Genomic DNA, 196,759 nt, shown 5'->3' with positions numbered 1-196,759 from the left:
AGGAGGCGTTGGCGTCGGCGCGCTTTCTTGCAATGCAAGAAACGTGACGGAAGGGAATTTGCCGTAGGCCAAGCGCGGGCCCCGCGAAGAGTAGGACTTCAGCGTAGCGAAACAGAAGTCCGTAACGAGCGGATAAGGACCCAAGCGAAGCGAGAAACCGTTGTTAATTGCAGTTGGTCCGTATTTAATGAAATTTCTATCGCAAGCCAACAAATTCGAGCGCAAATTTTCTCTTAATTCTTAAAAGCACAAATTCTTTAACACGCGTAAATGGAGTAACACAGCGTTGTATTTCTTCTAGCTGAAATCGACAACACTCACATAAAAAATTTGCGCGCTTTTTTATACTGACTGACCAATTGCAATTAACGAACTAGTCTTCCCGAAGTTCCCTGTAGCCGAGCCTCTGAAGGAGGCGTTGGCGTCGGCGCGACTTCTTGCGAAGCAAGAAGCGTGACGGAAGGGAATTTGCCGTAGGCCGAGTGAGGCCTTGTGCCGAAACGTAGCGGGAAGATGCTGTTATGCGCAGTAAATTAGTCAAAATATCCATTAATTATTTCATTTAAAAATTCTGCAAAATTTTTCCATTTCTCAATTGGTGCAAGTTCTTCGTGACTAAAACGTAATATAAAATTAAATTCATTGGATTTTGGATCTAAATTGAAAGAATACCAATCCCCGTTGATACTTTTTGCGAAGTGGAAAAGCTCGTTTGTTTCATAATTTTCGAAATCATAATTTTCAAAATTTTTATTTATTTCGTTATTAAACTCAGGTAACTCTTGATCTGACATTATTATTACTTCTGAATCTAATTCCGGTCCGTTGGATATTTTTAATATATCAATTATTTCAGCTGGTATATTCGGAATTGTTTTCTTTAAGCCGGTTGGATGATTTTCTCCATTTGATTTAAGATATTTCTTTAGTTTTTTTAATGAGTCTTCAAATTTAATAGAGAGAGCTGGTTTTTCTTTCTTTAGATATTTTTCATAGCATTGAATTGAATATTTTTTTACTATTTCAAATTCAGATTGAGTATATAGTGGAGTTGGAAATTTTGCTTCAATATCCAAATTTTCAATTCCGTAAGGAGGCTGGTCTAAAATTTCAATTGGTTTAAGGTTTTCCTTTTTTATTAAGTTTTCTTTTAAAAGCTCAAATGCTACTTTTTTATTGATAAAGAGTGTTCTCCTTCTGTCTTTTCCAACAACTGTATCCCAACCGAAGGCGAAATCAGTTTCTGGTAAGTGCTGTTTTAAATATCGTCTCGTTGACAATATTGTTAGGTCTGAATTTTCGAATAATTCAAATAGCAAGGTATGATTTTCATTTGTGAATTTAAGATCTTTTTTTAAATGTTTATTGGAAAAATTACTAATACCATTTCTATAAGCTTCATTTGTGGCTATTTCATTGTCAATATTCACAAGTTGGTTTATATCAAACCAATCATGATCTACACCTTTTCCGATAGGAATTTCTGCAACAGGTATAAACCAATTTTTTGCCTTATATTTTCCTGTATCACTTAGCCACAGAAATTTAATTCCTGAGAAATTTTTTTCAATTATAAATCTTTGAAGTTTTTGAGAGAAGAAGAGAGAGTAATATATAGAGTCTACAATGTTTTCAGTCTCAGGAAATTTATAAATTTTCCCTTCAGGATACAAATGATTAAATTTAGAAGCGGAAATAAGATCGTGAACTAGAGAAGATGAGACTAATTCATACCATTCAACATCTTCGTTGTCAATATACGATTGTGTGAGAGTGCAAAATCCATAAAAATTTGCTACCTTATTATTTAAGTATATTTTAGCTAAAGAATAAAAACTGTTAAACTTATCTGAGTTAATATCAAGAAGTGCCCAATAAGTACTATAGTTTTTCAAGCCTAGATCGGAATAAAATTTTCTGGAAAAATCTAAGCTATCTTTTTGCTCTAAAAGTTTAAAATTGAAGGATAATATTTCTTTGTATTTCATTAGTTTAATTTATTGCGCATAACGAACTAGACTAACCGACGTAGGCTGTGCCCTGAGTCCCGGAAGGGACGTTAGGGATTGGCACGAGGCTTGCGCAAACAAGAGGAGTGCCAAAAGCCTATGTGTCGTAGACCGAACGAGGGCGTAAGTCCCGAAGTGAAGCGGTTAGTCGCTGTTATACGCCGTTTGTTAATGATAACGCTTCCATTTAATTTATTTCGAAAATGAGTTTAGCGTGGCTTTTTATTTTTTCGAAAGTGCCAAAGAGCGATATTAGTCCCCAAACAATTACATCGGAAATATTTATTTTGTCAAAATAAGGATCATTGAACTTACTTAAAATATAAAATATCGCGAAGGGAATTGTTGAAATTAATATAGATAGATTTTTAAAGTATAGAAAGGAAAATAGAACTAAGAAATTTAGAATCCAAAATACTCTAAGCTGCAAAATAATGAAGTTTTTACAGAATGCTATTGGAAAGCAATCATAATAAAGACGAGATTCATATCCGAAAGTTAAATGAATTCCAATGTAAATAAGAAGTATGAAAAGAAAGTAGCTTCGTATGGAGTTTTGTTTCTTTTTTAAAATGATAGATTTAAATAATTTTAATAAGTATAAGGGGAATATGGTTTTCTCGGTTTTCATTATTTTCTAGATATTTAAATATACTATAAGGATTACGGCAGAGAAAAAGAAAAATATTGTCAACGTAAAAGTGACGTTGTTAAGATCCAGTGTGTTTTCTTCGTTAATAGTTTTTATTGATTGGGGAAATATGATAATTCTTTTTTTATAGCCGACGTATTTTTTTCGGTTAATAGTTGAAGTACCGCAAGTTTCAATCTCATCTTTTTGAAGGTTTTCCTGTAATTTAGAAATACAATAGATTCCAGGTATTATGTAATACTTTTCACCATTTATTTGTTCTGTTTGTGCACTGATAATGGTTAGAAAAAGAAATAGAAAAGAAAGTATGAAAGAGACAAAAATTGAAATTATCATTTAATCTATATTTGGATCTTGTTTACAATTTTATTAACAAATGGCGTATAACGAACTAGTCTACTCGACGTTTCCCGACCCTGAGTCCCGGAGACGGGACGTTAGGGACTGGCATGTAGCTTGCGAAGGCAAGGCGAATGCCAGAAGGGGAATTTGGCGTAGCCCGAGCGAGGCCGTAGTGCCGAAGCGTAGCGGTAACACGCTGTTATGCGACGTACATTCTATTCGTATTTCTTTGGGAAGCTGATTAGTTCTTTGACGTATATTGTTAAACAGAATATTAAATAGAAATTTAAAGATTCTAGTATTAGTGAATTTAATCTTAAAAAAAAATTGAAGTTGAAGTTCAGGTTTTTAAAAAACACTTTTTCAAAATAACTTATGATATTAAAATTGAAATAAATTGAATGTAGCCCATCACTGAAATCATTTCGTATTAAATTTATTAAAAAAGTATTTATGGTTATGGAAATGATTAAAAAAAATAAAGGTCTTTTGAATCGACGATATCCGGCATGTAAGAAATATAGTAATTGCCTCCAATAATTATTTCTAGAGCTAAAGTAATGGTGATAATTTATTAAACTTTCTTTGATTTTATAGTCTGTTAATGTGGAGGAAATTTCGTTGATTGATTTAATTAATATTGACTGATTGTAGGCAAATCCTAAACTGCTTTTTTCAATTTTCGGGTCTTCTCGATATGTATATTTTCCATCTCCAATTTCTTCTGCGTAGATTCTTGGTTTAAAGAAGCTTATTTTATTTTTAAATTTATTGATGATACTTTTAAATGATAGTTTCGTTTCATATGGAATCAGAAAGAGAACTTCTCCTGGAATATATTGTTCAGGTTTTCTAAAATAGAAGTATAAGAATTTTTCAAATAAGTTATATTCTTTTGGTATTTTTTTGGTTATTAGATTTAATGATGAATCAAAATATAGGTATTTTATAATTTTTTCTTTAGAGAATTTGATGGAGACATTTTGGATTGTTAAATTTGAAATGTTTTTTGCCTTAAAAAGAAAAAGGCTTAATCCGGAAATATTTTCCAAGAATATGTTTTGTGCTGTAGTATCTAGGTAATCAATTGAACAGTTTTTCATTCTTAAGGTTTGGTTATTTGATTCATTTGAATGTTTAAAGTAGCCTATTTTGGAATTTTCAAAATATAAATTATTCTCTATACTTTCCATGTATGACTCAAAGTGTTCTATCTTACAATTTCTGAAATAGATTTGTTTATCGAAGCTTAAATTGTTTCTTATCGAAGTAAAGCTTTGATTTAAGATATATATTTTTTGAATTTCGGCATATCCTAGTTTTTTTAAGAAAATATCAATGGAGAAGTGGTTTTTTGACGTTTCAGGGTTAATGGCAATTAATACCATTTTATCCAATAGACTCTTTCGAATGTTTGAATATGATCTTTTCGTATTTTTTGATAATAGTTTTAGTAAATTCAGTTTGAAAATAAATTTTCCATTTTTGAAATTTCCTAATGAATTTGAATCTACAAAAATTATTGAATCATTTTTTAATAAGTCCTCGCCCTCACATCCACAAGATTCAACAAATTCAAGAGTTGGATAGGTAAGTGAGGTAGGAGATGTTTCAAAGTAAGAAAATTGAAAGTAGTATTGTTCCATTTTAGTTTTATTCATGTATGTCGCATAACGAACTCAGCTAACCGACGTAGGCTGGCCCTGAGTCCCGCATGGGACGTTAGGGACTGGAACGACGCTTGCGTAAGCAAGAGGAGTGCCAGAAGCCTATGTGCCGCAGGCCGAGCGAGGCCGGAAGTGCCGAAGCGAAGTGGTTAGCGGTAGTTATACGCTGGCCAGAATGTATAGGTAGTTTTTTTTAGAATATAAATTCTTGATTATATTTAATCTTACTTGTGAGCAAATTTATCCGCATATAAATCTAAAACCTTTTTGATCATAGATTGATACGGAACACCGGATTTCTTAGACTGGTCTTTGAAAAAACTAATGCTTTTTTTGCTTAGTAATATTGTAACTTTTGAGTTATCTTCTTTAATAATTAACTTATCAGGAGGAGGTAGAAAATCATCCACAACTAGAGAAGAATTGATAGCTTTCGAAATGTTATTCGGGGTTTTAGTATAAATTGTTTTCTTTTTCATAAAGTTTTTTTCCCTCTCTCCAGAACCCAGCACCAAAAATTCTGATATTTTTTCCTCTTAATGTAAAGCGCACTGTAATAATTCCGTCTGGAATTAAACCGAAACAAAAGAAGCGTTCTTCTGATTCAGTTGTATGCAAAATATCTTTCGAAATGATTCTGTTGTTATCCAGAAAAGCAAGTTGTGCCGTATAAAAGTCAACCCCGTGCTTTTCTAAATTTTCCTGATTTTTCTTAGAATCCCATTCAAACTCCACAGTTAAATTCTATACACTAGTCGTATGTATGTCAATACATATATTTGACTGTATTTTTTGACTTTGTCTCGAATTTTTTATTCTAAGGATAGATTCTTCTGGCTTGCGTATAACGAATTAGACTAACCGACGTAGGCTGTGCCCTGAGTCCCGGACGGGACGTTAGGGATTGGTGCGACGCTTGCGTAAGCAAGAGGAGTGCCAAAAGCCTATGTGTCGTAGACCGAACGAGGGCGTAAGTCCCGAAGTGAAGCGGTTAGTCGCTGTTATGCGAAGTTTGATAGGCTAACCTTCGTATTCATAAAAAATCCAAGAATTATTATGCTTATCCTTTTCTTCTTTACGATCGCCAAACAAACTTGAGTCTTTTCTATCCTTTATTGTTAAATAGACTGACTCCGAAATATTGATTTTATAGCTTTTCGCAAAATCCATAATTCTTTGTGCTCCAATAATGCCAGGACCTGAAATATTAATTCGATCATTCACATCTTTGACAATGGTATCTCTAGATTTGTTTATTCCAATGCGAACAGGTATAGTTTCAGTTCGAAAACTTGCTCTCAATTCCGAGGCAATGTTTATAGTAGCAAGGGCATTTTCAGTAAGTATTGATATTGCAACACCGTCTCCAGTAGGTAGCAAGATAAATTGACTTTCTAAGCTATACTTTTGTATTGAATTTTTTACTATTTTATTTAATTTTTCGATTACAGTTAATCTTTCTAAGTGTTGCCTTTTCGAAAAACCAACTATATCAATAAAAATAGTCTCTATTTCTGGGTCTTTATTTATATAGTCATCCGAGATGCTCGTGAAATCTTTTTGTCTATTAAATGGACTTATTTCTATTTGTTCCTTTTGTGTGGAAGGGATTAATTCTAGAGATTCAATAAATGAAGATAAATATGCAGTTTGTTTTTTAAGTCTTTCTCTAGTGAAATTGGTTTTGTCTGTTAAATTCGAATTGATCTTTAATACAAGTAAACCTTCTGACCACTCATACTTTTCAACATAATATTTATTTTCAAATATGCGAGTAAACATTTCTGTATTAAAATTTGTCCACTTTTGATGTTCTGTTTTTAAATTTTCGTAGTCTGAATCTGAATTTACCTGCAATTCCAGTAGAGTTTTTCCTGATCTAATCCTCTGTTCAATTAATGATTTCGCTTCACTTTTGCTAATTATTAAATTGGGTGGATTTAGTGGTGGAGGAGTATGTTTTGCCATTATATTACTCTTTAATATTGATTTGAGAAAATTTTATCAAATTTCGCATAACGAACTAGGGGAGACGACGTTCCCTGACCCTGAGTCCCTGAAGGGGACGTTAGGGACTGGCACGTAGCTTGCGTATGCGAGCGAGTGACAGAAAGGGAATGTGGCGCAGCCCAAGCGAGGCCGCAAGTGCCGAAGCGCAGCGTTTCCCCGTTGTTATACGACGCGCTTGGCTTTAACTGGCTTTAAGCTCTTTATATTTTTTTATTGCTCTTAACTCATTTTTCAATTCATATTGTTTGATTTCTAAATCATAATGAGCTTGAATAGAGAGCCAGAACTCAGGAGAATTTCCGAAGAATTTAGAGAAACGCAGAGCTGTATCTGCTGTAATAGCTCTTTTCCCATGTATAATTTCACTAATTCTTTTTTGATCGATAAGAGTACTTTGCGCAAGTTTGTAAGCAGATAATTCCATAGGTTTAAGAAAGTCTTCTAATAGAATTTCCCCAGGATGAATGTTCATAAGTTCTTTATTCATACAGAATCTCCTTAATGATAATCTATGATTTCCACATTTTCGACAGAACCATTATTCCAATTGAAACAGATTCTATATTTCATATTGATACTTATTGAATGTTGTCCAGATCGGTCATCAGTAAGCTGGTGCAGTCTGTTTCCTGGTGGTGTTTTTAAATCCTCTAGATTTTTAGCACTATCAATATGGATCATTTTTCTTCTAGCGGTTCTTTGAATTTCCTTTGGAAATTTTTTAGATAGAGCACCATTCCATATAGCTTCAGTATCTTTGTCTCTGAAGGATTTTATCACAAATCAATACTGGTGTACCGGGATACTGGCGTCAAACACTATTACTTATTATTTTAGGATATTTTTATATGGAACAAAGATTTCGAAAAAATGAGTTGTTCGTTTTTTCTTTGCTAAAACGTATCAGACAGATTTAAAATTAGTAATTTAAGCTTCCAAGCATGTCGTATAACGAACTAGTGGAGACGACGTTCCCTGACCCTGAGTCCCGGAACGGGACGTTAGGGACTGGCACGGAGTTTGCGGATGCAAACGAGTGACAGAAAGGGAATGTGGCGCAGCCCAAGCGAGGCCGTAAGTGCCGAAGCGCAGCGTTTCCGCGCTGTTATGCGTAGTTAGTGCTATTTAAGTTTCCAAGCTTTAACCGCTAATTTAGCAAGTTCGGACTGCCTTTTATCTATTGAATCTTTATTCCACTCAGATAAATGTACTAATGAATTTGTAAGTTTAAACATAGAAGTTTGATAAACACTTTTTTTCTTTCCAAATGAATCGTCTCTCAGCATTGAGTTGCTTCTTTTCTTTAATAAACAAAGATTTCCAATTCTTCTGAAATAGAATTGATGATCTTCCTCTGAAAAGTAATTCCAGTTGTTACTCATTTTTTGTGGTAAAATATGTTCGAGTGTTATTTGATCTGAGTTTTGATTAGGAATTTGTTCAGGTTCTTTTTCTGCATTAAGATTTTTTTCTAATGATATTAATAAATAACGTGCGACTTCTGGTTTATTAGAAGAATAAACTGAAAATGCTTTTTCAAATTCCTCATCAGAGGGTATAATTTTCTTCATTTCTTCAAGTAAAGAATCAGCTGTTTTTATTTTTTTGTCGGTTATCATTTTTGCCTTTTCTGAAAAATTTATTTCAAGGCCAGAGCTTCCCAATCTTCCACTCACTATGAACCTTATAGTCCAGGATAATAGTCTGCTAACCGCAAGTTCTAATTCCTTTTTGTCAAAACACTGTAGCATTGATAAGAGTAACGGTCTATTTTGTTGCATTCCAAGCATCTTTAGGACTGAGATTGATTCTCTCGTTTCATTGTTATATTTTTCCCAAACTTCGTGATCAGTGTTGAGTAACGCAGTATAATAGTAAGATCCAAAAACTAGATTTTCTGAAAGTTGAGTTGCTTCGTTGCTTGTTGTAATTCTGTTTTTTATTTTGCTAAATAATTCTCTTTGTCGAGTAAGTCCCTCCTGTGTTGACCAATAATGTCTTATAAAATCCACTAGCAGATTCTCTTTGTCTATCGCTTCTAGATAGGTATTCATCTCGATCCAATTTGATTGAACAGAATTTATTTTTTTTCCAGCTTTAGAAAACAATAGGTTTTTCAATAAATCTGAAACAGTGAGTACTAAACCTCTATCATTCAGCGTTTCGAAAATTGTATACGCATACGAATAATCTTCTACTTGAATCCAAATTACTTTTACATTCTCTTTGATGAATGTAATCCATTTTGCTATATTTTCATTCTTTTCTTTTGATCCGATAATTTCTTTTCTAATAAATTTAAGTGCGATATTATATGCGAGGGAAAGTTTCTCGTGAGAAACTTTGTTGAAACTAGTTAGTTTTCGTTTTTCTCTTGAAACAATGTGTTCAGTATAGAATATATTATCGTATGTATTAAGTTCAAGGTTTTGTATTAATTCTAATGTTTCGATATCTCTTGAAAATAGATAATCTTTTTCAATAATTTCAGCTCTTACGTTGTCTCCGAGTTCAATTAGAATGTCTCTGATAGCTGTTAATAGAATAGAAGTTGTCGCAATTCTTTGTTGCCCATCAACAATTTCGCTTTGACCATCTTCTTTTCGTAATACTACAATCGAACCGAGAAAATAGTCTTCATTTTTATGAGATATCGATTCGTTTATATCTTCAAATAAATCATTAATTTGTTTTTCTTCCCATGAATAGGATCTTTGGAATGGTGGAACACTTAGTTTACCTTCTGAAAGTACTTTTCCTATACCTTTGATATCGATTTGTGATTTATCTATTCTATTCATTTTAATTTGTTCATTTTTTAATTTGCACTAATTACGCATAACGAACTAGGCTTCTCGAAGTTCCCTGTAGCCGAGCCTCTGAAGGAGGCGTTGGCGTCGGCGCGACTTCTTGCTGGGCAAGAAGCGTGACGGAAGGGAATTTGCCGTAGGCCAAGCGCGGGCCCCGCGAAGAGTAGGACTTCAGCGTAGCGAAACAGAAGTCCGTAACGAGCGGATAAGGTCCCAAGCGAAGCGAGAAACCGTTGTTAATTGCAGTTGGTCCGTATTTAATGAATTTTCTATCGCAAGCCAACACTTTTGAGCGCAAATTTTCTCTTATTTCTTAGAAAGAACAAATCTTTTAAGAAGCGTAAATGGAGTAACACAGCGTTGTATTTCTTCTAGCCGGAATCGACAACATTCACATAAAAAAATTTGCGCGTTTTCTTCTACTGATTGACCAATTGCAATTAACGAACTAGGGGAGACGACGTTCCCTGACCCTGAGTCCCGTAAACGGGACGTTAGGGACTGGCACGTAGTTTGCGGATGCAAACGAGTGACAGAAAGGGAATGTGTCGCAGACCAAGCGAGGCCGTAAGTGCCGAAGCGCAGCGTTTCCGCGCTGTTATGCGAAGTGTCACTTATTACTTTTTTTCCTGATTTTTTTCTTTTTATCAGTTTCTTTTGTTAAGAAATAGGTTATGCCAGAGGCAATTATCATACCGAATACAAGGAGGAAAATTGTTGGTATTGTTATGCCATAAAAATTTACTGATTCTTTTCCTAGATTTGATGTTATTAATAAAAAAATAACAGAAACGAGAAAGCTACTTATAACTCCGATTGATATTTCTGAAAGATAACTTTTTGGATCGTGGTTTACTTTAAATTTCACATCTTTAATATCACTCTTTATTGTTTCAATATTATTAATCAATGTTACTACTGCAGCTTCATTCAAAGTTGGCGAATTTTGATTTATATTTGGTTTAGTGCTATCGCTTGAGTATTGTTGGTAACTGCTCGCAGGCCCGCTATCACTCGGATTTGTCTTCATTTTGAATTTTCCTCAAGCAAGCAAAGATTCGAAATGTAAGTAAATAATTTATCATAGTTGTCTTCGAATTTTTCAGACAGGAATTTAAGTAATTCTGTTGAACTTCGCAATTCTACTGTTGGAAAATACTCTTGATAATCAATAGTCAGAAGATATTTTATTTCTGATTTTATATCATTTGGGTCTAACACCTTTGATAAGTTTAAAATTATTTTATCAAAATTTTCTTCATTTTTTTTATTTAGAATAATTCCGAACCTAGTATTTATTTCTTCAAATTGGTCAATAGTATAATTATAACCTGAGAACCATCTAAATATTTCCAATTTAGTAAATTCGTTAATATCTTTTAGAGTAAGCGGAATTTCAAAGTAAACACCGAATCGATCAAATTTTAAATAATCGAATACTTGGATTAGTTTTTCATAGATTTCATTGAAATTTTCGATTTTTTGTTTAAAATCCAGTTTCGTATCATTATCTTTCTTTAATAATTCTGAGTATGTGAAACCTATTCGACTGGTAGAAATGAATAGACTTTCTTTGTTATCTTTTCTTTTAAAATCAAAGAAATTAATTAGCTGACTTCCACTTTCGACACTCATTGACTGGTTCCAGTTATTACCTTCTTTATTTAGTAAATCAAATAAAACACCGAATTTATTTAGTATATCATGTCTTCCACCTGGGAATCTGAGACCAATTGTTCGCCTGTTAATGTATTTAAAAATTTTTGTTAAATTGTAATCATGCTTTTCCATGTAAACTCCATGTTAATTAAATATTTATTATGACATTTCGCATAACGAACTAGTCTTCCCGAAGTTCCCTGTAGCCGAGCCTCTGTAGGAGGCGTTGGCGTCGGCGCGTCTTCTTGCGGAGCGAGAAGCGTGACGGAAGGGAATTTGCCGTAGGCCGAGTGAGGCCTTGTGCCGAAACGTAGCGGGAAGATGCTGTTATACGACGTTTCAAATGTCCAAGCACTCTGCTTTGTATATTTTATTCTTTTCAAATCCTAAATATTGTAAGTAGGATTTTTTAGTAATATTTGATTCATTAATATCTTTGAATTTTAATGTTTTGTTTTTTTTGTTAAATTCTATAAGAAAAATTATATTTGCCGTAACATTTGTTTTTCCGAATTCATTTCTTGTCTCGTCTTTACAATTCTTTTTACATGAAGAATTATTTTCGTTTTCATAACAGATGTTTAAACAATCAACTAGAGTGGAATCGTTAAATGAGATTTTTCCTTCAATTGAATTGTTATTCCAATTCCAGTATCCGATTTGTTGATTAAAAGAACTTCCTAGTTCAAAAGACGATAGAAAAAGAATATTTTCATTTAATAGTATTATATCAAAACTTCCAAAATTCAATTTTGCAGGTAGTGTAAACTTTTCCGAACAATTCGCATCATTTTCTAATTCTATATTGATGTATTTGGAGAAAACCCAACCTTTTGGTTCGATCAAATTAACCCAAATACCATTTTGAATGGTTTGATTTCCTGTATTTACTTTTAAAAGACGGATTCTATAATTAATTGAATTATCTAGATATTTTAGTTTTAAAGAATTTAAATTTGGTTTCGAAAATAAAGGTACTTTATCATTTCTGAGAGTTGCAGACACAGAATTTTCTGCATATATTAGGTTTGCAGTTAAGAGTATAAATAATATTTGTAAAAATTTCATTTTTTGAAATGTCGTATAACGAACTAGACTAACCGACGTAGGCTGTGCCCTGAGTCCCGGACGGGACGTTAGGGATTGGCACGACGCTTGCGTAGGCAAGAGGAGTGACAAAAGCCTATGTGTCGTAGACCGAACGAGGGCGCAAGACCCGAAGTGAAGCGGTTAGTCGCTGTTATACGCAGTATTGCATTATTAAATATTTTTTAATGCCACGCATAACTCTCTTCCAATTAGTTTTCCGAAATCAAAATACTCTTCTAACGCATCTTTTTCTAAACGAGGAGCAACATACGTGTAATTTTCAATAAATTCGAAATTTATTATCGGGTTTGAAATTGAATAATGATAAAGATTGTAGTTGAGTAGTGTTGTTTCATATTTTTTTGAATCTAAATTCTCAGAATTAATTTTTGAAATAGAATTATAATTTTTAATATTTTGTTCATCATCAAATTTAAAATGAAGATCAATTCTATTTATATTTTTAGTCATTACATTATCTGACAGGATTTCAAGAGTTTCAGACGAATTATTTAAAAATTTGGAAAATCCAATATATAAACTTATTCTTTTGTTAATAATTTGGCAACTTTTTAAAGAATTAATAATACCTCTGTATATATTTCCAGATTCGTTTTTGGTCTTTATGTACCCTAGGATACCTAAATGAATTACGTAGTCATTAATATTGCTATCGATATTCCTTAAATGATGTGTGTTCAATTTATTGAAATTGCGTTTTGTAATGCTGCAAGTTATTAAAAACGTCAAAAAAATTATTGAGATTTTTATTTTCATATAGAAATCAAATTTTGCAATATTGCGTATAACGAACTAGACTAACCGACGTAGGCTGTGCCCTGAGTCCCGGAACGGGACGTTAGGGACTGGCCACGACACTTGCGTAGGCAAGGGGAGTGCCAGAAGCCAATGTGTCGCAGACCGAGCGAGGGCGGAAGTCCCGAAGCGAAGCGGTTAGTTGCTGTTATACGAAGTTGCGTTTAGATAAATTAAATTATTTGATTTCAATGATTAATTTTCCATCTTTAATTAATTGGACGATTTCTTTAAAAGGATTATAGATTGGAAATAGACTCGTTAATAATCCAAGGAAAGAAATAATAGGGCCATACCTTACTAAAAATTGCGCGTCACCTTTTATTGCTGAAAAGCCTGAAAATAGTTGATCTAGTGGAGAGAAAAATATTATATATGTGACCAAGGTTAAAAATAGGGAGATTCCTAGTAGAGAATATTTTGAAAGTTTTTTATAAATTGCGAGAATAAAGTAAACTAGACCAGAAAGGATTATTATGCAAAGCGTTTTAATCATCATCATAAATATGTAACCGCCAATGTTAGATGATAATTTATCAATATCATTTACTAAAACGTAGAAAGCAGCATCAACTTTATTTGGCGAACTACCTGATATTTTTAATGTTCTTGAATATTCATCAAAATTTAAATCTATACGGCTAATAGATGCATCTCCTGATACAAAATAATTGTATGAAAAGCTATTAATTTGATCAGGTATATTTGATTCGAGAGGTATGATATTTGAATTTTCTATAGTTATTGAATGTTCTTTATTTTTCATTAACATTGTTTCATAAGTATTGCTTTTAGTTACTTGTGCATTGTCTTTTAATGAATCTATGCGATTAAGTAGATTTTGTAAATCAGAGTATGAAATTCTCATTGGTGGAATCTTATATTCTTTTGTATAAATCGTTTTTGAATTTATTGATATCGGAAATATAAGAATTGTAAGGAAAAAATATATTTTTTGGTGTTTAATCATTTTATTTTTCTTAATGTTTAAATTTAGCAATTTCGTATAACGAATTAGACTAACCGACGTAGGCTGACCCTGAGTCCCGAACGGGACGTTAGGGATTGGCACGACGCTTGCGTAAGCAAGAGAAGTGACAAAAGCCTATGTGTCGTAGACCGAACGAGGGCGTAAGTCCCGAAGTGAAGCGGTTAGTCGCTGTTATGCGCTGTAGCGTATTTATTATCTCTTTTTTTCTTCAGTTTTCCAATTCTTTTCTGTTTCATCGATTTTATTGATATATTTTAAGTTATATAAACAACTTGAAAAGAAAAAACAAAAACTTATTGTCATATACATTTTAAACATATTTAAAAGTCCTTTTGTTCGTCCTGAATGAGAGAGATTACTTCTGGTATGGTTTTTAAAGCAAGATTTTTCATACTCCTATCTAGAGCTAATTGGTAGAAATAATCAGGTTGCAATAATATAGTAGCTTCGCCGATTGCCTTAAATCTTCTGTTGAATGACTTATTTTTAAAATGAACAAAAATATTTATGTCTATAACAGCTATTGCATCGATCACAAAGAAACCTACTTCGGGTTCAATGAACATTTGGTTTACTTGAATTTCAATTTCCGGATTATCATTGGACGGTAGATTAGTAATAGTAAATCCAGAATTTTTGAGTTCGGTAATAAAAAGATTTTTTACGATTTCCTCTGCCTGAGGATTAATGAAGATATATCCCCTTTCGATTCCGAATCCATCTTTAAATATTCCTTGAAAAGTAATTTTGTTTCTGGAAAAACTTTTGTAACTTTCAGAATAATTTACTGAAATGGTTATATTCTTGTTAGTTTTTTCAGAATAAATAGGGTTTTCGTATTTATATTCGAAGGTTTTACTCGTAAGAATACATCCTAAGTTTATTAGAGAAATTATTAAATGTATTATTTGTTTAAATCTACTTAAATTCATTTGTTTTAAGTTTAGTTTTCGCTATAGCGCATAACGAACTAGGATTCTCGAAGTTCCGTGTCGCTGAGCCTCCTGCGGAGGCGTTAGCGAGACACGGAATTTGCCTTTAGGCCGAGCGCGGGCCCCGCGAAGAGCAGGACTTCAGCGCAGCGAAACAGAAGTCCGTAACGAGCGGAAAAGGTCCCAAGCGAAGCGAGAAACCGTTGTTAATTGCAGTTGGTCCGTATGTAATGAAATTTCTATCGCAAGCCAACAGAATCGAGCGCAAATTTTCTTTTATCTCTTAAAAATGCAGAAATCCTTTAACGCCCGTAAAAGGATTAACACAGCCTTGTATTTTTTTTCTAGCTGGAATCGACACACTCACACTAAAAAAATTTGCGCGTTTTCTTCTACAGACTGACCAATTGCAATTAACGAATTAGACTAACCGACGTAGGCTGACCCTGAGTCCCGGACGGGACGTTAGGGACTGGCACGACGCTTGCGTAAGCAAGAGGAGTGCCAGAAGCCTATGTGTCGCAGACCGAACGAGGGCGCAAGTCCCGAAGTGAAGCGGTTAGTTGCTGTTAAGCGAAGTTGTATATTATTCACTAATAGATTGTAAGAATAAGTTTATATTCTCGCTGTAATTCTTTTTATTTTTATTACAAAAATCACGAACTTTAGTATGAACTTTTGAGTTTGCTTTAATTGACCATCGTGCAGTTTGAGAAATTATTATTTGATTTAATGGTTTATTAGCAATTTCACTTGTTAATAAAATTTTTTCAATAAATTTTTCATTACCAGTAGCAAAGAAGGAATTCCATAGCATATCAAGTTGTTCGGCAGATGAGATTTCTACCTCTAGGAGGTTCATTGGCTTCATCTCATTTGAAATATTATTAATTGAATTGATAAGTTCTTTATTTTTTGTCTTTTTTAGAAGATTCTCTATAGTTAATTTTGAATACTTTGAATCACTCCAAAGTAAAGCTTGTGAAAATATAAAAATATCGTCGTCAGATAGCTTAGTTAAAGATTCGAACCAAATCGGAATATTTTCTTCGTTGTTCTTGAAAACTTCACCAAAAAAAGGTACAAAATGTCTTTCTAAGTTAGAATTAGAGGTAAGATTTTTGTCACGAATAAATAGTATTGCATTGGGAACTAGTTTTGGTTTAGGACTTGTGTAATAGAATGTTATAAAATTTTCTAGATTTCCCATTGAAGTTATTTTTTCTAATTTTTCGTATTCTGCCTCTTGAGCATTTAAGTTTGTTGTGAAAGCTGCTATGATTAGAATTAATTTTACTAATTTCATTATTTTTCCTTAATAAATTAAATTTATACAATTTCGCTTAACGAACTAGGGGAGACGACGTTCCCTGACCCTGAGTCCCGAACGGGACGTTAGGGACTGGCACGTAGTTTGCGGATGCAAACGTGTGACAGAAAGGGAATGTGGCGTAGCCCAAGCGAGGCCGTAAGTGCCGAAGCGCAGCGTTTCCCCGCTGTTATGCGCTGCGACTTTTATCTAAATACCTTTAACTGTAGTTTCTTTTTAACTTTTACTTAGAAATGACCAATAACTATAGGAGAAAGATTATAAACTGAAAAGACAACAAAGGAAACAGTTAATCCTATTTTTAAAATTTTGTCAGGTCCAGAAATTATTTTTAATTTGTTTAAAGATTCCGTAGAATTAAAATAAAGTTTTATTTCTCTATATTGTTGTTCAAGTTCTCTTGAGAAATTTAGATTTATCAGAGAATTGTTTTTTGAAATAATACCAATAGTAGAATACCAAAAACTATTATCAAAGTATATTGATTTTATTTGATTTATTTCAAGATGAATTTCCTTGAATGGTAGTTCGATATTTTTGTGACTAATAATGATTTCATTTTCGGAAAAAGCTAAAATAGGTAATTTGTTATTTAAGACAACATAAGAAAACATTTTACGCATAAATAATGTAAGAGGGGAGTAGATAAGAAAAGGTAAAAATGAATTTAAAATTGTAGAATAGATAATTACTATAAGCAAAATCCATGGAGTATATCTTCTGTGTTCATGCCTAATATATATTCTTACTTCATATAATTTTTGTTTATTTTGAAAAAAGTTTAACATTGAATGATAAGTTAATTATTTTTAGTTTAGATTACCTTTACAGGAAAGTTTAAGTCGTTGCGCATAACGAACTAGGGGAGACGACGTTCCCTGACCCTGAGTCCCGACGGGACGTTAGGGACTGGCACGGAGTTTGCGGATGCAAACGAGTGACAGAAAGGGAATGTGGCACAGCCCAAGCGAGGCCGGCAATGCCGAAGCGCAGCGTTTCCCCGTTGTTATACGACGTTCGGAGTTAGAGAGGGGAGCTACAGTTCACCTGTTATTAGTTTTTCTATTTTATCTTTTGGCGATTTATAATCATTGTCACCAAAACCTTTAGAATTCATTTGTATTTTTAATTTTTCGAAATTTAATCCAGTACATGGTCCAGAAGGATTTGAATTATTTATTCCCGCCATCCAATTACATGCCATTTTGAAATAACCGAAAGCATTTGGATGAATACCATCAGGTGAGTAATCATTTTGATCATTTAAGAGATTAAACATATTTACTACCCTGACTCTAGCTTTTATAATTGGTGGTAGAGCGTTATATTTACTATCAATAAGACTATTGTATAATTGTATTTGGGAATTTAGATTTGAAAACTGTTGATTAATGGAAGAAATTTGAATTATTTTAGCAACAACGACAGTAGTATTTGTATTTGCTGCTAGAATGTTATTAATAATAATAAATAGGTTATTAGCAGCAGTTTCGTAAGACTTATTCTGTAGAATATCATTTGTACCAGCATGTAATAATGTAAAGTTAGAAAAACTAGCGAAGGTTGAGATTTGAATTAGCTGGTCAGTTCGATAACCTGGATAACCATCATGAGTTTGAGTATTAGTTATCCATTGCAAATTATAGGATCCACCGCTTTGGTAACCTTCAGTAGTAAAATATAATCCTAAACCTTGAGTAGCAAGTAAAGTCAACCATCCTCTATATCCACCTCCAGCCAATGCAGGAGGCATACAAAGTTGTTGGTTAATTTGTGCAACGTAACAATTACCCCAATCAGAAAAACCAACACCATAAGTGATAGAATCACCGAACGGTCGAATAAGAATGGGCTGTAACGATTGTGCAGTTAAACTAGTTAAGTTGGAATAGATGACTAGTAGACAGGCAAATAGGATTTTCTTAATATTTTGTTTCATATTTTTCTCTTTTTTAAAAATTTATTCCGACGAATGTCGTATAACGAACTAGACTAACCGACGTAGGCTGACCCTGAGTCCCGTACGGGACGTTAGGGATTGGCACGACGCTTGCGTAAGCAAGAGGAGTGACAAAAGCCTATGTGTCGTAGACCGAACGAGGGCGTCAGTCCCGAAGTGAAGCGGTTAGTTGCTGTTATGCGAAGTTCCAGGGCTACTCAGGAAGAGCTTCTTATTGTTTTTTTCGTTAATTGATATTTTTTTTTGGACTTTTTTTTCAATATTGATTAAATATTGGGAATTTTGATGCCAATTAAATAATCTTTGATATTTAGCTAACAGAGTATCGCATATTAAATTAGTAGCAGGCTTTTTTTCATATTTAATCCTACTCCAAAGCGAGTTTGTGTGGTGCCTAAGAGCTCAAACCCGCATGATTTGTAGAAACCTTCAGCATGAGGATTCCCAACTACATGTAAAAAATCCGCACCCGAAAATTTTGCCTGGGTACAACATCGTTTAATGAGTGCCCGACCAACACCTTTTCGCCACACATTTGGTTTAACGAATATAGCATCAAGTTCGGAATTTCCATCGTCGCGAGGAAGAACTGCAGCGAATCCCAATATTGAACCTTCTACCTCCGCGACAAAAACCCCGCCGGCCTCGATTTGTTTAATTGGAAGTTCAATTGCATCTGGATTTATCAATAGAACTTCTCGATCACCCGGATTATTCAAAGAGGCCTCCCATTGAATTTCCTCAAGAGTTTTTTGCTCGCTGACTTTTGCTATTCTTACTTGTAATTTATTCATATATTTTAAGGAGATTTTTGGTACATTATTTTTACATGCCAAACAGGAATCGAGTCTCGCCCTGCAATTTCGCATAACGAACTAGTCTTCCCGAAGTTCCCTGTAGCCGAGCCTCTGCAGGAGGCGTTGGCGTCGGCGCGCCTTCTTGCGGAGCAAGAAGCGTGACGGAAGGGAATTTGCCGCAGGCCGAGTGAGGCCTTGTGCCGAAACGTAGCGGGAAGATGCTGTTATGCGAAGTTGTTTTAGCCATTGTATTTTTCCCATATTTTTTTACTTTTTCTACTGCAAGAACTTTCATATAAATACAAAGGTTTCTAGTTTATTATTATTGAAGATGATAATATAATATAAAAAAACACTTGTAATAATTATAATTTCTTCGTTTTCAGTGACGTAATTTGTATAGAATGATATACTCTAAGCACAATGATTTTGAAGAATTTTTTCGAAAAGAATTTCGTATGGTCAAAATTAGTAAAACTAAGTAAATCGTATTGTTGCTGAGGAGTAGCCAGATTTTTCGTCATAATCTAGGTCGATAGGTACCGTAAGCTTCATTGCTTTAACTAATTTTTCTAGGTCTCGTTTTCGTTTTATTTCCTTTTCCTTTGAAAAATCATCCCATGATTTTCCATATATTTCAGATTCAATAGTGAAGTTTAATCCTGTAAGTTTGTCGCTTTTAAAGAATAAGAGTAACAGTATTTGGTTATTTTCGTAAATACAATTTAACTTGTATGTAATATAGGGAGGATTTTTGATTTGAATTTCTCTTTTATTTTCACTTATGAATTTTAAAAATTCTCTTTTTGATAATGCTCTATTAATATTAAGTTTTTTATCAATTGTGAAAGTATTCTCAATAATTTCTAAATTCATTTGAATATCGATATTTAGGCTAAACAATTTCGCATAACGAACTAGGGGATACGAAGTTTCCCGCCCTGAGCCTACGTAGTAGGCGTTAGGAGTAGCGGGGAATTTGCCGTAGGCCAAGCAAGGCCGTGAGAGCCGCAGCGCAGCGTTTCCCCGCTGTTATACGAAGTCGCAAATTTATATACTGTAAATGCAAAATATAGAAATCCTATAAATCAATATTACACTTCCAAAAGTAAATAAATGAATTTTAAGATAGAGCCTAGGAGCAAATTTGCTATTAGCATGTAGCATTGCAGCAAATGACCATAATAAAAAGAACACATAAAATAGGATTATTTCACTGTTTTTTGAATAAATATATGTAATTCCCCAAAGGGAATGGGATAAAAAAAATATGGCTATATGCTGATATTTGTTCACATTACTTTCATAAGATGATTTTTCGATTAAATTTATCATCTCCCCGTTGCTATTGGAATAATCGATTAAGTAGCTAATTAAACTTGTTATTATAGGTATTAAAAAAGGGAGTAAGATTAAATCTATAAATATATTCATTTGGAAAATTTCCTTAAGATCTTATTCGCTTTCTGTAAAATCCAATAGTAAAGATTCTGTTCAGAATAAGATAAGTGTATTTTCTCGGAGGGAGTTACAAATGGTTTGTAATAGTTTTCAAAAATTAAAGTTTCATTCTCGCTAATTGAAAAATAATTTAAGAATGACTTTTGGTGCAAATTTTCTAGCGAATTTTTTTCGGCTTCAATGGGAAGATAATAAGAAAAAGGAATCGCTGTTTTATACTCATTATTATAAAAAAGTGCAATATTATCTGATAGAAATTTCTGAAAGTTAGTTAAAATTTGAGCAGTTGTATTTGTATGAAAGTGAATTATTTTGATAATATATATAAAATTCATAAAATCGTCTTCGAAGTAGTCAAATTCTAAATCGTATATGAAAATGCTTTGATCATTTGTTGAGTTTGAGAAGACAATGTTCTTAAGCTCATCCTTACTTATACCGGGAAGATTAAATTTCTTTTTTATTATTTCTTTAAGACAGTTTTCTTCTATGAAATATCTGGTTCGATCCTCAATTTGAATCTCTAAACCAATTCCTATTTCATATATTGCCAAATATTCTCTATATTTTGGTAAATTTGAAAAATTTCGGTAAGTCTTTAATTTTATATTATATATCATAATTTTTTTGCGATTTCGTATAACGAACTAGACTAACCGACGTAGGCTGGCCCTGAGTCCCTGAAAGGGACGTTAGGGATTGGCGCGACGCTTGCGTAAGCAAGAGGAGTGCCAAAAGCCTATGTGTCGGAGACCGAACGAGGGCGTAAGTCCCGAAGTGAAGCGGTTAGTTGCTGTTATGCGCAGATATTCATTGGATACATAGACTTTCAATTTTTTCAGTAAAAATTTGAGCTTCTTCCAAATTATTAAAGCTTTTGAGATAATCTATGTCATAAATTAATCCAAAATCATAGAATATAGATTTTACTTTGTATTTGTTCGTAAGTTCTTCTATAAGATAGATTTGGTCATATCCTACTGAGTAATAAATTTTTCGAGATTCAAAATCCTTTAATAAGTTTAGTTTCAATTTCAAATATCTATTTTCTTCTTTTAATAGGTCTAGAAAAGAAAAATCAATATTTAAACTTTTTTCAAATCCGAGAGGGAATTCTAGGTTAGAAGTATTTTCTATATTACCGATCAATATATTTACATTTTCAAGATTATTTTTTTTGCAAGAATAAGTGTCTTTTTCTGAGCCCGTATTAGAGAATTTAATGCAGTGAAAAGTATATAAAAATAAGTATATTCTGCTAATATTATTTTTCGAAATATTTCTTTCACAAATTTTTTTCGAAATAATATTCTGTGCCTCAATATTGTATTTTAAGAATTTAAAAAACTGGTTTTTGTAAACTAATGGTATAAAAAGCGCAAGAATTATGAAAGTAAATATAAACCCAAGGATAGGATTTATAATATGATAGTAGATTGCAAATTGAGATTGAGGATTATTGGCAATAAGTTTTCTAAGTATTCTTATTATCATGATTTAATTTTGAATATTTGCGCATAACGAACTAGACTTAACGACGTTCCTCGACCCTGAGTCCCTAGAAGGGACGTTAGGGACTGGCACGTAGTTTGCGGCTGCAAACGAGTGACAGAAGAGGAATGTGTCGCAGACCGAGCGAGGGCGTAAGTCCCGAGGCGAAGCGTTAAGTCGCTGTTATACGATGTTCCCGATTTATTGATTATAAGTGAATATCTCTTATGCGAATTTTGTTTTTTGATAATACGACAAATTTCCCATTTAATTCGAGACTATTTCTATTTAGGAGAATATTCAAAGAGTTGAAAATTTCTTTAAAATCTTTAGGATTATATCGTAGAAAGATGATTCCGCTTGAAAATTCTTTGTGAGCAAAAACCCATTCACCAAAATCTTTATCTAAGGTAAGAATGATTGCGTCAATTTTCTTTGCCAGCTCAATGACTTGTAAATCTGTAATACCTTTACTTTCTTCTAAAACAGAAAGAACTCTGTACCCTTCATTTCTAAGAAGTTTTATAAGTCGATAGTCGACGTTTTCATCAGCGAGTATTTTAACTTGCAAGTAAGCTTTCTCTGCTTATTACATGGCTTGAATAGGAGATACAAGCGAGGATATCGTTTTTTTCGATTCCTGGTGAAGCTTCGAGGATTTCCTCGATAGACATTCCATCGCCTAATCTTTCGAGAATTAGATCGACTGCTATCCTTGTATTTTTAATCACCGGTTTACCGAGTAAAACATCAGGTGAGGAGGAAAGTCTAGATTTATAATCCATAGTAATATTCTATCACCGATCTTGAAAAAAAGTCAAGTTTTGTTAGAGCTGCAATAAATAGAAATTCTCAGTTATTCTGGTTTTTCTCCATCTCTCTAATGCCATTTCAAAAGTAGATGTTTAGGGAATATCGTATAACGAATAGACTTACCGAAGTTGTCCGACCCTGAGTCCCGGGACGGGACGTTAGGGACTGGCATGTAGCTTGCGACTGCAAGGCGAATGCCAGGAGGACAATTTGCCGCAGGCCGAGCGAGGCCTTGTGCCGAAGCGATGCGGTAAGTCGCTGTTATACGAAGTTTGTGCTTTAATTAATCTTTAACCATATTTTCGTTAATGATTTTTAGAGATCTTCCTTTCTTCGATTTATAAAACCGGAAATCACTATCTAAAGTGAAGATATTAGAAATTTCATAAGCATCAGAAAGTGTCATAAGCGAAGCGTCAGCAAAGTCCATTGGTCGATCGGAATATTTGTCCATAAAATATAGAATTGAGCTGAATTGTTCGTTATCCTGATTGAGTATTGAGATAGCATTGTTATTAATCCATTCAATAAAAGCTTTTTGTATTCTTTTATTGTCAGATAGTAAATATGAAACTTCAGTAACTACAGCAAGAGAAGTAAATAATCTTCCTTTGAAATTTTTAAGAAAAGATCTTACTTGTAGGCAATAATTATCTGATTCGTCGAAAAAGGCAACGATTGGACCCGTGTCAATTATGGCCTTAATCATTTATGTTTTTTGTTTAGAGCTTCTTTTATATATTTCTGATGGTTGATTGATTTATCAGAAATACCACTCTTGTATAAACCGAAATATTTCTCACCCAATTCATAGGCATTCGGTTGCTTTGCAAAATTATCAATATAGTATACTAAGGATTCTTTAATTACTTCGGATTTACTTTTATTTTCAATTTTAGCAACTTCTGAAAGTCTTTTTTCTAGTTCTTCTGGTAATCTTAAGCTAATCATAATGGAATTGTGATACAAGTGTAATACATTTCCATCGAGATGTCAAGAAAATCTTATCTCTATTTTTATTTTTACAAATTAAATTTGCACAAATTTCGTATAACGAACTAGTGTAAACGACGTTCCCCGACCCTGAGTCCCGGCGGGACGTTAGGGACTGGAACGACGCTTGCGCAAGCAAGAGGAGTGCCAGAGGGGAATGTGTCGTAGACCAAGCGAGGGCGTAAGTCCCGAAGCGCAGTGTTTACACGCTGTTAATTGCAGTTGGTTACCTATTGTAAAAGATAATGGTGCAAAGAGTATAGATTCAGCGCGCAAATTTTCGCTCTTAATTTTCTTTCTCTTTCTCTTAGATTTCTTATATTTTCTTATATTTTCTTATATTTAAAATAACACAGCGCAATCTTTAATAAAGCGTAAATGGAATGACACAGCCACACGAACGGAACCGACAATATTTATCTTAACAACTCTTAAGAAAATTTGCGCGCTGATTTTTTGTTGTAGAGGTTTAACCAATTGCAATTAACGAACTAGTCTTCCCGAAGTTGTCCGACCCTGAGTCCCTGTAAGGGACGTTAGGGACTGGCACGTAGCTTGCGTATGCGAGCGAGTGACAGGAGGACAATTTGCCGCAGGCCGAGTGAGGCCTTGTGCCGAAACGTAGCGGGAAGGCGCTGTTATACGAAGTTGTGCTATTTTTGATTTAAGATTTCGGAAAATTGTATTTTTTTTCCGTCGACTGTAAATTCTGGATTTTTCCATTCTTTTAAGCTTACTTTAAATGATTTTACTTTTCCGATTGAGTAAATTAATTGGTTTTCCTCATTTTTAATTTGAATTTTATCACCTTCTTCAAAAATTGTATAACAAATTTCATAAAGGCATAAAGTGTGTTTAATATCATTGTATTGATTTTTATTTTCACAAGTATCTAACTTATAATCAAAAATATTTGTTTCTTTAAGATCATTTAAATTTAATTTATAGTAATGCCAGGCAGTAGTGCAGTTTTCTCCACCTCCAAAAGATAAGACAATATTATCATCATTTATAAATTCCTGAAATATATAATCATTTTTCTCATAAATAATTTTGTTAGTAGATTTTTTTCGAATTTGAGTAATACAAAATCCAGCAAACCAATCTCCACAATATTTTTGATTTGAGTTTTCTGGAATTAACTCATTGATAATGTATTCTTCATTACTAGAATGAATAACTCTAAGAGATTTAAGTGGTGTTTTAGGTCTTGCAAAGCCAAGGTAAACAAAACCGGATTTGTTTTTGTATTTTGTTATTCCCCAGGAATCAAATTTTGAATCTAGTTTAACCTTTTCAGAAATTTCCTGAATTTCGATTTCTGTTTGAAAAGGAATTTGAATTAAGGATTTAGAGAGTTTATCTGGTTTTTCTCGTAAGTGAAGGGACTTGGCCGTAATAATATAGATTGAATTTTGTGGAGTAAAATTTAGTCCATTAATGATATTTGTTTGTTCGTTTTTTTTGCAATTGAATAACATAATTATCAGAAAAGAATATTTTAGAATTTGTTTTATTTTTATCATATTTTAATCCAATTTGCACAATTTCGTATAACGAACTAGACTTAACGACGTTCCTCGACCCTGAGTCCCGAAGGGACGTTAGGGACTGGAACGAGGCTTGCGGAGGCAAGAGGAGTTCCAGAGAGGAATGTGTCGTAGACCGAGCGAGGGCGCAAGTCCCGAAGTGAAGCGTTAAGTCGCTGTTATGCGTAGTTTTTCATAGTCTACTTTTGAGTTTGCTATTTAAATCTATTTCTTCATTATTTTGTTTTTCAAATAAACCATTTTTAATTACAAAATCAAAAGAGAATTGGGACTTTCTCGGTGTTTTAATAATTAAAGTATTTTTTCCTTCATTGTAAAATAGCTTATCGAATTTAACAATTGTTCTTGAACAAGTAACAAAATCTTCTGATGTTTTTACAATATTAAGTTGATTAGGATAGTTATCATTTACGAGTAAAGGACGTTCTAATTGAATTTTCGTTCCTTTTTCAGTAAAGGAATAAGGGTAAATATATTCAATTTTATTTAAGTATTGATGGCCGTTTAAAGAATATTCGTAAAGGTATATATCTAATTCTCTATTTCTGAATTTCTCCTTATCAAAACATATTTCGGAAAGGAATAATATATCAGATTCCTTAAAGTTATTTAAAAAATTGTTTTTATTTGATTGATCAATGATATTATTCGGATCATCGAAAATTGCGTTGAAATTACGTTTTTCAATAAGAAACAAATTAATTTGGTAATTTTTTGTACCGTAAAAGGAGGATTCTTCAAATTTGGCATTTGATGTTTTTCCAATTCTATTTTCGGAAGTCAAACCTGGTGAAATCAAATTCAACGAAGAGCAAGACCAAAATAGTAGAACCATTAATATGTAATTTTTTTTCATAGTTTCCTTTGAAATTTTTTTGAAAAATTACGCATAACGAACTAGACTTACCGAAGTCCCCTGACCCTGAGTCCCGGAGGGACGTTAGGGGCTGGCACGACGCTTGCGAGGGCAAGAGGAGTGACAGAAGGGGATTTGCCGTAGGCCGAGCGAGGCCTTGTGCCGAAGCGTAGCGGTAAGTCGCTGTTATGCGAAGTGGCAATTATTTTTATAGAAATCTTCTTTATAATAAGTTTTTTAAATCTTCGAAAACTAAAATAATAGTCTTTAATCTGAATACATAAAGAACAAGAAGATTTCCCAAAATAGAGAAAACAATTATATAGAATAAAAGATAAAGAAAAGGAACCATTGAGAAAATGATAGCGAATTTATAATTCTCTCTTTTAAAATTTATGAAAACTAAATAAAGACATGTAATATGAAGTGGAAAAGAAACAAGGCTAAGGATTACAGATGTAAAAAACCAAGTGCGAGGTTCAACTATTAATTTTGAAGTATCTGCATCGTAAATCCAAACAGATCCCATTAAGAATTCATAAAAGATAAAAAAATTGAATAATGAAATGAAATTTATTAAAATAATTATGATTTTATACAGAAACATTAAATTCGAATTCTTTTTTCTTTGATATTTTTAGTAAAATGCAAAGTATTTTGATTTTACTTAATAAGAAGTCCGTAGGTAAAAAATTTTTGCTAGTTTGAAGCTATTTAAAAATTCCATTCTCTAAGAAGAAGTAAATATATTAATATTGTCAATATATAGGATTTAATAATCAGAATAATTTTATTCTAAGTTTATTTGCCATTTCGCATAACGAACTAGACTTAACGACGTTCCTCGACCCTGAGTCCCTGGAGGGGACGTTAGGGACTGGAACGAGGCTTGCGTAGGCAAGAGGAGTTCCAGAGAGGAATGTGTCGTAGACCGAGCGAGGGCGCAAGTCCCGATGCGAAGCGTTAAGTCGCTGTTAGTCGCAGTTTTTAGGTTTTCAGCATGCCGTAAGTTTTTGACAGTGAATTTTCATGGTTTAAAGTTACATAGTCTTTGGTTTCTTGTTTAAAAAAATCGGTAACAGAAGCTACGTTATAGCTGTATTTATTTTCTAGAGTAGATTCAAATAATTGGTCATATCTGTTTTTAACATTGATATCACTGTCATTGTTGTATACGGTCACTTTTTTTAAATTTTGGTTATTTAACATTGAATATGTAATCAAATATTTGATATAAGCATCTGATTCTGGAAGTGAATATCCAAGGAAAATTATTTCATGGGCTTGGTTAAGCATATTAAATGCATTTTGCCAAATTATTTTTATTTGATCGTTTGCTGTTTTGTTCCAAGTTGGAGGAATAATTCTGCTTTCTATAGATCCGTGGAGTTTAGCAATTGATAACGTAAGGTTTAGTTCACTAACAATTTGATTTTCGTAATCTATTTTTATCTTATTTTCTGAATTCGAATTAATTAGTTTTATAAATTCTTCGATATTGTTGTCGTAATTTAAGGTAATAATTTGATATTTATTATTATTGGATTCGTCTTTCGAAACATCGAATAAAATTTTATTGTTGCGATTATAAATTTTAAATTTAGCACCGATTATGCGTAGGATAAATTGAAAATATACATCAAGTATACGATCTTGGAATATATTATTGTGTTCTCCTTTTAGGTTTTTGTGTAAGTAATGTTGGTTAAACTCGATAGTTTTAGTGGATCCGATTATGACGTCTTTTATAAATTTTTCAAATTCTGAACCTTCTATTATTTTGTCTGATAGGTAATCGCCCATTTCAAGTAAAGAAAGGATGCTTTCTATATTGTTCAAATTTATGTTAATTTTCGATTTAATATAATGAAGTTTTTTGATTAATTCGAAAATTACTTCAAAGGATTTGTATTTGAATGGATCCAATTCATGTAGATCATGAGATCTCTCGAGAAAATTTGCCATTGTTGGGATATCAAGTGGTGCTGAGAATCCTGCGCCTAAAAATAATATTTTTTTTCTAATATTCATAATGTTTTAAAAATTGCGACTAACGAACTAGACTTAACGACGTTCCTCGACCCTGAGTCCCGAAGGGACGTTAGGGACTGGCACGTAGCTTGCGTAAGCAAGCGAGTGACAGAAGAGGAATGTGTCGCAGACCGAGCGAGGCCTAGTGCCGAAGCGAAGCGTTAAGTCGCTGTTATGCGCCGTTACCAGAATCGTAAAACTTTTTTTCTCGTAATGAAATTTTAATCTGATCAGAAAAATAATCATCAAATTCCTGAAAATGTAATTTGTAAAAATAGTTAATTTTTCTTTCTTTGGTTTCTCCATCTTCCAGTTTTAAAAGCTCTTTATGTTCAGAATCTAGGCCCATAGAGATTACGAAAAGTTTAACTTTTTCAACTGACGTTAGACTTTTAATAACATTTTTATCAATTAATCTAATTATGTAAATTGCATTTGCAACGAGAGAGGAAATATCTTTTAATGAAGGGCTGTTGGCCTCAAAATTTTCAATAGTTTTTTCAATGTCTAGATCGGAATGATTTTCAGAAATTAGGTTTTTAGATTCAATTAAAATCTTAAATTCATCTTTTGTCAAAGTTGCTTGGGACTCAACGTGAACAATTCGATTTCTCCAATGAACAATAAGCAACATTAATATTTTACGATAGTCATTTTCTTCAGAATATGCATGTTCATTAAAGAAGTTTACTCGTCTAACATTTTCTTGTAGCCCTGAATATTTTGTAAGTAATTCCTCTGAGAATATAACAGATTTAACGGACTCTAAGTAATGATATATAGATTCAGCTAAGAATATAAATGTAGACCTCACTGCAAACCTGCGTGATTTTTTTGCAGATAATAATGGATCAATTGTATTCCAGGTTATGGAGAGTTTTTCCGGTTTTTTGGCAAGACCTTCCCCTACATAGCTTAATCCGACACAAATAGTATTTAAGCTGTGTATGGAATCACCAAGATTATTTAGAAATTTTTTAAGATGATTTGTTTCCATAAAGGTGTGATACCATTGGGATTCGAACCCACGTTTTCAGCTTTAAATTTTTATTTAATCGACTGATGTCTTAACCGCTAGACGAAAGTATCATTTCTGGTTATGGCGCATAACGAACTAGACTTGACGACGTTCCTCGACCCTGAGTCCCGGAGGGACGTTAGGGGCTGGAACGAGGCTTGCGGAGGCAAGAGGAGTTCCAGAGAGGAATGTGTCGCAGACCGAGCGAGGGCGCAAGTCCCGATGCGAAGCGTTAAGTCGCTGTTATGCGTAGTTTCGCTTGTAAAAATTTATTTTCTAATTGTGACGCTGATCCAATCCTTTTCAAAACCTAAAGTCTTTAGGATTTGATCTTTATCTAGTTTTGGTGGATTTTTAATTTTTATTAGAAGTGAATTTTTCGGAACTTCTTCAATTATTGTGAATTGGCTTCCATGTGGTTGCCATGTAAATTTATGACTTCCAGTCTTTTTATCATATCCTTCTAAATTATCATTATTATTCCATTTCCAGTCAAAGAGATCCGTGTCATACCTGAACGTTTCGTATTCAAAAACCACAACCTCTTCAAGACTATTGGATTTGATCAGGACAATAGTTCTTACATGCTTAAATCTATTTCGAACAGAAGACACTCTTTCGTTCCAAATATCTAATATCTGATCTCCCAGTAATTTAGTATCCATGTCCTTTACATTTGATTCACCGAAAGCATAAGCTGGCGAATTTCGACCAGAAATAAGACGTATCGTTTTTTGATTATTTGGATTGGCAGATTTGACAGTTTTGGCTCCCCAGCAACAATTTCCAAGGATTACATCATCCAATCCAACATTCGAAGGTTTCCATTCTGCACCAATGCAAAGTGCAAAGATCTCTTCCCAGTCGCTACCTTCTAATACCGCTTTTCCTTTAGAAGTTAGCAGGTAGACAATTTCTTTTCCTAAATTAAATCCAAATTCCTTTGGGAATTCATTTAATGGATAAGGTGCTTTTACTTTTTCGACATTGCGAAGACGAGGTGATTTTTTATCGGGCATGCATCCTCAGATCATGATGTAGAGTTTCTTTAGTTTGTAAGTTATTAGTGATCAAGTTATCGTTTCTAATTACTTTGATTAGTGATTCAAGAACGTTAGTAACGAGGTTAACTGGAACAGCATTTCCAGCTTGTTTTCTCACTTGTGCATCTGGAACAACAATTTTGAAATCATCAGCGAAGCCTTGTAACCGTAACATTTCTCGACTAGTTAGTCTTCTTTCTCCGTTTACTAAAAGGTAATTGTATGATGCTCCAGCTCTGAGTGCGCATGAATATGGATAAGAAGAAATATTTCCAGATTTATTTTCATGCCATATTGAAGGATAAAATTTCGAAGTATGAGATTCTTTTCTCTTATTTACGATAGACTCTGATGCAAAATGTTTTTTATCAACATTTGTTTCTAGAATACTTTCTAAAGTCACCATAGTTTCAGATTTAGTAGGCCAAAAGAAAAGCATAGGTCTATAGTAACCGACAATAAAAACTCTTTCTCTTTTTTGTGGTAAACCGAAATCTAAAGCATTTAATATTTTGAAATCGACGGAATATCCTAAATGATTCAGTGTTGAAATTATATGTTTGAGCGTTGCACCTTTATCGTGGGAGACTAATTGTTTTACATTCTCAAGAATAAATGCCTTCGGTTTTTTTGCATCGAGGATACGAGCTATTTCATAGAATAGCGTTCCCCTCGTATCTTCAAATCCCTTTCCTTTCCCAATAATACTAAAGGGTTGGCATGGAAAACCTGCGAATAAAATGTCATGATCCGGAATATCATCAACTGGGACTTCTTTTATATCTCCATGTGGCAATTGCCCATAATTTGCTGAATAGGCCTTTCTTGCATATTCGTCAATATCTGATGAAAATACACATTGCATCGATATATTTTCTTTCGAAGAGACTATGTTTGCGGCAGAATGAAAACCACCAATTCCGCAAAAAAGATCGATAAATTTTAATTCTATACTATGTCTCATGCTACCAGTTTATTTCCTTTCTTCCTAATTTGTAAATTAGTTTTCAATCGATTTTACTTGATTTTTGTTTAGTGTTACCCATGTCCTGAGTCATACAATCGCGAAATTTCGCATAACGAACTAGTCTTCCCGAAGTTGTCCGGCCCTGAGTCCCTGTAGGGGACGTTAGGGACTGGCACGTAGCTTGCGTATGCATGCGAGTGACAGAAGGACAATTTGCCGCAGGCCGAGTGAGGCCTTGTGCCGAAACGTAGCGGGAAGACGCTGTTATGCGACGTTTATTCGGCTTGAAAATGACCTTCTTCAAAGAATTTCAATTTAAGATATGCTTTTAGCATTGGATTTTTAAATTTATATCGATGGTTTTTCGAAGTTCCTACCTTGATTAAAACATTCCCTTTTGTATCTTGTGAAAGTTTACCTAAATGGTACGTAAATGAACGTAATTTTACTTCTTTATTTAATAGTTTTGACATAAATTCTTCTAAATCTTTTGCTCTGAAAGTTCCGTGTTCGTCAACGGTAGCCATCGCACAAGAATATAGAACATCTTTAAAATTCGATTCTAGTTTAGTCGTTCTTATTGCTTGTTCATATGTGTTACGGATAGTTTCGTGAGCATTCGAAGTTGCTCTTTTTACGGAGTTTTGAAAATGATTTTCCGTAATGATATCTTTATTTTCGTTAATAGCTTCTTCACAGGCATATTTTGAAAGCAGGTGTGTAAAATGAGGAAATCCGTCAGAAAATTTTACAATACTTTCCTGAACTTTCTCCTCCATTCTTATATTCATAGCTTTTGTGCCTGAAGTAATAATTTCTAAAATTTCTTTATTTGACATTTTCTGTAAATAAATTTGCTTCAAGCATCTTTCCAGAGATGGATGCTGGCCAATCAGGTCGTTGATGCTTTCTCCAATTCCAACTAACATTATGGTGACATTTTCGTTATTATCAGATAATGATTTAATTAAACTAGCATAGGTAGTCTTAATTACAGGGTTTTCTATAACATCATATTCATCAAAAATTAATAAAAATTTTGTTTTGTCATAATTAGATAGAATTGAAGTTACTGAATCTATATCATGCAGATCCTTTGTCTTAAGGTCATTTAGATTGTAGCTCGAAGTTTGGGTATCTTTATGAAATCCAATTTGTTTTTTTTCAAATTTTTGAACTATCTCTCTAAAAGTTTTATCCCAAAGTTGGTTAAAGGTTGAATCTTTTGAGCAGGTAATTTTACTAACGATTGCATGTTCATTAAAAATATCTCTAACTATGTTTGAAAGTGAGGTTTTACCAACACCTCTTTCTCCAAATAATACTATGTGTTGACCTTTTTCATTTATAGAACTAAGAACTTCTTTTAATTGATCAATTCGTCCTATAAAGAAGTCTTTCACTTTAATGGGAGTAGAAGGAGAAAAGACTTCTCCTAATTTATGTAATTTTTGAATTTTCTCGTCTGTGATTTCCACGAATTTTTCCTTATTTTGTTTTAGTATTTATTAATAAATGTCGCATAACGAACTAGACTTAACGACGTTCCTCGACCCTGAGTCCCTGTAAGGGACGTTAGGGACTGGAACGAGGCTTGCGGAGGCAAGAGGAGTTCCAGAGAGGAATGTGTCGTAGACCGAGCGAGGGCTCGTCCCGAAGTGAAGCGTTAAGTCGCTGTTATGCGAAGTTTTACTTATGCCTAGTTAAATAGAAAATTGCAAATAGCGGAATTGTAACTGGTAATAAAATTATATCAAATGCAGCCATCAAAGGTAATAATAAAATTCTTTCTTTTTTGACTCTACTTTTATAAGGTTTTCCGCTGCTTGGTATAATTTGAAAATAAGAAATGGAATGTGGTAATTTAGAATTACTTTTTTTGAAAGTGAAATGACTTTCTTGGTTTATTTCAGACTTTTCATATGGTAAAAATCCGAAATTAGCGAACATGATGGAAATATATGCAATATCGTTATCTGGATATGACACTACTACCTTTGAATAATTGCTTCCAACTGATCCGAAATTTGGTTTTGAATGAAATATAGTTTTTTTTTCGCAATGACCAAATGTACTAATATTATAGATGTTACATGGGTCATTATTGAGGTAATGTTCCAAACGTTCACTTGAAAAAACACCTTCAGGGTAAATTGCAATTCCAGAATGTAGAGCGTAAGCGGATCCGTCTTGAAAGAGAATTATAAAATGTTTATCAAATAATCCATTTCCAACTAAAATTTCTTTGAATTCCTTTCCTTCTGGAAAATCAGAACAATTGCAGTAAATGTCGTAATCCCCTGGAGATCGAAGAACATATTTATTACCAATAAAAAGTAGTCCGTTCGGTTTGTTATGTTTCGTTAGTAAAGATGGTTTAAAAATTTCAGGGCAAGGAATATCTTCATTTGCTTTAATTTTCGAGCGGGTATTATTATCTGTCGCCGGTAAAATAAAACAAAGCTCTTTAGTTGGGTTAACATACCGATCAAATCGATCAGATGATTTTTCAATAGCTTCAACTTTTATAATTATTTTATCTTCCGATTCAGTGATATTCAAAAGTCTTTTGGGAATAGTTTCAATTATAGCATCTTTGCTTTTAATTGAGTTCATCGTTTCATGAGTCAAAGCACATTGAATGAAAGAAGAAAAAATTAACGGAATTAAGATGTATTTTGTATTCATATATTTGTTTTTTTTTATTTTATTAATTGAATTTGTAAAATTTCGCATAACGAACTAGTCTTCCCGAAGTTGTCCGACCCTGAGTCCCTGAAAGGGACGTTAGGGACTGGCACGTAGCTTGCGCATGCGAGCGAGTGACAGGAGGACAATTTGCCGGAGGCCGAGTGAGGGCTTGTCCCGAAACGTAGCGGGAAGACGCTGTTATGCGAAGGGCGGTTTGTTACTCGGATTTTCTTCTTAAATATTCCATAATATATTCTTCATCCGGAATACATGCTTGGGAAAAAATTTTTCCGAAAGGTGTGGTTAACCATTTGCTATATCGAGTTACTCCTGTTTGTATACCACTTGAGACTATCGGATTTTGTTTGAAAACTGGCCAACTTACTAATCCTAACGATTCGAGATGGGCATAGTAAGTTTCGATATGTTCAGGAAATTCTAATTTTTCTTTCGGTATTTCGCTACTAATCAATTTTCTGTTATAAAATTGGTTTAGTGTTCTATCGTAATCCATTGTATCAACCACATTAAATTCTTTATTCTTTAGTTCGAAGAGCAAAATAGCCTCATCGGAAGAAATTTGCTCAAGTAATCTTGGAAAAGCTGGGTGTGCGTTTTTATATTCATCTCTATCCATAGATTTTGTTATAAGATTAATAAAAGATTCAAACAGGATATCATCTTCTTTAATATATTTTAAGTTTTCTAGTGATGGTCCAATTATCTTCGGATCTGCTTGTATTAATTTATCTTCAGGAACTTTATTTTTAATTCGAGTTAATATTATTTCTAATCTATCTTGTAAGGAACCTAATATTTGTATCGGAAAAAGAAGTAATCTTGCGGTTTTTACTAAATCTTCACCTAATTTTCCTACTTGAGAAGTAGTACCTGATAGACCATCGTCGTAAATTTTTTCTACGACCTTTGAGTCTAAAGCTTTTTTTACAATTTCTAATTCGTTGTCCATATATTTCCTCTTTAGATATTATTTTTAACCGCATTTCGCATAACGAACTAGACTTAACGACGTTCCTCGACCCTGAGTCCCGAAGGGACGTTAGGGGCTGGAACGAGGCTTGCGGAGGCAAGAGAAGTTCCAGAGAGGAATGTGTCGCAGACCGAGTGAGGGCGTAAGTCCCGAAACGAAGCGTTAAGTCGCTGTTATACGACGTTTATTTAATATTAAAATATTTTCTTAGTTCCGCAAAAGTTTATTTCCCCTTTTGACGCATTATCTAAGAAAATTTGTCTTTCTAGATTGCATAATTTGTTAACTATAACTGCAATTTTTCCAAAATAATCCGATATATCTGTAGTTTGAATAATGGATGCGAGGATAATATTTACGCATTTGTTAACTTCCACTTTTTTAAAGTAGGATTGTCTTTTGCAATTTTGGTCTTGTTGAAATTCGTACGGGAGTAAGGTGGTCGGATTTCCAAAAATTTGTACCGATTTTAATGAAACAGCAATTCCTATTTTTCTTTCTGTTTCGTCCTCAGTATAAAATTCATTAGAGTCAATACCTTGATTGATATTACATGCAATAGATAAGAGTGGTATTAAAAGATATGAATAGAGTTTAGTTATTTTCATTTTTTATTCTTTGAAAAACAAACTATTTTCCTGCAATCTGCGAAGCAACCTAATCGAGCATTATTTTTATCTTTGAATTTGTTTGAGATGAAAGTGAATGAATCTTTGCAGTTTTCCATACAAAGTTGTTTTTCTTTACAGTCGATCGAATAGTTTTCATCCATTGTTTCGTAATAAGGATGGATTGGCTTTTCTTTTGAGAAGTCAATAGTTTGTGCTGACAAATCTTGAAATTCTCCAAATGATATAAAGTAGAATGAAAATAATAGAGTTAGATTTTTTTTCATATTTTTGAACTAGAATTAATTTTAAATAAATGTCGTATAAGAACTAGACTTAACGACGTTCCTCGACCCTGAGTCCCGAATGGGACGTTAGGGACTGGCACGGAGTTTGCGAATGCAAACGAGTGACAGAAGGGGAATGTGGCGAAGCCCAAGCGAGGGCTTGTCCCGAAGCGAAGCGTTAAGTCGCTGTTATGCGCCGTTTCGTATGAAAATTATTCTTTCAAAAAGCCTAACTCATAGACTTGGGGCTCTAATTTTTCGGTTAATATTTTGTAGCTTTTGTCAAAGTTTGTAAAATCTACAGGTGCAAAATTATCCACGGATATTCTTGTTTGTAAGGCTTTTCTAATTTGAAACCAGCCGACATCAGGTCTATTTAATTTTAAATCATCTCTAATTGTACGTATATCAGTATGAGAGAAGAATATTTGCCATAATTTCTTACCTTCTTCGAGAAGTTTCTTTGATTCGTTCGATAGATTCTTGTTTGCAAGATATTTCACCATAAAATCTGATTCAAATCTATCTGGTGCGTTAACTTCAATTTCTGTAAACGGTATAAAATGATTGACTAAAGACCAAGTTTTTCCGTTCCATTCGAGTTCATTTGCACCTGCCGTTCTGTTACATCTATTGAAAAGCATCCAAATTAAACAATCATTCTTAAATTCATCGGTTAATGTTTTATCTGGTTGAAGGAATTGGTCGCGATCATTGAGCCAAGTGGGTATGATTAATCTTCTAACTGAAAATACAATTGCGGCTTGCCATAAATTTTCTGGAGTTATGTAAAATCCGTCTCCTTGACCGTATGGTGCTGAAAATAGAACTGTTTGTTGCTCAGCATGTTGTAAATCGTTTTTACCGCAATACATATAGGCAATTGCTTCATCTGCCCAGGTATCAACTCTGGGTGCCGATGTAGCAGGAGTAATTCCATTTTTTAACGGTAGAGCAGGAACTTTGTTAGTTTTTGGTCGTTTTATCCAAACATTTAAAAATGAATTATTTGGAAGATTGTAGAAAATTTTCTCTCCTATAGGTTTAACGCTTTTATCAAAAACATCAACTCTTACTTCTGATATTTGGCTTTTTATCTTTTGGTTTGTTTTCCATATAAGGAAACCAATCGGAAATTTGCCACTTAAGCCTTCAAAAACTTTATTATGAATTACAAAACCACCTAAATATTCTGCGTTCCAAACTGCTCTAAATTTTTCAAAGTTTGGTGCATTTACATATTTCATAGTACTAAACATTGCAATGGTCGCTGAAGGAATTTCTATTGCAATTCGAGCTAAGAATTGTGTGAAAAGTTCATTACTTGCTTTTCCGTAGTCTTTCATAAATTTTGCAATTTTTGTTTTTGCAACACCAGTTTTGTTTTCGGTTCCAAGTTCTATAGTCGTATTTCCTCGGGTTCCCACTTCAGCATAAGGAGGGTTCATCAACACTAAAATTTTTTTATTTTCCGATATAGCTTTTCGTAAAGCTTCTGGTATTTTATTAGTTAAATTATAATCAATCTTACCATCTTCAGTTATATCATCATTCAAATAATCGTATTGAAACCTATGTGCCGCAACGCAAGTTTTCGTTGCTTTCATTACATCAACGTCAGCTTGATCTAAAGTGCTCATGAATATATTTCTCTGATTACTATGCTTGACTTCTAAGTTTCCGACTCCACAGCACATATCCCAAACGAGATAATTTTTTTGCCAATTTTTACCTAAAGTTTCTTCAAGTTTTATGTAAGCTTGATCAACAACTGATAAGGGTGTATAAAATGCGCCTTTGAAACTTCGTTCATCAAGAGGAATTAAACTATCTCTACGTTCAAGTAAATAGTCTCGATATTCCGATTTAGGTGGTTTATGGTAGATCGCCCAAAATTGTCTATATCCCTCTTTGTTGCTTAATTCAAATATCTTTCCACCTAAACTAAATACGGGAGCATTATTTTTATGGAGTAATTCTGCGGGTAAATTTTCATGTGTAGAAACCTTCCCGTCGTGCATAATATCAGCAAAAAATAGTAGCGAATAATCATCTTCCTTAATTCCTTTTATTTCTCTTCCAATCATGGTTACCCACTTGTCAAATACTTGTTTCAAATTATCTGGAGTAATTTGAGTCCGAATAATATCACCAGTTTTAATGGCTTCTTTAACAGTGTTTATATATTCAGATTCATGGGTTGAGAGCTTGAATGAAACAAAATGAGTTCCGATGTGCGCAGAAATTGCATCAAGTGCTTCTTTCGGATATTGACTTGCCGACTTTCCCCATTTTATGGTTTTCTTCGCGAGAAACGGCAAAACATCCGATGTTTTCATTAATGCTGCTTTTTGGGTATCAATGACGGATAGAAATGGAGGAACGTATTCTCCTTTGTTAAGAGCATCTTGCACATAGTGCATTAGTTGCGTAAACATAGCATAACTAGAATGAGTTGAATTTTGTTTAGCTTCAAACCAGATTTCCTTTGTTTGAATGTCAACAAGGTTTTTATTGTATTCTTTCAGCCCGAGGGCTTTAATATATGCATCTTTAACATCTTCCTCACTTGTCGCTTTTTGTAATTTTTCGTACAATGTCATTTTATGTAGTTAGCCTTTTTATTAACATAATTTGTTTTTGGTTTTTATTTTGCAGTTTAAAATTTTATAAAAATTTTGAGAAATGGCGCATAACGAACTAGTGGAGACGACGTTCCCTGACCCTGAGTCCCGAACGGGACGTTAGGGACTGGCACGGAGTTTGCGGATGCAAACGAGTGACAGAAAGGGAATGTGGCGCAGCCCAAGCGAGGCCGTAAGTGCCGAAGCGCAGCGTTTCCGCGCTGTTATGCGCTGTGCGAATTATACATCATTTAGCAAGTTTTTTAATACATCTGCTGTTGTTACTTTACTAGCTTCGCGTGCTGCATTAAATACTTCAGTTAATAAATCAGCATGGCTTTCTTCATTTGATGTTATTTGAAGTAATAATTCTGCTGGATTCGTTGATTGAATATTTAATATATAATATTCAAATGCTTCTGTTTCATTGTTTTTTGAAATACGTGAGTGCCTGCCGGCGTATTGTATGGTTGTAATAATCTGGTTATTTTTTAGCGTTTCCTGCTTAACCCAACGATAAGTTTGTTCATTTAAAAATTTCCAAGGAATACGATTTTTTTTAGTGTACTCAATCATCTTGCGTAATTGATTTATTAAATCATCTTCAATCATATATCGCCTCCAGCTGCTGTGTTTTTTTCAAGAACTGCCTTAAGTTTATTAAGCTTCTGGCCTATTTTAGAAAATTCTGCTTCCATTGTATAATAAATAAGTTGATCAGTTATTTGCGGTTGGGTGGTTAGTAGTCCTGGATTGATAACTGGATTAAGGGTATCTAATTTTCCTCGTGCGTTTTCAAATGCACTGTTTAGCTCTGAAATTAAATTGTTATCGGATTTTGAAATTAATTCTGTGAATATAGTTATTACTCTGTGATTTTTGGAAGAAAGTGTGTGAAGGAGTTCGCTTGCTTGTTCAAAGCTAACATTAGATTTCAAGTGACATTTTTCTGTTAATTCCGTAACTTCTATTAATATGTCTTGGACCTTAACAATATGGCCTGCTTTATTTGCAGCTTTGTAAGCACTCCATGAGAACAAAGATCCTATCACAGAGACAATAATTCCTAAAATAGTCAAAAGAAATATTAACAATGGATCCTGATACCACAAAGATCCGTAAACCATATCTGGTTTTACTTGATCTGCGGCTAGGATTAGCATGTCCATTTTGTATATATCTCCTTACTTGTGATTGTGAGTAAATTAATTTTTAGCATAGCGCATAACGAACTGTAATTGCTGGTCTGGAAGTGGTTTAATTTTGTTGTGTAATCGCGTGTCGATTAAAGCTTATATAGTCGTTATTTTCGTATTACGTTTAATTCCACTATTATTCTGGTATTTGCTGTTCGTATATTAGTTTATTAAGTCTGTTATTTGCTATTCGTTTATTTCCCACGGTTTGCTGTTAAGTAGAATGTTTGTCCTGATGAGACATAATTTGCTTTTGCTTTTGCGTCTGCTGGTGGCCATTTTGTTCTTTGTTTGGTGAGGGCGTAGCTTCGCCCCCTGAGTCCCATAGAGGGAAAAACGAATCTGAGTCTTTTTTGTAATTGAGTGAGTGCAAACGTTTTTTGAATATGCTGTCGAAATTCTCATCTAACATGCTTTTTTTATCTCGAATTTTTGGATTTTTTTTCCAATTTATGCAATAAAAGTAAATTTGCATATTGTAATGGATTGAGTTTACTTTTGTTTGGTTCTAAAATTTGAAAGGTAAAAATTGTTCATCGCTGATGAGTTCGCTGAAGTGTTGGAAGTTTGCGATTCCAATCCAGATTTCTTTGAAAGAAGTGAGCAGTAGTTTGCGGTAGTATTTTTTATCGTAGATTAAGATGTGTCCTGAGTTTCGGGTTTCTATTCTTTCTTCTGTTTTGTATCTTTCTCCTTTTCTTTCTGATTTTTTATTTACCACCAAATAGCGTATTTTTTCTCCTGCTTGTACATGAATTCCCATTTCTAACAAATCTTTGACTGCCACTGCACTCGGTGCATCGACTCGATAACCTTCTGGATCTTGAGATGTAGATCTTAAAATTAGGAGGTCCTTCCAAAAGACATCTCCTTTCGAAAGAGGGACATCATATTTTTTAAAAATTTCCAAAATTTTATCTTCGCGTGATCTCATCTCTGTTATTGTTTCAAATTGGCACATCCATTGAATCATTTCATTTTGTGCAGCTTTTATGTAACGAGGATAATCTTTTCGTCTCACGGCAATTCCTCTCCCTTTGAAATGACCATCGATAAATCTTCCCATATAGCGGTTGGCAACTGGCATTTTTTCATCTTGTGTCGATGGTGGAAAATATAACCAAGAGAAGATGCCCTCCACATCCATTGTGATTTTTGTTTTTAGTTTTATCGTTTCACATATTTCTAAAAGATTACTTTCAGAGATTGGTGATTTATCTTTTTTTTGAATAAAGATACAGTCGGTAATTGCGTGTACTAAGTTGTAATCGTAGGCTTCCGCAATTTCTTTTGCCATTAGTAATTTTTCTCTTCCGAAAGCTGTGACTGCTTCGTGGCTTTCTAGTTTCCCGAATTTTGCATTTCGATAACCTAAATAACCGAAAGATGTAACGAGCATCCACTTTAGGCTTGATTGTTTTTGTTCTATATAATTTTTGTTAGGTTGATTTTTATCTTTTATTTGTTTTTTGTAATGAGTTCTGCGTTCTATGACATGTGCTAGGGCTTCAGAAACAACACCTTTTCTTTTACTACAGACTCGGTATCCAAGAGAAGGGACTCGTTCTACTTCGGAATCATTTTTGCAGCATAAACAATTGATTGTTTCTGGGGAGATATTGTGTGTGACCATTACTTTGGGATACATTTGGGAAAAATCCAATTGAGCAACATTTTCTAACACAAATCCATTTTGAATGTCTGCTTGAAAAACTAGTCCACCTTTGTCTGCATTTAACAAATCTAAGGCTGTTTTCGGTGCTTCTAAGGCACTTTTTTGCCAAGGAACAAGATAGTTCATTCTTAGTGCTACATCCACTTCAATATAGGTAAGTGCCTTCCCTGTAGAAGCTCTTGCCATTTTTTGAATGGGTAAACGAGAAATACGAGCAAGTTCAATGATGCCCATTAGATCGGCTTCTTTATAAACAAAACCATTTTTTGAGTCAATGTGCCAACGACCGAAAAGTGGATAGGAGGGTGCTCTATATACAATGGTTCCATAGGTATTAAAGCTGGTTCCTCGTGTTTGTATTGAACGTCTGATGGTGCTTGTTTTATCTCTGTCGAATTCTGTTGTTAGGTGATTATCTTGTGCGGTTTTAAATAGATAAGGAAATAGGATTTGATCACCATAGGAAGTGAGGACAATATCAGGGTCATGTTTTTGGAATATTTGATTTAGTTTTTGGATTAAGTTTTTGGAATCGTTTGTATCTAGTTTGTACTGGTCGGAATGTGTTTCTACTATGAGTGTGTTTTTTTCAAGAGGAATTCTATGGCTTTTTTCTAAATAAAGAGAAACCGTTCTAAAGTTTGGAATTTCATAATCTAAGTCTGTGATATTTGTGAAACATTGAATCCCTTGGATTTGATTTAAGGAATTTTTTGTTTCGTAACTCACTTCTAAATAGGCAAGTGGGTAGATGTCTTTTTCGACCATATAACCTGTGGTGATTTCGATATCCGAGTGATAGATATTGTATTTTCCGTAGAGATGGAAAAGTTTATTTGTGATTTTGGGTAAGAGTTGTGGTTTCGAGATTACTAATTTGAGAACAGGGATACTTCTGTTTTCATAAAAAAGTGTTTTCTCTGTGAAGCTCGGAATTTCGGCCAAGGCATCTAATTCATAGAAACGTTTGACTAGTTTCTGGAGTATGTTTTGGGGTGCATCAATGTAGATTGTTGGTAAAAACTCATCAGAAAATAACCTAAGTTCCCCTTCCTCGGACCTGAGCCAAAGGTAGATTTTTTGTTCGGAGTGGTAGATATCAAACAAATAACCTTTGAATGTTTCCATAGTCTTTTGGCTTTAATGTGTAGTCACTTGTCTGGGATTTTCTGTAGGCCTTTTTTTATTTCATTCATCTCTTTTTTTAGATCGATGAGCATGGATAGGATCATAGAATCAATAGGATAGGGTAATGATGCCATAACACCAGCTTGCACTTGTAATTTGGCAGTTCTGATGAGATCATCAAAAATATCTTGGTCTTGTTTGCGAAGAGATCTTCGGAAATCTGATAAGTTTTCTTCTATTTGTAACATCTGACGAGAATAGGGGGCAATAGTTCTTCCCATATTATACTCCTGTAATTGAAGTTTTTCTTGTACGAATGCGAGAAAGGCCTTCTTCTGTTTTTAATTCCCATAGGTTTTGTGTGGTGCGTAATAGTTTTGGGAAAAAAATTTGAAAGTTTTTATGCGAGTATGTCCAAGATTCGATGATGAGGAGTGGAACATTTTCACCAGGAAATTTTTCAATCAATTGCAACATTAAGTTTAATAAAAATAAACCTTCATCTTCTTTGACATCTCCATCTAAAAATTGTTTGCAAGGAGCTAACAGAAAATAAATGGTATTCTCCTCTTTTGTGTTTAATATGATTTGGATTGCATCTAATATCTGATAAGGGGTAAAGGCCCTTTGGACTCTAATTTGCTCTAAAAATGGTTCTGGTTGTAGATTTTGTTTTCTGGTTTCTTCGGCGATGGTGAAGGGGTTGAATCGAATGGCGCAGTCTAGGTTAAAAACCTGAAACCCGGAACAGACCAAGGCATACTGCCAAAAATGTGCCAGCCGGTACATCCCTCTTTCTCCGGTCAGTAATCCGAGGTCTCTCTGGTTCCAGTTCTGAATGGGTTCGTAGACATTGGTTGAAACTTGGGAATGTTCCGTGAGATCCATGAATACTATTTATATGTATAGTAAAAATATGTAAAGTGTAATTTGTTTGCGAGTTTCTTTTTTCATTGGTTCGAAAAAGTAAGTCACTTACCTTTTTCATTTTAATTCGATTTACCTCTCTAGGGCTTCTCAGGTCCTAAGGAAATAAATTTAGAAATGGGTGATGCTTGTAATGAAAAACCTAGATAGGTGAGAGAGAAGGGCACTCCGTATTGGAGTTTAGTTTTAGGGGGAGGTTTGTTTTCTCTAGAGAGCTTTTGGAATCCCTAGAGAAAACAAGAGGAAACACTTATAGGGGAGGAACTTCTTGGACGGTTTTGACCCCTGTCACAAAATAACTTGTTTCGGCAAAACAGCTAAAAGGAACTCCTACATGTTCTTCATATTCCAAAACGACTCGTTTGCCAATAGAACCGTTGAGTTGCTCTGCTATGGCTTCATCTCGAATGCTAAAGTAGAATTTTTCCGTCATCGTCCCAGGCATTGTGACGAGGGCCATTTCCCCTTCCCAAGTTTTGCAAATCCAACCTTTTTTAGAAAGTTTTTGGATGTAGCCTGCACGATCTCCCTCGGAGTAACTCCACTGGAGAGTGAGCCAAGTATAACCCGCAAAAAGTATGGCGAGGAGGATGAGAAAAAAACTGAAACGAATTAAAAATTTACCCATAAGTTAATCCAGAAGTTTGGATAGAGAAAGGAAAGTTTCAAGACAATATTTAGATTGGGGAGCGACAATTTTCTGAATTGGAATGGGTTCTTCCCGCGCCAGGGATACGGAGGGCTTGGTCCTTTGGCGGGAACCGACAAAGGACGGGAGCGAAAAGCGGACCCCGGAGTAGCCCGGTCCATTTTGATGGGAGATCACTCCACTAACAGGGTGGAGGCGCACCCAAGGAAAGAAAATCAGAGTAAGTGGAAGTATGAACTTTTTAGAAAATTTTTTTTTTTAGATGTCGATTGGGCTGGCAAGTTTTGGTCGTTCGTGGTAGAGGAGAACCATTGGGTGGCGGGTCTAGTTCCCCACCCTCAGATCGGGCGGGGATACTATATTCGCACAAACCATCTTACCAAACTCGTAAAAACCAGAAGCCTTTGAGGGCTTCTATTCGAAATAAGCTTTCAAGCCGGATTCAAATTCTGTTTCTAAAGATTTGGAAGTCCATTCCCATTGGAATCCGTTTCCTTTGACAGAAAGGGAGGATTTGGAATTGGATTTACCTAAAGTTGTAAAACCAAGTCCCGCTTGGCTGTATTTTGCTTTGATTTTTTCTTCGTCTGCAGGAAGGAAACTGACAACAAAGGATGCTCCCGTTTCACCAAAACAAAGTTCGTCGAGACGTTTGAATCTTTTTTGAAGTTCTTCTAGGTTTACTTCCAACCCTTTATTTCCAGAAATCACAATTTTTGCCAGTGCCACAAGAAGGCCACCGAGTGACAGATCTTTGGCGGAAGTGAGAAGTCCTTCTTTGCGACAAGAGATGAGTGTGTCAATGTTTGCTTTTTCTTTAACAAGAGAAACAGTTGGAATTTTACCTGTATCAAGGCCATGAAACCGGTAAAGGTATTCGGAAGCGGAGATCGTAGGTTGGAATTCTCCCACAAGGGCATACAAAACTTCATTTTCTGTGCGAGGGTAGGTATGAAGTCCTTTTGCTACATCATCGATCACTCCCACCATACCAATGGTAGGTGTTGGGAACACAGGCCCTTCCGGCGATTCATTGTAGAAGGATACGTTTCCACCAGTGACGGGAAGTCCAAGGAAACGACATGCATCCCCAAGTCCTCTCACACATTCGCTAAAGATATAATAGTTTTCAGGGATGTATGGATTTCCGAAGTTTAGGTTGTTTGTGACCCCGTAAGGTTCTGCACCCGTAGAGGCTACGTTTCTTGCCGATTCACAAACGGCAATTTGAGCCCCTTCGTAAGGGTTTAGGAAGGTGTAACGCGAGTTACAGTCTGTTGCGACAGCAATTCCTTTTTTAGTTCCAGGGATGCGTACAAGGCCTCCGTCTTCACCAGGTTCTACCACTTTCACAAGTCCTACTTCCGTATCATACTGTTCATAGAGAGGTCGTCTCGAACTGATATTTAAAGAAGCAAGGAGGGTGTTTAGAGTTTGGGAAACAGTGTCTTTGGATAAGTCATTAATTTTGTTTGGATCAAACTTTGTCACCTCATCGAGGTAAGTCGGTCTTTTTTCTTCTCTCACGTAACGCGGAGCACCACCACCAAGGACCAGTGAGTCCGCAGGGATTTCGGCTTTGAGTTTTCCATCTTTTCGGATGCGAAGGATCCCATCACCGGTAACTGTTCCGATCTCTACGGCGTTCAGTCCCCATTTGTGAAAGATAGAAACAAGTTCTTCTTCCTTTCCTGTTTCCGGAATGACAAGCATTCGCTCTTGGGATTCGGATAACATAATTTCATAAGCGTTCATATCCGATTCACGGAGAGGGACTTTGTCTAAGTCCACATCCATTCCGGTTTTACCTTTGGCACTCATCTCCGAAGTCGCACAAGAAATTCCAGCTGCTCCCATATCTTGGATTCCCACAAGGAGGTTCTTTTGGATGGCTTCGAGGGATGCTTCCATCAGAAGTTTTTCCATAAAGGGATCACCGACTTGTACTGCGGATCTTTTTTCTTCCGATTCTTTGGTGAGGTCTTTTGAGGCAAAACTGGCACCGTGGATTCCATCGCGTCCTGTTGTGGCACCTACGATATAAACTTTATTTCCTACCATTCCTTTGGTAGAGGCAGAAGCCATTTGGTCGTGACGAGCAATTCCCACAGTCATGGCATTCACCAGTGGATTTTTCGTAAATGTAGGATGGATGAATAGTTCCCCACCACCCACAGCAATCCCTAGAGAGTTGCCATAGTCACCGATTCCTTTGACGGCACGTGTGAGTAAATACTTGTTACGTGGTTCTTTCGGGTCACCAAACCTAAGTGAGTTGAGAGAAGTGATGGGACGAGCTCCCATTGTAAAAATATCTCGCATGATCCCACCAACACCAGTGGCGGCACCTTGGTAAGGTTCTACGGCCGTTGGGTGGTTATGACTTTCGATTTTGAAGACTACCGCAAGTCCATCCCCGATGTCCATGGCTCCCGCATTTTCTTCCCCCGCTTGGGCGAGGAGTTTTTCCGACTTAGTGGGAAGGGTTTTTAATTTTAAAATTGAATTTTTATAAGAGCAGTGTTCCGACCACATGGCGGAGAAGATTCCAAGCTCTGTGGAGTTGGGCATTCTTCCTAAGATCTTTTGGATCTCTACAAATTCAGTTTCCGTAAGTCCGTGTTCTTTCGCATCTTCCAGACTAACTTTCTCTTTTTCCATACTGATTCCTTAAACAAGTTCCCTATAATTGCGATTGAAATAGAGGAGGGGAGATCCATCTCTCGTCACTACTGCTTCCACAAGACCAATGAAAATCCAGTGGTCCCCAGCATCGATGGTTTGGTTCACTGTGCAGTCAAGTGAGGCCAACGAATCCGGTAAAACTGGGGCTCCGGTGGAGAGGGTTCCTGGTTTTAGTCCTTCCAAAACAACCGCTTTGTCCAGGGAACCAGAAGCAAAATCAGCGGAAATTTGTTTTTGTTCGGAAGAAAGAATATTCACCACGAAGTTTCCTGCTTTTTCGATAGGTTCTTTGGCACTGGAATCTTTGGCCAAACAGAATAAAACTAACGGCGGTTCGAGGGAAACGGAAGAAAAACTAGAAACAGTGATCCCTCCTTTTTTCTCTGTGGATTCATAAGTGATCACACAAACTCCACTGGCCCAACGCGAAAGTGAAGATTTAAACTGGTCGATGGATGCGGGCATAAAGCCTCCGTATTGACAAATATCAATTTCTGGAAGGATTCTAAAAACCAAATTCCATTTGACCCTTTGATAATTTGCGAATGATTTAAGGGTAAGGCAATAGTATGAAAGCACTCACAAAACACAGAGAACTAATTTTTAATGACCTAAAAGAAAGAAAAGACCACCCCACAGCAAAGATGGTTTTTGAATCCGTTCGGGGAAAAGCTGACAAAATTAGTTTTGCCACCGTTTACAATTCCTTAGAATATTTAGTGGAACACAAGATGGTAAACAAACTCAATATCGAATCGGATTCGGTTCGTTATGATGCCTTTTTGGATGACCACTCTCATTTGCTTTGCAGTGACTGCGGGAAAATTTTGGATGTTCCTCCATTGAAACTCAGTGCAGACACAGATTGGCAAAGTTTGGGTTTTCAGGTGAAACACGTGGACATCGTGGTTTCCGGCACCTGTTCTTCCTGCCATTCTTAGTAATTTTTTCTGGATAGGGAGGTTCCCTATCCCATGATTGTCCTATGGGCATCATTCATTCACTCTCGGCGGACTTAATCAACCAAATTGCCGCCGGTGAGGTGATTGAGTCTACACATTCCATTCTGAAAGAACTCATCGAAAATTCCATCGATGCAGGTGCGACCAAAATCGAAATTGCTACCGATTCTGCTGGGTTTGGTCGGATCCTTGTTTCCGACAACGGACATGGAATCCAAAAAGAGGATTTGCCTCTTGCCATCAAACGTTACGCCACTTCTAAAATCCAAGACTTCCATGACTTGGAACATCTTTTCACTTTCGGGTTTCGCGGGGAAGCTCTGGCGTCAATTGCCTCTGTATCGCGGATGGTTTTGGAATCGGGAACAGAGGGAAATCGTACCGCTTACCGTGTGATAGTCGATGAAGGGAAAATTGTAAAAGAAGAAGAAATTCCTTTTTTTATTGGAACCAAAATTGAAATCAAAGATTTATTTTATAATACACCAGTTAGGCGGAAATTTCTAAAAACCGAAACGGGGGAAGAGAAAAAAAACAGGGCACGCGTCCAAACCATGGCAGTCTCCGAACCAAAAATTGGATTTCGGTATTTGCAGAATGGAAAGGAAGTTTTGAATGTAGTTCCCGAAGACGGCCTCGAACGCGTGTTATCTGTTTACGGCGAAAATCTTCGAGACCATCTTTTGCCAGTGAATTCCAGTCGCAATGGTATGACTCTTCGTGGTTGGATCTCCCATCCTGATTTTTATAAATCATCCCGCACGGGACAATTTTTCTTTGTAAACAACCGTTCTGTGGAATTAAAGTTTTCGGCACAAATTCTCAAACGTTGTTATGGGGAACTCCTTCCGAGTGGTGCCTTTCCTTACGCTTATTTATTTTTTGATCTCCCTCGTGAATTTGTGGATGTGAATGTTCATCCGCAAAAAAAGGAAGTTCGGTTTTTATCGGAAGAAACCATTACGGGAATTCTTTTCCAAGGGATCACTGAAGTTTTACGAACCTCGACACCTGTGGAATTTTTAGAAATGCGCCGAAGGCTTTCCATGCCAATTCCTTATGAAAACCGAGGAGGGGAATCTTCCTTCGGGTCTGGATTCGGTGGCCCTGGTTTTGGGTTTGGTACAGGCCAAGGGATGTTTGGCAATCTCCAAACGGAAGGTGAGTCACTCATTGGTCCAAGTTCCATTGAAGGAAGACAAGGATTTTCTCTAGAAGGAATTGGGGCAGGGACAAACTTACATTTATTAGGTGAGAATCTTACCAAACACAATTTGTTTGTCCCGAAAAAACACTACGGGGTTTTATTTGAGACCTTTATCTTGGCTGAGGCAGAGGATGGACTCTATATCATCGACCAACATACGGCCCATGAAAGGATTCGTTACGAAGAAGTTTTGCGTGACCTAAAGTCCAAAGCCTATAAGTCCCAAAGCCTACTCACTCCGATTCGTTTGGAACTGACCAAAGAAGAAGCCGAAGAGATGTTAGAAGAAAAACATCGGTTTGCAGAACTTGGAATCACTCTCGAACCGTTTTCGGGAGGAACCATTCTCATCCGGGAAGTCCCTTCTTACATTGATCCAGGAAAAGAAACCGAAACCATTTTGGATCTTTGGGAAAGGTTCAAACAAAAAGACCCGGAAGACAAAGAGCTCTACGATGAAATGGCTAAATGTGTGGCTTGTCGTTCGGCCATTAAAAAAGGGGATCAGGTCTCTGACCCCATCATTGGGGAATTGTTACAAAGATTGTCATATTGTGAAAACCCTTCCCTTTGTCCCCACGGTCGGCCCACTCTCATCAAACTCACAAGAAAAGATTTAGAAACCATGTTTCACCGGATCTAGACCTAGAGGAAAGAACCGAAAAACATTGATAGAATTCTCGGATTCGAAATTCTAGGCCTCATGCCACGCCCCCTAGAAGGCAAAAATATGACCCTGCGGGAGAAGGAAAAAATCCTCCTCCAAAAGATCAAAGCAGGGGATCCGACTGCCTACATGACCTTAGTGTCCCCTTTCCGAGAACGATTGTTCCGCAAAGCTGTTTCCATGGTAAAAGATGGAGATGATGCGGAGGATATTGTCCAAGACGCCCTCATTTCTGGTTATAAATCCATCCAAAACTTCCGTGCAGAGGCAGGGGTTTATACCTGGCTCTACCGCATTGTGGTGAATAAATCAAAAGATTTGCTCGCCAAGAAGAAACGGGGTCGGGAAAAACCCATGGATGACTCGGGAGATAACCAATTTGTGGATTCTCGTGTCGGATATGAAAAAAAATTGGAACTTTCTGAGGAGTCTCGTTATCTAATGGATAAGATTGCACTCTTAGAAGATTCCTACAAACAGGTTTTGGAACTTCGTTATTTCGAAAATCTTTCGTATAATGAAATTGCCGAGATCATGGAATGCAACGTAGGTACGGTTAAGAGTCGTCTCTTCAAGGCGAAGGAGTTTTTGAAGCACCTCATCCAGAAAGACGAAAAGGGAGAAGGGTTCTTTGAAAAATAAGTTTATGAGTTTAAAAGATTGGTTTCGTTCACAATATCCGGGTCTATTTCCTGAGGATACAGACAATGTGGTTTTGGAAAATAAGATTTGTTCTCTTTTCCAAAGGGTGAAGGAAAAGGAAGACACCATCCTTCCCCGAATGTCAAAAGACTTTGACACCCGCCTTTTCAACCTCCTCGAATCTGTCACCATCGACAAACCCAACCAAAAGATCTCCTTCACCTTCCGAGACTTAATCGAAAATCGAACGGTTCAATATTCCTTCTCTGCCGTCATGGCTTTAAGCCTTGTTTTTGTCCTTGCCAACCGGACTTCCCAAGAACCAAATCTTCCGGGAAATCAAGATACAGCGGGTGTAGTGATCGAACAAAACAACTACCAATACGAACCAACAAGCCTTGATCTAAATGAATCCTATCAAAAACGTGTGTTACTAGATCGTTTGCGATCTGCTCCTGGAGCGGTGTATGGACTTCGGGAATTGGAATTGTATTATGAAAAAACAGGAAGAGAATCGTCAGCAGATGAGTTAAGACTTCTCATCGAATCTGTAGAAAGATAATTCTTAAACAAATCCTTTGGCAAATTGGACGGCATCGCGGGAACGGATGTCGTCAGCCGAATGGAGAATGGCCAAAGCCAATTGTTCCATCCTCGCTTCCAGACGAAAACTTCCTCCACTCCTTTCCTTACTATCAGCAAGCCTCTTTAATTCAGAAAACCAAATTTGAATGGTTGTTTCGTCCTTTTTCAAAGGAGGGTGAAAGAGTCCTTCTCTCCATGCAAGGACAGGGACAAGTTCCTTCATCTCTTCTTCTTTTGAAGTGATCTCACTTGCCTTTTGGATGAGAGAAAGAAGGGGTGGCCAACGAACGATGGTATGGGGAAAAAGTTGAGGGTCATTTAAAAATGCAGTTCGGTAGGTTTCTATTCCCTCTCTTTCATTTCCCGTCATCACTTGTGTTTCGGCAAGGTAGTAGTGGAGGACTGGTGATTGTTTGTTTCCGCCATAGAGTAATACTTCCAAAGCCATTCCATAATCTTGGATTTTAATGAGACAAGCTGCCAGATCACGTAACAGATCTTTGTCGAGCGCATTGGCTCCTTCCCATTGGTAGGCAAGTTTCAGGTGGTCTCGTGCTTCTTTTAAGATGCAGTCTTGGGTGGCATAAAAACTATCAGTGGAATGGTACCCACGTTTTCGGATTTCGGATTCAAAATCGGCAAATAACCCGAGTAGGAGTTTTCCTCTATCTTTTCCTTCTCTTGTTTTTAGAATTAGATCAAGTCTATGGTCCCAAAAACTGGCAATGTAAAAACCGCTGATGGAGGCTAAATCAAGTGGGTCTCTGTCCAGAAGTACGGAATAAAGAGATTTTGCAGTTTCAAACTCACCATTAGAAAGATAGGCAAGTGCTTCTTCCGACTTCTGAATCATAAAAGAGTTAGTGTTGGCTTTTTTTATCGTGGTGTTTGCTTGTTTGGGAAAGAATTTTATCTTCCAATCCATCGATACAAACATATACATCTTTGTCTTGGTTGTGTGCGTTGAAATTATTGCCATCAGCATGTAACTTCATGTTAGAGTGGATTTCTCCATGAATGGCTTCAAATGATACTTCACAGGATACTATTTTTTGAACATATTTTGATACTCGTTCTAATTTTTCGTCCGCGTATTTTTCAGCGGCTTCGGATCGATCTAGATGTTTCCAGGTATAATTGATTTTCATAGTTTGTCCCAATTTGGTATGGATTGATTGTATTTTAGAAAAAAAGCAAACGTCAAATAAAAAAGAATTGAAGGTGAGTGTTTCTCGTCTTTAAGCTTGGAGGATGGGAAGTGAAGATAAAAAGGATGGGAAGGTAAATAAAACTGCAGCCAAAAAGAAAAAGACGAGTGTCACTGCAGCTAAAAAAACGGTAAAAGCCGCTCCTAAAAAAACAGCGAAAAAAATTGAGAATCCTCCTCCAAAATCGACTGTTCCAACCATTTACAACGATTCCAGATTTACCAAACACCCTGAATTTGCGCAGGAAGATCTCATTCGGGTTCTTGTACGTACCCCAAAAGAAGCCTTTGTCTTTTGGAAGTTTTCTGAAAAAACTTTAAAGAATCTATTAACAGATTTGGATTCTCCCTCTACCGATGAATTTCGATTTCGATTGAAGGTTGAATACAAAAATATCTTTGGAAGTGAACGAACAGAATTTTACGATCTTCTGCCCTTTACCGAATCGTACTACTTAAAATTTATGTTTCCTGTAAGAGAGATTCAAACTTCTATCATTGTTTCTTTTCACCAAAAGGAAGTATCCACTCTTCATTCATCGGGAAAGGATCTTCCTGGGGGAACAGAATCATTTCGATTGGATAAAGAATGGATCCATCCCCAATGGATTAGTATGGGACTTGTGGCAAAATCTGCCGGAAGTGAAGAGTATTATTTTAAAGATGGAGACGCCTCTGAGTTCTATGTGAATCCGAGAAATAGTGACCAAGGTGATCCCAATCGAGATCCAAACCGACCCTCATCAAGTTTTGGAAATGGTTCGGGATCTGGAAAAGGACTTTTGTAATGAATCATTTTTTAAAAGGGCATTTGGTTTTTGTTTTGCATGCCCACCTACCATTTGTTAGACACCCAGGATACGACACTCCTTTTATCGAAGAAAACTGGTTAAACGAAGCCATCCTCGAAACCTATATCCCTCTCATCCGAGTGTTTCGAAATCTAAAAAAAGAATCGGTTCGTTTTCGGATCACCATGTCCTTTACTCCTACCCTTTCTCTGATGTTGACAGATCCTTATTTGCAAAATCGGTTTCGAACTTATATCAAAAACCTGATCGGCCTTGCCAAAGAGGAAACCAAACGTAATGCAAAAGACCCGCACCTCCATTATCTAGCTTCCCGATACTTGGAACATTTTTTAGATACAGAATCCATCTTTGAAGAAGAGAATGGCGACCTCACCAAATGTTTTCTTCCCTTTGTAGAATCGGGGGAACTCGAACTGATGACAAGTCCCGCCACTCATGCCTTCCTTCCTTTTTATGATTCGGAAAGTTCGATCTTTCGTTCCCAATTGAAAAATGGACGAAGGACTTTTCGACGCATTTGGGGGAGAGACCCCAAAGGGATCTGGCTTTCGGAATGTGGATACACACAAAAACTAGAAGAGGAACTGGACCGGGAAGGGTTTCGGTATTTTTTTGTGGACACTCATGGAATCACACATGCAAGCCCCAGACCAAAATTCGGTGTTTATGCCCCCGTGGAAGTTGGGTATGGGGTTTTTGCTTTTGGACGTGATCCGGAAAGTAGCAAACAAGTTTGGAGCTCCATTGACGGTTACCCAGGAGACTTTCGGTACAGAGAATACTATCGGGACATTGGCCATGACCTCCCTTGGGAAGAAATTTCTCCTTATTTAAATTCCAATGGAGTCAGGATCAACACCAGTATCAAATACTATCGGATCACTGGGAAAACTCAGGACAAAGGATACTACCATCCGGACTGGGCGATGGAAGCTGCCGGAAACCATGCAGAAGATTTTTTAAGAAACCGCATCCGCCAAGCAGAACATTTATTTGAAACAAACAAACAACAAGCGGTAATTGTTTCTCCATACGACGCCGAGTTGTACGGACACTGGTGGTATGAAGGCCCACAGTTCATTGAATTTTTATTTAAAAAAATCCACTTCAACCAAAACACCATCCAACTCTCTCATCCTTTAGAAGCGACTCGTGCCCTCCCAAGGGTCCAATCAGTGGAAATGAAAATGTCCAGTTGGGGAGAAAATGGATATGGAGAAGTTTGGCTCAATCCAACCAATGATTGGATTTATCCTCTCATCCATTCTTTAAGCATTCGGATGCACAAGCGGGCTCATGAATTCGGATCCACTGGAACGGATTTACAAAAACGAATTTTAAAACAAATGGGAAGGGAACTCTTATTATTACAAAGTAGCGACTGGGCCTTTATCATGAAAACAGGGACGATGGTGGACTATGCGGTCCGTCGTACCAATGTACACACCAATCTCTTCCTCTCTTTGGAAGAGATGCTAAATGGTCAGGTGGATGAGGGGATCCTTGCGGCAGCAGAAACAGAAAACAATGCATTTCCCGACATCCGGATTGAAGATTTCTATTAGAATTCTTCTAAAAATTTCTTGCCTGGAGAAGGCCGGGTAAGAGGCTTAACTTAAATCGGAGGGTTTTATGTCGAATTCGTATCGTTTTCCCTTGGTTCTCGCGGTTCTCTTCTTTGCTGCCAATCTTTTGGTTTGCCGTTTTGTGCACAAAGAAACAACGGAAGGAGTGTTTCGGATGGATGATTCTGTCATTCGTTATACGGAAGCTTTGGAGGCCTCCGATGCACAAGAAACTTCTACCAAAACTTCCTTTGGAAATAACGGTCTTCTTTAGACCGTTTGTTTATTCTCACTTTTGACCAAACGATTCCTTTTGGTCAATACATCTCTTTACTTCGGTTTGAAGTCCACATTGTCCCAGTAGTCTTTTCCATAATCAAAAAATATTTCTGATCCTTCCGGGATTGTTTTTAACACTTTGAACCTAGCCGTTTTCCATCTGACGGATGTGATGAGTTCCGCATTGGGTTTTGAGGAGTGGTTGATATAACGAGTGTAATTGGACTCACGACCTTCCCCATAAATCCACCAGTCTTTACAGATCCAAAGTAGGTATTTTGAGTCTACGTATTTGTTTGATTCCGCTTGTTCATCGGTAATGATTTTACCCATGTAATAACCAACGGTATCTCCCTTGTATAATGTTTGTTTGGTGAATAGTCCCATTCCAATATTGGGAACAGAAGAAGGTTTTACGATAAAGTCACTTTCGGTATACACTACCGGTTTCCTTTTTTTGGCCTTCTTTATAGATTTCTTTTTCTTCATTTTCTTCCTATATGACATAAGAGGAAAACAATTCTACCTTGTAAAGCCATTGGTATTTAAGATTGCATGGTCGGGCTTCCGAACTTTAAGGGGAGAGGGGATCTATGAACCGGGAATCAGAAAAACTGCAGGAAGAAAAAACCAATGTTGTGAATCTAGCGATCTACCGAGCCAAAAAAGCTCTCGAACGAGACGGGTTTGAAGTGGTAGAAAATCCAGACGGAAAGATTACCCTTGTCATTCGTCTTGCGAAATAACACCCCCCTAGGATTTTGGATACATGACAGCTACACTGGAAGGCACCCGCATCGGAAACGGACAAAAACATTGTGTCATCGTTTCAAAGTTTAATGAATTCATTACTGAGTCTTTACTCAAAGGGGCAAAAGATGCATACAGACAACATGGAATCGCAGATTCCGATGTCACTGTCATCTATGTTCCCGGTGCCTTCGAACTCCCACAAACCGTAAAACGTGTCCTTGGGTCCAAAAAATACCAATTCTCTGCCATCGTTTGCCTTGGGGCTGTGATTCGTGGGGCCACTTCGCATTATGATTTGGTTTCTGGGGAAGCAGCAAAAGTAGGATCGGTGGCGGATGGATCTGTTCCTGTGATTTTTGGTGTCATTACCACTGAATCCATCGAACAAGCCATTGAAAGAGCCGGTACCAAAGCGGGAAACAAAGGATACGAGGCAGCCACAACAGCCATTGAAATGGCAAATCTTTTCAAAGAGATCGGATGAGTTCTAGACACCGCGGGCGAAGTCTTGCCCTAATGTGCCTCTACCAAATTGACCTCGTCGGAACCGATCCAGACAGGGCTATGAAATTCGATTGGTATGACAAAAAAATCACTCGTGAAGAAAAGGATTATGCTGTCTTTCTTGTGAAAGGAGTGGTCGAAAATCGAAAAAGCATCGATACTCTAATCAAGAAGTATTCGGAGAATTGGGAACTTTCGCGTATTTCCGTGGTCAACCGTTGTATTTTACGTTTATCAATCCTTAGTTTGCAAAAGGAACCTTTCCTTGCGGCCCCCGTTGTCATCAATGAAGCGGTGGAACTCACTAAAGAATTTGAAACGGATGAATCAGCGCAGTTTATCAACGGACTACTCGATGCCTTCTATAAGAAGGAGATCGTAGCGAAAAATCCCAAATAATAAAAAGAATGGATCCCATCCAAAAAAACCGGTTTCGCATTGAAGAGCAGTCTTCACAGCCAAGTTATTACCAGGAAGATCCATACTTACGGAACCTGGGTCGTGAAAAAGAAACCACTTACGAATCAGAAACCACCGCCCGCCGTCCTGTTTTATCTTTTCTTTTTTGGTCCTTCCTTGTCGCCCTAGTCCTTGGATTTTTGACCGCCGGGTATTGGTGGTATCTGGAGAAAAAAAAGAATCCAGAAGAAATCGCAAAAGCCTTAAAGAACCTTCCCACAGATAAAAAAGCTTTAAACCTTCTTGTGGATAAACCTTACCTTCCAGATGATTCCGTAAATCCGAAACTGGCGGCTTGCCTCAATGCCTATCATAATCGTTATGTGAATCGAGTGGGAAATGTTTGTGAGGAGTTTTTAAATTCACCAGGCGCAGACGAAGACAAATCCATTGCCCTTACCGTTCTTGGTGTGATGTATGATGAAGCCGGTCGTTATATCAATGCTATCGAACGATTGGAAAAAGCCATCCAATACGATTCCAAAAACTATTTTGCGTTTTATAATTTATCACTCGCATTCAAACATGCTGGGAAATTTGAAGAGGCAAGGCGTGCTGCGATGCGAGCCAAAGAAATTGCTCCGAATGACTACCGTGTGGCCCTCCTCCAAGGAAATTTATTCCAAGAGATTGGAGATCCGGCCAGTGCCATAGAAGCTTACAAAGAAGGACAGTCTTTGGCACCGGCAGATGTCACTCTTACTTACAACTTAGCCATTAGTTATTTGAAACAAGGAAATATCGCCGAAGCCATTTCTGAATTCCAAAAGGTAATCCAAACGGCTCCGAATTCCCAAACAGCGGTTTTGTCTTATGGCCATCTTGGTACCATCTTCTACCAAAGAGAAGATTATGATAGGGCGGAGTTTTATTTCAGAGAAGTGATTCGTTTGAAAACAAACGATGCCAAATCTTACTATAATCTTGGTTTGGTGTATTTGAAAAAGAAAGTGCCAGAAGAAGCGGCCAAATACTTTCAAAAAGCCCTCGATTCCAATGCCAACGAACCAGAAGTGTATCGTTACATTGCAGATGCCTTTCTATCAATGGGCCAAACCAATATGGCCATCACTGCTTTAAAAAAAGCATTGTTACTGAAACCCAGTGATGTGGATTCTCTTTTTGCTTTGTCAGAACTCTATTATAAAAAAGGGGAACTTGTCGAAGCAGAAAGTTTGTTTCGCCGGATCATTCGTCTCACCCCAGGGGATACATATTCGGAAACCGCTTATGTAAATCTTGGAATCATTTTGGATGAGATGGAACGTTATTCGGAAAGTATCACCGCTTTTGAAGGGGCCCTGTCTTTAAATCCCAAAAATCAATCGGCTTATTACAATTTGGGCCTAACCTATTTACATGCGGGAAAACCTACGATGGCCATTGAGTCTCTTCGTAAGTCGCAGGCACTTGATCCAAACCATGCACAGTCAAGGCTTGCCATTGCCGATTATTATTTAGAAAACCGATTTTATTCAGAAGCCATTGCCGAATATGAAGAAGCCATTGCTTGGAAACCGGAACTTTATGAAGCAAGATTGAAACTAGCAGATGTGTACATCCAAACCAAAAACTATCCGGCCGCAGAAAAGGTGTTAGTTTATGTTTTGGAAAATTCCAAAGACCCAAAAGAAATCAAACTCGCTCACAGAAAACTAGCACTGAATTATGCAAATAGTGGGAACTCTGGGCTTTCCAAAAAGGCCAAAGAAGAAGCATTTCGTGCAAGCCACATCGATCCTGAAGATATGGAATCAAGGCTTGTCCTTTCTAAAATTTTAATCGATTCCGGTTCCCTTGTGGATCGTGAAAAAGCGATTGAGGAACTAACGGTCATCACTCGTTCCGATGTGACACCTACCATTTCTTCTAAGGCACACAATTATTTGGGAGTTTGTTATTTTAAAAATGGGGAATTTAAAAGAGCACTCTCAAGTTTCCAAACAGCCATTGATTTAAATCCAAGTCTTACGGAAGCCTATGAAAACAAAAGGGCAGCTCGGGCTCAGTATGAAAAATCCTTGGAATCCAAAAAGAGAACTTATTTTTGAGTTTATTCGAATTTTCACGTCATAAAGAATTCCCAGAACATTATGAAGAATGCCGACTTACGGGTGTTCTTCGGTATCTTCCTGCAAAACAGAGAGAGTATGGGGATAGTTACTTTATGGAAGAATACAAGTCCCAATACAAAAAATCTTATTATGAAGATGAACCAAACTTACGGGTTATGGCAAAACGTCGGTTAGGGAATTTAGAATCGGTAGGGGCAAAACCAACAAATAAGTCCCTTTTGGAGATTGGATCGGCTGCTGGTTTTTTTTTAGATGAGGCAAGGACTGCCGGTTACCAGGCACGGGGCCTTGAACTTTCTCCGAAAGAAGTGGAATATGCAAAATTCACACTTGGCCTGGATGTAGACCAAACTTCGGTTTTGTCGGTGAAAGAAGGGGATTGGAAAGAATCGTTTGATCTGATCGCAGCTTTTTTTGTCATCGAACATATCGAAGACATCGAAGGGATTTGGAAACGAATCAACTCCTGGACAAGGCCCGGTGGCTTTCTTTATCTAGCAGTTCCTTCTAGTTTTGGCCCCAGTTTCCAAACAAATCCCAAGGAATGGTTTTCGACTCATCCCTCCGACCACTTTTTTGACTACTCTGTCCACTCATTGAAAAAACTCTTGTCAATCCTTGGCTTTGAAGTGAACTATGTTAGACCTATGTCGTATCACTCCTACCGGGATTTAGGCCTACGTGGCAAACTCCCCGAATGGCTGTATCGACTGTATGCAAACCAATTTGCCTATGGTGATACCATCGAACTAATCGCCAGAAAATTAAAACACTGAAATCCATTATGAAATTTAACGAATTACCCTTTCACGAGTCATTAACCAAAGCTTTAGAAAAAATCGGTTACACAGACCTCACTCCTATTCAAGCCAAATCCATTCCTTTTGCCATGGAAGGTCATGACCTCACAGGTCTTGCCCAAACCGGAACCGGAAAAACGATGGCTTTTTTACTTCCGACTCTCCACAGACTTTTGTCTGCGACAGAAGAAGAACCTTTGCCTTATGCCCTTGTCCTGGCACCCACAAGAGAACTTACCATCCAAATTGCAGAAGAAGCTAAAAAACTTTTAGAGTTCACTGACTTTGGTGTGGCCACCATCATCGGGGGAACGGATTACCGCTCCCAAGAACAGGCGTTAGGGAACAAGGCTTGTCTCATTGTGGCAACACCGGGAAGGCTCATTGACTTTGTCAAAAACCACGGCCTCTCTTTGGAAAATATCAAGGTAGTGATTTTGGATGAAGCGGACAGAATGTTCGATATGGGATTTGTCCAAGATCTCAAATACATCTTTCACAAATGTAAAAATAGAAAACAATCTCTTCTTTTTAGCGCTACCTTAAGTTACGAAGTGGTAAGGCTTGCCAGTAAGTATTTGAATGATCCGATTGAAGTTCATATCAATCCAGAAAAAGTTATCACCGAAAGAATCGACCAAAATTTACTCCACTTGGGACGGGAAGAAAAACTCCCTTACCTCGTAAACTCTCTGTTACACAATGAGATCGAAGGACTTGGAATCATTTTCACCAATTACAAGATGAACATTCCAAAGATCGTTTCGGTTCTTCGAAAATTTGGAATCACAGCCACAGGGCTTTCTTCTGAACTCGACCAAAAAAAACGAATTCGACTCCTCAGAGATTTTAAAGAAGGAAAGTATAAGTATCTCATTGCGACAGATGTTGCTTCTCGTGGGATCGATATCGAAAATATCGATGTGGTTTACAATTATGATCTACCACAAGATGCAGAAAACTATGTGCATCGAATTGGACGTACTGCCCGTGCGGGAAGAAAGGGTATGTCCATTGGATTTTGTTCTGAAACAGATTATACAGAACTCGAACGAATTGAACGTTACCTAAATTCCAAAATTCCAATCGGGGAAATTCGTGAAGAGTATTTGGAATTTCCTAAGGGAGAGTTCACACCTGTATTTGCTGATGAAGCCATTCCTGGTGAAAAAAAATACCAAGACCGGGAACGAGGAGATCGTGGCGGTCGTGGTGGAAAACCAAAACATGGCGGCGAACATAGATCAGGTGATAGAAATCAAAACCGTTCGGGAGACCGTGGACGTGGGAAAGGAAAAGGGGAAAAACACCACCCGCCTGCAAAGATGGCACACCCGCACCAACATGAGGGAGAAGGTGATCATAAACACCCGGCCAAAATGACCCACCATGAATTCAAACATGGCCACCATCCTAAGGATGGAAAGGGCAAAGGCCAACATAAGAAAAATCAATCTGGAAAACACCACCAAAAGAACGATCCAAGAAGAAATCTCTTCGATATCAACGAAGTGAAAAAATCTAAAAAACAGAAACTATCGATTTGGCAGCGAATTCTTTCTATCTTCAAAAAAGATTAGTCCTACTTTGTTTCTGTATTGTTTCCAATTCCGTATTTGCTGAAGTCGCCAAACTTCCGCTCTACGGAAAAGGAAACTACGTGGCATTTTCTGATTTGAAATCGATTTTGCCCGAACTTTCCACCAAACTAAAAAAGTTCACAAGAGTTGGTTCCATTTACACTCCCCAAGGGAATCTTCAATTCCGCCTAGGGTCTAGTTTTTATACCCTGGATGGAAAAATTTACAAAATCCCCAAAGCCATTTTAAAAAAAGAAGAAGATGTGTATCTTCCTTTGGATCTTGTGGAAGCAGTTTTACTCAATCTAATCTCTTATGATGTTCGTTACCAATTCAAAGAAACGGAACTTTGGGTTCTCATTCCCAAAGAACCAACTCCCAAACGAAACCTAAATGTAAAAGCCATAGTGATTGATGCGGGCCATGGAGGAAAGGACCCAGGAACTTCCGATCCAACCGGATACTATGAAAAGGATGTAAGTCTTGGTGTGGCTCGTTACACTTATTTGTACTTACGGAAGTACTACCCAGAAATTCGGGTGCAGATGGTTCGAAAAAATGATTCCTTTGTGGAATTAGAAGACAGGTCCAAATTGGCAAACCAAATCTTGCAGGACACAAGGGATGTGGTTTTTATTAGTTTCCATTGTAATGCTTCGCTTTCGGATAAGGCTGCTGGTTTTGAGGTCTATTACCTTTCGCAAAGTCCAAGTACGGAGGCCGCTCGTGAAACGGCCATTTTGGAAAACCGGTATGTGGGAAAACATAAGAACCCGGTTGTCTCCCAGATCCAATCTCAGATGTTGTCCAGTGTCACCCAAAGGCGGTCTAAGAAATTGGCAAGTTCTGTGGCTCTGCAGTATGAAAAGGCATTAAGTCCTGAGATTCCCTCTCGGGGTGTGAAAAAGGCAGATTTTTCCGTCTTGCGAGGAAGCCTTATGCCTGCGGTACTTGTGGAAATGGGGTATCTGACAAACCCAGAGGAAAGCAAACGTTTGCGGGACAAAAACTACCAAAAGAAAATTGCTCGCAGTGTCATCAAAGGAATCCATGAATACGCATCTTCAAAAGATTAAAGAATATCTTCGTTCTCTAAAAGAAATCATAAAAGACCTAATCATTCGGTTTTACAAAATCGGAACGGGGGAAACGAGGCTCACTCGTGATTTTATTTTTTTGTTTGCCTCTTGGTTTTCTTTACTGATCTTTTTTAGTTTTTTTATTTTAGCAGAACAAAACCCATTTAGACTTCTGGTTCCTTTCCAACTCTATTCTTATCCTTCTTTTGATCATAGAGAACCAATTGTGATTTATATTTCGAATGGAGAAGGGGAACAAATTCCCATCCACAGAAAGGTTTTAAAGCAGGAAGAAACGGGAGCATTTATTTACCAAATTGTAGGTGAAGTGGGATCACCACCTTACTTTGATTCTGTGGAAGCATTGGCTAAAGATGGTAAACTTTTTTCTCCTAAAAAACTTTTGGACATTCGATTTGCATTAAAGCAGTCCTGGTTTTTAGAAAAAAATTCAAAACTTGTGATCGATTGGAATGTAGAAATTTTACAAGATGTGATGGAAAAATATAGACTTCCTCGCACCAAATCGGAAGAAACTGGCGATTCTGAAGATGAAAACCCCAATGCTCCTGTTGATACCATTACCTATTATTCTGCTGGAACAGAAACTGGTCCTAAGGAATCAGAAGAGGTTGTGAACAAACGTAGGATCCTTGCTATGGAGTCCACAATACGTGCGTTAAATGCAAGTTTATTTGAAAACTTTAAAGACTTAAAAACAATCGAACATCACTTTTCCGGAGAAACAAGTCCTGTTTACCACTGGGAAACTTTATCTCCAGAAGCCAGTCGCCCTTAACTTTTTCGTTTTGGGTGTTTCCGCTTTTTAACCCTTCCGCCTCAAAAACTAGGATAATCCCTATTTGTTTTCCCATTTTTCAAAATTTGCTTATGGAAAATGGGGATTTGCCGATCATCGTATGGGGGAAATTAGAACTTTTTTTTAAAAAAAATAAAACGCTAAAGTCGTTAAAATACCGCAATAAACCGCAATAAACCGCAATAAACTCCGAAAACTACCAAGTTTCTTTAAATTAATTTCTTCTATCCGATCACCGACATACAAAGGGAACAAATAGAGATTTTAGGCACCATAGGGGCCTGAAAGCCAGACACAAAAAAACCAAAGAGAGAAGGGATTCTCTCTTTTGCCAGATCAAGTTTCAAGGAGGAAACCAATGATCATAAACCACAATTTAGCCGCGATCAACTCACATCGCGTCCTCAAGTTCCAAAACGAGGAAGTCTCCAAAAGTATGGAGAAACTATCCTCTGGTATGCGAATCAACCGAGCAGGTGATGATGCATCAGGCCTTGCCGTTTCGGAAAAAATGAGAACGCAGGTGAATGGTCTTAGACAAGCAGAGAGAAATACCGAAGACGGTATGAGCCTTATCCAAACAACGGAAGGGTTTTTGCAAGAATCGAATGATATCATTCAAAGAATTCGAACTCTTGCAATTCAGTCGTCTAACGGTATTTATACTGAGGAAGACAGACAAATGATCCAAGTCGAAGTTTCACAACTTATCGACGAAGTGGACAGAATTGCTTCACAAGCTGAATTCAACAAAATGAATTTGCTTCAAGGTGATTTTGCTCGTGGATCTAGAGCAACCTCCATGTGGTTTCATATTGGAGCAAACCAACACCAAAGAGAAAGAGTGTTCATTGCAACTATGACTGCACGTGCACTTAATCTAAAAGGTCAAAGTGGAGAACTCTTGTCTTTGTCAACTGCTGACAAGTCAAACGATGCGATCGGAACTTTGGATGCTGCGTTAACTCGCATTAGCAAACAAAGAGCAAACTTAGGTGCTTACTTTAATCGTCTTGAGCATGCTGCAAAAGGGCTCATGAACGCTTATGAGAATACCCAAGCCTCCGAGTCTAGGATCCGTGATGCGGATATGGCAGAAGAAACTGTGGCTTTCACAAAGAACCAGATATTAGTTCAATCTGGAACTGCTATGTTAGCTCAGGCGAATGTTCGTCCACAAGGAGTTCTTTCTCTCCTTCGTTAATAACCTAACGAAGTGAGTGGTTTGTGTAACTGAAGAGTTGTATTTAGATAATCAGCCGGCTTTCCCCTGCCAGGTGGCAAAATGAAAGCTCATCCTTGACACCGGACAGGGATTGTCCGGCTAAGAACGCAATATATATCGTTCTTGGTAATACACAAAGGAGTGTAGGCCAATGATTATCAATCACAACATGAGTGCGATTCAATCACATCGTGCTCTCAAGTTTACACAATGGGATGTAGATAAGACCATGAGGAACCTCTCCACTGGGCAAAGGATTAACCTTGCCGGTGATGATGCTTCTGGTCTTGCTGTTTCGGAAAAACTACGAACACAAATTCGTGGTTTACGTCAGGCCGAAAGGAATACGGAAGATGGACTTAGTTTCATCCAGACTGCAGAGGGTTTCCTCGACCAGTCGGCTGAAATCATCCAACGAATCCGGACCCTAGCGATCCAGACTTCGAACGGAATCTACACACCGGAGGACAGGCAGCTCGTGCAGGTAGAAGTATCTGCGCTGGTGGATGAGATCGATCGAATTGCTTCACAAGCAGAGTTCAATAAAATGAAACTGTTTGAAGGAGACTTCGCTCGAAAGTCAACGAAGGCGTCGATGTGGTTTCACATGGGAGCAAACGCAAAGCAAAGAGAGCGTTTCTACATTGGAACTATGACTTCGAAAGCTCTTAAGATGTCAGAAGGTGCAAATAAAATTGCTCTTTCTACACCTGGAAAAGCAGACGAAGCGATTGCTAAAGCGGACTTCGCCTTGAACAAGATCATGAAGCAGAGAGCAGATATGGGAGCTTATCAAAATAGGCTCGAAAGTACTGCAAAAGGCCTCATGGGTGCATACGAAAATATGCAAGCATCCGAATCAAGGATTAGGGACGCAGATATGGCGGAAGAAATGGTAGCGCTCACGACGAAACAAATTCTCGTGCAAAGCGGTACGGCAATGCTAGCGCAAGCCAGTCTTCGGCCAAATTCTGTATTACGACTTTTGAATAACACTTAAGTCGTAGTAAGGCAAGAGTTGCCTTAAGACGGTTGCCTCTTTTCGAAGGACACTTCGGGAAGGGGCTTTTTTGTTTCGAAACACAAATCTGAAATTCTAAATGGGACGATAAATCGAGTTTTTTCTTCGATTTAAGGATTTGCCTAACCAAATGGACTTGTGTCCGTTAACTTAGAATATCGAAATATATAAATATAATGTTTCTAATGTTTGACACACCACCTAACGATTGAAGATTGACAAAAAAACAGATGTAATGCGATATTGTTTTATGTTTCAATTTTTCAAGATTACGTTTGTTTTACTTTTTGTTTTTAATTGTGCTAATGTTTTTTCTCCCACTGGGATCAAAGGGGAACAAGCCAAAAAGAAAATTGAAGAACATCGAAGTAGTTTGAGTTTTCTTTCTATAACTAATTTGTTAATGAGTTCCATCTCAAGTTCTGCTTCCAATCCATCCGCTTCTAGTTATTCCTGCCCAACGGAAAATACCGCCGTCCAAGGGTTTTCTGGTCCAACGACAACAGCCAATTTTAGTTTACCCCAAGTAGGGACTTATATCGATTTAAGCGTTCCTTCTTCTGGAACTTTTTATTTCCGATCCAATCCATCTTCCACAAATACTATATTCGTTTCTAGAATATTAAAAACTGAAAATACATCTGCAAACGCATCATGTTATTATTCTACTAACAGCGTTTGCGGAACGACCGATTTATCTGTTGCATCCATTGGTTTAATGGTTGGCTCTACTATCTCTGTCAGTCCAGGTACTTGTTTGGCGATAAAGTGTTCCACTCCAGCATATATGCGGATCAAACAATATAGTGTGGAATCAATTAGTAATATTCTATTAGAACCAATGTTGTCAGTAGTTTCTTCGCCAATGTTATTTGAATCTTTGTCGGGAATCAATAATGATACTTATTATACGTTAGAGTCCTATGCAAAATGCAAAGAAGAAATTACAAATTTTTCTCTCATTGAATTACAATATTCTAATCATCTTGCTGCTATTTTAAAAGAAGTTAGTAATTGTAATAAACCAAATGCTGCCATCCAAGCAGCAACGTTAAATCCAAATCTAACGGCGAGTTTGCAAGCAGATGCTTGTAAATTAGAACCAGTCAATGTATTTGGATATTAAAATTCAATATCCATTGTTTTGTGTTTCGGGATTTGTCTCCAAGATGGGTATTTAGATTTCCCACCAGCTTTTGTTAGAAAAATGGTTGAACCCTTCGGAATGGAGGGGTGAAACTTACCAATTACAATGAAATGGATATACTTCTTTCTCGGAGATCCTAGAAAACACTCTCTCGAACATCGATTGTTTAATACAGTTTCCTTAGTTACTGCGATGCTTAATTTTGTTGTGGTTTTGGGAGTGGTTCGTTTAGAAAATTCTTTAGTTCTTGTGGCATTGAATTTTGGATCAGGGATCCTAATGTTTGCCATGTACTATTTAAGCCGAGTCAAGAGTATTTATTTTTCTTTATACTGGCCTTTTCATTTAACAATTCTTTTTTATTTATCAGCAATGTGGTTGTATAGTGGCGGTTCTTTGGGAGGGAATCACTATTATCTAATACCAGCCTTTGTGATCGCACTTTTTTTAATTAGAAATCAGAATGTATTCGTCGTTTCTTCGATTTACGTTTTATTGCCAGTCACTTTGTATTTGGTCGAGTTTTTTCACCACGAATGGGTAACAAGTTATGGAACTGATTCTGATTTGTATTTGGATGCGGGTGGTAAATTTATTTTTATCCAAATTCTAATTGGGATCATGGTTTTTATTCTGAGGCGAAACCTAAATGTGGAAAGGAAAAAGTCGGAAACATTACTACTAAATATATTACCGGAACCCATTGCCGTTGAATTAAAAAAAGAAGGCCGTGTAATCCCTCGGTTATACGAATTTACTTCTGTACTTTTTTGTGATATGGCTGGGTTCACAAAAATTGCAGAGAAAATGAATGCAGAAGAACTTGTTTACGAATTGGATACAATCTTTCGTGAGTTTGATCGTCTCTGTAAAGAATATCGATTGGAAAAAATAAAAAGTATAGGGGACAGTTATATGGCTGTCGGTGGAATTCCAAATCAAAATAGAACCAATGCTGTTGATTCCGTATTATGTGGTTTATCATTTCAGTCTTATATGGCCGAACAAAAACAGGTTCAGTCTTTAAGGGGGAGAGATTTTTGGGAGATCCGTTTGGGAATTCATTCGGGGCCTCTTGTCGCCGGTGTCGTGGGTACAGATAAATTTGTTTATGATGTTTGGGGCGATACCGTCAAAACGGCAAGTCGTTTGGAAAGTTCTGGGGTGGTGGGCGAGTTAAATATTTCTTTCCAAGTGTATGAAGAGGTAAAATCTTATTTTGATTGTGAACCACGTGGTTCTCTTTCATTGAAAGGGGGAACCAATATTCCCTTGTATTTAGTAAAAGGTTTTTTGCCTGAATTTGCAGATGTACAAAGTTCAAAAATCCCAAATGATTTATTCAAACGCCTCTATGAATCGGGAGCCTTATTCACCCATAACGAAGAAATAGAATAAATTTACAACGAAAGACTGTCGGTAAAATTTTTAAAGTTTTACCGATTCTTTCATTTTGTGAATTTGTCTCGTATGCCCAAAATTTTGATTTTGCTTGTCCATCCCACTCTTGAGAAGTCCAAGGCCAATCAACTCCTTTTGGATTCATTGCCGGTATCAGAAAACATCACCTTACATGATTTATATGAAGAATATCCTAATTTTTCGATCAACGTAAAGGCGGAACAAGATTTAATGGCAAACCATCAAATCATCATTTTTCAACATCCCTTGTATTGGTACAGTTGCCCACCTTTGATGAAATTATGGATGGATCTGGTCCTTGAGGATGGTTGGGCATACGGAACCAATGGATCTCATTTGTCTGGGAAAAAATGGATCCAAGTCATCACAACTGGTGGCTCTAAAGATGCTTATTCAAAACACGGATTCCACGGTTACGAAACGGAGGAATTCCTTTTGCCTTTTCGTCGTACGGCAGAACTTTGCCAAATGGACTATTTGCCTCCTTTTTTAGTCCAAGGAACTTTTCAGTTGACTGAGTTGGATCTTCAAAAAGAATCCAATCGTTATTCCATGTTCATTAATCAGTTGTTAGGTGAACCAAATGAATGAAGTCAGTTTTTTTATCCAAGCATTGATCTATCTGACAAGTGCCATCATTGTGGTTCCGATTGCCAATCGACTTGGGCTTGGTTCTGTACTCGGTTATTTAATTGCCGGTATTGTCATTGGTCCTTTTGTTTTTGGTTTTGTTGGGACAGAAGGTAAGGACATGTTGCACTTTGCCGAATTTGGTGTGGTGATGATGCTTTTTGCCATCGGTTTGGAATTAGAATTAGACCTTCTTTGGAAATTAAAAATTTGGTTACTTGGGCTTGGTGGATTACAAATCATCATCACAACTGCCCTAACTGCCATGTTTTGTTATGGATTTGGTTTTTTCTGGAAACCCTCGCTTGCCCTTGGTCTTATCATGTCTTTATCTTCAACAGCCATTGTTTTACAAACTTTGAAAGAAAAAGGCCTAATGAAAACACTTTCCGGCCAAGCTGCATTTTCTGTTTTGCTTTTTCAAGATATGGCCGTCATTCCGATACTTGCCATCTTTCCTATGTTAAGTGAGACAAATGAGGTTACATCATCACAACACCATTCCTTAATCGAACATTTGCCAGGTTATGCAAAAACTTTGGTCGTACTATCTGTCGTGATTGGAATCATTTTGGTTGGTAAATATCTATTAAAACCTGTGTTTCGAATTTTGGCAAAATCGGGAAGCCGTGAAATTTTTACTGGTGCGAGCTTATTACTCGTAATCGCCATTTCTCTGTTAATGGGGGCTATTGGCGTTTCGGCGGCACTCGGAACTTTCCTTGGTGGAGTGGTTCTTGCGAGTAGCGAATTTCGTCATGAGTTAGAAAGTAATATTGAACCATTCAAAGGACTATTGCTTGGATTGTTTTTTCTAAGTGTGGGTGCTTCTATGGAAATTCCTGTTGTGATGGAAAGTCCTATGAAAGTTCTTGGAATCGTTTTTGGAATTATTTTTCTGAAAGCACTGGTTTTATTTTTTCTTGGATTTGTTTTTCGTCTTCCATTAGACCAAAATCTTTATTTTTCTTTGGCACTCTCCCAAGTGGGTGAATTTTCTTTTGTTTTGTTTGGTTATTCAGAAGGACTTGGAATTTTGGATGAACAAACCATAGTCATTTTAGTTGCTTGTGTTGCGGTGAGTATGGCTCTCACTCCCGTACTTCTTTTGTTATATGAAAAAACGATATTTGGATTTTTAGAATCAAAAATTCCCAAAAAACAAACAGAACAAGACATTCATAAACAAGAAAACCCTGTCATTATCTGTGGGTTTGGTCGGTTTGGAAATATGTTAGGACGTTTTCTTAGATCCAATGGAGTTCCCATTACCATTTTAGATTTTGATGCCGACAGAGTGGAGATGCTTGGTCGATTTGGATTTAAAGTCTATTTTGGAGATGCCACCAGATTGGAGTTATTAGAATCAGCTGGTTTAGAACATACAAAGATTCTTGTGGCCGCATTGGACAATCCAGAAAAACAAGCAGAACTCATTCGTAATGTAAGCCAACACTACCCAAATATCAAAATCGTTGCTAGGGCTGGAGATAGAGAAGAGGCCTATGATTTAAAGGAAATGGGTGTGTCTTATATTTATCGAGAAACAAGGGAAACCGCAGTGCAAATGGGTAAAGATGTACTTAAATTACTCGGAACTAGGGCTCATACGGCAGAAAAGGCAAAAAATTTATTTTTGAAACATGATGACGAAACCTTTCATGAACTTTTTGAATTAAGACAGGACAGAGTCCAATATATGAGTCTTGCGAAACAGAGAAACGCAGAGTTAGAGAGGTTGATGCTCGTGGATTTGGGAAAGGAAGATGAGTTGGAAAGGGATCCTTGGAGCGAAATGGAAAGGTGAGTTTTTATAATTAAGAAAAAAGAGAAATCAGAAACTCTATTCCCGAATGATCTTCTTTTTTCTTTCGAGAATAGAGTTTTTTAGATGGTTTTACTTTTGTTGGTTTCATAGAAAAAATCATTCTAGAAGCCGCTTTGATTTGGGTGACTTGTTTTAGTTTTCCTTTTGCCTTCATAATCTTTAGACTTTTGAAGACAAAGGGAAGAATCAATTCTTATTTTTTAGAATCCAGAATTTGGTTCCACTCATCCAAAAATGGTTTTGCGACCGCAAGAACCGAACTTGGATCTCCTTCGATGGTCACAGATTCCATCACATCACCTTGTTGGATTGTATTGACCACTTTTTGGTCTGTCTCATCCACTACAGCACCAAACACAGAATGTTTTCCATCAAGCCATGGTGTCGGAACATGTGTGATAAAAAATTGGCTGCCATTGGTTCCTGGACCTGCATTTGCCATAGAAAGGATTCCTGGTTTGTTGTGTTTTAAACTAGAATCAAACTCATCTCTGAACTTATAACCCGGTCCCCCAGTTCCTGTTCCTTGGGGGCAACCGCCTTGGATCATAAAATCTGCAATCACTCGGTGAAATTTAAGTCCATTGTAAAAATTCCTTTGGGCTAGGTTTACGAAGTTGGCTACCGTATTTGGTGTTTTGTCTGGAAACAAATCGATGCGAATTTCGCCTTTATTTGTTTTGATAATTGCTCTCAGTGTGCTCATTCCAGTATCACAATTCTTGGATTTTCCCTGGCAAGTCGAAAAAAGGTTTTATGTTTCTCACTTCCGAGGATAGAATCATACTACCATCGATTTTGGAAAGGAGACTTGTCATGAAGCAGGTTGTATTGATTTTACTCGTATTGGTAACAATCCCAATGTTTTCGGAATCTTCCAAAAAGAAAAAAACAAAATCGAAACCAGTCCCAATAGAAAACAAACTCATTGATTACACTGAGTTCAAACGAATTGTCAATCGTTCCGAAGGAGAAAGAGAGACTCACCGCCTAACAGAAGATCAATTTTTGAAATTAATGTCGGAAGAAGGTGTTGTGTTATTGGATGCTCGTAGTGAAAATCGGTTTCATCTTTTGCATATAAAGGGAGCCAAAAACCTTCCCTTTACCGAATTTACAAAAGAGACTTTGGCCGAAGTGATCCCGGAAAAAAAAACTAAAATTTTAATTTACTGCAATAACAACTTTGAAGGAAACCAGGAAGCCTTTGCCGCAAAAAGTCCTGCAGCATCTCTAAACCTTTCTACATATAACTCACTGAAGGCCTACGGATACGAATCCATCTATGAATTAGGACCACTTTTGGATGTTAAAAAAACAGTCCTCCCACTTGTCAGCGATTCGCCGGCTCCTTGATTTCGATTGACTAAGGATTCCCTTTTATGGTCTTATAGAAATAAATTTCCATGATCCAAGGTGAACTTCTTTCTGATATCATCGAAGCCGTTTCCAATACATTTGGGAACGAGTTTTTAGATAGGCTTACACTCAAACTAGCTTCCACAATTGGGGCAGATTATACATTTATTGCCATCTTCGATAAGGAAAAATACGAATCAAAAACCATCACTCTTGTCGCAAAAGGCAAGATTGCAGAAAACATGGCTTATTCTTTAAAAGATACACCTTGTGCGGAAGTGTTTGATAATTCTGTATGTTATTATCCCACAGATGTTCAAAAAGTTTTTCCGGGTGACCAACTTCTCATCGAAATGAAAATCGAAGGATATATTGGTTCCCCTTTACTCAATTCCAAAAAAGAAGTGATGGGACTGATTGTTGGCTTATTTGAAACGGAAATCCAAAACAAAGACCAAATTTTGACTTTGTTCCAAATTTTTTCCGGAAGGATTGCTGCTGAATTAGAAAGATCGGAATATGAAAGTCGTTTGGAGCAGAATAACCATGAGTTAGAATCTTTGGTTGACAAACGAACTAGTGAACTAAAACAAACGTTAGATGAGCTAAAGGAAAGGCAAAACCAACTCATCGAGTCAGAAAAAATGGCAAGTCTTGGACTTTTATCGGCCGGAATTGCACATGAAATCAACAATCCTCTGAACTTTATTTTAGGTGGTTATTTTGGGGTTCGTGAGATTTTAGAGGGTTCCGGTTTAGACTCTGAAAAAACAAAATTATACTTAGATGCCATTAAAGAAGGAGTTGATCGTACTTCTCGAATCGTCAAAGGCCTAAACCAATTCACTCGCAGCGGAGATTCTTTTGACGAACGTTTTGATTTGAATGAGATTTTAGAAAACTGCCTTGCGATGTTAACGCATTCGCTTCGGGATCGAATTGAGGTTCAAAAGGATTTAACTTCTCTGCCTCTCCTTGTCCAAGGAAATTCCGGAAAAATCCACCAAGTATTATTGAATGTACTGACAAATGCCATCCAAGCCATGGAAGGGGAGTTCGGGATCTTGGGAATCCAATCCTTTGAAGAAGGTCCCTATGCAATCATGGTCATTACCGATTCAGGTGCTGGTATTCGTGACGAACACTTAAACCTCATTCGAAATCCGTTTTTTACTACCAAAGAACCAGGAAAAGGTGTTGGTCTTGGACTTTCCATTGCCTACAAAATTATTAAAGATCATAACGGTTTGATTGAAATAGAATCTGAATGGAGAAAGGGAACAAAGTTTTTAATCAAACTACCTAAACCAAAATGAACGACACCAAAACCAAACGTAAGTTACTCTATGTAGATGATGAAATACTCAACTTGTATTTATTTCGTGACTATTTTAAAAATGAGTTTGATGTAATCGTTGCAAAGTCCGGGAAGGAAGCAATGGACGAACTTAACGAAAATTTGGATGTGCAGTTTGTGATCAGCGATATGCGGATGCCAGAAATGAACGGATTGGAATTTATCACAGAAGCCAAAACCCTTCGGCCCAATATCACTTATTGTATTTTAACGGGATATGATCTGACTCCAGAAATCCAAACGGCCATCGTTGAAAAAAAAGTGGCTAGGTATTTTTCCAAACCATTTGATCCCGCAGAGATAAGTTCCTTTCTCTCTGCAGGGTCTTAAACACTTGAAACTATTTGTTTCTAAATTCTGCTTCCACAACCCCGCGTTTGGAGCTGTTGATGCTCAATGTTTTACTACTTAAAAAACGGAAACTAGAGTCTTTTTTATACATTAACTCTTCCGCAAACATAGATTCTTTCCCAGGATATGTCAGCTCCCATTCAGAACCATTCATTTCTGTTTTGCGGTCATTGATTTGTTTAACTGAAGTGTATTCCATCAAATCGTTTTTGAAATTGATGGCATCTTCCAATCCAAGACCTTTGAATTTTAAGATGACAGTGTTTTGTTCTGTGAGTTTGAACCATTCGTCTTTGATTTGTTTTCCCACTTTTCCTGAAACTAGATTTGCCCAATCTTTGACAGCTTGTTCTCTGGAAACTTCTTGGGTGATATCAGCACCGCGTCCTTCCAAACTTCCTGATCCAAATATTTTTCCATCACCCCAAAGTTGGATGATGCGGTATGGGCCAGTGGCTGCTGAACTTAAAAAATCTGTTTTTTTCCCACCAGGCAAAACCACAGGTTTTTGGTCGGTTGTTGTGACTTTGGCAACAATCAAAACCTCGGCACCAGAATCTTGTGCGAGAGTGAGTAGAGGACTTCCTTCTTCTACCGATGTGAGGTCGAGTTTGGCAAGGCTTGGATTTTTTTTGAGTAGAGCTGTGAGTTGAGAACTATCCACAACTTTGTTTCCTTTGGTGCGGAGTTTTTCAATAAGTTCTGCTTCGGCAATGTTTGTTGCTGATCCAATCGGATAAGACTTTCCATTCACAACGGTTTGGACAAGGACGGCAATTCTTGGATTTCCTACATCATCGAGGAGGGCATCCACTGCTGTGGAAAGTTTGGTTGCTTCTACTTCACAACGGACATTCAAACGGATCATGTCTTGGGTGTCCAATTTCCATTGTTCTTCGCTAATGATATCGTATTTTTTTACGAAACTATCTGTTTTCCCATAGAGTTTGGAGCCTAGGGACTGGCCATCGGATACTCCCGATTTTTCAGTGATTTGTTCCCCCACAAGTTTGCGGATGGCATTGAGTTTGGCATCTTTCAGTGCTTTGTTTCGTGCAAGAGCCAAGTCTCCTTGGTAAATCGGTGCCTCTCCCATCGCTGTTACCACGTTGTCTGGCAGCGTAGGTTGTTTCTGGGCAGAATTGGATCCGGCACATGCCAAAATAGTAAGGATGAGAACTCCGGTTAAGGGAGCCAAACGAAGTCGGTTGAACATGAAGGACATTTCTCCTTGAAGATTTGCTATATTATAGAAACATATACTTACATGACCAATTACTTTTTTAGGTTTTCTCTCTGCTTTCTAGTCCTTGCATGCCACGGGAACACAGTTCCCCAATTTCGCGTCCATCCGAATGATTCCAAGTTGCGGATTTCCCAGGACATTTTTTATGAAAAAGTCCTCCCCACTATGGCTGGAAAAAAATTGATGCTTGCCACGAACCCTTCGGGGATTGGAACAAATCCTAAAAAAATCATCACTTCTTTAGAAAAACATAAAATCACTCTAGAACATTTGATTGGCCTAGAACATGGGTTCCTTGGTTTAGAAGAAGAGTTTAGCCAAACACCCGTTACTATGGACTCTACTTTCAATCGACCTTTGTATCATATCTATCGAATCAAAGATTCTGAATTAAGAGATCTTGTCCGGGAAGTGGATTACGTTGTTTTTGATGTCCAAGATGTAGGAATGCGTTGTTATACATACTTAAGTGTATTAAAAAGACTTATGGATGCGATGAAGAATACAAAAACAAAACTCATTGTTCTCGATCATATTCATGTGGCCATGCACCTCCCTCCAATGGGTGAAAAAATGAATCCGAAGAATTTGAATTTTGCTGGTGAGTTTCCATCGCTTCTCATCACAGGGATGACGGTTGGTGAGGCCACAAGATTTTATAATAAAGAATATTTAAAAGACAGTGTGGATGTGATGGTGGTTCCGGTAGAAGGATATAAACGAGGAATGTATTTTGAAGATACAGGAATTCCTTGGACCACTCCTTCACCAAACTTACCTATGGTGGACTCTGCGAGAAATTACCTTTCTTTGGTATTACTCGAAGGTGTGAATGTTTCTGTGGGAAGAGGGACCCAAGCTCCCTTTGTTTATTTTGGAGCTCCTTGGATGACAAACCCTGAAGAGCTTGCAACAAAACTTGGTAATCTTGGAAACAAATCTTATTATTTTTCTCCTGTTTATTTCAAACCAACCTTTGGTCCCCATAAAGGAAAAATTTGTTCAGGACTTCGGATGAATTTAGTTCGTCCGGATTATGATCCCATCCAATTGGCTTATGATCTGATACGGCTCATGAAAGAAACCTATCCAAATGATTTTAAATGGAGTAAAGGTTCTACTAACCATTGGGTAGACCAACTTTGGGGGAATGAACATTTCCGTACTTCGATCAATGAAGGAAAATCTTTTAGTGATTTCCATAATACTTATTTAGCAGAAGAAGAATCGGAACGTAAAAAAATCGCTCCTTATTTGTTGTATTGAGGTAATGATGAAACGACTTTTCCTTCTATTTTCTATTTTACTTTTTGTTTTTACTTTGTCTGCTTCCGAAAGGGAATTTGTTTCTGTTCCTAAAAATAAAACTGCCAAAGTTTTGAAGTCGGTTGCTTATGCCACAATTCGTTCCACTCTCCTTGTTTCTTATGGGGAAGGTGAAGAGAAAGAATCTGTATACACTTCTTGTTCGGAAAATTTTCCAAGTATGCCAGGAGACTTTCCTTGCAATTATTTGGATTATGAAGGAACAACATTGGAAGTGGCTCCCAGTTCCGCAACAAATGATGGAGAGGCCACGGAAGGATCTGATCCAGAGGATATTAATCCTGGTGGAAAGGTTACCATCAAACGCATCAAACAAAAATCCCCAAACTTAAATGGAAAGGTGGTTTTCCTTGGGGAAGGTGAAGACCAACTCAAACTATTTTACGGACCCAAAGGACAAATTTCTCATTATCTATACAGGCAAACTCTTGTTATATTTAAATGGGATCTTTCACTCACAGAGCCAAGTCTAGTTGGTTTACTTTTTGTAAACGTAAACAAAGATTATTTTCCGGAAGATGTGAAGGAGTTTAGTTTTTAAAATTTTATGGCAAAGATCCAAGGGTATGTTCGGAAAATGTCTCACAAGGGAATCTCCCCTGTTTCTTATTTTTGGGAGACAGCGAACTACAATGAGGCGGATAAAAAAGATTTAACTGCTAAAGAGTCAACTTCGACAAGTCCAGTGGAATCTTGGATCGGAAAAAAAATTACACTTTCTACAAACGATGAAATTCGATGTTTGCATTGTGGCAAAAAAACTAAGAAGTCGTTTAGCCAAGGTTATTGTTTTACCTGTTTTACAAACCTTGCAGAAAACGATCTTTGTATTCTCCGGCCAGAAACCTGTCATTTTCACAAGGGCACTTGTCGAGAACCAGACTGGGGGCAAACCAATTGTTTTAAAAAACATACAGTGTATTTTGCAAACTCCAGTGGATTAAAAGTGGGAATCACCAAAGAAAATCCTGTATCCAACCGTTGGGTGGACCAGGGGGCAAAGTATGGGATTCCCATTTTGGAAGTCACATCTCGAAGGGATGCAGGAATTTTAGAACATTATTTAAGTCAGTTTTTGCCAGATAAAACCACTTGGCAAAAAATGGTGGCGGGTGATCCACCTGACATGGATTTGGTGAAAGAGGCAAATAAATTCCTCAACCATTTGGAAAAAAATGAATTCCTATCTCCCCCAAATACCAAAACCAAACTGGTTTGGAACCGGTTGGATTTAAGTGTTGGTGTTACAACAATTAACTATCCCATCGATACTTATCCTGAAAAAATCAAATCTCTCAAACTCACAAAAGAGACACCCATAACAGATACCCTTGTAGGAATCAAAGGGCAGTATCTTTTATTTCAGACGGGTGTGATTAACATTCGCAGCCTCAGTGGTCTTTGGATTGAAGTTTCCACCTAAACAAATTCCAATTGGTTTTGGCCTTACAACCAACATTCTTTTTGAATGCGATGAGTTTTTGTTAGCAGAAAAACCAGCTGGAATTCCTGTACATGAAACGAAAGATCCAAACCGATTGGATTTTACAAGAGCACTGGCAACAAAACTTGGCCTCACCGAACTACGCACTGCCAATCGTTTGGATTTGGGAACGAGTGGGATTGTGCTCCTTGGAAAAATTCAAAGCAAAAATAAAGAAATCGATTCCTTATTGAAAGAAGCAGAAAAAGAATATATTTTTATATGCCAAGGTATACCCGATTGGAAAGAGAAACGGTTTGAATGTTTTTTAAAAGATGGAAATAAAGAAGTAAAAGTGGTGAGAAGTGGGGGAAAAAAAGCCATTACTGAATTTCGGATTCTTTCGAATCACCCCAAGGAAAATATTTCTTTTGGGATGGCAAAAATTTTAACAGGAAGAAGGCACCAAATTCGTGTTATGCTTCGTGAGTTGGGGTTTCCTGTTCTCGGAGATCCAGTGTATTTTTTGGAAAACCAATCAAAGAAAGAACAAAGAATGTATCTTCATTCTTTTCGATTGTGCTTTACCGACTTCCAGGGAAAAAAACAGTGGGTGGAGACAGAGATTCCTTTAGAATTTTCAAATCGAATGGGGAAATCACTTTCTCTTTAGATTCAAACCAAAATGAAACACGAAGTTTTTCACCATTTTATCCAAGAACAAAAATTATACAAAATCCTTTCTAGAATTGCAAAATACGTTTCGATTGGATTTCTCATTATTTATTTGTATTTACTCTTTAGCTCTAGTTATACGGCAAGTCCACTCATTGTGGTGATTAATTACCTTGCCATTCTTACCAGTTTTTCGGGGATCATCACCTTCAAATACTTTGAAATCCCGACTTTACTTTTAGATGTTTTTACGGACGGATCATCTGCCTCTTTTTTCCAACTAGGAAAAGAAGAACGTCAGTTTGTTTGGAGAAAGGCAGGAAGAGAAGACATTCTACCATCCGACCCCTCTCCAGAACTCATCATCCGGGAACTTTACTTGTTTGATCGATATCCTTGGAAACGGATTGGTAAAATTTACACGGTGGTCTATCTTACCCTTATCCTTAGTTCTATTTTTTATCTTACTTCAGTCTATCTAGAGACAGGATTTCAAAACTAAGAAAGCAATTTTCCTTGTCTTACCGTCTCTCGGTAAAAACCTATCCCTATGGCTTTGAATTGTGGAATTGTAGGTCTCCCGAACGTCGGTAAGTCGACTATCTTTAATGCACTCACGAAGGCAGGAGCCCAAGCTGCCAACTATCCGTTTTGTACCATTGAACCCAATACAGGAGTTGTGGAAGTCCCAGACGAAAGATTGAACCGTTTGGCGGAAGTATACAAACCAAAACGTACGGTTCCGACGATGATTGAATTTGTGGACATCGCAGGCCTTGTGAAAGGGGCAAGCCAAGGGGAAGGACTTGGAAATCAGTTTTTATCGCATATCCGCGAAGTGGATGCAATTTGCCATGTGGTCCGTGCTTTTCAAGATGAAAACATAACGCATGTTCATGGGAAAGTAGATCCCATCGAAGACATCACAGTCATCAATTACGAATTAATTTTAGCCGATTTGGATAGTTTGGAAAAACAACAACAACGTGTTGCAAAAACTGCCAAAACCGGAAACAAAGAAGCAGCAGAAATTCTATCTGTTATCGATAAAATTTTAGATGCCTTAAAAAAAGGAAATCGTGCATCTACGGTGGAACTGGGTGAAGAAGAAAAGAAAATTGCAAAAAAATTCAACTTAATCACCATAAAGCCAGTATTATATGTTGCTAATATTTTAGATTCCGATGTCAAAACCAGTGAAAACCCACTTGTCAAAACCATCATCGATTTTGCTTCCAAAGAAAATGCACCTGTTGTTGTGTTATGTGGTCGTTTTGAGGAAGAAATCTCTGGATTAGAAAAAGAAGATCAACTGGCTTTTTTAGAAGAGATAGGTGAGAAGGAATCTGGTTTATCGCGAATGATCCGTGCTTCTTATAAACTTCTTGGACTTTTGACCTTCTTTACTGCCGGTGTGGAAGAGGTTCGTGCTTGGACCACCCACCAAGGGAGCACAGGACCTGTGGCTGCCAGTGTCATCCATTCTGATTTTGAAAAAGGATACATCCGGGCTGAGGTCATGCGTTATGAAGACATCGACAGAACGGGAGATGCCACCAAAGTCAAAGATGAGGGCAAACTCCGTGTGGAAGGAAAGGAATACATTGTCCAAGATGGGGATGTGATTTATTTCCGAGTGAACGCATAAAAAAAATCCCGACTTTCGTCGGGATTTTGAAGTGAACTAGTTTGGAAAAGAAAGTAGGTTCCAAAAATTAGGAACATTTTCTTAACCTATCAATGCCTTGGGCCTCTCCCTTTATTGCATTTTCACAAAAAAAATTACGATTGTAACATAAAATGATAACGGCCAATTTCCTTTCCTGATTCAAAAATCGCAAGCTCAGGACTGGAATCTAGAGTGATTGGGGAATCAAACATGGACTGAGACCCGAGTTTCGGTAGGGTTTCGACAGGGGCCCCATCTAAAAACAATTTTGCAGAAAGCCGGTCGCAGTTGGTTCCTTCTACCGAAAGGAAAACTTGGTTTTTTTCGGCATTGGGCTGGAAAACAAAATCCAAATCCCTTCCTCCCACCTGTCTGTGGACTCGGAAAGCCCCGCTAGAATTTCCCGATCCCCGAAAGGCCAATTCCGGAGTTACTAAATTGATACCTCCCTCATCACTTGTGAGAAGTTTTAATTGGTCTTTTACAAATTGAAGGTAAATCTGTATGCTGGAACCCTTGTTCGGAAGAACAGTTTCCAAGATCCAATCGACCGTGGATGAGTCCGCATCTTCCCCTTGGGACATGAGGTAAAGGGCTTCTTTTAATTTGAGTCGGTTCATAAATTCATTCGGATCTTTTGGTTCCATTGTATTTATTTCCCCCCGCTACGGCTTTATTTCCTTTGTCAGGATTTTTTTTATCTTTTCTTTGGCTCGATTGGCCCGGGCAAGGACAGTCCCTAGGGGAACATCGAGGATTTCTGCAATTTCTTTAAACTTGTAACCTTTTAGCCTCAGGATGAGAATTTCTTTATGAGCATCATCCAAACCGTCAATGAGATCGTAAAACTCGCGTTTTTCTTCCCAAGCAAAATAGACATCTTCCTGGTTTTGCCTATCATCTAAAATATCGATACTCAAATCCAAAGAAATTCCCTCTCGATATTCATACCGACGAATGGATCTTGTCTGAGACATACTGATATTTTTAGAAATTTCACTTAAATAGATAATAAATGCAGGCAAACTATCCCCTTTGAACTTTCGCAGGAGGTGGTAATCGTTTTCTGTGAGTTTGAGATACACTTGTTGGGAAGTGTCTGTGACTTCTTCCCTCGGAACGTAATGTGCACAAGTTCCAATGATGAGGCGATGGAACCTTCGAATCAACTCCTGCCAGGCAGAACTCTTTCCGAGTAGGCAGTTATCGATTAACTTCCGAATCTCATCACTCATATTTCTTTCACCGATTGGACGGAATTTTTGCAAGATATCAGTATATTTTCTAATCTTTTTTGGAAATGATGAGAGCGGAATAAAGTTTGCCTGATGAACCGAACTCTCGTTTGGTTCGTTTGCGAAAAAGAAGTTTGGTCTTTTGTTGTGAACCTTCCATAATCACTAAAAAAACCAAAAAATCCTAAAATTCGAATCTTCTGATTGGAATTAGGAATTTCTTCTAAACAAGATTGGAAATCCTTTAGAGAACTAATTTGGTTTGGGTCAAAATCTGGGTCAACTTTCCATTCTTCAATCAAAGATAAGTAGAATTTTTTTGATTCAGAATTTTCTTCGTTTAAGTTAGAAGCCGCCCAAGGGTTTTGTTTCGAATAATAAAACAACTGATAGGTGCTCTTGTTCTGTTGTTTCATATCTTGCAGAAGTCTTAAAATCAAAGTTTTTCTTCTGACCTCTGGCATATCTGAATATAATACGCGATTAATGGCTAAAGTGTATTCTCTTTCTTTTCCTAAGAACAATACTTCGTGAGATTTGTATAAATTAGAGAATACATAAATTGTTTTTTCCCACTCTTTTCTAAGTTCATCTACAAGGGGAATGAGTTCATCATTTGTAATTTCGGATTCTAAAATTTCAAATTTAGGTAAAACAATTAAATCGAAGATTTTTTTCTTTGATTGTTTTTCAATTTGGATTTGTTCTTCTTTGTTTGCTGTAACACATTGTCTTACAGTCAGAATGGCATCATAAAAAGAAATATAACGTAAAATCTGTGTTAAGTCTTTGATTTCCGGTTGGAGACATGATTTCCAGTAAAAAGAAAAATCTTCCTCTTCTGCTTCCGTTGTTTGACGAATCATATCCCGTGTTTGGATCCCATAGGCTTGGCTAAATAGATTTTGTTTTACATAATAGGAAGTCCATTCATCCTCAAAAGATTTTGATTTTGGGAACCATTGTGCATGAATAGGAAAAGTGGAAAAAAAAACTACGAGTAGAATGTTTTTGAATTCTTTCAAAATCCACTCCTGGTTTTGAACTCATAATACATTTTTTCTTCTGAGGTATCGTTTGATAAAATGGATTCTAATAGTTCTCTTTTTTGAGAATCATCTAAAAATTCATGTTTGGTGTTTAAAAACTGAAGGGCCATTTTGCGGAATTCTGAATTTTTTAAATGAGAAATTTGAAGTAAAATCGGATCCTTAGGGGCGGTAGTTTCTTCTTTTTGTTTTTTCGATTCTACCTTGGGGGGATTTTGGATTTCAAAACTCTCTACCTTGATAGGTTCCTTCTTTTCACCTAAAAAAACAATACAAAAAAATAAAAACAATAGAACAAATGTTATGCCGGCAATTTGACCAAACTTACGTTTGGATGTTTGCGTTGAAAAGTGAACTAAGCTAATTGCAGTTATGATCTCTTTTGAAGTTCCATTATATAATGTTTTTCTAATTTTAGCTAAGGATTTGTGGGAACTTTTTGATTTTAAAAAAGAGTCCCAAAATTTGATTCCAATGCTCTTTGCTAAGTTAGATTCCACTGGGAAAAGAAACCCGATGACTTCCTTGGCGCCTGCTTTTAAAAAACTTGTGGTTAGTCCGGAATGTTCGATAGAGTCAAATGAAGAGTGACAGCTGTTGAAAAAAACAAGATCTAAATTGGTAAAAGAATGTTCTGCTATTTCTTTGGAGTATAAAAAGTCGTTTGCACCCAGTGGAATTCCGTTTTTTTCCGTATGGCCTGCATAGTGTAGATACTTTACAGAACCGATTTCTTCAATTAGTCTTACCCTAGTTAAATGATTTTCTTTGAGAATTCTCAAGTTTAGTTTTTTTTCCAAAATGGGAAAAAGGATCGCACATTCTTCTTTTACAGTCGCAATTAAGTTGGGTTTGACTGGATTACAAACAAGTAAAACGGAATTTGATTTTTGTTTGTTTTCTTTTTGGATTGAATCAATTCGGATTCCCCTTCGGTAATCTTTGTCTTGGAATAAAAAACCTTTGTGTGTGCGTAAAATTTCCCAAGGAATGGGGGAAAATTCAGGATCGATGAGGAGTTGGATGGAATCGGGAAATCCGGGATAACGCCAAAAGGGGAGTGTTTTTCCAAAAACAATTTGTTCCAGACTATCCGATTTTTTCCCTAATTTTTCTAAGAATTCTTCTTTTGTGGGATTTTGTGAAAGGACTCTTTCGACAAATAGAGCCCAATCTTTTAAAAATTCGCTGAGGAGTTTACCGGAGAACTTGGTAGTTCTTTCTACAGTTCCAAATTGGTCCTGTTTTTCTTCCCAAATACATTCGCCATCAGCGAATTCATCTCTGGAATATTTTGCGATAATTCTAAGTTTCATGAGATTTCAATGGATTGGAATTTCTGGATTAATTCCTTTGCTCTTGATAACAACTGTTCTACTTCTTCTTTAGTTGTAAAATATCCAGTGGAGATACGAATACAACGTAAGGCTTCCTCTTCTGTGTAACCCATATGAAGAAGTGATTTTGAGGCTTCTCTTGCTCGGGATTTACAAGAACTTCCCGTAGAAACTAAAATTCCTTTTTCTTCCATTCCTAATAAAAAGAAATCTACGGCTTGGATGGGTAAAATGAGAAAGGTTGTATTCGGAAGTCGTTTTGAGTTTTTTGCAATGATGATACAACCCATTTCCTCTAAAGAAGTTTCGATCATAGATTGAAATAACTGAAGCCGTTTGTTTTTTTCATCTAAATGTTCCAATTGAAATTTTGAAACTTTGTTTAAACATTCGATGGCAAATGTATTTTCTGTTCCAGCTCTGTGATCATTTTCTTGGTTTCCGCCACCAAACACACGAAAGTTTGTATCTGCATTTGGTAAATAGGTAACAGCGGCACCCATCCCCGCACCAATTTTATGACCAGAAAATGTATAACCATCAAACAATGAAAAGTTGAGGTAAACTTTGCAAAAACCTTGCATTAAATCACTATAAAAAAGTTGTCCATATTTTTTGGTGAGTTTTGAAATTTCATCTGCTGGTTGGATGACCCCAGTTTCGTTTCCTGCATAAAGACAAACTACAGGCCTTGGATTTTCTTTTAATTTTTTTTCCAAATTTTGGATGTCAATGATTCCTGATTTTTCAGTTTTGATTAAGTCAGCGCTAAAACCATATGATTCTAAGGCAGCATACATACTTGAATGTTCGAAAGGAGAAACAATTAAGGAATCTAAGTTGGGATACAAAACACGTAGACTTTGGATGAGTAAATAGTTTGCTTCTGTTCCTGTGGCCGAAAAAACAAATTGTTTTTCATGACCTCCCGTTAGGGTAACTAAATACTTTCTTGTTTGTTCGATTTTTCCTTGGTTTTTTAAGGAATACCTGGTGATCCCAGATGGATTGTAAAACTCTGAGAGATACGTTGCCAAACAGGATTCCAAAATTTCTGCAAAAGGTGGGTGTGTGGCATTGTAATCAAAATATTTTATGTCATTCGTTAAAGGGGATTTCATCTGCTTCTTCGTAGCGACCCAGTTTGCGAAGGACGGATCTAGTTAAATTATGATATGACTTTAGAATATCGTCTTTTTTTCCACCTACACTTCGTTCATCGACATTTCGGAGTTTTGGTTTTAAGGCATCAAGGATCGTTAAACTTTTGGAATTTTCTTTGAGTTTGTGATAAGATTCCGCTTCTTTCATTTTCGATTCAAATTCATGAACGAGAAGTGCTGGAACATTGATATCTTCAATTTCTGAAGCAAGTTGGATATTGGCAGCTTCTTTGAATTCAATTGCCGCACGTTTGTAATAGGATTCTTCTTCCGAACCAAGTTGAAAAAATAATTCAGCCCGTCGGAATTTAAATTTTAAATACTCCCTTTCATCGGCCCCAACAAAGTAAATGATCCTTTCATATATATCATCCATTTCTCTGGGTGAAAAGTTTTTCATTCCTGTTAGTAAAATTTGTCTGAGAAGTGATTCTAAATAATCGTTTGCAGAAACTTCTGAAAAATCGCTGCGTTTGATGGAAGATAAAACCACAGTTCTTTTTTGTACGGCACTCAGTCCACTTGGGACTTTTTCTAATTCGGTTAATTTTTTTAAGACAAAACTTTCTGTTTCCAGCATATGTGTTTTGTAACCGAGTAGAATTTCACTTGGACGACAACTTGCCCAAGCAACAGATTCTATTTTTTTAGGGGCAAGGAGTTCTGGTCCTGAAAAACGTAACGCTCGTTTGTAGTAGTCAAGTGCTGTCAAAACCGCTTCAATATGAGAATTCCAATAGTCTTTGGGATTGGGTCCCAGGGTGAGTTCTCCTTGGGGTGCCATTCTTAGGAAGAGGGGAGAACCCCAATCTTTGGCTTTTTCTCTCCAGGTGAGCTCTAAAAAATGATCTTCCACATGTTCTTTGCTTCGGAAATACAAACAGGCTTTTTCCATGAGAGCCAAATCCAAAGGCAAAATGCTGCCTTTGGTATTTTCTTCCGAACTAAAGAACTGGCCTATGGTTTGAAGGATGTCCGTTCCTCCCTCTTTTCTACCTTCAAGGACTGCATCCCCTTTGGCGATGAGTTGGTGCGCAATCCGGGGATTGGGATAACCAAAAAACGAATTGTAGGCGAGGGTGAATTTGGCAAGGATGGTGTCCTTGTTTCTCAGAATCCATGGGAAAGTGATTGCCCACACGATGAGAACGGCCAGGATGTATTTTAAATTTTCTCGGAAGATCTGGTTCAAGGATTGTCCCTGTTCCCGATCGTTGCCGGAATCTACTAATGTTTCAAGCAATTAAAACTTTAAACCGTCCCTTCCTCTTTGTTTTCTTATGTTTTCTATCACTTTCTTTGATTGCCACCGAACCTGGGGCAAGAACCAAAGAATGTTCTACGTTAGATCCTGGAGTACCATCAGAGTTTCTCCTCTCTCGGGCTCTAAGAGAACAGGTAGATGGGTTTCAGGCAGCCCAAAGGCGCAAAACAGAAGAATCCAAACTTTCCTTTGAACGTTCTGTTTCTTTTCTGGATTCTTACCACAAGTGTTTGTTGGAAGTGGGCAAAGAACCAAGTGCTCTTAGTTCGGAAACATTAGCTTTGAATTATTTGGAACTAGGAGTTTTGGACCAGGCTTGGGAATGGTCAGAAAAATCCATTGGCAAATCACCGGAAGTATCGAAAGACCTGGTCCTTTTGCAAACAAGGATTCGGATTCGACAAGGAGAACTAGCAAAGGCATCAGAAGTTTTGGAAAATTCCCTCCACAAGTTTCCAAATGATCCTGACTTTTTGTATTTACTCGGAAATTTGAATTTCGAAAGAAAACTTTGGAACCAGTCTATTTTATACTACACTGCTCTTTCCTTTGTCATAGAAAGAAGAGATAACCATTCCAAATACAAATACCTCACAGCAAAAGCTCTGGGCGAACTAAATTATAAATTAGACCATCCAAAAATTTCCATCAAACGTTATAGCGAATATACAAATGTTTATAAAAATGATATGGAAGTTTTGTTTCGTTTGGCACAAATTTATTTTGTGTTAGGTGATTTTAAAAATTGCCGAACTTACCTGGAACAAATTCGAGAAAAAAATCCCAGAGACATTGATGCCTCTCATATGCTCGCAGAAATTTATTTTATGGATTCTCGGGACACAGCACCCATTTATTTTGCGACCTTAAAAAAGGAGAAAAAAATTCCCAAAGAGGGAATTGTCTATTTGTTGGATCGATTGATTTCGGGATCAAAACTTGGATTAGAAACAAAACTAAAGACTTATATCCAAGAAAATCCAGGAAGGTTATCTCCACGGATTGCTCTTTTGGAATTGGCCGAAAAAGAAAATATTCCCGAATACGAAGTATTGAATGCGGACACAGCCCAATATGCATTCGAGTATAGACAATACCTTACTGCAGAAAAAATATTACGAAAAGGCCTTTCCCGAATTGAAACAAAGGAAAATGCCAACGAAGAAAAATCTTTATATTTTGAAAAAATTTCATCCTGCCAAGAAATGATTGGATTGTGGAACCATGCGGTCAAGTCGACCAAAGAAGCTCTTACGCTTACAGAACAAACCGATAAAAAGTTTCGGTTGCGGTTTCGGTTGGCTTATCTTTACTTACAGGGGAACTTAAAAAAAGAATCTCTTTCTGTTTCTGTTTTATCTGAAACAATCAAAGAAAATCCCACTCCCACTCATTTATATTTGAGAGGTCTTGCCTACTTCCAGTTGGCAAAATACAAAGAAAGTGTACAAGATTTTACGGATGCCATCAAACTAGATCCAAATAATTATAATTATTATTTTTACCGCGCCACAGCTTTTGATAAATTAAAAAAGTTTAGTGAAGTGGAAACGGATTTAAAAACTACACTTACACTCAATCCCAATGCTTCGAATGCAATGAATTATTTGGGATATCTGTATGCAGAAAAAGACATCAATCCCGAAGAAGCAAATAAACTTTTAAGCCAAGCAGTGTCTTTGGAACCAGACAATCCTGCTTACCAAGATAGTTTGGGTTGGGTATTGTTTCGGAAAAAAGATTTTAATCGTGCATTACTCCATTTGAATTTTGCTGCTTCATTGGCATTGGAGCGAGGATTTGAAGATCCCGTGATTTATGAACATTTGGGCGATGTGTATTTGGCCAAAAAGGATCCAGTCAATGCACTTCAGTTTTTTAAACTTTCAGAATCAAAATCAAAATCAGAGCCAAACAAAGACTTAATCGCAAAAATTAAAAAAGTACAAAAGGAAATTTCGGAATGAAAGGAAATACCATCCTCCTTAGCGTTTTATTTTTGATCATCTCTTGTCAGTCTGCAGAAGTAGAGGATCCTAATTTCATCGGACGAGACAAAGAAAAATACATTTCAGCGAAAGATGGAGAATCCAAAACCTTACTCAAAGAAATTTTAGAAAAACAAACCGAATTCCAAAGTTTTAAATCTGAGTTTTCGATGCAGATCCAAACCTTTGTTCCGAAAAAAGACAATGTATCTTTGGACGGGAAACTATATTTTTCTAAAGATTCCAAACAAATCAAAATCCAACTCATGGATAGTTTTTTTGGAATGGTTTTTACTGAACTCATTGCAGACCCAAACCAAATCCAAATCAAACCAACGAGTACAAAGGAAATCCAAACTTTGCCGATGGGAGACATCCTCATCCAAGATCCAAATACGGGTAAAAAATTTGCGATCCCTTTCCCAGTGATTTATGAGTATTTGACAGGCGCATACATAGGTGAAATCCAAAGTCCCAAGGCAAAATTCAATACAAATGAAACAAGGATTGCTCTATCCAAAGCCGATGGAGAGTATGAGTATTTTTTTAAAGCGGGGAAATTGGACCGGTTGGAACTTGCTAGTGCCAAACGTGGGTTAAAAGCGATTGCCCTTGTGAAAACCAAACCAGAACAAATTCATCCTCCAAAGGAAATTATCACCAAAGTCATTAGTTTGGATACAGAAAAGGAAAATGTTCTCATCCAAATAAAACTCAAAAAATCACAAATCACGGAAGTGCCTCCAAACGTATTCCGATTTTAAATGAATCTATTTCGTATTTGTTTAGCCTTTGTTTTTGTTTTACCATTTTTTTTATTGGGAGCAGATATTCCTGAATCGGTAGAGCCAAAACTGGATTTACCCATTCAGAACCTTTACCATTTTCGAACAGAAACAGGAGAGACCATCCAATATCCAAAATCCACCAAATTATGGTTTGGTGGAGATGTGATGTTCAATTGGGGGGTGAGGGATTCAATGCGAAGTGAGGATCCATATTTCCCCTTCCGCAGTTTTTCCAGTTATCTTACTCTTTTTGATTTCCGTTTTCTCAATTTAGAAACTCCAATCCTTCATAAAACACCTTCCGCAGACCAACGGAAATCCTATGTGTTTTTTGGCGAAAGAAGAGATTTAACGGTTTTGAGAATGCTTGGGATAGACGGAGTTTTTCTTGGAAACAACCATACCATGGACTTCGGTGAAAACGGATTATATGATACCTTAGAATTGTTAGATGAATTTGGAATCCGTCATACAGGTGCTGGGAAAAACACTGATGAGGCTTTGGTTCCCATTACTGTTTCCAAACAAAATACTGAATATCGGATTTTTTCTTTTTCTGATACAGGTGAAACGAGGTTGTTTTCGGGAACCAAATCTCCGGGGGCAGCATACTTTCGAGTGGGAGTGGCGGAACGTTTGGTTAAAAAAACAAAAACAAACCAAGTAAACATTCTCTCCGTTCATTGGGGTGTTGAATATAATCCTCTTCCAATGGATACGGAGCGGAACGCCGCCAAATATTTGGTAGGTGCTGGATATCAGGTGATCATTGGACACCATCCTCATGTCCCACAAGGGATTGAAGTATTTCCAAAAGGTGTGGTGGTTTATTCGCTTGGAAACTTTTTCTTTGGATCAAAAAACCAATATTTAAAACACAACATCTCTGTGGTTTTGCATTTTGATGGCGACAAACTTTTGTTTGTGGAAGTGGTTCCTGTTTTTGGAAAACACCAATCGCTTCCGGGGGATCATTATTTTTTTCCTTTAGGTCCAAAAGAGGCGGAAAGTTTTTTGAAAGAGTATGCGATCCTTTGTAAACAACTCGGAACTGATCTTGTGATTTCTGGAGGTAGGGGTTATGTTTTTTTGGATAAGGAACTAAAGGCCAAACTAAAACCGTAATGGAACCAACTGCAAGTAAGACCCACGGCAAAAAAAGGAAAACTGAGTTCTAACAAATTGGTTTTGTAAATCGAAAACAACTGCAGAAAAAATCCTGTAAAAAAGAGAACGGATGCCGTTCGTAATATCCAACTTTTTTCGTATAACCAAAAGTAAACGGAAACAATTGCCACATAACCAAACAAACAAAACCATTTAAGCTGCGATGTGGGCTTTAAATATTCAAGAGAAGGTGCCATTTCTTCCGCTGTTTTTGCATCCAAAACATTTAAGATTAAAATGTTTTCGATTAAGTCCGCAAAACCCGCTATCACAAGGAGTAAAACCATTCCCATAAAGATTTTTAAAAATATGGGTCTCACCTTTCTGCCCGCATAATGCCCGGTATACGTTAAAAATGCCAAATAACAAAAGATAAATCCAAAGTCAAAATAGTGAACCTTTCGGTATTCTGAGGATAGGTTGAAAAAGTCGATGGTATCTGGGATTCCAATTAGGTCTTGGACTTGTTTGGGGGTTTCTGCCATCTCGAGACCGAGGAGGGTTGATTCAAATCCAGAGTGGTTGTCGAGTGCAGGTTCTTTGGGAGTGATGTGGTTTAGAAAACCAGCATAAAGTGCTAAAAATAAGCCTAGGCCAAGTCCCCAAACTTCTGGAAAATTTGATTTTTCACCCATAAAAATGTTAGAAATTCCATAGAAATGGAAGGGTTTGGGAACTCCAAGAAGAAATTCCATTGACCCCTGTCCCTATTGGCAAAACCTTAGTGGAAACTAACAAATTCTTCTACCTACAAGTGTTTCTATGTAGGTATACCCATAGGAGAAATATGAGAAACTACGAAATCACGAATATTCTTCGTGAAGGTAATGTAGAAGAGACGAAGTCTGCAGTCAAAGACTTACTCTCCAAATACAACTTCACGATCCAAGGCGAAGAGGACTGGGGTTCTAAAAGACTCTGGCATCCGGTTGGACAAGACGAACAAGGTCACTTTACACTCATCAAGTGTTCCGGCGCGCCCGCAGAAGTAGCAAAGATTGAACATGAGTTTAAACTCAATGCGAACATCTTAAAAACCCTAGTAATCAGGGCAAATGGCTAACGATCTTAACAAAGTACTTATAATCGGTCGAATGACCCGTGATCCGGAATTTAAATCGGTGAACGGAAGTTCTGTTGTCAATTTTTCAATTGCGAATAACAGAGTTTATGTGACTAACGGTGAAAAAAAAGAGGAAACTCATTATTTTGACTGTGTGGCATGGGGCCGACTCGCTGACATATTAAAACAATATGCTGGCAAAGGAAAACAAGTAGCGATTGAAGGCAGACTTCAACAACAGTCCTGGGAAACTCCTGAAGGCAAAAAAGCCTCCAAAATCCGCGTATATGTCGAGTCCGCACAATTATTAGGCGGCCAAGGACAAGGTGGTGGATCAGGTGGAGACCGTTCTGACAGTTCCAATTCTTATGATTCCGGCGTAAGTAATGGTTATGATGATTATCCAGCCGGTGATGACGACATTCCTTTTTGATAGGTTATGACAATGAGCGAAACAGCAAATATTGATGATACAAGAACAGATTCCCGCGAGAGTATGGACGGGATGGAAGACGACGAAAAAGGCGGTTTCCGTGGTAAAGACGGAGAAGGCAAATTCGGTCGTAAAAATGCAAAATACAAAAAGAAAGTATGTAAGTTCTGTGCTGACAAAGCCTTACTTGCAGGTCTTGATTACAAACGAGTAGACATCTTAGAAAGATTTGTTACCAACCGTGGTAAAATCATTCCAAGAAGAATCACTGGAACTTGTGGCAAACACCAAAGAGCCCTTGCTCGTGAAATCAGAAAATCCAGATCTATCGGTTTACTACCGTTTAAAGTTCTGTAGGAGTAACGGATGAAAGTTGTATTACAAAAAGACGTATTAAATCTTGGTGATGCTGGTGATGTGAAAGAAGTTGCTGATGGTTATGCACGTAACTTCCTCATCCCTAGAAGATTTGCTGTCCGTGCAAATGATGGAAACACAAAAGCGGCACTCCACCAAAAGAGACTTGCAGAACTGAAACGTGACAAACGCGTAAAAGTGATGAAAGAACTTTCTTCTTCGATTGATGGTAAAACATACGAAGTAAAAGTGAAAGTGGGCGAAAACGACAAACTTTTTGGTTCTGTTACAGCGAACGACATTGCAATTGCAATTAAAAACACTGGAGTAGAACTCGACAAACGTAAGTTAGATTTAGGTGAGCCAATTAAATCAGTAGGCGAATTCAAAATCAAAGTTCGTTTGGCTGAAGGTGTTGTACCTCAAATCGTAGTTAAAGTCGTCGGCCAAGCATAGTCTTACACTAAAGCTTTTTCGATGAATTCTAACCCCCTTCAGGAGATAGAGTCTGAGAAGAATTTAATCGGTTACCTACTCATGAGAGGGGTAGCCGGGCAGGAAGACTTAGGTCTAAGCCCGGACGACTTCTATATGGACAGCCACAGGCGAGTCTTTGAAGCCGTTACCGATCTGATCAATGAAGGGATCAATATCGACCTTGTAACGGTCACAAACCAAATGCGAGAGAAACGTCTTTTTAAAGATGAATCTCGCGACTTGGAATACATCACTTCTCTTTACAAAGATACTGTTCCTTTCCAACCATTAGAATACTATGTGCGGCGTGTGAAACGTGTTTCGGACAGACGTAAGTATGTCGAAGCATTAAACCAAGCCATTGACAAAGTTAAAATTGAACCTGGTGAAAACGATTCTGTATTCAGTCTCGTAGAACAGTCGCTAATGGACATCTCTCGCCAAGAGAGATCCAAAGGTTTACGAAAAGTAAAAGATGATGCCAATGCCCTCATCGATTACATTAAAAATGTAGTCGCAGCCAGCCAAAATGGAACGGGTGGAATCAATGGATTAAAAACCCATTTTACGGGCCTTGATATGGCAACCACAGGTCTTAAGTCACATGAACTTATGATCCTTGCAGCTCGTCCAGGAAACGGGAAAACTACTTTTGCTTTGAATATCGCAGCCAATGCAGCTTTGAAAGAGCGCAAAACAGTTGTTATTTTTTCTCTCGAGATGAGCCGGATCGAATTACTCCTCAAACTCATTAGTGCGGATGCAAGAATTGATTCCTATGCCTTAAAAGCTGGGACTCTCACTTCCGCACAGATGACCCAACTCAAAGATAGTATTGGGAATATCACTTCGGCTAGTCTTTACATTGATGATTCTGGGTATTTGACCATCCAAGAATTTTCGGCAAGGCTACGCCAGCTTCGTACCACAGAAGAAGTGGGTCTTGTGATTGTGGATTATTTACAGTTAATGAGTGATCCCAAAGCCGCCATGGGGGGAAGGCAACAAGAGGTTGCCAATATTTCCAGGGGTCTCAAACAAATGGCAAGGGAAGTGGGATGTCCTATCATTGCTTTATCGCAGATGAACCGTTCCATTGAAAACCGCTCCAAAGACCAAAGGCCACAATTATCCGACTTACGGGAGTCAGGTGCCATTGAGCAGGATGCGGACATTGTATGTTTTATATATCGGGAAGAAATGGTGAAACCTCCCGAAGAGCTTGACCCAAACAAAAGGGGAATGGCTGAAATCATTATCGCCAAAAACAGAGCGGGTGCTACGGCCGATTTTCCATTGATGTTCAATCCGAAAATCAGCCGTTTCGACAACGTTCCATTATAAAGAGGTTTTCCATTGAATCAGTGGGTCAGTTCCGAATACAAAAATAGAATTAGCGCAACAAGTGTCTCTGATGCCTCTGTTGGTAAAACTTTATTCCTTTCCGGTTGGGCTTTTCGTTACCGCGACCAAGGAGGAGTGATCTTTATCGATCTTCGTGATCGTTCGGGAATTTTGCAAATTGTAGCCCGTAAAGAAATTTTGGGAGATGACTTTTCCAAAGTAGAAAAAATTCGTTCCGAGTTTGTGATTGCTGTCAAAGGTAAACTTTCCCTTCGCGATGCAGAATCCGTAAACCCAAAGATGGAAACCGGTAAATACGAACTGATCGCAGAATCAGTAGAAATTTTAAATACATCCAAAACACCTCCGTTTACTTTAGATGAGTTTGATCCATCCGGAGAAGAGATTCGGTTAAAGTATCGTTATCTCGATATGCGCCGTGAAGAACTTAGGGACCGATTGGTATTACGCCACAAACTAACATTTGCTCTCCGTGAGTATTTGGATAGTAAATCCTTTTTAGAAATTGAAACTCCTATTTTAAATAAATCCACACCAGAAGGAGCACGTGATTTCCTTGTTCCTTCTCGTTTGAATGCCGGTGAGTTTTATGCTCTCCCGCAGTCACCACAACTTTTCAAACAGATCCTGATGATTGGGGGAATGGAACGGTACTTCCAGATCGTAAAATGTTTTCGAGATGAAGATTTACGTGCGGACAGACAACCGGAATTCACTCAGTTGGATATGGAGTTTTCTTTTGTAACAGAAGAAGACATTCGTTCTGAAATTGAAGCTATGTGGGCTTTTGCTCTTAAGAAAGTGTTTCAATTAGAAGTGAATGCACCTTTTGCCACCATGCCGTATCATGTGGCGATGGAAGAGTATGGTTCGGACAAACCAGACATTCGGTTTGGAATGAAACTAGTCAATGTATCCGAAATTGTCAAAGATGCGGACTTCCAAGTTTTTAGTGCCGCTGTTTCTGGTGGTGGGGTGGTGAAAGCCATCTGTGTTCCGGGTGGGTCTGTGATTTCTCGTAAAGAAATTGAAGACTTAACTTCTTGGTTATCACGCGACTTCCGAGCCAAAGGCCTTGCGTATATGAAACACGGTGCCAATGGACTTGAGTCTACCATCACCAAACGTTTCACACCAGAAGCTCTCGCTGCCATTGCCAAAGCGGTTGGATCCAAAGAAGGGGATATGGTATTTTTTGGTGCCGACTCCTCGAAGATTGTGAATGCCTCTCTTGGTGCCCTACGTTTGAAATTATCTGAAAAATATGATCCACCTAAGGTTCCTTATAGTTTCCATTGGGTTGTGGACTTTCCTATGTTTGAACTGGATGAAACCACAAAAACTTGGACCTTCCTCCACCATCCTTTCACTTCTCCAAAAGAAGAAGACTTTGATAAACTAAGAGATTGGAAGGCTGGGAAAGAAGTTGACCTTTCTTCCATTGGTGCTAAAGCTTATGATCTAGTTCTCAATGGCACTGAAATTGGTGGTGGTTCCATCCGGATCCACAACTCAGAAATCCAAAGTTTAGTTTTGGAAGCCATAGGAATTGGGGAAGAAGATGCTAAGTCTAAATTTGGATTTTTACTGGATGCACTTTCTTTCGGCGCACCACCTCATGGGGGGATTGCCTTTGGAGTGGATCGGATTATGATGTTACTCACTGGGGGAACTTCCATTCGTGATGTCATTGCCTTCCCAAAAACTCAAAAAGGAACTTGTATGATGAGTGAAGCACCAGGTCCTGTTGAGGCTAAACAACTAGAAGAATTAAAACTCAGGGTAGTCACTATTTAATATGGATGAAAGTTTTACATTTCAGGAAGAATCCCTCTACCAAACGGTATGTGGGATTGGAGACAGCAAACTACCGTTATGGGAAAGTCGCCTCAATGTAAAACTCATCCCCAGAGGAAAATCTCTTATCATCCAAGGAAACGAGGACCAGGTCCAAGTGGCCTTGGATACTTTCCATAAAGTGGAAGAAAATTTCAAACGTAGACCAGACAAAGCCGATTATTCATTTTTTGATATTGATTACTTGGTGGGTAAGGTAAAAGATTCCAGTGGTGGTTGGCCCACTCCTGGTTCCTCTGACTTCCAAAAGGAAGGGGAAACTTGGACGCCTAGAGACAAAATCTTTGTCACCTTTAAAGGAAAACCCATCTTTCCTCGAACGAAAAATCAGGAAAGTTTTGTCGATAGCCTTCATAAAAACTATATCACCATTGCTATGGGTCCAGCCGGAACTGGAAAAACTTTTTTATCCATTGCGTCAGCATGCCGAATGATGCAAACGGGAGAAGTGGACCGGCTTATCCTCACAAGGCCTGCTGTGGAAGCAGGTGAAAACTTAGGTTTTTTACCGGGTGACTTAACACAAAAAGTAAACCCATACCTTCGTCCCATCTATGATGCGTTACACGAATGTATTGGTTTTGAAAAAACGAGCGAATACTTACAAGTGGGTAAAATTGAAATTGCTCCCATTGCCTTTATGAGAGGTCGGACACTTTCTCATTCCTTTATCATTTTGGATGAAGCACAGAACTGTACACTACCTCAGTTAAAAATGTTTCTCACACGATTTGGAAAAAATTCAAAAATGGCAATCTCTGGGGATGCCACACAAATTGATTTAGCTCACGGACGTTCTGGCCTTGAAAAAACTGTGTATACCTTACGAAATCTAAATGGGATCGAAACAATTTTCTTTGGAAGAGAAGACATCACACGTCACCCGATCGTCGAATCTATAGTAAGACGTTTTGAAGAAAACGAAAGTCTCTTTTCGAAAAAACCATGAAAGCCATTTTAGATTCTTCCATGACTCAGGTAACAGACTTTCTCACGAGAGTGAGGCCAGTTTCTGTAGTTCGAAACATTCAAATCATCCTTGTTTTTCTGACTTTGTTGTTTGTGACCTATGTACTTTCGATTCCTTTTTTTGGACAAACAAGTGTCAATACGGATCCTGATGGAATGTTTTCAGAAGGAAAAATTGCTCCAGAAACAATTCAGTCGGTCAAAGAATTTTCTTACGAAGACACTGAAAAAACAAACCTAGAAAAACAGAAAGCAGCAGCAAGTGTCCCTTATGCGTTTGATAAAGATTTCGGAATTTTGGTGACAGGCATTGACACCAATCTTTCTGAAGATGTGGAACTCCTTCGTGCGATTCTTGCAGAAGGAAAAGCAACACCTGGTTCAGTCAAAGATCGAATTCCTAGATGGAGAAACAGGACCAATGAAGAAATCCAAGCCATCCTAGATTATCCGAGAAAAGATAAGTTAAAAAGTTTTCTCCAACAATATACCAACTTAATTTTTTCTAAGTATTGTATCGTGAAAGAAGACCTCCCTTTTTCGAAAGATTTGGACAAAGCGGGAGCTAAAATTCGTAATATTGGAACCCAAGACCAAACATCCATCATTGATGGAAATTTGGTAATCCCAAGGTCTCAGATTTATAAAGAAGGACCTGTTGCTTCCGTATTATCAAAGTTAGCTTCTGAAAAATTGCCAAATGTTTCTGATTCTCTACTCAAAGCAGTGTCTCGGATTGGACTTTATTATGTATATTCTTATCCAGCCTGTAACTACAATCCGGAAGAAACGGAAAATGCGCGGATGCGGGCCACCAATGCCATCCCAATTCAAAAAAGTCGCATCCAAGCCAATGAAGTAATTGTGCGTTCAGGAGATGTGATCACTCCAGAAGTAAAAATCAAATTGGATATGATGAACCGTTATGCCACTCGGGCAAACTTAGCATCGATAGTATCTATATTTTTAACTCAATGTGTATTAATTGTGATTGTTGGGTTTTATTTGATTCGTTACCGCCCGAACCGATTGAATGATCTTTCGAGTAATCTGATCATCTTCTTTACACTTTGGATTGTGATTGCGTCTATTTATCTACTTTCAAAAGTTTTTTATGCAACTGACAGTGATTTGTCGGGAGTTTACTATTTTGGAATGTTTGTACCGGTGGGTATGCTTTGTTTGCTTCTTGGGTTTGTTTATGACGAACAACTCTCTATTGCCATTGGTTTTTTTCTGGCCTTTGCTGTATTTTTTGCCTCAAGATACAATCCGACATCGTTTATGTTGGCCTTTACTGTAGCTGTCATGAGTTCTATTTATGGAAGGAGACTTCTCAAACGGATCGATTTTTTGAAAGCCGGGTTTTTACTTACCTTTGTCCAAATTCTTGTGACGACTGCCGGTTATTTGTTTGATGGAAGGGAGTTTTATGTAACGACCGGAGCCGGTTTTTTCCGCGACCTAACAAATTCCAATCTCTTTCGCATCACAGTTATGTGTTTTGTGAATGGGTTTGCCAGTGCAACGGCAGTTCAGTTTTTACTTCCAATGTATGAATATGTTTTTAATATTCCAACACGTTTTAAACTGATTGAACTGGCCGATACGGGCCATCCATTGTTGCAACAGTTATTAACCAAAGCCCCTTCCACCTATACACATACATTTATGGTGGCAGCTTTGTCTGAACGAGCTGCGCAAAATTTAAATTTGGACCGCCTTCTTGTGCGTGTGGGTGTTTATTTTCATGATATTGGAAAGATCCCCAATGCTGGTTTTTTTGTGGAAAACCAACATTTGATCCCAAAACCAGAACATATTGATAAAAACAATCCTGCATTGGCAGCAAAAACAGTCATCGATCACGTGTTAGATGGGATTGAGATGGCAAAAAAAGCAAGGCTTCCGAGAGAAATTATAAGTTTTATCCCGGAACACCACGGCACGTCCACTATGGCATTTTTTTACCACAAGGCATTGCAGGAAATCTCTCCCTCTGCTAGAAAAAATATCAATAAAAAAGATTTTCAATACCCAGGACCCAAACCTCAAAGTAAAGAAACCGCCATTGTGATGATTGCTGATTCTTTGGAAGCTGCCTCACGTTCGCTCGACGAGGTATCACCTGAAAGTTTAGATGAACTCATTCGTAAAATTGTAAATTCAAAACTTGCCGAAAACCAATTGGATGAAAGCGGTTTGACCATTGGTGATTTAGAGGTGATAAAATCTAGTTTTAAGGAAGTATTACTTTCTAGTTTGCACCAAAGACCAAAATACCCCAAACCGGAAGATACAAAAGCTTTGGAATCTGCCGGTTCTAAAAAATCTAAAAAATGAATTCTTCTTTATCAGTTTTGACCCATTGGAATGACCAATGTGAGTCGAATACAGAAATTCAATCGGATCTTGTTTTAGAAAATTGCGAATTGATTTTAAAACATTTAAGTCCAAGTTTTTTACAAGCTTTAGAACTAGAGATTTTACTTGTAGATGACCCAGTGATGAAAGAAATTAATTTAGAAAGAAGGGGACTAAACAAAACAACAGATGTTTTGTCCTTTCCTCTTTATTCAGAATCTCCACCCATTCCTTTTCAGATTTTAGGTGAAGTTGTGATTTCAATGGATACTTGTCGCAGACAGGCAAAAGAAATTGGTCATTCAATTATCGATGAATTTTACCGCCTTCTCGTACATGGAATCTTACATTTGTTTGGTTATGATCATGAAACAGGTGAAGAAGATGCCATCCGAATGCGTGCCAAAGAAGACGAATGTTTGGAATTGGTGTTTGAACGTTAAATGGCCATTCGCAAAGAAAGAGGGATTGTCATCCAGAGTCGAGATATTGGAGATAGCGACAGGCTCATTAGTTTAGCAGGTGAATCACAAAGTAGAATGAATTTCCTTAGCAAAGGAATTCGTAAATCCAAAAGACGTGCCATCATTACAACGGAGCTTGGTTCTCTTGTGGAACTTGATTATTATGATCAGGCAGAAAAAGATTGGAAATCCATCAAAGAAATTCATCTGGTAAAACGTTACGATGAATTGAAATCGGATTATTTAGGTACACTTTTTGTTTTATATGTAACAGAGCTTACTTCGCTCATTTACCCAGAAGGGGAGAACCATCCTTTCCTTTTCCAACTTCTTTCAGGTAGTTTAGAGACTTCGAATGAACAAGGATTTCAAAAACAAATCCTTCCTTTTTTTAAACTACGAGCCCTTTCCCATATGGGCCATTTCCCTACTGAATTCTATTGCCATACTTGTGGGGAAGAGGTTCTTACCAAACCAGCAGCCTATTTTGCGGTCGCAGAACGTGAATTTTTATGTTCAGATTGCCACCCTATCCCTAAAGATCATTTGCCTGTTTTGAAACTATTTCATACTATGTTATCAAAGAAATTTTCGAATGTACTAGGAATTTTTCCAAAAGAAACGGAATACCGAGATGGGGATTTAATTTTAAATCAATTTCTCCGGTCTCTTTTCGGAAAGGAATTAAAATCCTACTTCGAGTTTTACAAGTCAATAGGGTATTTATGAATTCGATTACAAAGACTGTTTTACTCTGTATGACCCTGTCCGTTTTTTTTGCTTTGTTCCAACTCCTCCTCAAAGGAGAAAACTTCAGGAAAGATAAAAAGAACAATTTAGCAAAAGAACAATCCGAACCTTTTATGGCAACACTACGGGAAGAAAAGGAAAGTATCCCTCATTTTGTTTCCAGATTCAAAGCCAAAAGTTTTGAGCTCTGGCAAAATTCTGACAAATTAAAAATGGAAATTAAATTTTAGAAATGAATGTGAATCAATTATTAAAACAACTTGTGCTTTCTGAATTAGAGAAAGCAGTCGATATCTACTTAGAAAAAAATAAGCTTAGTTCCGTTAAGGAAAACTTAAAAATTCGTATTGAATATTCAAGAGAAGAAAAGTTCGGAGATTATTCTTCTCCCTTTGCTTTAGAAAACAAAAACATTTTAAACAAAAATCCCAAAGATATTGCGGAAGCGGTTTTAGCGGAGATTCAAAACCAATCTTTTTTTGAGTTTGTTAGTTTTTCCCCACCGGGTTTTATTAATTTTCGAATCCAAACAAAGTTTTTGAATGAATATGTAAAATCTGTCATGTTTCCTTCCGTGGTATTTGCAGAGACTCCTAAAAAAGAAAAGATCTTACTTGAATTTGTTTCTGCCAATCCAACTGGCCCTATGAATATTGTTTCTGCAAGGTCAGCTGCGTATGGAGATGCCTTGGCAAATTTACTAACAAGCCTTGGTCATACCGTCAAACGAGAGTTCTATGTGAATGATTATGGGAATCAGGTGTATTTACTTGGTGTTGCGGTTTTACTGCGAATATTTGAATCCAAGGGAGAACCAATTCAATTCCAAGAAGAAGAATCTCAGGATTCGGTCATCGATCTTGTTAAAAAAAGAATTCTTCCCAAAGAAAGTTACCGTGGCGAATACATCAAAGACATTGCCATCCAATGTTTAGAAGATGCATCGAGGACAAAATTTATTTTTGATTCTGTATCTTCAGAAAAATGGGATGAGGTGATTGATTTCCTTTCTCGTTATGCGGTAGAATACAATTTGAGCCGCCAAAAAGAAGACTTAGCTCTCTTTGGTGTGAACTTTGATTTGTTCTTTAGTGAACGTAGCCTTCATGAAGCGGGGGATGTGGAAAAAGTTCCTACTATCTTAAAAAAAGAAGATGTAACTACGATTGATGGAAAACTTCATTTCCTTTCTACTCTTTATGGAGATGATAAGGACCGTGTGATCAGAAGGGAAGATGGAAGACCAACTTACTTGATGGCAGACATTGCTTATCATTTTAATAAATTCACACGAGGGTTTGATACATTGATTGATATTTGGGGTCCGGACCATTATGGATACATCGCTCGTTTGAAAGGTGCGGTGAAATCCTTTGGGAAAGCAGATGAGAGTTTCCGAGTTCTCATCGCCCAACAAGTAAACTTAATCGAAAACAAAGAAAAAGTAAAAATGAGCAAACGTTTGGGAATTTTCCAAACCATGCGCGATCTTTTATCTTATTTAGGAAAACAAGGTAGGGATGTAGGACGTTATTTCTTTTTAATGAGAAGTTCGGATGCTCCCCTTGATTTTGATTTGGATTTAGCAAAAGACGAATCTGATAAAAACCCTGTGTTTTATATTCAATACGCTCATGCAAGGATTTGTTCCATTTTTCGTGAATTACAAGTGCCAATGGATCTTAAACTTCTACAATCGGGAATATCAGATGAGTTTTTAAAACAAGAGGAACGAACTCGTCTTCTTTTTTGGGTGGCAAGATTACAAGAAGAAGTATTTGACACTGCTACAAGTTTTGAACCCCACAGACTTACTAACTATTTACAATCTTTGAGTAAATCTTTTACAAAGTTTTATTCGCAAAAAGATAATAGAATCAAAGACAAAACTGGAAACGAAAGAGATACCCTTCTTGCACTCGTGCTTTACACGAAGTTTGCTTTAGAAAGTGGATTAAAACTTCTTGGTATTTCTGCACCTGAAAAGATGTCAAAAGAAGATACTGAACAGTAACAAAAGATGGAATCACCCTATATTGTCATTATTGCAACGGGATCTGAGATTACTGCCGGCCGAAGTTTAGATACAAATTCTAGTTGGATGGCAAACCAGTTGTTTGAACTGGGTTGGAAGGTAAAAAAGTTTATCGCACTACCAGATAACCCCGAACTCATTTTATCGGAACTGCAAAACTTAAAAGAACTAACAAAAACAAAACCAGTACTTGCTTTAATGACAGGGGGACTTGGACCAACGGAGGATGATTACACTTTAGAAACTGTTTTGAAGTTAAGTGGAAAAAAATCATATTCAGTGGAAAAAGCAAAGATTCGTTTAACGCGTGTATATGAATCTAGAGGAAAACAATATAGTGATATCCTTCCTACCGTTCTTCGCCAAACTCATGTTCCCGAAGATTGTAAAATTTTAGACAATAATGTTGGAATTGCAGTCGGGTTTGTAGAACCCATTGGTGCAAATTCTTACTTAGTATGTATGCCCGGGGTTCCTTCTGAAATGAAGGAAATGTTCACAAGAAGGCTTACACCGGAACTAAAAAGATTATACCCTCGAGAGAACTTAGTCCAAAAAACAAAGTGGTTATGGAACATTGGTGAATCCCTCTACCAAAAAGATTTTGTAGAAAAGAATAGAGAAAATTTGTTTTCAGATGTGGAATGGGGAGTAACTGCTAACAGAGGGTATATCAAATGTATCTTCCAGTCGAATGATTCCGAAAGATTAGAAAGAATTGTTAATGAGTTAGAAAAACAATATCCAAAAATTATTTCAGACGATGTTTTTTCCTTTGTTCATGAAGAACTAATTTCCAAACAACTGACAATCGCCGTGGGAGAGAGTTGTACTGGTGGGCTCCTTGGAAAAAAATTGACCGATTTGCCAGGTTCTAGTTCTTATTTTTTGGGTGGTTTTTTGACTTACTCCAATGAAATGAAAGAATCTCTACTTGGTGTGTCCCATGAAATTTTGAGCCAGTTTGGAGCAGTGAGTATGGAAACTGCAAGTTCTATGGCGAATGGAATCTTTGAAAAAACGAAAGCAGACTATTGTATCTCCATTACCGGCATCGCAGGACCCGATGGTGGAACCGATACAAAACCTGTGGGAACTGTATGGATTGGTTTAAAAACACCAGATGGTTCTGTTCAAACTCATTCCTATATCTTTCCTGGAAATAGGGAAGGGATTCGGGAAAACGCAAGTAATACAGCTCTATTTTTATTATACCAGTCTCTCAAACAAAGGAACATATAACATGTGGCAAACGATTGTTTATTCAATTGGTTTTTTTCTTTTATTCTTTTTTAGTTGGGACGTGGATTTAAATTTAGTCCCTAACATTCGAGAGACTTGGGTTTGGAATAGTGAAGGCAGATTTGGTACCACTTCCCCAAAAATAGGAGAAGATCCATTCAAAACGATCAATGGTTATAAAACTGGAGGAAGGTACTATTCATTTAAAACAGGTAAATTTCCTGAAATGGATCCAAAGTATTTGGTCGACTTCCCATTGTTATCAAATGGTTATTTGTTATATGAAAAAATAGGAGATGAGGTGAACTTTTTCTCTGATTCAGGGGAACTCTTTTGGAAAAAACCAATTAATTCTTATCCCAGAAGTGGATACTTCGCATCTCCCGTTTTGTATTTGTCGGGAGATAACAATACAGTTTTCCTTATGGATGAAAGTGGAAACCGAGTCGGTAAATCAGAGTTAAACGGAAGGTTCCTCACTGACTATCAATTTGATTCTAAAAATAAAGGTGTGATCGTTTTATTTTCAGGTGGAGAAATTTATCGTTTAGATGAAAAAGGAAATACCTTGTTTGAAAAAGAACTTTCAAAGGAAAAAAAGGATTCTTTTTTTAAATCGGTGGCGCTTTCTCCTAATGGAAAACTTACTGCGATCCATTATTCTTTGTTAGATAAAGATTTTGTGGAAATTTTGGATGAAGTTGGAGACACAGTCGATGTGTTTCCTCTTCCTAAGTTTTATCCTCATAAACTTTATTTTGCGATAGGTAACGACGGTTCCATTGTTTTTAACTTTCCTGATAGTTTGTCTTTTTATAGAGATGGTGATTTGGTTTGGGAAAAGACCAAATCAAAGTCAGGTGGAGTTTACCAATCTATTTTTGCCACTGATTCTGTTTATATGGCTTTGTCCGAATCCGAAATCCAATTTTACAATACTAAGGGAAACTTGATCCGATCCAAAAAGATGCCACCGACTGAGTTGCCCATAAGGTTTTTTCCGGGAAAAACAAACTCTACTTTTTATCTACAATCCAAATCGGATTTGATGCAATTCCAAATATTTTAGGAATGAATTTTTAGATTTTAAGTATTCGTTTCAAAACAATTCTATTAAGATTCTGAATCCTGATTTGTTTTTTTGGATGGATCCACTTCGTAGATGGAAAGCGATTTGAATCCGGTCCTTCCTTCTCTATTGATCATTGCAATGGTTTCTGTACAGACTCCTGGTTCAATATTAAAGATAAGTTGATCGGATATTTCTCTGCAAATATAAAGACCCCGACCGTGACTATCTTCTAGCCCTTTCGGAAACCCAGTGGATTCATCAATGCTAATATGCCGATCAAGTCTATGCAGAATTTCTTCTTTTTTTAGTGATCCAAATTGATCACGAACTACAATAAAAATGGTGCTTTCCGTTGCGCCATAACCAATTAAAAAATAATCATCTGGCATCAGTTGAATATTGTCCAGCGGGACAACCATATCATGGCTTGGGATTTCAAATTGGTATTTGTATTCTCCTTCATGTGTCCTGGGAGCTCTGATCATTGCATTGGATGTGAGTTCCTCTAACACTTGCTGAATGGCTTTAGGAGCTCCCAGTTGGATTAAGTTTTTGGAGATTTTTCCACAAAGAATGGAGCGGTCTTGGTCCGATTTGATTTGTTTGTAAATGATTCCGTTGTTCGGGGCTTCTTCGAATTCATTGTTTATGTTTTGGCTATGAACTTTAAAATCGCCCGTGAAATACTTTTCAATTCCAAAGATGTCATTTGAAAGAAGTTTTTCTACCATTACTTCGATTAGGTGGATGTCTAAAAAACTATATTTTGGGATGATGTTCCAAATATGAAGGTCTTTGGCAAATTTAATGTATTCGTTAATATTGTATGCTGTCATTAGCGCATACAATATATGTGGAAATTCTTTTTGGATGAGTTTCACTAAATCAATTCCAGACTTTCCTGGGAGACGGATATCCGTAATGGTTAAATCAATTTTTTCGTTTGTTAAGTACCAAACAGCTTCTTCAAAATGTTCCGCACCAAAAACATTAAATTTGGTGCTAAGTAAATCCATGATGGCTTCTCGAATGGAATGGATGTCTTCCACAATTAAAATGGATTGTTTCATGGATTTTGCTCCGTGATATCGTTTGTGAGAGGGAAGGAAATCGTAAATCGTGTTTTTTGTTCACTAGATTTTACGGATATATTTCCGTCATGTTCTTTGACTATGGAGTGACAAATGGATAAACCTAGTCCCGTTCCCGTTCCCGATTTATTGCTTGTAAAAAATGGATCAAAGATTTTTTGGATGATGGAATCTGGGATTCCTCCTGCGTTATCTTCCACTATGATATGTAACCAGTTTTTTGTTTTTCTGATTTCAATGGAAATTTCTCCCGGTCTATAGTCGAAGGCTTGGAGTGAGTTTCTGAATAAATTCATAAACAAACGTTCCATTTTTCCTGGATGGAATGGAAACTGATAGTCATGGTCGCAAGAGATTCGCCAAACAATGTTTTTACTTAAATGGGGATACAAACGAATCACTGTATCTTTGGCACGGTTGATGGTTTCGACAATATCTCCCAGTGTGACTTTTACTTTATCCGTTTTTGCAAAAGAAATGATATCGGAAACAATGATGGCTGCCCGGGATACATCGTTTTTAATCATATCTAAACGTTTTTCAATTTGTTCTGGCGGTTGGTTTTGCCAGTTTGCTTTTAAGTTTTGGAGCGTAAGGCTAATCCCTGTTAGTGGATTATTTAACTCGTGAGCGATTCCAGAAATTAAAATTCCAAGAGAAGCAAGGTTACGCATCCGAAACGACTCTTCTTCTTTGTCTCTTTGTTTGGTGACATCTGAAATTTTTTCTACCATCCAAAAAAGATCTTCTTGTTTGGGGTAGGGATAAAATTCCAAAAGCAGAGTTTGTTTTTTATCTTCCGAACGGAAAAAAATCTCACGAGTGATGGGAGTCGAGTAGGTTTGATTCTTTTCTTTTGACTTTACATTGATTTTTGGGCAATAAGGACAAATGTCTGTTCTTTGGTATAAAACTTCGTAACATTTACGATCCAGTAGTTCATCGTATTTGTTGTTTTTGGCAAAGAGGATAGTAGCAAGATTGGCTCTTTGGATTTGGAAATCGGAATCGATTAGCACAAGAGGATCTTGTACTACATCATAAATCGCTTCAAGTTCGCGTGCTTTTTCCGCAACTTTTTCAACTGAGGATGTATCTTTGTTTTGTGAATTCTCAGACAAAACTAATACCCTAAGGACTGGTTCAGTTGTTTAAACATTGATTTTTGGCTTTTATTCCCACCTGTTTTTTGTAAGGCGGAGATAGATGCCAACTGGCTATGAAAATCCAAAAGGAATTTGATATAAAAATCTTTTTTGAAATCGTTTCTTTCCTGTTTGATATCATCATTACGAAGGGAAGAAAGTGGGAAACTATCGGTTCCATCCAGGCCAGAAAAACTAATCACCATATCGTTTAAGGAAGTGTCAAGAGGTGAGGTATCAGTTATTTTTGTTTTTGTTTTTTGTTCAATTTCGGTGTCTTCTGTGACTACTTGCACTTCTACTTTCGAAAGAACAGATCCATTGAATTCTAGGAGAATAGATTTTTCTTCCGAATGTTTGATTCGATTTTTGTTTTGTGGGTCTGGGTCCACTTTGTATTTTCGAATGCGTAACCCAGTTCTGTTGGGATAATTCCCAATAAAACTAATCGTTGTATTGGATGGAAGTGATGTGAGTTTTTCGTAAGACAACAACTCCCTAGCTTTAGCGATTTCTCGGTAAAGGCTAAGGATTTCCTTGTCTAAACGATTTTCTTTTTCAGAAATGTCAGACTCTGCAAAAAGGCTGACATTCAGTGAGAAAAAACTAAGGAGTAGTAGGAGCCGGTACTTCGGAAGGTGTTCCATCAGTTTCTACCGGAGCTTCTAAACTTGGTTCTACATCGGGAACCAACACTTCGTCTTTTTTTGCAAAAACAAAAGATAGGGCCAAAGAAAGAACGATGAATAGAATGGCTGCCACTCTTGTTGTTTTTGTCATTACATCAGCTGTGGATGCGCCAAAGACAGATTGGCTCGCTGTAGATCCGCCAAGCATTCCAGCGCTTCCGCCTTTTCCTGTTTGGATCATCACAAGTAGGATGAGAAAGAGTGAAAGTAGAATAAAAAGTGTGAGGATGGTTCCTGCAAAAAATCCCATAATGTTTCCTTATTTTAAAAGTCCTAAAAATGAATCTAATTTTTGACTGGCTCCTCCCACGAGGCCTCCGTCAATATTTGGTTTGGCGAGCAATTCTTTGATATTGTCCGGTTTTACGGAACCACCATAAAGAATTTGAATGTTCTCCGCGATTGTTGCCGCACCAACGAACAAATTTCCAATCTCTTTGCGAATAAAGGCATGTGCTTCTTCTGCTTCAACAGGAGTGGCTACCTTTCCCGTTCCAATCGCCCAAACCGGTTCATAAGCGATCACAAGTTTAGAGAAGAGATCACTTGTAATGTCTTTCAGACCTTTTTTAATTTGGTCTTCTAACACAGAGAAGGTGTTTCCTTTTTCTCTTTCCGCCCAGGTTTCTCCGACACAATAGACTACACGGAGACCAGCTTTCAAAAAGTATAATATCTTCTGATTGTCAAACTCGGAAGTTTCTCCAAGGAATTGACGTCTTTCGGAGTGACCCACAAGAACCGTCTGGATTCCGATTTCCTCCAGTTGGGTAGGGGAAATTTCTCCCGTCATCGCAGTGAGTCCTGATTGGTAAGCGTTCTGTGCACCTACAATCAGTTTGGATCCTTTGGTTAGGGAAGATACAGTTTCCAAATGCAAAGCACTTGGGAAAACCATAACTTCGTAGGAAGAGGAGTTAGTTGCGGAAACCAAACCTTTGGTGATGGCTGAAGCTTCCGCCAAGGTTAAATTCATTTTCCAGTTTCCCGCAATGATCTTCTTTCTCATCTTATTTTCCTTCCTTAGGGAGTAAACATTCCACACCAGGGAGTGTGCGTCCTTCTAAAAATTCTAGGGAAGCACCACCACCAGTGGAAATATGAGTGATTTTGTCTGCCACACCCGCTTTGTTCACGGCAGCGATGGAATCACCTCCGCCGACAACGGTTTTTGCTTTGGATTTACTAATGGCTTTGGCAATCTCAATGGTTCCTTTTGAGAATTTGTCCATCTCAAACACACCCATCGGCCCATTCCAAAGAATGGTTTTGGCTTCTTTAATCGCTTTGATGTAATTATCTACGGTTTTTGGGCCAATGTCCATCCCCATCCAACCATCCAAGATTCCCATTTTATCCACAGACTTGGTTTTGGCATTGGGATCAAAATTATCGGCAATGATATGGTCCACGGGAATTTGGAGGTCTACCCCTTGGATTCCGGCTCTGTCAATCAGTTGGAAGGCTTGGGATTCAAAGTCTGGTTCCACAAGGGACTTACCTACGGGAACCGCTCTGGATTTGAGGAAGGTATAAGCCATCCCCCCACCGATGAGTAGGTGGTCTACCTTCTCGAGAAGGTTCTTTAAAATTGCAAATTTGGAACTGACTTTGGATCCACCCACAATCGCCACAAAAGGACGTTCTGGTTTGGCAAGAAGGCCACTTAAGACTTCAATTTCTTTACGCATCAGAAGTCCTGCAAACGCAGGGAGCAGGTGGGCCACACCTTCTGTGGAGGCATGCGCACGGTGTGCGGTTCCAAAAGCATCGTTGACATAGACATCAGCTAACTTGGCCAGTTCCTTACAGAAACCGGCCTCATTTTCCTCTTCTTCCTTATGGAAACGAAGGTTTTCTAAAAGTAGGATTTCACCTTCCCCAAGTTCATTCGACATTTTGACCACGTTTGCACCAATCACAGAGTCAGAAAAACTGACTTTGGTTTTGACGAGTGTAGAAAGAACATCAAACACAGGTTTCATGGAGTACTTTGCCTCAGGTCCACCTTTCGGGCGACCTAAGTGACTTCCCAGAATGATCTTTGCCCCTTTGGAAATGAGTAATTCCAAAGTAGGGAGGGTTTTTTCGATCCGAGTTTTGTCCGTGGCTTTTCCGTTTTCCACAGGGACATTGAAGTCCACACGAACAAAGACTCGTTTTCCTTTTAGATTTTGTTCTTCAAGAAGAGGTAATTTCATCTTAGCCTTTTTTTGCCATGTAACGTACGAGATCTAACACTCGGTTAGAGTATCCCATTTCATTGTCATACCAAGAAACAAGTTTGAAAAAAGTGGAGCTAAGTTCAATACAAGCATCGGCATCAAAGATAGAAGAACGAATGTCTCCAAGGAAGTCGTTGGAAACTACCATATCTTCTGTGTAACCAAGGATTCCTTTCATGGAACCTTCACTTGCTTCTTTCATTTTCTTTTTGATTTCTGCGAGGCTAGTTGGTTTTTCAGTGCGAACCGTTAAGTCCACAACGGAAACATCCGGTGTTGGAACTCGGAAGCTCATACCAGTGAGTTTTCCGTTCACTTCAGGGATACAAAGTCCTACTGCTTTGGCAGCACCAGTTGATGCAGGGATGATGTTTTGAGCGGCACCACGTCCACCACGGAAGTCTTTTTTAGAAGGTCCGTCAACAGTCGGTTGGGTTGCTGTCATCGCGTGGATGGTAGTCATGAGTCCTTCTACGATTCCAAAGTTGTCAAGAACCACTTTTGTGATCGGAGCCAGGCAGTTTGTAGTACAAGATGCATTCGAGACAACATTGTCTTTTCCGGCATCATACTTCTCGTGGTTTACTCCCATTACAAAAGTAGGGATGTCTTTGTCCTTTGCAGGAGCAGAGATGACCACTTTTTTGGCACCAGCTTTGATGTGTTTTTCTGCACCCACTCGGTCAGTGAAAAGACCTGTGGATTCGATCACAAAGTCCACTCCAAGTTCTTTCCATGGGAGTTTTTCTGGGTCTCTTTCAGAGAAGGTTTTTACTTTTTTGCCATCGATAATGATTTCGTTGTCTGTGTGAGAAACTTCACCGTCGAATCGACCGTGAGTAGAGTCATATTTGAAAAGATAAGAAAGATTGTCTGGTGTTACAAGGTCGTTGATTGCGACAAATTCTAAATTGGGATCTTTGATTCCGGATCGAAGTACAAGTCGTCCAATGCGACCAAAACCATTGATTGCGATTTTTACCATGAGTTTCTCCTAAAAGGCTCGTATCGAGAGATGAAACGATTTTTTAATTACAGAATTTCGAATTCGGGGTCTCTGTCACTCATTTTAAGGGCAGAAGGTGCGGATATGCCATAAGAAATTCCCTTTTTCCTTGGGTTTTCCGCTTGCATCCAAACAAATTCAATCTTTGCAGGTAGGACATGCACACTAGGAAAGCAGCGGTCCCGTATGCAAACGAAGGTCTCCTAAAGCCACTCCCCGGATAAGCCAAAGGGACAAACCTGGTTTTTTAGTTTTTTCCTTTTTTGGATTTAGTTCCCTTTTTTTGACCTAACTTTTGTTTGTTTTTATCAAACAACCCGATTAGGAGTTTGTCTCCACTGTTGTCAGCTTCCAAAAAACGAATACCCGCAAATTTTGCTTCCGAATCAAGAGAAGCGTCACCTTCTTGGAAAAAATACGATTCGGCACCGATCTTCAATTGAAACCCACTACGATAATACTTTAAACAATGTTCGCCGAAAGACAAGTTGGTAAAGTCCTTCTGCAATCGAATGGGCACTAACTCTTCTTTTTGAATTCGAAATACCAGACAACCACGTTTGGGAGCATTTGCATTTTCCTCTGTTTCCAAAACTTGCCAGTCATAGTTTAAGATCATATAATCACCTTGGAAAAGAGACCTTGGATCACTTAGAACTAAGGGTAAAAAAAAAAGCCTTCCTGTTTTCCGAATTTTTTCTTTTTCCCATACGGAGTATGTAAAAAATCCAGTAAAAACCAAAAAGTTCAGGAAGAGTAAAACAAACCATTTGTGTCTCATCTTGTTTTTCCCAAAGGTGAAAATCTTAAAAATAGATAAGCCACAAAAAATAAAAAAGAAGAGCTTATCATCAGTTTTGCTTTTTCCAAGAGAGTGGTTTCTAAATCATAATAGAATCCAAAATAGAAGAGAAGAAAGCTAACCCAAGCCAGATAAAATAAAAAGGAATGCCCTCTTGCAAATCCCAAAAGGAAAAGAAAAGAGGAGGTGATGATCCCTGGTGTTTGGATCGTTGGGAAAAAAATCAAAGTGTAGAAAATAAAAAACAGTAAAACGGAAAAATTGCTAATTTTAGGAACAAGTTCTTTGTATAATAAATAACTTCCCGCTAACAATAAAACGACGGACTGGGATTTGGAAACCCAAGAGATTTCTTTTAGTTCTGGGAAAAATGAAAAACCCACCAATAAAAGCAAAGAAATGCCGAGTGAGTGGGGAAGATGACGGAAGGGTTCCTGTGTTTTTTTTGGAAGACTAAAATAAAACAACAAACACAAACAAACGGTGGTAAGGAGAGGAAAAAAATAGAGTAATTTATATTCTAAAAGTAAAACACTGGCAAAAACAAAGAAAAGGATTGGGGAAAGAAATCTTTGGATGGGATTGGATACAAAGAAAAAGAAAATCAGTTGAAAACCGAGAATCAACCAAAGAAAAGAAGTATCTTTTGGCTGAAAGGTTTTCTGTACTCCAAAAAGAAATAAACAAAATCCTTGGTTTAAAAAAGAAAATAAAACTGGGCCTAGTGTTTCTCGTTTCGAATTGTTAAAAACAAAAGAGATAACAGAAACAAAAATCATCAGAAACAAACCTAAATACAGATCAACTTCGTAATTATTTAATAATCCAATTACAAGTAAACAAAGTAGAAAAAAACCGCCGGCAAGAAGGGAGCCTAAAAAACTCAAAATCTCTATGTAAAAGTATGATTTCATGAGATTCTCTCTTCCGTAGCATTTGTCCTTCGCAAATGTTTTAGGTGAGACACAGCCCAAACGGTATAAATGGTGATCAAAAGTGCAAAGAGCAAAAAATTTACCGCAGAACCATAAGCCCAAATTCCAAATATATCTGCAGTTTTCAAAAGGACTTGGCCTAACCCAAAGAGTAAAATCAAACTTAAGTTTAAATGACGAAATCGAAACCACCGGTAATAAACATAAAGAAAACCATAAAAAAGTAGAGGGAATAAAATCTGAAAAAATCCATAAGTTAAGGTGGTCGTGAATTCGGAATGAATTCTAAATAAGTTCCAATGGATTAAATTCAAAAAACCAAGTGCAAAAAAGATTCCTAAAGCTGATAAAAAGGATTTTGTTTTTTCCGAATAAAACTCTGTGTTTTGCCAATCAAGTATGGTGCATAGAAAGCCAAAAAAAACTGCTGCGGAAGCGAATAGAAAGTGATTTTCTTTTTCTGTTGTGACTTGAATTGAATACAAGTATACAGTTGATGATATTAGGACCATCCAGAATCCGGCAACCACACCGGACCGAGAAATCGGTACCAAGAGAAAGGTAAAGACCGTCCAACCCAAAAAAAGATCATAAACATCGGCCCCTGTTTGGTAAATTTGTCCAAACACAAGTAAGGCGGAGCCTGTTAGAAAAAATAGAATGGTGAGCCCAATTTCGAAAAGAAATTCTTTTTTACGGATAAAAAAGGAAATAAGATAAAATACAAAGTTGAGAAAATAAATGATTCCTAGTTTTGTGAAGCGATCTAGTAGGTTCCAGTTGAATGCAACTATGAAAAAGATTCCAGAAAGTAGAAGGGCAGACCCAATGATGAGTAGAGAGGATTCAATAAAATGAATCCAACCTTTTAAATCCTTTTTACCATAAGGTAGCAATGACATGACTTTCTTGGATGACACCTAAAGTTCGAGAATCCACTCCGAGTTCTCTGTTGTCAGCAAGAAGGAAAAAGGATTTTTCTGGAACCGTCACTTTTGGCATATCATCCGATTCTGTTTTACCAGGAGGGATCATCGGAATATCGTTTGATGAAGATTCTGGAAAACTTGCCGGATCGAGAAGAGTGCCATTGCGAAATACCATTCGCTTTTGGACATAGATCGTATCTCCTGGTTTGCCAACGATCCTTGCGATAAGAACCGAGTCCGGGTCAAGAGGCGAATGGACAAGAACCACATCCCCAATCCCCAATTGTTTGGCACGAAACCATCGATTAAAATAAGCAGTGGAACCTTTTTTTAATGTAGGTTCCATAAACTGGTTTGGAATGTGGACAGGAGTGATTACATAGTATTTGAAGACAACTGCAGCGACGAGGCCTACAACAAGAGGGATGGCAAATGCAAGTAGTCTTGTTTTGAAAGGAACTTTGTTTTTGGATTTAGACATGGAAATAGTTGATCTCTCTTCTGAGGCTTTCGGATAGTTGGTTCATGGTTTGAGAACTAGATTTGGTTCCTTCACTCGACATCGCTGTGGTTTGTGCATGGTTATTGATTTCTGCCATTGATCGGGAAATTTCAAGCATGGCCATTTTTTGTTCATCAGTGGCTTCTTTGATCATTTCCGAAAGTTCACGAATTTGTGTGACACCTTCGTTGACTTCTTCGTTGGTTTCAATTTGTTTTCTGACTACAGAACGAATTTCTTTTGTCATTTGATTGATTGAGTTTACCCCAGATATGGTTTCACTTAAAATCACAATGGACTGGTCGATTTTTTCCTGACCTTGTTTGATCTCACCTTCATTCTGTTTGATGAGCTCTTCGATATCATCAATGGACTTTGCAGTTTTGTCTGCGAGTTTGGAAATTTCATCGGCAACCACAGCAAATCCTCGACCACTCACTCCGGCTCTCGCTGCTTCAATGGCTGCGTTTAACGCGAGTAAGTTGATTTGTTCCGAGATATTATGAATGATTTCAACGACGTTTGTCATTTCCGAGGAAGATTGATAAATTTTGTCCATTGAAAGTTTCATTTCTCCCAAGGACTTTTCTCCTAGCTTGGCGTCGTTTGTGATTTCTTCCACTCGCACATCAGCAACTTGGAATTTTTTGTCAATTTCCGATACAGCATGATTGAGCTCTGTCATTTTTTTCATAAGAGAAACTAAGGTAAAAGATTGAGTTTCAGTTCTTTGTGCTACACTTTCAATCCCCGCTGTAATTTCCTCAACTGAAGCAGAAATTTCTTCGCTACTTGCTGCTTGGTTTTGAGCTGCATCCGATAAAGACAACATTGATTCGTAAATATCGGAACTTGTGTTTGTGAGTTCGTTGGAAACGGTTTGGGTTTGGTTTACGATTTGGCGTAGTTTGGTTTGGAAGTCAAACATCGCATTTGCCATACTTCCTATTTCATCGCGACTTGCGTCATAAAAATCGGATTGTAAATTCCCCTTTACCATTTCTGCAATTCTAACTCTAATTCTTTCTAAAGGTTTGAGTTTGGATTCAATTACAATGACAGTGATAAATCCAATCAGGAGTAGAACGATAATCGAAATCCCGAGTGTTGTGAATAAACTTGTGAGAGTTTTTTCATATAGTTCGGCATTTTCAAAAATGCAGTAGATGATATAATTAAACTCTGGATTTTTTACATAAAAAATCCGTTTGAGAGTTCCGTCTTCAGAGGAATCTATAAAACCAAGAGCATCTTCTTTTTGAAAAGGTGTATCGAAAACTAACTTTGATTTTGCGTTGTTTCCGATTTCTTTTTTATTTGTATAATATACGATGGTTCCATCTCCATCAAAAAAACCAACCTTTCCTGAAGTTCCAATTTTAATATTACCTAAAATAAAACTAGAGAGTTTTCCAATGTTTAAAAATCCCCCAACATAACCTAAAAATTGATCATTTTGGTAAACGGGAAGGGTATAAGGAGAAACGATGTCACCAGAAATTTTTGAACGAATGCTTGTATGTCTGAGTGGACCTTGTTTTGCTAAGTCCACATCCTCAATAAAAAATATGCTACCAGTTTTAGAACGATCGTATTCATTTGTTGAAACAAAAATTCCTTCGTCAGGTTTGTAAAAGAAGAGGGCTTCCACTGCATGGTTTGTACTTTTTAATTGGATTTCGTTTAGAACCGAACGAATCCCTTGTAAATCTTTACGAACAATTTTGTCTTTCAGTTTGTTTTCTGCAAATATAGAAAGAGTCAGCCTATCCCGAAAGTCAACAAGGGTCACACGCATGAGTGTTTCTGAATCCATCACAGATTGTTCCATACTGGTATGTACCAAGTCTAATTCTTGTTTAAAATTCATCCGGTAATTGATGATAAACAAAACAAGGATAGCCGCAAGAAAAGAGAGGACAGTTTGGAAACCTAAATTCCGGGAAAGTTTTCTTGTATTGATGCTTTTGTGGTGGTCTAGCCGAATCGAAAGTAGAATTCCTTTGGTATTGAATTTGTTTTCGACATGGTCAATAAAAATAGATTGGAAGATGACTGTGAAAGCTAAGGTCAGACAAAGGCCAATTCCCATTTCACTCATGAGGACAAAGTTTTTGGAATGTTGGTAAAAGTATAAAGATCCAAGGACAAATAAATATCCAATCGCATAGCGAATGATGACATCGATCATGGCCACTTGGGCCAAATGATCCAACCAAAAATAGGCCTTAATTTGATCTCGTTTGGTACATTCTGGTTTTCCTATTCGACTTATGGAAGCAAACCGGATCCAATAGAAAGTGATACCGAAAATAATGATAAAAAAGACAGAAATAGATGTCGAAATTAGAATAATTTGAAATTCTTCTCCCGACCATTCAGTAAAAAAGTAAATATAAGCAAGGAGAGTGGGGAAGCCGATTCCGTAATTAAAACCTTCTAGACCAAAAATTATAAATTTGATCAATTTACGCATATCCATACCCTAGGGATACAAATTGTCTAAGAATTGTAAACGTAAAATTCCCGTATAAAACGATAATGAAAGACCAACTCATTCTAAAAACCATCCAAGAAAAGATTAAAAATTTAGGAAGCCAACCTGGATGTTACCTCTGGAAAAATGAGGAAGGAATTGTGATTTATGTTGGAAAAGCTCTCAAATTACAATCGAGGGTTCGCTCTTATTTAAATCCAAACCAGAAAGATCGCAAAACGCGGGCACTTTACGTTGAGTTGTTTGACCTGGATTGGATTGCTACAAGTACAGAAAAGGAAGCCTTGCTTCTTGAAGCCACACTTATCAAAAAGTACAATCCAAAGTTTAATGTTAGGTTAAAAGACGATAAAAAATATCCCTTCCTTTGTGTTTCCACAAGTGAAGACTTTCCCATGGTTTTTTTGACAAGAAATGTAAAAGACAATGGGGATCGCTACTTTGGGCCGTTTACAGATGTAAAAGCAGCTCGTGACACTTTAGAATTAATTCATCGAATTTTTCCCATTCGCAAAACCAAACTCAAACTTCCACTCGCAAAACCGCAGAGGCCTTGTCTGAATTTTCATATGGGTCGTTGTCTCGGGCCTTGCCAAGGAAATGTTACAAAAGAAACCTATGGAGAATTGGTAGATGAGATTTTAAGTTTTTTAGAAGGAAAAAAAGAGCGATTGGTTGCTGGGCTCAAATCTTCGATGGTCAAAGCTTCCGAACGAATGGAATATGAGAGAGCCGGGTATTTAAAAGCAAGGATCGAAAAAATCAACCAAGTCCGTGAAAAACAAACTGTTGTCAGTATGGATGGTGGAGATGAAGACATACTCGGAATTAGCAAACGAGAGGATGAAGGCCAAGTTGTGATTTTAGAAGTAAGAGGGGGAAGGTTAGAAGGGAAAAAATCTTTTCCGATCACTGGACTTTCCTTCTCCGATGATGAAGAAGTTTTTACTTCTTTTCTTCGGGATTATTATTTGAATGTCACTGTCCTTCCAAGTACTTTATTTTTACCTCCTTCTGCTAAAGGGAATTACGATGTTTTTGTGGAAGCTATCACCGAAAAATTTGGAACTTCAATCAAACTGAAATTTCCAGAAATGGGACCTAAAAAATCACTGCTCCGTTTGGCGGAAAAAAATGCGGACCTTAGTTTGACCGAACGCATTCTTGCAACAAAACTTCGTGACCAGTCGGTTGCAATGAAAGAACTCCAAGAAAAACTGAACCTTCCTGTTCTACCGAGAACCATTGAATGTTATGATATCTCACACTTCCAAGGTTCTTCCCCTGTTGCAAGTGGTGTCATGTTTGTCGACGGGAAGCCGTATAAGGCGGGTTACAGGCATTATAAAATGCGTGGGTATGAAGGAATCAATGATCCGGGAATGATCCATGAAGTGATAGCAAGAAGACTCAGCCATTTAGTGAATGAAGAAGAACCGCTTCCCGATCTGATAGTGATCGATGGAGGACTGACTCAATTGTCTCGTGCTGCTGAAGCTGCGAATGCATTAGAACTTGGTCATATACCGATGGTGGGTCTTGCCAAAAAGAGAGAAGAGATTTATTTTCCCGGAGAAAAATATCCATATAGTTTTGATATCCATTCTCCCATGATGCGTCTTCTACGGAATTTGCGAGACGAAGCTCACCGATTCGGAGTTACCTTCCAACGCGTTCAAAGAAAGAAAAAAGCATTAAAAACAATTTTAGATGATATGGAAGACATTGGAGCAAGTCGCAGAAAAAGTATTCTTTCTTATTTTCAATCCAAAAAGAAAGTTACGGATGCCACAAAAGAGGAATTACAAAAAGTCCCTGGGATTGGACCTGTGCTTGCGGAAAAAATTTATCTTGGAATTCAAAAACTAAAAAAAATCGAACCATAACTTCTTTTTTCCCACCCAAAGGCCTCGAGGTGGGAGATGCAAAAACAAATCACGATCCTTCTTCTTTTTCTCCTCTGTTCATGTCAGAATCAAGAAGAGATCCCCTTTTTTTTGTTTGGTAATCAGTTTGACCAATCTCCTTACTTTGAATTTCAATACGGAAATTTAGAAGAAGAGGGGAATGTCCTTGTAGATACAAACCAAGTTCTTTATGAATCGGGTCTTCTTTGTATTTATTCCTTACCTGTATCCCTGTATAGACGAGAGTTAGGTGGGAAGTTTCGGATCTGTTGGAAAACTGATGAATCCATTTTTGAAAAATGGAAACTTGGATTTTCTATTTTAGAGGAAGAAAAAAGCGAATATACTTCCTGGTTGGATAAGGGGAAGGGATGGACAGCCACACTCAAAGAATATGGAAATTGGAAAAAAGAATCCGACAAGTTGGGATTTCTTTTGGATTGGGATTCTCAGATTTGGTCTAATGGATTTGTCACCTACCAAACATTTGGTTTACCTCATCCACTTTTTTTACAGAGGACTTTGGACCAATGTGAGGTCTTGTTTTTTTCACACCAACTCAAAGGAAGTCTGAATAAACAACTCGTTTTGTCTTTCGAACTTCCTTGCCCGGACACTGGTGCAATTACCGAAAGAATTCAGGTCCAAAATGAAGAATGGTTTTCTGAATGTGAACCGGGGGAACCTGTGGTTTCGGAATTGTTTCGGCATTCGGAATCCAGTTTTCAAAGGTTTCTAGAATGGGAAAATCCAAAAGAGACCTTTCTTTGTCCCCGTTCGGAATCTTTGGATTGGGTAAAAGATGGCTCTCAAACTTCTTTTCAATCGGAGGATTTTTCGAAACGAACCAAGTTGATCCTTCCGAAAGGGGTTCTCCTTTTCTCTGATGAACCAAAATTCCATGGAATTTTCCTTCCCAAAGAATATGGATCAAATTTAGGAACAAATACAAAGGTTCGGTGGGGAAATTCAGAATTTCTCGATTCAGAATTTAATTTTCGCCAAGGGGATGAATTTTTTTCAAACGAGTTTCATCCAGTATCCTGTCGTGATCAATTTCAGTTTTGGACTTCACCAGATCAATTTTGTGGAAACCCTGGGTTACCAAATCAATTCGAAATCAAACAGAAAGAAGGTGTTGTCCCTGGTTGTATTGCAGATCAGATTCAAATTACCGAATTCTATCCCGGAAACCAATTTGATTCCCAATTTCCATTCCCTAGTTTTTTTGAATTTCAAAACAAAGGAGAAAGTTGTGATGTTTCTTCTCTCAACTGGATCTACAATGGTTCCATATATCCTTTGTCAGCTGATGAATGGGTGGTTCATTCCAATTCTTATTTTATCATTTCTAAAAAACTTTGGTTTGGTTGGGATCTAAAAGCAAAAGAAAAACCTTTTTCGATTCCAAAAGTTGTTTTCCAGATTCCTAAATTTTTCTGGGAAGAAAGAAAGAGCCAAATAAAAAACGAATTCCAACCTAGTCCCAGTTTGTTTCATTTACTTCGTTTTAAACAACAAAATCGATTTTCGATCGTAATTGAATCAGGAAAGGAATTTCCCCATCCCAAGGAAGGTTCTTCATCGGAATTTTTGGAGTATGGTTTCCAATTTAGTCCAGGAAAACCTAACAAAAATTCTGCGAGTTTTGTTCCTAGTGATTTATTGGAGTATGGGCCAAACCAATCTCCTTTTTTAGATTTTGGATTCCAAAGTCGTGTAGAAGGACTTGTTCAATTGGAAAGAGAAAACGGAAATCAATTTCTCTTTTGGAAACCGGCAGGAAAAACCATCCTAACCTTAGGGACAGAGCCTTCAGTTTGTAATGGGGATTTGTTTTACCAATTACCGGATGATTTTTTTACGAGTACCCTTTCATCATTACGGTATTTGGGGAACCAAAATGGTACCCCAACATTTTTTTCTTGGAATCCAAAGTTTGCGAAAGAGAAAACTTTAGGGGGAACTAGGTCCCTCCATCCAGAACCAAATCCAATCGTATTTTCTAATTCTCTCGTTACATCGACTCTTTGTTCTGGGGATTGGCGTAGCCCCGGTTTGGCCAAAGAACGTAGTTTAGAAATTGAAAGATTCAACTCTCCAGGGTTATACCTAACGAACATTCCTTTAAGTAACCAAACGAATGTTTTGTTAGGAAACGGGAACGCGAAAATTCCAATTTCCTATACTTCACTTGGGAACAATCATTATCAGCTGGATTTAAGTGTTTTCTCTACCTTTTCTTCAGAAGAACAAGTTTATTCTTTCTGGTCTGATCCATCCTTACTCAAACCAAAAAGTTTTTTGGAACAAAAGGGTCCCATTCAAATTGAGGCAATTTTTCCTAACCCAAAAGAATCACAAAACGAATGGATCTATGTTTGCAACCGATCGGAGGCGTCAGAAGATTTAAGTTTGTATTTGATTGAAGATGAAGTAAGTGTGGATGAACTTATTTCTTACCAATCTCGTTTTCCAAATTCCTCTCCATTGGGAAAAAATGGACAAAGATTCCAGACAAATCGTACGATTCTTGATCCGAGTGTTTGTGCCTGGATTGTTGATCCTGACGGCAAAGATTGGTTTTTACCCATTTTTCATTCCGAATCAGATTTACTCCTCACAGTTAGAACTACACAAACCATTGGAAATGGAATTTCTTCAGGAGAATCCATCCAGTTACGAAAAAAACAAGGACAGAATTCCATCCTAATTTCTTCTTTTGGGCAAAAAGAAAGTTATTCATCATTTCACCTTTTAGTCAACACCGGAGAATTTCTTTGGCTCAAATCTGGTGTTCAAGGAATGTCTCCTCTTGATTATGAAACTTTTCGTGAGGAATTTTGAACTCGTTTCAAAAGTATTTTCTATTCAGCTTCTTATTGTTATGTAAGATGAGCTCCATCCATGCTGTAGGAGTCGAAGTTGGAATTTTAGGATATGAATTGTTTTTTAAAGAAAAAACCCAAACAAACCAATTTCAATCTCCTGTTTGGGATTTACAAATCCATCAAATGGGAAAAGAATTTCAAAATTCGTCTTATTTGAATAGAATTTCCGGCGAATCGATGTTTGTTGGCTTGAAAGACAAAAATAAAAAAGAAAATGTTGTCTGGGATTTAAATATTCAATTAACATCAGGAAAAGAAACAGGCCTTCGGCCTTTTTACTTAGGAAAAAATCATTATATCGCTTACGAAACATCCAAGTTTCTTTTTGGTGTTGGCCGTCGCGAACATTTATTCCGTCCCAAAAGTTTTGGATCAAGTTATGATGGTGGGGATGGGATCTTTTTGGAATTTCATCCACAGCAAAATCTTACCCTTCAGTTTTTTCTTTGGGACCATTATTCTGGGGTCCTATTACTTGAGAAAGACCGGTTCCTGTCTCTATTACAAATTTCTTCGGAAGATTTGAATTCCTATAGTGAACTTCGTAACTATGACCAGAGAACAATTGTGAACCATCACAGGAGGCACTCGTTTGGTCTTATTTACGGAGAGTATCTTTCCCTTCGTTTGGGCATTCAGTATGTGGAACTGGGAAGTTGGGGAAAACATGTTAAAGATCATACAAAGGAAACAAAAGCATCCGGGGCCGATGGGGATTCTCTCCTCAATGGAAATGTTGGTTTTCGATTTGATGCAGAGATTTGGGAGGTCCAATTTGATTTTTTATGGGCAAAGGGAAACGACAGAACCAATTCAAAAGTAGCCGCCCAATCAAGTTCGATTCCGATTGCAGGAGAAGCAATCCAGTTGGGATCAGAATTTCGTTTTGGAAGTTTTTTAATCCGCAGTTCGCATTTTATTTCTGATCGAGAAGAGAGGAATCAAAAGAACCAAATCATCCGCGACGGTTATGTATCGACTGGTTCCCATCCAACGCAAACACCTTATCTTTCACAAATTTTTCGTATTTTTCCATCTGCAGCCTTAACAGAAAGGGGATATGAAAAAAACTACGCACTTAAGGAAGGTCGGTCCTTCGGATATCTAAGTGAACTTGTTTTGCAATTCACCTATCATCAGTTTGTTCTAAAAATCATCGGATCTTATTTTTTACCTTACCAAGTCACAAGACCAAGTGATGGAAGAATCAGTTTTCAAAAAAGAGACTTTGAAGTATTTTATATCGGAGAAGGTTTACTCGAGTTTTCTGTAAAAGAAGATTCTTCTTTTGAATTGGGAATTGGTGTATCTCAATTGTTTGTTCCAGATTCCTTGGCCCTCAAATCAAATTTTGGTTATGTTTTTGGGAGGTTGGAAATATGAAACAAATCTGTATTGTCACTTTGATATTCTCTTTTGGATTATTGCTCTTTTGCCAGAAACCAAAAGAGAAGATTGATTTAACTTCTCTTTTGGATGGTAACCTTCCTGTAACAGAATTATATTTTTCGTATCCAGGTCGCGATGTTACGGATGAAAAAAAAAGAATTGTAAAAGATGTTTTAATTGCCGAGATCAGAAAGGCAAAAGTTTCCATTCGAGCGTATCTATATTCCATCGATGATTACGAAATTCTGACAGAACTTTATTTGAAACAAAGGGCTGGTGTTCGTATCGAATTGTTTGGTGATAAAGAAGAAGATTATTCCGAATTGGAATCACTTGGACTGGGAATCCAAAGATGGTCAGGCTCGGGGATTCACCACACCAAAATTTGGATCTTTGACCAAAACCGATTTTTTTCAGGAACTGGGAACTTCACAACTCATGGCCTTGCCACAGACAATAATGTTTTTTGGACGCAGAACATTTCTCAAAAAGAATGGGAGGAGATCACAACAACGTTAGATGGAAAAAATCCAAATGGATCTTTTCAAATTGGGCCTCTCGTTTATTGGACTTCACCGGAAGCCGGCCTTGAAATTCAGCAAGAGTTACTTGAAGCAGTGGATTCGGCGAAACATTCTATCAAATATTTGATTTATTCTCATTATGATCCTTTACTTAGTTTGAAACTTCTTGAGGCAAACAAACGAGGAGTTCGGATTGAAGCTGTTTATAACGCACCTATGTCCACAAATCCAGAAGGCATTTACTTAAGTCAAAATTTAGAGTATCCTTCTCAAATTTGGGAAGATGGAAATCTTGATTTTGTTTTTAAAAATGATCGTTATCTGGGAGGTTTGTTGCACCACAAAACAATGATCATTGATGACCAAATTGTTTATACAGGTTCTTATAATTATTCTGTTTCAGCGAGAGATAAAAATAAGGAAAAATTTCTAAGGTTTGACCACCCTTTGATCGCAAAGGAATTTCTAATGGAATGGAAGCGGATTATATGGATGGCAAATCCCATTTCCTCTAGTTTCGCTGGTGGAACAAATTTAAGTAACAACGGAGAAATTCGGATGTTTTCAATTTATCAATTTCAAAATTCTCTTTTTCAAACCAATCTTCTATTCAATGCAGATGGAATCTTTGATTCTAATTCCAATGCACTTTCAAGTGCATACAAACAAACGTTTGGTTTCACTGGAATCAATCGATCCAAAGAAGGAGAGCGGTTCCTTTTTCATTCTAGAATGATAGATCCAATTTGGGAAGAAAGTGAAGGATCAAATTTACAATTGTTATTCCAAAACTATTTTTTAGGCACAAAACTAAATCTCTCCAATGGAGAAAGGATCCATTCTATTTCGCTTTGGGACGGATCCCACCCAAAAGAATTTTATTTGTTGGATGCAAATTCAACTATTTTAGGCCAAACTGATTTTTGGAAGGGTAGAAACTTATGGATTTGGGTGCATACAGAAAAAAGGACTCTTTCTTTTTGTCACACAAAAGAGAAAATGAAACCACCTGAGTGGATGGTATTTCTTAAAAACCGGTTGGATGTAAAAGGAAAACATTCACCATTATGTTCAAATGACTAATCATTCCATTTTATCTTCTATGACTGGGACAAGGATCTTTGCAATTTCATCTTGGAGTTTCATGTAGTTGTTGATTCCCAAATGAGTGATTTGTTTGTTCACATCGTTTAACATCGTTTGTATGAGCAAGATAAGAGTGTGTTTTTTATCTGCTGGAATTTTGGAATCATGGATTAAATCTGACATGGCTTGTCCAGTATTCACCGGAAAAGAGATTTTCCAAGCACTTTTAGACCCAGTTTTTCAGTTCTAATTCTTTCAACTTAGGAGAAAAACGGAAGGTAAAAAATACGATGAGAATGGTCATTGTGGCACCAAAGACCACTGATCCAACAGGGCCTAGGATTTTTGCGGAAACCCCTGATTCAAAGGCACCAATCTCGTTGGAAGAACCAATAAACACTTTGTTAATTGCACTCACTCTTCCTCGCATTTCTTCCGGTGTCATGGTTTGCATAATGGTAGAACGAACAACAACAGACACACTATCAAAGACTCCGGATAAAAATAAGGCAAATAGTGAAAGTAAAAAGGAATGAGAAAGACCAAACACTAACATACAAACACCAAAGCCAAATACGCAGAAAAGTAAAACTCGCCCTGATTTTTCTAGTGGTGGTTTGTATGTGAGATAGTAGGCCATCAGCAGTGCTCCAAGTGATGGGGCAGCACGTAAATACCCTAGGCCTTCTGAACCTACAAATAAAATATCTTTTGCATAGACTGGCAAAAGAGCAACGGCTCCACCGAAAAGAACGGCAAACATATCTAAGGCCATAGCACCTAACATCACTTCATTTTTTAAAACAAAACGAAGTCCAACAAGTAGGCTATCTTTCAAAGCTTCCTTTTCTTTTCGTTCGGGAAGGCTTCTTTTGGCGATCCAAAAGAATAATAAAAAGGGAAGTCCAATACAAATTGAATCTAGAGCATAAGCTGCTTGCATTCCAAAAGTACCATACACAATTCCACCGAGAGCCGGGCCAATGACAGCACCTGCTTGAAAAGATGTCCCCATCCAGGCAGCAGAATGTGGGTAATGTTCCCTAGGAACAAGTTGTGTCACAAAACTAAAGATCGCAGGAGAAATAAATCCTCTCGCAATTCCAGAAACCAAAATGACCAAAAAGATTGGATAGGCTTTGTAGGTTTCGAGTAAAAAACCCAAAGGTCCAGTGAATGCAAAAAGTGTTAAGGAACAAACAAGTAAAAAGAATAAACAAACCACAATGATATTGCGCCTGTCTCTGAGATCAGCTAAATGGCCTGCATAAAGGGAGACGATGATGGAGGGAATGGCTTCAAAAAGTCCGACAAGGCCTAGGTCCAGAACACTTCCAGTCAGTTCATATACCTGCCAACCGACAATGGTTGCTTGGATATTGATCGCAAGAACCATAAAGAATCTGGCGATAATAAAAAATCGAAAATCGCGGTGTTTGAAAATGGCCAAAGAAAGGTTTTTCTTCATCTCTTTAGCCAATGATTATAAGTGATTCATTTGGGGCAATCGACAATCTAAATCGTTTGTTTTCCGATTACTCACTACCCAGTTGGAAATTTAAAGTTTTTACTGCCTCTTCATTTCCTACATTGTCAACGGCATAGTAGAAAAGTTGAAAAGAACCTTTGCATACTGATTTTATTTCACTAATGGAAATTTCCGATTGATAAGATTTAAACTCAGTTTGTGTTCCCGACTGACAGGTGTAAGCTGTCAAAATATCCTTGGTTCCGCTGAATCGATCCTTGGATATTAGTTTGACTTTAGTTTCTGGGGAAAGGTATTTGTGGCCTCCTTTCCCGATAGAATTTGGACCTACCCATTCCCATCTGGTTTCAGGAGCAGAAGTATCTTTTACAAAGTCTAAAACTTGCATTGGTTCTTTATTACCAGCATGGTCCAAAGAGAAATATAAAAATTTATAACTCCCTTCTTCTTGGATGGGAACAGAAGTCATTGCTTTGCTAGAATTCCAATGGCCACCGTTGATGCGGTATCGAATTTCAGCCACGCCAGAAGCATCATCCGATGGATTCAAAGTAAGTTGGTCTTTTGTGAGATAACGAACAGAATCATCCTTTTCTTTTACGATGACAAAACTATCTGTCGAAACAACAGAAGAAACTTTTTTGGGTTCTGCCTTCGGTACAAAGGTCTTTTTGGCAACAAACTCTTTGGGAACCGAAAGAGGTGATCCTGGATCTACATTTGTAGAATAAACTTGAGTCCAAAACCCTTTGGCACCATATTCGCCTAATCTTCGAACACGAAAGTATTCAAAGTCATCTTTTGGTGTGACGGTAATTCGGTTTCCTTTGAACTGAATGGACTCTGGAGGTTTTGGGGCAATGGTATCCCCATTTTCGTTTGGTTTCTCTTGCCAAAGTTCTAATTCAAAAGTTGCTTCCGGTTCTGCATCGATGGCAATTCTTAGTTCTCTTTTTGGTTTAGAAACAAGAGAACTAAAGGCAAAAACAATAATGGAAAAGATCAGTAAAAAATTTCGATTCATATTCCTTCTATTCTTCTTTGAGGCGAGGTGCTTCTGGAATTTTATATGGTTGTACGGGAGACTTTCCTTTTTCAACAAAAGTTGCCATCCCTTGTTTTAACTCGACAGTTTTCCCTTGCGCAGCGACGTCAACTACACCTTCAAAACAAGAAATAGTCGAACTTAAACGTTCATCTAATTCCACTCGGAATTCAGTTCCTCGAACTCCCGCAGTGGAAGAGGGGCTTACAATATTGAATTTATGTTCTGTGGTCGGTGGATTGGATTTTGTTACCTTTGCATCCAAACTTCCCTTGAACAAAGCAACTGTCACTGGTCCACCTTTTTTATCTTCACCTTTTACTTCAAAATGGCTGTTCGTCAGTATTCGCACCATACCGACGTTATTGATATGTAGGTCTGTTTTGCCTTTGCCAGATGTTTTGATCTGGTCGTTCGGATGGAGTTCTTGTCCTAACTTTAAGGGAACCCAAGGCCCTTTCCCACCAGTTCCATTCCATTCTACTTGTCCGAGCACAAATTCTGTGACTCCGACAACTGCTTTACGGAGGAAAACAGGAACAACTAAAGTCAAACCCGGTTTGATTAAGTCTGGGTTTGGGATTTTGTTGTGTTTTAAAAGTTCTGGCCATCGTTTCGGATCGGAAAGGTGTCTTTCCGAAATTAAGGAAAGAGTTTCACCTTTTTGGACTGTGATGGTGATGGGTTCTAATGTTTCGGCACCTTCCGCAAAGAGTGAATATTGACCGAATATTATGATAAGTACTAAGATTGATTGTGCGATGGACTTTCTCATATTCGTAGTCTCTCAAACTTATGTTTAAATTTCCAGCGATTTCGAAAATCTTGGGGATTTTTCTAAACACAGTCCCTTCTATTTTTTAGAATTCACTAAAGATTGAATGTGATTCTACGAGGACTCTTTAGTAAAAAACTCTACAATCGTTAAATCATTCTTTAAAATTAAGAAAGTAAAGCCCAAGAGCTGCGGCCATATGTGGATGGTGGATGGTTCCATCAAGTAACAGTTGTTTTACCTCATCTGGTTTTTTTAATACAACTTCTATGTCTTCTCCTTCATCAAATTCAACATCGTGAAGTGGTTCCACATCATAGGCAACATAGGAATAAGACCAATTGGTAAACATTGCTGGATTACCGGAAAACTTAGAGAGCAATTTGTATTTTGATCTGTCTGTGGCATAACCGGTTTCTTCTCTGAGTTCTCGAATGGCGGATTCCAGTTCGGAGCCGGGTCCATCTTCGTCTACAATTCCACCGGGGATTTCCAAACTATCCTCACCAATTCCATGTCGGTATTGTTTGATGAGAAGAATCTCTCCCGTTTTTGTCACTGGTACAACATTGACCCAGTTTTTAGATTTTAGAACATAATAGGTTTTTTCTTCCGTTGAGCGGGGAAGTTGGATATCAAAACTAGCAAGAGTATAAATGGGAGTGGGGTAGAGTTCTTTCCAGTTTTTTCGTTCTTTCACTTTGGTTTCCTGCTGACAAAGGAAATCGGTTTCCGTGGATTGTATAGAGATTTTCCATCTTTTTTGTCGTACTCAAAATCTTCCTCTTGCGGATTCCGGGATAAGGAAAACTATCTCCATATGAAATTATATGGAAGCATCACATCTCCTTATGTAAGAAGGATTCGTTTTCTTTGTTTGGAATTAGGTATTCCTTTTTCTCTAACCGATACCATGACGGAAGCCGGCCAAAAAGAATTACGTGAAAAAACTCCTCTTTGGAAAATTCCTTATGCTGAAATTGATGATTTGAAAATTTGGGACAGCCATACCATCACCGATTATATTTTTGAGACAAAAGGCAATGGGAACTTTCGCCCCCAAAAAGGACCCCACCATTACAGAGAAGCAAATTTGCTGACTGCCATAGACCAAGCTCTCGACAATGGAATTTTACTGTTTTATTTGAATAAAGAAGGGATCAAACCAGATGCCGCTCCTTATCTGACAAAAAATGCACTTCGGATCAGTTCTATTTTGGATTATATCAAACGTGAGTTAAACGGTCATTTTTTCTTTACGGATGGGAAAATTGGACTCTCGGAAATTGCCCTTTACTCAGCCCTTGATTGGATTCGGTTTCGTTCTGTTCTACCAATCGATGAAGATCCAGTTTTTGCCGGTTTTTTAAACTTCCACGGCCAGAACAAATCTTGGAAGGAAACAGCCCCTAAGTAATAAAGAACAGCCGTTTTTCACTCGACCAGATGGGATTTCCTTGGATTATGTCCCTTACCGGTCCCCTTATGAAATTGAATGCGGCGCAAATGGAAGCAGTCTCCACCATCCAAGGTCCCCTTTTGGTCTTTGCTGGTGCAGGATCTGGAAAAACCAGGGTCATCACCAACCGGATTGCTCATATGGTGGAAGGGGTAAAAATCCCTGCGAGTAAAATTGTTGCTCTTTCTTTTACGAATAAAAGTGCCAAAGAGATGGCCGAACGCCTCAGGAAAATGGTTCCCAGGGAAAAACTGAAAGGAATCACTCTTTCCACCTTTCATTCGTTAGGTTTAAAGATATTAAAAGAACATATCACAAAACTTGGATACAACGAAACCTTTTTGTTATTCAATGGAACTGACCAAGAAGCATTTATATCTGATCTATTAAAGTCCAAACGTTTAGATCCTAAAAAAGTTCCTCCGAAAGAAATCCTACGCCGTATTTCTTATGCGAAAAATACACAGGTCCATCCGAGAGACAATGGGCTTACTGAAGAATTTGATCTTGTCGCAGCGGAACTTTTTTCCATGTATGAAGAGGGCTTAAAGGAAAAAAATGCAATCGACTTTGATGACTTGATTTTACTTCCCAAACGTCTGTTAGCTGAGTTTCCTGAAATTGCTGCCTATTACCAAAGAAAACACGAATATTATTTGGTGGATGAATTCCAAGATACAAACCAACTCCAATATGAGTTTTTATCACTTTTCCGCGGGAAAAGTGATAACCTTTGTGTTGTGGGGGATGACGACCAAAGTATATATGCCTTTCGTGGTTCCAATGTCCAACTCATCCTCAATTTTGAGAGGGAATTCCCTCATGCAAAAGTAGTAAGATTACTGGAGAACTATCGTTCGACATCCCTCATCATACAAGCGGCAAACTCTCTCATCCAAAACAACAAAGGCCGTAAGGAAAAAACTCTCTATAGTCGTATCCCTTCTGCGGAACGAGTGGAATATTATGAAACCGCTGATGAAAGAGAAGAAGCCATTTTTGTGGCTGGTAGGATCCAGACTTTACTCATCAAAAATGAATTTAAGGGAAAAGAAGTTGCCATCCTCTTTCGCACCAATTTCCAATCTCGTCCCTTTGAAGAAGAACTTCGTAACCGGAGTATTCCGTACAAGGTAGTGGGCGGTTATAATTTCTTTGATCGAAAAGAAATTCGGGACTGTATCTCTTACTTACGTTATGTGGCAAACCCTAAGGATGATTATTCATTACTTCGAATCATCAACTACCCGAAACGTGGAATAGGCCCCGGCACCATGCAAAAACTGCAAGAGGAAGCCTTCACCCACAAACTCTCTTTGTATGAAATCTTTCATAAAATGATTGAGAGTCCCGACTATTTGCCCGAAATAAAAGCTAAGGTAAGACAAGAAATCTACCAGTTTGTAGAACTTGTGGATGCTTTTAAAAAGAAATTTGCAATGTCGCCGAAACTGGCTCCGGTTCTTCGGGAAATGATCACCCAAATCGGTTTTGAGCGGGAAATCTCCATGGAAGAAACCGAAGAGAAAGTGGTCAAAGCTCGAATTTACAATTTGAGTGAACTTGTGAACATGTTGTCCTTTTTTGAAGAGGAAGAGGGCCGTGAAGGAAAGGCCACCATTTTCGACTTTTTACAGAGGCTTGTCCTCCTGATGGAAGATGAACCCAAAGAGGACGAGGAAGACCGCCGGGTCCAGCTCCTCACCATGCACCAATCCAAAGGATTGGAATACGATTTAGTTTTTTTAGTGGGCCTGGAAGAGGGAATTTTACCGAACTCACGTGTTATAGAAGAAGAAGGGGAAGTGGTCGATGAAGAAAGACGCCTTCTCTACGTGGGTATGACTCGCCCAAGGCGAAAATTGTACTTGACTTCGGCTCGTACAAGACGCAAATTTGGGGAGCAAATCGAGAGTGCCCCCTCTCGGTTTTTAAATGAGCTGTCTCAGGACGCTGTTCTTTTTTTCCCGATGGAAACAAAGGATAGAGACACAGAAACTAAGAATTTCTTAGAGGAATTAGACAAACTAAAGGTAGGCTAATGAAATCGATTCTCCCACTAACCCTCATTTTGGCGTTGGTTGTGGCATTTGAAAATTGTGCATCAAATCAAGGAAACCAAAAACTAGGAGTTTCCAAAATCAATACAGGGTCCCATTTGGCCCAAATCGAATCCATCGATGCTGATCTCAAATCCTCTACTTTATCTGACGAATCCCGAGACAAACTAGTGATCCGAAAAGGAAAACTTCTACTCGATCTTGGAAAATATGATGAAACAATTTCGACACTCAACCAAGTGAACCAGGCAAAGTCCAACCCTGTCCAACTTTCTGAGTGGAATCTCACAATGGGCAAAGCTTACGTGGGAAAAAATGAATATTCGAAAGCCATTCAATTCCTAAACCAATCCGAAAGATTGGATAAAAACACGAACCTTATGGAACGTAAAAAACTCGTAGTGCAATCACTTGTGGCAGAAAGGGAATACTATCCTGCTCTTGCGACACTTACGAAAACTTACACCAAAGGGAATCAGAAAAAAGACGAATTCTATTATGAAACTGCTGCAAAGACATATTTAAAAATGGGCTTTGAGTATAAGAACACAGGTTTTTACCAAAAAGGTTTGCAAGTTGCCAATTTAGGATTGGAAGAATTTCCGAACAACGAAACTCTGAAGTCCATTCAGAAGGAATGTTTGGAAGTATTGCAGCCGGAGGGCAAACTCTAAGTTCTTTTGGAACGAATCTTTTCTTTACAACGCCTAATTCTTTTTAGGCAATCATTTATTTACCTACTGAATAGAATCCGTGAAAACAAACGGGTTCTATTTTCGTTTTTAGCACTTGGGTTTATCTTTTTTTGTTTTATCCTCTGTTATTACGGTCTTGAGTTTTATCTCCGCAATTACCGCATCCCTTTAGTACAACTTAGGAAAGTGGTATCTTATACCATTAACAAAGAACTCGGCAAAGCGGTTGACATTGGGGTTCTTGACTTTTCCTTAAGAGAGGGTCTTATCATCGAAGACCTTGTGGTTTCGAATGAAGAAGACTTTTCCTTTAACGACCATATGTTGAAGGTAAAAAAAGTAACCTTTCGACTTTCCAGTTATTTCAAAGAATCTCCCACTGTCGAACAAATCGATTTTTATAGCCCTCATTTGGTATTAAATGAAAATGCCAGTTTACGAAATCAACTCATCGAATATGCACAAAAGAGCAAACTAAAGGACATTCGGTTTCATGATGCGAGGCTTACTGTCAAACAGAATGATTCTACTTTGGTCGACTGGAAAGAAGGTTGGGATATTGTTTTAAAACGAAAAAACAAACGATTGTACCTTTCATATAACAACGGTTGGTTTTGGATTCCGAACTCCACTCGAATCAAAGGAGAAGGGGAATTTAGTGAAGCCGGTTTGGATGAGTTTCAGTTTGAATTTAAATGGAAAAACTATCCATCGGAGGAAGCCATCATCCTTACCAATTACCTTTTTGGATCCAGCGTTCATTCAGCAGTACTTTCTGGTGAAGGAAAGGTGAGTCGTGACCCTGTTTCTGGATTTGTGGCAAAGGGAGATGTTGAGTTTGAAAATTCGTTTATTCCTCTTCCTTTTTTTGAAAATTATATTTTGGATGGGTTTCGATTTCGTGAGTTGTTTTTATTTACTCCGAACAAAGAAGAAAGGGAATTTTTGGGAACTGATTTTCGTATCAAAACTTCAATCAAATCAGAAACCGTAAAGGAAACAGTTCTCGACAGACATTTCGAATTTCAAATTGAATCTCTGGAAGACATTGCAGAAAGGATATCTGACCTTTCAGGCAACTTCACACTTCCTTTATCAGGAACTTTAAAAGGTAATATTGACCTAACAGAAACAGGTGATAAAAACAAATGGTTTTTACTACGAGGGGAAGTTACTGGTTCAGATCTCCAGTGGGACTCTAAACTACTGCAGTTAGAAAAAGGAAATTTGTCCTTAAAACTAACCGAAGGCAACGAGTGGACTTTCAATTTTGATTCTTTATTTTTTGGAAAACCAACCCACCTTTCTGGCGGAGGGAATTCCACTTGGGGTAGGTCAAAAAAAACGGACGGAACCTATTATTACCCATTACAATCCAAAACAAAACTGAATTTCCAAACACCGGATTTAACTGCCAATGATTGGAAACCATTGTATGAAGACTGGAAACAGGAAACCTTAGAAGAAATCAGGGAAAGACAAGAAAAACTAATTCCAGAAGAATACTTTTACCAAACAAAGATTTATAAATACTTTTTGGAAATGATGAATTTGGATCTCTCCATTCAAATTGCTAATTATATTCCATATAGTGGATCCCAATCCTTAGGAGAAGCCAAAGGGAATTTTCTTGTGAAAGATGGTCGAATGAATCTTGTTTTGAATTTGGGTAATTCAAATTCTAAATTATCTGCTGTATCATATTTTGCGAGTAAAACACCTAACTTTGGTTTGAGTTTGGTGTTAAGTGAATATCCCTGGTCAGACCCTTGGATGAATTTCTGTGGAGCGGAATTAAAACCAACTCATGTTAGTTTAGATTATAGTTTTAATAGTATTGGAAGTGATTATTATAGCCTTCATAAAGATGCACGAACTTCATATTCACTCAAATTATTTGGAGTTGATTTTAAGCAGGCAGATTTGGTTCCTAAGCTAGAAATGGATCTTAGTCCTTTCAAAAAACCCTTTAGAATTGAATTTGATTTGAGCCGTTATTCGGATATGGACTATATTTCTAATTTAGTAGTTTTCAGTGATACCTTAGATTTGAAAGGTTATGGGAACAACAAAAATGGAAACTATGCCTTCACTGCTTATGGCGCGGTGGGAGTATCGCGAGGGACTTTCAGTTTTACAGAAGAGGAAAATAAATGCGTCATCAAATAGTTACCTTTGGATTCATTTTTCTTTTCTTAATTTGTTTTCAATGCAAAGACAAAAAAAATCCAGCAGACATTGCTCCCGAAATTTCCAAATTGCCCGCATTTGGTGGAGAATGGGTTCTTGAGTGGGAAAATAGAACCCATTTATTGAATATTTTACCGGAAGAAAATAAGGTCCTTTGGAATGGGGTAGAGGACTTGCGTTTAGAATTGGATTCAGTCGGAATCCGATTAGCAGCAAGCGACGAAGAATCCATTAAAGGATATTTTTTATATGCGGATCTAAAACCCAAGTCTTGGATTGGGACTTGGGAAAATCGAGTGGTTCGTTTAATTCGAAAGACCGCGAAGGAGTGATTGGATTTCCTTTGCTGCCTTTTTGGAAGCATTGGTGGTTCCTAGTTCTCTTTCTTTTGCATCCCGAAGAATCCCTTTGATTTTATTTCTGAGTTTTGTATTGGAAAGAATTTTCCAAGCCTCCTCAAAAATATACTTTGGCTGGCATTCGTTTTGGGTAATCTCCCGGCAAACTTCCTCACCCGAAAGGATATTCGCAAGGCCAATGAACTTGGATCTCATGAGAAGGGACCCTAAAAGATAAGTAAACAAACTCACCTTATAAAGAATGACCATCGGTGTTTCAAAATAAAGTCCTTCTAATGTGGCCGTTCCAGACGCAATGAGAAGAAGGTCACTAGTTTCCATTACCCGTAAAGAGGCATTCCACAAATAATGAATTTGGATGTCAGGATGGATTTGTTTTAACGACTCAATTTTTTCTAAAATAAAGGATTCTTCTTTCGCATTGATGTTGGGCAGAAGGAATACCACTTTCTTTTTTTCCAATTTGCAATGTTCGTGGAGGAGGGCAGCTGTTCCGAGAATGGGGTCGATCAACCTTCTAATTTCACCTTTTCTGGAGCCAGGTAAGAGACCTACTGTATACCCATGGTGGGAATCGGGAAGTTTCTCTGTGATCACCGGTTCTTTTTTTAATTTTTCAGGAATTCGTTTGGTGATGGGGTGACCCACAAACTTGGCATTCACTCCGTATTCCGTATAAATCTCTTCTTCAAATCGAAAGAGGGTGAGCATCAGTGCAATCTGTTCTTTGATAAAATAGATACGGTTGAACTTCCATGCCCAAATTTGAGGTGATACATAGAAAACAGTTGGGATTCCTCTCTGTTTTAATTCTTTCGCCAAACGTAAGTTAAATCCTGGGTAATCAATTAAAATAGCAAGTTTGGTTGGCCTAAGATTGGTTTCTTCTAAAACACGATAAAATATTTTTTTCAAAAAACTGTATTTTTTTAAGGCTTCGGAAAATCCGATCACACTAAGGTGTTCTAATTCTTCCATGGAATCTAGGCCTTGGTGGATCATTCCTTCTCCGCCAATTCCATAGAACTTGTATTCTGGTTCTAGAATGGACAATTCTTGTAATAGGTCAGCTCCGAGTAAATCGCCAGAATGTTCCCCGGCAATGACTAAGATGTTTTTGTCTGATTGGATACTATGGGACTTTTTTTTGTTTACCATTGAGAACCTTACTACCGTTTTTTCCTATCACACAAAAGTTTAATTTATGTTTGGTGGCAAATTCAATTGCATCTTTTGGATCCACAACTAAGGTTTCTCCTTCGCGAATGCATAGTGTTTTACAACCACTTTCGAGCATCATTTGAAAGGTATGGATTCCAATGGTGGGTAAGTCGAAACGGTCATCTTGTTTGGCTTTGGGGCTTTTGCAAACGACAGCATCTCCTTTCTTTTTGGTATACAAACCACCTCGTTTGATGGTTTCATCAGTCCCTTCCACAGCTTCCACTGCGATCACCGATTCATCGCAAACCACAACCATTTGCCCAATGTCTAAATCTGCCATTTTTTCGGCGTAAAACATCCCAAAGTCGATGTCTTTTAGTTCTTGGGATCCAAACTTTTTAGGAGTGTATCTTCCTTCCGGAAGGAGTAATGATTTTAGGTAGATCTTTTGAGAGATCACTTTGACTCCCATGGCCTCAAACTCATCGGCAATGGCTAAAAAGATGGGATAGTCATTTCGGTTGATGGTTTTTGCTAGGATGGCAAGGGCCTTTAGATCGAATTTTAACTTTTGAAAGAGTAGGTCTTTTCGCACCTTACCGAGCATTAAAATTCTTGTGATCTTTTCCTTTTGAATGGTTTTGAGAATTTTGCCTACTTGGGTGATATGGACTGGGATTGTACGTGCACTGTGTTCTCTCGGCGAAAAATCAGACTCAATGAGCCCAAGAAACAGGGGGTCTTCCCCTGCGGCCAAAGCCTCGGTCATTCCAATATGGGGGAGTTCCCCACCACCAGCAATAATGGCTAATCGGCCTTTCTGTGCCAAAGAGAGAACCTTAAGTAGTTCCTGAACCGGTATTACCGGAAGAAGGAGTGGAATTGTCTTTTTTATAATCTGTTACGTAAAATCCAGAACCTTTGAAGATGATTCCGGCACTTGCAGAAATGCGTCTTTCTACCGATCCTTTTTTTCCACAGAGACATTCTGTGAGAGCATCATCTTTCATTGATTGGACATGTTCAAAGTCCTTTCCGCATGTATTACAATGGTAATCGTAGGTAGCCATAATCTCCTCCTCTAATGGATTCCTGTTCTGATTTCAAAAAGTAACACTTGTTCTCGGTTTGGTTCTTTTGCCAATGGAAGGCAAATTTCCCAAGAGTATCGACCGGACGCAAGAACCGTCGCGTCTAGAGGGAGGGAGCGAATGGACTGGATGAGTCCCGTGTTCCGCCTCCATAGGCTTGCGTTCCATTTGTCCCCTTCATGAGATCCAATGTGTAAGGACAGGTTTTCTCTTCTTTTTTCTCCGTCGAGGACATATCGATTTTTATTTACCCAAATTGATTCTTGGTCTAGCGAAATGGAATAAGCAAGGTGTTCTTTGTTGTCATAGTTTAAGTGGAGTTCTAAAAAAGGTATGGGAACTTCGGAGTCTGTGGGCTGAAACGAAAACTCAAAGTAGTTCTTATCGCCCGAAAGTTTTTTACAAATCCTCTGCCAATTTTTGGAACCTTTTGTGAGTCCATAGATTGGAAATCCGGTTTCTCCGGAAATGCGCACAGAGTCTCTAGGGATGTAATTCCCAAAAAAAGTAGCTGGAATTTGGTTTCCATTCCATCCTTCAAAGTCGATTCGAATTTCGTTTTCAACCGACTTAAAACGTTTTTCAAATTCAGCCACAAGTTCTGCACTCGGCGGAATTTCGGTAAGAAATCCGGAAAAGATCCAAGCCGATTTTTGAAGCATTGGAAAGTAACATCGTTTCCAATGTCCGGCTGTTCCGGCGATGGATTCTGTTGCTGGATCTTCCTCTAAACAAAAAGTAAGTTCTGGTTCACTTACCTTTCCCTGTTCTGAATTTTCTCGGCCAGGACCACTTCGGAGGTTTACGTTTTTCCCTCGTATTGTCGCTGTTTGGTGGAAAAGGTTCGTGTTTGAAGTATTTGCTAGAAAATGGAGTGTCTGTAATAAAAATCCAGACTCAATTTCTCCAATGGGTTCAAAAGGAAAACTGAGGAGGTTTGCGAGTGAACGACTATAACTTTCCTCCATACCACGGGGATCTTCAAGAATGAGTTGGAGGAGAAGTTGAGAGACTTCTTGTTTGGGGATTGGTTTGGAGATAGTGCCAATCTTTGTTAAGAGTGCTCGTTTGTATCCGTCTCCATGTTTTTTTAAATGAGAGAGATAGGGATCTTCAAGATGGTAGTAGGTTCCACGAGTGGTTTCCCATTCGACAAGTTTTGTGCCCTTTCTTGATTGAAACCGAGAAAGAAGGTCTTTCGAAGGTTCTTTTCCGTTTAATTTCTTTTCCAATTGAGAAATGGTTTGGGAAAGAATGGTCAGTTCTAATTCGTTTGTTGGAATCTCTGTTTCAGAATATAGGCCAAGGACTTTTAGATAGGCTTCCGACTGATAAAGATCATAGGCCTTGTCTTCTCTCTCTCGAAAGTCAACGAAGGCATAAGTTACAAGGATGAGAAAGAGGAAAACTAGTCCGAGAACAAGAAATACACGGGAGCGTATCAAAAGGATCCTCCCGTTTGGTGGTTATAGATTTTCAGGTAGGAGTTTGGATCTGTCCACTCCGTATTCTTCAAATAAAGCATTCTTTGCAACATAGTATCTGTGTAAATTGATGTTGTAGTCTACTTTTGCTCGAACTAGTGACAATTGGTCTTGGACCAAAGTATCTAAGGCATTTTTGACAGCAAGTGCATTGAATCTTCCTTGTTGGAAAGAACGTAAAACGCCGTTGTAGTATTTTTTAGATTCTTCTTCTGTCCGTTTTGCATTTTCCATCACTTGGAATGATGCTTTAAGGATATCGATTCTTGTTTTGACGTCGTCAGAAACCGCTTTGGTAAGGTCTGCTTCTTCCAATGAAACTTGGCGTTTTTGAATTTCTGCATCACGAATTCCAGCTTTCACCCCTTTGTCCATGATCGGATAAGAAAGATCGAGCGAACCTTGCATCACTGGGTATTGGTAAGAAAATACACCCGATCCTTTATCAGAATAATTGTTCTGAGGACTGATTGTATTTTGTGCTTGGTATCCATAAGTTCCCGCAGCTTTTAAAGAAGGAAGTGCTTCATTTTTGGCAGTTCTCATAGAAAGTTCAGCATTTTCTTTTTTACGGATAATGGCTTTAAAATCAGCTCTATGTTTGTATGCGTATTCGATGTCAGCTTGGTAATCCAGTTTAGAAGGAAGAGTTTCTGAAAGCGGAGTTGTTTTTTGGAAGATAGTGTCTTCAGGAAGGTTTAAGGAACGAATCAGTTTTCGCCTTGCTTCTTCTTTTTCAGCCGCTGCCTGTGCCATCTGTCCTTCCACTTGAGAGAGGAGGGCATTCCATTGGTTGACTTCAAAACTTTCAGAAAGTCCAAGGCCTTGTTTTCGAATGGTTAGGTCTCTTACGTTCTTAGTATTTTTTAATAGTTGTTCGAAGGTTTGGTATCCAGAATCCTTAACAGAAAAATTCCAATAGTCCACAAGGGTTGCGACCACTTTGCTTGCAACTTGGTCTTCCATTTGCTCGCGCATGATCTCTGTTTGGTTTTCGAGGATTTTTTCCATGTTCCTTTCATTGGCACCAAAAGCATTTTTTAACAAATCTTGCGCAATGGTCACAGAAAGGGTATCAGTATATAAAGGTGGAAGTCCTAAGGCACTAAATCCCGCAGGAGTTTTATTTGGATCTTCAAAAGCGTTTGAGTCAAATCGTTGGGACTTTGCTTCCAGTTTGAAGTAAGTTCCCGTTGTAAAAAGTTTTTCTAACCCAGCACTATAAGTGGTGGTTTGGGTTTTAGTTCCCGTAAAAATATTGTTTTGGTTGAAAGGGAATTTTTTCTGATCCAATTCAGCCTTGGAAAGGGCACGCCAAGAATACTTTGATTCAAACTTCATCAAGTTCGAATCGGCCTTGGCCAATTCCAAACGGGCCTGCATGACCTCGCGGTTGTTTTCAATGGCATACTTGACTGCGTCTTGTAAGCTAAGTGTAAATCCCTTATCTCCAGATTCCGCAGCCAATAGGCTTACGGAAACGAGGAGAATCAATGTACTTGAAACCCATGAACGTTGTTCCATACTCTTAATTCAGACTCCTCATTCCCCTTGAATAGCTGTTTTTTTTTATGCCGATGCCCTTATTTTTTAAGGGCAGCCTTCATTTTATCACCAACTTCACCAATATGAGCACAGATGCTGACACCAGCGTCTTTCATTGCTGCAATTTTTGAAGTGGCAGTTCCCATTCCACCAGAAATGATCGCACCGGCATGGCCCATACGTTTTCCTGGAGGAGCTGTTTGGCCTGCGATAAAACCAACCACTGGTTTTTTGACATGAGCTTTGATGTAAGCAGCAGCTTCTTCTTCCGAAGTTCCACCGATCTCACCAATCATCACAATGCCTTCAGTATCTGGATCTTCATTCAAAAGACGAACTGCTTCTACGTGGTTCATCCCTGGAACTGGGTCTCCCCCGATTCCGATACAAGTAGATTGGCCAAGGCCTGCTGCTGTGAGGGAAGCAACGGATTCATAAGTCAAAGTTCCAGAACGAGAAACGATTCCAATATTTCCTGGAGTGTGGATAAAACCTGGCATAATTCCCATTTTTACACTGTAACGAGGGTTAATGACGCCCGGGCAGTTTGGTCCTACTAGTTTTGTTTTAGAATTCCTGAGCACACTGTATACTTTGAGCATATCGTGAGTCGGGATTCCTTCTGTGATACAAACCACAAGTGGGATTTCAGCAAAAATACCTTCTAAAATTGCATCCGCAGCAAATGGAGGCGGAACAAAGATTACGGCAGCGTTTGCACCGTCTTCTTTCATTGCATCTTTAATGGTGTTACGAACTGGAGCCGTTTTTCCAAACTCAGAAGTCCAGATTTGGCCACCTTTGCCTGGAGTTACTCCCGCAACTACCTTTGTACCATATTCCAACATTTGAGTCGCATGAAAGGATCCTTCCTTACCGGTGATCCCTTGGACGACTACTCTTGTATTTTCATCAACTAATACAGCCATGTTTATTCGTTCCTATTTTTTGATTAGGGAGACAATTTTGTCTGCCGCGTCACGGAGTCCTTCCACTCCCACAATGTTCATACCGGATTCGTTTAGGATTTTTTTCCCTTCTTCTGCATTGGTTCCTTTTAATCGAACCACTACAGGAACAGTCACGTTTACCTTTTTTGTTGCTTCGATAATACCAACAGCAACACGGTCACAACGAACGATCCCACCAAACACGTTTACAAAAATACCTTTTACGTTTGGATCAGAAAGGATGAGTCGAAAGCCGTTTTCCACGGTAGTAGGGTTTGCCCCACCTCCAACATCCAAAAAGTTTGCAGGCTCTGCACCAGCTAACTTAACGATGTCCATCGTTGCCATGGCAAGACCGGCACCGTTTACCATACAACCAATGTTTCCATCTAATTTTACATAGTTGAGGTTGTATTCTTTTGCTTTTACTTCATACGGATCTTCTTCTGTGATATCACGAAGAGCTTCGTTGTCAGCATGGCGATAAAGAGCGTTTTCATCCAAATCCATCTTACAGTCACCTGCAATGATTTCATTTTGTTTTGTAAGGATGAGAGGGTTGATTTCAAGTAGAGCCGCATCTTCTTTGATGTATGCGTTGTATACTGAATTCACAAGAGCTGTAAAAGACTTTTGTGCCTCTGCAGGGATTCCTAAAGCAAAGGCGAGTTCTCGCACTTGTGAACCTTGGATTCCAATACCCGGATCAACTTGGATTTTGATGATTTTTTCTGGGTGAGTTTCAGCTACTTCTTCGATTTCCATTCCACCTTCTGTAGAAGCCATGATGATGGTTTTACGGATGGCACGATCGAGAAGGATCGATAAGTAGTATTCTTTTGCAATTTCAAGACCTTGTTCCAAATAAACTTTGAGAACTTTTTTTCCTTCTGGGCCGGTCTGAGGAGTGATGAGTTGCATTCCGAGAATTTTCTCTGCTGCAGCTTTGGCGTCATCTTTTGTCTTTGCGACTTTGACTCCACCACCTTTTCCTCGTCCACCTGCGTGGATTTGGGCTTTCACCACCACTACGGGTGATTTTTGGACAACTTCGTTATATGCCTTTTCGAAATCACCGACAGTGTCGATGACCTTTCCGAAGGGAACGTTGGCATTGTGTCTACGTAGGATTTCTTTGGCCTGGTATTCGTGGACTTTCATGGATTTCCTTATGTCATTGGTACGTCCGTAGGGTATACTTACGGATCACTAGGGTAAGGCTCGTGTGTTGGGTGAGATTGTCAAGACCGAATGATCGGTTCTATCGATACAAACTTTGGTTTGAGGGAAGTTTTTCAGATGTATAGAGATTCAGCAGGGTCATTTAAAAATGGATGGTTTTGTTTGGATTTTCTGGAATGAACACGGTGAACGTGGAGCCTTCGCCTTCAGTGCTCTCTACCGTAATGGTTCCGCCAAGGACCTCCACTTGGGATTTTGTGATAAAAAGTCCGATTCCCCTAGCGTCTTCGTTTTTGTGAAAGGTTTTAAACATTCCAAAAATTTTATTTCCATGTTTTTCTAAATTGATTCCAAGCCCATTGTCTTCCACACGAAGTAAAACCTGTCCCTCCGCTTTCTTTGCAGAGATTCGAATGAAAGCCCCATCTTTTAATCTAACATACTTAATTGCATTTGATATTAGATTCAAGACGATACTTTCTAAATAAGCAGGAATGATCGTCAGTCTTAAATTCTCTTCAATTTCCACAAATATTTGAATATTTCTAGATTCGATGGAACCTTTGAGTATATTTAAAGTTTTTTGCACTTCCTCTTCAATAATACAAACTTCCATTGGTTTGTTTAACATCTGATTAATGGAAATGATATCATTTAAATGGGTGATGGTTTCGTTCAGTTTTTCTGAAGAAGCGTGCAACATGTTCACGATATTTTTTCTTTCTTCTTCGTTTGGATTTTCTTCGAGTAGTTCGATGAGAGAAGAAAAATTGGAGGAGTGTTGGCGGATATTGTGTGAAACAATATATGCAAAATTCTGTAGGCGACTGTTTTGAATCCCTGTAAAATGAAGCATTCTGTTTGTGTTTTCTAAGGCTTCTACTTCTTCCGTAATATCAAACCGAATGGATAAAAACGATTCGATATTGTCATTCGAATCGTACAACGGGTGGATATACGTTTGTAACCAGAAGAAATTTCCTTGTTTGGATTGGTTTCGAATGATCCCTTCCCAGGGTCGGCCGGATGATATGTCTTTCCACATTTTTTCCCAAAATTCCTTGGGATGGAATTTTGAGTTGAGTTTTTTATGATCGGAACCTAACAGCTCTTTTTCGGAATACCCGGAGATTTGGACAAATTTTTGGTTTGCTCTTTGGATGATACCCTTTGTGTCAGCAATGCTGACAATCGCAGACCGTTCAATGGCATCAAGGATTGCTTTTAATTTCCTGTTTTTTAATCCGATTGTATTTTGTGTGTTTTTTAATTCAGTAATATCAAGAAAACTAGCGGTTGCACCTTCAAGTTTTCCTTCTGCATCATAGATTGGTGTTGCATTGATGTTTAACCATTTGATTTTTTCGCCTTCCGCGATGATCCCATGTTCGCAGTGGTAAACTGTTTTTTGTTGGCTTAAAGCGATGGATAGAGGGAGTTCCTCAGAGGGAAAAGGTGAACCATCTTCTCTGATTTGTTTCCATTCTTTTGAGGCAAAGTATTTGTTTTCTATTTGGTCAATTTCTAATGAAAGAATTTTTGCTGCACTATCATTTGCATAAATGATTTGTCCTTGCAGGTTAACAACGACCACACCGTTGATCATGGTTTTCAAAACATGGCTAAGCTGAGATTCTTTTTCTTGGAATGAAAGACCAGCAAATATTTGTTTTGTGGCATCTTCCAATAGAATATAAAATACTTGGGGAGAGAGTGCTTGTGCGCGGAGTGTGTAAACCTTCCGATTGTTTTTTTTCTCGTGTTTCGGATTCTCTGCATCCAAATAAATTGGTGAGGACTTTTCTTTTTGTAACGATGAGAAAGTTTGAGTCAAAAACTCTTCGTTTCCGAAAGGAAAAAATATCTCCCTTATGGTAAGGGAACTATTTTTATCTACATCTGATTCGAAAAATGACTTCGCAATTGGATTCGCATAAACCAATTTGCTTTCTAAAGAAAATTGGTTTGTGGGAGATTCGAAGAGAAAAACTCCCATTGGTAAACTATCTGCAAAGAGAACAAAAGAAGTAGGATCAGTTTGGTTGATTGGTTCCATCGATTGTTCTGCCGGCTTCTTTTTGAAGACCTTGGAAGATCAGACGAAAAGAAGACGGAAATCCTTGGAAAATCTCCGCCTATAATTTGTTCCAGTAAGGTGAGAGTCTTAGGGAATTGCAGAATTTTCCAATGGAATTGGTAAAGATTAGGTCAAAACGATTGGCTCCATGAGGAGCAAAATAAATTTCGCCATTCGGCCCAAGAGCCCCCCCGCGATAAGATGATCCAATTTTGGGGAAGAGGGTGGTGAAGGTATGGTCTTTGGTATCAATCGAGATAAAGTTTGAATAATTGTCACTTGGAACAGGATAGATTTTTCCGTTTGGTGCAAGCACTGCTCCATTAAACAAATTTGATCCAGTCGCTCCGGGAATATTGGAAACAGTCACAATTTGCCCAGAGTCTGTGTCCAAATAAATGAGCGGGATGTTATTATAGGGAATCATATAAATTCTGCCATTCGGAGTGAGAACTCCAGAAATATAAGCATTACTTCCTGGAAATGCATGTGGATGGGTTGTTACAGAATCATCCTTAATATCTAAAATGTACATTGTGGTCGTAGTAAAAGGAATAAAGTAGATTTTTCCTTGGGGTGTGAGAACGGCCGAGGAAAATCCCCCCGTTGTGGGTGTTGCCACCGATCCAATTGTGCCTGAATTTGTATCATAGTAACGAATGATTGTTTCTGAACTTGGAACAAAGTAGATCTTTCCGTTTGGAGCATACATGGCTCCGTTGTAAGCAGCACTAACCATTGTTTGACTACCAATTGTCGTCTTTTGGTTGTTATTTGTTGTATCTAACGAAAGGAAAGCATTGGAAACATGAGGTGCTAAATAAATTTTTCCGGATGGTCCGAGCGATCCTCCAATAAACTCCACACCACCAGCAGATGGTCCAGCATTCGTATACGTTTTGGAAAGCGGATTGATTGATAAAAACATAGTCGAGTCATAAGGCAGAAAATAAACCTCTCCATTCGGTGCATTGAGTGCACCTTGAAAAGCTGTTAAACCGTTCCCTGTCACAGTAGCTACCGTTTCAGGTCTGTATTGGAATAGGGTTTCTGAGGCAAAGGAACCAAGGGAAAATTGAGTTTCCATCTCGGCCTTGACCTGGGGCCAATTTTCTGCTAAATGAGTTTCTTCATATTCCAATTGGCATGCGGGTAATTTCGGAAACACTCTGTACCCACATTGATTGCTTTTGTCTTTTACGATCAGCCTGTAGAGAATGTTGGGTAGGAAAAAGCTGTCGTCTGCATCGCAAAGGTTGTCTGCCTTTGGTTCGGAGCAAGCGAAAAGAAAGGAAAGGACAAGAAACGGCAGAAAGGAGCGGTTCATAAATTGTTTCTGAGAGCATGGTATTGGAACTCTGTTCAATCATGCAACTAGGAAAGGAAATTTAGGGATTCGGAGGAGTCCGAAGATACTGTAGGAAGGGGCACTCCCTACAGCAAACGTACAAGAAACAATCAATTTGCTCAGCCATCCCTTGGAAAAGGAATGACTGAGACTTTTTTATTAAGGAACTTCCGAGCAGTAGATACCGATTGTACGATTTGATTCCAATACAAAGCTCGTACACGGAAGGTCAGTCGCTGGTGGATTTGAATTCGAGAAATAGACTACAACTCCATCGGAGGTATTATTGAAAGAAAACCCGCCTGGTGTCGTAACCGAAGTATAACCTCGATAAGCACCACATGCCCAACCTGGCAAAAAGTAATCCCAGCCATGGTGTTGGTATGTACCTGAGTTAACTTGCACGGTAGTGTTTGAACCTCGGACATAACCTGCTGGGCATGAAACCGATTCGGTATAACCATTTGCGTTATTGTTGGCGACGTAAATATTGACATCACAAGTTTTTAAGTGGCAAGATATGGTTTCTACGCCTGAACCGCCACATCCAGCGACTGGATCCAAACAGATGCGGGATCTTGTGCGGGTACCTAACCCACATTTTGTGCTACAGCCAGTCCATTCTGTCCATTGGCCCCAACCAGAAGTTCCCGCAATGGTTGTCACTGTGAGTCCTATATTTGCCTGTCCACGGTTACCCACTTCATCATAACCTGCGATACAAACATGATAAGTTGTATTTTGGAATAATCCACCAATGACAGTGGCAACTTGGGCATTCGGAACAAAGTTTGTGATGTTTGGCGAGTATTTCCAAGGTGCGTTCAAACATTCATTTTCGTTCGTGATTGGATTGATTGAAACTCCAATTTCGTAACGGTTAATACTTCCAGTCATTCCATCATCACCCACATTTAACCAAGACAATTGAATTTGGTCTTGAGAAATGGCCGTTCCAATAAAGGACGAAACTTGTGCAGGAGGGACTAAATCACTTTCATGGACTGTGATTTGGACAAAATCCGTTCCCATTCTAGGACCACCGAAACATGTGGAACTAGAATCTAAAAATCGTAACTCAAGTGTGTAAACGCCTGCGACATCAGGGATAAACGAAGCATTCAATTGGGTGCCGTTTGTGATTTGAGCGTTTGTCAAATTGGAAGTGAGTGGTTTGGATATAATGGTCCAGCTATAAACATAACTTGCTGGATTGGCAGAACAAACACCGGAGTCTGGGTCATAGGATTGTGAACCATTGAGTGTCACTGGTGCTGTCGCCATCGCATTGTATTGGTCAGGACCTGCATTAACAATCGGTGGTAAGTTTCCAATCATCGTAATCGCAGAAACAACTCCATTCCAACGACTTCTGTTTCCAACTTCATCATAAGCTCTGACACAAAAATAATATCTTGTATTGGCACTTAATTGCGAAGCATTGATACTGATATTGGTTCCAACACTGACTCCGCTAATGGAGTTTGATATTTCATGACTATTGTCACAATCGGTATCTGTGTTGATGACACTTGCCGATCTACGGATTTCGTATGAAGAAGCATTCCCAGTATTCCCATCATCACCAACCGCTGTCCAAGAAAGTTGGATGGATTCATTTGTGATCGCAGTTGCTGTGAGAGTGGTTATATCCGCAGGTCTTACTGTATCACTCACTGCATACGTAGTGGCTGATACATTTGATGATGCCCATTCGTTTCGATTTCCATTATGGTCATAGGCACGGATACAATAGAAATAAGTTGAATTTGGAGAATGTCCGTTTGCATCCCAAATTTCCACAGACCCTGCATTTTTTGGAGTCAGTGTATGGAAGATGGTGCTTGCTTGTGAACATTTTGCATCCGTATCTATGTTGTTAGTGGATCTTCGAATTTCGTAAGCACTTACTTTTCCAAATGGGCCATCATTTCCAGGAGCTTGCCAACGCAATCGAACTCTTGTTGTCGACATCGCCGTTGCAGTGAGCGTAGTGATATTGTTTGGAGGGAGAGTGTCTACGACTGTTACTGTGGAAGTTGCTTGGAAGGAACCAACTGTTACCTGAACTCCTGCAATTCCCGGGGCAATTGCTTGGAAAACTGAAGAAGAAAATTCTCCCACTGGTGTACCGCTGAGTGCATTTCCGGTAGTGACAAAGGTAGATCTTACATAGCGAGGAGAACCAAGATACGTCGCTAAAATTGAGAATGTGATTTTTTCATCGAGGTACATTCTTGCTTGGACTGGGATGACAGTTAAAGCATCAATTTGAGGATTGAGTTCACCGTTTGGTGTATGATCCGCAACATTCGGAATTCCATCTAGATCGTTATCAGGAAATGAGCTTGCATTGGGAGATGATGCATTGTTTGGATTGAATCCATTATCAATTTCCCATGCATCCAGATAACCGTCGTTATCTTTGTCTGTATCATAATTACTAACATAAGCTGGATTCCCAGAACTCACTGGATAAACAAACATATCAGTACTTGGTCTTGTTGTGTTATTTCCATAAATATCAACTGCAAGAATTTGAATTTGGATTCCAGTTTGGACCATTGCTTCATAAGGGATGAGAGCCGAATACCAGTTCCCAGGTTCCGATGTCATAGGAATGGCAACCGTACCTTGTCCTGCAGGACCTGTGACCAAATAAACATTCATATTATCACCATCTGGTTCGATGATTTGGGCACGAACTCGGAATGGTAAAAAGGATCCACCCGGTTTGAAATCATAAAAGGCTCCCACGATATTGGGGGCACCATTGCCTGGGGGAGGTGTTCCTCCACCAAAGATGGAAAAAGTTCGGGATTGGAATTGGATTTTGTCACCACTAGCAGTCGTTAGGCCAGTATCCCATCCACCTGTCACTCGTCCTGAGTTGTCGCTGTCTGGAGTTGTGGAGTAAATGAAACCTTGTGACTTTTGTTTTGCTAGGTTCAAGGCTTCAATTTTTTCCGTCTCTTGAACGATAGAGATCACAACATCTTTTTTAAATCGATAAGAAGGAGTGATCTCATAAGCTTCCGTTGTTGGAATGTAGCCATTGGGCAAACTAGAAGGAGCGAAGTTATATTTTTTGATGGAAAAGGTTTTTTCCTCATCCATCGCACCTGGAGGGATCAAAACTTCAAAATTTCCATCTGTCGATTTGATCATGGTTCCGGCAGGTCCTGCAGTGACACTACCAACACTTGTGACAGAGCCAGCAACCAGGCCAAGCTCTTGGAGTTTTTTATCTGATTCTTTGGAAAAATCCAAAAAAGCAATACATGAGACCAAAAGTTGGCCCATGATGAGAATACTAATTATTTTTTTCACTTTTAAGTTACCCAGTATTTTGATTAATCGCAAATCTGTGGTTAGGCCAAGGGGCTGTCGATTCAATTTGTTATGCGAAATCAAAAATTAGTTTTTAACAGTTGTTTTGTTTAGGGTTTTCCCGGTGGTTCGCGTGTTGAACGGCGTTCAAAATGTACGGAAAGTAACAGACAATTGTCGGGATTTTTTTATTTTAAAAAACTAATCTTTGTTTGTGAATGTGGTGACTTGGTCCCTTGATAGAATTTTTTTTCCACGCGTGGTGATAACAGGAAAAAAGTTGGGATCACGGTTAGGGTCCGTTAGGAGTAGTTTTACATCACGAATTTTTTCATAACATTCTTTCATAAAGAGTTGGTGGCCACAGCCGAGTAAATGGTAACCTTCGTGGATGAGAGTGGACTTTGGACTAGTAAATAACATTTGTATGGTGGAAATGTATTTTGCTTTGATATAACCTCTTGTATTGGATTGGCCCTCCACTGCACCTTGAACTTCTAGTTTTAATCCCACTCCCACAAAAATTCCGAGAGTCAAAACTTCAAAAGTAATGTCACCCCAAGTTCTTCCTTTTAAGTAGAGGAGCCTGTCACAATCTTTTGTTAGTTGGTGTTCCATTAAATAACCAAGGATGTCTGTTCCCCAAAATCCAGGTCTTTCCATCACGGCCAATTCGACTGGTAAGGCTTTCAGTTGATAAAATGAAAGTTCTTCATTCCAAGCTTTAAATAAATCGGAGATTTCTTCTTTGGTGATGTCTGGTTCTGCGATGAGGCAAACTCGAAACTGGCTTTCTTCCCCAAAGGCCATTTCCTCCCTGATTTTTTTTTCATGAAATCCAATGGTGGTACATTGAAAAAGGAAAAGTAATAGAAGGAAGTAATAGGGGAACTGCTGCGACATTTCGGTTTGTGATGTTACCTTTCTATTTTTGTTTGATTTCGCCAAACCTTAAAAATCAGAAACACAACGAATATGATTGTCGGCATTGTTTGTTTTTACGTCACCCCCACCACCAGAATATTGAAAATTTACGACAAATGCATTTTCGGTGTTTAATATACTTGTTGTCGAAGTCCAGTAGTTTGCTACAGCAGGGGCAGCTGCGGTAGCAGTGTTTGGAAAGTAGATTGGGTCAAATCCTGGGTATCCATACGTAAGATAATAATCGAGTAAACTTCTTAGTTCGCTTGCATTTGGAAGTCTCCAAGTTCTTCCCGCTAAGTTCAATCCTTGGCAATAACTAATGGCTCCAAACCAATCGATGACGAGATCTGTTCCTCCCGAGCAAGTGGTGAGATTTGTTTGGCCAGCACTACACCTTTGCCAAACAAGAGAGGTATCAAGATCAAGAATGGTTCCATCGTTATTGTTTTGAAGTCGTTTGTTTTTTGGTTGGGTTCCATTGGATACACAACGCAAACGATGCGGATCACCATAACCCCCTCCACCTATCCCTGAGTCAATGAAAGTGGGGTAATAAGCACCTACCCCTGGATTGTAACTGGTATTTGTTTTATAATTCCAACTATCAGATTGAGGAAAAAAAGTTTGGTTGATGGATGGATTTGCCAAAGAATAATCAAACGTGCTGATGTATTCCTCCATTTCAGGAACTCTCCAGTCGGTTCGATTGGCAAACCCTGATCCAACATTGAGTCCTGCACAGTCTGCTTGGGCGGTGGCAAAGGTAAAATCGGTCACACCAACAGAAGTACATCCGATCCCTGTTTTGCCCCTTTGGCAACTTGTCCAAACAAGGCCGGTGGTTTGGTCAGTCGTAATTTCTTCACCCGCAACGAGGGATGGGCCAATAAACACTTGCGGTATACCTTTTTGTGTTTGTCCATCTTGACCGGGAATGATTGCACAACTAGGATCGATGAAGGGGGTAGGTACATTCCCATCATAACAAGTGGTTTGTTTTGTCTTAAATGGGAGTTTTCCCATCCAAGCGGGATTGTATGTACAACTGGCACTCCCTTTGGGATTTGTGGCTGTGATGGTAAAAGACTGTCGGTTTGCTTTCCATCCTGAGTAGATACCTTGGATTGAATTTGAAAATGGAGAAAACGAAATTCCAATGGGCAAAGCGGGGTTTGAGGAAAAACTCAGACGGTTTCCATCGGTTTCAAAATTTTCTAAAAAGAAACTGCCATTGGGTTTGGGGATGAGTGCGGGACAAATTAAATAGCTGGGAGGTAGGACTTTCAAAACCACTCCGCAATGGGAGGTTTCATCAAAATTGACGAATCGTATGACTAAACTTTCCAAATAATCTTTTGACTTAGGATCGCAGAGGTTGTTAAAGTTTGTCTCTCGGCATGAAAATGACATAGAAACAAGAGTAAAAAAACATAGGATTCGCAGGCAAAAATGGGTCATAAATTCAATGAATGAAAGAGATGACCGACCCTCTAACATTGATTCAATTTAATCAACATTTTTCTTCCGAAAACCCTCAATTTCTGTTCTTAAACTATCGACTCGTTTGGAATCTGCTGTTAAAAAGGAAGCGAGGCCCAAGGTTTTTTCTGCTTTTGGCAGGTTACCCACAAGAAGGTAAAGTTGCACCAGTCGCAAAAGGTTGGATAAATGGCCCGGATTTCGCAACCGAATCCTTTCTCCCATATCTATTGCCTTACCATATTCTTTTGTTTGTTTGTAAGTGAAAGATGCGAGATAAATTAAATCCGTGTCTCCTGGAAATTCTTCGATGTATATATTACATTTTTCAGCTGCGAGTTTGTATTCTTTCATTCGAACCAAAAGACGAATGAGGGCTCTTGTGATTTCTTGGTTTTCCGGATTGATCCTGTTGGCTTCGATTAAACTATCTTTTGCTTGGTCCAATTGGTTTTCTTTGATATGGTTTCTTGCCTTTCGCATAAGATCGTAAGATTCCTTTCGAATGGATCTAGGCGGAAGTGTTTGGTGTTCTTTAAAAGAAATTCTCATCAAACTTAAGTCGTCGGTGAGTTCTCCCATTTCCAAAATGGATTGGTAAATTGATTTTAAGTTTCCGCCTCCTTTTTCGACATGGTGTAAAAAAAGTTCTTCATCATGATTGATTTTTCTAAATTCCGTTTGAGTATCAAATTCAATATCATCTCTACCATCTGAACCTAAAATGACAACATCACCAGGTTGTAGTTGTAAGGTGGTAATTTCTAAGGAGTTTTCTTTGACTGGGGTTCCCAGTTTTCTTAGTTCAGAGTTGTTTTTAATGAATTCTGACTTTTGGTTCCTGTACAGAACTGACCAGGGATGTTCGGCATTCAGATAATACATAAGGCCAGTTTCATCATCAATAAGACCCATAACCATAGAAACTAACATTGAACAGTCGAAGCTTTCGAATATATGGTGGAGTTCCTGATATGCATTTTTTATCCATTTTTCCGCATATTGCGATTTGATCGATTGTACTGCAAAAGAACGCTCCAAAATGGATTGTACAGCTGCTCCGAGAACAAGGACTCCGCCTGCACCTTGTAAAGATTTGCCCATGGCATCAGCATTTAGAAAAAAAGTGTAATCTTTTCCGCGCAAGGGAACGGTTCTTGTGATACAAATATCACCACCGATTTCATTTTCCCTTCCATGGAAAGTGAAGGTTTTCTTTTGTTTGATTAAAAAATCGGTTTTGACATTGGAACCAAGAGTTTTGTTTAAGCTGAGTGGTTTGATGAGTAATGAAGTAAGGAAATAATCTCCATCTTGTTGTTTTTTCAAAGTTTCAACGGTTTCCAAACTGTTTCGAAGTTCTGAAGTTTTTGCTTCTACTAATTCTGTTAAGTTTTCTCTAATCCTTCCCACTTCCCTGGTTGCTTTTTCAAAGTTTTCAGCAAATTGAATGAACTCTTTGTCAATAGAAAGGATTGGAAGGGCACCCCTTCCGCCACTTGCTAAGCTATTTGCTGATTCATTGATTTGTTCTAATGTTAAATTAATAGATTGAAAAAACATAAAAATTAAAATGACCGCTTCAAAAAAAGTCATTGTAATGAAGGCAAAAATTTTGATTAGACTTGCATTTTCAAAGGAAATAAAAACTGCTAATACAGATAACGAAAGTAAGATGAGTATGAGTAGGAAAATAAACTTTCCTTTTAAACTCATGATCCCGTGGTTTTTGTGAATGGTGACATCTCGATAAGAGAGTATTTTTTTTATCTCCACTCGTTTGGCACCGGTAAAATAATCGGAAATGATATATGAAAAACCTCCGTATACAAAAACGGCTGCAAGCCAACCAATGAGAATCAAAGCCAATTCATAAAGTGGGTATTGATAAAAAATATAAGTGAAAGATACTGAGATAAAAACAAAAGAAGCATATCTTAGCGCGGCATACATATTTTCTTTTGGAAAATCAATGATGGCATTGAGAAGGTTTTCTAATTCCAAAATATCTTTGTGCCGGATGGTTTCGTTGGGTTTCAGATTGGCATTTAGTTTTTTAGTATCAGTACGAAAGCCCAAATACCCGATAGGTGTTAAAATTCCAAACTCGATGCTATGGCCGAGAGCTGCGATGGCTGTGGTGATCACAAAAACCAAAACCACTTCTGGATGATTTTCAATGGTGAACTCAGGGATTAAGGCGGATCCAAAAAAATAGGCATAAAAGGCTCCAAAAAAGGCACCTTGGAGGGAGAAAATAACGATGGCAAAGCTATAGGAAATATATTTATAGAAGAACTTGAAAATACGATCAAAAAACATGCTCATACGGATTCCTCAGGGAAACAAAGAGTATCGCTAAAGAAAAACACAGTAAAGATATTTTATGGAATCATTCCAAAAAAAGTTAGATGTCTTATTAAAAAGGACTTTATTTGAAATCTCTTCGGTTTAGGTTTCGCCCATGGAACTAAAAAATAAAAGAATCGTGATTACCGGCGCAGGTTCCGGAATCGGAAAAGAGACCATGTTGCAAGTGTTAAAGCATGAAGGAGTCAAGGTTCTTGCTTGCGACTTAAACGAAAAGAACATCCTAACACATCCAAATGTCATTCCTTATAAATGCGATGTATCCAAAAAAGAGAATTTGGACAAATTACTAAAAGATGCGGACAAAAAACTAGGCGGAATCGATATTTTTTATGCAAACGCAGGTTTTGCTTATTACGAAGTCATCCCGAATGCCGATTGGGATCGCATTGCGAGGATTTATTCAACAAATGTGTTCTCTCCATTTTATTGTTTGATTGCTCTAAACCAAACACGGAAGGAGCCATTTCTTTTTGTTGTCACTGCCTCTGCTATGAGCCATTTGTCATTGCCCGGTTATGCATTGTATTCATCGACAAAAGCAGCCGTTCGTTCGTTTATCGATGCCTTCCGGTTTGAATTGAAACCAGGAAATCGTGTGATGGTTGTCTATCCCATTGCTACTAGAACGCAGTTCTTTGGTGCAGCAGGGAAAAAAGTACCGGTTCCATTTCCAAGCCAATCACCTGAAACGGTTGCCAAAAAAGTAGTGAAAGGGATTGAATCAAATGCAAAAGAAGTGTATCCATCCTTTCTCTTCCGTTTCATCCAAATTCTGGATCGGTTTTTGTTTTTCATTCTTCCAATTTACCAAAAAATTGAAGCTTATAAACTAGTTTCGTTAAAAAAATAAGTCTATTGGGGAGTGTCAGGAAATGGAGATACAAAAGAAAGAGGGAAACCAGTAGAACGTCGTCTTTCTGAAGATGAAAAATTTGTCGAAGCCGAGCTTTTGACAACCATAATGAATGTCAGTTCCACAGCCATGATGGTACTCAATCCATTGGGTCAGATTCGGTATGCCAACCCAGCTTCCGAGTCTGTTCTTGGAATCACACTCAATGACATTCTAACAAGAACCTACGATGCCCCTGAATGGAAAAATTCTTCTTTGGATGGTGGGCCTTGGAGGGAAGAAGACCAACCTTTTAATATTGTTTTAAAAACAAAAAAACCAGTCACAGACATTCGTCATGCAATAGAAGATTCTCGCGGGAATAAAAAATACCTATCGATCAATGGTTCTCCTGTTTTTGGAAAAGAAGGAGAACTTACGTTCCTTGTTTTTCTCATCACAGACATTACGGAGAATGTCCTCAAACAAAAAGCTTTAGAATCTAATGAAATAAAATATAGAACAATCACCGAACTTTCGTTAAGTATGGTTTATGATTTGGATATTGGCTCAGGGGAAAATCATTGGGGAGGGGCCATCCAAGAAATCACAGGTTATTCAGAAGAAGAATACCAAAAAGTGGGTTATAAAGAATGGGCCGATGCAATCCATCCCGATGACAGAGAGCGAACTCTTGAGGCATTCGAAGATGCTTTGACAAACCACCAAAAGTTTACGATAGAATATCGTTATCGAATCAAATCTGGAATTTACATTTATATAGAAGACAATGGAATTTTTCTATATAACAAAGATGGTGGCGCCTATCGAATGTTTGGAGCGATGATTGACAGAACCAAACAAAAGGAAGCAAATATAGCCTTAAAAGAATCGGAGTCTCGATTGGTAATGGCACTTGATGCTGCAAAAATGGGAATCTGGAGTTGGGATATCCAAACAAGGACGATATATTGGTCGCCACAAACATATAGTATATACGGATTTCCTGGTCAAAACTTTGAAGTGACTGTAGAAAAATTTTTAGAACTCACATTCAAAGATGATTTGGAGTTATTGTCCAAAGAAACAACTCTTCTGATGGAAGATTTAAATCGTTCTGCTTACAGAATCCGAAACCGAATCAATCACCCAGATGGAAAATTACATTGGATCGAAGCGATCGGAAAACTCACACGTAACAAAGAAGGTGAAGCGAGGATCCTACAAGGAACTATTTTAGATATTACAGATACAAAACTAAGTGAAGAGGCACTTCGTAAATCGGATGAACGGTTTGAAGCTTTTTATCAATTTTCAACGGAGGCTTTTTTAATCTTTGATGAGAATGGATTAAATGTAAAAGATTCAAATTTTGCATTCCAACGTTTGTTTGGATACGACCTAACAGAAATTCCCTATCTTAAAGTAAGAAGTCTTTTGACAACGGAATCACTTCGCAAAATTCGAAATACGATTGCAAATTTTACAACAGAGTCTTTGGAAATTGTTTGTAAAAAGAAAAATGGTGATTTGTTTCCAGCACTAGTTTCTGTTAAACGGTTTCTATACAAAGAAACAAACTCAATTGCTTATAGTATTTTCGATTTAAGTCCATTAAAAGAGGTGGAAGAGTTACGTCTGATCAATTCAGAAATTCGGGATAAAAATAAACTGATTGAAAAACAAAAATTGGAATTGGAGTTAGCGCTTGAAAATCTCAAACGAACCCAAGAACAGTTAATTCAATCGGAAAAGTTAGCAGCCCTTGGCCAATTGATAGCCGGGATCGCCCATGAAATCAATAATCCGATCGGTGCAGTTAAGGCCTCGAACCAAAATATGTTGGATTGGCATAAAAAATATGGCCTTGCCTCACAACTTTTTCGTGAAGCAATTTTATCAGTTCCATTGCCGGAACAAAAGATTGTAAAAACCATTTTGGCTAATTTAGACCAACCAATTGAATTTTATACTGGTAAAGAAGAACGACTTCGCAAAAAGAAAAATAAAGAAATCTTTTTGGCTCATGGGTTTGATTTGGGATGTGCTGAAGAATTTTCCGAAGCTTGGGTAGAATTAGGAATTGGAGAAATAGATCCGAGTTATCTGCCTTTATTTAATTCGCATTATATCAAAGTGTTTTTAGATTATTTATCTTTGGAAATCCAATTCCGTAGGAACACTCGCTCCATCCAACTGGCAGTGGATCGTATTTCCAAAATTATGTATGCCTTAAAGAATTTTTCTAGGTTTGATGCCACGGGTAAAAAAAACAAAGCGTCCATTCCTGAAACCATAGAAACTGTTCTGACCATTTACCAAAATCAATTGAAACGTGGAATCAATTTAAAGAAAGATTTTGATCCAGTCGCACCAATTGATTGTTATCCGGACGACTTGTTGCATGTTTGGACCAATTTGATTTACAATTCTTTGCAGGCTATGTCCTTTGTTGGAAATTTGGAGATTGCAGTAAAAGACCAGGGAGGAGAAATTTTAGTTTCCCTGAAGGATTCTGGACCCGGGATCCCAAAAGATATCCAAGGAAAAATTTTTGAGCCATTTTTTACCACCAAAGCTCCGGGGGAAGGGAGTGGACTTGGACTCGATATCGTTAATAAGATTGTGAAACGGCATGGAGGAAGGATCGATCTTTCATCTGTGCCAGGCGAAACGATTTTTTATATTTACCTTCCGAAAAAAAGTCAGTCGTGAATGGCATGTGAGATTGTGGAAATGAGTTCCTCTTCATCCCAAGGTTTTTTCAAACAAGTAATGGGGCCAATTTCTGAATTTAAATTTTCCACGGATTTTTGGTCTGCAAATCCCGTAATGATTACTTTTTCGATGTTTGGATAAGATTTATGTACTTTCCTTAAAAATTCATCTCCATTCATGCCTGGCATAGACCAGTCAGAAATGATCACCGAAACAGATTTTCCTTCTTCCTCTAATTCTTTTAAAATGTCCCAAGCTTCCATGGCACTGTCTGCAGTTAGGTATTTGAATTGTTCACCAAAATGTTGTTTTACCTGCGACTTCATACTCATTAATATAATGGATTCATCATCTACGAATAGAATCGCATTTTTTTTATTTTTATTCTCAGCCACAATTGCCACGGTGATTGTTATACCGGTTCTCAATTGGATTGCAAGTAAATCTTGCCAAAATCTTCCATTTTCTATTCTTGTAGCATATGACATCTTATCCAAATCTTTTGTCCCCTTTGTCTCTTGGGTTCACTACATTACGAAATAGAACCATTATGGGTTCCATGCATACTGGTCTCGAGGAAGCTCCGAACGGTTATGAACGAATGGCAGCTTTTTATGGTGAACGGGCGAAGGGTGGTGTGGCACTCATAGTTACAGGAGGAATTGCTCCGAACGAAGCAGGGAGAGTGTCCCGTGGTGGTGGTGTGATGGATACGGAAGAAGAAGCCAAACACCACCGAGTGGTGACAGATGCGGTGCATAAAGAAGGTGGAAAAATTGCCATGCAAATCCTTCATACTGGTCGCTACGGATACCATGATAAAATAGTGGGAGCATCCAATCTTCGAGCACCCATCAATATGTTTAAACCTCACCCTTTAACAGAAGAGGAAATTTTTCAAACCATTGAAGACTTTGCACGGTGTTCGGAACTCGCGAAGTTAGCTGGTTATGATGGAGTTGAAATCATGGGGAGTGAGGGTTATCTCATCAACCAATTCATAGCCAAACGTACAAACAACAGAACCGATGATTGGGGTGGAAGTTTTGAAAATCGTATCAAGTTTCCTATTGAAATCATCAAAGCGGTTCGCAAACGAGTGGGAACTGATTTTATCATCATTTACCGTTTGTCTATGTTAGATCTTGTAGAAGATGGTGGTAACATTGACGAAGTTTTGATTCTTGCCAAAGAAATTGAAAAAGCAGGGGCTACTATCATCAACACTGGGATTGGTTGGCACGAAGCAAGAATTCCTACCATTGCAATGATGGTTCCAAGAGCAGCTTTTACTTGGGTCACTGCAAAAGTGAAAGGACATGTAAACATTCCTCTTGTAACTTCGAACCGTATCAATACTCCAGAAATTGCAGAGTCAGTTCTTGCTGCCGGTGATGCTGATTTAGTATCTATGGCAAGACCCTTCCTTGCTGATTCTTTTTTTGTAAACAAAGCAGCGGCAGGTAAATCGCAAGAGATCAATACTTGTATCGCTTGTAACCAAGCATGTCTCGATCATATCTTCCAAGGAAAAATTTGTAGTTGTTTGGTGAATCCAAGAGCTTGCCATGAAACCGATCTTATCATTACCAAAACATCCAAACCAAAAAAAGTAGCGGTTGTGGGTGCAGGTCCCGGTGGGATGGCTTGTTCGACAACTCTTGCCGAACGAGGACATTCAGTCACCTTGTTTGACGCCCACGAAGAACTTGGTGGACAGTTAAACATTGCTCGTCGGATTCCAGGAAAAGAGGAATTTAAAGAAACCATTCGTTACTTTGGTGAGATGGTAAAAAAACATGGTGTGGATCTCAAACTCAATACTTTTGTATCAGCTGAAGACCTCATCAAACAAGGATTCGATGAAGTGGTTCTTGCAACAGGAGTCATCCCTCGTATCCCTGAAATCCCTGGAATTAATGGCGCCAATGTATTAAGTTATGTGGATGTAGTTTTAAAAGGAAAACCGGTTGGGAAACGGGCTGTTGTGATGGGTGCAGGCGGAATTGGATTTGATGTGAGTTTGATGTTAACCGATGCAGGCCATGATTTTACCAAAGAGAATTATTTAAAGGAATGGGGGATCAACCAAAACATCACAAAAGATGGTGGACTCAGTGTAAAAGACACTCCTCATTCTGGTCGAGAAGTGACCATGTTAAAACGTTCCAATAGTAAATTTGGAGCCACTCTTGGAAAAACTACTGGTTGGATTCATAAAACTTCTTTAGAAGATCGAAAGGTCACTCAAATTTCTGGAGTCACTTACAAAGCCATTGAAGCAGATGGAATTCTGATCGAAGTGAAAGGGGAAACAAAAAAAATCCCTTGTGATACTGTTGTTGTTTGTGCAGGCCAAGATTCCAATCGTTCTTTGTTGGAACCATTGCAAAAAGCAAAGATTCCTGTACATTTGATTGGTGGTGCAGACCTCGCTTCCGAACTTGATGCCAAACGTGCGATAGACCAAGGGACAAGGCTTGCTGTAACCATATAAGTTTTGTATGTCTCAGGGCCGCCCTCTCAAAATATCTGTTAAGAATGCTGAATTTCAAATTCTTTTGGCTCTCAGGACCAATCGGTCCAAACGGAGCCAAGAGAATGAGGTTTTTGTTGAGGGTACTGAATGCATTAAACAGCTGATAGATGCTCGTTGGGAAATCACTCGTATTTTATTTAGGGAAGGAGTGAAGCTTTCGTTTTGGGCAGAATCTGTTTTAAAAAAATATCCGAAGGCAAAACAATTCGAGGTAGCCTCTGGTCTTTTTTTGGAACTTTCCGAAAAAGAGAATCCATCAGAACTCATTGTCACAGCCAAAATTCATCGCACTGGTATTCAAAACCTAGTCCCCACCAACCATCCTTTTTATCTCCTCTTTGACAGGCCAAGTGATTTGGGAAATTTTGGTTCCATCCTTCGGTCTGCTGATGCTTTCCAAGTGGATGTTGTATTTGTTCTGGGACATTCGATTGATGTTTATGATCCGAAAGTTTTAAGAGCAAGTTTAGGCAGTATCTTTCACACCAAGTTGGTTTTTTTAGAATCAGTCACTTCTTTGGAAATGTTTTTAGAAAAAGAAAAAAATCGATGTAATCTCCAAGTGATTGGTTCCGATTCTCTTGGAAAAGAATCTTTGGAAAATACCAATATCAAAAGTCCTGTTTTGTTAATCCTGGGAAATGAAGCCAAAGGGATGAGTGTTCACTTACAATCCCTTTGTGATTTGATTCTTAAAATTCCGATGAGAGGAGTTGTTAATTCTCTCAATGTTGCTTGCGCTGGTTCCATTTTACTTTGGGAAGTCACTAGAAATAGAACCAATCACGAAGTTTAGTTGGTCCTTTTAACGGCAAGTGGCAATCGTTCCATCTGGATTGTATTTTACACTCGCACCGGAAGTGAACTGAATGTATTTGACTCCGTCCACACAAACCTCATCATAACCAAAATATTTGGCACAACCGCGAGAGATAGTCCCACAACCAACAAAAAAGAAAGAAAATAATAAAACAATGCGTATGGGTTTAAGTGGTTTCATTTGTAGCTCCTTGGTTTGTAAAAATCCCATTCCAGACATCTTCTAAATGTTGCAGGTGGGCTGTGAGTTGATTTCTATGATACATGACTATATTCGATTTTTTTAAATTGTGTATTGATTTTGGAATATGATAGAGAATCTCTTTGGTATGGATGGTTTCTTCTTCCCAATCAATGAGATTGATAGTTTTTAGTTTGGAGAAAATTGATTCCAATTGGATTTGAATTGTTTCTTTTTTTAATTCGGAAGCAATTGTGATTTCAGGAAACGTTGATTCGATTTGTTTTTTGAGTTTGAGGATGAGTTCTATAAATTGGTGTTTTTTGATTTTTGTTTCTTTTCCAAATTTTAATAAGATAAATGATGTTAGGTTTCCAAGTGTTACTGTGTAGTTTTTCCCCAATTTTTCTGCTACTAATTTCACAACTTGGTCAGCTGGAAGTTCTTTATGAATTTCAAAAGGTTTTCCGTATTTTATGTATAACTTTGTTTTTTGATAGGAAAGGTGGTCGTAAGTGAGCGTAAAACTATTAAAATGAAGTTTGTCAATTTTGGATTTGATGTAGTAGGCTCCGCGTTTGACTTGGTTTAAAAAACCGTCATGGCTGTAGGTTCCTTCTGGAAACATAAACAAGTTTCTTCCTTTTTTGATATGAGCAACAAGGTCTGTCCATTCGCTGTCTACTTTGTCTCGAAGTTCTCCTGATTTGATGAGTTCTCTGGCATTGTCACGGAACGGGCGTTTTATGGGAACTGCCCCAATATAACGTAATAAAAAAGGAATGATTTTGGTAGCATCGATAAACTTAAAAACCCATTTTAAAATTCCCTTTGAGCGAAATTCCTTTTGTAAAAACCCAGGTAACAAAATATCCTCCCTTGCTGGAATGATCATTTTGATTTTGGGGCTTAACCTTGGATAAACCATCGAAAGAGAGACAACATCTGCTTCGGAAACATGATTACAAAGTAAGGCGGTAGGGTATGGTGATTCCAAATGTTCTTCTACGCATGAAAAATTTTCTTCTATGGAATGGAAAACTGTTCCTTTGGCCAAACTCACTAATTTGATTAGGAAATCATATGCGAGCGTTCGTTTTTTGGGTTTCATTCAGATAGGTATCTTGGTCTAAGCAATAAAAGTCAATTGGAAACTAGATTGTTTTGATACCGATTTGTTCAGTTTGTTTTTATTAGAATTTTGAAAATAGTCCGATCGGTGGTCAATTTTTCTTTGTGATTCTTTTACTTTGGTTTTTCGTTGGATTGATTTTGTTGGTTACTGTAGGAATTTAAGATAGAATTTTCTAAGGATAGAGTATCTTAATTTATTTTTTGAATGACCTGCCAGAGAGATGTTTTTGCTAAAATACTTGCTTCAATGCTTGGATGGGAATATTCGTCTCTGTATAAAAACTCTCCCTTTTTGTTTACGAATTGGCATTCTTTTTCTGGGCAAAAGACATCCATTAAATCGAGAACATAAAAATTGGAATGTTCCTTTTTTAGATTGATCAATTTGTCATGGAATGGCCGTCTCCGGTTTAAAGTTTCTTCTTTAGAAAAATACAAACAAGGTGGTTCTTGAAATTTATGCCACCATTGTTTTTGTGCTAAATCGGGATTACAATTGGATTCTCTCATCAATGGGATTGTATGTTGAAAGATCACATTGATTTTTTTGTTTTTGAATGTTGATACAAATTGACTCAGTTCACTTATAAAAAGATTCATTTTTTCTTCTTCGGATATGACACTAGATAGATCATAAACCATCAGAATCCCATCATTTTCTTTCAATTCCGCCGTTAACTTGGGGACTACTTCATTCCAGTAATATCGATTGGTTTTTTCCCAGTTGTTTGCAAACGTTAAGTTTGGCGCAGGAAAACTTCCTAAACTAGAAGTAATGGTTACCATTGAATGGTTTTCTGGGAGCACTTGGAACATATAAACTTGTGCAGCACTATATGAATTTCCTAACACTAAATATTTTTGTTTGGATTTGAATTGTTTCCCAAAGGAACAATTTTCTGATGTGATATTTTTGCCTAAATCTTTGTTGTTTGCCAAAACACAATTTTGTGGATCCCAAGTTTCAGATTGGTAGATGACTGGACTTAATAAATTATGCACACCTTTAGATTTTAATTTGGCAGGTGTGCCAAGATAAAAAGATCCATTCAAATAAAATGGATAAAGAATAACTCGAATTAAGATGATAAATAAAATTGCCGTGGAAATGGAAAGGGTAGTTGGAGATAAAGAACGTGCTTTGTTAAGCCACTTCCATCTCCATTCCGAATATCTTAATGGAGATTCTATCATACGATAGGATAAATAAGAAAAACAGAAACAAAGGATGAGAATAAGAGGAATTAGATGGTTTTTGATCCCAAAAGTCCAACGAAAAAAAGTAATGATTGGCCAGTGCCACAAATACAATGAATAAGATAATATACCAATAAAGGTGATGGGTTTCCACTGCAAAAGTTTTACAACAGAACTATTTGAATCTAAAAATAAGAGAATACCTGCCGTTAGGAGAACGATAAGGATATTATAATATTTTTCTGAAAGATTAGGGTATTTCGAATCAAATAATAGAACGATAAGTAAGGATAAAAAGATCGGAAGTAAAAAATAGGATAATCTAGCGACTGTTTGTCGAAATGAATGATTCATCACCTCCAGTCGATTCGAAGCTAAAAAAACGAGGGAACCTAAACTCAATTCCCAAAACCGACTGTGGACCAAATAAAAAACTTTGATAGGGTGTTTTTCAAAGTTCTTTAAAAAAAATAAAACGGATAGTGTGGTTAAGATACTTAGAACCAATACAAAAGTTTTTTTCTTATCTCCTTTTTGTAATAGTCCCCAAAACAAAAGAGGAAACAGAAGATAGAACTGTTCTTCTACACCAAGAGACCATGTATGGGTGAAGGCATTGAGTTCCGCTGTGGTGCTAAAATAGTCTGTTGCCATATTGGCTAAGTACAAATTTCCAATTCCAATCAATGAACTGAGTCCTGTTTCAATGCTCATTGTGGTGTGGTGAGATTCGTGAGATGAGAAGAGAAATGTAGTAAATATTGTGAAGGTTACGACTGCAAACAAAGCGGGAAACAAACGTTTGACTCTTCTTTTCCAAAAGTCTTTTAAAAATGGGAAAAAATCCATTTTCTCTCTTTCGATGAGGGATTTTGTGATCACAAATCCTGATAAAACAAAGAACATATCCACACCCAAATATCCATTTAGGCATAACCCTTGTTTTATGTGGTTGAGTATAACAGCGATAATGGCGATGGCTCTGAGTCCATCGAGTTCCTTCCTGTACATCGGTAATGGTCGAATCTATTTTGAGGAGTGGGAAAGTCCACAGGATTTTAGTTCAAATCCTAAGATTCTTGTTCATTGAATGAACATTTTTTCTTGACCTCGTTCAAAGACTGAACACATTTTGATAAATTATGGGACTCAGGGGGCGAAGCTATGCCTACCGAAAGTCATCGAAGCTCCCCGTTCGGGAACATTTCCTTTCATGAAAGAAAATTTCCAATACAATGACCACCACCTAAAACTTTTGCAATTGCTTGAGGAAAATCCTCATTTATCGCAAAGGGATGCCTCTGATGTTTTAGGTCTTAGTTTAGGTAAGGTGAATTATATTTTGAAAGCCTTTTTGGATAAAGGTCTTATCAAAATGAATAACTTTCGAAATAATAAAAACAAGATGGCCTACACCTATTTGCTTACGCCGAGTGGAATTGAAGAAAAAGCGAGACTTACTTTGCATTTTTATGAAATTAAGAAAAGAGAATATGAGGCTTTAAAAGCCGAAATAGAAAAGTTAGGTTATTCCCGTGTTACCAATGGGATTTAGTAAGTTCTTATTATAAAAAATTTAAAGGGAGTATCACTTGAAGAAAGATGCAAAAATCTACATTGCAGGCCATAGAGGATTAGTTGGTTCTGCTTTAGTTAAAGTTTTGAAAGAGGCTGGGTTTACGAATGTAATCGGAAAGTCACATTCTGAACTTGATCTAACAAACCAAGATGCAGTCATTGATTATTTTAAAGCAGAAAGGCCAGAATATGTTTTTTTAGCAGCTGCTAAAGTTGGTGGAATTCATGCTAACAATACTTATCCTGCAGAGTTTATTTTCTCGAATTTACAAATTCAAAATAACATAATTGATGCTGCATATCGATTTGGAACAAAAAAGATGTGTTTTCTTGGTTCCTCTTGTATTTATCCAAAGTTCGCCAAACAGCCAATGGATGAAGGTCAGTTGCTCGATGGTAAGTTAGAACCAACAAACGAGCCATATTCGGTGGCAAAGATTGCCGGAATTGTGATGTGTCAGAGTTATAACCGTCAATATGGTACAAACTTCATTTCAGTGATGCCAACCAATCTTTATGGTCCTGGAGACAATTATCATCCAGAGAATTCACATGTTTTACCTGCACTGATAAGAAGAATTCACGAAGCAAAAGTTCAGAATTCTCCTGAAGTTGTAATCTGGGGAACAGGCAAACCTCTTCGTGAGTTTTTGTTCTCTGATGACATGGCTAGAGCCTGCATGTTTTTAATGGAGAATTATGATGTGTCTAGTGATCCAAAAGGTGGAGAACATGTAAATATTGGTTCTGGGATCGAAGTGAGCATTCGTGAATTGGCAGAAACAATCCAAGAAGTGATTGGATATGCAGGGAAATTAAACTTCGATTTAACAAAACCTGATGGGACGCCAAGGAAATTATTAGATGTTTCTAAACTTCATCGAATGGGATGGAAACATGAGATCGAACTCAAAGAAGGAATCAAACGAGCTTATGAAGATTTCGTAAAGCAACATAGAGGATAAGTAACCAGTGGCTAATGTTTTTGTTTCCACATATCCCTTTTGTCGTTCTGATAAACAAGCAATCGATCACTTACTTTCCAATGGCCATCATGTGGTGATCAATCCCTTAGAAAGAAAAATGAAACCTAGTGAGGTTTTAGAAAATGCTGAAAATTTTGATGCACTGATTGCTGGAACAGAAGACCTAACACCTCTCGTCGAAAAAACTTCCCAATTGAAATTGATTTCTCGTGTTGGTGTTGGGCTTGATAGCGTTCCCTTAGACCTATGCGCAAAAAAATCTATATCAGTTGCATACACTCCCGATGCAGTATCACCTGCTGTTTCCGAATTGGCTATTGGTCTGATGGTGGATTTAATGAGGCAAGTTTCCTTTGCTGATCGTGAAATTCGAAAAGGATTGTGGACAAGACCATATGGTAATCGTATTGGCGGTTCTAGTATTGGGATCTTGGGGTTTGGTCGAATAGGGAAACGTGTTGCCTCCCATTTGATTGGATTTCTTCCTAAGGAAATCCTAATCTGCGATTTAGTTGATAAAAGCAAAGATATTGAAGAATTACAAAGATTGGCTGATGGAATGTATTCAATGAATTCCAGACTTGGTAAAAACTGGGGTAAAGTAAAGATCAGACAAGTAGAATTGGTCGATCTAGTTCAAAACTCAGATATTCTTACAATACATGTCCCTCTTTCGGAAAGTACAATGAATATGTTTCATCTGGGACTTCTAAATCAAATGAAATCTTCTGCCTTTTTGATCAATACGGCTAGGGGAGGGATCGTCAACGAAAGCGATTTATACCAAGTTCTAAAATCAAAGGGATTAGCTGGAGCAGCTTTAGATGTATTTGATGAAGAGCCCTATTTTGGTGCTTTGAAAGAGTTTGAAAATGTTATTTTAACACAACATATGGGTTCATGTTCTAATGATTGTAGAGCAGACATGGAGAGAGAGGCTGCAGAAGAGGTGGTTCGTTTTTTTAATGGGGAGCCTTTGGTTTCAAAGGTGATATAAAGTAATTGATGAAAGAAATAGAAATAACAAACGAATCAAAGTGGTACAAAATCGATATAGTAGGTATATATGAATACCGAGATCTTTTATGGCTCTTAGTGAAAAGAGATTTCGTTGCTTTCTATAAGCAGACAGTTCTTGGTCCACTCTGGTATATTATCCAACCTATTTTTACTTCATTAACAATGACGATTATTTTTAGTAATATTGCCAATATTTCTACAGATGGGATTCATCCATTTTTATTTTATTTATCTGCTTCTACTTTATGGAGTTTTTTTTCAGAAGCGTTGACTAAAACATCGAATACTTTTTTAAATAATTCTGGATTATTTGGGAAGGTTTTTTTCCCAAGAATGATTGTTCCAATATCAACGGTATTGATTACATACTTAAAACTTTTCTTACAGGTGGCTCTGCTCGGTGTTTTTTATTTCGCATTGGGTGGGTCTTCTTATCTGAACTGGAATTCTTTTTTTAATTTTTTTGTTCTGATTCCTCTTGTTTTTTTACAAGTTGGTTTGTTTGCACTTGGGTTTGGAATTTTTTTGTCCTCCTATACAACTAAGTATCGAGATTTAGTTTTTGCATTGAGTTTTGGAATTTCGCTTATGATGTATGCGTCTCCAGTAATCTATCCTGTGTCTATGGTTCCTGTAAAATATCTGGATTTATATATGTTGAATCCAATTAGCTCTAATATTGAAGTGTTTCGATATTCTTTATTCGGTGTTTTATCCATCCAGTGGTATCACTGGGGGGCAGGTTGGTTGGTAACATTCCTGTTTTTACTCTTAGGGATGATCACTTTTAATAAAGTTGAAAAGAATTTTATGGATACTATATGAACCAGTATGCTATTTCTGTAGAGGGACTAAGCAAAACGTATCAACTAGGTTCCATAAATCACGGTACTCTTTTTCAAGATTTACAATCAGCTTGGGCAAGATGGAGAGGGTTAGATGATCCCAATGCAAAGATTGGCCAAAAAAACGATCGTTTGGTTGGAAATAACTTTCAAGCTCTTTCAGATATCAATCTTGAATTTCAAAAGGGAGAACGGGTCGGAATCATTGGGCGTAATGGTGCTGGTAAATCAACATTATTAAAAATATTATCTAGGATTACAACTCCAAGTGAAGGACGAATCCGGATCAATGGTCGAATGGCTAGTTTGCTTGAAGTTGGTACGGGTTTCCATCCTGAATTGACAGGTAGAGAGAATGTATTTCTAAACGGCGCTATACTTGGAATGCGAAAGGACGAAATTTTACGAAAATTTGATGAAATTGTCGATTTCGCCGGCGTTGAAGATTTCATTGATACACCAGTGAAACGGTATTCTAGTGGAATGTATGTTCGTTTAGCTTTTGCTGTCGCAGCACATTTAGAACCGGATATCATGGTCGTTGATGAAGTTCTCGCTGTAGGAGATGCTGTCTTCCAAAAAAAATGTTTGGGTAAGATGGATAGTGTCAGTAAAGACCAAGGTCGGCTTGTTATATTTGTAAGTCATAGTATGGATGCAATTAGTACACTTTGTAATCGTTCTATTCTCTTAGATGGTGGTAGGGTGAAATTTGATGGTGATACTTCATCGGCCATTTCCTTGTATCTAGAGGATTTAAAATCAGAAATGATGCAAAATGCTACTAGAGAGCCAAACATCACTTTCCCAATTGAAAAAGATATCAACCATCAGATTTTATCTTTTGGAATTGTTACCTTAGATAAAGAGAATCTCCAACCTTTTGATAAACCTTTTCAGTTTAATTTAACCTACAAGGTAACTGGAAGGATTTCCAATTTAGTTGTAGATTTAAGGATTTTAAAGGACGGGGAGACCGTTTTGTTTAGCTGTATTGGCGATCGAAATGAAGAGGTTCGAGACCAACATGAGCCAGGTGTGTATTCCGCAAGTATAACAATTCCTGGAATCTTTTTGCCTGTAGGAAATTATGTTGCCCAGGTTACAATGCATGTTCCTCAGATGCATCCACATGGTATTTATAATCCAGGAAAAGGAATTCATTTTCAAATTCACCAAGAAGGAATGACTCTTGTGAGTTCTTCCTATATTCCCGGATGGTCAGGAAGAATATTATTATCAGAACCTTGGAAAGTAAATAGGATCAATTCATGAAAAAAATTCTTATCACTGGAGCTGATGGTTTCATTGGTTCACATTTGACCGAAGCGCTTGTACGTGCCGGTTATGAAACAAAAGCTTTTGTATTGTACAATTCTTTTAATTCATGGGGTTGGTTGGATTCATGTGCCAGCGATGTAAAAGGAAAATTTGAAGTTTTTTCTGGAGACGTTCGTGATCCAAATGGAGTGAGAACCGCCATGAAAGACTGCGATGCTGTTTTGCATTTGGCAGCCCTCATTGCAATTCCATACTCATATCATTCCCCAGATACTTATGTAGACACAAATATCAAGGGTACTTTGAATATTGTACAGGGAGCGAAAGATTTAGGAATTAAGAAAGTAATCCATACTTCCACTTCGGAAGTTTACGGAACTGCACGTTTTGTTCCCATTACGGAAGACCATCCATTACAAGGTCAGTCTCCTTACTCAGCAAGTAAAATTGGAGCAGATCAAATTGCCATGTCATTTTATAATTCATTTGATACACCTGTTTCCATCATTCGTCCATTTAATACTTATGGACCTAGGCAATCGGCACGTGCAGTGATTCCTACAATTATAACACAAATCGCAAAAGGAAATCGTAAAATCAAATTAGGAGCAGTTCATCCTACTCGTGATTTTAATTTTGTAAAGGATACTGTCGCTGGATTTTTAGCTGCACTGAAATCTGATAAAGGTATTGGGCAGGTGATTAATTTGGGTAGTAATTACGAAATCTCCGTTGGTGATACAGTAAAATCAATTGCTGAATTAATGAAGGCAGAAGTTGAAATTGAATCAGAGGACCAACGCCTTAGACCAGAGAAAAGTGAAGTGGAAAGGTTGTGGGCATCGAACGAAAAAGCAAAAGAACTACTTAATTGGAAACCGGAATATGCGGGAATTGATGGTTTGAAAAAAGGTTTGTTAGAAACAATTCATTGGTTTTTGGAAGAGAAAAATTTAAACTCCTACAAAGCTGGAATATATAACATATAGCTTATGTTAAGTGATGTTGAAATAGCTAATTCTGTTTCAGATGCAATCAAAACTGTTACCGGAGATTCTCCTGTAATTTTGCATGAACCGAAGTTTTCGGGAAATGAGTGGAATTACCTGAAGGAATGTTTGGACACAGGTTTTGTGTCTTCTGTAGGAAAGTTTGTTGATCGTTTTGAGTCTGAATTGGCAGCTTATACAGATTCAAAATATGCAGTTGCTGTAGTTAACGGAACAGCTGCACTTCACATTGCCTTAAAACTTTCTGGCGTACAACCTGGGGATGAAGTTTTAATCCCAACCTTGTCATTTGTTGCCACGGCAAATGCAGTAACTTATTGCGGGGCTATACCACATTTTGTAGAAAGTGAGCCAAGCCATCTGGGTATTGATCCGCTAGCGATTCGTGAATATTTAAAAATAATTTCAGAAAAGCGAAATGGTCAATTGGTTAATCGTTCTACGGGAAGGGTGATTCGAGCCATTGTCCCAATGCATACATTTGGTCATCCTGTTTTACTTGATGAACTTTTAAAATTAGCCAAAGATTACCGGTTGGCGTTAGTGGAAGATGCTGCAGAATCTTTGGGTAGTTATTATTTCGGAAAACACACCGGAACTTTCGGACAGTTTGGTGTTCTTAGTTTTAACGGTAATAAAACCATTACCACTGGTGGTGGCGGGGCAATTTTAACTCAGGATGAAACACTAGCAAAACACGCTAAACATATTACTACTACTGCAAAATTACCGCACCGATGGGAATACATTCATAATGAGATTGGTTTTAATTATAGGATGCCAAATGTCAATGCAGCTTTAGGTTGTGCACAGTTGGAACAATTACCCAAATTTTTGGATTCAAAAAGAACTTTGTTTTTGAGTTATAAAGATTCACTGAAATTAGTGCCTCAGGTTTCGCTTATTGAAGAGCCAGAACATTGTAAAAGTAATTATTGGCTACAAACATTGTGTTTGTTAGATGAATATAAATTTGCTAGAGATTCTATCTTACAAGTTACAAATGATAACGGCATTATGACCAGGCCTTGTTGGCGTTTGTTACATACATTGGCTCCTTTTGCAGATTCACCAAAGATGGAAATGCCAGTTGCTACGTCGTTAGAACAAAGATTGATTAATATACCTAGCAGTCCTTCTCTAATCGGTAATTCAGTTTGAGTCAAGAGCCATTATTGTTAATTGGTGCAGGCGGTCATACAAAGTCTTGTATCGAAGTCATTGAGGCTGAAAATCGTTATAAAATTGTAGGATTGATCGGTTCCGATTCCGAAAAGGGTAAAGACATCCTCGGATATAAAGTCATTGGTTCTGATAATGATCTGAATGAACTCAGAACAATCACAAAAAATATATTAATTACAATTGGACAGATTAAAACTTTCGAACCTAGGAAACGTATATTCCTTTCAATGAAGGAACTTGGGTTTCATTTGGTTTCTGTTGTTTCCCCATTTGCCCGGGTGGCAAGAACTGTAGAGATCGGAGCGGGAACTGTTGTTTTTCATAATGTTGTATTGAATAGCGATGTTAAAATTGGAGAGAATTGTATTATCAATACCGGTGCAATTTTGGAACATGATGTTACAATAGGGAACCATTCACATGTCTCAACTGGTTGCCTTTTAAACGGCGGAGTGAGTGTTGGCGATTGCAGTTTTATTGGTAGCGGAACAGTTGTTAAAGAGAATCTTACTATTGGATCTCAGGTGATTGTGGGGATGTCCTCAAAAGTTTTAAAAAACATTTCTGATGCAGTTGTATTTGTATGAATGAAAAATCCAGAAATAAAACTTTAATTATTGCTGAGGCAGGTGTAAACCATAACGGTGATTTAAAACTTGCGCACGAACTGATTGATATCGCCTCTGATTCTGGAGTAGATGTAGTTAAATTTCAAACATTTACAGCAGAGTCTCTTGTTACTGAATCTGCCCAAAAAGCTGAATATCAGTCTGCTTCCACCGATCCAAACGAATCGCAATATTCGATGCTAAAAAAACTTGAAATTCCTTCTTCGGCACATTGGGAATTAATGGATCATTGCCGTCTAAAGGGCATTGAATTTTTATCAACTGCCTTTGATTTGGAAAGTTTAGATTTTTTAACTAAGTTGAATTTTAATCGTTATAAAATTCCTTCAGGGGAAATTACAAATTTACCTTATTTAGAGGCGATTGGAAGGTTAGGAAAACCAGTCATTCTTTCGACTGGAATGGCAACGTTAGGTGAAATTGAGGAAGCCATTCAAACTCTGGAGCGAAGCGGTTTAGATAGAGATTTTTTGACTGTCCTACATTGTAACACTGAATACCCAACTCCTGTTTCAGATGTGAATTTATTGGCAATGCTTTCATTAAAAACTGCTTTCGGAGTTTCTGTTGGTTATTCCGATCATACATCCAGTATCGATATCTCCTTGGCAGCTGTTGCATTGGGTGCAGTTGTGATTGAAAAACATTTTACAATCGATAAAAATCTTCCAGGACCAGACCATAAGGCAAGCCTTGATCCAATAGAGTTGAAAGCTATGGTGAAGGGAATTCGGAATGTTGAGCAGGCGTTAGGAGATGGAATTAAACGACCTACTAAAAGTGAAGTAAAAAATATTCCTATCGCTAGGAAATCAATCGTAGCTAAGTCTTCTATCAAACGTGGGGAAGTTTTTTCCGAGCTCAATCTAACAACCAAAAGACCAGGAAATGGAATTTCTCCTATGCGTTTGGAAGAGGTGATTGGCAGAAAAGCAAAGCGTGACTTTCAAAAAGACGATTTAATTGAGTTATGAAAAAGAAAATCTGTGTTGTCACTGGAACCCGTGCTGAATACGGACTTTTATCTCACTTAATGAAGGAGATAAAAGCGAGACCAGAGTTTCTTTTACAAGTTGTTGTAACTGGGATGCACTTATCCCCAGAGTTTGGATTAACCTTTAAAGAAATTTTAAAAGATGGATTTGAAATAGATCAAAAACTGGAAATTTTAATAAGTGCCGATACTGCCTCCTCAGTTACTAAATCTATTGGACTTGGATTTCTTGGATTTGCAGATGCTTTCGAAAAACTAAAGCCTGATCTTTTAATTGTGCTTGGTGATCGCTATGAAATTCTTGCCGCTGCCTCTAGTGCGCTAATTTTTAATATTCCTATATGCCATATTCATGGTGGTGAACTTACTTATGGTGCCTACGATGATGCTATACGACACTCCATAACTAAAATGGCTAAAATTCATTTTACTGCAGCCAAAGAATATCGGAATCGAGTGATTCAGATGGGTGAGGATCCTAATTTTGTTTTTAACGTAGGAGGACTGGGTGTAGATTCAATTTTAAGATTACCTGTGATTCCTAAAGAAAAACTAGAGGAAGAGTTAAAGTTTTCGTTTGGTAAAAAAAATCTACTAGTGACTTTTCATCCAGAAACTCTTTCAGCAGAAACACCAGCCAATCAATTTAACGAATTGCTTGCTGCATTGGATCAGCTAGAGGATACTAGTTTGATTTTTACACATCCAAATTCTGATAATGGCGGAAGAGAAATTATTTTGTTGATTGAATCATTTGTTAAAAATCACAAAAACGCAAAATCCTACTCTTCTTTGGGGCAGGTGCGATACTTTTCGTGTATAAGGTATGTTGATGGTGTGATCGGAAATTCTTCCAGTGGATTACTTGAAGTTCCTACTTTTAAAAAAGGAACTATCAATATTGGTAATAGACAAAGTGGGCGACTAAAGGCGGAAAGTATCATAGATGTTTCAACTTCCAGAAATTCGATATTAGATGGAATTCGGGAGTTATATTCGAATGATTTTCAAAATAGGTTACAATCCGTTGTAAGTCCTTACGGAGATGGCCAATCTACAGAAAAAATGATCAAGATACTTGAAGAAATAAAATTCGATTCATTGTTAGAAAAAAAATTCTTTGACCTTCCTTTAATAGAAACCATATGACAAATCACTGGCAAACTACGATTCTATCTTTAAATTCTACAGTTCAAGATGTGATTAAAAACTTGGATGATAGTGGGTTGCAAATAGCACTCATTGTTTCTTCTGATGGAACGTTTTTGGGAACCATAACTGATGGAGATATTCGAAGAGGTCTTTTGCGTGGTTTGAATTTAACTAGTTCTGTTGATTCCATTATTTTTCGCAATTCGCTTGTTGTTACTCCGCAAATGAGCAGAGATATGGTTTTACAACTTATGCAAACCAATCGTATCCATCAATTACCAATAGTGGATGAGAAAAGAGAAGTTGTCGGTCTTTACTTATTAGATGAAATTTTAGCCCCTTCATTAAGAGATAATATTTTCCTCATTATGGCTGGTGGTAGGGGAAAACGACTCATGCCTCATACAGAAAATTGCCCGAAACCGCTTTTGAATGTAGCGGGCAAACCAATGTTAGAGCATATCATCGAGCGAGCAAAAGCAGAAGGTTTCCATCGATTTTTAATCGCCGTTCATTATCTTGGTTATATGATTGAAGATTATTTTGGCGATGGGACTAAGTTGGGTGTTAAAATTGAATACATTCGTGAGGAAGAAGCACTTGGCACTGCTGGGGCTCTGAGTCTAATTCAAGAGGTTCCAACCAGTCCTTTTATCGTAACGAATGGTGATGTTTTGACTGATATTCGCTATGGGGAATTTTTAGATTTTCATGTAAGACATGGTGCCACTGCAACGATGGCAGTTCGTTTGCATGAGTGGCAACATCCCTTTGGAGTCGTTAGAACCAAGGGAGTCGAAATTATAGGTTTTGAAGAAAAACCAATTTATAGAAGTCATGTTAATGCAGGCATATACACATTGAATCCAGAAGTTTTAAGTTATTTAAAACCGAAGACTCAGTGCGATATGCCGACTTTATTTTCAAGAGTATCTGAAGATGATTTAAAAACAATTGTTTATCCAATGCATGAGCCATGGATTGATGTTGGTCGGCCGGATGACTTACAAAGAGTGAATTTACAAGAGGGGAATATTTAGAATCAATATGGAAAAAAGAGATTTAATTAAATTATACAATCTTCCTGCAGAGGTTAAGTTTTGTAAGAAATGTACTGTATCGAATCAAAGACCACGAATCACTTTTGATGAACATGGTGTTTGTTCTGCATGTAACTTTGCAGAATATAAAAGAACACAAATCGATTGGAAACAAAGAGAACAAGAGTTGGTTGAACTTTGCAATCGGTTTCGAAAAAACAATGGTGAATATGATGTGATCGTTCCATGTAGTGGTGGGAAGGACGGTGGTTTCGTTGCTCATCAGTTAAAATACAAATATGGGATGAATCCTCTCACTGTCACTTGGGCACCTTTGAAAGCTACGGAAATTGGAAGGAAAAATTTAGATGCATTCATTGCATCAGGATTTGATAATATTTTAGGCACACCAAACGGTAAAGTTACGCGACAACTAACACACCTTTCCTTTAAATTTTTGGGTGATCCATTCCAACCTTTTATTTACGGACAAACTAATTTTCCGATGCATATGGCGATTAAATACAATGTTTCGTTAATTATGTATGGAGAAAATGGTGAAGTTGAATATGGCGGCGATATGAAGAATGCTTTTCGACCCAATCGAGACATTCAAGATCACGATAAACATTATTTCTCTGGATTACCACCTGAATTTTGGACAGAGCACGGAGTCAGTGCAAATGATTTGAAACCGTTTATGGCTCCTAAGTATGAGGATATTCTAAAAAATAAAACAGAAATTCATTTCCTAGGTTATTATAAATTTTGGGATCCACAGGAAAATTTTTACTACTGTCAGGAAAACACTGGTTTTACACCTAACTCGGAACGTTCGGAAGGAACTTATTCTAAATATGCGAGTTTAGACGATCGAATCGATGGGTATCATTATTATTTAGCCTATATTAAATTTGGAATAGGGCGAACAACATCTGATTCAGCACATGAAATTCGAGACCATAAAATAACTAGAGAAGAAGGTGCTGCTTTAGTTAAACGTTATGATGGTGAATTCCCAAGAAAACATTACCAAGAATTTTTAGAATATTGTTCTATTACTGATGAAGAATTTACGGCTGTTATTGATAGCTGGCGTTCTGACCATTTGTGGCAAAAAAAAGGTGATGAGTGGGAATTGAAATATAAGGTCTGGGAATCTTAAAATTTAAGTTTTATGAGAAAAATTCGCCTTATTGCAAGGTTAGATATCAAAGGCACAAACTTGATTAAAGGTGTGCATTTGGAAGGGTTAAGAGTCATCGGGTCACCTGCGGAGTATGCACATAAATACTATCATCAAGGGGCCGATGAATTAATTTATATTGATTGCGTCGCAAGTTTATATGGGCGCAATAATTTGAGCGAAATTGTCGAAGACTCGGCCAAAGATATTTTTGTACCTCTAACTGTTGGAGGTGGAATTCGATCAGTTGAAGATGCGACGCGTTTACTTCGAAGTGGTGCGGATAAGGTGGCAATTAATACTGCAGCTGTAGCGAATCCTAACTTGATCTCTGATATTTCTAGAAAATTTGGAAGTCAATGTATGGTTCTATCTGTCCAAGCAAAACAAATCGATGTTAATAAATGGGAAGTTTTTACTGATAACGGAAGAGAGAAAACAGGATTGGATGTTGTCGACTGGGTAAAAAAGGCAGTCGATCTTGGTGCTGGAGAAATTCTTTTAACTTCGATTGATAGGGAAGGAACAAGAAAGGGATATGACATTGCTTTGGTTAAGGCAGTTACAAAACAAGTATCCGTTCCCGTGATTGCGAGTGGTGGAATGGGAGTCCCAGAGCATCTTGTTGATGTGATTCGAGATGGAGAAGCAGATGCCGTGGCAATGGCTGATATTTTACATTATGGCCGCTCATCAATCGGCGAGTTGAGAGAGACTGCAGTTAAAGCTGGAATTGAGGTAAGAAAATTTGTCGCAGTCTGATGTTTTGATTATTGATTACGGTGTAGGAAATTTACTCAGTGTTCAAAGAGGTTTTGAATATTGTGGAGCAAAAGTAGAAATATCAGCAGATCCAAATCAAATTTTAAAAGCTTCACACGTTATTTTACCAGGTGTTGGTGCTTTTGCCAATGCAATGGATGCCCTCAACCAAAGAAATTTGGTGGAAGTGATTCATGAAGTAGTTAAAAAAGGAAATCCTTTATTAGCAATCTGTTTGGGAATGCAGATGTTATTAGATGAAAGTGAAGAGTTTGGAATTACTAAGGGGTTGGGATTAATCCCTGGCCGAGTGGTTCCTATCCCTTCATCTACGATTCAAGGTCAGGCACAAAAAATTCCACATATTGGTTGGAGTGAATTACATCCATCTAATGCGACTAATGAATGGAAAGTACCCATTTTAGATAAACTAAACGATGGAGATTCTGTATATTTTGTTCATTCGTTTATGGCTTTACCGGACAACGATGAGGATCGACTTGCAGATACTTTTTATGGTGGGAATCGGATATCAGCTGTTATAGGTAGAGGAAATGTTTTTGGATGCCAATTTCATCCAGAAAAAAGTGGTTCCGTTGGACTAAGTATACTCAGCCAGTTTATAAAGTTATGAGAATTCTAAGTCTTATTCCTGCGAGAGGAGGTTCCAAAAGATTACCAGGGAAAAATATAAAACTTCTTGGTGGGAAACCTTTGATCGCCTGGAGTATTGATGTTGCAAAAGAAATTCCTGAGATTTGTGATATACTCGTTTCCACTGACTCTCAGGAAATAGCAGAATCTGCAAAGAATTACGGAGGATATGTTCCTTGGTTGCGACCAGAGAATTTATCAACTGATACTTCTTCCTCTGCAGATATGGCAATTCATGCATTGCAATGGTATGAAGATACCCATGGAAAAGTAGATGGGCTGTTATTGTTGCAACCTACCTCTCCTTTCCGCAAAATAAATACGATTCAGTTTGGCATTGATTTATTCAAAAAAACAAAAAATGCCGTTGTAGGTGTGTCCAAAACGCATACTCATCCAAGTTGGTCTTTTAAAATTGAAAATGATATTTTAGTTCCTTTTTTAGATGGGAGTGGAACCAGAAAAAGATCTCAAGATTTGGAAGATGCTTATAATGTTAATGGATCCTTTTATTTAACATCACCTTCAAATTTAATTTCTTCATTATCATTCTTTGAACCTAAAGTTACTCCGCTAGTTATCGATAACGAGTTTGAATCTGTTGATATAGACACGTTGTTGGATTTTCAATTTGCAGAGTTTTTACTTTCAAAAAATATGATTCACTAAATATGAAAGTTTCGATTCAGAACCAACCCGTTACCATTTATTTAATTGTAGATAGACCTCTTGATAATAGGTTTTGGACCTATTGGATTTTCGATCTTTTAAACGAAATTCAGGTAAAGTTTGAGGTATTGCAGTTAACTTATGTTCATGATTTTTTAAAAGAAAATGCAGAGGATTTATCTTCTATTGATACTCGTATCCAAGTAACAAAATTTTTAAACGAAGGTTCCTTGTTGACTTTTCTTGAAAATGATGCGGATAAACGATCGTTAGTATTTTTTTACACTTGGGTCTCTCCCAATGCATATATGAATATCATATCCATTGTGGATATGATATTCAAAAATTATTATTATTTAATGCACGGGTTAGGGGATAATTCTTGCGACTCACCCTTAAATTTAAGTATTTGGGAAACCCTTCGTAATTTTTATAAAAAGATTAGATTTACTATTGGGATGATGCGGAGATTTAAAGGTCCAAAGTATTGGCTTGATTCTACTCGAATGCGCATTAAAGCACAGTATCCTTATTTTGGACCGCTTGGATATCGAACTAAGTTTGTCATTACAGGAAATCATTTTCAAGAAAGGTATCTTCAGGCAAAAGAATATAAAGATAAAGACCTGCTTCCGAAAAATAGAAAATCGGCTTTGTGGTTGGATCAAAATTTGCCCAATATACTCCAATTTGGGTATAAAATTGAAGTTGATTCAGAAAAGTATTACACGGGTCTAAGTAGATTTTTTAAATATTTGAATGATAAAGGTTATGATGTTTATCTAACTTTGCATCCTGATACGAAAGAAAAAGATAAGACAATTTTAAAGGATCGATATTTGAAGAACACTGCTAAAATTTTGGATCTTCCTTCTGAAGTAGCTTCTATCAATGTAGATTTGATTTTGACTCACGATAGCACCGCTTCTTATTTTGGAATTTTAGCGGGTAAACCCATTGTCAATTTAATGTACCGACATCTTGAAGATGAACTTATGATTAATTCGATAAAGGGTTTAAGTCAATTACTGAATACACCCCTTATCAATTTTGATGAAAATGAGTTTGATTCTATTGATTTTGACCGAGTTCAGGTTGATCAGAAAAGTTACCATTTGTTTACGAGAAACTTCATTTCTGGAGATCAGGCTGGTTCCCCTCACAATTTTATGAAATCATTAATCAAAAAAGAAATTGAGACTATACAGTAAAATTATCTTGGTTCGTTAACATAAAAAAATTCATACATAAATGTTAGCAAAAAAAAAAGCATTATTTTTGGATCGAGACGGTGTAATTAACGAAGATTTTGATTATGTTTATCGAACTCAGGATTTTCAATTCAAACCTGAAATTTTTGAACTTTGTCGGCTTGCAAATGCAAATCACTATTTAGTTTTTATTATTACCAATCAGGCTGGCATTGCTCGGAATTATTATTCAGAAAGAGATTTTTTGAAATTAACGAAATGGATGTTAAACGAATTCAAAAATCAAAATTGTAGTATTTCGAGAGTTTATTATTGTCCTTATCACCCTGAATTTGGAAACGAGAGATATAAACGCGTTTCAGACTTTAGGAAGCCGAATCCAGGGATGATCTTAAAGGCTGCAAAACGGTTTCCGATCGATTTAGAAAATTCAATTTTGGTGGGCGATCAGATTACTGATGTAGAAGCAGGTTTTAAGGCAGGTATTCAAAAAAATTTCCTATTATTAAATCCTAATAAAAAAAAGCAAACTCCTCATCCGCAAACGACAGTTATCAAAAATCTGAAAGAGTTAATTCCCTTTTTAGTATGATTCAATTTTAATAAAGAGTAGGGTTTGATGGAGATACCAATTTTTATTTTAGCGGGTGGACGTGGAACTAGGTTAGCCTCTGTTGTAAATGATGTGCCGAAGCCGTTGGCACCAGTCAATGGAAAACCTTTTCTTCTGTATCTATTGGAAAATTATCTAAACCAAGGATTTAAAAAATTTTACTTTTTGTTACACCATAAAGCTTCGCAAATCATTGATTGTATAGAAACGTTACGGAAAACAGCTTTGAGCGATTGCGAAATTTATTATTCAGTGGAGCCTTCCTTGTTAGGCACGGGTGGTTCTGTAGCGTATACCATACAATCTCTTAACTTTCATGGAGAGTTTTTGATTGTTAATGCAGATACCTGGGTTGATGCAGAGTCAATGAATTTGCTTGCAGGATCGGTTTCTCCGGCTATTGGAGTTATCCGAATTTCTGATGTTTCTCGATATGGCAAAGTTTCTATCGAAGGTGAAATCATTCAGAAATTTGAGGAGAAAATGGAAAATGCTGGTGAAGGTTGGATTAATGCTGGTCTTTACAAATTGCATTCGGATCATTTTAAAGGAAGAGAAGGCGAATTTTCTATGGAAAAAGATGTATTCCCTGATTTAGTTCTGCAAAAGAAATTACGAGCAGTATCATTGAAAACTGAATTTATAGACATAGGGATACCAGATGATTATGAACGATTCCAAAATTGGATTGTATCTGGCAGGGAGCATAAACTTTGAATTTTGATGTCTTTTTAGTCACAATCAATAGTTCGATTGAACAAACATTAGCAAAGATTGAGACGAATCACCTTGGTTTTGCGTTAGTAAAAAATGAAAGGAACCAAGTAGTCGGTCTTGTTACTGATGGTGATATTCGAAGAAATTTGTTAGATGGGAAAAATCTAAATTCACCTATCTCGGAAAGTATGAATCTAGAATTTACCTGGGCTTCGAGTCAGTCTCCTCGTGAGCAACTTTTGAAGATGTTGGATTCACGAATTCGTTTCATTCCAATTTTAGACGATAATAAGAGTTTGGTGGGGATTGTTACCAAAGATGAATTACCACATTTGGAAGAACGAAAAATTTACGCAAGGGCTAGATCGCCCGTTCGTATCAGCTTTGGAGGCGGTGGTTCAGACCTTACACATTTTTTTACGAATGAGAAAGGCGCCGTAATTAATTCAACAGTTTCCTTATACACTCATGCAACCTTAAGAATCAGAGAGGATTATCGAATTTCACTCCATTCTAGAGATTTGAAAACTTCGATAGAATTTTCAGATTATGATGAATTAACAAAAAAGGAAACCAGTTTCAAATTATTCCAATCAATTATCAAGGTAGCAAGACCCAATTTTGGATTCGATTTATTTGTCCATTCAGATTATCCGATGAACTCAGGCCTTGGTGGATCAGCAGTGGTAGCTTCTGCAATTCTTGGCTGTTTTAATCAATTCAGAAAAGACAAATGGGATAATCATGAAATCGCAGAGTTAGCCTTTCAAGCGGAACGTCTTGACCTAGGAATTGCCGGTGGATGGCAAGACCAGTATGCCACTGTATTCGGTGGTTTTAATTTTATGGAATTCGCGATGGATCAAAATATTGTACATCCATTACGTCTTTCGAAAGATACCTTAATCGAGTTAGAACAAAGTTTGGTTCTTTGTGATACTGCGACCACTCATGATTCTGGTAATATTCATGATGATCAGCGTGAGTCTATGAAACAATCTGATGTGAATCAAAAAGTTCAATCAAACGTGGAACTAACGTATGAAATGAGAAACCATTTGCTTAGAGGTAGGTTAACTCAGTTTGGATTGTGTTTGCATAAAGCTTGGGAAATCAAACGTGGTTTAAGTTCTAAAATTTCAAATCAATTTCTTGATACAATTTATGAAGGTGCAATGGCACATGGTGCGATTGGAGGAAAATTGCTGGGAGCAGGCGGTGGTGGGTTCTTTTTGTTTTATGTGCCACCGTTTGTTAAACATGAACTATTAAATTGGATGGAATCAGTCGGTTTAAACTATCGACCATTTCGTTTCGATTCAGAGGGGTTACAAGCCTGGACTGTTCGAGAAGAACTACATAAAGAGGATATTACTGTATTATGATAAAGATTGGGAATTTTGAAATTGGAACAGGCCGAACTTTCATTATCGCTGAAATAGGCAATAATCACAACGGCGATTTAAATAAAGCATTTGAACTAGTGGATCTGGCTGTTTCGGTTGGTGCTGACTGTGCGAAATTCCAAATGCGCCATTTGGAAGAAGTTTACCGAAGTAAAAGTTTGAATAAATCTGGAGAGGATCTGGGAACGGAGTATATCTTAGATCTTCTTGAAAGATTTGAATTAGGCAAAGAGTTTCATCGCAAACTCAATGAATATTGCAAAGAGAAAGGGATTTTATACTTATGCACTCCTTGGGATAACAAGAGTGTTGATATCCTTGAGTCTTTCCCCGTACCGGCTTATAAAGTTGCTTCCGCCGATTTAACAAATCTTACACTTTTAGATAGATTGATAGAAACAAAAAAGCCCTTAATTCTTTCAACGGGAATGAGTAAAACTGAAGAAATTCTTTTTACACGGGATTATTTGAATAAAGCAAAGGTTGATTTTGTATTTTTACATTGTAATAGCACATATCCCGCTCCTCTTCATGATATCAATCTAAAGTGGATGACTCAATTAAAAGAATTCCATACTTACACTGGTTATTCAGGACACGAAAGGGGAATTAATGTAACCTTAGCTTCTGTGGCACTTGGGGCAATGGTCGTTGAGCGCCATTTAACACTTGATAGAAATATGGAAGGACCTGACCACGCAGCAAGTTTGGAAGCTAACGAATTCAGTAAATTAGTCCTGGGAATTCGAGAAATTGAGCAAGCAATTGGCTCAAGTCAATATGAACGCAAACTAAGCCAAGGTGAGATGATCAATCGGGAAAATCTTTCTAAGAGCTGTGTAGCTGCACAACCAATTTCTAAAGGAACTGTCATCACACGAGAAATGATAAAGATTCTAAGTCCGGGACAAGGTCTTTCTCCTCAAAAAATGAATGACTTAATAGGCAAAAAAATTCAGCGAGATCTACAACAAGAAGACTATTTTTTTCCTTCAGATTTAACTGAAAAGAGAGTTGAGCCTAAAAGCTATAAATTTACTCATCCTTGGGGTGTTCCGGTTCGTTACCATGATTTTCAGGAATATTATCATCGTGTAAAACCTGATCTATTCGAATTTCACTTATCTTATTCCGATATGGAATTGGATCCTAGTAAATTTCTTACTGGTACTTATGATTGTGATTTTGTTGTTCATGCGCCAGAATTGTTTGAAGGAAGTCATTTGATGGACTTAGCCACTCCAGATGATGAGTATCGCAAAATCTCCTTAAAGGAAACTCAAAGGGTCATAGATATCACTCGCTCATTAAAGAAGTTTTTCCCAAAAACAAAACGACCATTCATTGTTGCGAACATTGGTGGAATTTCCATGGATGGAAATCTTCCAAAAGAAGTATTGCCCTCGTATTACAAACGTTTTGGCGAGAGTCTTCAATTGTTAAATATGGAAGGGGTTGAATTGATACCACAAACAATGGCACCTTTCCCTTGGCATTTTGGCGGTCAAAGATACCAAAACATTTTTGTAAATATCTCTGAAATTGAAGAATGGTGTAAAAAGTTAAATTTGCGTATGTGTTACGATGTTTCTCATACAATGCTCACCTGTAATCATTTCGGTTACGATTTTTATGATTTTTCTGCAAGAATTGCTCCGTTTACTGCTCATATCCATATGGGCGATGCGAAAGGTCTCAATGGGGAAGGTTTGCAAGTTGGTGAGGGAGATATTGATTTTAAAAGATTGGGAAAAATTTTCTCCGATTTAGCACCGAATGCTTGGTTTATTCCTGAAATTTGGCAAGGCCATAAAAATGGCGGTGAGGGTTTTTGGATCGCCCTTGAAAAATTGGAAGGAATTCTTTAATGTCACTTGAAAAAATTCAAGCTGTGATTCAATCCTCGATTGATGTTAAAAAACAAATCTATCAATCGGAATCTATCTTAAAACAAATCGATTCTTTAGCGACCTTGTGTTTACAATCATTGAAATCGGATGGGAAAGTCATTTTTGCAGGGAATGGGGGAAGTTTTGCTGACTCCCAACATTTGGCTGCAGAGTTTATCTCAAGATTGCAGTTTGATCGGGCTCCTCTTGCCTCCATTGCTCTTGCTACTAATAGTTCTTCAACTACGGCAATTGGGAACGACTATGGTTATGACCAAATCTTTGTTAGAGAATTAAAGGCCATTGCTCGTTCGGGAGATGTTTTTATTCCAATTACAACAAGTGGAAATAGCCGAAATATCATAGCAACCATTGAAACTGCAAAGTCATTAAAACTTCATGTTGTTGGTTTAACCGGTGAATCCGGTGGCAAGTTAAAAGATTTAGTTGAATGTATTTGTGTCCCTTCTAGTCGGACAGAGCGAATTCAGGAATCTCATATAATGATTGGACACATTATTTGTGGCCTCGTTGAGGATAATTATTTCTTAAAATGAAAATTATGAACTGTTACCTATGCAATGCAAATACCTTACTTGATCGTCCAGGTAAAGTAAGAGATAATTTAAGTCTTCAAATCAAGGAATGTCAATCTTGTGGTTTGGTTTTTTTATCTTCCTTTGATCACATTCATGAAGAACATTATCAAGAATCAGGAATGCATGGTGGATCGTTACCTGAAATATCAGAATGGCTAAATGAAACTGAAAAAGATGATGATAGGCGATTTCAGTTTTTGAAAGAAAAAATGTCAAATCGCAGCGTTTTGGATTTTGGATGTGGTGTTGGTGGTTTTTTAATTAAAGCAAAGCAAGTTGCGAAAGTTGCAGAAGGAATTGAATTAGAAACTCGATTGCAAGGTCATTTTAACCAAAATGGGATCACTGTTTTTAGCAGTTTAGATGAAATTGCTAAGAGTGGAAAAAAGTACGATTTAATTACTGCTTTTCATGTGGTAGAACATCTCTCTGATCCAATTTCTATTATCAATGAACTTTCGAAGTTTTTATCTAAAACGGGTGAGTTAATCATTGAGGTTCCAAGTGCTAATGATGCACTATTGACTCTCTATGAGAATAAGGCTTTCTCTGAATTCACTTATTGGAGCCAACATTTGTTTTTGTTTAATGCTGAGACCTTTGGTTCTCTCATTAAAAAAACTAACTTACAGCTGAATTGGATCAAACATATTCAGCGGTATCCGCTGTCTAATCATCTTTATTGGTTGGCTAAGGGGAAACCTGGTGGTCATAAATTTTGGAACCATCTAAATTCTGATATTTTAGATCAAACTTACGAATCAGTTTTAGCGGCAAGTGGACTGACGGATACAATCATTGCTTCTGTCTCGCTAAAGAAGGATATATAATTATGAAAAATTTATTAGGTGTAATGCAGGGTAGGTTACTTCCTAAATTTAAGGGACGATACCAAGCTCATCCTGTTGGTTATTGGCAAGACGAATTTCCAATAGCAAAATCTTTTGGATTGGATTGTATAGAGTTCATACTTGATTATAATGATTATGAAATAAATCCTTTGTTAACTGATTCTGGGGTAAGTGAAATTCTTAATATCATTCGTGAAACTGGGGTGAAGGTAGTTTCAGTTTGTGCTGATTACTTTATGGAGGCTCCGTTCCATTCTGAAGATCGCAAGATTGTTGAAACAAGTCAAAATGTTCTTTCATTACTTTTGAAGAATGGGAAGAAACTCGGAGTAAAAGATATTGTAATACCTTGTGTTGATCAGTCTTCCTTAAGATCCGAGGCTGATAAAGAGGTCTTCCGCGAAAATTTATCTCCGCTCGTAAAGGAAGCAGAGGAATTGGGAATCAATCTATCTTTAGAAACTGATTTAGATCCGAAAGGTTTTTTACAGGTAATTAAGATGTTTGATTCGGATGCTGTAACTGTAAATTATGATATTGGTAATAGTGCCTCTCTTGGTTTTGATCCCGATACTGAATTTGATGATTATGGTGTTCACATAACAGATATTCATATTAAAGATAGAAAATTGAATTCAGGTTCAGTTGAGTTAGGTACTGGCGATGCTCAATTTGAAAAAGTTCTAAAAAAGATAAAAACATTGAATTACTCCGGGCCATTGATTATGCAAGCTTATCGTGATGATGAAGGTCTTGAAATATTTAAACGCCAATTAGATTGGGTTCGTAGGAATTTTTTAATAGAATAAAAATATGAATAAAACAATTGCAATTATCCCTGCTCGAAGCGGGTCAAAAAGTATAAAAGATAAAAATCTCGCGATGTTGAGTGGGCACCCATTAATTGCTTATAGCATTGCTGCTGGTGTAATGTCAAAAACTGTTACTCGTACGATCGTATCAACCGACTCTGAAGAGTATGCATCAATAGCTCGAAAATACGGTGCCGAAGTTCCCTTTCTTAGGCCTTCTGAATTTTCTACAGATACATCCACTGATAGGGATTTTATGTTACATGCAATGCAATGGGTGAAAGATCATGAACAGAGTGTTCCTGAATTTTGGGTTCACTTGCGGCCAACGACTCCATTAAGAGATCCTAAACATATTGATGAAGCGGTTAACATATTAGAATTGGATAAAGATGCAACAGCTTTACGATCCGCCCATCTTTGTTCTGAGTCTCCATTCAAATGGTTTCGAAAAAACAGCCAAGGTTATTTGGCTGCATTAACCTCTGAGGAAACGTCTTTGGATCGTTTTAATTTACCTAGACAATCTTATCCCGATGTTTATATTCCTGATGGTTATGTCGATGTCGTAAAAAGTTCTTTTATATTAAATACTGAGTTGTTTCACGGGAATAAAGTTATTGGTTACGTCTCCCCGGTATGTACAGAGGTAGACTCTCCCGAAGAATTGGATATACTTGAGTTCCAAATAAGAAAGTATGGTTCCCCTTTATTAGAATATTTGAATCAAATGGAGAAAAAATAATGGCAGGTCACGGATTTAGTCATGTCCCACAAAACGTTGAAAAGATAAATTCAAAATATAGAGTCATTCAAACACAGATTCCTGTCCCGGACAGTGTTTCTCTTTTGGAGCGAATGTATGAAGCTGAATCACGTTCCATGCATGGCCAAATGCCTATTATTTGGGATAGGGCAGAGGGATTTCAAGTTTCAGATAAATGGGGAAATACTTGGATTGATTTTAGTAGCACAATTTTTGTTACAAATGCAGGGCATGGAAATAAACGTATTGTTGAGGCATTAAAAAAAGTTCTCAATAAACCGTTGTTACACACTTATACCTACGGAAATTTGGAGAGAATTGAATATTTAGAATATCTAATTGCAAATACTCCAAAACAATTTGAAAAAGCATTTTTATTATCAGCTGGTACTGAAGCAACTGAGTGTGCATTAAAACTCATGAGGCTTCATGGTCAAAAGAAGGGAAAAAGAAAAGGTGGGATCATTTGTTTTGAAGGAAATTGGCATGGGAGAACACTGGGTGCCCAAATGATGGGTTGGAACCCTGCCCAAAAGGAATGGATTGGATATTTAGATCCAAATATTTTTCATCTACCTTTTCCTTATCCTTGGAGAGAAGAAGCCGTAAAAGATCCCGCATTGTTTTTTACAAAAACACTAGAAACACTTTGTAAAGAAAAAAACATAGATCCGAAGACTGATATCTCTGGTTTTATGTTGGAAACCTTTCAAGGTTGGGGTGCTGTTTTTTACCCCAAAGAATTTGTACAGGCTTTGGTTGAATTTGCTCATAAAAATGACATTCTTGTTTCTTTTGATGAAATGCAGGCGGGATTTGGAAGAACAGGAAAGTTATTTGGTTATATGCACTATGGTGTAGAGCCGGATATATTATGTTGTGGAAAGGGGGCTGCTTCTAGTTTACCCTTGTCATTAGTTCTTGGTTCTGCTGAAGTAATGGACCTTCCAGATATCGGATCAATGAGTTCAACACACTCTGCAAGTCCGATGATTTGTGCAGCAGGTAAAGCAAACTTGGAATCACTCATAGAAGATGGGTTTATTAAGAACTCCGAGGAGCTTGGTAAAAAGTTTCATACTGAATTGCAGAAAATCAAATCAAAATACGCAGACCACATAAGTTCCATCCAAGGTGTTGGCTTACTGGCTGCAGTGATATTTAATGATAAGGATGGTAAACCTTTAGCATCACTCTGCGATTTGATTTCGGAATATTGTTTGCAACGAGGACTTATTGTCGTCCATACAGGGCGTGAGTCAATTAAACTCGCTCCACCTCTTTGTATCAACGAAGAGGCAATGTTGGAAGGATTAAATGTGTTTTCTGGGGCAATTGAAGACGCAATTAAGAAATTAGTATGATTAAAAAAATAAGGCATACTGGATTAGTCGTACGTAATTTGTCTAAAGCATTGGCCTTTTACGAGGCTTTGGGTTTTGTGCTATGGAAACGAGAAATGGAAGAGGGCAATTTTATCGATACAGTGGTGGGTATTGAATCGGTTAAATTGGAGACTGCAAAGATGCATGCAACGGACGGTGCAATGATTGAACTTCTTGAATATCATTCTCATCCATTCAAAAAGGATAAGGTAAACTCTCCGTCCAATACACTCGGGTGTTCCCACATTGCTTTTACTGTTGGTGATATAGAAGAAACTTGTAAATTGATATTACAATTAGGAGGTAATGTTGTAAATCAACCTGCAATAGCTCCGTCCGGAAAAGTAAAAGTTGCCTATTGTCACGATGTTGACGGGATATTGCTTGAATTGGTTGAGGAGATTGTATGACAGATTATTTAAAGGTTGTTTACGATGAGGGTTCTCATCCATATACAGACTATCCGAGCAAATTAGTATCTTACCTTTACCAGTTGTTTGCTCTAAAACCTGGAATGAAGATTCTTGAACCAGGATGTGGACGCGGTGAGTTTTTGTTGAACTTCAAAAAATTGGGTTTAGATTGTACTGGAGTTGATCTTTCCAAAGAAGCAAAAAATTATTTGGCAACACAGCAGATTCCTGTTCACATATGTAATGCCGATCAAGATAAATTGCCATTCAAAGACAATACTTTTGATGTAATTTATAACAAGAGTTTTTTGGAACACCTTCGTAATCCTGACTTCTTTCTGAAGGAAGCAAGAAGGGTATTAAAACCTGGCGGAATCATTATCTGTCTAGTCCCTGATTGGGAATCAAACTATAAAATATATTTTGACGATTTTACACATCGAACACCATTCACAAAAATTTCTTTATTAGATATATTTAAAATTTGTGATTTTTCAAAAATCAATGTCTATATTTTTCGACAACTTCCTATTGTTTGGAAGTATCCAATTTTAAATTATTTTTGTGCTTTGATTAGTCCTTTTATTCCGGTTAGAACTCAAAATAAATTTCTCCGCTGGTCTAGAGAGTTAATGTTAGTTGGGTCTGCTTATAAAGAATCGAAATAGAATGGCATTCCGTTGAACTTAAATCTTAAAGGTAAGCGCGTTTTTGTTTCTGGTGGGACTAGAGGAATCGGTCTTGCTATTGTTAAAGGGTTTTTGTCAGAGGGAGCCCATGTAGCATTTAGTTCTAGAAATGAGGAATCAATAAAACAAATTACCAAAGACCTAAAAAAGGAATTTTCTGATTCTGTTTTGTTATACTTTGTCTCAGATGCGACAGACCCCGAAAAAACAAAAGATGTTTTTGAGTCCATTATATCAGAATGGAATGGATTGGATATAGTTGTTTCCAATGTAGGTGATGGAAGGAGTACGCAAGAACCACTTCAATCTTCTGAACAATTTGAGAGTACGATGCGTACCAATTTAAAATCAGCTGAGATTATTGCCAGGGAATTTCTAAATGGTAATAAGACAGGTAAAGGATCGTTACTATTTATTTCCTCGATCACTGGCTTGGAAGCATTTGGTGCCCCGACCGATTATTCAGTGGCAAAAGCTGCCATTATTGCCCTTTCTAAAAATTTAGCTCGAAAGTTAGCTCCTGATATTCGCGTAAATTGTATTTCTCCCGGTAATGTTTATTCACCAGGAGGAAGTTGGGATGAAAAAATACAAAAGGATCCGGAACGGATCAAAAAAATCATAGATTCAACTGTACCGATGAAGCGGTTTGGAACACCTGAAGAGATTGCTGATTTAGTTTTATTTTTATCTTCGGAAAGAGCATCATTTATCACTGGTTCTTGTGTTGTGATTGATGGTGGGCAAACAGTTGGATTTCATTAGGACATGTCTATGTTAGATTTATTTTCTTTAAAAGGTAAAGTTGTTATTATTACTGGTGCTACGGGTCTGCTAGGGAGTCAACACGCGGAAGTTGTCGCAGAGGCGGGTGGAATTCCTATTCTATTAGATTTAGATCAAGAAAGATGTAATCAATTGGCTAAGAATCTAAAAGAAAAATATTCAGTTGATGCTATTGGTTATAAAGTCGATATTACAAACGAAAACGAAATAATCGATAATCTCTCGGAGATAAAAAATAAATTTAAATCTGTTCATGCATTAATCAATAATGCTGCAAATAATCCCAAGGTGGAAGATTCTTCGGAGAAGGCATTCTCTCGATTAGAGAACTTTCCTGTATCCGTTTGGAACTCTGATTTGGCTGTCGGTCTTACAGGATCTTTTCTTTGTGCAAAACATTATGGTTTTCTTATTTCGCAAAATATCTCTGGTGGTACAATCTTAAATATATCTTCCGATTTAGGACTCATCGCACCAGATCAACGATTATACAGAAAAACAGGACTATCAGATGAATTACAGCCAGTAAAACCTGTTACTTATTCTGTAGTAAAAGCAGGTTTGATTGGCCTTACTCGGTATCTTGCCACTTATTGGGCTGATAAAAATGTTCGCTGTAATGCAATCTGTCCTGGCGGGGTGGAGAACAACCAAAATGCCGACTTCCTAAAAGAAGTTACTTCGAGAATTCCATTAGGTCGTATGGCAAAAAAAGATGAATATAAAGGACTTGTATTGTTTTTATTAAGTGATAGTGCAAGCTACCTAAACGGTTCGATCGTTTCTGCTGACGGTGGACGGAGCGTTTGGTAATTTTTCTATTTTTTGTTTTATAATTCATTTATGTACGAAAATATTTCTAAAACAAAACAGACAAAAACCAATTTCAATCTCATACCTTTTGAAACTAAAGAAATTTGGATTTCCAAAACAATTGATTTTCTCTATCAAACAATTCAGGAAAAACTTTCCTCTTCAGCGGATTCTCCTTTGCACATTCTTTTATCGGGGGGGAATACTCCCATACCAATTTATAAAAGGTTTTCTGAGTTAGATCTTCCTTGGTATAGAATTCATTTCTGGTTAGCAGATGAACGTTGTGTTTCGAAAAATGATATCCAGCGTTCTGAGACGGAGATTCGAAAAGCTTTGGGTTCCAAAATTTTAGATAAATCCGTATTTCACTCGATTCCTGAAGGAGATCCAATCTCTGTTGCAAAGTTACTTGAAGCAGAAGTAGAAAACATTCCAGAGTTTATCGTTTCCTTCTTAGGAATTGGTGAGGATGGTCATACTGCCAGTTTGTTTCCTGGATTTGAAATAGGAGAGACCAGTTCGTCTCCGAATGTACTCGCTGTTTATAATTCACCAAAGCCTCCTAGTGAGAGGATAAGTTTGTCTGTGAATTGCATCAATCGCTCGGAACATATAGTATTTTTAGCAGCAGGCCCGAATAAAAAAAGTATTTTGGAGCAGGTGATGAGTGGGAAAGATTTACCTGCATCGAAAGTTCGGGGAAGAGAAAGTTCGCAAATATTTTTTTGTATGGAATAAGATGAAAGTATTAGTATTTGGTGGTTCAGGTTTTTTAGGTTCGCATGTTTGTGATGCATTAAGCAACGCAGGTCATGATGTCACTATATTTGATCGAAATCCATCTTCCTGGCTCAAACCTAACCAAACGATGGTTACTGGTGACCTTATGGATGAAAGGTTTGTTACATCCGTAATAGAAGGGTTTGATGTTGTCTATAATTTTGCAGCATTAGCAGACCTTAACCAGGCTTTAGATAGGCCCGTTGATTCTATCCGAATCAATATTTTAGGAAATTCCTATATTTTGGAAGCTTGTCGAAAGCATAAAATCAAAAGATTTATTTATGCAAGTACGGTTTATGTTTTTAGTCGGGAAGGTGGGTTTTATCGATGTAGCAAACAAGCTTCAGAAAGTTACATTGAAGAATATCAAAAATCTTTCGGTTTAGATTATACAATTTTGCGTTATGGTTCTTTATATGGGCCCAGATCAGATGAATCTAATGGTCTATTTAGAATTCTGAAATCCGCACTTGAAACAGGAAAAATCACTTATGAAGGAAGCGCGGATAGTTTACGAGAGTATATTCACGTTGAAGATGCTGCCATTGCCAGTGTTGTTGCTATGGGTGACGAATTCAAAAATCAAAGTGTGGTTCTGACCGGACAAGAACCGATGAAGGTTATTGAGTTACTCAAAATGTTGGCAGAAATTTTGGGACGACCTGACTCTGTTGAGTTTTTAGAAGGAGATCAAGTCGGACATTACGTTCGTTCTCCTTATGCATATCAACCTAAGTTGGGTAGAAAGTATATACCGCCAATGCATGTCGATTTGGGGCAGGGGTTGCTGCAATTGATTGAAGAAGTAAAAAGTAAGAAGTTAACATAATGAAATTTCTTAGATTTCAGTATAATAATGAAGTTTTCTACGGGAGATATGAAGTTGAAAAAATTGTCGCGATTGATCGAGCTCCTTGGTTAGGGGAAACGAAGGATTTGTTTGCTGTAGCCGAAGATCAGATTCAATTGTTGAACCCATGTACGCCAAATAAAATAGTCGGTGTTGCTTTGAATTATCCAGGTGTTGCTAAAGGAGAAGAAAACTCGGAGCCTTTAGTTTTTTTGAAGTCAAATTCTAAAATTGTCGCACATAAAGGAACAGTTAGTAATCCATTTGTTAATACAAAAGTTTGGGGTGAGTGCGAATTAGCAATCGTTATTGGTTCGGAATCTTTTCAGCTAACTTCCGCTAATGCTTCAGAAAAGATTTTTGGTTATACGATAGGTAATGATATTACTGCTGAGAACTTTGGGGGTCGAGATCATCATCTAGCTAAATCAAAAGCAGCAGACAGCTTTTGTGCTCTTGGGCCATATATTGATACTGAATTTAAACCAAGTGAACAAATAATAAAAGGGTTTCATAATGGTGAATTGCTTAGAGAGGGCAAACTTTCTGAGCGACTATGGTTGGAATCTGAACTTTTAATTTGGTTAACTTCTTGGATGACCCTAGAGCCTGGCGATGTTGTACTAACAGGGGCACCAAATAGAATACGTGAGCGTATCTATTTGGAAGATGGCGATGAATTTATTAGTAGCATTAGTGGACTTGGCGAGTTAGCAGTCTCTTTCAGGAATCTGTATGCTTGATAAACTCTATGTTTTTGACTTCGATGGTGTTGTCTGTGATAGTACAGATGAATGTATGATTACATCTTGGAATACTTGGCAAAAATGGAATCATAATGATTTAAAAAGAAGGTCGGTAGCTGAGTTTTCTTTTGAGGAAATCTCTGAGTTTAGAAAACTGCGACCAAGGGTCAGGGGAGCGGGTGAATATTTTATCCTTAATACTATTTTAGAAAACAAAATAGAAATTGGAAACCAAGAAGATTACGAGATTCTTCTTAAATTACATAAAGAAAATATTCCTAAATTTAAGACTTTATTTCTAGCTGAAAGGGAGGCTTTTAGAAAAGACCATTCCAAAGAATGGGTTCTTCTTCATTCGGTTTATCACGAAGTGATTGATATTTTAAGAGAGATCAATTCAGAAAAAAAGCTATATATAGCCACATTAAAAGATTTCTTGTCAATTCGTATGATCCTAAATTTCTATTCTATAGATCTACCGGATGAAAGAATCTTTGATGAATCAAAAATTCTTAATAAATTTGATGCCTTACAGAAAATTTTGGAAATTTCAAATTTTCCTAAAAGAGATTTAGTTTTTTTTGATGATAATGTAACCCATCTCTATGAGTCTTACTCAAATGGATTTAAAGTCTATTTGACAGCTTGGTCAAATCCAATTCCAGAATATTTGGAAACAGCTTTAAGTAAGAATATTCCAATTATTAAAGATTTTAAAGAATTAAACTTAATTATAAACAAAGGGTAATCGAATGTACGATTTTTACTACGGGTCAAAAGAAGAGATTTTAAAAAATCCAGCAAATTTTATATTATTTTGCAAGCGATTGTTGCCAAGATGGTTAAATGGAACGCCTGATAGTGAATGTTTGGCGATATGGAAGATTTTAAACGAGGCCAAAAATAAACCAAAGGTTTTGGTTGAGACTGGGTCTGGGGCATCTTCATTGGTTTTTTTCATTTATTGTGCGTTAAATGATGGGCGTCTATTTAGTTGGGATACAAATGGAAGCAAAGGGTCCTATTTGCGAAGTATTATTTCCGATGCAATTTGTAAACCATTAGGGATAGACATTCATAAGGTTTGGACGTTTATACCTTTTAATAGCACTGATAAACATGTTGGAATTGAAAGTTTAAGTGAACTTGGATTGAAGGCTGATTTTGGTTTCTTTGATAGCTGGCATACTTGGGATCATCTTCATGGCGAAATACAAGCGTTTGAGACAGTAGCAAATAGCGAATTCATTGTAGCTTTGGATGATGCTTATTATGATAAAAAAAGTTACAATTACTCCTTTGTAAATATGCTGAGGAAAAAAATGGGGTTAGCTCCGGTTTCTGAACCGAAAGATAACAAATGTTTGCCGTTTTATTCTGAGACTGAAAATTTATTAAATGCAAACTTTAAGGCAGTCTTAAAAATTGAGGATAGTTATAAGACAAGTTATAGTTTTGATGTATTTTTTGATTACTTTGAATATGATAGAATCGCGATGAATAAACTTGGTCTGGAGGAGAAACATAACTTAGACCATAGATTTGATGCATGGCATGTGACTAGGTAATAAGATGAAAATAGTTGTTGGTATTCCGGCTCGAATGGGTTCTACAAGATTTCCTGGAAAACCTTTAGCAAATATATTGGGAAAAACAATGCTCGAACATTGTTACCGTAGATGCGCGTTAAGCAAATATACTACAGATCTTTTTGTAGCTGCTTGCGATGAAGAAATTAAAACTGAAGTTTTGAATTTTAATGGAAGGGTCATCATGACCGATCGGAATATTCAACGGCCAGGTCTTCGAGTTGCAACAGCTGCTGAAGAATTGAATTTAGACGACGAGGATATTGTCGTAGTTGTTCAAGGTGATGAGCCGTTAGTCCATCCTGAAATGATTGATCTTGCAATTAGACCGTTAATTGAGGAGAAGGATGTTTATGTTTCCAATCTTTGTGCAAAAATTGACAAGGACGAATGGATGGATCCAGGTGAAATTAAAGTAGTGACTGATTTATCAATGAACGCTTTATTTATGTCCCGGGCACCAATTCCCTCGATAAATCATGAAGAGGTAAGAACTGACTGGTGGAAACAAGTATGTATTATGCCTTTTAAGTGGCATTTTATGAAATCTTTTAATCACAAGTTATCGCCTACACCTCTTGAGTTACAAGAGTCAATAGAAATGAATCGAGCCATTCAACATGGATACAAAGTAAGAATGGTTCCCTCACCGTTTATCTCTAAATCTGTTGATACAAACGAGGATCGATTAAAGGTTGAAGAGTTAATGAAATCAGATCCGATATTTCCATTATATTCAGGTAAATAAAATGAGTTTTAATATTTTAGAAAAACTAAAAAGAGGAAAGGAAGTATTTGGAACTTGGTGTATGATTCCTTCCTCTTTTACGGTAGACGTAATTGCAAGGACAGGATTAGATTTTATCGTCATTGATTTAGAGCATGGTTCTATATCGCTAGAGACATGCGAGGAGATGGTAAAAAGCTCTATTCTTCACAATTGCCATCCGATTGTGCGTGTTGGAGATGATCAAGAAAACACAATTCTACATGCTTTGGAAACAGGGTGTGAAGGCATCCTTGTACCACATGTTTCAAAAGTTGAAAAGGCAAAAGCAATTGTCGAAGCGGCTAGATATTTTCCCTATGGAAAAAGAGGGCTAAGTCCTTACACTCGTTGTCATGGATATACGCATGTAGATTTAGCAGAATCGATGAAAAAGCATGGTGAATCAACTTTTGTCGGTATTCTTGTCGAAGGCCAGGAAGGTATTAATAATTTACCAAAAATTGCTGAAGTTGAAGGAATTGATTGTATCTATTTGGGTATGTACGATATATCCCAGTCTGTTGGATTGCCCGGACAATTGGAACATCCTGATGTAATAAACCAAGTAGAAAAATGTTTGAAAATTATTTTAAGCTCAGGGAAAACGGCAGGCACTTTCGTTAGAGATATTCAAACCGCAAAGTTATATAGAACCATGGGATTTAAATTTTTAGCATTTGTAGCTGATAGTTATTCCATGACAACTTTCTATAAAAATTCTGTAACTGAATTTCATTCCAAATGATTTTGATTAGAATTTTCCGATTTTTGATTCGGATTCTGAAGAGAGTTCTTCAGCAATTTTCTTATAAATTAAGAAGGTTTTTAGCAAATTATGGGATTTCTTTCATTGCCAATGACAATAGATATTATCGATTAAAAAATCGTTATAAAGGTTCTGAATGTTTTATTGTTGGTAATGGTCCAAGCCTGAGATCTGAAGATCTAAATTGGCTCCGGGAAAAAAAAATCCCATCGTTTGGTGTAAACAAAATTCATCTAATCTATCCACAAACCAATTGGAGACCCAATTTTTATGTCTGCGAAGATATTCCTGTTCTTGAAACAATAAAAGAAGAAGTTAATGCACAAAGTGAGTTCATTAAATTTCTTATGAAAATTCCAGGAATAAATTTTGATAAAAATACAATATATATCAATAGAGTTTCTTCAGAGTTTACTGATATGGATTTTTTCACTGAGCCAGTACCGTTTTTATTTTGTGGACAAACAGTAATTTATATCTGCCTCCAACTTGCTCTATTTATGGGATTTAAGAAAATATACCTATTGGGAATTGATTTTAGTTGGAATTTTGACGATGCTGATCCAGACCAAGAGGGTTTCTCAATTTTGAAATCGGACTCTCCTCACTTTGTAAAAAACTATTTTCAGAAAGGGGAGAAACAGTATCTTGTGACTCGTGAACATTTTGAATACATGGTACGTATTCTTTACTTTGCAAAAGAAATTCTTAACGACTTAGGAGTCGAAGTTTTTAACGCAACGAGAGGAGGTAAGTTAGAAGTTTTTCCCCGAGTTTCGATCGAAACTTTAAAGGCTGATTGCTGATGTTTTTTGTTTTGTTTGAGTCTATTTAATTTTATGCAAAGATTGTTCTTAAACCCAAAGCAATTTGAAAAAACAGAGACCGAATTAAAGAATAATCTTTTCATCTTTCCTTCTGCATTTTTAGATAGAGACGATATACTTTTTCAGGATTTGAATGAAGAATCCTTACTCAATTTGCGTCTTTCTATTCCAGAGTTTGATAAAGAGTTTGTATATTTAGAACATCTAATTTTCAAATTGTTTGAATATATACCGGATCTTTTTAACGAGTATTACTCTGTCAGTAAATCCAAAAAGTATTGGACAACTTTGTTGTTACCAGATCTTCGAGAGGTTTTGGAAGTTGTATATTTAAGATACCTCCAGTTGAAATTAATAAGCAATAAAGTAGAAGTCGAGGTTATTCAAAATTCTAAGCAACTTCTCAAATTTGATTCAAGTAGATTGTTTATTCTAAATGTAAATTTCATTTCGAATGTTGACTGGGCGTTATCTTCATTTATACTTCTACATTCCGATTTGAGGAACAAAGTAGAGCTATCTTATGTAAAAATCAATGAGCCCGATAAACCTCGATTTAAAAA

General features: G+C 37.6%; 190 protein-coding genes and 1 tRNA gene (1 of these 191 cut by a window edge). 98 read left to right on the top strand and 93 right to left on the bottom strand.

Annotated features, from left to right (window positions below; translation table 11 throughout):
- Positions 1–533: 533 nt before the first annotated feature.
- From EHR01_RS06600 to EHR01_RS06360, 46 genes are all read right to left on the bottom strand, one after another.
- The gene (locus EHR01_RS06600; protein WP_135693850.1) at positions 534–1,988 is read right to left on the bottom strand and encodes an SMI1/KNR4 family protein; all 1,455 of its coding nucleotides are present in this window, start codon (positions 1,986–1,988) and stop codon (positions 534–536) included.
- Between the two features lie 1,230 nt (positions 1,989–3,218).
- Positions 3,219–4,649: a hypothetical protein gene (locus tag EHR01_RS06595; protein WP_135693849.1), complete on the bottom strand. Its 1,431-nt coding sequence runs from the start codon at positions 4,647–4,649 to the stop codon at positions 3,219–3,221.
- Positions 4,650–4,894: 245 nt separating this feature from the next.
- Positions 4,895–5,149, bottom strand: a complete 255-nt coding sequence (locus EHR01_RS19300) for a CopG family transcriptional regulator (RefSeq protein WP_244309988.1) — start codon at positions 5,147–5,149, stop codon at positions 4,895–4,897.
- Positions 5,124–5,405 (bottom strand): BrnT family toxin, encoded by a 282-nt coding sequence (locus EHR01_RS06585; RefSeq protein WP_135693848.1) that lies wholly within the window; start codon positions 5,403–5,405, stop codon positions 5,124–5,126. Before EHR01_RS06585 ends, EHR01_RS19300 begins: the two co-directional genes overlap by 26 nt.
- A 285-nt stretch (positions 5,406–5,690) precedes the next feature.
- Positions 5,691–6,638 carry a nucleotidyl cyclase domain-containing protein gene (locus tag EHR01_RS06580; RefSeq protein WP_135693847.1) on the bottom strand — a complete coding sequence of 316 codons (948 nt, stop codon included), beginning with the start codon at positions 6,636–6,638 and terminating at the stop codon, positions 5,691–5,693.
- A 223-nt stretch (positions 6,639–6,861) separates the two neighbouring features.
- The gene (locus tag EHR01_RS06575; RefSeq protein ID WP_015679981.1) at positions 6,862–7,167 is read right to left on the bottom strand and encodes a HigA family addiction module antitoxin; all 306 of its coding nucleotides are present in this window, start codon (positions 7,165–7,167) and stop codon (positions 6,862–6,864) included.
- Positions 7,168–7,178: 11 nt separating this feature from the next.
- Entirely contained in the window at positions 7,179–7,460 is a 282-nt protein-coding gene (locus EHR01_RS06570; protein ID WP_135693846.1) for a type II toxin-antitoxin system RelE/ParE family toxin, read from the bottom strand.
- Between the two features lie 341 nt (positions 7,461–7,801).
- On the bottom strand, positions 7,802–9,481 hold the full coding sequence (locus tag EHR01_RS06565) for a DUF262 domain-containing protein (RefSeq protein WP_135693845.1): 1,680 nt from the start codon (positions 9,479–9,481) through the stop codon (positions 7,802–7,804).
- A gap of 619 nt (positions 9,482–10,100) precedes the next feature.
- Positions 10,101–10,520, bottom strand: coding sequence for a hypothetical protein (locus tag EHR01_RS06555; RefSeq protein WP_135693843.1), 420 nt, complete (start codon positions 10,518–10,520; stop codon positions 10,101–10,103).
- The gene (locus tag EHR01_RS06550) at positions 10,517–11,281 is read right to left on the bottom strand and encodes a hypothetical protein (protein WP_135693842.1); all 765 of its coding nucleotides are present in this window, start codon (positions 11,279–11,281) and stop codon (positions 10,517–10,519) included. Before EHR01_RS06550 ends, EHR01_RS06555 begins: the two co-directional genes overlap by 4 nt.
- A gap of 207 nt (positions 11,282–11,488) precedes the next feature.
- Positions 11,489–12,154, bottom strand: coding sequence for a hypothetical protein (locus tag EHR01_RS06545; RefSeq protein WP_135693841.1), 666 nt, complete (start codon positions 12,152–12,154; stop codon positions 11,489–11,491).
- Positions 12,155–12,409: 255 nt separating this feature from the next.
- Positions 12,410–13,015 carry a hypothetical protein gene (locus EHR01_RS06540; protein WP_135693840.1) on the bottom strand — a complete coding sequence of 202 codons (606 nt, stop codon included), beginning with the start codon at positions 13,013–13,015 and terminating at the stop codon, positions 12,410–12,412.
- Between the two features lie 217 nt (positions 13,016–13,232).
- A complete protein-coding gene (locus tag EHR01_RS06535) occupies positions 13,233–14,024 on the bottom strand; it encodes a hypothetical protein (protein WP_135693839.1) in 792 nt (263 codons plus the stop codon).
- 341 nt (positions 14,025–14,365) lie between these two features.
- Positions 14,366–14,977: a YajG family lipoprotein gene (locus EHR01_RS06530; protein WP_135693838.1), complete on the bottom strand. Its 612-nt coding sequence runs from the start codon at positions 14,975–14,977 to the stop codon at positions 14,366–14,368.
- A gap of 586 nt (positions 14,978–15,563) precedes the next feature.
- Positions 15,564–16,283: a hypothetical protein gene (locus tag EHR01_RS06525; protein WP_135693837.1), complete on the bottom strand. Its 720-nt coding sequence runs from the start codon at positions 16,281–16,283 to the stop codon at positions 15,564–15,566.
- 251 nt (positions 16,284–16,534) lie between these two features.
- Positions 16,535–17,095, bottom strand: coding sequence for a hypothetical protein (locus EHR01_RS06520; RefSeq protein WP_135693836.1), 561 nt, complete (start codon positions 17,093–17,095; stop codon positions 16,535–16,537).
- A 248-nt stretch (positions 17,096–17,343) separates the two neighbouring features.
- Complete coding sequence (locus EHR01_RS06515) at positions 17,344–18,246, bottom strand: GDSL-type esterase/lipase family protein (protein WP_135693835.1); 903 nt, start codon at positions 18,244–18,246, stop codon at positions 17,344–17,346.
- A gap of 353 nt (positions 18,247–18,599) precedes the next feature.
- Positions 18,600–19,061, bottom strand: coding sequence for a GNAT family N-acetyltransferase (locus EHR01_RS06510; protein WP_135693834.1), 462 nt, complete (start codon positions 19,059–19,061; stop codon positions 18,600–18,602).
- Positions 19,062–19,092: 31 nt separating this feature from the next.
- A complete protein-coding gene (locus EHR01_RS06505) occupies positions 19,093–19,359 on the bottom strand; it encodes a hypothetical protein (RefSeq protein ID WP_135693833.1) in 267 nt (88 codons plus the stop codon).
- Between the two features lie 182 nt (positions 19,360–19,541).
- Positions 19,542–19,940 carry a hypothetical protein gene (locus tag EHR01_RS06500; protein ID WP_135693832.1) on the bottom strand — a complete coding sequence of 133 codons (399 nt, stop codon included), beginning with the start codon at positions 19,938–19,940 and terminating at the stop codon, positions 19,542–19,544.
- Between the two features lie 554 nt (positions 19,941–20,494).
- Positions 20,495–21,145 (bottom strand): hypothetical protein, encoded by a 651-nt coding sequence (locus tag EHR01_RS06495; protein ID WP_135693831.1) that lies wholly within the window; start codon positions 21,143–21,145, stop codon positions 20,495–20,497.
- 190 nt (positions 21,146–21,335) lie between these two features.
- Positions 21,336–22,019 carry a hypothetical protein gene (locus EHR01_RS06490; RefSeq protein WP_100719709.1) on the bottom strand — a complete coding sequence of 228 codons (684 nt, stop codon included), beginning with the start codon at positions 22,017–22,019 and terminating at the stop codon, positions 21,336–21,338.
- 205 nt (positions 22,020–22,224) lie between these two features.
- Positions 22,225–22,587, bottom strand: a complete 363-nt coding sequence (locus tag EHR01_RS06485) for a DUF5615 family PIN-like protein (RefSeq protein ID WP_135629358.1) — start codon at positions 22,585–22,587, stop codon at positions 22,225–22,227.
- Positions 22,577–22,801, bottom strand: coding sequence for a DUF433 domain-containing protein (locus EHR01_RS06480; RefSeq protein ID WP_100720076.1), 225 nt, complete (start codon positions 22,799–22,801; stop codon positions 22,577–22,579). Before EHR01_RS06480 ends, EHR01_RS06485 begins: the two co-directional genes overlap by 11 nt.
- 311 nt (positions 22,802–23,112) lie before the next feature.
- The gene (locus tag EHR01_RS06475) at positions 23,113–23,538 is read right to left on the bottom strand and encodes a type II toxin-antitoxin system VapC family toxin (RefSeq protein WP_135693830.1); all 426 of its coding nucleotides are present in this window, start codon (positions 23,536–23,538) and stop codon (positions 23,113–23,115) included.
- Positions 23,535–23,780 carry a ribbon-helix-helix protein, CopG family gene (locus EHR01_RS06470; protein ID WP_135693829.1) on the bottom strand — a complete coding sequence of 82 codons (246 nt, stop codon included), beginning with the start codon at positions 23,778–23,780 and terminating at the stop codon, positions 23,535–23,537. Before EHR01_RS06470 ends, EHR01_RS06475 begins: the two co-directional genes overlap by 4 nt.
- Positions 23,781–24,475: 695 nt before the next feature.
- On the bottom strand, positions 24,476–25,348 hold the full coding sequence (locus tag EHR01_RS06460; protein ID WP_135693827.1) for a hypothetical protein: 873 nt from the start codon (positions 25,346–25,348) through the stop codon (positions 24,476–24,478).
- Between the two features lie 196 nt (positions 25,349–25,544).
- Positions 25,545–26,228 carry a hypothetical protein gene (locus EHR01_RS06455; RefSeq protein ID WP_135693826.1) on the bottom strand — a complete coding sequence of 228 codons (684 nt, stop codon included), beginning with the start codon at positions 26,226–26,228 and terminating at the stop codon, positions 25,545–25,547.
- Positions 26,229–27,215: 987 nt separating this feature from the next.
- Positions 27,216–28,259: an SIR2 family protein gene (locus EHR01_RS06445; protein ID WP_135693825.1), complete on the bottom strand. Its 1,044-nt coding sequence runs from the start codon at positions 28,257–28,259 to the stop codon at positions 27,216–27,218.
- Between the two features lie 172 nt (positions 28,260–28,431).
- Positions 28,432–29,256, bottom strand: a complete 825-nt coding sequence (locus EHR01_RS06440) for a hypothetical protein (protein ID WP_135693824.1) — start codon at positions 29,254–29,256, stop codon at positions 28,432–28,434.
- Between the two features lie 7 nt (positions 29,257–29,263).
- Positions 29,264–29,348: transfer RNA gene (locus tag EHR01_RS19200), tRNA-OTHER, on the bottom strand.
- 198 nt (positions 29,349–29,546) lie between these two features.
- Positions 29,547–30,296 carry a hypothetical protein gene (locus EHR01_RS06435; protein WP_135693823.1) on the bottom strand — a complete coding sequence of 250 codons (750 nt, stop codon included), beginning with the start codon at positions 30,294–30,296 and terminating at the stop codon, positions 29,547–29,549.
- Positions 30,286–31,284, bottom strand: coding sequence for a DNA cytosine methyltransferase (locus EHR01_RS06430; protein ID WP_135693822.1), 999 nt, complete (start codon positions 31,282–31,284; stop codon positions 30,286–30,288). The genes EHR01_RS06435 and EHR01_RS06430 overlap by 11 nt, the downstream gene beginning before the upstream one ends.
- A gap of 278 nt (positions 31,285–31,562) precedes the next feature.
- A complete protein-coding gene (locus tag EHR01_RS06425; RefSeq protein ID WP_244309987.1) occupies positions 31,563–32,765 on the bottom strand; it encodes an nSTAND1 domain-containing NTPase in 1,203 nt (400 codons plus the stop codon).
- 211 nt (positions 32,766–32,976) lie between these two features.
- On the bottom strand, positions 32,977–34,023 hold the full coding sequence (locus tag EHR01_RS06420; protein ID WP_167482928.1) for a hypothetical protein: 1,047 nt from the start codon (positions 34,021–34,023) through the stop codon (positions 32,977–32,979).
- A gap of 172 nt (positions 34,024–34,195) precedes the next feature.
- The gene (locus tag EHR01_RS06415; RefSeq protein ID WP_135693820.1) at positions 34,196–34,948 is read right to left on the bottom strand and encodes an Abi-alpha family protein; all 753 of its coding nucleotides are present in this window, start codon (positions 34,946–34,948) and stop codon (positions 34,196–34,198) included.
- Between the two features lie 215 nt (positions 34,949–35,163).
- The gene (locus EHR01_RS06410; RefSeq protein ID WP_135693819.1) at positions 35,164–35,577 is read right to left on the bottom strand and encodes a hypothetical protein; all 414 of its coding nucleotides are present in this window, start codon (positions 35,575–35,577) and stop codon (positions 35,164–35,166) included.
- 499 nt (positions 35,578–36,076) lie between these two features.
- Complete coding sequence (locus tag EHR01_RS06400; RefSeq protein WP_135693817.1) at positions 36,077–38,467, bottom strand: hypothetical protein; 2,391 nt, start codon at positions 38,465–38,467, stop codon at positions 36,077–36,079.
- A 261-nt stretch (positions 38,468–38,728) separates the two neighbouring features.
- Complete coding sequence (locus EHR01_RS06395) at positions 38,729–39,100, bottom strand: hypothetical protein (RefSeq protein ID WP_135693816.1); 372 nt, start codon at positions 39,098–39,100, stop codon at positions 38,729–38,731.
- Entirely contained in the window at positions 39,097–39,657 is a 561-nt protein-coding gene (locus EHR01_RS06390) for a hypothetical protein (protein WP_135693815.1), read from the bottom strand. The genes EHR01_RS06395 and EHR01_RS06390 overlap by 4 nt, the downstream gene beginning before the upstream one ends.
- 535 nt (positions 39,658–40,192) lie before the next feature.
- The gene (locus EHR01_RS06385; RefSeq protein ID WP_135693814.1) at positions 40,193–42,487 is read right to left on the bottom strand and encodes a DNA polymerase domain-containing protein; all 2,295 of its coding nucleotides are present in this window, start codon (positions 42,485–42,487) and stop codon (positions 40,193–40,195) included.
- Positions 42,488–42,510: 23 nt separating this feature from the next.
- The gene (locus EHR01_RS06380) at positions 42,511–42,768 is read right to left on the bottom strand and encodes a DUF8156 family protein (RefSeq protein ID WP_135693813.1); all 258 of its coding nucleotides are present in this window, start codon (positions 42,766–42,768) and stop codon (positions 42,511–42,513) included.
- A gap of 1 nt (position 42,769) precedes the next feature.
- Positions 42,770–43,375, bottom strand: a complete 606-nt coding sequence (locus tag EHR01_RS06375; RefSeq protein ID WP_135693812.1) for a P-loop NTPase family protein — start codon at positions 43,373–43,375, stop codon at positions 42,770–42,772.
- 289 nt (positions 43,376–43,664) lie between these two features.
- The gene (locus EHR01_RS06370) at positions 43,665–44,042 is read right to left on the bottom strand and encodes a hypothetical protein (protein ID WP_002982294.1); all 378 of its coding nucleotides are present in this window, start codon (positions 44,040–44,042) and stop codon (positions 43,665–43,667) included.
- Positions 44,043–44,477: 435 nt separating this feature from the next.
- Positions 44,478–46,724, bottom strand: coding sequence for a phosphoribosylformylglycinamidine synthase subunit PurL (gene purL, locus EHR01_RS06365; RefSeq protein WP_135693811.1), 2,247 nt, complete (start codon positions 46,722–46,724; stop codon positions 44,478–44,480).
- A gap of 9 nt (positions 46,725–46,733) precedes the next feature.
- Positions 46,734–47,213 carry a flavin reductase family protein gene (locus EHR01_RS06360; RefSeq protein WP_135693810.1) on the bottom strand — a complete coding sequence of 160 codons (480 nt, stop codon included), beginning with the start codon at positions 47,211–47,213 and terminating at the stop codon, positions 46,734–46,736.
- Between the two features lie 104 nt (positions 47,214–47,317).
- Here EHR01_RS06360 and EHR01_RS06355 point away from each other — a divergent pair, with 104 nt between their 5' ends.
- From EHR01_RS06355 to EHR01_RS06340, 4 genes are read left to right on the top strand one after another with little or no spacing between them, the layout of a single operon-like run.
- Positions 47,318–47,689: a Fur family transcriptional regulator gene (locus tag EHR01_RS06355; RefSeq protein ID WP_135693809.1), complete on the top strand. Its 372-nt coding sequence runs from the start codon at positions 47,318–47,320 to the stop codon at positions 47,687–47,689.
- 44 nt (positions 47,690–47,733) lie between these two features.
- Positions 47,734–49,560 carry a DNA mismatch repair endonuclease MutL gene (mutL, locus tag EHR01_RS06350; RefSeq protein WP_135693808.1) on the top strand — a complete coding sequence of 609 codons (1,827 nt, stop codon included), beginning with the start codon at positions 47,734–47,736 and terminating at the stop codon, positions 49,558–49,560.
- A 60-nt stretch (positions 49,561–49,620) separates the two neighbouring features.
- Positions 49,621–50,226, top strand: a complete 606-nt coding sequence (locus EHR01_RS06345) for an RNA polymerase sigma factor (protein WP_004784002.1) — start codon at positions 49,621–49,623, stop codon at positions 50,224–50,226.
- Positions 50,227–50,230: 4 nt separating this feature from the next.
- Complete coding sequence (locus EHR01_RS06340; RefSeq protein WP_135693920.1) at positions 50,231–50,788, top strand: LIMLP_12425 family protein; 558 nt, start codon at positions 50,231–50,233, stop codon at positions 50,786–50,788.
- 3 nt (positions 50,789–50,791) lie between these two features.
- Here the strand turns inward: EHR01_RS06340 and EHR01_RS06335 are convergent, their stop codons facing one another.
- Together EHR01_RS06335 and hpf are read right to left on the bottom strand one after the other, a co-directional pair.
- On the bottom strand, positions 50,792–51,664 hold the full coding sequence (locus EHR01_RS06335) for a hypothetical protein (RefSeq protein WP_135693807.1): 873 nt from the start codon (positions 51,662–51,664) through the stop codon (positions 50,792–50,794).
- Between the two features lie 7 nt (positions 51,665–51,671).
- The gene (gene hpf / locus EHR01_RS06330) at positions 51,672–51,959 is read right to left on the bottom strand and encodes a ribosome hibernation-promoting factor, HPF/YfiA family (protein ID WP_004783901.1); all 288 of its coding nucleotides are present in this window, start codon (positions 51,957–51,959) and stop codon (positions 51,672–51,674) included.
- A 103-nt stretch (positions 51,960–52,062) separates the two neighbouring features.
- On the opposite strand from hpf, the gene EHR01_RS06325 reads away from it, so the two are divergent.
- The 3 genes from EHR01_RS06325 (at position 52,063) to EHR01_RS06315 (ending at position 54,669) form a co-directional block, all read left to right on the top strand.
- Positions 52,063–52,806: a hypothetical protein gene (locus EHR01_RS06325; protein WP_135693806.1), complete on the top strand. Its 744-nt coding sequence runs from the start codon at positions 52,063–52,065 to the stop codon at positions 52,804–52,806.
- On the top strand, positions 52,806–54,395 hold the full coding sequence (locus EHR01_RS06320) for a glycoside hydrolase family 57 protein (RefSeq protein WP_135693805.1): 1,590 nt from the start codon (positions 52,806–52,808) through the stop codon (positions 54,393–54,395). The genes EHR01_RS06325 and EHR01_RS06320 overlap by 1 nt, the downstream gene beginning before the upstream one ends.
- 67 nt (positions 54,396–54,462) lie before the next feature.
- Entirely contained in the window at positions 54,463–54,669 is a 207-nt protein-coding gene (locus tag EHR01_RS06315; RefSeq protein WP_135693804.1) for a hypothetical protein, read from the top strand.
- Between the two features lie 56 nt (positions 54,670–54,725).
- Here EHR01_RS06315 and EHR01_RS06310 read toward each other — a convergent pair whose 3' ends face one another.
- Positions 54,726–55,163: an SET domain-containing protein gene (locus EHR01_RS06310; protein WP_135693803.1), complete on the bottom strand. Its 438-nt coding sequence runs from the start codon at positions 55,161–55,163 to the stop codon at positions 54,726–54,728.
- 104 nt (positions 55,164–55,267) lie between these two features.
- Between EHR01_RS06310 and EHR01_RS19195 the strand changes: the two genes are divergently transcribed.
- From EHR01_RS19195 to EHR01_RS06245, 14 genes are all read left to right on the top strand, one after another.
- Positions 55,268–55,420 carry a hypothetical protein gene (locus tag EHR01_RS19195; protein ID WP_167482927.1) on the top strand — a complete coding sequence of 51 codons (153 nt, stop codon included), beginning with the start codon at positions 55,268–55,270 and terminating at the stop codon, positions 55,418–55,420.
- A gap of 23 nt (positions 55,421–55,443) precedes the next feature.
- Positions 55,444–55,911 (top strand): 6,7-dimethyl-8-ribityllumazine synthase, encoded by a 468-nt coding sequence (gene ribH, locus EHR01_RS06305; RefSeq protein ID WP_004783584.1) that lies wholly within the window; start codon positions 55,444–55,446, stop codon positions 55,909–55,911.
- On the top strand, positions 55,908–56,330 hold the full coding sequence (nusB, locus tag EHR01_RS06300) for a transcription antitermination factor NusB (protein ID WP_135693802.1): 423 nt from the start codon (positions 55,908–55,910) through the stop codon (positions 56,328–56,330). The genes ribH and nusB overlap by 4 nt, the downstream gene beginning before the upstream one ends.
- 8 nt (positions 56,331–56,338) lie before the next feature.
- A complete protein-coding gene (locus EHR01_RS06295) occupies positions 56,339–58,441 on the top strand; it encodes a tetratricopeptide repeat protein (protein ID WP_135693801.1) in 2,103 nt (700 codons plus the stop codon).
- Positions 58,438–59,241 (top strand): class I SAM-dependent methyltransferase, encoded by an 804-nt coding sequence (locus tag EHR01_RS06290; protein ID WP_135693800.1) that lies wholly within the window; start codon positions 58,438–58,440, stop codon positions 59,239–59,241. The genes EHR01_RS06295 and EHR01_RS06290 overlap by 4 nt, the downstream gene beginning before the upstream one ends.
- 8 nt (positions 59,242–59,249) lie before the next feature.
- Positions 59,250–60,845: a DEAD/DEAH box helicase gene (locus tag EHR01_RS06285; RefSeq protein WP_135693799.1), complete on the top strand. Its 1,596-nt coding sequence runs from the start codon at positions 59,250–59,252 to the stop codon at positions 60,843–60,845.
- Positions 60,809–61,921 (top strand): N-acetylmuramoyl-L-alanine amidase family protein, encoded by a 1,113-nt coding sequence (locus EHR01_RS06280; protein ID WP_425269972.1) that lies wholly within the window; start codon positions 60,809–60,811, stop codon positions 61,919–61,921. Before EHR01_RS06285 ends, EHR01_RS06280 begins: the two co-directional genes overlap by 37 nt.
- Positions 61,896–62,723, top strand: coding sequence for an LIC_10740 family protein (locus tag EHR01_RS06275; RefSeq protein WP_135693798.1), 828 nt, complete (start codon positions 61,896–61,898; stop codon positions 62,721–62,723). Before EHR01_RS06280 ends, EHR01_RS06275 begins: the two co-directional genes overlap by 26 nt.
- A 379-nt stretch (positions 62,724–63,102) precedes the next feature.
- The gene (locus tag EHR01_RS06270) at positions 63,103–63,948 is read left to right on the top strand and encodes a flagellin N-terminal helical domain-containing protein (protein WP_135693797.1); all 846 of its coding nucleotides are present in this window, start codon (positions 63,103–63,105) and stop codon (positions 63,946–63,948) included.
- 172 nt (positions 63,949–64,120) lie between these two features.
- Positions 64,121–64,969, top strand: coding sequence for a flagellin N-terminal helical domain-containing protein (locus EHR01_RS06265; protein ID WP_004783538.1), 849 nt, complete (start codon positions 64,121–64,123; stop codon positions 64,967–64,969).
- Between the two features lie 271 nt (positions 64,970–65,240).
- Positions 65,241–66,116, top strand: coding sequence for a hypothetical protein (locus tag EHR01_RS06260; RefSeq protein WP_135693796.1), 876 nt, complete (start codon positions 65,241–65,243; stop codon positions 66,114–66,116).
- A 126-nt stretch (positions 66,117–66,242) separates the two neighbouring features.
- Positions 66,243–67,535, top strand: coding sequence for an adenylate/guanylate cyclase domain-containing protein (locus EHR01_RS06255; RefSeq protein ID WP_135693795.1), 1,293 nt, complete (start codon positions 66,243–66,245; stop codon positions 67,533–67,535).
- A gap of 72 nt (positions 67,536–67,607) precedes the next feature.
- On the top strand, positions 67,608–68,150 hold the full coding sequence (locus EHR01_RS06250) for an NAD(P)H-dependent oxidoreductase (RefSeq protein WP_135693794.1): 543 nt from the start codon (positions 67,608–67,610) through the stop codon (positions 68,148–68,150).
- Positions 68,143–69,996 (top strand): monovalent cation:proton antiporter-2 (CPA2) family protein, encoded by a 1,854-nt coding sequence (locus EHR01_RS06245; RefSeq protein ID WP_135693793.1) that lies wholly within the window; start codon positions 68,143–68,145, stop codon positions 69,994–69,996. The genes EHR01_RS06250 and EHR01_RS06245 overlap by 8 nt, the downstream gene beginning before the upstream one ends.
- 10 nt (positions 69,997–70,006) lie before the next feature.
- Here the strand turns inward: EHR01_RS06245 and EHR01_RS19190 are convergent, their stop codons facing one another.
- Positions 70,007–70,171: a hypothetical protein gene (locus tag EHR01_RS19190; RefSeq protein WP_167482926.1), complete on the bottom strand. Its 165-nt coding sequence runs from the start codon at positions 70,169–70,171 to the stop codon at positions 70,007–70,009.
- Positions 70,172–70,210: 39 nt separating this feature from the next.
- Positions 70,211–70,723 carry a peptidylprolyl isomerase gene (locus tag EHR01_RS06240; protein WP_135693792.1) on the bottom strand — a complete coding sequence of 171 codons (513 nt, stop codon included), beginning with the start codon at positions 70,721–70,723 and terminating at the stop codon, positions 70,211–70,213.
- A 110-nt stretch (positions 70,724–70,833) separates the two neighbouring features.
- On the opposite strand from EHR01_RS06240, the gene EHR01_RS06235 reads away from it, so the two are divergent.
- The 3 genes from EHR01_RS06235 to EHR01_RS06225 are packed head-to-tail and all read left to right on the top strand — an operon-like array spanning position 70,834 to position 73,063.
- The gene (locus EHR01_RS06235) at positions 70,834–71,373 is read left to right on the top strand and encodes a rhodanese-like domain-containing protein (protein WP_135693791.1); all 540 of its coding nucleotides are present in this window, start codon (positions 70,834–70,836) and stop codon (positions 71,371–71,373) included.
- 50 nt (positions 71,374–71,423) lie between these two features.
- Positions 71,424–72,692 carry a sensor histidine kinase gene (locus EHR01_RS06230; RefSeq protein WP_135693790.1) on the top strand — a complete coding sequence of 423 codons (1,269 nt, stop codon included), beginning with the start codon at positions 71,424–71,426 and terminating at the stop codon, positions 72,690–72,692.
- Positions 72,689–73,063 carry a response regulator gene (locus EHR01_RS06225; protein WP_135693789.1) on the top strand — a complete coding sequence of 125 codons (375 nt, stop codon included), beginning with the start codon at positions 72,689–72,691 and terminating at the stop codon, positions 73,061–73,063. Before EHR01_RS06230 ends, EHR01_RS06225 begins: the two co-directional genes overlap by 4 nt.
- 10 nt (positions 73,064–73,073) lie before the next feature.
- On the opposite strand, the gene EHR01_RS06220 is transcribed toward EHR01_RS06225, so the two are convergent.
- Positions 73,074–74,300 carry a lipoprotein LipL46 gene (locus EHR01_RS06220; RefSeq protein ID WP_004783918.1) on the bottom strand — a complete coding sequence of 409 codons (1,227 nt, stop codon included), beginning with the start codon at positions 74,298–74,300 and terminating at the stop codon, positions 73,074–73,076.
- 51 nt (positions 74,301–74,351) lie between these two features.
- Between EHR01_RS06220 and EHR01_RS06215 the strand changes: the two genes are divergently transcribed.
- From EHR01_RS06215 to ychF, 6 genes are read left to right on the top strand one after another with little or no spacing between them, the layout of a single operon-like run.
- Entirely contained in the window at positions 74,352–75,596 is a 1,245-nt protein-coding gene (locus EHR01_RS06215) for an exo-beta-N-acetylmuramidase NamZ family protein (protein WP_135693788.1), read from the top strand.
- Positions 75,597–75,603: 7 nt separating this feature from the next.
- A complete protein-coding gene (locus tag EHR01_RS06210; RefSeq protein ID WP_135693918.1) occupies positions 75,604–76,197 on the top strand; it encodes an LIC_11883 family protein in 594 nt (197 codons plus the stop codon).
- Between the two features lie 6 nt (positions 76,198–76,203).
- Positions 76,204–77,079: a DUF2797 domain-containing protein gene (locus EHR01_RS06205; RefSeq protein ID WP_135693787.1), complete on the top strand. Its 876-nt coding sequence runs from the start codon at positions 76,204–76,206 to the stop codon at positions 77,077–77,079.
- Complete coding sequence (locus EHR01_RS06200) at positions 77,063–77,752, top strand: RluA family pseudouridine synthase (protein WP_135693786.1); 690 nt, start codon at positions 77,063–77,065, stop codon at positions 77,750–77,752. The genes EHR01_RS06205 and EHR01_RS06200 overlap by 17 nt, the downstream gene beginning before the upstream one ends.
- Positions 77,753–77,764: 12 nt before the next feature.
- Positions 77,765–78,256, top strand: coding sequence for a hypothetical protein (locus tag EHR01_RS06195; protein ID WP_135693785.1), 492 nt, complete (start codon positions 77,765–77,767; stop codon positions 78,254–78,256).
- 48 nt (positions 78,257–78,304) lie between these two features.
- Entirely contained in the window at positions 78,305–79,402 is a 1,098-nt protein-coding gene (ychF, locus tag EHR01_RS06190; protein WP_135693784.1) for a redox-regulated ATPase YchF, read from the top strand.
- A 134-nt stretch (positions 79,403–79,536) separates the two neighbouring features.
- Here ychF and EHR01_RS06185 read toward each other — a convergent pair whose 3' ends face one another.
- From EHR01_RS06185 to EHR01_RS06160, 6 genes are all read right to left on the bottom strand, one after another.
- Positions 79,537–80,070: a hypothetical protein gene (locus tag EHR01_RS06185; protein ID WP_135693783.1), complete on the bottom strand. Its 534-nt coding sequence runs from the start codon at positions 80,068–80,070 to the stop codon at positions 79,537–79,539.
- A gap of 18 nt (positions 80,071–80,088) precedes the next feature.
- Positions 80,089–80,658, bottom strand: a complete 570-nt coding sequence (locus EHR01_RS06180) for an RNA polymerase sigma factor (RefSeq protein ID WP_135693782.1) — start codon at positions 80,656–80,658, stop codon at positions 80,089–80,091.
- Complete coding sequence (locus tag EHR01_RS06175) at positions 80,655–81,524, bottom strand: hypothetical protein (RefSeq protein ID WP_135693781.1); 870 nt, start codon at positions 81,522–81,524, stop codon at positions 80,655–80,657. The genes EHR01_RS06180 and EHR01_RS06175 overlap by 4 nt, the downstream gene beginning before the upstream one ends.
- Before the next feature lie 155 nt (positions 81,525–81,679).
- A complete protein-coding gene (locus EHR01_RS06170; protein ID WP_135693780.1) occupies positions 81,680–83,023 on the bottom strand; it encodes a CHAT domain-containing protein in 1,344 nt (447 codons plus the stop codon).
- Positions 83,020–84,165 (bottom strand): cysteine desulfurase family protein, encoded by a 1,146-nt coding sequence (locus EHR01_RS06165; RefSeq protein ID WP_135693779.1) that lies wholly within the window; start codon positions 84,163–84,165, stop codon positions 83,020–83,022. Before EHR01_RS06165 ends, EHR01_RS06170 begins: the two co-directional genes overlap by 4 nt.
- Positions 84,143–85,399: a hypothetical protein gene (locus EHR01_RS06160; protein ID WP_135693778.1), complete on the bottom strand. Its 1,257-nt coding sequence runs from the start codon at positions 85,397–85,399 to the stop codon at positions 84,143–84,145. Before EHR01_RS06160 ends, EHR01_RS06165 begins: the two co-directional genes overlap by 23 nt.
- A gap of 38 nt (positions 85,400–85,437) precedes the next feature.
- Here EHR01_RS06160 and EHR01_RS06155 point away from each other — a divergent pair, with 38 nt between their 5' ends.
- From EHR01_RS06155 to EHR01_RS06145, 3 genes are read left to right on the top strand one after another with little or no spacing between them, the layout of a single operon-like run.
- Positions 85,438–87,438 carry a tetratricopeptide repeat protein gene (locus EHR01_RS06155; RefSeq protein WP_135693777.1) on the top strand — a complete coding sequence of 667 codons (2,001 nt, stop codon included), beginning with the start codon at positions 85,438–85,440 and terminating at the stop codon, positions 87,436–87,438.
- On the top strand, positions 87,435–88,223 hold the full coding sequence (locus EHR01_RS06150) for a hypothetical protein (protein WP_135693776.1): 789 nt from the start codon (positions 87,435–87,437) through the stop codon (positions 88,221–88,223). Before EHR01_RS06155 ends, EHR01_RS06150 begins: the two co-directional genes overlap by 4 nt.
- Entirely contained in the window at positions 88,224–89,372 is a 1,149-nt protein-coding gene (locus EHR01_RS06145) for a CapA family protein (RefSeq protein WP_135693775.1), read from the top strand.
- Here EHR01_RS06145 and EHR01_RS06140 read toward each other — a convergent pair.
- On the bottom strand, positions 89,327–90,109 hold the full coding sequence (locus EHR01_RS06140; protein ID WP_135693774.1) for a hypothetical protein: 783 nt from the start codon (positions 90,107–90,109) through the stop codon (positions 89,327–89,329). The genes EHR01_RS06145 and EHR01_RS06140 overlap by 46 nt on opposite strands.
- A gap of 92 nt (positions 90,110–90,201) precedes the next feature.
- On the opposite strand from EHR01_RS06140, the gene rpsF reads away from it, so the two are divergent.
- From rpsF to EHR01_RS06070, 14 genes are all read left to right on the top strand, one after another.
- Complete coding sequence (gene rpsF, locus EHR01_RS06135) at positions 90,202–90,477, top strand: 30S ribosomal protein S6 (RefSeq protein ID WP_100743254.1); 276 nt, start codon at positions 90,202–90,204, stop codon at positions 90,475–90,477.
- Positions 90,470–90,910, top strand: a complete 441-nt coding sequence (locus EHR01_RS06130) for a single-stranded DNA-binding protein (RefSeq protein WP_135693773.1) — start codon at positions 90,470–90,472, stop codon at positions 90,908–90,910. Before rpsF ends, EHR01_RS06130 begins: the two co-directional genes overlap by 8 nt.
- Positions 90,911–90,982: 72 nt before the next feature.
- Positions 90,983–91,267, top strand: coding sequence for a 30S ribosomal protein S18 (gene rpsR, locus EHR01_RS06125; protein ID WP_012389070.1), 285 nt, complete (start codon positions 90,983–90,985; stop codon positions 91,265–91,267).
- A 9-nt stretch (positions 91,268–91,276) separates the two neighbouring features.
- Positions 91,277–91,723, top strand: a complete 447-nt coding sequence (gene rplI / locus EHR01_RS06120) for a 50S ribosomal protein L9 (protein ID WP_135693772.1) — start codon at positions 91,277–91,279, stop codon at positions 91,721–91,723.
- A gap of 21 nt (positions 91,724–91,744) precedes the next feature.
- Positions 91,745–93,088: a replicative DNA helicase gene (gene dnaB, locus EHR01_RS06115; protein WP_100790890.1), complete on the top strand. Its 1,344-nt coding sequence runs from the start codon at positions 91,745–91,747 to the stop codon at positions 93,086–93,088.
- Between the two features lie 12 nt (positions 93,089–93,100).
- Entirely contained in the window at positions 93,101–94,906 is a 1,806-nt protein-coding gene (aspS, locus tag EHR01_RS06110) for an aspartate--tRNA ligase (RefSeq protein ID WP_135693771.1), read from the top strand.
- Position 94,907: 1 nt separating this feature from the next.
- Positions 94,908–95,915 (top strand): PhoH family protein, encoded by a 1,008-nt coding sequence (locus EHR01_RS06105; RefSeq protein ID WP_135633187.1) that lies wholly within the window; start codon positions 94,908–94,910, stop codon positions 95,913–95,915.
- Complete coding sequence (locus EHR01_RS06100; protein ID WP_135693770.1) at positions 95,912–98,278, top strand: HD family phosphohydrolase; 2,367 nt, start codon at positions 95,912–95,914, stop codon at positions 98,276–98,278. Before EHR01_RS06105 ends, EHR01_RS06100 begins: the two co-directional genes overlap by 4 nt.
- Entirely contained in the window at positions 98,275–98,742 is a 468-nt protein-coding gene (gene ybeY, locus EHR01_RS06095; protein WP_135693769.1) for an rRNA maturation RNase YbeY, read from the top strand. The genes EHR01_RS06100 and ybeY overlap by 4 nt, the downstream gene beginning before the upstream one ends.
- Positions 98,743–99,492, top strand: coding sequence for a DNA repair protein RecO (gene recO, locus EHR01_RS06090; protein ID WP_135693768.1), 750 nt, complete (start codon positions 98,743–98,745; stop codon positions 99,490–99,492). It abuts the gene before it with no gap.
- The gene (locus EHR01_RS06085; RefSeq protein ID WP_208721731.1) at positions 99,489–99,743 is read left to right on the top strand and encodes a hypothetical protein; all 255 of its coding nucleotides are present in this window, start codon (positions 99,489–99,491) and stop codon (positions 99,741–99,743) included. The genes recO and EHR01_RS06085 overlap by 4 nt, the downstream gene beginning before the upstream one ends.
- 2 nt (positions 99,744–99,745) lie before the next feature.
- On the top strand, positions 99,746–101,527 hold the full coding sequence (argS, locus tag EHR01_RS06080; RefSeq protein WP_135693767.1) for an arginine--tRNA ligase: 1,782 nt from the start codon (positions 99,746–99,748) through the stop codon (positions 101,525–101,527).
- A 6-nt stretch (positions 101,528–101,533) separates the two neighbouring features.
- Complete coding sequence (locus EHR01_RS06075) at positions 101,534–102,790, top strand: nicotinamide-nucleotide amidohydrolase family protein (RefSeq protein ID WP_135693766.1); 1,257 nt, start codon at positions 101,534–101,536, stop codon at positions 102,788–102,790.
- A 1-nt stretch (position 102,791) separates the two neighbouring features.
- Positions 102,792–103,859, top strand: a complete 1,068-nt coding sequence (locus EHR01_RS06070; protein WP_135693765.1) for a hypothetical protein — start codon at positions 102,792–102,794, stop codon at positions 103,857–103,859.
- A gap of 44 nt (positions 103,860–103,903) precedes the next feature.
- Here EHR01_RS06070 and EHR01_RS06065 read toward each other — a convergent pair whose 3' ends face one another.
- From EHR01_RS06065 to EHR01_RS06010, 12 genes are all read right to left on the bottom strand, one after another.
- Entirely contained in the window at positions 103,904–104,932 is a 1,029-nt protein-coding gene (locus EHR01_RS06065) for a response regulator transcription factor (protein WP_135693764.1), read from the bottom strand.
- A complete protein-coding gene (locus tag EHR01_RS06060; protein ID WP_135693763.1) occupies positions 104,929–106,074 on the bottom strand; it encodes an LIC_12097 family sensor histidine kinase in 1,146 nt (381 codons plus the stop codon). Before EHR01_RS06060 ends, EHR01_RS06065 begins: the two co-directional genes overlap by 4 nt.
- A gap of 2 nt (positions 106,075–106,076) precedes the next feature.
- On the bottom strand, positions 106,077–106,745 hold the full coding sequence (locus EHR01_RS06055; RefSeq protein ID WP_135693762.1) for an LIC_12096 family protein: 669 nt from the start codon (positions 106,743–106,745) through the stop codon (positions 106,077–106,079).
- Positions 106,705–107,037, bottom strand: a complete 333-nt coding sequence (gene secG / locus EHR01_RS06050) for a preprotein translocase subunit SecG (RefSeq protein WP_002974121.1) — start codon at positions 107,035–107,037, stop codon at positions 106,705–106,707. The genes EHR01_RS06055 and secG overlap by 41 nt, the downstream gene beginning before the upstream one ends.
- Positions 107,038–107,046: 9 nt before the next feature.
- Entirely contained in the window at positions 107,047–107,796 is a 750-nt protein-coding gene (tpiA, locus tag EHR01_RS06045) for a triose-phosphate isomerase (RefSeq protein WP_135693761.1), read from the bottom strand.
- A 1-nt stretch (position 107,797) separates the two neighbouring features.
- Positions 107,798–108,988 (bottom strand): phosphoglycerate kinase, encoded by a 1,191-nt coding sequence (locus EHR01_RS06040; RefSeq protein ID WP_135693760.1) that lies wholly within the window; start codon positions 108,986–108,988, stop codon positions 107,798–107,800.
- 1 nt (position 108,989) lies between these two features.
- A complete protein-coding gene (gene gap / locus EHR01_RS06035) occupies positions 108,990–109,997 on the bottom strand; it encodes a type I glyceraldehyde-3-phosphate dehydrogenase (RefSeq protein WP_135693759.1) in 1,008 nt (335 codons plus the stop codon).
- Positions 109,998–110,265: 268 nt separating this feature from the next.
- Positions 110,266–110,799, bottom strand: a complete 534-nt coding sequence (locus EHR01_RS06030) for a GDYXXLXY domain-containing protein (protein ID WP_135693758.1) — start codon at positions 110,797–110,799, stop codon at positions 110,266–110,268.
- Positions 110,796–111,734, bottom strand: a complete 939-nt coding sequence (locus EHR01_RS06025; RefSeq protein ID WP_135693757.1) for a DUF4401 domain-containing protein — start codon at positions 111,732–111,734, stop codon at positions 110,796–110,798. Before EHR01_RS06025 ends, EHR01_RS06030 begins: the two co-directional genes overlap by 4 nt.
- On the bottom strand, positions 111,731–112,657 hold the full coding sequence (locus EHR01_RS06020; RefSeq protein ID WP_244309984.1) for a DUF2157 domain-containing protein: 927 nt from the start codon (positions 112,655–112,657) through the stop codon (positions 111,731–111,733). Before EHR01_RS06020 ends, EHR01_RS06025 begins: the two co-directional genes overlap by 4 nt.
- The gene (gene lepB / locus EHR01_RS06015; RefSeq protein ID WP_135693756.1) at positions 112,635–113,165 is read right to left on the bottom strand and encodes a signal peptidase I; all 531 of its coding nucleotides are present in this window, start codon (positions 113,163–113,165) and stop codon (positions 112,635–112,637) included. Before lepB ends, EHR01_RS06020 begins: the two co-directional genes overlap by 23 nt.
- A complete protein-coding gene (locus tag EHR01_RS06010) occupies positions 113,158–115,662 on the bottom strand; it encodes a methyl-accepting chemotaxis protein (protein ID WP_135693755.1) in 2,505 nt (834 codons plus the stop codon). The genes lepB and EHR01_RS06010 overlap by 8 nt, the downstream gene beginning before the upstream one ends.
- 65 nt (positions 115,663–115,727) lie before the next feature.
- Between EHR01_RS06010 and uvrC the strand changes: the two genes are divergently transcribed.
- Genes uvrC through EHR01_RS05990 form a run of 4 tightly spaced genes read left to right on the top strand, consistent with a single transcriptional unit; the run spans position 115,728 to position 123,477 of the window.
- Positions 115,728–117,569: an excinuclease ABC subunit UvrC gene (uvrC, locus tag EHR01_RS06005; protein WP_135693754.1), complete on the top strand. Its 1,842-nt coding sequence runs from the start codon at positions 115,728–115,730 to the stop codon at positions 117,567–117,569.
- A 36-nt stretch (positions 117,570–117,605) separates the two neighbouring features.
- A complete protein-coding gene (locus EHR01_RS06000; protein ID WP_135693753.1) occupies positions 117,606–120,437 on the top strand; it encodes an LIC11755 family lipoprotein in 2,832 nt (943 codons plus the stop codon).
- Positions 120,434–121,864 (top strand): LA_2168 family protein, encoded by a 1,431-nt coding sequence (locus tag EHR01_RS05995; protein ID WP_135693752.1) that lies wholly within the window; start codon positions 120,434–120,436, stop codon positions 121,862–121,864. The genes EHR01_RS06000 and EHR01_RS05995 overlap by 4 nt, the downstream gene beginning before the upstream one ends.
- Complete coding sequence (locus tag EHR01_RS05990) at positions 121,861–123,477, top strand: phospholipase D-like domain-containing protein (protein WP_135693751.1); 1,617 nt, start codon at positions 121,861–121,863, stop codon at positions 123,475–123,477. Before EHR01_RS05995 ends, EHR01_RS05990 begins: the two co-directional genes overlap by 4 nt.
- On the opposite strand, the gene EHR01_RS05985 is transcribed toward EHR01_RS05990, so the two are convergent.
- The 5 genes from EHR01_RS05985 to EHR01_RS05965 all read right to left on the bottom strand — a co-directional run bounded on the left by EHR01_RS05985 (position 123,478) and on the right by EHR01_RS05965 (position 127,489).
- On the bottom strand, positions 123,478–123,663 hold the full coding sequence (locus tag EHR01_RS05985; protein WP_004783670.1) for a hypothetical protein: 186 nt from the start codon (positions 123,661–123,663) through the stop codon (positions 123,478–123,480).
- Between the two features lie 43 nt (positions 123,664–123,706).
- Positions 123,707–124,948, bottom strand: coding sequence for an MFS transporter (locus EHR01_RS05980; protein ID WP_135693750.1), 1,242 nt, complete (start codon positions 124,946–124,948; stop codon positions 123,707–123,709).
- A 67-nt stretch (positions 124,949–125,015) separates the two neighbouring features.
- The gene (locus EHR01_RS05975; RefSeq protein WP_135693749.1) at positions 125,016–125,993 is read right to left on the bottom strand and encodes an LBF_2017 N-terminal domain-containing protein; all 978 of its coding nucleotides are present in this window, start codon (positions 125,991–125,993) and stop codon (positions 125,016–125,018) included.
- Positions 125,994–126,000: 7 nt separating this feature from the next.
- Positions 126,001–126,789: a FecR family protein gene (locus EHR01_RS05970; protein WP_135693748.1), complete on the bottom strand. Its 789-nt coding sequence runs from the start codon at positions 126,787–126,789 to the stop codon at positions 126,001–126,003.
- 154 nt (positions 126,790–126,943) lie between these two features.
- Entirely contained in the window at positions 126,944–127,489 is a 546-nt protein-coding gene (locus EHR01_RS05965) for an NUDIX hydrolase (protein ID WP_135693747.1), read from the bottom strand.
- 120 nt (positions 127,490–127,609) lie between these two features.
- Between EHR01_RS05965 and EHR01_RS05960 the strand changes: the two genes are divergently transcribed.
- The 5 genes from EHR01_RS05960 (at position 127,610) to EHR01_RS05940 (ending at position 133,525) form a co-directional block, all read left to right on the top strand.
- A complete protein-coding gene (locus EHR01_RS05960) occupies positions 127,610–128,206 on the top strand; it encodes a glutathione S-transferase family protein (protein ID WP_135693746.1) in 597 nt (198 codons plus the stop codon).
- A 68-nt stretch (positions 128,207–128,274) separates the two neighbouring features.
- A complete protein-coding gene (locus EHR01_RS05955; RefSeq protein WP_208721743.1) occupies positions 128,275–130,290 on the top strand; it encodes an ATP-dependent helicase in 2,016 nt (671 codons plus the stop codon).
- Positions 130,290–130,982, top strand: a complete 693-nt coding sequence (locus tag EHR01_RS05950) for an LIC12587 family lipoprotein (protein ID WP_135693744.1) — start codon at positions 130,290–130,292, stop codon at positions 130,980–130,982. Before EHR01_RS05955 ends, EHR01_RS05950 begins: the two co-directional genes overlap by 1 nt.
- Before the next feature lie 6 nt (positions 130,983–130,988).
- The gene (locus EHR01_RS05945; RefSeq protein ID WP_244309981.1) at positions 130,989–133,172 is read left to right on the top strand and encodes an LIC_12586 family protein; all 2,184 of its coding nucleotides are present in this window, start codon (positions 130,989–130,991) and stop codon (positions 133,170–133,172) included.
- Entirely contained in the window at positions 133,157–133,525 is a 369-nt protein-coding gene (locus tag EHR01_RS05940; protein ID WP_135693743.1) for a hypothetical protein, read from the top strand. The genes EHR01_RS05945 and EHR01_RS05940 overlap by 16 nt, the downstream gene beginning before the upstream one ends.
- Here EHR01_RS05940 and lpxB read toward each other — a convergent pair.
- The 13 genes from lpxB to EHR01_RS05875 all read right to left on the bottom strand — a co-directional run bounded on the left by lpxB (position 133,499) and on the right by EHR01_RS05875 (position 152,457).
- Complete coding sequence (gene lpxB / locus EHR01_RS05935) at positions 133,499–134,710, bottom strand: lipid-A-disaccharide synthase (RefSeq protein WP_135693742.1); 1,212 nt, start codon at positions 134,708–134,710, stop codon at positions 133,499–133,501. The two genes, EHR01_RS05940 and lpxB, sit on opposite strands and share 27 nt — an antisense overlap.
- Entirely contained in the window at positions 134,685–135,545 is an 861-nt protein-coding gene (locus tag EHR01_RS05930) for an LpxI family protein (RefSeq protein ID WP_135693741.1), read from the bottom strand. Before EHR01_RS05930 ends, lpxB begins: the two co-directional genes overlap by 26 nt.
- A gap of 10 nt (positions 135,546–135,555) precedes the next feature.
- Positions 135,556–135,786 carry an FmdB family zinc ribbon protein gene (locus EHR01_RS05925; RefSeq protein WP_135693740.1) on the bottom strand — a complete coding sequence of 77 codons (231 nt, stop codon included), beginning with the start codon at positions 135,784–135,786 and terminating at the stop codon, positions 135,556–135,558.
- Between the two features lie 11 nt (positions 135,787–135,797).
- Entirely contained in the window at positions 135,798–137,252 is a 1,455-nt protein-coding gene (locus tag EHR01_RS05920) for a hypothetical protein (protein ID WP_135693739.1), read from the bottom strand.
- Between the two features lie 21 nt (positions 137,253–137,273).
- Positions 137,274–138,815 (bottom strand): TolC family protein, encoded by a 1,542-nt coding sequence (locus EHR01_RS05915; RefSeq protein WP_135693738.1) that lies wholly within the window; start codon positions 138,813–138,815, stop codon positions 137,274–137,276.
- A 59-nt stretch (positions 138,816–138,874) separates the two neighbouring features.
- Positions 138,875–139,765 (bottom strand): succinate--CoA ligase subunit alpha, encoded by an 891-nt coding sequence (gene sucD, locus EHR01_RS05910; RefSeq protein ID WP_135693737.1) that lies wholly within the window; start codon positions 139,763–139,765, stop codon positions 138,875–138,877.
- 12 nt (positions 139,766–139,777) lie between these two features.
- Entirely contained in the window at positions 139,778–140,947 is a 1,170-nt protein-coding gene (gene sucC / locus EHR01_RS05905; protein ID WP_135693736.1) for an ADP-forming succinate--CoA ligase subunit beta, read from the bottom strand.
- A 163-nt stretch (positions 140,948–141,110) separates the two neighbouring features.
- The gene (locus EHR01_RS05900; protein ID WP_135693735.1) at positions 141,111–143,024 is read right to left on the bottom strand and encodes a PAS domain-containing sensor histidine kinase; all 1,914 of its coding nucleotides are present in this window, start codon (positions 143,022–143,024) and stop codon (positions 141,111–141,113) included.
- A 79-nt stretch (positions 143,025–143,103) separates the two neighbouring features.
- Positions 143,104–144,372 carry a Vgb family protein gene (locus tag EHR01_RS05895; protein ID WP_135693734.1) on the bottom strand — a complete coding sequence of 423 codons (1,269 nt, stop codon included), beginning with the start codon at positions 144,370–144,372 and terminating at the stop codon, positions 143,104–143,106.
- Between the two features lie 180 nt (positions 144,373–144,552).
- The gene (locus EHR01_RS05890) at positions 144,553–147,723 is read right to left on the bottom strand and encodes a fibronectin type III domain-containing protein (RefSeq protein WP_135693733.1); all 3,171 of its coding nucleotides are present in this window, start codon (positions 147,721–147,723) and stop codon (positions 144,553–144,555) included.
- 201 nt (positions 147,724–147,924) lie between these two features.
- Positions 147,925–148,626: a hypothetical protein gene (locus EHR01_RS05885; RefSeq protein WP_135693732.1), complete on the bottom strand. Its 702-nt coding sequence runs from the start codon at positions 148,624–148,626 to the stop codon at positions 147,925–147,927.
- Positions 148,627–148,674: 48 nt separating this feature from the next.
- Positions 148,675–149,943 carry an Lcl C-terminal domain-containing protein gene (locus tag EHR01_RS05880; RefSeq protein ID WP_425269976.1) on the bottom strand — a complete coding sequence of 423 codons (1,269 nt, stop codon included), beginning with the start codon at positions 149,941–149,943 and terminating at the stop codon, positions 148,675–148,677.
- Positions 149,944–150,156: 213 nt separating this feature from the next.
- Entirely contained in the window at positions 150,157–152,457 is a 2,301-nt protein-coding gene (locus EHR01_RS05875; RefSeq protein ID WP_135693731.1) for a SpoIIE family protein phosphatase, read from the bottom strand.
- 136 nt (positions 152,458–152,593) lie between these two features.
- On the opposite strand from EHR01_RS05875, the gene EHR01_RS05870 reads away from it, so the two are divergent.
- Both EHR01_RS05870 and EHR01_RS05865 read left to right on the top strand, forming a co-directional pair.
- Positions 152,594–153,352, top strand: a complete 759-nt coding sequence (locus tag EHR01_RS05870; protein WP_135693730.1) for an SDR family NAD(P)-dependent oxidoreductase — start codon at positions 152,594–152,596, stop codon at positions 153,350–153,352.
- A gap of 12 nt (positions 153,353–153,364) precedes the next feature.
- Positions 153,365–156,049, top strand: a complete 2,685-nt coding sequence (locus EHR01_RS05865) for a PAS domain S-box protein (protein ID WP_135693729.1) — start codon at positions 153,365–153,367, stop codon at positions 156,047–156,049.
- Here EHR01_RS05865 and EHR01_RS05860 read toward each other — a convergent pair.
- A complete protein-coding gene (locus EHR01_RS05860; protein ID WP_135693913.1) occupies positions 156,040–156,456 on the bottom strand; it encodes a response regulator in 417 nt (138 codons plus the stop codon). The two genes, EHR01_RS05865 and EHR01_RS05860, sit on opposite strands and share 10 nt — an antisense overlap.
- A gap of 77 nt (positions 156,457–156,533) precedes the next feature.
- Between EHR01_RS05860 and EHR01_RS05855 the strand changes: the two genes are divergently transcribed.
- Entirely contained in the window at positions 156,534–158,549 is a 2,016-nt protein-coding gene (locus EHR01_RS05855; protein WP_135693728.1) for an NADPH-dependent 2,4-dienoyl-CoA reductase, read from the top strand.
- A gap of 7 nt (positions 158,550–158,556) precedes the next feature.
- Positions 158,557–159,387: an RNA methyltransferase gene (locus EHR01_RS05850; RefSeq protein WP_135693727.1), complete on the top strand. Its 831-nt coding sequence runs from the start codon at positions 158,557–158,559 to the stop codon at positions 159,385–159,387.
- A gap of 9 nt (positions 159,388–159,396) precedes the next feature.
- Here EHR01_RS05850 and EHR01_RS05845 read toward each other — a convergent pair whose 3' ends face one another.
- The 3 genes from EHR01_RS05845 to EHR01_RS05835 form a co-directional block, all read right to left on the bottom strand.
- The gene (locus tag EHR01_RS05845) at positions 159,397–159,591 is read right to left on the bottom strand and encodes a hypothetical protein (RefSeq protein ID WP_004783710.1); all 195 of its coding nucleotides are present in this window, start codon (positions 159,589–159,591) and stop codon (positions 159,397–159,399) included.
- Positions 159,578–160,702: a lysophospholipid acyltransferase family protein gene (locus tag EHR01_RS05840; RefSeq protein WP_135693726.1), complete on the bottom strand. Its 1,125-nt coding sequence runs from the start codon at positions 160,700–160,702 to the stop codon at positions 159,578–159,580. The genes EHR01_RS05845 and EHR01_RS05840 overlap by 14 nt, the downstream gene beginning before the upstream one ends.
- A gap of 212 nt (positions 160,703–160,914) precedes the next feature.
- On the bottom strand, positions 160,915–162,933 hold the full coding sequence (locus EHR01_RS05835; protein WP_135693725.1) for an acyltransferase family protein: 2,019 nt from the start codon (positions 162,931–162,933) through the stop codon (positions 160,915–160,917).
- Between the two features lie 202 nt (positions 162,934–163,135).
- On the opposite strand from EHR01_RS05835, the gene EHR01_RS05830 reads away from it, so the two are divergent.
- The 38 genes in view from EHR01_RS05830 to EHR01_RS05645 are tightly spaced (at most 40 nt apart) and all read left to right on the top strand, a layout consistent with a single transcriptional unit that may run on beyond the window.
- On the top strand, positions 163,136–163,477 hold the full coding sequence (locus EHR01_RS05830) for a MarR family EPS-associated transcriptional regulator (protein ID WP_135693724.1): 342 nt from the start codon (positions 163,136–163,138) through the stop codon (positions 163,475–163,477).
- A gap of 37 nt (positions 163,478–163,514) precedes the next feature.
- Complete coding sequence (locus tag EHR01_RS05825) at positions 163,515–164,465, top strand: GDP-L-fucose synthase family protein (protein ID WP_135693723.1); 951 nt, start codon at positions 163,515–163,517, stop codon at positions 164,463–164,465.
- A 7-nt stretch (positions 164,466–164,472) separates the two neighbouring features.
- Complete coding sequence (locus EHR01_RS05820) at positions 164,473–165,483, top strand: phosphoglycerate dehydrogenase (RefSeq protein ID WP_135693722.1); 1,011 nt, start codon at positions 164,473–164,475, stop codon at positions 165,481–165,483.
- A gap of 8 nt (positions 165,484–165,491) precedes the next feature.
- Entirely contained in the window at positions 165,492–166,331 is an 840-nt protein-coding gene (locus tag EHR01_RS05815; RefSeq protein ID WP_135693721.1) for an ABC transporter permease, read from the top strand.
- Positions 166,328–167,626: an ABC transporter ATP-binding protein gene (locus tag EHR01_RS05810; protein WP_135693720.1), complete on the top strand. Its 1,299-nt coding sequence runs from the start codon at positions 166,328–166,330 to the stop codon at positions 167,624–167,626. Before EHR01_RS05815 ends, EHR01_RS05810 begins: the two co-directional genes overlap by 4 nt.
- Positions 167,623–168,621, top strand: a complete 999-nt coding sequence (locus EHR01_RS05805; protein WP_135693719.1) for an NAD-dependent 4,6-dehydratase LegB — start codon at positions 167,623–167,625, stop codon at positions 168,619–168,621. The genes EHR01_RS05810 and EHR01_RS05805 overlap by 4 nt, the downstream gene beginning before the upstream one ends.
- Before the next feature lie 3 nt (positions 168,622–168,624).
- Positions 168,625–169,803 (top strand): LegC family aminotransferase, encoded by a 1,179-nt coding sequence (locus tag EHR01_RS05800; RefSeq protein WP_135693718.1) that lies wholly within the window; start codon positions 168,625–168,627, stop codon positions 169,801–169,803.
- Positions 169,800–170,414: an acetyltransferase gene (locus tag EHR01_RS05795; protein ID WP_135693717.1), complete on the top strand. Its 615-nt coding sequence runs from the start codon at positions 169,800–169,802 to the stop codon at positions 170,412–170,414. The genes EHR01_RS05800 and EHR01_RS05795 overlap by 4 nt, the downstream gene beginning before the upstream one ends.
- Positions 170,411–171,430 carry an N-acetylneuraminate synthase gene (neuB, locus tag EHR01_RS05790; RefSeq protein ID WP_135693716.1) on the top strand — a complete coding sequence of 340 codons (1,020 nt, stop codon included), beginning with the start codon at positions 170,411–170,413 and terminating at the stop codon, positions 171,428–171,430. The genes EHR01_RS05795 and neuB overlap by 4 nt, the downstream gene beginning before the upstream one ends.
- Positions 171,427–172,599, top strand: coding sequence for a UDP-N-acetylglucosamine 2-epimerase (gene neuC / locus EHR01_RS05785; RefSeq protein WP_135693715.1), 1,173 nt, complete (start codon positions 171,427–171,429; stop codon positions 172,597–172,599). Before neuB ends, neuC begins: the two co-directional genes overlap by 4 nt.
- The gene (locus tag EHR01_RS05780; protein WP_135693714.1) at positions 172,596–173,642 is read left to right on the top strand and encodes a nucleotidyltransferase family protein; all 1,047 of its coding nucleotides are present in this window, start codon (positions 172,596–172,598) and stop codon (positions 173,640–173,642) included. Before neuC ends, EHR01_RS05780 begins: the two co-directional genes overlap by 4 nt.
- A gap of 7 nt (positions 173,643–173,649) precedes the next feature.
- Positions 173,650–174,807, top strand: coding sequence for an N-acetyl sugar amidotransferase (locus EHR01_RS05775; protein WP_135693713.1), 1,158 nt, complete (start codon positions 173,650–173,652; stop codon positions 174,805–174,807).
- A 12-nt stretch (positions 174,808–174,819) separates the two neighbouring features.
- Positions 174,820–175,590, top strand: a complete 771-nt coding sequence (gene hisF, locus EHR01_RS05770; protein WP_135693712.1) for an imidazole glycerol phosphate synthase subunit HisF — start codon at positions 174,820–174,822, stop codon at positions 175,588–175,590.
- Positions 175,577–176,224, top strand: a complete 648-nt coding sequence (hisH, locus tag EHR01_RS05765) for an imidazole glycerol phosphate synthase subunit HisH (RefSeq protein WP_135693711.1) — start codon at positions 175,577–175,579, stop codon at positions 176,222–176,224. The genes hisF and hisH overlap by 14 nt, the downstream gene beginning before the upstream one ends.
- A complete protein-coding gene (locus EHR01_RS05760) occupies positions 176,221–176,913 on the top strand; it encodes an acylneuraminate cytidylyltransferase family protein (protein ID WP_135693710.1) in 693 nt (230 codons plus the stop codon). Before hisH ends, EHR01_RS05760 begins: the two co-directional genes overlap by 4 nt.
- 2 nt (positions 176,914–176,915) lie before the next feature.
- Positions 176,916–178,124, top strand: a complete 1,209-nt coding sequence (locus tag EHR01_RS05755) for a hypothetical protein (protein ID WP_135693709.1) — start codon at positions 176,916–176,918, stop codon at positions 178,122–178,124.
- Between the two features lie 40 nt (positions 178,125–178,164).
- On the top strand, positions 178,165–178,716 hold the full coding sequence (locus EHR01_RS05750; RefSeq protein ID WP_135693708.1) for a D-glycero-alpha-D-manno-heptose-1,7-bisphosphate 7-phosphatase: 552 nt from the start codon (positions 178,165–178,167) through the stop codon (positions 178,714–178,716).
- Between the two features lie 27 nt (positions 178,717–178,743).
- Positions 178,744–179,454 (top strand): sugar phosphate nucleotidyltransferase, encoded by a 711-nt coding sequence (locus tag EHR01_RS05745; RefSeq protein ID WP_135693707.1) that lies wholly within the window; start codon positions 178,744–178,746, stop codon positions 179,452–179,454.
- Complete coding sequence (locus tag EHR01_RS05740; RefSeq protein ID WP_135693706.1) at positions 179,451–180,839, top strand: GHMP family kinase ATP-binding protein; 1,389 nt, start codon at positions 179,451–179,453, stop codon at positions 180,837–180,839. Before EHR01_RS05745 ends, EHR01_RS05740 begins: the two co-directional genes overlap by 4 nt.
- A complete protein-coding gene (locus EHR01_RS05735) occupies positions 180,836–182,728 on the top strand; it encodes an N-acetylneuraminate synthase family protein (RefSeq protein ID WP_167482925.1) in 1,893 nt (630 codons plus the stop codon). The genes EHR01_RS05740 and EHR01_RS05735 overlap by 4 nt, the downstream gene beginning before the upstream one ends.
- Positions 182,728–183,306 carry a D-sedoheptulose-7-phosphate isomerase gene (locus tag EHR01_RS05730; protein WP_135693705.1) on the top strand — a complete coding sequence of 193 codons (579 nt, stop codon included), beginning with the start codon at positions 182,728–182,730 and terminating at the stop codon, positions 183,304–183,306. Before EHR01_RS05735 ends, EHR01_RS05730 begins: the two co-directional genes overlap by 1 nt.
- Positions 183,307–183,311: 5 nt before the next feature.
- Positions 183,312–184,178, top strand: a complete 867-nt coding sequence (locus tag EHR01_RS05725; RefSeq protein ID WP_135693704.1) for a class I SAM-dependent methyltransferase — start codon at positions 183,312–183,314, stop codon at positions 184,176–184,178.
- Positions 184,179–184,180: 2 nt separating this feature from the next.
- Positions 184,181–185,008 (top strand): sugar phosphate isomerase/epimerase family protein, encoded by an 828-nt coding sequence (locus tag EHR01_RS05720; RefSeq protein WP_135693703.1) that lies wholly within the window; start codon positions 184,181–184,183, stop codon positions 185,006–185,008.
- A gap of 4 nt (positions 185,009–185,012) precedes the next feature.
- Positions 185,013–185,756: an acylneuraminate cytidylyltransferase family protein gene (locus EHR01_RS05715; RefSeq protein ID WP_135693702.1), complete on the top strand. Its 744-nt coding sequence runs from the start codon at positions 185,013–185,015 to the stop codon at positions 185,754–185,756.
- Positions 185,756–187,141, top strand: coding sequence for an aspartate aminotransferase family protein (locus EHR01_RS05710; protein ID WP_135693701.1), 1,386 nt, complete (start codon positions 185,756–185,758; stop codon positions 187,139–187,141). Before EHR01_RS05715 ends, EHR01_RS05710 begins: the two co-directional genes overlap by 1 nt.
- Complete coding sequence (locus EHR01_RS05705; protein WP_135693700.1) at positions 187,138–187,572, top strand: VOC family protein; 435 nt, start codon at positions 187,138–187,140, stop codon at positions 187,570–187,572. The genes EHR01_RS05710 and EHR01_RS05705 overlap by 4 nt, the downstream gene beginning before the upstream one ends.
- A complete protein-coding gene (locus EHR01_RS05700) occupies positions 187,569–188,243 on the top strand; it encodes a class I SAM-dependent methyltransferase (protein WP_135693699.1) in 675 nt (224 codons plus the stop codon). The genes EHR01_RS05705 and EHR01_RS05700 overlap by 4 nt, the downstream gene beginning before the upstream one ends.
- A 12-nt stretch (positions 188,244–188,255) precedes the next feature.
- A complete protein-coding gene (locus EHR01_RS05695) occupies positions 188,256–189,029 on the top strand; it encodes an SDR family NAD(P)-dependent oxidoreductase (RefSeq protein WP_135693698.1) in 774 nt (257 codons plus the stop codon).
- A 9-nt stretch (positions 189,030–189,038) separates the two neighbouring features.
- Positions 189,039–189,863, top strand: a complete 825-nt coding sequence (locus tag EHR01_RS05690) for an SDR family oxidoreductase (protein WP_135693697.1) — start codon at positions 189,039–189,041, stop codon at positions 189,861–189,863.
- Between the two features lie 30 nt (positions 189,864–189,893).
- A complete protein-coding gene (gene pgl / locus EHR01_RS05685; protein ID WP_135693696.1) occupies positions 189,894–190,604 on the top strand; it encodes a 6-phosphogluconolactonase in 711 nt (236 codons plus the stop codon).
- 1 nt (position 190,605) lies between these two features.
- Positions 190,606–191,478, top strand: coding sequence for an NAD-dependent epimerase/dehydratase family protein (locus tag EHR01_RS05680; RefSeq protein ID WP_135693695.1), 873 nt, complete (start codon positions 190,606–190,608; stop codon positions 191,476–191,478).
- Positions 191,478–192,242: a fumarylacetoacetate hydrolase family protein gene (locus EHR01_RS05675; protein ID WP_135693694.1), complete on the top strand. Its 765-nt coding sequence runs from the start codon at positions 191,478–191,480 to the stop codon at positions 192,240–192,242. Before EHR01_RS05680 ends, EHR01_RS05675 begins: the two co-directional genes overlap by 1 nt.
- Positions 192,235–192,993, top strand: coding sequence for an HAD family hydrolase (locus tag EHR01_RS05670; protein WP_135693693.1), 759 nt, complete (start codon positions 192,235–192,237; stop codon positions 192,991–192,993). The genes EHR01_RS05675 and EHR01_RS05670 overlap by 8 nt, the downstream gene beginning before the upstream one ends.
- Positions 192,994–192,997: 4 nt before the next feature.
- Entirely contained in the window at positions 192,998–193,813 is an 816-nt protein-coding gene (locus EHR01_RS05665) for a hypothetical protein (RefSeq protein ID WP_135693692.1), read from the top strand.
- Between the two features lie 4 nt (positions 193,814–193,817).
- Complete coding sequence (locus tag EHR01_RS05660) at positions 193,818–194,582, top strand: 3-deoxy-manno-octulosonate cytidylyltransferase (RefSeq protein ID WP_135693691.1); 765 nt, start codon at positions 193,818–193,820, stop codon at positions 194,580–194,582.
- A gap of 1 nt (position 194,583) precedes the next feature.
- A complete protein-coding gene (locus tag EHR01_RS05655; protein ID WP_135693690.1) occupies positions 194,584–195,348 on the top strand; it encodes an HpcH/HpaI aldolase family protein in 765 nt (254 codons plus the stop codon).
- Entirely contained in the window at positions 195,345–196,175 is an 831-nt protein-coding gene (locus EHR01_RS05650) for a 6-hydroxymethylpterin diphosphokinase MptE-like protein (RefSeq protein ID WP_135693689.1), read from the top strand. The genes EHR01_RS05655 and EHR01_RS05650 overlap by 4 nt, the downstream gene beginning before the upstream one ends.
- A gap of 33 nt (positions 196,176–196,208) precedes the next feature.
- Positions 196,209–196,759: the start of a hypothetical protein gene (locus tag EHR01_RS05645; RefSeq protein WP_135693688.1), read on the top strand. The gene runs 1,321 nt beyond the window's last position; only the first 551 of its 1,872 coding nucleotides appear in the window; the start codon lies at positions 196,209–196,211; its stop codon lies beyond the right edge, outside the window.

This window comes from Leptospira mtsangambouensis, from assembly GCF_004770475.1.
In the GTDB taxonomy this organism is placed as follows: domain Bacteria; phylum Spirochaetota; class Leptospiria; order Leptospirales; family Leptospiraceae; genus Leptospira_A; species Leptospira_A mtsangambouensis.
The sequence above is the reverse complement of the archived record's forward strand: the minus strand, read 5'-3'. Positions and strand labels throughout refer to the sequence as shown.

What these genes read in the sequence shown, in the direction of transcription:
- EHR01_RS05780 (WP_135693714.1), top strand. Translation starts at nt 172,596, where the DNA reads ATGACAAATCACTGGCAAACTACGATTCTATCTTTAAATTCTACAGTT.
- EHR01_RS06270 (WP_135693797.1), top strand. Translation starts at nt 63,103, where the DNA reads ATGATCATAAACCACAATTTAGCCGCGATCAACTCACATCGCGTCCTC.
- EHR01_RS06260 (WP_135693796.1), top strand. Translation starts at nt 65,241, where the DNA reads ATGTTTCAATTTTTCAAGATTACGTTTGTTTTACTTTTTGTTTTTAAT.
- EHR01_RS06030 (WP_135693758.1), bottom strand. Translation starts at nt 110,799, where the DNA reads ATGAGACACAAATGGTTTGTTTTACTCTTCCTGAACTTTTTGGTTTTT.
- gap (WP_135693759.1), bottom strand. Translation starts at nt 109,997, where the DNA reads ATGGTAAAAATCGCAATCAATGGTTTTGGTCGCATTGGACGACTTGTA.
- tpiA (WP_135693761.1), bottom strand. Translation starts at nt 107,796, where the DNA reads ATGAGAAAGAAGATCATTGCGGGAAACTGGAAAATGAATTTAACCTTG.
- EHR01_RS06550 (WP_135693842.1), bottom strand. Translation starts at nt 11,281, where the DNA reads ATGGAAAAGCATGATTACAATTTAACAAAAATTTTTAAATACATTAAC.
- EHR01_RS06170 (WP_135693780.1), bottom strand. Translation starts at nt 83,023, where the DNA reads ATGAAACTTAGAATTATCGCAAAATATTCCAGAGATGAATTCGCTGAT.
- EHR01_RS06505 (WP_135693833.1), bottom strand. Translation starts at nt 19,359, where the DNA reads ATGAAAGTTCTTGCAGTAGAAAAAGTAAAAAAATATGGGAAAAATACA.
- EHR01_RS06275 (WP_135693798.1), top strand. Translation starts at nt 61,896, where the DNA reads ATGAATACGCATCTTCAAAAGATTAAAGAATATCTTCGTTCTCTAAAA.
- EHR01_RS06530 (WP_135693838.1), bottom strand. Translation starts at nt 14,977, where the DNA reads ATGAATTTAAGTAGATTTAAACAAATAATACATTTAATAATTTCTCTA.
- EHR01_RS06510 (WP_135693834.1), bottom strand. Translation starts at nt 19,061, where the DNA reads ATGAATAAATTACAAGTAAGAATAGCAAAAGTCAGCGAGCAAAAAACT.
- EHR01_RS05955 (WP_208721743.1), top strand. Translation starts at nt 128,275, where the DNA reads ATGAAATTGAATGCGGCGCAAATGGAAGCAGTCTCCACCATCCAAGGT.
- EHR01_RS06055 (WP_135693762.1), bottom strand. Translation starts at nt 106,745, where the DNA reads ATGGAACACCTTCCGAAGTACCGGCTCCTACTACTCCTTAGTTTTTTC.
- EHR01_RS05855 (WP_135693728.1), top strand. Translation starts at nt 156,534, where the DNA reads ATGACATCTTATCCAAATCTTTTGTCCCCTTTGTCTCTTGGGTTCACT.
- EHR01_RS05815 (WP_135693721.1), top strand. Translation starts at nt 165,492, where the DNA reads ATGAAAGAAATAGAAATAACAAACGAATCAAAGTGGTACAAAATCGAT.
- EHR01_RS06130 (WP_135693773.1), top strand. Translation starts at nt 90,470, where the DNA reads ATGGCTAACGATCTTAACAAAGTACTTATAATCGGTCGAATGACCCGT.
- EHR01_RS06600 (WP_135693850.1), bottom strand. Translation starts at nt 1,988, where the DNA reads ATGAAATACAAAGAAATATTATCCTTCAATTTTAAACTTTTAGAGCAA.
- EHR01_RS06315 (WP_135693804.1), top strand. Translation starts at nt 54,463, where the DNA reads ATGTCGAATTCGTATCGTTTTCCCTTGGTTCTCGCGGTTCTCTTCTTT.
- ybeY (WP_135693769.1), top strand. Translation starts at nt 98,275, where the DNA reads ATGAATTCTTCTTTATCAGTTTTGACCCATTGGAATGACCAATGTGAG.
- EHR01_RS05970 (WP_135693748.1), bottom strand. Translation starts at nt 126,789, where the DNA reads ATGAGAAAGTCCATCGCACAATCAATCTTAGTACTTATCATAATATTC.
- EHR01_RS05675 (WP_135693694.1), top strand. Translation starts at nt 191,478, where the DNA reads ATGAAATTTCTTAGATTTCAGTATAATAATGAAGTTTTCTACGGGAGA.
- EHR01_RS05705 (WP_135693700.1), top strand. Translation starts at nt 187,138, where the DNA reads ATGATTAAAAAAATAAGGCATACTGGATTAGTCGTACGTAATTTGTCT.
- purL (WP_135693811.1), bottom strand. Translation starts at nt 46,724, where the DNA reads ATGGAAAAAGAGAAAGTTAGTCTGGAAGATGCGAAAGAACACGGACTT.
- EHR01_RS05840 (WP_135693726.1), bottom strand. Translation starts at nt 160,702, where the DNA reads ATGAAACCCAAAAAACGAACGCTCGCATATGATTTCCTAATCAAATTA.
- EHR01_RS06475 (WP_135693830.1), bottom strand. Translation starts at nt 23,538, where the DNA reads ATGATTAAGGCCATAATTGACACGGGTCCAATCGTTGCCTTTTTCGAC.
- sucC (WP_135693736.1), bottom strand. Translation starts at nt 140,947, where the DNA reads ATGAAAGTCCACGAATACCAGGCCAAAGAAATCCTACGTAGACACAAT.
- EHR01_RS05915 (WP_135693738.1), bottom strand. Translation starts at nt 138,815, where the DNA reads ATGGAACAACGTTCATGGGTTTCAAGTACATTGATTCTCCTCGTTTCC.
- EHR01_RS05980 (WP_135693750.1), bottom strand. Translation starts at nt 124,948, where the DNA reads ATGAAGAAAAACCTTTCTTTGGCCATTTTCAAACACCGCGATTTTCGA.
- EHR01_RS06145 (WP_135693775.1), top strand. Translation starts at nt 88,224, where the DNA reads ATGAATCTATTTCGTATTTGTTTAGCCTTTGTTTTTGTTTTACCATTT.
- EHR01_RS06375 (WP_135693812.1), bottom strand. Translation starts at nt 43,375, where the DNA reads ATGGATCTCACGGAACATTCCCAAGTTTCAACCAATGTCTACGAACCC.
- EHR01_RS06205 (WP_135693787.1), top strand. Translation starts at nt 76,204, where the DNA reads ATGGCAAAGATCCAAGGGTATGTTCGGAAAATGTCTCACAAGGGAATC.
- EHR01_RS06185 (WP_135693783.1), bottom strand. Translation starts at nt 80,070, where the DNA reads ATGGAACCAAAAGATCCGAATGAATTTATGAACCGACTCAAATTAAAA.
- EHR01_RS06245 (WP_135693793.1), top strand. Translation starts at nt 68,143, where the DNA reads ATGAATGAAGTCAGTTTTTTTATCCAAGCATTGATCTATCTGACAAGT.
- EHR01_RS05885 (WP_135693732.1), bottom strand. Translation starts at nt 148,626, where the DNA reads ATGTCGCAGCAGTTCCCCTATTACTTCCTTCTATTACTTTTCCTTTTT.
- EHR01_RS06150 (WP_135693776.1), top strand. Translation starts at nt 87,435, where the DNA reads ATGAAAGGAAATACCATCCTCCTTAGCGTTTTATTTTTGATCATCTCT.
- EHR01_RS06335 (WP_135693807.1), bottom strand. Translation starts at nt 51,664, where the DNA reads ATGATTCAGAAGTCGGAAGAAGCACTTGCCTATCTTTCTAATGGTGAG.
- EHR01_RS19190 (WP_167482926.1), bottom strand. Translation starts at nt 70,171, where the DNA reads ATGAAGGCAAAAGGAAAACTAAAACAAGTCACCCAAATCAAAGCGGCT.
- EHR01_RS06470 (WP_135693829.1), bottom strand. Translation starts at nt 23,780, where the DNA reads ATGATTAGCTTAAGATTACCAGAAGAACTAGAAAAAAGACTTTCAGAA.
- EHR01_RS05800 (WP_135693718.1), top strand. Translation starts at nt 168,625, where the DNA reads ATGTTAAGTGATGTTGAAATAGCTAATTCTGTTTCAGATGCAATCAAA.
- ribH (WP_004783584.1), top strand. Translation starts at nt 55,444, where the DNA reads ATGACAGCTACACTGGAAGGCACCCGCATCGGAAACGGACAAAAACAT.
- EHR01_RS05895 (WP_135693734.1), bottom strand. Translation starts at nt 144,372, where the DNA reads ATGAACCGCTCCTTTCTGCCGTTTCTTGTCCTTTCCTTTCTTTTCGCT.
- EHR01_RS06575 (WP_015679981.1), bottom strand. Translation starts at nt 7,167, where the DNA reads ATGAATAAAGAACTTATGAACATTCATCCTGGGGAAATTCTATTAGAA.
- EHR01_RS05755 (WP_135693709.1), top strand. Translation starts at nt 176,916, where the DNA reads ATGAAAGTTTCGATTCAGAACCAACCCGTTACCATTTATTTAATTGTA.
- EHR01_RS06430 (WP_135693822.1), bottom strand. Translation starts at nt 31,284, where the DNA reads ATGAGACATAGTATAGAATTAAAATTTATCGATCTTTTTTGCGGAATT.
- EHR01_RS06400 (WP_135693817.1), bottom strand. Translation starts at nt 38,467, where the DNA reads ATGACATTGTACGAAAAATTACAAAAAGCGACAAGTGAGGAAGATGTT.
- EHR01_RS05850 (WP_135693727.1), top strand. Translation starts at nt 158,557, where the DNA reads ATGTCTCAGGGCCGCCCTCTCAAAATATCTGTTAAGAATGCTGAATTT.
- EHR01_RS06500 (WP_135693832.1), bottom strand. Translation starts at nt 19,940, where the DNA reads ATGAATTTAGAAATTATTGAGAATACTTTCACAATTGATAAAAAACTT.
- hisF (WP_135693712.1), top strand. Translation starts at nt 174,820, where the DNA reads ATGAGAAAAATTCGCCTTATTGCAAGGTTAGATATCAAAGGCACAAAC.
- EHR01_RS06175 (WP_135693781.1), bottom strand. Translation starts at nt 81,524, where the DNA reads ATGATTCGTCAAACAACGGAAGCAGAAGAGGAAGATTTTTCTTTTTAC.
- EHR01_RS06105 (WP_135633187.1), top strand. Translation starts at nt 94,908, where the DNA reads ATGGATGAAAGTTTTACATTTCAGGAAGAATCCCTCTACCAAACGGTA.
- EHR01_RS06370 (WP_002982294.1), bottom strand. Translation starts at nt 44,042, where the DNA reads ATGGGTAAATTTTTAATTCGTTTCAGTTTTTTTCTCATCCTCCTCGCC.
- EHR01_RS06310 (WP_135693803.1), bottom strand. Translation starts at nt 55,163, where the DNA reads ATGAAGAAAAAGAAATCTATAAAGAAGGCCAAAAAAAGGAAACCGGTA.
- EHR01_RS05775 (WP_135693713.1), top strand. Translation starts at nt 173,650, where the DNA reads ATGGAAAAAAGAGATTTAATTAAATTATACAATCTTCCTGCAGAGGTT.
- EHR01_RS06495 (WP_135693831.1), bottom strand. Translation starts at nt 21,145, where the DNA reads ATGATATATAATATAAAATTAAAGACTTACCGAAATTTTTCAAATTTA.
- EHR01_RS06555 (WP_135693843.1), bottom strand. Translation starts at nt 10,520, where the DNA reads ATGAAGACAAATCCGAGTGATAGCGGGCCTGCGAGCAGTTACCAACAA.
- EHR01_RS06085 (WP_208721731.1), top strand. Translation starts at nt 99,489, where the DNA reads ATGAATTCGATTACAAAGACTGTTTTACTCTGTATGACCCTGTCCGTT.
- EHR01_RS06595 (WP_135693849.1), bottom strand. Translation starts at nt 4,649, where the DNA reads ATGGAACAATACTACTTTCAATTTTCTTACTTTGAAACATCTCCTACC.
- EHR01_RS06415 (WP_135693820.1), bottom strand. Translation starts at nt 34,948, where the DNA reads ATGGACAACGAATTAGAAATTGTAAAAAAAGCTTTAGACTCAAAGGTC.
- EHR01_RS05720 (WP_135693703.1), top strand. Translation starts at nt 184,181, where the DNA reads ATGAAAAATTTATTAGGTGTAATGCAGGGTAGGTTACTTCCTAAATTT.
- EHR01_RS06235 (WP_135693791.1), top strand. Translation starts at nt 70,834, where the DNA reads ATGAAGCAGGTTGTATTGATTTTACTCGTATTGGTAACAATCCCAATG.
- EHR01_RS06455 (WP_135693826.1), bottom strand. Translation starts at nt 26,228, where the DNA reads ATGAAAAAAAATTACATATTAATGGTTCTACTATTTTGGTCTTGCTCT.
- EHR01_RS05830 (WP_135693724.1), top strand. Translation starts at nt 163,136, where the DNA reads ATGAAAGAAAATTTCCAATACAATGACCACCACCTAAAACTTTTGCAA.
- EHR01_RS06515 (WP_135693835.1), bottom strand. Translation starts at nt 18,246, where the DNA reads ATGAAACAAAATATTAAGAAAATCCTATTTGCCTGTCTACTAGTCATC.
- EHR01_RS05715 (WP_135693702.1), top strand. Translation starts at nt 185,013, where the DNA reads ATGAATAAAACAATTGCAATTATCCCTGCTCGAAGCGGGTCAAAAAGT.
- EHR01_RS05730 (WP_135693705.1), top strand. Translation starts at nt 182,728, where the DNA reads ATGTCACTTGAAAAAATTCAAGCTGTGATTCAATCCTCGATTGATGTT.
- EHR01_RS06345 (WP_004784002.1), top strand. Translation starts at nt 49,621, where the DNA reads ATGCCACGCCCCCTAGAAGGCAAAAATATGACCCTGCGGGAGAAGGAA.
- EHR01_RS06535 (WP_135693839.1), bottom strand. Translation starts at nt 14,024, where the DNA reads ATGATTAAACACCAAAAAATATATTTTTTCCTTACAATTCTTATATTT.
- EHR01_RS05925 (WP_135693740.1), bottom strand. Translation starts at nt 135,786, where the DNA reads ATGGCTACCTACGATTACCATTGTAATACATGCGGAAAGGACTTTGAA.
- EHR01_RS06340 (WP_135693920.1), top strand. Translation starts at nt 50,231, where the DNA reads ATGAGTTTAAAAGATTGGTTTCGTTCACAATATCCGGGTCTATTTCCT.
- EHR01_RS06155 (WP_135693777.1), top strand. Translation starts at nt 85,438, where the DNA reads ATGTTTCAAGCAATTAAAACTTTAAACCGTCCCTTCCTCTTTGTTTTC.
- EHR01_RS06065 (WP_135693764.1), bottom strand. Translation starts at nt 104,932, where the DNA reads ATGAAACAATCCATTTTAATTGTGGAAGACATCCATTCCATTCGAGAA.
- EHR01_RS05900 (WP_135693735.1), bottom strand. Translation starts at nt 143,024, where the DNA reads ATGGAACCAATCAACCAAACTGATCCTACTTCTTTTGTTCTCTTTGCA.
- EHR01_RS06525 (WP_135693837.1), bottom strand. Translation starts at nt 16,283, where the DNA reads ATGAAATTAGTAAAATTAATTCTAATCATAGCAGCTTTCACAACAAAC.
- EHR01_RS06420 (WP_167482928.1), bottom strand. Translation starts at nt 34,023, where the DNA reads ATGCGAAATTTTACAAATTCAATTAATAAAATAAAAAAAAACAAATAT.
- EHR01_RS05870 (WP_135693730.1), top strand. Translation starts at nt 152,594, where the DNA reads ATGGAACTAAAAAATAAAAGAATCGTGATTACCGGCGCAGGTTCCGGA.
- EHR01_RS06440 (WP_135693824.1), bottom strand. Translation starts at nt 29,256, where the DNA reads ATGGAAACAAATCATCTTAAAAAATTTCTAAATAATCTTGGTGATTCC.
- ychF (WP_135693784.1), top strand. Translation starts at nt 78,305, where the DNA reads ATGGCTTTGAATTGTGGAATTGTAGGTCTCCCGAACGTCGGTAAGTCG.
- EHR01_RS06480 (WP_100720076.1), bottom strand. Translation starts at nt 22,801, where the DNA reads ATGGATTATAAATCTAGACTTTCCTCCTCACCTGATGTTTTACTCGGT.
- EHR01_RS06210 (WP_135693918.1), top strand. Translation starts at nt 75,604, where the DNA reads ATGAAACGACTTTTCCTTCTATTTTCTATTTTACTTTTTGTTTTTACT.
- EHR01_RS19195 (WP_167482927.1), top strand. Translation starts at nt 55,268, where the DNA reads ATGAACCGGGAATCAGAAAAACTGCAGGAAGAAAAAACCAATGTTGTG.
- hpf (WP_004783901.1), bottom strand. Translation starts at nt 51,959, where the DNA reads ATGAAAATCAATTATACCTGGAAACATCTAGATCGATCCGAAGCCGCT.
- EHR01_RS06195 (WP_135693785.1), top strand. Translation starts at nt 77,765, where the DNA reads ATGAAACACGAAGTTTTTCACCATTTTATCCAAGAACAAAAATTATAC.
- EHR01_RS06075 (WP_135693766.1), top strand. Translation starts at nt 101,534, where the DNA reads ATGGAATCACCCTATATTGTCATTATTGCAACGGGATCTGAGATTACT.
- EHR01_RS05690 (WP_135693697.1), top strand. Translation starts at nt 189,039, where the DNA reads ATGTTAGATTTATTTTCTTTAAAAGGTAAAGTTGTTATTATTACTGGT.
- EHR01_RS05990 (WP_135693751.1), top strand. Translation starts at nt 121,861, where the DNA reads ATGAAACAAATCTGTATTGTCACTTTGATATTCTCTTTTGGATTATTG.
- secG (WP_002974121.1), bottom strand. Translation starts at nt 107,037, where the DNA reads ATGGGATTTTTTGCAGGAACCATCCTCACACTTTTTATTCTACTTTCA.
- EHR01_RS06520 (WP_135693836.1), bottom strand. Translation starts at nt 17,095, where the DNA reads ATGTTAAACTTTTTTCAAAATAAACAAAAATTATATGAAGTAAGAATA.
- EHR01_RS06265 (WP_004783538.1), top strand. Translation starts at nt 64,121, where the DNA reads ATGATTATCAATCACAACATGAGTGCGATTCAATCACATCGTGCTCTC.
- pgl (WP_135693696.1), top strand. Translation starts at nt 189,894, where the DNA reads ATGTACGAAAATATTTCTAAAACAAAACAGACAAAAACCAATTTCAAT.
- rpsR (WP_012389070.1), top strand. Translation starts at nt 90,983, where the DNA reads ATGGAAGACGACGAAAAAGGCGGTTTCCGTGGTAAAGACGGAGAAGGC.
- neuB (WP_135693716.1), top strand. Translation starts at nt 170,411, where the DNA reads ATGAATGAAAAATCCAGAAATAAAACTTTAATTATTGCTGAGGCAGGT.
- EHR01_RS05975 (WP_135693749.1), bottom strand. Translation starts at nt 125,993, where the DNA reads ATGAATCGAAATTTTTTACTGATCTTTTCCATTATTGTTTTTGCCTTT.
- EHR01_RS06285 (WP_135693799.1), top strand. Translation starts at nt 59,250, where the DNA reads ATGAAATTTAACGAATTACCCTTTCACGAGTCATTAACCAAAGCTTTA.
- EHR01_RS06040 (WP_135693760.1), bottom strand. Translation starts at nt 108,988, where the DNA reads ATGAAATTACCTCTTCTTGAAGAACAAAATCTAAAAGGAAAACGAGTC.
- dnaB (WP_100790890.1), top strand. Translation starts at nt 91,745, where the DNA reads ATGAATTCTAACCCCCTTCAGGAGATAGAGTCTGAGAAGAATTTAATC.
- EHR01_RS06320 (WP_135693805.1), top strand. Translation starts at nt 52,806, where the DNA reads ATGAATCATTTTTTAAAAGGGCATTTGGTTTTTGTTTTGCATGCCCAC.
- EHR01_RS06295 (WP_135693801.1), top strand. Translation starts at nt 56,339, where the DNA reads ATGGATCCCATCCAAAAAAACCGGTTTCGCATTGAAGAGCAGTCTTCA.
- EHR01_RS06390 (WP_135693815.1), bottom strand. Translation starts at nt 39,657, where the DNA reads ATGGACATGCTAATCCTAGCCGCAGATCAAGTAAAACCAGATATGGTT.
- EHR01_RS05670 (WP_135693693.1), top strand. Translation starts at nt 192,235, where the DNA reads ATGCTTGATAAACTCTATGTTTTTGACTTCGATGGTGTTGTCTGTGAT.
- EHR01_RS06180 (WP_135693782.1), bottom strand. Translation starts at nt 80,658, where the DNA reads ATGAGTGATGAGATTCGGAAGTTAATCGATAACTGCCTACTCGGAAAG.
- EHR01_RS06490 (WP_100719709.1), bottom strand. Translation starts at nt 22,019, where the DNA reads ATGATAATAAGAATACTTAGAAAACTTATTGCCAATAATCCTCAATCT.
- EHR01_RS06355 (WP_135693809.1), top strand. Translation starts at nt 47,318, where the DNA reads ATGAAAGCACTCACAAAACACAGAGAACTAATTTTTAATGACCTAAAA.
- sucD (WP_135693737.1), bottom strand. Translation starts at nt 139,765, where the DNA reads ATGGCTGTATTAGTTGATGAAAATACAAGAGTAGTCGTCCAAGGGATC.
- EHR01_RS05875 (WP_135693731.1), bottom strand. Translation starts at nt 152,457, where the DNA reads ATGAGCATGTTTTTTGATCGTATTTTCAAGTTCTTCTATAAATATATT.
- EHR01_RS06395 (WP_135693816.1), bottom strand. Translation starts at nt 39,100, where the DNA reads ATGATTGAAGATGATTTAATAAATCAATTACGCAAGATGATTGAGTAC.
- EHR01_RS05810 (WP_135693720.1), top strand. Translation starts at nt 166,328, where the DNA reads ATGAACCAGTATGCTATTTCTGTAGAGGGACTAAGCAAAACGTATCAA.
- EHR01_RS05760 (WP_135693710.1), top strand. Translation starts at nt 176,221, where the DNA reads ATGAGAATTCTAAGTCTTATTCCTGCGAGAGGAGGTTCCAAAAGATTA.
- EHR01_RS06565 (WP_135693845.1), bottom strand. Translation starts at nt 9,481, where the DNA reads ATGAATAGAATAGATAAATCACAAATCGATATCAAAGGTATAGGAAAA.
- EHR01_RS05950 (WP_135693744.1), top strand. Translation starts at nt 130,290, where the DNA reads ATGAAATCGATTCTCCCACTAACCCTCATTTTGGCGTTGGTTGTGGCA.
- EHR01_RS05665 (WP_135693692.1), top strand. Translation starts at nt 192,998, where the DNA reads ATGTACGATTTTTACTACGGGTCAAAAGAAGAGATTTTAAAAAATCCA.
- EHR01_RS06240 (WP_135693792.1), bottom strand. Translation starts at nt 70,723, where the DNA reads ATGAGCACACTGAGAGCAATTATCAAAACAAATAAAGGCGAAATTCGC.
- EHR01_RS06230 (WP_135693790.1), top strand. Translation starts at nt 71,424, where the DNA reads ATGATCCAAGGTGAACTTCTTTCTGATATCATCGAAGCCGTTTCCAAT.
- EHR01_RS05650 (WP_135693689.1), top strand. Translation starts at nt 195,345, where the DNA reads ATGATTTTGATTAGAATTTTCCGATTTTTGATTCGGATTCTGAAGAGA.
- EHR01_RS05940 (WP_135693743.1), top strand. Translation starts at nt 133,157, where the DNA reads ATGCGTCATCAAATAGTTACCTTTGGATTCATTTTTCTTTTCTTAATT.
- EHR01_RS06360 (WP_135693810.1), bottom strand. Translation starts at nt 47,213, where the DNA reads ATGCCCGCATCCATCGACCAGTTTAAATCTTCACTTTCGCGTTGGGCC.
- EHR01_RS05805 (WP_135693719.1), top strand. Translation starts at nt 167,623, where the DNA reads ATGAAAAAAATTCTTATCACTGGAGCTGATGGTTTCATTGGTTCACAT.
- neuC (WP_135693715.1), top strand. Translation starts at nt 171,427, where the DNA reads ATGAAAAAGAAAATCTGTGTTGTCACTGGAACCCGTGCTGAATACGGA.
- EHR01_RS06540 (WP_135693840.1), bottom strand. Translation starts at nt 13,015, where the DNA reads ATGAAAATAAAAATCTCAATAATTTTTTTGACGTTTTTAATAACTTGC.
- EHR01_RS06580 (WP_135693847.1), bottom strand. Translation starts at nt 6,638, where the DNA reads ATGGCAAAACATACTCCTCCACCACTAAATCCACCCAATTTAATAATT.
- nusB (WP_135693802.1), top strand. Translation starts at nt 55,908, where the DNA reads ATGAGTTCTAGACACCGCGGGCGAAGTCTTGCCCTAATGTGCCTCTAC.
- EHR01_RS05700 (WP_135693699.1), top strand. Translation starts at nt 187,569, where the DNA reads ATGACAGATTATTTAAAGGTTGTTTACGATGAGGGTTCTCATCCATAT.
- EHR01_RS06445 (WP_135693825.1), bottom strand. Translation starts at nt 28,259, where the DNA reads ATGAATATTAGAAAAAAAATATTATTTTTAGGCGCAGGATTCTCAGCA.
- EHR01_RS05750 (WP_135693708.1), top strand. Translation starts at nt 178,165, where the DNA reads ATGTTAGCAAAAAAAAAAGCATTATTTTTGGATCGAGACGGTGTAATT.
- EHR01_RS05655 (WP_135693690.1), top strand. Translation starts at nt 194,584, where the DNA reads ATGAGTTTTAATATTTTAGAAAAACTAAAAAGAGGAAAGGAAGTATTT.
- EHR01_RS05845 (WP_004783710.1), bottom strand. Translation starts at nt 159,591, where the DNA reads ATGAAACCACTTAAACCCATACGCATTGTTTTATTATTTTCTTTCTTT.
- EHR01_RS06250 (WP_135693794.1), top strand. Translation starts at nt 67,608, where the DNA reads ATGCCCAAAATTTTGATTTTGCTTGTCCATCCCACTCTTGAGAAGTCC.
- EHR01_RS06385 (WP_135693814.1), bottom strand. Translation starts at nt 42,487, where the DNA reads ATGGAAACATTCAAAGGTTATTTGTTTGATATCTACCACTCCGAACAA.
- EHR01_RS06220 (WP_004783918.1), bottom strand. Translation starts at nt 74,300, where the DNA reads ATGTTCAACCGACTTCGTTTGGCTCCCTTAACCGGAGTTCTCATCCTT.
- EHR01_RS05660 (WP_135693691.1), top strand. Translation starts at nt 193,818, where the DNA reads ATGAAAATAGTTGTTGGTATTCCGGCTCGAATGGGTTCTACAAGATTT.
- EHR01_RS05735 (WP_167482925.1), top strand. Translation starts at nt 180,836, where the DNA reads ATGATAAAGATTGGGAATTTTGAAATTGGAACAGGCCGAACTTTCATT.
- EHR01_RS06215 (WP_135693788.1), top strand. Translation starts at nt 74,352, where the DNA reads ATGACCAATTACTTTTTTAGGTTTTCTCTCTGCTTTCTAGTCCTTGCA.
- EHR01_RS05960 (WP_135693746.1), top strand. Translation starts at nt 127,610, where the DNA reads ATGAAATTATATGGAAGCATCACATCTCCTTATGTAAGAAGGATTCGT.
- rpsF (WP_100743254.1), top strand. Translation starts at nt 90,202, where the DNA reads ATGAGAAACTACGAAATCACGAATATTCTTCGTGAAGGTAATGTAGAA.
- EHR01_RS06435 (WP_135693823.1), bottom strand. Translation starts at nt 30,296, where the DNA reads ATGCCCGATAAAAAATCACCTCGTCTTCGCAATGTCGAAAAAGTAAAA.
- EHR01_RS06140 (WP_135693774.1), bottom strand. Translation starts at nt 90,109, where the DNA reads ATGGAATTTCTTCTTGGAGTTCCCAAACCCTTCCATTTCTATGGAATT.
- recO (WP_135693768.1), top strand. Translation starts at nt 98,743, where the DNA reads ATGGCCATTCGCAAAGAAAGAGGGATTGTCATCCAGAGTCGAGATATT.
- EHR01_RS06325 (WP_135693806.1), top strand. Translation starts at nt 52,063, where the DNA reads ATGGGAAGTGAAGATAAAAAGGATGGGAAGGTAAATAAAACTGCAGCC.
- EHR01_RS06000 (WP_135693753.1), top strand. Translation starts at nt 117,606, where the DNA reads ATGCAAAAACAAATCACGATCCTTCTTCTTTTTCTCCTCTGTTCATGT.
- EHR01_RS05680 (WP_135693695.1), top strand. Translation starts at nt 190,606, where the DNA reads ATGAAAGTATTAGTATTTGGTGGTTCAGGTTTTTTAGGTTCGCATGTT.
- EHR01_RS06255 (WP_135693795.1), top strand. Translation starts at nt 66,243, where the DNA reads ATGAAATGGATATACTTCTTTCTCGGAGATCCTAGAAAACACTCTCTC.
- uvrC (WP_135693754.1), top strand. Translation starts at nt 115,728, where the DNA reads ATGAAAGACCAACTCATTCTAAAAACCATCCAAGAAAAGATTAAAAAT.
- EHR01_RS06225 (WP_135693789.1), top strand. Translation starts at nt 72,689, where the DNA reads ATGAACGACACCAAAACCAAACGTAAGTTACTCTATGTAGATGATGAA.
- EHR01_RS05985 (WP_004783670.1), bottom strand. Translation starts at nt 123,663, where the DNA reads ATGTCAGATTTAATCCATGATTCCAAAATTCCAGCAGATAAAAAACAC.
- EHR01_RS06165 (WP_135693779.1), bottom strand. Translation starts at nt 84,165, where the DNA reads ATGAAATCCCCTTTAACGAATGACATAAAATATTTTGATTACAATGCC.
- EHR01_RS06460 (WP_135693827.1), bottom strand. Translation starts at nt 25,348, where the DNA reads ATGATAAAAATAAAACAAATTCTAAAATATTCTTTTCTGATAATTATG.
- EHR01_RS06025 (WP_135693757.1), bottom strand. Translation starts at nt 111,734, where the DNA reads ATGAAATCATACTTTTACATAGAGATTTTGAGTTTTTTAGGCTCCCTT.
- mutL (WP_135693808.1), top strand. Translation starts at nt 47,734, where the DNA reads ATGGGCATCATTCATTCACTCTCGGCGGACTTAATCAACCAAATTGCC.
- argS (WP_135693767.1), top strand. Translation starts at nt 99,746, where the DNA reads ATGAATGTGAATCAATTATTAAAACAACTTGTGCTTTCTGAATTAGAG.
- EHR01_RS19300 (WP_244309988.1), bottom strand. Translation starts at nt 5,149, where the DNA reads ATGAAAAAGAAAACAATTTATACTAAAACCCCGAATAACATTTCGAAA.
- rplI (WP_135693772.1), top strand. Translation starts at nt 91,277, where the DNA reads ATGAAAGTTGTATTACAAAAAGACGTATTAAATCTTGGTGATGCTGGT.
- EHR01_RS06010 (WP_135693755.1), bottom strand. Translation starts at nt 115,662, where the DNA reads ATGCGTAAATTGATCAAATTTATAATTTTTGGTCTAGAAGGTTTTAAT.
- EHR01_RS06070 (WP_135693765.1), top strand. Translation starts at nt 102,792, where the DNA reads ATGTGGCAAACGATTGTTTATTCAATTGGTTTTTTTCTTTTATTCTTT.
- EHR01_RS05710 (WP_135693701.1), top strand. Translation starts at nt 185,756, where the DNA reads ATGGCAGGTCACGGATTTAGTCATGTCCCACAAAACGTTGAAAAGATA.
- EHR01_RS06380 (WP_135693813.1), bottom strand. Translation starts at nt 42,768, where the DNA reads ATGGGAAGAACTATTGCCCCCTATTCTCGTCAGATGTTACAAATAGAA.
- EHR01_RS06020 (WP_244309984.1), bottom strand. Translation starts at nt 112,657, where the DNA reads ATGTCATTGCTACCTTATGGTAAAAAGGATTTAAAAGGTTGGATTCAT.
- EHR01_RS05745 (WP_135693707.1), top strand. Translation starts at nt 178,744, where the DNA reads ATGGAGATACCAATTTTTATTTTAGCGGGTGGACGTGGAACTAGGTTA.
- EHR01_RS06100 (WP_135693770.1), top strand. Translation starts at nt 95,912, where the DNA reads ATGAAAGCCATTTTAGATTCTTCCATGACTCAGGTAACAGACTTTCTC.
- lepB (WP_135693756.1), bottom strand. Translation starts at nt 113,165, where the DNA reads ATGTCTAAATCCAAAAACAAAGTTCCTTTCAAAACAAGACTACTTGCA.
- EHR01_RS06410 (WP_135693819.1), bottom strand. Translation starts at nt 35,577, where the DNA reads ATGAAAATAACTAAACTCTATTCATATCTTTTAATACCACTCTTATCT.
- EHR01_RS05835 (WP_135693725.1), bottom strand. Translation starts at nt 162,933, where the DNA reads ATGTACAGGAAGGAACTCGATGGACTCAGAGCCATCGCCATTATCGCT.
- lpxB (WP_135693742.1), bottom strand. Translation starts at nt 134,710, where the DNA reads ATGGTAAACAAAAAAAAGTCCCATAGTATCCAATCAGACAAAAACATC.
- EHR01_RS05725 (WP_135693704.1), top strand. Translation starts at nt 183,312, where the DNA reads ATGAACTGTTACCTATGCAATGCAAATACCTTACTTGATCGTCCAGGT.